The sequence below is a fragment of the Streptomyces sp. CY-1 genome (assembly GCF_047218265.1).
In the GTDB taxonomy this organism is placed as follows: domain Bacteria; phylum Actinomycetota; class Actinomycetes; order Streptomycetales; family Streptomycetaceae; genus Streptomyces; species Streptomyces niphimycinicus.
This window is the reverse complement of sequence record NZ_CP178393.1, coordinates 10,796,372-11,027,057: the sequence shown is the minus strand read 5'-3', so window position 1 is coordinate 11,027,057 and position 230,686 is coordinate 10,796,372. Positions and strand designations below refer to the sequence as shown.

Here is a 230,686-nt window from a genome sequence, read left to right as displayed (position 1 = left end):
TCGCGACGGACATCGCCGCATTCGCCGACAAGAAGTTCGACGTCGTCGTGGACTTCGCCGGATTCGGCACCACGACCAACGAGGCGGTGGAAGCCGTACGCCGCGATGGACGCGTCGTACTGGTGGGCCTGGGCGTCGGCGAAGGCACCATCAACCTTCAGGCCCTCACCCTCAACCAGGTCACGCTCATCGGCTCCCAGGCGGGTACCCCCGAGGATTGCCAAGCGGTCCTCCAGCTCATCGCCGACGGCAAGGTCACGTCCCGCATCACTCACATCGGCTTCGACCAGATCGGCGACGGCATCGGCAAGCTCGAACGCGGAGAGGTCATCGGCCGACTCGTCGTCCTGTACGAGTGAGCGCCACACGATCCCTTCCTGAACTTCGGACCGGCGACGGGAATCCTCCGCACCCGGCGCCGGTCCAGCCACGTGAGTCCGGCAGGCTGATGACGCGGGCCGGATCGATGTCTCCCATGTCGTCCTCGGGACCAGCCTCCCGCGCCTGACGGCGCGTCAGGCGAGTGCACCTACAGACACGTTCCTGACCAGCGGCGGTAGCGATCTGCGACTGGGGTATCGACAATGGGTCAGTTGCCATCCAGCGGCCCGGGTGGGTCGAGCCGGTAGCCGTGTCCCCGCAGGGTGGTGAGGGCGGGCAGGGCGATGGGCGGGTATGCGGAGGCGGCCGCCTGTAGTCGGCGGCGCAGGGAGGACATGGTGACGTCGAGCGTCTTGGTCGGCCCGAACCAGTTCTCGTCCCACACCTCCGCCATGAGCGATTCGCGGGAGACGGCCTCCCCCGGATGCCGGACCAGGATGGCGAGGAGTTCGAACTCCTTGGGGCGCAGTTCGACCTCCTGATCGCCGAGGAGGCAGCGGCGCGCGGCGATGTCCACGGTCAGATCCCCGATCCGGATCGGTTCGCCGGGCCCCGCCGGGGCGGGTGGGCGGCGGCGGAGATGGGCGCGGAGGCGGGCGAGCAGCACGGTCAGGCTGAAGGGTTTGACCAGGTAGTCGTCGGCGCCCGCGTCCAGGCCCACGATGACGTCGATCTCCTCGCTGCGGGCGGTCAGGATGAGGATGAGGACATTGGAGTGCTCGTCGCGCAGTTGCCGGGCCACGTCGATGCCATCCATGTCGGGGAGGCCGAGGTCGAGCAGGACGACGTCGACGCGGAGTCTGGCGGCCTCGGCCAGGCCGGAGCCGCCGGTCCGGGTCCAGGTCACGGCGTAGCCGTGGGATCGCAGACCCGCTTCCACATGCCGCCCGATGACCTCGTCGTCCTCGATGAACAGTACGGATACCGCGTCCTTGGCTCCTGTCGTCCGCATGCTCCAAAGCGTAGGGCGGGTGGCTGTCCGGGGGCGCGCGGACGGTCCGCTGTCAGAGTTCACGCAGCTCTTCCACGGCCGGCCGGGTGGATCTGCGGACGCCGCTCAGGGCTGCGCCGACGATGGCCGCGAGGGCTGCCGTCAGGGTCAGGGCGAGATACGGCCAGGGCACGGCCACGGTGTCCGGTGGTGGATCGAAGACACCGGTGAGCACCTTGACGAGCATCTGGGTCAGGGCCCATCCGATGAGCGCGCCTCCGGCCAGCCCCGCCGCGGTGAGTACGGCGGCCTCGCTGAAGACCAGTCCCTTCATCTGCCGGCGGGTGGCGCCGAGGACGGTGGCGATGGCGAAGGTGCGGCGGCGTTCGGCGAGGCCGAGGGCCAGGACGATGCCGCCCGCGCCGGCTGCCAGCAGGACCGCGAAGGCGAGTTCGATCCGGGTGAGCCCGGACAGGTCCACGGAGGTGAGGCTGGAGCCGACGGCGGAGCGGGTCTGGGTGATGTCGGTGACCTTCGTGGTGGTGCCGAGCTGGTGGCGCAGCCGGGTGGCGACGGCCTTCTGGTTGCCGCCTCCGGTGTCGACCAGGAAGGTGCCGACCGCGTCGCTGCCGGTGGTCCTGGCGATGTAGCGGGCGTTGGCGACGAAGAAGCTGTCGCGTGGTGCGGTGGGGAATTCCTTGACGACGCCCGCGTAGTGGAACGGCACGGTGTGGAACGTCTTGGTGCGGGCGTCTTGCAGCCGCAGCTTGAGCGTGTCGCCGGGGGCTAGCTGGAAGTCCTTGACGGTCTCCTCGCTGACCAGGAGGGAGTCCGGCCGGGCGGCCAGTTTGGACATCAGGCTCTTGGCGCTGCCACCGCCGAAGTAGGCGTTCTGGAGGGAGGTGGCGGAGGTGATGGTGGACGGCCGGACCCCGTACAGGTCCTGTAGGTCCGCTCCGACGTAGGCGAACCGGTGCTGTAGCGGTTCGACATGGCGCACCCCCGGGATGGCTGCCAGGGGGTGGGCCGCGCTGGGCCCGGTGTGGGAACCCGGTGACTCGGTCACTGTCACATCGGCGCCGTTGGTGAGCCGGGCGTCGACTTCCGCCTGTTGCCGGTAGGTGGAGTTGAACGAGGCGGTGGACACGGCGAAGGAGAGGGCCAGCGCGAGCAGGACGACGGCCCGTGCCAGCGGACGGCGCTGCCGGGACAGACTCGCCGCGGTGGTTCCGGCCAGGGTGCCGGTCAGCGGCCGGACCAGCCGGGCGAGTGGGCGGCGTCCGTGGGCGAGGGTGAGCGTCACCAGCCGCCACAGCAGCAGGGCGGAGCCGAGCCAGAGGAGGGCCGGTCCCAAGAAGGCCCAGTAGGACACGGAGATGGTGGGGACGCCTTCCGGAGCCAGGACCAGGGAGTAGTTGTTGGAGCTGGAGGCGCGGAAGACGAAGTAGGAGACGGCCAGCAGGATGAGGTCCGGGTAGAACTTCATCCAGCGCGGGGTGTGGGCCCGGCCCACCACCCGGCGGGCCTCGGCAACGGTGCCCTGCCGCAGGTCGCGCACCGCGGGTACCAGGACGGCCGCCGCGGCGATGACCAGTCCCAGCAGCAGGGCGAGCGCGAACCAGCCGACCGCGGAGGTGGCGGTGGAGCCGAAGGACGCCGTGCCGAAGGCGGCTCGGCCCACGCCCGCGGCGATGCCGAGGCCCAGCAGCCCGCCTGTCACGCCGACGGCGGCCGCCTCGGTCACGGCGAGGCCGGCGATCTGGCGGAGGCCGAGTCCGCGGGTGCGCAGCAGGGCCTGTTCGCGCCGGCGCCGGTCGGCTCCGGCGCCGGCCACGGCCGCCGTCAGCAGGGCGGCCAGCACCGCTCCGGGCACGCCGAGGAAGAGGAAGAGGATCTGGGCGTAGAGGGCGTCCTGGCGGGCGCTGTCGAGCGCGGCGCCGAGGTTGTCGCCGACCAGCCCGCCGCCGGCGGTGCGTGCCTCGGTGTTGTGGGCGGCGCCGGTCACCGCGGTGTACGCGGCGGCGGGGTCGGCGGGCAGCCGGGCGTCCCGGGCGACATGGATCTGGGTGGCGACCGCGGCCGGGTCGGCGGCCCTGATGGGCGCCGTGGTCCTGGTGAACTGTGCGGCGGGCAGCAGGATGACGTTGTCCGGTGGCGCGGTGGGCTGGGTCTGGGGAGGGGCGCCGACCTTCTGGAAGAGGGAGTCGGCCTGGGGCAGGTCGACCACTCCGGCCACCTTCACATGGGTCGGTCCGCCTCCGGGGCGGCCGATGGTGACGGTGTCCCCGGGGGCGACATGCAGATTGGCCGCTGTCTGCTGGGCGATGAGCACCCCGGAGGCGCTGCCCGTGAGCTGCCGGATCTCGCCGGGGAAGGCGGTGCGGTAGCCGGGTGGCAGGCCGAGCACGACCCCCGGGCCGGTGCTCTGAGTGGATCCGCCGGTCCTGGCGCGGAATCCGGTGCTGTGCGCGAATCCGACGGGGAGCGCGGTGCGTGTGCCGGGCGCGGACCGTACGGTGTGCAGCACCGAGGCCGGTTTGGCGCCCGGCTGGACCTGGACCTGCCAGTCGACCGCGACCGAGTGCACCGCGCGGTCGGTCATGGTGGACTTGGACGCGGTCAGAAAGGAGCCGAGCGCGGCGACCAGCGCCACGGCGAGCGAGATACCGAGCGCGGCGGCCAGGAGCCGGCCACTGCGGCGCCGGACGAGCCCGGACAGCCAGGTGATGATCACGACGTCTCTCCTCGAGTCTCGGACGTCTCTCCTCGAGTCGTGTTCGGCCGCGCCCGCGGCGCGGTGCGCGGTCCGGAGGCGGCGGGGGCGGGGACCGTGGCGACCAGCCGCCCCTCGTGCATGGGCCAGCGCTCGGTGAGGCGTTCGCCGACGGTGGAATCGTGGGTGGTCACCACGAGCGCGGCGCCGAGTTCGGCCGCCGTGTCCAGCAGAACGTCCACCACATGGCGTCCGGTGGCGCGGTCGAGCTGTCCGGTGGGTTCGTCGGCGAGGACCACCCTCGGGCGCAGCGCGAGCACTCGGGCCACCGCCACCCGCTGCGCCTGTCCACCGGAGAGTTCCTCGGGCAGCTTGTCGGCGAGGTCCGCGACGCCGACTGCGTCGAGGGCGGACAGCGCGCGGCGGCGGGCCTCGGACTCCGAGGTGCCCGACAGGACCAGCGGCAGTGCGGCGTTCTCCACCACGTCGAGGGCCGGGATCAGGCTCGGGGACTGGAAGACCACGCCGATGTCCCGGGCCGTGGTGGGGCGGCCAAGGGCCGGCCAGGCGATCTCCCCGCTGGTGGGCCGCTCCAGCCCGGCCATCAGATGCAGCAGCGTGGACTTTCCGGACCCCGAGGGGCCCATGATGGCGATGCGGTCGCCGGCCCGCACCTGGCAGGTGGCGCCGTGCACCGCCACGACGGCATGCTCGCCCTGGCCGTAGGTGCGGGCGGCGTCGCGGCAGTCGATGAGGGGGGTGCCGGTGCCGGGGGCGTTCACGGCTGGATCCTTCCGTCGCGCAGGACGAGCACCCGGTCGGCGAAGCCGACGACCTCGGTGTTGTGGGTGACGACCAGAACGCCGCGGCCGGCGTCGGCCCGGCTCTTGAGCAGGTCGAGCACCCGCCGTTCGGTCCGTCCGTCCAGCTCGCCGGTGGGCTCGTCGGCGAGGAGCACATCGGGGTCGTTGGCCAGGGCGACGGCCAGCCCCGCACGGGCCAGTTCGCCACCGGCCAGCTCATGCGGCAGGGCGTGGGCCCGGCCGCGCAGGCCCACCCCGTCGAGCAGGACGGCGATATCGGAGGCACCGCCACGGCGCCGTCCGGCGGCCGCCTGGGCGAGACGGATGTTCTCCCGTACGTCCAGGTGGGCGATGAGGTTGCCGGACTGTAGCAGGACACCGATGCGGCTGGCGCGCAGCCGGGCCCGTTGAGCCTCGGGGCGATGGCTGATCCGCTCCCCGCCGACGTGGACAGAACCTCCGGCCGGTTCGTCCAGCCCGGCCAGGCACGCCAGCAGGGTGGACTTGCCCGAACCGGAAGGCCCGACGACGGCGACGGTCTCACCGCGCTGGACATGGAGGGACACCCCGCGCAGCGCGAGGGTCTCCTCCTCGCCGGTGCGGAAGAACCGGTAGAGCTCGCTGGCATCGAGGGCGGTCGCCCCGTCGGCCCGTGCGGCTGCGGTGGAGGTGGTGGTCATCACTGCCACCGGAGCGAATCACTGACGATGCGCCAGGGGTCGACGTTGTCGGCACCGGTCGGGCCGGTCAGGGTCAGGACGACCTGCCGGCCGTTATGGAAGAACACGTACCGCTCCACCGAGTCGCGCACGCTCTTGCCGGTCACCTGGTTGGGGGCCGAGTCCGTCCGGTAGGTGATCCGGACGGCCTGTCCGGCCTTCCGGTGGACGGTCGTGACGCCGCCCAGGGCGAAGTGCGCGGCCTGCTTGCGGAGGGCGGGGACCATGCCCGCCTTCACCGACTGGACGGTGGGCGCGGTCCCGGTGGAGCTCTGCGAGACCTCGACCTTGTTGAGCTTGTCGCTGAAGGTGGTGGTGCCGTGGGCGGAGGAGCGGGCCCAGCCCTCCGGGACCTTGACCGTGAACCCGGCGGCGGGCGGCCGGTAGGCGACGTACACCTGGTTGTCGGGGATGTCGCCCGGCGGGTTGGACTCGGTGGGGGCCGGGCCGGTCCGCTGGGTGGACGACGAGCCGGAAGGGGCCTTGGAACCCCTGTGGGAGCCTCCGCCGGAGCCGGAGCAGCCGGCGACCACCGCGGTGGTCAGCGCGACGGCGGCGGGAAGGGCGAGGATGGCTCGCTTGTTCATGGTGTCCTCCGCATAGGCGAACCGCTGGTGGTCTCCGACGCTAGGGAGGAGGCGGTAAACGCTCGCCATGACGACGGTTAGACGACGGCAAAACCGGCCACCGGCATCCCTGCCTCGCCTCGCCGGGGCGCTCCCGCGCTCATGATGGGCGAATGAGAAAGCGTGTGATGCGGGTGGCCGTGGCGGCGGTGCTGGTGGCACTCGCCCTCCTCGCTACGCCGCTGGCGCTCGGGATCCAGACCTCCTTCTTCGCGGACGAGCGCGATGAGCTGGAGCGTGTGGCCCTGGCCGCCGCCATCCATGTGCCCCCGCAGTTCGTGGCCGGCGACCACGTGGAACTCCCCGCCCATGAGCGGGGAACCGACGTCGGGGTCTACGACCTCTCCGGGCGGCTGCGCAACGGCAGCGGTCCCGGGAAGGCGGACACGATCACCCGGGCGGCCCGGGGCGGGGCGGTGGCCCGAGGGCGCGCCGACCACCAGATCGTGGTGGCCGTGCCCATTGCGACCGGCGAGCAGGTGATCGGTATGGCCCGCGCCTCGACCGGGACACCGCAGGTCTGGCATCGCATCATCCTGGCCTGGCTCGGCCTGGCCGGCGCCGCGCTGGTGGCGCTGGTCACCGCCGTCGTGGTGGCACGCCGACAGGCGCGCACGCTCACCGCGCCGTTGGAGGCGCTCTCGGTGAAGGCCGGAGCGGTGGCGGACGGGGATCTGACCGCGCGCGCCGAAGGCAGCGCGATCGCCGAGATCGACCAGGTGGCGCGTACCCAGAACACCATGGTCGAGCGGCTGGCCCGATGGCTTGAGCACGAGCGCCACTTCACCTCCAACGCCTCCCATCAGCTACGCACCTCGCTGGCCGGTCTCCAGCTAGGTCTGGACGCGGCCGCCGCCGATCCCGACGCGGATCTGAGAGCGGCGGTGACGGAGGCCCTGGAGCGGGTCCGGCATCTTCAGCAGACCGTGGACGAGGTGCTCCGGCTGGCCAGGGCGTCACACCCCGGCGTTCCCGTGACCGCCCGGCCCGCCGCCGAGGTGGTCGAGGGGGTGGAGCGCCGCTGGCACGGCACATTCGCCGCCGAGGGCCGTCGTCTGGACTTCGGTGTCGAGCCCGGTGGGGAAGATCTGCGGATCCCCGATCACACCGCAGAACAGATCCTGGACGTCCTGCTGGACAACGCCCTGCGCCACGGCCACGGCGCGGTCGAGGTCACGGTGCGCGAGATGGGCGGCACAGCCGCCGTCGACGTGTCCGACGAGGGCTCGCTGACGCTCGACCGGCGGGCCGTCTTCGAGCGGGGGGCGACGACATCGCGGGACGGCAGTGGCATCGGGCTGACGCTGGCGCGGGAAATGGCCGAGGCGGCCGGGGGGCGGCTCACCCTCGCCCGGACGACGCCCACCATCTTCACCCTGCTGCTGCCGGTCACGGAGCCACCGCCGCCACCGGAGTGAGCCGGGTGACGGTGGAGGGCGACGGCCCGGGGCCCGGCCGGTCCTGCGTCCGCCCCTGGCGGTGTCACCCCCTCGGCACGTTTTGCCGTCGTCTAACCTCCGTCGCGCTGGGTGTTAACCACCCCCTTTCTAGCGTGGAAGACATCAAGGGTTCGCCCGCGGACGGAGGGCGTCATGAGCAGGCACACCATCGTCGGTGTCAAGGGTTTTGAAGGTGCGGAACAGCCCCTGACGGCGTGGCCCGCCGCCGGCCGGCCGCTCCCGCTCGGGGCCCTCGCGGAGCACTTCGAGCGCATCTGTCACCGTGCCCCGTCCCACAGCGGCGTGATCGGCGAAGAGTGACGCCTCGGGTACGCGGCGCTCAACCGCTGGACGAACCAGCTCGCGCACGGGACGCCCCCGGGCGGTCCCGGCCACGACGCCGGGACAGCCGCGGCCGCGCCCACCGCTCTCCGGCTCACATTTGGGGAGGCTTCTCATGACAACGCTCCTCCGGCCCGCTCCGCTGACGGCTCCCCGTGTCAGCGGCGATCTGCCCGGCCCCCGCTCCACCGTCCTGCTGGCCCATCAGGAGCGTTGGGAGTCGAGCGCGCGGACCTACCCGCGCCATCTGCCCATCGCCCTGGCCGAGGGAGAGGGCAGCTTCGTCCGGGACGTGGACGGCAATGTCTTCATCGACTTCCTCGCCGGCGCCGGGGTGCTGTCGCTCGGCCACAACCATCCGGAGCTGGTGCCGGCCGTGCGGGATCAGCTCGACTCCCTCACCCACGGCCTGGACTTCCCCACCCCCGCCAAGGACGCCTTCACCCAGGCCCAGCTCTCCATGCTGGCGCCGGAGCTGCGCAAGCGCACACGGCTGCACTTCTGCGGGCCGACGGGGGCCAACGCCGTCGAGGCCGCCATCAAGCTCTGCAAGATCGCGACCGGCCGGGGCGACATCATCTCCTTCCAGGGCGCCTTCCACGGCAGCACCCACGCCACGATGGCGCTCAGCGGGCTGGTATCCCAGAAGGCGCCCGTGCGCGACGGCATGCCGGGAGTGCACTTCTTCCCGTACACCGCCAGTGGCCCGGCGCCGGACGGCTGTTCCGTCAACGGCGCCGACCTGCTGGAGCAGGCGCTGCGGGACAGCAACGGCGGTATTCCGCTGCCCGCCGCGGTGATCATGGAGATGGTTCAGGGCGAGGGCGGAAACTTCGTCGCCCGTACCGACTTCGTCCGCAAGGTGCGCGAGGTGACCCGCTCGCTGGGCATCCCCCTGATCGTCGACGAGGTCCAGACCGGCTGCGGACGCACCGGCACCTGGTTCGCCTTCGAGCAGTACGGCATCGAGCCGGATGTCATCGTGGCGTCCAAGGCACTGAGCGGCATCGGTCTGCCGGTCGCCCTCATCCTGTACGACGCCGCGCTGGACACCTGGGCGCCCGGCGCGCACATCGGGACCTTCCGCGGCAATCAACTGGCCTTCGCCGCAGGTGTGGAGACGGTCCGCATCATCCGGCGGGACGACATCCTGGGCAACGTCCGCCGGCAAGGTGCGCGAATCGCGGACCGGCTGGCCGGGCTGACCCACAATCCGTGGGTCCGCCAGGTGCGCGGCCGCGGGCTGATGTGGGGGATCGAACTGGCGGACCCCCGTGACGGCCGCCCGGCCACCGAGGTCGCGGCCGCGGTCCAGCACCATGCGCTGCGCCATGGCCTCATCGTGGAACGCGGCGGACGCGACGACGCCGTGGTACGCATCCTGCCCCCGCTGAACGTCACCGCCGAGGTCGTGGACACGGCCTGCTCAATCCTGGTGGATGCCGTTTCCGCCCGCGCCCATCGTTCCTCTGTTCCCTGAGAGACCTGAGAGGGGCATCGGATGGCTCTCATCGTCCAGAAGTACGGAGGCTCATCGGTACCCACCACCGAGCGGATCAGGCGGGTCGCCGAACGGGTGGTCAGGGCCCATGACGAGGGCCATGACGTGGTCGTGGTGGTGTCCGCCATGGGCGACGCCACCGATGAACTCCTCGCGCTGGCCCAGAACGTGGACACCGCACCCTGTCCGCGGGAGCTGGACACCCTGCTGAGCGTGGGTGAGCAGGTCTCCAGCACGCTGACCGCGATGGCGCTCCACGCGCTCGGTGCCTCGGCGTGCTCCTGTTCCGGCCGCCAGGCCGGGGTGATCACGACCCCGGCCCACGGCGGGGCCCGGATCGTGGACGTGCGGCCACGCCTGGTCCGGGAGGCGCTGGACCGCGGGATCATCCCAGTGGTCACCGGATTCCAGGGAGTGTGCGGAGAAGACGACGACGAGATCACCACCCTGGGCCGCGGCGGCTCCGACACCACGGCGATCGCCCTGGCGGCGGCGCTCAAGGCCGACGTATGCGAAATCTGCACCGATGTGGACGGGGTGCTCACCGCGGATCCGAAGATCGTGCCGGAGGCGAGGCCGATCGACCACCTCACCTATGAGGCCATGCGGGAGCTGGCCGCCGCGGGAGCGCGGGTGCTGGCGCTGTCCAGCGCCGAGTACGCCGAGCGATACGCGGTGCCCCTCCGAGTGCGGTCATCCTACGACGAACATCCGGGCACCGTCGTCTCGGACGAGCCCCAGCGGCCCCCGTCGTACGGGTCCCCCGCCCGGGTCGTCGCCCTGGCCCATGACCCGTCCCGCACGAAGATCACCCTGTCCGGTGTGGTGGGCCGCGCGGGGGCGACGGCGGGCATGATGTACGCCCTGGCCAAGGCGGGGAGCGGGATCGGCACGGCTGAAATCCGTGCCGTCCCGGCCGGCGACGGGCGATACGGCGCGCTCACGCTGGTCCTGCCCGTGACCGACGCCCCCGCCGCGCTGGCCGCCCTGCGGACCTGCCGCCGCGGCATCGGCTACGACGGCCTCACCATCGAGGACGAAGTCGGGACAGCGTCGCTCGTCGGCTCGGGATTCCGGTCGCACGCCGGGACTTTCCTCCTGCTGAGGAAGACGCTGGACGAGATGGGCGTGCCGTTCGAGCCGGTGACGGCGTCGGACACCCGCATTTCGGTACTGTGCCGTGCCTCCCTGCTGCCGGACGCCGTACGCGCCCTGCACAGGGCGTTCGTGGAGATGGAGCCAGCTCAGCCCCTCTGGCAGACCAGATCTGATCAGGCCGTGGCCGTAGTGCGCATGAGGTGAGCACGATGCTGGGAAGTGACCGGAACGAGGCGGTGCCCGGACGGCCGACGTGCGCGTGGGTGCCGAGGTCGCAGAGTCGTCCGGATGGCCTGCTCGCCTGTGCGGGCTGGGACGGTTCGGTCCGGTGGCGGGACGGCGAACGGCTTGAGCGGCTGTTCGAGGAGCGCTGCGACCGGATGCGTGCGCGGGAAAAGGGAGACCGACTCGCGGTGGACGCCGGTGACGTCGCCCTCACGTACGCGCGGCTGGACGAAAGGGCCAACCAGCTCGCTCGTTTCCTCATGGCCGAAGGTGTACGGCCCGGCGACCGGATCGGGTTGCTGCTCGACGAGGCGGTGGACGCCTATGTCGGGATGCTGGCCGTGCTGAAGGCGCACGCCGCGTACGTACCGCTGGATGCCGGGTTCCCGCCGGATCGTCTGAGCTACATCGTGGCCGATGCCTCCGTGCGCATGGTCCTGTCGCTGTCCCGACTCTCCGAGCGGACGCGCCCCCTCGCGGACAGTGCCGAGTTGCTGTTCCTGGATCGGGTGCGGTCCCGGGTCGCGGAGCAGTCCCCCAATCGGCCCGATGCCCTGGCAGCCGGGGAGCAGGCCGACGACCTGTGTTACGTCATCTACACCTCGGGATCCACCGGCCGTCCGAAGGGGGTGGCCGTCGGGCATCCCGCTGTGTGCAACTTCGTCCGGGTGGCCTCGGAGGTCTACGGCATCACTTGCGACGATCGGGTCTACCAGGGGATGACCATCGCTTTCGACTTCTCCGTCGAGGAGACATGGGTGCCCTGGATGGCCGGTGCCACGCTGGTCCCCAGGCCCCAGGGGCCCAGCCTGCTCGGTGCCGAGCTGGACGCGTTCCTGCGGGAGCACCGGGTCTCGGCGCTGTGCTGTGTTCCCACCTTGCTGGCCACCCTGGACGAGAACGCGTCCGAGCTGCGGTTCCTGCTGGTATCCGGGGAACCGTGCCCACAGGATCTCGTCACCCGCTGGCACCGGCCCGGCCGCCGGTTCCTCAATGTCTACGGCCCGACCGAAGCGACCGTCACGGCGACCTGGAGCCCGCTGGCCCCCGACCGTCCGGTGACGATCGGTGTCCCGCTGCCGACGTACTCGGTCGCCGTCCTCGATCCGGAACGGGACACGGCCCTGGCACCGGGCACGATGGGAGAGATCGCGATCGGCGGGATCGGGCTCGCCGACGGATACCTCAACCGGCCCGAGACGACCGAACGTGCCTTCATTCCGGACTTTCTCGGCATCCCCGGGAATCCGTCCGGCAAGATCTACCGGACCGGCGACCTGGGCAAGATCAACGCCCAGGGTGAGGTCGAACATCACGGCCGCATCGACACCCAGGTCAAGATCCGCGGCTACCGCGTGGAACTGACCGAGATCGAGTCGGTCCTGCTGCACGTGCCCGGGATCGCCCAAGCGGTCGTCGGCGAGCAGGAGATCACTCCGGGGACGGTGGAACTGTGTGCCTACTACACCACCTGCGCGGGCATGACCGTGGATTCCGAACAGGCTGTGGCACACCTGCGGGAACGGCTGCCCGGCTACATGGTCCCCGCCTACCTCGAACACCTCACGTCCATCCCGATGCTGCCCAGCGGCAAGGCAGACCGCCGGCATCTGCCGCCACCAACCGGGCCACGCCGGCTCACACAGGGCAATGGCACCGCTCCACGCACCAGTACCGAATGGATGCTGGCCGAACTGCTGGCTGCGGTCCTACAGGTCGAGCGGGTCTGTGTGGACAGCCACTTCTTCGACGACCTCGGTGCCAACTCCCTGCTCATGGCGCGGTTCAACGCGGCCGTGCGCGAACGCGCGGACCTGCCCGCCGTGTCGATGAGGGACGTCTACCTGCATCCCACGGTGCGCCGGCTCGCCACAGCCCTGGCCGAGGCGCCGTCCCCTCCCACGCTCGACCGCGTGCCGCGGCAAACGGCCGCTCCGGTGGTGGGCAGGCTCCGGTACGCCCTGTGCGCGGCTCTCCAGTTCCTCATGTTCCTGGTCTACGTGAGCCTCGCTTCGGTGGCGCTGGACGCCGGCACGTCCTGGATGACGCGGGGACAGGGATGGCTCGATGTCTATGAACGCGCGGTTGCCCTCGGCGCCGTGGCGCTCATCGGCGCGAGCCTGTTCCCGATCGCCGTCAAATGGATACTCATCGGGCGGTGGAAACCGCGGCACATCCAGTTGTGGAGCGTGGCGTATGTCCGCTTCTGGTGTGTCAGAACCCTCATCGTCGCCAACCCGCTGGCCCGCCTGACGGTCGGAACGCCGCTGTACACCCTGTATCTGCGGGCACTCGGCGCCAAGATCGGACCGCGCACCGTGATCTTCACCCGGTGGGTGCCGATCTGTACCGACCTGCTGACCATCGGGGCCGACACCGTGATCCGCAAGGAAACCTTTCTCAACGGCTACCGAGCACGCGACGGGGTCATCGAGACCGGACCGGTCACCATCGGTGCCGGCGCCTTCGTCGGCGAACACAGCACTCTCGACATCGGCGTACGCCTCGGCGACACCGCTCAGCTCGGCCATGCCTCCGCGCTGCACGAAGGCCGGTCGATACCCGCCGGGCAGCACTGGCACGGCTCGCCGGCCCGGCCCGCACCAGAGGGATCCGAGTACCTCACCGTTCCGCCCACCCGCTGCGGCCGCCTGCGGCGAGTGTGTCATAGCCTCGTCACGCTGCTGGTCCTGATGGCCACCGTGGGAGTGGCCGAGGTGGCCGTCGCCGCGCTGCTGGAGGCCCGGCCCGCGCTGGTCAGCACCCTCACAGGAGCAGGCGGCCCCGGCAGTTGGTCGTACTACGCCGACGGCCTGGAGATCGCGACGGCCGTGGTGCTCGGCCTCGCCCTCCTGGGGGCGACCCTCGTACCGGCCCTGTCGCGCGTACTGTCCCGTCCCCTCAGGCAGAACACCGTGTATCCGCTGTACGGAGTGCGCTTCACACTCCAGCGCGCCGTCGCCCGGCTGACCAATATCCGCTTCACCATCGCCCTGTTCGGCGACAGCTCGGCGATCGTGCACTACCTGAGGGCCCTCGGATACCGTCTGGCACCGATCGAGCAGACCGGAACCAACTTCGGCACGATGCTCAAACACGAGGTGCCCGCCCTCAGCCGGGTCGGCACCGGGACCATGGTCTCCGACGGACTGTCCATGGCGAACGCGGAGTACTCCAGCACCTCGTTCCGCACCGCCGTGGCCGCCATCGGAAGCCATAACTACCTGGGCAACAACATCGTCTACCCGGCCGGCGGCAGGACCGGCGACAACTGCCTGCTGGCCACCAAGGCCATGATCCCCGTCAGTGGTCCGGTCAGGGAGAACACCGGACTGCTCGGCTCACCCCCCATCGAGATCCCACGGTCGGTCGAGCGCGACCACCGCTTCGATCACCTCACCAGCGGATCCGGGCTCCGGCGCCGCCTTAGGGCCAAGAACCACCACAACGCCGGGACCATGGCCCTGTTCCTGACCGTGCGCTGCCTGTACGTCTACGGCCTCCTCCTGATCGCGATGTTCCCCCTGACCGGCAACGGCGGGCTGTACTGGCTGGAGACGATCGGCACCGCCCTCCTCGAACTCGCCTTCACGGTCGGCTTCTTCGTGCTGGCCGAACGGGCCGCGCTGGGCTTCCATACCCTGCGGCCACGGTTCTGCTCCATCTACGAGCGGTCCTTCTGGCGGCACGAGCGCTACTGGAAGGTACCGTCCATCGTCTACCTCGTCCTCTTCAACGGCACCCCCTTCAAACCCGTCATCTGGCGGCTGCTCGGCGTCCGCATGGGACACCGGGTCTTCGACGACGGCTGCCGGATCCTGGAACGGACCCTCACCCAGGTCGGCGACGGCTGCGCCCTCAACGCCGGCAGCATCTTGCAGGCACACTCCCTCGAAGAGGGCGTCTTCAAATCCGACCGCATCACCATCGGCAACGGGTGCACGATCGGCACCAGCGCCTTCGTGCACTACGGCGTCGTCATCGACGACCACGCCCACATCGACGCCGACTCCTTCCTCATGAAGGGCGAACACGTACCGGCACACGCCCAGTGGCGCGGCAATCCGGCAGTGGAACTGACCACCGATGCCGCCTGCCGCAGAAGGCCGTAGTCGAGCGTGCCCGAGCGTTCGGGCAGGCGTACCCGCCTTGGCCGTTCGTTCACCGCCCCTGGGCTGCCTGGCCGGCTTGTCAGGCGCCGACGGTTTCCAGCAGGAGGTGGAGGTCGTGGGCGGCTTCGGCGGTGGACAGGGCAGTGATGGCGAGGACCGTGGCCGTCGCGGCGGTGAGGACGGGGTGGCGGCCGAAGGGAGGAGCGAGAAGGGCGGCGACACGACGGGGCACGGGTCCGGCGGCGGCGAGTGGGGTGCGGCGGCCGAGGATGCCCAGGGCGGCGCCCGGAGTGCGGGCGGGGACGTGGTGGGCGGCGAGGGCCGCTTTGCCGACGGTGCGGGCGACCCGCTCGCGGTCGCCGGTGGCGATGGCCGCCTTCTCATCGGCCCACCGTTCGATGGTGTACGTCACGGCCGTGGCGAGGGGGCGTAGCAGGGGGTTGGCGGCGGCGCCGAGCTGGGTCAGGGCGACGAAGGCGTAATGGTGGGCCGTCAGGTGGGCGCGTTCGTGGGCGAGCAGGATGTGGCGCTCGGTTTCGTCCAGGGTGTGCAGCATGCCGGTGGAGACGACGACGCGACCGGGCAGTCCGGGGATCGCGAAGGCGTTGGGGGCCTCGTCATCGATCACGACCAGGCCGTCTTCGGCGGGCATACAGGCCGCTTCCAGGGCGGCGGTGGCCAGGGTGCGGGCGCGCCGCCAGAGCATGCGGGCGGCCATGAGGACGGCGGCGCCGAGCAGGAGGCCCGCGATCAGGGCGACGGACAGTTCGGCGGGGTCGTCGCGCTGTGCGGCGTGGGCCGACCAGTGGCCGAGGGCGGCCGGGTGGGGGAAGCGGATCAGTCCGGTGATGGCCAGCAGCCCCAGTGAGATGGTGGTCGCCGTGCCCAGTACGAGGGCTGAGGCAGTGAGCAGCCAGGTCGCAAGGCGGGGTTCGCATCGCTCCGCCAGGGGGCGTGCTCCGAGGGGAGCGAGCAGGGAGAGCAGCAGGGGGATGTAGACGGCGATGCGCATCTGGACTGCCTCTTCCTACTGGTCGGGGTCGAGCAGTTGGCGCAGCAGATCCGCATCGGTGGTGGACAGCTCGTCGGCGAAGCGGGCGAGGACGTCCTGGCGGTCGGACCGCTCTTCCAGGACCGAGCGCATGCGGCGGGCGGCGAAGCCGGGGTCGTCGGTCACGGGGGCGTAGGCGTAGGCCCGGCCGCGCGGGGTGCGGGTGAGCAACTGCTTGGTATGCATCCGGGTGAGGATCGTCACCACGCTGTTGTAGGCCAGCTCGTTGCCGAGGCGTTCGGTGACCTCCCGGGGGGTCAGCGCGCCGTCGGCCCGCTGAAGCAGTTCAAGGATCTCGGCCTCGCGTGCACCGTTGGGCCGCTTGGGCCCGTGTCCTGGCGTGCGGATACCCATGCGGTTGGCCTCCCCTCTCTCATCACCTACACTCGTGTAGGACTCCTACACCGGTGTAAAAGCTGTTGTCTCCCAAGTGTGCCATGCACGCGTGCCTGGGCAGAACTCTGCCTTGGGCGGGCACGGCCGGAAAGGACCCTGCGGTGCCGTTGGCCCTCAACCCGCTGAATACCGCCCAACCGCTGACAGCGTTCGGCACGGCGGGCATCTTCCTGGTGCTGTTCGCCAAGACCGGACTGCTCATCGGCCGCCACGCCGGGCGGGCCCTGCTGGCCCGCACCCGCGGCCGGCACGTGATCGACGGTGTGCGGCGTGCGGAGGAGCTGCTCGCCCGCTACGGCCATGGCAGGGCGATCACGCTCGCCCGGTTCATCCCGGTCCTGGCCCACACCGCCGCGGAGCCGACCGTGGGGAGCGCCAAGTGAAGATCACCTTCCTGATCCACAATGTGTACGCGATCGGCGGCACGATCCGCACCACGCTCAATCTCGCCGCGGCCCTCGCCGACCGGCACGAGGTGACGATCGTGTCGATGCTCCGCCACCGGACCCGCCCGCGCTTCGTCATCGATCCACGGGTGACGGTGGTGCCGCTGGTCGACCTACGCGCGGACGCCGCCGACCCCCTGCTCCATCAGCCGGCCGAGGTCTTCCCCACCGCCGAGAAGCGGTACAAGCAGTACAGCCGCCTCACCGACCAGCGGGCGCGGGAGTACCTGCGGAGCTGCGACGCGGACGTGATCATCGGCACCCGGCCGGGCATCAATGTGTACCTGGCCCGCTTCGCCCCGCCCCGGGCGCTGCGCATCGCCCAGGAGCACCTCACCCACGACACGCACACCAAGAAGCTGCGCGCCCAGCTCGCCCGGCAGTACCGCGGCCTGGACGCCGTGGTCACCACGACCGACGCCGACGCGGCCGTCTACCGGGCGAGGATGCGGCTGCCGGGCGTGCGGATCCTGGCCATACCCAACAGCGTGCCCGACCCCGGCCTGCCGCCCACCGACGGCGGCGCCCCCGCCATCGCCGCGGCCGGACGACTGGTGCGCGCCAAACGGTTCGACCTGCTCATCGAGGCATTCACCGATGTCGCCGCGAAGCACCCCGACTGGTCGCTGCGCGTTTACGGCGCGGGCGCCGACAAAGAGCGGCTCCAGCGGCTGATCGAGGAGCAGGGCCTGGGCGGCCGGGCGGCACTGATGGGCGCGGTCTCCCCGATCGAGGCCGAGTTCGCGAAGGCGTCGATCGTCGCCTCCGCCTCCGACGCGGAGTCCTTCGGCATGACGCTGGTCGAGGCGATGCGCTGTGGCACACCGGTGGTCGCCACCGACTGCCCGCTCGGCCCGGCCGAGATCATCAACGACGGCGTCGACGGCCGCCTGGTCCCCATGGGCGACCGGCAGGCGCTGGCCGCCGCGCTGGGCGACCTGATCACCGACGAGCCCGACCGCCACCGCATGGGCGAGGCCGCCCGCGACGCGGCCCGCCGCTTCGATCCGGCCCATGTGGCCCACGTCTACGAGGAGCTGTTCGGCGACCTCGCCGCCACGCGTTCCGCCCGTGCGTGGCAGCGCCGCAAGGCCCGCTGGCGCAACCGTGCGGGCCGGGCCCTGCGCCGTCTGCGCCACTGACCCCGATCCCGCTGACCGCGGTCGCCCGCGCCGTTCCCCAGCGGACACGGCCCGCTCCATCCACCACAGAAACGGATCCAGATGAGTGCCATCAGCATCGGCCAGGCGGCCATCCTCGGCATCGTCGAAGGCATCACGGAGTTCCTGCCCGTCTCCTCCACCGGCCATCTGAAGATCACCGAAGGGCTGATGGGCATCCCGGTCGACGACACCTCCGTGGTCGGCTTCACCGCCGTCATCCAGGTCGGCGCGATCGCCGCGGTGCTGGTGTACTTCTTCCAGGACATCGTGCGGATCGTCTCCGCCTGGATCCGCGGACTCGCCCACCGTGAGCAGCGGTACCACCACGACTACAAGTTCGCCTGGTGGGTCATCTGCGCCACCATCCCGATCGTGATCGTGGGCCTGGCCGCGAAGCCGCTCATCGAGGGCCCGCTCGCGTCCCTGTGGGTGGTCGCCGGCTCCCTCGTCGCCGGGTCCGCTGTGATGTGGGTGGCCGACCAGATGGGCCGCCACAAACGCGGCGAGGACGACACGGGCTTCAAGGACGCCATGCTGGTGGGCTGTTCGCAGATTCTCGCGCTGCTCTTCCCCGGCTTCTCCCGCTCCGGCGCCACCATGTCCACCGCGCTCATCCTCGACCTGGACCGGGTGGCCGCCACCCGCCTGTCCTTCTTCCTCGGCATCCCGGCGCTGACCGGCGCGGGCCTGTACGAGCTGAAGGACGCCGTCGGCGCCGGGGTCGGCAGCGCCCCCCTCGTGGTGGGCACCGCTGTCTCGTTCGTGGTCGCCTACGCCTCGATCGCCTGGCTGCTGAAGTTCGTCGCCAAGCACTCCTTCAACGCGTTCGTCATCTACCGCGTCGCCGTCGGCCTGCTGCTCCTCGGCCTGCTGGGTACCGGGGTGCTCGCCGCATGACCGTGGTGAGTGCGGTCATGCGGCCGCGACGCCGGATACCGTGGCCGGCGCTGGTCGCACTCGGCTATGCGGCGGCCCAACTCGCCCTTGTGGTACCGCATCTGGGGCTGGGCTGGGACGAAACGGTGTACCTCTCCCAGGTCGACCCGCACCGCCCGGCGGCGTACTTCAGCGCCCCGCGCTCACGCGGCATCAGCCTTCTGGCCGCCCCTGTGCTCGCCGTCACCGACTCCGGCGGTGGCACCGTGCTCCGGGTCGTCCTGGCGCTGCTCTCCGCCGCCGCCCTGTACGCGGCCTACCGCGTCTGGCAGCCGCTGCTCGGCCCGGGGCGGACCGCCCTGGCCGCGCTGCTGTTCGCCGGTCTGTGGACCACTGTGCTCTACGGGCCGCAGGCCATGCCCAACCTGTGGGTGGCCCTGTCCGCGGTGGCGGCCGTCGGCTGGTTCCTGCGTGCCGCACACCCACCCGCGGGGCGGCGGGCCCTGCTCGGCCTGGGCGCCATGGTCGCGGCCGCCACCTGCTTCCGCTTCTCCGACGGCGTCTGGCTCGCCCTGCCCCTGCTCGCGGCGTGCGCGATCGTCCCGGCCTGGCGGCGACCGGCGCCCGCGCTCGCCGTCGTCGGCGGGTTCGCCGTGGGTGGCGCCGAGTGGATCGCGGAGGCGTACGTGCGCTGGGGCGGGGTCGGCGCCCGGCTGCACCTCTCCAGCGCCACCGAGGGCGGCATGGGCGCGCACTGGGCGGGCGGCATGGCATGGCGCAGCCTCGACGGCCCCCTGCTCTGTCGCCCCTGCCACGTCCCGCTCACCCATCCCGAGCTCACCCTGTGGTGGCTGGCCCTGCCCGCCCTCGCCCTTGCCGCCTGCGTCGTAGCCTGGCGCACCCGCCGTGACGCGGTCATCCTGCTCCCCATCGCCTGCGCCACCGCGCTGAGTACCCCCTACCTGCTGCTCATCGACTACTCCGCACCGCGCTTCCTGCTGCCCGTGTACGCCCTGCTCTCCCTTCCGCTCGCCACCCTGGCCGCACACTCCGCGCGGGCCATCCGCCCGCCCCGCGCCCGCGCCCTGGCCGCCGGGCTGGCCGCCGTGCTGCTCGCCCTGCACCTGTCCGCGCAGTACGAGGTCCTCGACCGCAACACGGCCGCCGCCCGCGCCACCGCCGCCCGCTACCGCGCCGCCGCCCACGACCTGCGCGGCCTCGGACTCACCCCGCCCTGCCTGGTCAGCGGCGCACACGCCCCGCCGATCGGCTACGACGCCGGCTGCGCCTCCGCCAATGTCCGCGGCAACAACCGCAACATCACCGCACACACCCTGCTGCACCGCGCCGCCCGCGAACCCGCCGCCGCCCTCGCCAGGATCCGCTCCGGCCCTCCCCGCTACGCCCGTACCTGGACCCCCCACCCCCTGCCGCACACCGGGCTCACGGCCTACACGCCTCCCCATTGACCGGCGGCCGTGGCGGGCCCCGTCGCCGTGCCAGTGGGGCCGCCACCCGTGTCGGACGGCCGTGCCGACATCGGCCGCGGCCACGTCCTGCCTGCGCGGCGGGGTGTCGTCGACGTCGAGCTTCGTCTCGCAGGCCGCCGAGTCAGCGAACCGGAGCAAACCGTCCGGCAGGCGTTCAGGACACGTTCAGGCTGCGGCAGGCAGGGTCGTAACAGCGCCGCCGTTTGCGAGCGGCCCATCCCACGGGGCGCTCGGCCCCTCCGGCACGGGCGCCGTTACCCCCGATCAGACGGGAGCACAGGACATTGGGGAAGCCAGAAGTCGTCACGGACCTCGACGTCGCGAGTACGAGCACGTCGGTGATCAAGAAGTTGCCCGAGGCCACCCTGGCCTTCTGGATCATGAAGATCGCCGCGACGACCCTGGGTGAGACGGCCGGAGACCTCTTCGCCCAGACTCTGAAGCTGGGCTACTTCCTCACCACGATCGCGCTCTTCCTGATCTTCGTGGTGACTCTCGTCGTCCAGCTCAGGTCCCGCCGCTACAACCCCTTCTTCTACTGGACCGTGATCCTGTCGACCAGCATGGCCGGCACCACCATGTCCGACTTCATGAACCGTGACGCCAGCGCCAAGTACCTCTCGGGCGGCGCCGCATCGCTCGGCTGGGGCCCGCAGGGCCTCGGCCTGGGCTACCCGGTCGGCGCGGCGATCCTGATCTCGATCCTGCTGGTGATCTTCCTGGCGTGGAAGGTGAGCGGGATGACCTTCCAGATCCGCGACATCGTGACCTTCCGGGGTGAGGCGCTCTTCTGGTCGGCCATCCTCGTCTCCAACACGCTCGGCACATCGATGGGAGACTTCCTGTCCGACAGCTCCGGCCTGGGCTACGCGGGTGGTGCGCTCCTGGTCACCGGGGTGCTGGCCGTCCTCGTCGCGTTGATGAAGGCCCCCGTGGTACCGAACGTGCTGCTGTTCTGGATCGCCTTCGTCCTCACCCGGCCGCTCGGCGCCACCGCGGGCGACTTCCTCACCAAGCCGGTCGCCAAGGGCGGCCTCGACCTGGGTACGGCGGGCTCGTCCGCCGTCCTGCTGGCCGTCCTGTTCGGGCTGATGGCCTACGCCCACGCGCAGGAGCGCCGGGCGCCCGGCCCGCGGAGCGCGGAGCGGGAGCACGTCACCCAGCAGGCAGAGTGACGGTGAATCGCGCCCCGGGTGCGTGCCCGGCGTCGTAGGACACCTCGCCGCCCGCGGAACGGGCCAGACGGCGCGCGAGCGGCAGTCCGAGGCCCGCTCCGTGGTGACCGTCGCCGGGATCGGCGCGCCGCCCCGGCTGGAAGAGCTCGCCGACGAACGCCTCCGGTACGCCCGGTCCGTCGTCGGTGATGTCGATCGCCACGCCGCCGGGCGTGCGCCGCCCGGTCATGGTGACGGTGGAACGGGCGTAGCGGACGGCGTTGGCGAGCAGCGGGCTGACGACACGTTCGAGGAAGGCCGGTGTCACTCCCGCCTCCAGTCGCGCGTCGTCGGCCGCCACCACGGCCTTCACCCGAGCCGGTGGGGCGAGGCGTTGGGTCATGTGGCGCAGAACGGATACGACATCGGCCATGCCGGGAGCCGTCGAGGCGTCGGCCGCGTTCTCCCGGGCGTCGCGGAGGAGCGTGTCGCAGATGGTCCGCATGGACCGGGCGGCCTCGTCGATCGCCTCGTGGGTGGCGCGGGTCTCCGCGGCGGAGCGGGGCCGGGATCGCCACCAGTCGAGTTCGGCGATGATCCGGGCGAGTGGCGTCCGCAGCTCGTGGGACAGCTCCCCCGTCAGTTGCTGCTCGTGACGCAGCACGGCGCGTATGCGGTCCAGCAACGCGTCCAGCGAGGTGCCCAGACGGGCCAGTTCGGCCGGGCCTCGCCCGGTGCTGAAGCGTTCTCCGGAAGCCACGGCACCCCACTGGGTGGCCTGGTCGGTCATGGTCCGCACCGGGCGCAGTGCCCGGCCGACCGCGAGGCGTGTCAGCACGTAGGCGCAGACAAGCATGGCCGCGTCCAGGATCAGCGATCCCAGCAGCAGGGTGTCCGCGGAACTCTGGTACGGGGTGAGGTCGAGGGCCGTGACGACGGTGGCGGGGGCATCGCCACCGGGCACGGGCCGGGCGCACAGGCGGAGGGACCGTTGGCCCTCGGCGTGGACGGTCGCGCAGTCGGGCGCACCCCGCGCGGCGATCCGGTCGGCGGTCCGGGTGAGAGGGCTGCCCGCCGAGGCGGCGGGCGGCTTTTCCAGCAGGCGCTTCCCTGCGTAGATCCACACGTTCGTGTCCAGTAGCTGATCGTTGGCGGTCTCCAGGACGCGCACCCGGGGGCCGCGGGTGTCGACGGTCGCGGCGACGGCGGTCGCCCGGGCCCGCAGCTCGTCGTCCGCCTGGTGCCGCAGGTGCCGTTCCACCACGGTGTTGAACACGACGGTCAGCGCCGTGATCAGCAGCGCGGCGGTGGTCAGCGCGACGAGCGAGAGCCGTCCGCGCAAGGTACGGGGAGCCAGGGCGCGAAGCACCCGTCGGTGCCAGGTGGATCTCATGACAGGCGATGCCCGATCCCGCGCGCGGTGGCGATGGTCAGGCCGCTGTCCGTCTCCCGCAGTTTGCGGCGCAGCCTGGTCAGGTACTGGTCCAGGGTGTTGTCGCTGACCTGTCCGCCTTCGGGCCAGCCCGCCCGGACCAGATCACGGCGGCACACCAGTTCCCCGTCCGCGGCGACGAGCGTGGCGAGCAGCCGGAACTCCGTCGGGGACAGGGCGACCCGGGTACCGTGCACCGTCGCGCTGTGCCGGACCGCGTCCAGGACCAGAGCCCCGGCCGTATCGGCCGCCGGAAGCGCGGCCCGTTTGAGCGCCGCCCGCAGCCGGGCGGCGAGCTCGGCGAGGTGGAACGGCTTCGGCAGGTAGTCGTCGCCCCCGGCCGAGAAGCCGGACAGCCGGTCGGTGAGGTGGTGCCGTGCGGTCAGGAAGATGACCGGGGCGTGGAACCCGCCCGCGCGCATGGCCTGGCATACGTCCCGTCCGTCCGCGTCGGGCAGGCCGATGTCCAGGACGACCGCCGAGATGTCGGCGGTGACCAGGCGTAGGGCGGTGGCACCGTCGGTGGCCGGAACGGGATCGAAGTCTTCGTCGTACAGACCGCGACGGAGCACATCACGCAGGGCGTGATCATCCTCGACGATCAGGATCTTGCGGCGCATGGTCCTCCGGCGGTCTCTCAGCGGTAGGGGCCGTATCGGTGGGGGCGGGGAAGAGGGCGGGCAGCCACCGGCCCGCGGCACACAGACACGCTCCCAGCCAGCCGACGGCGAACAGCCAGCCGCCGAGAACGTCGGTGAACCAGTGCACCCCGAGATAGACACGGGTCAGCCCGACCAGCATGCCCCAACAGCCGATGACGACCCTGAACGATGTCGCTCCGCGCGGCGCGCGCAGGGTCAGCGCGACGATCAGCAGCCCGGCGGTCAGCGCCGCCGTGGTGGCGTGTCCCGAGGGGAACGCCCAGCCGCTCGCATGCGCCGCCCAGTCGCCCCGCGGAGGGCGGGAGCGGTGGACGAGTTCCAGCACGCCGTACCGCAGTGCCTGCCCCGCGCCGAGACAGGCGAGGCAGAACGCGGCGGCGAGCAGCCGGTGCCGCACGCCTCGTGCCGCCAGGAAACCGGCCAGCGTGACGAGTATGTACGGGATGGCTCCCGTCCCGGTGTCGGTCACTCCGCGGGCGAGGGTCCGCAGTACACCCGGGCGGTGGCCGACGGACCATCCGAGGAGGCCGTTGTCCAGCCACAGCGGGGCACCGGCGCCGCCCACGACGACCGCGGTCAGCACCCCCAGCGCCGTCCACGCGCCCAGAGCGGCGCTTCCGGCCAGTCCGGTGGCGTCCCTGCGATTCACCAAGCCACCGCTCCGTCGGAGGACAGGATCATCTACCGGCCTCCTCCGCTTTCGCGTGCCTGCGACTCCGGTACAGCTCCGCGCCGAGCGGAATCAGCGACACCGCCACGATCAGCGCGACCAAGGGCAGCAGATAGCGGTCCACATTCGGGATCGAGGAGCCCAGGGCGTACCCCGCGAGCGTCAGTCCGACGCTCCACACCAGCCCGCCGATGACCTGCCATACGGTGAAGACCCGAATCGGTACGCGCAGGGCCCCCGCCAGGGGGTTCAGCACGGTCCGGACCACCGGCACGAATCTCGCCAGCACGATCGCCTTCGCATAACCGTATCGCCCCAGCAGATCCTCCGCCCGCCGCATCCCCTCGTGCAGCCGGGCGGAGCGGCCACGGGCGAGCAGCGCGCCGCCTGCCCTGCGGCCGATCAGATATCCGCACTGTGAGCCGGCCAGCGCGCCCACCGCCGCGGCGGCCAGCAGCGGCCCCAGCGACAGCCGCACGCCGTGTCCGCCGCTGCCCACGCAGAGTAGGCCCGCGGTGAACAGCAGGGAGTCACCCGGCAGGAAGAAGCCGATGAGCAGCCCCGTCTCGGCGAACATCACCACGCCGACGCCCAGCACGCCGAAAGCGCTCAGCAGCGACCGCGCGTCGAGTACGTTGACGGCCAACTGCGATGAAAGCCATGCGGGTGTGGTCATCGGCATGAGCCCTTTCTCACGGACGATTTCTCGCGGACGACTTCTTGCGTACGACTTCTCGCGTACGACTTCTTACGAACGACCGGACGCATGACTTCACGTCCGACTACAGGCAGGTAGACGGTCTACATTACTGTAGACGCTCGCAGGGCGGAGGGCGTTCCCCACACTTGCCGATCCGCGCCGATGACCGGCGGGAGCGCACTCCCCCGCCCGGGGCGGGGGTCGCGGGCAGTCCCTCGCGCCCCCAGAAGCACGGCTCCCCCGGACGCCCGTCGGCCCCGCATACGACCGTGCGACAGCCCGAACCGCAGCCGAGGCAGCACGGTCGACGTTGTCAGCCGGCGGGCGGGGTGAGGACGGTGCGGTCGAAGGGCCCGCTGTGCATCGCGGCGTAGGTGACGGCCTCGTTGACGGCGTCGAGTCCGAAGGTGCGGACCCGTTCGAGACCGAGATCGAGCGCACCTGACGCGATGAGCCGGATCATGCCGACATTCGCGGAGCGCGGGTACATCCACTGCCCGCGCAGGGTGACCGAGTTGCGCATGATCCACGGATAGGGAAGCGCGAGGTCCGCACCGCCGAGCATGCCGACGCCGCCCATGAGGACCACCCGGCCGTACTCGCGGACGGTCATGGCCGCCGCACGCGCCACCGAGCTGGGTGCGGCAGGCGGGAGCAGGTCGAGCACCATGTCGATCGGCCCCTCGGCCGCAGCGGACATCGCCGCGCGGTCGGAAGCCTCGTCGCCGGTCAGTTGGACCGGTCGCACACGCGGGCCGAACCGGTCGACGAGCAGGTCGAGCACGGCGTGGTTGCGGCCCGGCGCGACCACCCGGCCCGCCCCCATGGCCAGCGCGGTGGCGACGGCGGCGCTGCCGAGGTTTCCGGTGGCCCCGCTGACAAGCAGCGTCTCGCCTGCTTCGAGTCGGCCCGCGAGCAATCCGCCGTAGGGAATGACGTACGCAGTGAGCGAGGACCAGCGCGCCAGGTCGTGCCCCGCTTCCGCGGGCAGGGGGTAGACGTTCTCCGTCGGAACCCGCATGAGTTCGGCGAAGGACCCGTCGTGCAGGTGCCGGGCGAGCCTGGCGCCGCCGTCGCCGCGGGAACTCCAGCCCAGCAGCGTGATGTCGGGGGTCAGCGCGTCGTCGCGGGAACGGACGGTGCTGTCGCACCACACCAGGTCGCCGACGCGCAGCCGGGTGGCGTCCGGGCCGACGCCGACGACCCGCCCCACGCCGCCGGGACCGGGTACCACAGGGGGTTCGAGCGGGTACTTCCGCTGGCCGCTGAAGACCTCATCCGCGTACGGCGGGACGCTCGCCGACAAGACCTCGACCACCACCTCGCCGCCGCCCGCCCCCGGATCGGGAATCTCCCGCACCGTGAGCGGGTCACCGAACTTCGTCAGGACTGCTGCTCGCATCTGCCGACCTCCTTGATGGCTCGTTGATGGCTCGTTCCGAGGCTAGGAGCACAGAGGGCATGCGCCAAGCGAAGATCCGGCATCCCTGGTATGCGTATGACGCATGGCCTTCTCCAGTACAGCTCTTCGGGTTCCGCGGCAGGTCGCCGAGTCGGGCCCTGCGGGCGTGCTGCCGCCCGGTCAGGGCACCGAGACCGCGACGGTGTCTCCACCGAGATCCCTCTCGGAGTGGTGGCCGCCTTCGAGAATTCGTGCGCCCCGGATGTCGAGAACCTCCGGTCGGCTCCGTCCCAGGGACACGAGCGGCCACGCGCATGCCGCTCGATGAGGCCGACGAAGGAGCGATCACCATGCAACCGACCGAGATCACCGAGATCCTGAACCGACCGATCAGCCAGGAGCTGCTGGCCCGCGACCTGACCCGGCTGGCCTACGTCGCCGGGGACGGCACACCGCGATGTATCCCGATCGCGTTCACCTGGAACGGCTCGGAGATCGTCCTGTGCACCACGAAGAACGCCCCGAAGCTGCCCGCACTGCGCAAGAACCCGATGGTTGCCCTGACCATCGACACCGAGGTCCACCCACCGAAGATCCTGCTCATCCGCGGGCGGGCCGAGCTGGACGCCGTGGACGGCATCCCGGACGAGTATGTGCAGATGAACGGCAGCTACGAGATGACACCCGAGCAGCGCATCGCGTGGGAGGCCGAGGTCCGCTCGCTCTACGACGGCATGGTCCGGATCGTCGTCACCCCGACCTGGGCGAAACTCATCGACTTCGAAAACACCCTGCCCACCGCGATCGAGGAGCTGATCCGGCAGCGGGCCGAACGTCAGCACGTCTGAGATCAATGCCATGGCCAGGCAGGTCGGTGCCGCTGGCCTCGATCACGGCAGGGTCGGTGATCCGGCCGGACGGTCGTCGCGCGGTGGCCGGGCAGAGCGTCCGGGCTGCCCTCGAGCAGGCGGCCGAAGTGCGAGAGCCGCACCTCGGGCAGTTGCCGGGCGCAGGAGGAAAAGAGGTGGTGGACGGTCGGACTTGTGCTCAGGTCGCGGCCAGTCGCAGACTCTCGGCGACCGCATGCGGGATGTCGACGACCGGGAACAGCGCGTGCCGTATGGTCCGTTCGGCGTCGACGACCAGGATCAGGCGCTTGTGGCGCAGCCGGCCCGCGCCGCGGAAGGTCGGCAGCCGCAGGGCAGCGGCCAGTTGGTGTGCGGCGTCGGAGAGCAGGGGTACGGGACCGCTTCCGCCTTGGCGAACTCCGTCTGCTCGTGGACGAGTTGGGTGCTGACTCCGCGCACGTCCACGCCCGCCTTCCGGAAGTCGGACCAGGCGTCGCGGAAGAGCCGGTTCTCCAGCGTGCAGCCGACCGCTCCGGGGATCGGCGGCTCGCCCCATTCGACTCCCGTGCCGGGATAGGTGAACAGCACGGTCGCGACGGCGTCCGGGGAGACCAGGGGCAGGTCGACGCCATGCGTGCCGGGCAGGGTGAGGCCGTCGGGCAGCCGCGTGCCGACCAGGGCGTGGACGCGGGCATGTTCGGCGCTGTCCCCCTCGGTGGTCGCGGTGAGGCTGCCGTCGCCGAGTACCCAGCGGTCACCCCAGTCCTGCATGGCGACGAGCAGGGGCAGCAGTGCGGCGCCGGCGTCGGTGAGCAGGTACTCGTAGCGCACCGGACGCCGCTGGTAGAGGCTGCGGCGTAGCACCGCGCTCGCGACGAGCCGGCCGAGCCGCTCGCTCAGGACCCTGCGGGACAGGCCGATCTCGGCGGCCAGCGCGTCGAAGCGGACGTGTCCGCGGGCGATCTCGCGCAGCACCAGCACATGCCACCAGTCCCCCAGGACCATGGCGGCCTGGGCGATCCCACAGGTCTCGTCAGCGTTAACTGCGCGACAGCGACCCGGCCCGGTTCCACGGCAAGGGAGTACGGCGCGCCGTCGACGCCGTCAACGAGACCGTCGCGGACGCCGTGACCGGACTCGACGCCGAGGACCAGGCGACCGTCGACCGCACCATGATCGAGCTGGACGGTACGGGCACCAAGTCACGGCTCGGCGCCAATGCCCTGCTCGGCGTCTCCCTGGCCACCGCCAATGCCCTGCTCGGCGTCTCCCTGGCCACCGCCAAGGCCGCCGCGGCCGCCCACCGCCTGCCGCTGTACCGCTACGTCGGCGGAGTCGACGCCCGCCTGCTGCCGGTGCCGATGATGAACATCGTCAATGGCGGCGCACACGCGGACAATCCGCTGGACTTCCAGGAGTTCATGATCGCCCCGATCGGCGCGGCCACCTTCGCCGAGGCCGTCCGCATGGGCTCGGAGTTCTTCCACGACGAGACCTACGACTACACCGGCGAGGGCATCCGCCGCACCCCCGCCGAACACGCCGACTACCTCGCCACCCTCGTCGACAGCTACCCCGTCGCCTCCATCGAGGACCCGATGGCCGAGGACGACCACGACGGCTGGCGCGACCTGACCGCCCGTCTGGGCAACCGCTGCCAGCTCACCGGCGACGACGTCTTCTGCACCAACGAGACACTGCTGCGCGCGGGCATTCGCGACGGCATCGCCAACTCGATCCTGGTGAAGGTCAACCAGATCGGCACCCTCACCGAGACCCTGGCCACCGTCGCCACCGCCCACCGCGCCGGCTACACCGTCGTCATGTCCCACCGCTCCGGCGAGACCGAGGACACCACCATCGCCGACCTCGCCGTCGCCACCGGCTGCGGCCAGATCAAGACGGGTTCGCTCTCCCGCGCCGACCGCACCGCCAAGTACAACCAGCTCGTGCGCATCGAGGAGGAACTGGGCACCCAGGCCCGCTACGCCGGCCGCGAAGCGCTCGGCTTGCGCCGGTCCGCCCCGGTATGACTCGCATCACCGCCGGCATCCCGGTCTTCCGTGACGGCTTCACCACCGGGCCCGCCACGGCCCGGACAACTCCACTGCTTTCCGTCGCGCAGGGGAGTTGTCCGGCGCCGGGGGACGCCGGACTCACCCTCGTGGCCGCCGGCGCCAAGGCCGCCGGACTCGCCCTCGCCGGTTTTCTCGCGCGAGTCGCTCACAGTGCCGCTCTGGACCTCGAACGGACGCGAGTGCAGTCACCGGCGAACGAGAGGTAATCGCAGAGTTCTTCGCTGCCTGTCGGCACCTCGGCCACGTCGGCAGCAACCTCAGCGTGTTCTTTGACCCTTGGACCTTTGCAGGGTGATCAGGGTCTTCTCCGGCTGCCAGTTTTGCCTGGTCTCCGTCTAGGGTGTCGAGGATGCCGCTTGTCGAAGTGACCTATGCGCCCACGGTGCCCGAGCCCCAGCTACGCGAACTCGGCTCGGTGCTGCCGCACCTGGTGTCCTTGGCTGTGGAGTGCCCCGAGGAGCCGTACGACGGTGAGCTGCAACCCGGGGATGTCGAGATCCGCTTCCGGCCGCTGAGCCCGCTGGACCGTAGCGGCCTGACGGTGGTGATCGAGATCAAGTCGAAGTGGTCCGCCAGCAGGGAAGCCAACCGCCAAGAGCGCGTGGACGCGCTGCACGCCGACATCCGCGCCGCAACCGGGCTCGTCGACTTCGGCGTCTATCTGTCGCTGCCGAGCGCCGCTTGGTCTCAGGGAGACTGATCACTCACACCCGACGGCGTCGTTCCTCAGAGCCCAGCGAAAGGGCCGCGACCCGTGGCACATGGTCGTCATGCCCGGTACCTCGGTATTCGTCGGCGACACGGACGATGAGGCCAGGGAGATCGAGCACGAGATCCAGACCGGGGACAGGGACTTCGACCGAGCCCTGGCGGGACTCGGCCGCCCGTTCGGCTGGCACGACTTCCGCCAGTACGACCTGGATGCCCCGTTCCCGCAACAGGCCCTCGCCCACGCGGAGCGCGGCTTCCGTACCAACGCCGAGAAGATCGCCAACAAGGCGAAGGAAAAGGGCTGGACGCTCCGCCAGACCGTGGAGTTCATCTTGAGCCCGCGCCCGACCCTGTTCGCCGGATCGCCGGATCGCCGGAAACGGTGGCCACCCGGCTTCAGGAGTGGTTCGAGGGCCGCGCCCTCGATGGCTTCAACTACCCCATCGGGCACCCCAGCCAGTGGCGGCGCTTCCGCGAGGAGGTCGTTCCGATCCTCCAGGAACGCGGCATCGTCCGCACCGAGTACGAGGCCACCACACTCCGCGGCGACCTGGACCTCCCGGTACTCGGCGCTCGTACCGGCGAGGGGCAGGGCGCCGAACGCGGCCGCGGCGGCCACAGCAGCCAGGACATGGCACGGGCGTACAGAGGACCTCCAGAGGCAAATACGTGGCCGACGGAACGATGGTGGCCCTGACCTGCCCAGTCCTCATCGAAGGGCAGTCGACAACCGGTGGATCCACGTCCCGGCCGGTCTCACGGGCGCCCGGGTGGGTGAGACCGCAGCGCCGGGATCGTCAACTTCGCCGGAGACCGATTCACCCTGCCCGAGGATGAGCACGGGCGGTACGACAGTCGCATTCGGCCATGACAGGAGTGTCAGGAGAAAGCGGAGAGACGTATGTGACGGAGGCGTCGTGAGCCGACGGGGCATGAGGGAGCAGTGTGCCGGGAGTTGTCCGAGGGGCAGGTTCCACAAACCTGCCGCGCGAGATTGGCCGGACTCATTCGCCAATCACTTTACGTGCTTAGATGAACACGTTGTGCTACTGACAGTTTCCGGCTCCGCCACGGCCCGGCGGGTGCACTCCAGCAGCATCAACGCAAGGGGAATGAACCATGGCCACACCTCCTGCTGCTCCGCGTCGAGTTGCCCTGGCCAACGGCGGCTTCGAAGAGCCCGCCGTGACCGGTGTGGAGATCCTGCCGGATGCCTCTCAGACGCAGGCGTCCAAGCGTGTCCCGGGCTGGCTGACCACCGCCTCCGACCACATGATCGAGCTGTGGCACTCGGGCTTCAACGGTGTACCGGCGGCCGAGGGCACCCAGTTCGCCGAGCTCAACGCGAATCAGGTCTCCACGCTCTACCAGGACCTGTCCACCACCCCTGGTACGAAGCTGTACTGGCGGCTGTACCACCGCGGTCGCCAGGGCGAGGACACCATGGCGCTGGACATCGGCGCGCCCGGCGCCACAGTGGAACAGAAGCGCTTCACCGACGGCAACACCGCCTGGGGTTACTACACCGGCACCTACACCGTTCCGGCAGGCCAGACGCTGACGCGCTTCGCCTTCCGGTCCGTCTCCGCCGCCGGCGGCAACCGCAGCATCGGCAACTTCCTGGACGGCATCTTCTTCGGCACCGCCCCCTACGTGACACTCGACAAGACTGCCATTCCGGTCGGCCCGCTGGAGGTCGGCGATGTCGTCACCTACCGCATCACCGCCAGGAACGAGGGCGGCGGCGCGGCCGAAAACCTCATCCTGGCCGACATCGTCCCCGACGGCACGACATATCTGCCAGGCTCCCTGCGCATCGTCGACGGCCCCAACGCCGGAGCGAAGAGCGACACGGACGGCGATGACCAGGGCTCCTACGACGCCGAGGCGAACGAGGTCGTCTTCCACCTCGGCAACGACGCTTCCGGCACACAGGGCGGCAGCCTGCCCAGCACCCAGACCCTCCCGGCAGGGACCACGGTGGAGTACCGGGTCACCATCGACCTGGCCGCCGCCGGGAAGCAGATCAGCAACACCGCCACCGCCGCCTACGAGAACCGGCTCGGCGAGACGCCCGAGCCGCTGACGGCCACGTCCAACGAGCAGGTCACGGAGGTCAAGCCGGCCGCCGACCTGACCGTGACGAAGGCAGCCGACGCGACCACCGTCACCGTCGGCCAGACCGTGACCTACCGCATCACCGTCCACAACTCCGGCCCGAACCAGGCCACCGGCGTCACCGTCACCGACCAGCTCCCCGATGGCCTGACCTTCCTGTCCGCCGACGGCACCCCCGGAAGCTACGACCCGGCCACCGGGCTGTGGACCGTCGGCGACCTGGCCGACGGCGCCACCGCCGCCCTCGTACTGCGGGCCAAGGCCACCGAGACCGGCCGGATCACCAACACCGCCACTGTCACCGGCAACGAAAAGGACCCCGACCCCACCAACAACACCGACACCGTCACCATCTGCGTCGAACCCGCCCCCTCCTGCTGCGACCCCTGCTCCCCCCGCAAGTAACCCGCCCAGGAACACTCCGCGCGGACTCCCGCCGGCAACCGCCCCCGGCACGCCCCCTGCGAGGGACACGGCCGGGGACACGGTTCCGGCGGGCGTCGCGGCCGAAGACGCGGCACCGGCCGTCGACCGGCGATCATCCGTAGAGCGAGCGGGTTCCGGGGCTGTTGCCCTTGAAGCGCAGGCCCGCGGCGACACACTCCAGCGGCCTGAAAACGACCGAGCACTCAGAGTGCCGTAAAGCCCGGCCACCTCGGCATGCTCCCCCGCCCGTCCCGGCACATAGGCATGGGGATCGCGGGCACTCAGGGTGTCTGTAGCCAGTGCGGACCCAGGAAGGGCGCAGAATGAAAGGGATCGTGGTGACGGACCAGGCCGCGGGAACGGCTGGGATGACGCTCGTCGAGCGGCCGGAGCCGGCCCCTGCGGGAAACGACGCACTCGTCCGGGTTCATGCGTCGGGATTCACCCCGGGTGAGCTGTTGTGGCCCTCGAGCTGGACCGATCGCCTCGGCCGCGACCGGACACCGTCGATTCCCGGGCACGAACTTGCCGGAGTGGTCACCGCTCTCGGCTATGGCACGACGGGGCTTTCGGTGGGGCAGCGGGTGTTCGGGCTCACGGACTGGACTCGCGACGGCACCCTCGCGGAGTACGCGGCCGTCGAGGCACGCAACCTCGCGCCGCTGCCGGGCGACGTCGACTTCACGGTGGGCGCGAGCATGCCGATCTCAGGTCTGACCGCATGGCAGGGACTGTTCGAGCACGGCCGCCTTGAGGCAGGGCAGAGCGTCCTGGTGCACGGTGCGGCCGGCGGAGTCGGATCGATGGTGACGCAGCTCGCACGCGGGGCCGGCGCCTACGTGATCGGCACCGGGCGCACTGCCGACCGGCAGACGGCGCTCGACTTCGGGGCGCAGGAGTTCGTCGACCTCGAGAACGACGCCCTGGAAGACATCAGCGAAGTCGACCTGGTGTTCGACGTCATCGGCGGAGACATCGGGAAGCGGTCCGCAGGTCTGATTCGGGCCGGAGGAACGCTGGTGACCATCGCAGGACCGCCCGAGGTCCGGCCCGCCAACGGCCGGGCGATCGACTTCGTTGTCGTACCCGATCGCACCCGCAGCCGGGTCGGTTCCGTAGAGCCCGGCCCACTCCGCGTACCGGCCTTGTCGATGGACACGCCCTTCTTGGCGATGGGCTGGTCCAGGTACCGCTTGAGCAGATCGATCGCCTCCGCCCGCCACCGATCGGGGGTGATACGGCGTGAGGCCGCACTCCTTCCGTGCCGTCGGGTATGGCGGTATGGGCGGGAGAACACCCTCTCACCGTCGTAGGCCGGACACGGAGTGGGAGAGGGCGGATGGCGGACGAGGTGAGGGCCGGCGGCCGAGGAGCCGGTGCGCGCCTGGGCGGGGTGGGCGGGTCGGTGGAAGTGCGCGGCGGCTGGGCCGGGCTGCTCGTCATGGTCCCGGTGCTGCTGCTGATAGGCGGTGTGGTGCTGGACGTCTTCGGGCCGGTGCCGTACGCCGGGCTGCCCCTGCTGTCCGCCGGTCCGCTCGCGGCCTGCATGGTGCTGACGTTCCGGGGTGCGGCGATCACCGCGGCCGCCGCGTGCGTGCTGGCGGTGTGTGTGGATGTGCTGGTGAACCCCGCCCGCTGACGGCGGTCGTGGTGAACCTGCTGGACGTGGCGCTGATCAGCGCGATCGCGCTGTGGCTGAAGTGGGTGGTCCCGCATCAGGGGCAGCGCTTCGCGGCGGTGCGCGCCGTGGCCGAGGTGACGCAGCGGGCGGTCCTGCCACTGCCGCCCGCGGGGGGACGGTGTCGGTGGCCACCCGCTACGCGTGTGCGCACGCGGAAGCGCTGGTCGGCGGAGACTTCTACGCGGTGCGCAGTTCGCCGTTCGGGGTGCGGGCGCTGATCGGGGACGTACGGGCAAGGGGCTGCCCGCCGTATCCACCATGGCCGTGGCGACCAGCGCCTTCCGTGAGGCGGCGGAGCAGGCGGGGACGTTGCGGGAGCTCGCCGCGTACGTGGAACGGGCCCTGGTCCGGTTCGCGGCGGACGCCGGCGACCAGCCGGACGCACTGGAGCAGTTCGCCACCGCCGTACTGGTCGAGGTCAGCGAAGAGGAGAGGGAGGTGCGGTTGCTCCACCGCGGCCATCCGCCGCCGTATCTGATCCGCGGGGGCCGGGTGACGTCGCTGGAACCATCGGCTCCGGGGCTTCCCCTGGGGCTGGGGATGCCGGAGGGCGTCGGCGTGTCCGGCTGTGACACCTTCCCCTTCCACCAGGGGGACTACCTGCTGCTGGTGACCGATGGTGTCACCGAGGCGCGCGACCGGCACGGGGCCTACTACGAACCCTGTACGAGGCTGGCCAACCGGGATTTCCGCACAGCGTCGGAGGTGGTGAACACACTCGTTGCCGATGTCACCGACTGGACCGGGGGCCGGCGACATGACGACATGGCGATCCTGGCCCTCACGCCGGTTCGCTGAGGGGAGGTGAGGCGAGCCTCCGGGCCGGCCGATCGCAGGAGACCCGCCTAGGGGCGCAGGAGACCCGCGAGTCCGGCGACCGCCCTGGCTGAGGCGGTGATGGGAACACAGCCGCGGTAAGCGCCCGCGGCACCGCAGGCCCGCATTCCCTTGTCGGACAGGTCCCGGGAGGCTGCCCAACCTACCGATGCCTTGGGTATTCCTTTACTATTTCGTCCGCGCGCTGGAGGAGTTGCTGACGGCCGCTGTACGGGGAGATGGTGTGCTCCAGACCTTCGCCACAGATGAGTTGCCCTCGGCGGACCGCTTCGATGCCTTCCGCGAGCAGTTGGCCATGCTGCACGCGCCCATGGACTTGGTCAGCGACCACGCTGCGGATTACACGGCTCGCACGTGGCTTCTGCCGCTGGGGGCCACCTTGGTGTACGGCATATCCGGGCTCCCGGTTCTCCTACGAAGGTCCCCCAGACTCATCCGGCAGACGGATCGGGGCAGGCCGTCTGCCGGCCGGGTTTCTGCGCCGTCTGCCCCAGGAGGGCAGCTCCTTGGGTGTCTCGGACGCCCTGCGGCTGGAGCCAGTCCTGCTCAACTTGACCGCGGCGCTGTTCGCCCAAGTGACCGATGCCGAGGAGAGCCTGCCGTCCGAGACCCACCAGCAGGTCCTGGCCCTGCGGATCCGGTCCTTCATCAGCCAGCGGCTCCACGATACGGAACTGGACCCGGCCGCCATCGCCGCCGCCCACCACATTTCCGTCAGCCACCTGCACCGGATCTTCCAGGAGCAGGCCCCGGCCACGGTGAACACGGCACGATCATGAGCTGGATCCGTGAACAGCTCCTCGAGCACGCACGCCGCGACCTCACTGATCCAGCACTACGCGACCGGCCGGTCGGCGAGATCGCGCACCGCTGGGGCTTCACCCACCACGCCACTTTCACGGGTGCTTTCCGCGCTCGCTATCGGATAACACCGACCGAATACCGGAATGACCACGCAGCGCAGCGACAACCGGCCGCACAGGCCAGCCATCCGGCCGCACAGAACGGGGACGCCCGCCACTCCTGATCTGCCGTGGTCGGACCCGTGGCTGACGGGCGCCGCGGCGCGAGGCCGGCCCGGGTCCCGGGATTTCATCAGCCCGACTTTGGTCCGGCCGGAATGCCATGGGCCAGGTCGAGGACACGGTCGGTTGTGCTTCTCCCCGCCGAGGTTCCCAGAGCGAGACGCATCGTCAAGGAACTGTGGACTCCTCGACAACGACTTCCCGTCAGCGGCCAGTCATCCTGACAAGGCAACAGTCGAGGCCAAGAACACCTCAAGGTGGGCCCCGATGTCTGCTCACTGTCACTAGGAGAATCACGTGAAAAGAAAACTCTCTCTGGCTGTTCTGGCCAGCGCCGTCCTGATGCTGGCCGGTGCGTTACCAGCGAGCGCGACGTCCGGCCGGGTCGGACCCGCCAGCCTGCGGCAAGACGAATGGGTCAACTACACGACTCAGCGCACCATCACGGCCAACAGCAGCAATATCTACGTTCGGAAGTCGAACGGTCCCAAACTGGAGATCAAATGGCGCAGGTGTGCGGGTGGGGCACAAGGAAGCCCGGTTACGCTTCCGGACTCCGACCCGACCGACGTCATCCGCATTGGGCAGGATTTCCTGTCCGGAACCGTGTTCTGCCTTTCCGCTCGCAGCCGCGGAAGTAACGAGACCGACACCTGGGAGGGCATTGTCTGGTGGAACATCCACCAGACTCCGGACGTGCCTGGCTCAGCCATCCCGTGAGAGTCGTATGTGCTGTGCTCGTGATGGCGGCAAGCCTCGTGACTGTCGCAGCTTGCGATCAGGGACCAGCACCCTCACCGGCCGTGCCGACCCCACTGGATCGCGCCGGATACGCCACGGAGTTAAGGAAGTTCTATGACCGGTTCCGCTGGCCATCCGACTACCGGCCTGATCTTGATCGTCTGATCGAGGCGACGCGGCCCGCAGCGGACGAACGGCTGCCGGCCGGAGTCACAAGGGCCGTCCTCAATGTCGTGAATAGCTGCGCGTGGTACCTGTCTTGGGACGCGGCGACGGCCCGGAGAGACGACGCGGCAAGCGGCAGTGCACTGAGGGTTATGACCGAGGATCTCACGAACTATCCACCTCCCAAGGACCAGGAAGGCAGGGACTTCGTCATACGCGTCGCCGAACGCGCCAAGGCGGGAGACCCGGCACCGGCTCGACAGTACGTCCGGGCAAACTGCGACACGACCCGTTGGGCGGGGCATTGATGACAACGCCACAGATCCACGGTGCCGCCTGACGCAGTGAATGAGTCCGCTGCTGGATGATCAGGCAGCGCCAGACCCGCTGCCCCGGGCCCGGGCCTCCTGCCGCGTGTTGAGCGGCGGGAGGTCCGGCTTCCCCCGGGTTGCCACGGCTCCGTTCCAGACGGTGGATTTTCCCCAGCGTCGCGGCGGACAGCCCATGAATCACCGAGAAAGCGTGAGGAAAATTCCCGGTGCCGTACAGGTGAACGGGAAATGGGGACTCGAGGGAATCGGTGAAGAGGGCGTGGGAGTGCACAACCCCGCGTGGATCTTCCACGTCGAAATGGGTGATCGGAAATCAGTTCCACTCCCCACGGAGGTTTTTCGTGTCCACCCTTGGCCCGCGTTCCCGCCCCGTCCGCCCGGTCGGCGTCGCCGCCTTACTGGCCGTGGCGGCCAGCACCGGACTCTTCGCCTGGAACGCCCAGGCCGCCACCTCGCCCGCGTCGTCATCGCCGGTGTCGTCGGCCGCGTCACCGGCCACCGTGACCGCCGCGGACGGAGTGATGGCCTACACGGCGGCCGACGGCCAGACCAACAAGCTCACCATCAAGCGGATCAGCGAGACCGACACCACGCTGACCTTCGGCGTCGACGACGTTGTCGAGATCACCGCCGGCACCGACTGCACCCACCCCACCGCCACCGACCTGACGTATGTGACCTGCACCGTGCCCGTCCCCGACCCGGACCACGGCGGCGACCAGGGCACCGTCGAACTCGGCGACGGCAATGACAGCATCAAGATCTCCGGCGGCGATGTGAGCGTCTACGGCGGGGACGGGGACGACACCATCAACGGCGCTTCCGTCGCGGTGGGCGGCGACGGCGACGACACCATCAGCCACACCACGAACGCGAACGGCAACGCCGGCAACGACACCATCACCGACTCGTTCGCGGTGTGGGGCGGGGACGGCGACGACACCGTCATCGGCGATGATGTGGCCAACGAGATCTACGGCGGGCCCGGCAACGACTACCTCGACGGCGCCGGCAACGATGACTCGATCTACGGCGAAGAGGGCGACGACACCATCAAGGGCGGACCGGGCAACGACTACCTCTTCGGCGGCCCCGGCCAGGACGACATCGACGGCGGCCCCGGTGACAACGTCATCGACCAGGACGGATCCGTCCCTGACGGGTTCTGAGGGTTCTGAGGGGACCTGAACAACAAGACGGCCCGGGGCGACGCCCCGGGCCGTGGCCGCCGCCTATCCCACCGGTGCCGAGGCCGTACCGGTTCCACGCCGACCAGGACACCCTCCGCGGGCGCATCGCCGGCGACACTGTTCTCGGCCCCAACTCCCCCTTCCGCCTCAAATACCTCGAGCCCTACGCCGAGGCGGCCCGCACCTGGCTGCATGACGAGGCCGAGGTCGTCGACACCACGCACCTCACACCCGCCGAGGCCGCCCTGCGGATCGCAGAGGCCCTCAAGGGTTGAGCTCCCCCCACCACGCGAGCAAGCGCAGGTGGCGAGGTCGAACTGGGTGGCCGCGTCGGCCGTCCCGCCGTGGCGGGCTCGCCTGCTTCGACCGCATCACCCGGTCCGAGGCCGGCCGCGTTCGGGCCGCCTGCTCCGGCGCTCGCGGAGCTCGCGCCGTTCGGCTTCTTCGCGGGGAAGTGCCTCCTGCCGGTAGTCCCTGGGAGCCATGCCGTACGTCGCGCGGAACGCCCGCGTGAATGTGGCCTGGTGGACAAAGCCCCAGCGGGCGGCGATGTGATGGAGGGGCACCGTGTGCTGGGCGGGGTCGGCCAAGTCGCGGCGGATGCGCTCCAGCCGCTGGTGTCGGATGTACATGGTGACGGTGTCCTGCTCGGGTTGGAACAGGCGGTGCAGGTAGCTGACCGATATGTGGTGGGCGGCGGCGATCATGGTCGGTGTCAGATCAGGATCGTGCAGGTGCTGCCGGATGAACGCGCGAATACGCAAGGTCAGGGTGCGCCGGTGGGTTTCCGGGGACAGATGGTTCAGGGCGTCGAGTTCATGGGCGAAGACCGCGGCGACGAGGTCGAGCAGGACCTTCTCCAGCCGGGCGGCGTCGGCAGCGGTGAAGTTGCCGGCGGTGGCGGTCAGCGTGGTGAGAAAGGTGGCGAGCAGAGCGCCGGTGCCATCCCGTCCGCGCAGGGGGCGGCCGATCACGTGGTCGGCCTGCGCCCCGGCCAGTGACAGCACCTCGCGGGGCACTTCGACACTGTTGGCTTCGACCTGGTCCCCGCGGGTGCCGATGTGCAGCTCATAGGGGATCGAGGTGGTGTGGCTGAACAGGCCATACGGACCGTACGTGGTTTCCCGGCCGTTGATGGTTATTCCGACGGTGCCGCGCTGGATGAACGACAGGCGGTACCGCTCGGGGTCGGACTGCCGGATCAGCCTCGGCGTCCTGCGTACCACCGCGGGCTGCCACCCCGCCGCGTAGGCGGGCACGGCGTTCAGCCGCACCACCTGCTGGAAGCCGCGGAAGTCGGCGGAATGGGCACTGCTGATCGCGACTGGCGCGTGGCTCTGGGCCGCCCGCTCGCACCATGCGTCGAAGCGGTCGGCCTGCGGTAAGTCTTCCGTGCGGAACACCGTCTCGATCATCTGTCTCCCCCGTCGCACCTCACGGACGGCAGACCATGCCGTCCGGCTGTCAACCATTTACACCTTGAGGGGAACCCAAGAGGAAGTAAAGGCCGCGCGCGACCCTCCTGTGCGAGCACACCACTGCGCAGCAGATGAGGTTCCCGCCGTAAGGCGGATGCTGGGCAGGCGGCGTCGGGCTAAGAACAACTAACGAAATGATCTTCGAGGTGGTTGGGGTGGCTCGACCGAAGCCGTGGGAAGTCGATGACGGGTTGTGGGCGGTGATCGAGCCGCTGCCGCCTGTAGTTGAGCGGCGCACGACACATCCGGGACGCAAACGCCATCCGAACCGGCTGGCGTTCCAGGGCATCCTGTTCGTTCTGCACACAGGGATCGCCTGGGAACACCTGCCGCAGGAGATTGGTTTCGGCTCGGGCATGACGTGTTGGCGCTGTCTTGCCGAGTGGACCGAGGCTGGAGTGTGGCCCCGGCCGCACGAGGTCCTCCTCGCCACGCTCCGCGGCGCGAACGCCTTGGACTTCTCCCAGGCGGCGGTCGACGGGTCTCACATCCGGGCGTCAAAGGGGGCTCCAAGACCGGACGAAGCCCTGTTGACCGGGGCAGGACGGGCAGGACGGGCAGCAAGCATCACCTGATCACCGACGCCACCGGGATCCCGCTCGCCGCCACCCAGACCAGTCGGCGGTACTTGTCGTGGTCGTAGCCGCGATCACCAAGCACCACGGTCGGGCGGCGCCGGGGTCGACCGCGTTTGCCGCGCACCGGCGGTACGGCTTCGAGCAGCGGAATTAGTTGGGTGACGTCGTTGCGGTTGCCGCCGGTCAGGCTCGCTCCGCTGACAGGTCCGGCCGGTACGAAGAACGGGCCTGTGCCGGCGTGACTACTTGAGGTCGGAGAGGAGCGAGTCGAGTGCCCTGGTCAGGTCCTCGGCATTGGCCGGGTCGAACCACCTTGTGCGAAGGCGCTCGTTGAGTCCCCCCGGTGTCTCGTGGTCGCTCGCGAGCTGCTGTAGCGAGCGCGTGTCGTCGCCCAGCGCGCGCCCGACGGCCTGGAAGAGGCCGCGGATGTAGCAGTCCGCGCCCTCGGCGGGAACGCCCTGCCGGGCGGCCCAATCGGTGAGCGTGGCCAGGAACCGGTAATGGGTGGTCAGCGTGGCCGTCAGCACCTGGAAGACGTTGAGGGTCGCTTCGTCCGCGACGGTAAGTGTCCCGCCGAGGCCGCCGAAGAGGTTGTCCACAGCCGGGTGGGAGGGGCAGGTCACGGTGACGGACCGACGCTCGCGCGCCGAGGGCAGCGGGATGGCGCGCACCACGGGGGCGTCGGTGCCGAGCGTGCGGCGCACCTCGCTGATGGCGACGCCGGTCATGACGCTGACCACGACGCGGTCGCTGCCGACCCGGAGCCCGGCGAGGGCCTCGGCACGGTCCTGGGGGCGGACGGCGAGGATCACCAGCTCGGAGCGGTGCGCCACGTCGCGGTTGTCGGCGCACACCTGCACGTTGGGATACCGCTGGGCCAGCTCGGCGGCTGTACGGGCGCCTCGTGGCGAGAGGTAGATCTCGGGCGGCTTATCGACGCCGGCGCACAGACCCTCCACGATGGCCCGGCCGATCTCGCCCACGCCGATGATCCCGATGCGGTCCACTGCTTCTCCCCGTCGTGTTGCCGGCAATGGCCCGCCTCGAGGCGGGCCATTGCCGAGTGTAAGTGCGAACCATTGTGCGCAAAGGCCGCCTATGCCTTGCCTTCCGTCGCGCGATCCATGTCCTGACACGTCACAGCGTCAGCCCATGCATCGGAAGCCCGCTTCGGAGGCAATGGGGTGCCGCTCTCTCCTGTGAAAGCGGGAAACCATCTTGAGCAACCCCTCCGACCGCGAGTCGAGAGTGATCTCGTCGTCGTGGCACGGACCGAAGCCGCCGACGGCGTGGCCCTGCTGACGCTTCGTCACCCCGTCGGCGAGCCGCTTCCGCAGTGGCAGCCCGGTGCCCATATCGACCTGCTGCTCGCCGACGGCCTGGTGCGCAACTACTCATTGTGCGGCGCGCCCGGCGACCGGACCGCGTGGCGCATCGGTGTGCCGCGCGTACCGGACGGCCGTGGCGGCTCGGCGTACGTCCACGACAAGCTGCACATCGGCACCCAGGTGCAGGTCCGCGGGCCGCGCAACAGGTTCGCCCTCCGGCCGTCCCGGCGCTACCTGTTCATCGCGGGAGGCATCGGTATCACCCCGGTCCTTCCCATGCTGGCGGTGGCCGAGGCCGCCGGGGCCGAGTGGCGGCTGCTGTACGGAGGGCGGAGCCGCTCCTCCATGGCCTTCCTCGACGAACTGGCCGTATACGGCGAGGCCGTGGCCGTGCACCCGCGGGACCGGCACGGTCTGCTCGACCGTCCTCGACGGCGAACCCGACCACCGGGACTCCGTCCTCAGCGCGGAGGAGCGGGAGTCCAACGAGGTCATGATGATCTGCGTCTCCCGCTCGCGCGGCCCCCGGCTGGTTCTCGATCTCTGATCGCCGCCGGTCCGTCGGTGCCGCCGCGGCCGGGCTCGACTCGGCCCTGGAACGGCTCGGCGTCGTCGACGAGGTCATGGAGTACCCGCGTCCTCAACGACCCCGAGGTCGGCCCGCGCCCCCTGCGCCCCGCTGTTCCGGGTGGCGGGGATGAGCCCGCACCCGGAAGCCGCCGCCGACACATGGCGGCTCATCGAGACCTTCTTCGACACCCACCCCAAACACGACGACCAGGAAGTGGAGTCATGAGCACGACTCAGGCAGAGCAGGGCACCGAGTTGGAGCACAAGCGCAACGACGGCTGGTCCATCGACGACCGCTGCCTCAACTGCAACATCGCCCGCCAGCTTGCCCCCGGCATGATCGCCTACAAGGAGGGCGGCGAGTACGACGGCCTGTCGACCGTCATCCGTCAGCCGGAGACCGAGGCCGACGTCCAGAAGATGTACCTGGCCGCGCACGCCTGTCCGACCCGTTCCATCCACCCGCCGGCCGATCGGTGGGACGCCGACTCGGACCCGTACCCGAAGGCCCTGGACGAGGAGGGTGTCGTCCTCCTGTGCGGGCACGCCTCCCCGCAGACCTACGGTGCCACCTCGTACCTCGTGCGCCGACCCGACGGCACCGCGATGATGATCGACACCCCGCGCTGACGGCCCGCGCTCGCCCGCCGGTACGAGGCGAGGGTCGGCAAGGTCACCGACGTCCTCATCACCCATCTCGACCATGTCGCGCACGCCCGCACATACGCCGACGCGTTCGGCGCCCGGCTGTGGATCCACGAGGGGGACCTGCACTCCCTGCCCTCCGCCGACCACATCATCCGCGGCACGGAGCCGGCCGAGATCGGGCCGGGTGTCATGGCACACCCCTTCCCCGGACACACCGCGGGCAGCACGCTCTTCATCGCCGACGAGAAATACTGCTTCACCGGCGACGCGTTCTTCTGGTCGAACTCGCAGGCGACGCTCGAAGTCGCCCACAGCGTCGTCTACCAGTCGATCAGGACGCTCGCCGAGTCGGTTGCCCGCGGGGCCGAGGAGCTGACCTTCGAGTGGGTGCTGCCGGGCCACGGCGATCTGCGCCACCTCCCCGCCGACGAGATGAGGGAGCGGATGCGCGGTCTCGGCCGCCGCGCCGCGACATATCCCGAGGAAGAGATCGACTACAGGGCGGTCCGCTACTGATGGGCTGAACGCGGACCGTCATCCCGTGCCGGGCCCAGGGCCGACGCGAGGCTCACGCCACTCCCCTGGTCCCGGCCCCCCTGGCCCCGGCACGACCGGAACCTTGAGCCGCCCGCGCACGCGGGTGCTCGGGAACTGGCGTATCGGTGGTGACCGGCGAGACGGGCCTGGTGTTCGGCCGTACGCCAGGCACCTGACCGGCTGCCCCCTCGCGGAGAGCAGCCGGTCCAGGGCCGCTCAGAGCTGGGGTGCGTCCCCGAAGTCGGGGATTTCCCGCCGGGCCCCGCCCTGCCGTGTCGGCTGAACCTCTCGGCGGGCAGCCTCACCCGGCTGACCAAGCCGCTGATCAAATCGGGTCTCCTGGTCGAGCAGACCACCGAGGGTGGCGCACCGGCAAAGGTACGACAGGGTCGGCCCTCGCAGCCGCTGGACATGGTCGCCGAGTCCCGGTTCTTCATCGGCTTCAAGATCACCGAGGACGCGGTCTACGGGGTTGTCACCACGCTCCGCAGCGACATCATGGCCCGCGACGAGCGGCCGCTGACCACGCACGAGCCCGCGTTGGTCGCCGATCTGCTGCGCGAGATGGCAGAGGAGTTCACCCGGGCCCATCCCCGGCCGGCCGGGATCGGCATCGGGGTGGGGGCCGGCGTCCGGGACCGCTCGGTCGTCATCCAGTCACCGTTTCTCGGCTGGGACGAGGTGCCGCTGGCCGAACTGGTCGAGGAGCGGACGGGGTTGCCGGTGGTCGTGGAGAACGACGTGGCGGCGCTGGTCGAGGCCGAGTGCTGGTTCGGCGCGGGCCGCGGCCTCGACCGGTTCGCGGTGCTCACCATCGGGGCGAGGCTGGGCTACGGACTGGTCAGCGGCGGCAGGCGGGTGATCTCCGCCGAGGACGGCCTGAGCCTCGGCCGGGGACGCCGCTGGATGGTCAACCCGAACGGCCCGCTCACCCCGTACGGAGAACGCGGCAGCGCCGTCTCCCTGCTGACCATCCCCAGCATCCGTTACCAGCTCCAGGCCGCCACCGGCCGGGAGATGACGTACGAGGAGATCCTCGGTCTCGCCGCCGAAGGCGAGCCCACGGCCGCCCGGGTCGTGGACGAGGCGGCCCGGGCGCTGGGCACCATCGTGTCCCAGATCGCCAACTTCGCGATGCCTCAGAAGATTCTGCTGGCCGGTGAGGGAGTGGGCCTGCTCGATGTGGCCGGGGCGGCGGTGGAGGAGGCCATCCTCGCCAACCGCCACCCCCAGGCCGACCGGGTCAACCTCGAGACCAAGGTTTCCGACTTCCACGACTGGGCCCGCAGTGCCGCCGTCCTGGCCATCCAGGTGCTGGTCCTGGGCTCGGCGGAGGCATGACACACGCCAAAGCCACGAAGGAGACAGTCAACTGACCGGCCCCGAAGGGGGATGTGAACACGGGAAGGGCACCGTCCACCGCGCGCGGTCAGCGGCCGGGCGGCGGGCATGGCCCGGAGTCCGGCGGGCGAAGCATCAGGCGAGTCTGTTCCCCGCGACGCGCAGCAGGAGCGTGTGCAGCGTCTCCCGGTCGGCGGGGGCGAGCGGGGTGAGGAGTTCGTCGGTCACCTCCCGACCCGCCTGATCGGTGTCACGGAGGAAGGCGCGGCCGTCCTCGGTGAGGACGACGATGCGGCTGCGGCGGTCGTCGGGGGCGGGGCGGCGCTCGGCGAAGCCGAGCTTCTCCAGGTCGTCCACCAGGCCGACGATCGCGCTCGGGTCGTAGCCGAGCCCGGCACTGAGCTCTCGTTGCAACGCGCCCTCGCAGGTGGCGAGGAAGCGCAGCACGGCGTAGTGCCGCAGCCGCAGCCCCGACTCCTGGAGGAAGGTGTTGAAGAGCTGACCGGAGCGCAGACCCAGGCGGTAGAGCAGATAGCCGGTGTCGGCGTGGAGCGCCCGCATCCACGGTTCGTCCGCGTCGATGGGGTGTGGGTCGTCGGTGGGCGGGCGGGTGATGGCGGGCTCCCTGGTCTCGGCCCGGGGCGCCGGTCTCGGCTTCCCGGAAGGGTGGGTCTCGTGTGCAGAGTCCAGCATGGCGCACCCGAGGTGAACAACAACTGTTGACGTTAACAATAATTGTGCTTAGCTTCGATCTCGTTGCCACACCCCGCGCCGGACCGGCGCACCCCATGCGAAGGGACTCGCTCGTGCCCACCATCGATCTGACCGGCAAGGCCGCCGTCGTCACCGGTAGCGGCCGGGGCCTCGGCCTCGCCTATGCACACGCCCTCGCCGCCCATGGCGCGTCCGTGGTCGTCAACGACGTCGACGGGGACGCGGCCGAACAGGCCGTCAAGTCCATCACCGAGGCCGGGGGCACCGCCGTGGCCGAGGTGGTCCCCGTCGGTGGCGCCGAGGCCGCCGACCGGCTGGTGGGCCGTGCCGTCGAGGAGTTCGGCCGACTCGACGTGCTGGTCACCAACGCGGGCATCCTGCGCGACAAGGTGCTGTGGAAGATGACCGACGAGGACTTCGACGCGGTCATCACCACCCATCTCAGGGGCACTTTCACCTGCGCCCGCGCCGCCGCCGTGCGCATGCGCGAGCAGGGCGAAGGCGGCACGCTCGTCCTCGTCGGCTCCCCGGCCGGGCAGCGTGGCAACTTCGGCCAGACCAACTACTCCGCCGCCAAGGCCGGAATCGCCGCCATGGCCCGCACCTGGTCCATGGAACTGGCCCGCGCGAGCATCACCGTCAATGCGATCGTGCCGATCGCCGCCACCGCGATGACCGAGACCATTCCGGCCCTCGCCCCGTATACGGAGGCCCTCAGGAACGGCCAACCGCTGCCGGACTTCCTGCGCAAGGGAGAGGGGTTCGGCACGCCGGAGGACTGCGCCGCCCTCGTCCCCTTCCTGGCCTCGGACGCCGCCCGCGGCATCACCGGCCAGTGCATCGGGATCGGCGGCGACAAGGTGGCGCTCTGGTCGCATCCGCAGGAGACCCGGGCCGCCTACGCCGACGGCGGCTGGACCTCGGACGCGCTGGCCGACGCCTGGCCCACATCGGTCGGCGCCGAACCGCAGACGGTGGGGATTCCCGCGCCGAAGATTCCGGAGGCGTGATGGACCTCCAGGACCTGGTCGCCATCGACGTCCACACCCACGCGGAGGTGTCCGCCAAGGGCCACTCCTCCCTGGACGACGACCTGCACGACGCCTCCTCCGCCTACTTCAAGGTCGAGGGCAACCGCAAGCCCACGCTCCAGGAGACGGCCGCCTACTACCGCGAGCGGCGGATGGCCGCCGTCATCTTCACGGTGGACGCCGAGTCCGCGACCGGCACCGAGCCCGTCCCGAACGAGGAGGTCGCCGAGGCCGCCGCCGCCAACGCGGACGTCCTCATTCCCTTCGCCTCCATCGACCCCTTCCGGGGCAAGGCGGGGGTGCGGCAGGCCCGGCGGCTGGTCGAGGAGTACGGCGTGAAGGGCTTCAAGTTCCACCCCAGCGTCCAGGGCTTCTTCCCCAACGACCGCTCGGTGGCGTACGGCCTGTACGAGGTGATCGAGGAGACCGGCACCATCGCGCTCTTCCACACCGGCCAGACCGGCATCGGCGCCGGTGTTCCCGGCGGGGGCGGCATCCGCCTGAAATACTCCAACCCGCTCCATGTGGACGATGTGGCCGCCGACTTCCCGCACCTGAAGATCATCCTGGCGCACCCGTCGTTCCCCTGGCAGGACGAGGCCCTGGCGGTGGCGACCCACAAGCCCGGCGTGCACATCGACCTGTCCGGCTGGTCGCCGAAGTACTTCCCGCCGCAGCTCGTGCAGTACGCCAACACACTGCTGAAGGACAAGGTCCTGTTCGGCTCGGACTTCCCCGTGCTCACCCCGGACCGATGGCTGGCCGACTTCGAGAAGCTCTCCATCAAGGACGTGGTCCGGCCGAAGATCCTCAAGGAGAACGCGGCCCGCCTGCTCGGGCTGACGCAACCGTGAGAGGTGCCAGATGCGCAACGAGGGACTGGGGTCGTGGCCCGCACGCCGGGCCCGTAAAACCCCGCATCGCACGGCCCTGATCCACGACGAGCGGTCGATCGACTACCGCACCCTGCACACACGCACCACCCGCCTCGCCCACGCCCTGCGTACCCGAGGCATCCGACGCGGCGACCGCGTCGCCCACCTCGGCCCCAACCACCCCGCCTATCTGGAGACCCTGTTCGCCGCCGGCCTGCTCGGCGCCGTCTTCGTCCCCCTCAACACCCGACTCGCCGCCCCCGAGATCGCCTACCAGCTCGCCGACTCCGGCGCCAAGGCCCTCATCCACGGCCCCGCACACAGCGGGCTCGTCGCCGCACTGCCCACCGGCACCGGCGTACGGACCTGTCTCGAGATCGGCGACGCGTACGAAAAAGCCCTGGCAGCCGCGTCGACCGAGCCGATCGACGAACCGGTCGCCCCCGACGACACCTGCCTCATCATGTACACCTCGGGGACGACCGGCCGCCCCAAGGGTGCGATGCTCACCCACGCCAACGTCACCTGGAACGCCGTCAATGTCCTGGTCGACCACGACCTGTTCGCCGACGAACGCGCCCTGGTATCCGCCCCGTTGTTCCACACCGCCGGTCTGAACATGATCACCTTGCCGGTACTGCTCAAGGGCGGCACCTGCGTCCTGGTGGAAGCCTTCGGGCCGGAAGCGACCCTCGACCTGATCGAACGGCACCGCATCACCTTCATGTTCGGGGTGCCGACGATGTTCGACCAGATGGCCCGGCATCCCCGCTGGGCCAACGCCGACCTGTCCTCGCTGCGCATCCTCACCTGCGGCGGATCACCGGTGCCGACCCCGCTCATCGCCGCCTACCAGCAGCGCGGGCTCACCTTCCTCCAGGGCTACGGCATGACCGAGGCGGCGCCCGGCGCGCTCTTCCTGGACGCCGAACACGCCACCGACAAGGCGGGCTCGGCGGGCGTACCGCACTTCTTCAGCGACGTACATGTCGTACGGCCCGACCTCACCCCGGTCGACATCGGCGAGACGGGCGAAGTGGTGGTGCGCGGACCACATGTGATGTCCGGCTACTGGGGGCTGCCCGAGGAGACGGAGGCCGCCTTCACGAACGGCTGGTTCCGCAGCGGGGACGCGGCCCGGGTCGACGAGGACGGTTACGTGTACATCGTCGACCGGATCAAAGACATGATCATCTCTGGGGGCGAGAACATCTACCCCGCCGAGATCGAGGACCTCCTCCTCACCCACCCGGGCATCGCCGAGTGCGCGGTGATCGGCATACCGGACGACACATGGGGCGAGGTGCCCCGCGCGGTCGTCGTCCCGGCGGCGGGCATCGAACTCGATCCGGAGCAGGTGCTGGCATCGCTGTCCGGACGGCTCGCCAAGTACAAGATCCCCAAATCCGTCGTGGTCGCGGACGAACTTCCGCGCACCGCCTCCGGAAAGCTCCTCAAGTCCCGGGTGCGTCGCCGCTACGGCACCCCGAACCCTCAACAGGAAGCCGACACATGAGCATCACCGTCAACGGCCTCGACGAACTGAAGAAGCTCGCCGGCAGCGACCTCGGCACCAGCGAGTGGATCGAGGTCACGCAGGACCGCATCGACACCTTCGCCGACGCCACCGGCGATCACCAGTGGATCCACACCGACCCGGAACGTGCGGCCAAGGGCCCCTTCGGCGCGCCGATCGCGCACGGCTATCTCACCCTGTCCCTGTTCATACCCCTCTTCACCGAACTGCTGGACGTACGGGGCGTGACCACCAAGGTCAACTACGGCCTGAACAAAGTGCGTTTTCCCGCACCGGTGCGGGCCGGATCCCGGCTACGGCTCGCCGCCCGGCTCGCCTCGGTCGAGGACGTACCCGGCGGCGTCCAGATCACCGTCGACGGCACGATCGAGGCGGACGGCGGCACGAAGCCCGCGGCCGTGGTGCAGAGTCTGTCCCGCTTCTACGTCTGACCTGCCGCGATCGGTAGAAGACGCAGTAACCTGCGGCCACGATCCGCCCGCTACGGTCAGGACCGCGGGCGAGCGTCGTGGGTGAGGAGCGCGAGCTGGACACGGTTGTCCAGGTCCAGTTTGGCCAGGGCGCTGGAGAGGTGGGCCTTGACCGTGCCCAGGGACAGGTGCAGGCGGGTGCCGATGTCGGTGTTGGACAATCCCTCGGCAACCGCCTCGGCCACCTCGCGCTCCCGTTCGGTGAGCAACGCCAGTTTCTGCCGGGCGTGTTCGGCCCGGTCGTCCGGTCCGGCCGCCGCATGCTCGATCAGGGCGCGCGCGGCGGACGGCGACAGCGCGGGCTCACCTCGAGCGGCCCGGCGTACCGCGGCGACGATGTCCTCGGGCGCGGTGTGTTTGGCGAGGAACCCGGCGGCGCCCGCGCGCATCGCCTCCAGGACCAGGCGGCGTTCGTCGAAGGTGGTCAGCACGATCACCTGCGGGGCCTTTGTGCCATGGCGGGTGAGTGCGCGGGTGGCCGCGAGGCCGTCCATGACGGGCATCCGGATGTCCATGAGGATCACATCGGGCTCGTGTTCGCCGACGGCGGCGGCCGCCTGAGCACCGTCGGCCGCCTCCGCCACGACCTCGATGTCGTCCGCCCCGCGCAGCATCATCTTCAGCCCGGTCCGTACCAGGGGGTCGTCGTCGGCCAGCAGCACTCGGATCATGGCGTCACCTCGCGGACCACGGTAGCCGGGCGCGCAGTGTGAAGGTGCCGTCGGCGGCCGTGTGGTCGAGGGTGCCGCCGTCGAGGCGGACGCGTTCGGCGAGCCCGGTCAGCCCGGCGCCGGTGCCCGGGATCGCCTCGTCGGTGCCGGGAGCGGCGGGCAGTTCGTTGCGGACCTCCACGGTGAGGCCGCGGCCCGGAGCACCGGTCAGGCACACGCTGACCGGTGCGCCGGACGCGTGCTTGCGGGCGTTGGTCAGACCTTCCTGGGCCACGCGGTAGACGGTGCGATGCAGTTGCCACCGCAGCTCGTGGACGGCATCGGCGGTCAGCTCGGGGCGGAAGTCCACCGGCTGCCCCGTGGCGCGGGCGTCCGCGACAAGAGAGCCGATGTCCTCGATCCGTGGCAGCAGCGACACCGGCTCACCACCGTCCTCCGCCCGCAGCAGGTGCAGCACCTCATGCAGTTCCTCCACGGCCTCGTGCGCGTTCGCCCGGATCACCTCGGCGCTCTCGGCGACCTCCACGCTGTCGAGCGCGGGTCCGGCACCGGCTTGCGCCTGCCGGGTGCGGTAGGCCAGCGCGCCCGCGTGCACCGAGAGCAGGGAGATGCGGTGCGCCAGCACATCGTGCATCTCACGTGCGATGGCCTGGCGTTCGCCGCGGCGGGCGTCGGCGAGCCGGCGTTCGTGCTCGACCCGGGCCCGCTCGGCGTCCGCACGCAGCCGCTGGAGGAGCAATCGCCGGGAGCGCAGGGCATGGCCACAGGCGAAGGTGGCCAGGAGGTAGGCCAGGCAGAAGACGGCATCGGTCAACAGGTCCGCACCCCGCCCGTACAGCAGCAGGCCGGAGGGCACCATGCACACCACGTACGCACCGAGCGTCAGCAGTGCCTGCCGCCAGCGGAGGCGAAGCGCGAAGTTGGTGACGATCACCGCGCCCGCGGGCAGCGCGCTGGTCGCCAGCGCCACCGTGGGCAGCCCGATCAGGGCCACGGCGAGCGGGAAACGGCGCCGCCACCACAGCGCGAGGCAGGCCACGAGCCCCAGCAGCGGGTCCAGTTCCGCCGCCCGGCCCGACAGCTCGCCCTGTTCCTCCACCACGCCGAGGACGACCATGCCGAGGAAGACGGCCGCGCAGAAGAGCACCGCGTCCACCGCCCAGTCGCGCCAGGTGCGGCCTGCCGGGAGGGCGAGGTCGAGACCGTTGGTCATGAGGTGAGGGTATGCGGGCCGCGAGGGCGGCACATCGGCCTACCGGCCAGACCGCCTTGGCCACTTGGCACAGGCAGGTGGCGCCGACCGTCGCTTCGGGCGGGTCCGTGGTCCGATACGGCCCATCGGGTCGTTCCTTCGGCAATGGCGGCAGGTCTTTCGTCCTAGCGCCTTCTCCCTCTTTGCAGACCATCGGCGAATGGTGCCGACTCCGGTGGCCCCGGCAGGCTGCTGCCATTCGATGAGACGGGAGAGAACGAGATGGGTGCAGCCCAGATCAGCAGGGCGCGGTTGCTGCGGCTCGCGGGGGCGGCCGCAGTCGGTGCGGCGCTTCCCGCGGGGTACGCCGCCGCGGCGGAGTGGCGGAACAGAACACACGCCTCGGCGGATCGGGGGCGGGCGGGGGACGCAAGGCCGGGCGGCGTGCGCTATCGCGGGGTGGTCTACGAAGTAGGGCAGGGCGAGACACCGGCGACGGGATGGAACGCGGCTCGTACCCGGGCCGATCTGCGGTCGATCCGCCGCGAGCTGCACGCCGACACGGTGAAAGTCACCGGCGATGGCGTCGAGCGCCTTACGCGCACGGCGGCCGAGGCGGCCGAGAACGGTCTGCACGTCTGGCTGGAGCCGACCCTGGGCGATGTGCCTGCCCGGGACATCCTCGACCACCTCGCGGAGACCGGGCGGTTCGCGGAACGACTGCGCAGGCAGGGCGTGCGGGTGCATCTGAACGTCGGCTGTGAATTCATGCTGTTCGTTCCCGGAATCGTGCCTGGCGCCACCGCGGTCGAACGGATCGACAACTTGGTCAAGGGCAACTACGACCCGGTGAAAACGGCCGAGCGACTGCGCAGCTTCACCTCACGGGCCGCCGCCGTCGGCCGCTCGGTCTTCCACGGCCCCCTGTCGTATGGAGCCGCGCAGGACGAGGACGTGGACTGGGACTTGTTCGACCTGGTGTGCATCGACTACTACGGCTGGTATCCGAACCGCTCCGGGCACGTCCGGGAGCTGCGCACGTATCAGCGTCATGGCAAGCCGCTCGCGATCACCGAGTTCGGCTCCTGCACCTTCGAGGGTGCACCGCGCCTGGGCGGCATGGCCTGGGACGTCGTCGATTACACCACGACGCCACCGCAGGTGAAGAAGGGACTGGTACGCAGCGAGCACACCCAGGCCGCCTACCTCACCGACGTGTTCGGCGTGTTCGAGTCGATGAACCTGTACGCGGCCATGGCCTATACCTTCCTCACGCCCGACGCCCCACACCGCCGCGAGCCGCGACTCGACCTGGACATGGCCAGCTACAGCCTGGTGAAAGTGATCCGGGACCGCCCGGCGGATCCGAACTCTCCCTGGCACTGGGAGCCCAAGGAATCATTCGCGGCCCTGGCCGACGCGTACGCCCGCGACCGATGACATCTCCGCCGCCCGGCCAAGGCCAACCGCCCGCCCATCAGCGGCATTTGACACAGCGGTAGGCTGCGGCGGCGGTTCGTCTCAGTTGAGCTTGGGAGTAGTCGATGAAGGCATTCCGGTACGTGGCGAAGGGTGCCCCGCTACGGGGTGCCGAACTGCCGGATCCGGTAGCCGGTCCGGGCTGGGTAGTGGTGGACGTCGAGGCAGCCGGGCTGTGCCACTCCGACATCCATGTGATCGACGGCATGATCGAGCCCATCGTCCGACCGCCCTTCACGCTCGGCCACGAGGTCGCGGGCACCGTCTCCGCCCTCGGCGAGGGGGTGGAGGGCCATGCGATAGGCGATCGCGTGGCCGTCGCGATCATCGCGCACCCGAAGGTACAGGCGTCCTACGCGCCGGGCATCGGCCTCGACGGCGGCTATGCCGAACGCCTGGTGGCCCATGCCTCCACACTCGTCCCCCTGCCCGACAACGTCTCCACGGTCCATGCGGCCGTCGCCACGGACTCGGTCGTCACCGCCTACCACGCGGTCCGCACCGAGGCTCGGGCCAAACCGGGCGAGGTGATCGCCGTCGTCGGCCTGGGCGGCCTCGGCCTCAATGGCGTCCGTACGGGAGTGATCGCGGGGGCCACGGTCTACGGCGTGGACATCAACCCGGACACCTTCGAGGCGGCCCGCGCGGCGGGTGCCCGCGAGTGCTTCACCGACGTCACCGCGCTGGCGGACCTGCGGCCCGACGCCATCATCGACTTCGCGGGCGTGGGCTCCACCACGTCCGACGCGATCGATGCCGTACGCCGCCTGGGCCGCGTGGTCGTCGTCGGCCTCGGCACCAAGACCACGACCTTCTCCAACGGCAGCCTCGTCCACAAGAGCGTGGAACTCCGCGGCTCCTATGGCGCCAGCAAGGACGAATACCGCCAGGTCCTCGGCTTCATCGCGGAGGGCCGGATCACCCCGATCGTGGAAGAGATCCCCTTCGCCGACCTCAACGAGGGCCTGGACCGGCTCCGCCACGGCAAGGTGCGGGGCCGCCTGGTCACCCGCCCCGGGGGCTGACCCGATCTGACCGCGTGCGGTTGCGCGCCGCCGCCGCGGACCGGAGCTTTCCGGCGCGGGCCATTCCGTGGCAGAGGCCCGCGCCCCGGCGCGCCGGGTACTCCGGCGCGCCGGGGGTTCCTCAGCTCATCGGTCCTTGGCCAGGGCGACGAGCTCGGCGAACAGGCCCCCCGCGTCGGCCAGTTGCTCGTATCCGCCCTGCTCGATCACGCGTCCCTCGCGCATGACCAGGATGCGGTCGGCCAGGCGGGTGTTCTCGAGCTGGTGCGTGACGACGATGGTCATGCGCTCGGCGGCGATGCGCTTGATCTCCAGGAAGATCTGGTGCTCGCCTCGCGGGTCCATCTGTGAGGTGGGTTCGTCCAGGATGAGCAGGGGTGTGCGCCGGTACAGGGCGCGGCCGCACACCAGCCGTTGCCACTGGCCGCCGGACAGCTCGGCGCCGCCGAAGAGTTCACGTGCCAGGAGGGTGTCGAGCTGCCGGGGAAGTTTCTCGATCGCCTCGCGCATGCCAACGGCGTCGACGGCCTGCCACACGGGTGCGTCGTCGAAGGTTTTCGGCTGTCCCAGGGTGATGTTCTCGCGGGCGCGCAGGGGCCAGCAGGCGAAGTTCTGCGGGACCAGGGCGGTGCGCTTCCACACCGCGTCGGGGTCCGCCTGGGCCAGGTCGGTGCCGTCCCACAGGACGCGGCCCTTGTCGGCGAGCAGGATGCCGGTGATGAGCTTGGCCAGGGTGGACTTTCCCGAGCCGTTCTCCCCCACGATGGCCAGGATCTCGCCGCGGCGCAGGGTGAGCGAGACGCCGTCGACGGCGGGCTCCTCCTTGCCGGGGTACTGGTAGGCCACCTCGTCGAGCCTGATCTCGTCGACGCGTTCCGGGATCGTCAACTCGCCGCGCTGCGGGGCGCGTTCGGCGGCCATGTCGAGGAAGGACCGCATATCGGCGAGGTACAGGGAGGTGTGGAACATCGCCGCGCCGTGGATCACGAACTGCGAGAGGGCGGCCAGCGTGGTCTGGACGGCGACCACCGCGGTGGCCGCGACCGGGAGGGCGACCCGGCCGGTGGTGGCCAGCCACGCGAGGGTGGCCCAGGTGCACAGCAGGAAGAACCCGCCCAGGGTGCTGGTCGCCAGAGCGATGCGCAGCATGCGGGGAGCGGCGGTGAGGACGCGCTGGTCGATGCGGTCGGACAGGGCGCGGTACCAATAGATGAGGTAGCCGGTCATCCCGTTGGCGCGGACCTCGTCGCCGTAGCGGGAGTAGGTGGCCCACCAGCGCATCATGGAGCGCACATTGCGGTCGCCGACGTTGAGGTAGTGGGTCTCGTAGTCGACGCGCGCGGCCAGCACGGCGCCGACGCCGGCCGGGAGCACCGCGAGCAGGAGCAGCGGGAGCATCAGCCAGTGGAGCGCGGTGATGACTCCGCTCGCGGCGATCATGCGGACCAGGGCGGCCATCAACCGCTGGGCGTCCTGCACCATCATCCGGGTGCGGGTGACACCGACCTCGGCGGCCTCGTGCCGGTCGGCGAATCCGTCCTCGCCGTACGCGGAGGCTTCGACGCGGCATACGGCGGAGACCAGCGCGACGTCCGCCTCGGTCATCAGCAGGGGGGTGATACGCCCGTCGGCGTAGGAGGACAGGGCGCCGCTGATTCGGCCAAGGCCCGCGGCGGCGGTCACGACGATCAGGGCGGGCACGGCGGCGTGCAGGCGTTCGGACACGGTGCCGGTGCCGAGGATATGGGTCATGGCCTGCGCGGTGAAGGTGAGGACGATGGCGGCCGCGGCACCGGTGAGGAGCTGGCAGACGAGCAGGAGCACGACGCCGGGTTTGTCGACGGCCCAGGCCATCCGCGCGGTGTGCCCGAGCACGGCGGGCAGGCGCCTGCACATCGCCCGGAAATTGGCCTCGGCCAGCGGGTTCTTGCCGTGCTGGCCTTCGAAGGTGATGGTGGCCGGGGGTGGAGGGGGCGGTGTCTTCGTATGTGCGGTCGAGGCGTCGGTCATCGTCACCTGCATCCCTCCTGGGAATGGGTGCCGCGCCTGGATGGCTCGGCAGTGCACGGCATAACGACGCGGAGAGGGAATCGAACGCGCTCGATTCCGGACGTGCTGGAGCCCTTGAGCCGCAAGGGCCGCGAGCGTGCGGTCGCCGTGCCGCCGCCGCCGTGCGGTACCGGTGGTTGGCCGAAACGCCGATCCCGAGACGCATGTGACGTACGAGGTTTCGGCGCTTCCACCGGACCCGGCCGGGGGTGTCGGCCGGGCTCTACGGTCGCCTTGTCGGGACCGGCCGAAGCGTCGGCCAGCGAGTGAGCATGCGTTGGCGCATACCGGTGGTGAGGCGGCTGAGGCCGCTGAGAGAGGTGTGGCCGGCGGTCAGCTTGCTGACGGCACCGAGCCGGTGGGCGAGCCGTTGCCGGGCTGTCGCCGTGCCCCACGTCCAGTCCCGCTGCGGAATCCGGGCCAGATGGTCATCGCCTTCGCGGTGTGCCCGCTCGACCAGCGCGTCGCCGCGGAGCAGCCAGCCGGTACACGCGTCGGCAAGGCCGTCCTGGATCTGGGTACCGGTCGCGGTGTGCCACGCCGTGCGGTAGGCGCGCTCCGCCCGTTCCAGCAGTGGCTCGGCGGCCGAAGTGACACACCAGCAGGTCGGGAAGCCGATACGGAGATACGCCAGCTCCATCAGACCGCTGCCCAGTGATGCCTGCTCGAAGTCGATGAATCTGATCCCCGTGGCGGTGTGGAGGTCGTTCCCGGGGCAGGGATCCCCGTGGAGAAGGGCATGGCCGGGTGCCTGGTCGAGTCGGTTCACGAGGTCATCGAGTTCGTCGGAAATGCCAGGCGTAACGGGTACTTGGAGCGCCGCGGCCAGCCCGAGGAAGGAGTCGATGTCGGCCCGGTTCGGGCCCTGCCAGCGCGGAAGTCTTCCGGCGTCCTCCGGGCGGGCGGTGGCATGCAGCCGTGCCAGTGCGGCCGCGTAGTCGACGATCCAGTCGGGGGCCGGGCGTTGGTGATCCAGATGCTCCAGCACCAGCACCCGCTCGCCGGAATCGGTGGCAAGCAGCGCGGGCACGATGGGCGTTGCGGCTCGGGCGGCGAGCCGCAGGGCGGCCACCTCGCGGGCGTAGCGCTCGTCGGCGTCGGGGCCGTCGACGATCTGCTTCACCACCGCCGATGTCTCCGGAAACTCAACGCGCCACACACGTGAACGCGGACTGCTGCCCAGCCTGTGAGCGCTCCTGGGTGATCCCAGCTCGGCCCGTAACTCGTCCCCGAACGCCAGTCGTGAACACATGGGCCGATCCTTCCACGCGACCGGAACGAGCGTGTGGCTACGGCGAGCAAGTGGCCGCCCTGCTTCAAGCCGCCGTGTGGAGCAGGCGGCTGAGACGAGGAACGCGACGAGCTCGGCCACTTGCCCGGGAAGCGATGGGTCGGGCCCCGCCCTTCAGGCCCCTCCCTTCAGGACCGGCCGTGCCCCCGGTACAGCTCCAGCTCGGAGTCGAGTTCGACGGCGAGGACGGTGGCGTGGTCGTCGAGGTCGGCGGCCGCGGGCGGGTCGATCCACAGCACGCCGGGGACCTCGTGCAGGCCGCCGATCACCTGGTGGCCGAGTTCGGTGCCGGTGCCGAGGACGGTCACCCGGCGTACGGGGGTCACCAGCCCGCGTACACCGATGGGCGAGCGCGGGATGTCGAAGACCGTCAGATAGAGGGTGCGGCGGTCGGCCGCGAGGGTGCTGGGGCCGTAGTGGTGTCCGGCGGGCAGGCCCGCGACGGTGCCGTACACCGCGTCGGCGTGCCGGGCGATCCAGTCGCCCATCCCTTCGAGGCGTTCGACCTGCTCGTCCGGGATCGTGCCGTCCTCCTTCGGGCCCACGGAGAGCAGCAGATTGCCGCCCGCGCCGATGGTCTCGGTGAAGTAGCGGATGAGCTGGGTCGTCGTCTTGTAGTTGTGGTCGTGGTGCTGGAAGCCCCATGAGTCGTTGAAGGTCAGGCACAGCTCCCAGGGCCCGGGGGGCGGCTCGATCGGCACGCCCTGTTCGGGGGTGGCGTAGTCGCCCTCGCTGAGCATGCGCGCGTTCAGCACGCAGTCCGGGACCTCGGCGCGGATGAGCCGGGCCAGCTCGCGGATCCCCCATTGCTCCTCGGTGCGCTCCCACTCCCCGTCGAACCACAGGAGGTCGGGGCGGAATCGGGTGGTGAGCTCGTGCACCTGGCCGTCGCGGTAGGCGAGATAGCGCGCCCAGGCGTCGAGGTCCTCCGCTTCCTTGGGGACCTCGGCGTACGGGTTGTTCTCCTGCTCGGGCGGGCGGCCCTCGTAGCGGGTGGAGGCGTAGTCGGGGTGGTTCCAGTCGCTGTGCGAGTAGTAGAGGCCGACTTTCAGGCCCTGTTCGCGCAGGGCTTCGGCGTAGGGGGCGATGAGGTCGCGGCCGGCCGGGGTGTGCCGGACCACGTTCAGGTCGCCGAGGGCGGTGTCCCACAGGGCGACGCCGTCGTGGTGGCGGCTGGTCAGCACGGCGTAGCGGGCTCCGGCGCAGGCGAAGAGGGCGGCCCATGCGCGGGGGTCGTACCGCGCCGCGGTGAACCGGCCGAGCTGCGCCATGTATGTCTCGTGCGGGACGTCGCCCTCGAAGAAGGACCAGGACTCCTGTACGCCGTCCACGGCGTAGATGCCCCAGTGGATGAAGATCCCGAACTTCGCGTCGGGGAACCACGGTCGCATGGCCATGGTGTCAGCTCCTCTTCAGCCGCAGGGTCAGGATCTGGAACGGGCGCAGATTCACCGTGACATTGCCGTCCGCATCGGTCCTGGGCGCGTCGTGGACCTCGGTGAGCGGGCGTTCCAGCAGGTCGGTGACGGTGGCGCCGGTGTGGGTGAAGCCGGGGCGCAGCGTGGTGCGGGTACGGCCGCCGAGCGATTCATAGAGCCGCACCACCACATCGCCCGAACGGTCGTCGGCGAGCTTGACCGCCTCGACGACGGCGGCCGGGCCGTCCGTGGTGACCAGCGGGGCCACCGCCGCGCCGGGGTCGGCGACGCGCAGCGGAAGGTTGAGCGCGTAGCCCTCGGCGATCGCGTCCTCGATGGTGGCGCCGGGCAGGAGGGCGTAGGTGAAGCGGTGGATGCCCTGGTCGGCCTCGGGGTCGGGCACTCGCGGGGCGCGCACCAGGCTGAGCCGGACGGTGGTCGTCGTACCGCCGGTGCCCTCACCGCTCTCGTGGGTGGTGCGGGCCACGTCGTGCCCGTAGGTCGAGTCGTTGAGGACCGCCACGCCGTAGCCCGGCTCGGCGACATGCACCCAGCGGTGGCCGTAGACCTCGAAGCGGGCCGCTTCCCAGCTCGTGTTGGTGTGGGTGGGCCGGTGGACATGGCCGAACTGGATCTCGGCGGTCGACCGGTCCGCGTGGATGTCGATGGGGAAGGCGGCCTTGAGGATCTTCTCGGCCTCGTGCCAGTCGATCTCGGTCGCGAAGTCGATACGGCGGCTGCCCGCGCGGACGGTGATGGTCTGGACGATGCGCGAGCGGCCGCACCTGCCGAAGGCGCGCTCCACGCGCAGCGCCCCGAGCAGCGGGCCCTCCTCGGCTACGGTGACCGCGTCGGCGTCGAGCAGATCGGTCCAGCGCTGCCGGTAGTGCTTGTCGATGTCCCAGGCGTCCCAGTAGTTGGGCAGGTCGCTGTGGAGTCGGAGGAGGTTGCCCGCGGCGCCCGGGGCCAGGACCTCACGGCCGGCCACCAGGTCCCGTACCGAGGCCAGTGTGCCGTCCTCGGCGAGCTCGACCCTGACCAGACCGTTGTCCAGGACGCGGCCGCCGGTGACGGTGACGGGCTCGGGGGCCGGGGCCGCGGTCGCGGAGGGGGTCAGCGGGGCGGCGCCGGACGCCGGCACCCGCGCGTAGACCGCGACGGTGCCGTCCGCCAGCGGCTGGCCCTCGGCCGTGCCCGCGGGGGCGGCGACGACCTCGGCGCGCGGGCGGGGGCTGGTGTTGAACACCCGCGCGGCGGATCCGGGCACGGCGGCACCGCCCAGCGCCGCCATCGCCTCCGCCGTGAGTTCCGTCAGCTCGGCCGCCACCCGGGCGTATTCCGCCTCCGCCTCGCGGTGCACCCAGGCGATGGACGAGCCCGGCAGGATGTCGTGGAACTGGTGGAGCAGCACCGTCTTCCACAGCCGGTCGAGCCGCTCGTACGGGTAGGGGCGGTCGGCGTGCAGCGTGGCGGCCGTCGACCACAGCTCCGCCTCGCGCAGCAGATGCTCGCTGCGCCGGTTGCCCTGCTTGGTGCGGGCCTGCGAGGTGTAGGTGGCGCGGTGCAGCTCCAGATAGAGCTCCCCGGTCCACACCGGGGCGTCGGGGTATTCGGCCCGGGCGGCGGCGAAGAAGTCGTCCGGGTGCTCGATGACGACCTTCGCGGAGCCCTCCAGGTTGGCCAGCCGGCGCGCCCGCTCCATCATCTCGCGGGTGGGCCCGCCGCCCCCGTCGCCGTGCCCGAAGGGTGCCAGGGAGCGGGTGCCGCGCCCCTTGTCCTGGTAGTTGCGTACGGCGTGGGCCATCTCCTGGCCGGAGAACTCGGCGTTGTAGGTGTCCACCGGCGGGAAGTGGGTGAAGACCCGGGAGCCGTCGATGCCCTCCCACCAGAAGGTGTGGTGGGGCAGCTTGTTGGTCTGGTTCCAGGAGAGCTTCTGGGTCAGGAACCACTCGTTGCCCGCCAGCTTGGCCAGTTGCGGGAAGCAGGCGTTGTAGCCGAAGGAGTCGGGCAGCCATACGCCCTTGGTCTCGATGCCGAACTCGTCCAGGAAGAAGCGCTTGCCGTGGATGAGCTGGCGGGCCAGGGCCTCGCCGCCGGGCAGGTTGCCGTCGGCCTCCACCCACATGCCGCCGACCGGTGCCCACTGCCCGTTGCGCACGGCCTCGTGGATGCGGTCCCAGACCTGGGGGTAGTGCTCCTTGACCCAGGCGTACTGCTGCGCCTGCGAGCAGGCGAAGATGAACTCCGGGTACTCCTTGGCGAGCGCCGTGACGTTGGAGAAGGTGCGCGATGTCTTGCGCTTGGTCTCGCGTATGGGCCACAGCCAGGCGGAGTCGATATGTGCGTGGCCGACGGCCGAGAGGGTGTGGGCGCTGGCGTTGGCGGGGCGCTCCAGGACACCGCGCAGGGCGTCGCGTACGTCGGTGGCGGTGCCGGAGATGTCGTCCAGGTCCAGCCGGTCCAGGGCGCGGTCGAGGGCGTGGGCGATCTCGTGGCGGCGGGGCTCGTGCTCGCTCAGCTCCAGCATCAGCTCGCGCAGCACGGTGAGGTCCAGGCCCAGGTGCCACACCTGTTCGTCCAGTACGGCCAGGTCGGCGCGGGCGAAGGTGTAGAGGGGGGCGCGGCCCGCCGTGAGCTTGTCGCCGAGCGGGGTGGGGCGGCTGAAGTCGTTTGCGAGGATGTCGGGGTTGGAGGCGGCCTCGATGAGGTACGAGATGTGCTCGCCGCCCTCGGCGGGGTTGGCCACCGGCACGTACTGGTTCTGCGGGTTGACCGCCTTGAGCGGGGCGCCGCCCGGGGTGTGCACCAGTGCCTCGGCCTGGTTGCCGGGCCAGTCGCCGACGAAGCCGAGGTCGAAGACGGCCTCGACGCGCTTGCCCGCCCACGCGGCGGGGACCTCACCGTGCACCTTGAACCAGGTGGTGCCCCAGGGTGGGCCCCAGGGGGTTCCGGTGGTGAAGGGCTCGTACGCGGCCCCTGCCGCCTCGGCGAAGGGCACCGGTTCGTCGGGCGCCTGCCATGCCTCGATCGTGAAGGGCACGGAGGCCGAGTGGGCGGCGGGCTGGATGCGCTGGGTGAGGACGCGCTGGACGCGGTCCTCGATGCGGCGGCGTTCGTCATGCATGGCGAGGGCTCCTACGGGCGGTTCAGGTAGGCGAGGCCGGGGTGTGCCGTGGTGTAGCCGTCGACGAGGCGGCGGGCGACGGCGACCGAGTCGACGAGGGGGTGGAGGGCGAACGCCTTGACGGCGGTGGCGCGCGAGCCGCTGTCGGCGGCGTTCATGACCTCGCGCTCGACGGCCTTGACGGCACACACCAGGCCGGTGGCGTGGCCGGGCAGCGGGTCGACGGAGACGGGGTGCGCGCCGCTCGCGTCCACCAGGCAGGGGACCTCGATGACGGCGTCGTCGTCGAGCGCGCCCAGCGTGGTGCGGTTGCGGACGTTGAGGATGAGGGTGGTGCGCTCGTCGCGGGCGATGGCGCGCATGAGGGCGAGGGCGACCTGTTCGTAGCCACCGGACTCCAGGTCCGACTCGTCGCGCTCACCGGCGCCCGCCGCCTCGCGGTTGGCCGCCATGTAGGTGGCCTCGCGCTCGGCGCGGGTGCGGTCCCAGGTCGCGAGCGCCGGGGCGTGGCCCTGCTCCATCACCTCGTAGAACCGCGCCTGCTGGTCGCGGAGGAAGGCGCCGCGGGTCCGCTCGGCCTCGCGGTAGGCGCGTACCGCCTCCCGGTTGAAGTAGTAGTAGTGCAGGTACTCGTTGGGGATCGCGCCGAGGGAGGCGAGCCACTCGGGGCCGAAGAGCTTGCCCTCCTCGAACGAGCCGAGGGCCTCGGGGTCGGCGAGCAGCCGCGGGAGTTCGTCGCGCCCGGCGACGCGCAGGCCGCGCAGCCAGCCGAGGTGGTTCAGGCCGACGTAGTCGATCCACGCGCGGTCCGGGTCGGCGCCGAGCGCGCGGGCGACGCGGCGGCCGAGGCCCACCGGCGAGTCGCAGATGCCGATGACGCGGTCGCCGAGGTGGCGGGACATGGCCTCGGTGACCAGGCCCGCGGGGTTGGTGAAGTTGATGACCCAGGCGTCGGGGGCCAGCCGGGCGACCCGCCGGGCGATGTCGACGGCGACGGGGACGGTGCGCAGCCCGTAGGCGATGCCGCCCGCGCCCACGGTCTCCTGGCCGAGGACACCGTGGTCCAGGGCGACGCGCTCATCGGCGGCGCGCCCTTCGAGGCCGCCGACGCGGATCGCGGAGAAGACGAAGTCGGCGCCGCGCAGCGCCTCGTCGAGGTCGGTGGTGTGGGAGACCGTCGGCGCTCCCCCGGCATCCGGACGGGCGGTGCCTCCCGGGCTCGCCGCGGCCTGTTCGGCCAGGACCCGGGCGACGGCGCCCAGCCGGCCGGCGTCCAGGTCGTGGAGGGTGACCTGGGTGACACGGCCCGGGGAGCGGTCGGCTAGCAGCGCCCCGTACACGAGCGGCACCCGGAACCCGCCGCCGCCGAGAATGGTCAGCTTCACACCCGCACCACCTTTACTCCTGCCTGCTCGAACACCGAGCACGTGGCCGAGTCCGAGGGGGCGTTGGTCACTACTGCGTCGAGATCCTCGGGGCCGCAGACCTTGGTCATGCCGGTGCCGGGGAACTTGCCCGCGTCGGCGAGCAGCACCACCTGGTCACTGGCCGCGATCATCGCCCGTTTCACCGGGACCTCGATGACCGTGGTGTCCATGATCTGCCCGCTGGGGCGGACGCCGCTGGTCCCCAGGAAGAGCCAGTCGGCGTGGAGCTGGCGGAGGTTGTCCTCGGTGAGGAATCCGACCAGGGAGCGGTATTCGCGCCGGAGCACCCCGCCGAGCAGCACCAGCTCCACGGCGGTGTCATCGGCCAGCTCCTCGAACACCACCAGATTGCTGGTGATCACGGTCAGCCGTCGGCCGTGCAGTTGCCGGGCGAGCCGGTAGGCGGTGGTGCCGATGTCCAGCAGCACGGACTGCCCGTCCTCGATCATGTCCGCGGCCGCCACCGCCAGGGCGTCCTTCTCGGCCACCCGCACCCCGGCGACTTCCGCGAAGGGCTGGTCGCCCTCCTCGACGACCGCGCCGCCGTGGACCCGGGTGAGCAGTCCCTCCTCCTCCAGCTTCAGCAGGTCGCGCCGGACGGTCGCGGCGGAGACCCCGAGCTGTTCGGAGAGGTCGGTCACGGCCGCCGGGCCGCCGGACCGCAGGGCGCGGAGGATCATCTGATGTCGTCGTTCAGCCAGCACGGCGAGCAGCCTACTCGTCAATCTCAATCATTTCTATGCATCTGAGTGCATCCCTCTTGCCATTTTTGCGCAGAGCCCGCACGATCCTCTGCAACGCGCTGCACTTCTGCACACTTTTGACGAGAGGAGGAGCTCGTGGCCGAACCTCCCCCGCCCGGGGAACGGGCTCCCGACGCCGCGGGACCCGATGTCCTGGTGACCGGTCTGCTCTTCTACGACCTCGTGATGACCGGGCTCGGCCGACCGCCGGCACCGGGTGAGGAGATCTGGACCCAGGGCATGGGCTGCGGCCCCGGCGGCATCGCCAATCTCGCGGTGGCCGCCGCCCGCTTCGGCCTCGCCACCTCGCTGGCCACCGTCTTCGGCGACGACTTCTACGGGGCGTACTGCCGCGACATCCTCGCCCGGCAGGAGGGCGTCGACCTCGCGCTCTCGCGCACGGCACCCGGCTGGAACACGCCCGTGACCGTCTCGATCGCCCAGGGACACGACCGTGCACTGATCACGCACGGCCAGGAACCCCCCTATCCGCAGGACGAGTTGCTGGCCGACGCCCCCGGGGCACGGGCGGCCATCGCACACCTCGGCACCGAACCGCAGACGTGGATCGCGAAGGCGGCCGCCACCGGCACCAAGATCTTCGCGGATGTCGGCTGGGACCCCACCGGGGCCTGGTCCGGCGAACTGCTCGACCAGCTCTCCCGCTGCCACGCCTTCCTGCCGGGCGAGGGCGAGGCGATGGGCTACACGCGCACCGACAGCGCGCGGGCCGCCCTCGGCAAGCTCGCCGATATCGTGCCGGTCGCCGTCGTCACCCGCGGCCCGCATGGCGCCCTCGCCGTGGACCAGACGACGGGCGAGGCCGCCGAGGCCGCCGCGCTCGACATCGATGTCGTGGACGCGACCGGAGCCGGGGACGTCTTCGGCGCGAGCTTCACCGCCGCGACCCTCGCCGGCTGGCCGCTCGCCGACCGGCTGCGCTTCGCGGTACTGGCCGCGGGCCTGTCCGTCACCCGGCACGGCGGCGCGCTCGCCGCACCGGGCTGGCACGGCGTCGACCAGTGGTGGCGAACCACCGGCAGCCGCGACCCGGCGCTGCGGAGCGACTACGGATTCCTGGCGGACCGCATCCCCGAGGACCCCGGCCCCGCCCCGCACACCACACCCGTCACCCCCCACACCCTGTAATCGCAGTGCGTACTACCCGAAAGGCGGTGGGAGCGGTGCACCTCTCGCGAAGAGCACTGCTGTACGCGGGCCTCGCCACCACGGCGACCGCGGCGCTCGGCGGCACCACGGCAGGCTGCTCGGTCCCGAACGGATCGACCGGCCGGAACATGACCCTCTGGTACTGGACCGGCGGGCTGAGCGACAAGGTCGTGGCGGACGCCAAGAAGCGCTTCACCGATGTCTCGCTCAAACCCGCCCAGATCGGCGGCTACTTCAAATCCAAGCTGCTGACCACGATGACCGGGCGCGCCTACGTGCCCGACATCACCGGTCTCAAGGGCGAGGACATGGCCTCGTACCTGCCCAACGCGGAGCAGTTCATCGATCTGCGCACACTCGGCGCGGAGAAACTCAAGGACCGGTACCTGCCCTGGAAGTGGGCCGAGGGCATCGCTCCCGACGGCAGCATGATCGGTTTTCCCATCGACACCGGCCCGGTCGCCCACTACTTCATGCCCGAGGTGTTCGACCGGGCGGGGCTGCCGACCGATCCGGCGGACGTGGGCAAGGAGATGGACACCTGGGAGAAGTACCTGGCGGCCGGTGAGCGGCTGAAGAAGAAGGTCCGCGGCGCGCATATGGTCATCGACGCGCTCACGATCTACCAGTACATGATCGCGCAGGGCACCCTGCGCTACGTCGACAAGGAACGGCGCTTCATCGGCGACCAGGAACATGTGCGCCGCGCCTGGAACATGGCGATCGACGCGTACCAGCGCGGCCTGTGCTCCCGGTACCAGTCCGGCACCCCGGACGGCAACGCGGCCATCGAGAACGGTCTGCTGCCCAGCCAGATCGGCGCCTCCTGGGTGGCCGGCGACCTCAAGCTGACCGTGCCCAAGACCAAGGGGAAGTGGCGGGTGGCCGCCCTGCCCGGCGGCCCGGCCAACAACGGCGGCTCCTTCCTGGCGATCACCAAGTCCTGCCGGAAGCCCGAGCTGGCCTTCGAGATCGTCACCTGGCTGCTGAACGCGGACAACCAGACCCGTGGTTTCACCGATGCCACGCTCTTCCCGTCCACCCCCGCCTCGTACCAACACAAGGCGATGCGTGCCCCGGACCCGTTCTTCGGCGGCCAGGCCACCATCGATGTCTTCGGCCCCACCGCCGAGAAGATCCCGATCGCCTACCACAGCCCGTACGACTACCCCCTGGACCAGGCGGTCTCCGACGAACTGCGCAATGTGAACGCCCTGGGCAAGGATCCCCGCCGGGCGTGGAAGGACGCCATGGCCAAGTGCCGGCGCATAGCGGACCACCTGGGAGTCCTGACATGACCGGAATAGGTGCCGCTCCCGCGCTCGGCGCACCGGCCGACGACGGTGTCGGATCCGTCCCCGCGCGTGCCAAGCCCCGCTCGGTGCTCGGGTACTGGCGGCTGTATCTGGCGATCTCGCCCTTCTATCTGCTCTTCCTGTGCTTCGGTCTGATCCCGGTGGGCTTCTCGCTCTATCTGTCCTTCCACCGGTGGGACGGGCTCGGCTCGATGGAGTACGCGGGCCTGTCGCAGTACCGCTATCTCCTCAGCGACGCACAGTTCTGGAACTCCCTCACCAACACCCTGATCATCTGGGCGATCGCCACCCTGCCGATGCTGTTCATCGCGCTGGTGACCGCGGTGATGCTCAACTCCGCGGTGCGGTTCAAGAACTTCTACCGCTTCGCGTACTTCCTTCCGAACGTCACCTCGGTCGTCGCCGTGGCGATCATCTTCACCTCGATCTTCTCCACCAACTTCGGCCTCGCGAACGCCGTGTTGCAAGGGCTCGGGCTCGATCAGGTGGCCTGGCTGAACACGGACTGGGGCATCAAGATCTCCATTGCCGTGCTGATGACCTGGCAGTGGACCGGCTACAACGCGCTGATCTTCCTCGCCGGGCTCCAGACCATTCCGAGCGAGCTGTACGAGGCCGCCCGCGTCGACGGCGCCGGGCCCGTGCAGACCTTCTTCCGGATCACCGTGCCGATGATGCGGCCGATCATCCTCTTCGCGCTGGTCGTCTCGACCGTCACCGGACTACAGAGCTTCACCGAGCCGCAGGTGCTGCTGGCCAACACCAACAACACCTCCACCTTCGCGGGCGGCCCCGGCAACTCCGGCCAGACGATGGTCCTCTATTTCTTCCAGCAGAGCTTCGACAACAACGACTTCGGCTACGGCGCGGCCATCGCCTGGGGCATCTTCCTGGTCGTCGCCATCTTCTCGATCGTCAACTGGCGCCTGGTACAGCGCGGGGAAAAGTAGAGGGAGACCATCGTGAAAGGTATGAAGGGTACCCGCGCCAGAGGGCTGACCCTGCACATCTCGCTGATCGCCGGTGTGCTCGTCTCGCTCTTCCCGTTCTACTGGACCATCGTGATGTCGACCCATTCGTCGACCGAGATCTTCCAGTACCCGCCGAAGCTGCTGCCGGGCTCGCACTTCGACGAGAACGTCCACCATCTCTTCCAGAAGATCGACTTCTTCGGGTCGATGTTCAACACCCTGGTCGTAGCCGTCTCGGTGACCTTCCTCGTGCTGTTCTTCGACTCGCTCGCGGCCTTCGTCTTCGCGAAGTTCCACTTCCCGGGCCGCCGGGCGCTGTTCGTCATCATGATGGGCATCTTCATGGTGCCCGCCCAGCTCCAGGCCATCCCGCAGTTCGTGATCATGGCGAAGCTCGGCTGGATCGGCTCCCTGACCTCGCTCGTCATCCCGGCGGCCGCCAACGCCTTCGGGATCTTCTGGATGCGCCAGTACATGAAGGGCTCCATCCACGACGAACTCATGGACTCCTCCCGGCTGGACGGCTGCGGCTTCCTCCGCCAGTACTGGCACGTGGCGCTGCCCGTGGTCCGGCCCGGCCTCGCCTTCCTCGGCATCTTCACCTTCATGGCCCAGTGGAACGACTACGCCTGGCCGCTGATCGCCCTGATCAACCCGGACCATGTGACGCTCCAGGTCGCCCTCTCACAGCTCAACAGCGTCAACGGCACCACCGACTACGGCATGGTGATGGCCGGCGCGCTGCTCGCCCTGATCCCGTTGCTCGTCGTGTTCTTCATCGGTGCCCGCCAGATCATGGCGGACCTCGCCAAGGGGGCCATCCGCTGATGGATCCGCGTCCGCTGAACACGCCTCCGATCGACCCGCCTCCGTTGGACCCGCCTCCCGCGTATCCGTGCGCGATGGGCCTGCGCCCCTGGGAGTCGCCCGAGCTCACCTCCTGGCGACGGCTGCCGATGCACGCCGTCGACCGCGGGGCGGGCGCCATCTCGCTGGACGACGACCACTGGCGCTTCCAGTTGCTGCCCGCGCCGGAGGTGCCCCCGTCCGAGGACTGGCGGCATCTGAAGGTGCCCGGCGCCTGGACCACACAGGACACCGGCGACCTGCCGCAGTACACCAACTGGCGGATGCCCTGGCCCGACATCCCGCCGCACTCCCCCGCCGCCAACCCCACCGGCGTACACGAGCGCGACGTCGACATCCCGGCCGACTGGGCCGGGCGCCGCGTCATCCTGCACGTCGGCGCCGCGACCAGCGTGCTGATCGCCGAGGTGAACGGCCGGGCCGTGGGCATCGGCAAGGACTCGCACCTCGCGTCCGAGTTCGACATCACCGACGCGGTACGGATCGGGGAGGCCAACACCGTACGGCTGACCGTGGTGAAGTGGTCCGACGCCTCACATGTCGAGGACCAGGACCACTGGTGGCACGGCGGCATCACCCGACCCGTCCTCCTCTACGCCACCGATCCGCTGTATCTGGCCGATGTGAGGATCAGCGCCCCCGCCGACGGACGGCTGCGCGTGGAGGTCCAGGTGCGCCACGCGGACGGGCCACTGCCCGCGGGCTGGCGCGTGTCCGGACACCTCGACGGAGTCGGCGAACTCGCCCAGGACGAGGAGTACGCCGCCTGGTGCGTCCGGGAGGACCGGGTCTCGGACTTCCTCGGCGAGGCGCGCCTGTTCGCCACCGTGCCCGGCGTACGCCGCTGGTCCGCCGAGACGCCCGAGCTGTACGGGCTGGACATCCGGCTGCACCGCCCCGACGGATCCATCGCCGACACCTCCCGCCACCGCGTGGGCTTCCGCACCGTCGAGATCAACGGCCGGGACCTGCTGATCAACGGCGAACGGGTCTTCATCCGGGGCGTCAACCGGCACGACTTCCACCCGCTCACCGGCCGCACCGTCACCCCCGGCGATATGCGCGCCGACCTGGAGACCATCAAGCGCTTCGGCTTCAACGCCGTCCGCACCGCGCACTACCCGAACGACCCCGCACTGCTGGACCTCGCCGACGAGCTGGGCCTCTACCTCGTCGACGAGGCCGACATCGAAAGCCACGACCACGCCCACGAGATCGCCGACGACCCCCGCTACCTGGCCGCGTTCGTGGACCGGGTCTCGCGCATGGTCCTGCGGGACAAGAACCACGCGTGCGTCATCGTGTGGTCGCTGGGCAACGAGAGCGACTACGGCGCGAACCACGACGCGGCCGCGGGCTGGCTGCGCCGCTACGACCCGAGCCGCCCGCTGCAATACGAGGGGGCGGCCAAGACCGAATGGTCCGGGACGGACATCGCCTCCGACATCCTCTGCCCGATGTACGCGTCGCTGGACGAGATCACCGCGCACGCCGCCTCCGGCGAGCAGACCAAGCCGCTCATCCTGTGCGAGTACTCGCACGCCATGGGCAACAGCAACGGCACCCTCGCCGACCACTGGGCGGCCATCGAGAACACCCCCGGCCTCCAGGGCGGCTTCATCTGGGAGTTCTGGGACCACGGCATCCTCCAGCGCCGGACCACGGGCCGCCCCGCCGGGCCTACCGCGACCGGCGCCCACGCCCACGGGGTGGCGGCCGACGGCTACCGCTGGGCGTACGGCGGGGACTTCGGCGATATGCCGAACGACGGCGCGTTCTGCGCGGACGGTCTGGTCTTCCCCGACCGCACTCCGAAGCCCGCGATGTACGAGCATCGCGAGATCGCCGCCCCGCTGCGGCTGACCCGGAGCGATTCCGGCCACCCGCCCCGTATCACCAACGCCCAGCACTTCCGCGGTGTGTCCTGGCTGACGGCCGAGTGGCGACTGTCCGTCGAGGACGGCGGCACCCGCACCGCCCCGGCCGTACTGCCCGACCTGCCGCCCGGGGCCTCGGCGGACCTGCCCCTGCCTCACGGGCTACTGGCCGAACTGCCCCCCGCGGGCGCGGCCGGCGGCGGCGAGGCATGGCTGACGCTGCATGTGACCACGCGCCACGACGAGCCCTGGGCACCGCGCGGCACCGAGGTGTGCGCACCCCAGATCCAGGTGCGCGAACGGCCCGCCCCGGCGCCGGTGTCCGTGGTGGTCTCCGCCCACTCCCCCGATGTCGACGCGGAAGGGCTGTTGCGCCATCCGCTGCTGACCTGCCCGCCCGCCTTGAGCCTGTGGCGGGCGCCCACCGACAACGATCTGCTGGGCGGCGCCGCGGACCACTGGCGCGCGCTGGGCCTCGACCGGCTCGTCCGCGAGCCCGTCTCGGTCGACCGGACGGACGGCCGCGTCCGCGTGCGCTCCGCCTACCCGACCGGCGCCGGGCCCGTCGAGCATCAGCAGGTCTTCACCCCCCTCAATGACGACGGCCTGCTGATCGAGGAGACCGCCGTCCTCCCCGAGGGGCTGACAGACGTCGCGCGCGTGGGCACGGTCTTCGAGACGGTGGCCGGGCTGAACCACCTCCAGTGGTACGGCCAGGGCCCCTGGGAGACCTACCCGGACCGGCGGACGGGCGGCCCGGTGAGCCTTCACCGGGCCCGCGTGGACAGCCTGTTCACCCCTTATCTGCGCCCCCAGGAGAGCGGCGGCCGGTCCGGCGTACGCCGCTTCGCGCTGCTGTCGGACACCGGCACCGGTCTCGGCGTACGGCTGGACGCGCCCCGCCAGGTCTCGGTCACCCGGTACCGCGCGGCCGACCTCGCCACCGCCTCCCACCACGACGAGCTGACCCCCAGGCCACGGTGCGTGGTCCAGCTCGACGCCGCCCACCGGGGCCTGGGCACCGCGTCCTGCGGCCCGGACACCCTCCCGCGCTACCGGCTGGACCCCGGGACGTACCGCTGGTCCTGGGTGCTGCGCCCACTGTGACGCGCCCGCGTCGGGCGGCGTGGAGGTGATGCGCGCTACGGGGCCGCCCGCCGGCCCAGGGCCGGGCCGAGCCGGGTGGCGATGTCCGTGAGGATCTGGACGTAGTCCTCGTGGTCGAAGGTGAAGGGCAGGGCGAACGCCACCTCGTCGACCTCCCGGAAGGCGGCATGGGCGGCGAGCCGTTCGGCGATCTCCTCGGAGGTACCGACGAGATCGGGCGCGAACATCATGCGCGCCGGTCCCTGGGGCGTGGCGGTACGCGGCATGCGTCGCAGGGCGTACTGCTCATACTTCGCGCGCTGCCGCGGCGAGGCGGTGTCGGTGGGGATGACGACGAGTCCCTGGGAGACGCGGGCACGGTCGCCGTCGGGGTGGTGGGCGCGGAAGGTCCGTATGTGCGAGAGCTGGATCTCGGCGAAGTCCTCGGACTCCTCCGCCTTCACGACACTGCTGGTGAGCAGGTTCATGCCGTGTTCACCGGCCCATTGGGCCGACCGCAGGCTGCCACCGCCGTACCACATGCGGCTGCCGAGCCCCGGGGAGTGCGGCTGGACGCGGTCGGAGAACACCTCGAAGCCCTCGACCCCGCTGAAGTCGGTGGCCGGTTCGCCGCGTACGAAGTCCAGCAGTCGTCGCACCCGCTCATGGCCGAAGTCCTCGAGGTCGGCGGTGTCGGGGTAGAGCGCGCCCTTGACCCGGTCGTAGTGGTTCGGCGGACCGACGCTGACCCCCGGGTTGAGGCGGCCCCGGGACAGGATGTCGACGGTCGCCAGGTCTTCGGCCAGCCGCAGCGGGTTCTCCCATCCCACGGGTATGACCGCGGTGCCCAGCTCGATGCGGCTGGTGCGCTGCGAAGCCGCCGCGAGAACGGCCATCGGGGAGGAGATGCCGTATTGCAGATGCCGGTGGCGCACCCAGGCGCTGTCGAAGCCCAGCCGCTCGCCCATCTCGATGATCCGCAGTGTCGACTCATGGCCCCGGTGCGGGTCGGCCTCGTCGAACAGCCCTATGGTCAGGAAACCCAGCTTCCGTAGGGGTTTCGAGGTCGGCGGCATGGTGCGGCTCCTTGTCAGATGGCGGTCGACGACGTGAGGCCGACGGCGGTGGCGAACGCGCCGTCGTGGTGGACGAGGGCCGGGCCCTCGGCGGGACCGCCTCCGGACCGAACCTCGCCGATGACGAGGAAGGAGGCGCCGCGGTCGTGTGCGGGGGCACGGGCGGCCAGTGCCGCGGTGAGCGCGGGAAGCCGGTCGAGGTCCAGGGGGCAGGGCGGTGGAGCGGTGGGTCCGGTTGGTCGTGGAGGTCACGGGAGTCTCCGGAGTGGCTGTCGCGTCGGCGGTCGTGGTCGTACGGGGTGCGGCGCCCGCGGTGGCTCGGTCCCCGGGAGCACGGTGATCGGCGCGGCGGACGCGGACCGTCACCGGCGGGGCCGCGGCCCGTCGCTGAACACCGCGCCTACGAACACCGCGCACGGCTCCGAGGGACGGCCGGAGCAAGGTCCGTCGATCCGGGGCGGCTGATCACGCCCGGGCTCCAGCGGCCGGGCCGGTGGCGGGAAGCGGTCACCTACAAGGTGCCGAGCGCTCCCGGGGCCGGTGGAAATCGCGCTCAGCGACAAAGAGCGCTGGAGGTGCGCAGGTAGTCCACGTAGCGGCAGAGCACGCCCGGATGCGTCGAATGCATACCCCTTATGGTCGTGACCGCAGAAGCCGCTGTCAATGGACACCTTTGGGTGTCTCATCCTGGCGAAACCCCGGCGACCTGCGCTTTCGTCAGCCGACACCGAGCGGGACCTGCCCATCCGGGAGAGAAGCGGGCCGCACTCGCCCCGTTCCGTCGGCCAGGCGACCGTTTTGAACGGAGCGCTCCGCTCCGATAGGTTGAACGCCACACACGTCGTTCCGCCGACACGGAGGACATATGAAGACGACAGGCAGGCCGACGGCTCTGGTGACCGGCGGCAGCCGGGGAATCGGCGCGGCGACTTCGCGTGAACTCGCGGCTCGCGGATACCGCGTGGCGGTCAACTACTTCTCGAACCGTGAGGCGGCCGGCCAGGTGGTCAAGCTCATCGAGGCCGACGGCGGCGATGCCTTCGCCGTGCAGGCCGATGTGTACGACCCCGGCCAGGCGGCCGAACTGCTGAAGAGCGCCGCCGTCGACGGACGCCTGGACGTCCTTGTCTGCAACGCCGGCGCCCGTTTCACCCCGACCCCCGTGCAGAACCTGCCCTGGGACGACTTCAAGAGGAAGGTGACGGACGAACTGGCGTCCGTCTACACCCTCACCCAGCAGGCCCTGGCGATCATGGGCGCGCAAGGGCAGGGACGGATCTTGTATGTCTCCAGTGCCGTGGCCGACGGTCCACCCACCGCGGGCATGGCCGCCCATGGCACCTCCAAGGCCGCTCTGAACACCTTCGCCCGCTTCGTCGCCTACGAGGCCGGCCCACTCGGCATCAAGGTCAACGTGGTGGCGCCCGGCTTCGTGCGCACCGAGGCCAGCGCCGGTATGCCGCAGGAATTCCAGCAGCGCTTGGTGGAGCGCACCCCACTCGGACGGGTCGCGGAACCGGAGGACGTGGCCCGGGCGATCGCGATGCTCGTCGGCGACGATGCCGGTTTCGTCACCGGCTCGGTGCTCACCGTCGACGGTGGGCACGGGGTGGGCCGCCCCTAAGGAAGAATGCCGCGCCATGGGTGACACGCACGCAGCCAAACCGCGAGGCCGCCAACGTGAGGCGGACCGCAACGACGCCCGTCTCATGCGGGCCGCACGCGAAGTCTTCGCCGAGCGCGGCTGGGACGCCCCCGTCTCGGAGATCGCCCGTCGAGCGGGCATCGGCATGGGCAGTCTCTACCGCCGCTACCCCAGCAAGGAACTACTGGCCCAGCGCATGCGGCTCGCGGGCATGGAGCAGCTCGTCACCCAGGCGCACACGGCACTCGCCGAAGAACCGGACGCGTGGGCCGCCTTCGCCCGTTTCCTGCACGACGCGTTGTCGGCCCAGGGGTCAAGCGGTCCACTTCTCCCCCAGGTCGGCGGGCGGCTGCCGGCCACGGACGAAGTCGTGGCCGCCGCCGACCGGCTGCGGGCCGCCCTGGACGCCCTGGTGGCAGGCGCGCACCGGGCAGGGGCGCTACGTGCGGATTTCACCTCCGCCGACATCCCGTTGCTGCTCGAACATCTCGCTGCGCGGATTCCCGTCACCGGTGAGCGCGCCACCGCACTCCACCTGCGCTACCTCGACCTGGTCCTCGCCGGACTGCGCGCCCCGGCCGCCGATCAAGCCACCATCCTGCCGGGACCGGCCCCGGACTGGGCGGAGCTCAGCGAGCTGTGGAACGCGCCTGGAGGGTGACAGTCCCACCGACGTCATTTCGGCTGGGCGCCCTTCACCCGGCATCGGGGGGTGGGTGTAGTCAGTCCGGCAGCAGGTTGGACACCAGGCCGCGTGTCCACTCGGGGGTCAGGGCCTGGTCGGTGAAGACCGCCCGGTAGTAGAGGGGGGCGATCACGGCGTCCGTGACGCGTTCGACGGTCGGGGTCTGATTGCCCCGGGCCTGGTCCCGTTCGAGCATGGCCTGGAGCTGTTGCTGGCGCTCTCCCGTGCAGGCGCCGGCGCCTTGACCTCCGGCTGTGCCGATGGTGGCGCGCACCAGAGGGAGGGTGTCCGGGTCGTTGAGGTCCTTGGCGAGGTCGGATGCGTAGCGCTCCAGGTCCTCGCGGAGGCTTCCGGTGTCCGGCACCACGATATCGCCGGAGAAACGGCTGGTCGCGACGTCGGTGAGCAGTTCGCCGACGGAGCCCCAGCGGCGGTAGACCGTGGTGGCGTGCACGCCCGCGCGGGCCGCCACGACCGGGATCGTCAGCGGTTCGTCGGCCACGTCGGTGAGCAGCTCCTCGACCGCCCGGTGGACCGCCGCGCGGATGCGGGCCGAGCGGCCGCCGGGCCGGCTACCGGTGTGGGGCGGAGGGGCAGCGCGCGTGGACATGTGACCAGTATGGCATCGATCACTGCGTTTGAATGCAGCGATCGATGCGTTTACGGTAGCGTGCAGCCACTAACGCATCGATCACTGCGAGAATCACATGTCTGCTCCACCCGCAGTCACCGCCAGGCCGCCCGCCGGGGATCCGCACCGCCCACCCTGGAAGGGTGCCTTCCCCTACGTGGGCGCCGTCCTCGTCCTCTTCCTGGCCGCTTCCAGCGCACCGTCCCCGCTCTACGCGATCTACCAGCAGCAATGGCATTTCACAGCATGGGTGCTATCCGTCGTCTTCGCCCTCTACGTGGTCGGCCTGCTGGGCTCGCTGCTCGTCGTCGGAGCGCTGTCGGACCATCTCGGCCGCCGGCCGGTACTCGCCGCGGCGATCGGGCTGGAGATGGTCGCGCTCGCCATGTTCTACGTCGCCGGGGACGTGTTCGTCCTGTCCGGCGCCCGGGTGCTCCAGGGCATCGCGACCGGGGCGGCGACGACCACTCTGAGCGCCACCCTTGTCGATCTCGAGCCATCGCATGCCCGCGGGCGCGCGGGCGTCATCACCTCGGTGTCTCCCCTGACCGGGCTCGCCCTGGGCGCCCTCGGCAGCGGTGCGCTGGTGGAGTTCGGCCCCGCCCCGACCCGCCTGGTCTACACGCTGCTGTTCGGCGGAATGGCGCTGGCGGCGGTGATCGTCGCCGTGATACCGGAGACGTCGCTCCGGCGGCCGGGAGCCGTCGCCTCCCTGCGCCCGCGGGTCGCGATGCCCGCGCACCTGCGCGCGGACATCGTCCCGGTGGTGCCGGCGATGATCGCCGGCTGGGCCTTGGCCGGGATGTACCTCTCGCTCGGCCCATCCGTCGCCGCCGAGTTGCTGGGGCTGCGCAGCCATCTGGTCGGCGGCATCGTGGTGACGCTCCTGACGGGCACCGGAGCGCTCGCGGTCTTCCTGCTCCGCTCCCGTCCCGCGCCCTCGCTGCTGGCCCCCTCGTCCGCACTGCTCGGACTCGGCACCCTGATATCGCTTGCCGGGGTCGCCGATGACCTGGCCTGGCTCGCCGCCGCCGGCACCGTCGTCTCCGGCCTCGGCATGGGCGCGTCGGTGCTGGCCACGTTCGGCACCTTCGCCCGGATCGCCAAGCCGCATGAGCGCAGCGAGGTCTTCGCCCTGGCGAACATCATCGCCTATCTGGGAAACAGCGTGCCCTCCGTCCTCGGCGGCATCGCGGTCACCGTCCTGGGCGTGCGCACCGCCACCGGGATCTACGCGCTGGCCATCGCGGTGATCGCCGCCACCGCCCTCGCCCTGCGCCTGAACCGGATACGGGCGGAGCACCGTGCCCCCATGACCCCTGCGGCTGAGACTCCCGCCGTCGCGGAGGCTCCGGCGACCGCCGTTCCATGCCACTGAACCGAGACCCCGTTCACCATCCGGAACAGCACAAGGAGACACCGTGACGAACGCAAGCAGGACCAGGAACCACCTCGAAGTTCAGCGATCGGACCACACGACGATCCGGTACACGGCCAGCGGTCCGGCCGGAGGGCCCACGCTGGCTCTCATCCACGGCTGGGCCTGCAACCGCGGCGACTACGACGCGGTGACCGACCATCTGCCCGCGGACTACCGCGTTCTCGCGATCGACCTCGCCGAGCATGGCGAGTCGCGGTCGACGCGGGACGTCTGGACCATGGAAGAGTTCGCTCGCGACGTGGCGGCGGTACTGGAAGCCGAGTCGGTGGACACATGCGTCGTGGCCGGGCACTCTCTCGGCGGGGCGGTCGCCGTCGAGGTCGGCCGACTGCTCCCCGACACGGTCTCGCATGTGGTCACACTCGACGCACTGCACTACTTGTCCCTGTTCCCCGCGCTGAGCGAAGAGCAGACCGATGCGATGCTGAGCATGTTCCGTGAGGACTTCGCCGGAGGAGTGCACGGTCTTGTCGAGGCCGGTTCGCCGGCAGGGACCGACACGGCCCTCAAGGCTTCGTACTTCGAGAAGATGGTCGCGGTACGGCAGCCCGCGGGTCTGCGTTCCATCGAGGGTCTGATCCGCTGGGACATGGACGCGGCGCTGCGCGAGACAAAGCAGCCGATCACCGTGTTCGCCATACGTGACCTGGTGGCGCGGGAAGCGATCGACCGCTATGGCGACCGCTTCGACATCGTGCCCGTCGACCTGGGCAGCCACCACTTCCCGGTGGAGGCACCCGAAGGCACGGCGAAGCTTCTGGCGGGCGTGGGAACCGCGTAGCGACGAGCCTGACGCGGCTCCCCCAACAACCAACCACCAGGTGGCAGGTCTGCCGACGGCCGGGCCCGCAGCGGGCCCGGCCGGATCCGCACCTGGCGTTGCGAACCCATTCGGGTGCGGGGCAGACGCCATCACCGGGTGTCGTGGCGAAAACGACCAGGCTGACGCGTGTCAGCCACTGGCCCCTGGCCTGGAGGGCGTCGTAGCCGAAGACCGCGATCAGCGTACTCAGGCCCCCGACCACCACGACCATGGGCGTGTACGGCAGCCCGGTCAGATCGGCCAGTGAGCGTGCGCCGAGGACCGTGCCCAGGCTGAAGTAACCGATGAACAGGACATGCCGCTTCGGAGAGCGGCGGAGCCTGCCGTTGGGCGGTCGGAGGCGCGCGATTGCGCGGGATGGCGGAGGCGGGGGTGGTTGCCAAGCGCTGCCGGTCAACGGCGGTGGCTCACCGTTACACCGCCGAGGTCACCTGTCAATAGGGTGACGTACAGAGCATGCGAGACGGTGTTTTGAGTGAATACCCCCTCTCTCGATCGGCGGCGCACAGCGGCGTCACCGGTCAGCCAGGGGCCCTCTCCGCAGTGATCCCACCCTCCTGAGCGCGAGTGATGAACCATTCGTCCTCAAATAAATGCCGGTCACCAGTGTGGTCACCGTCGTTGTGCAACGAGCGGCGAGCCCGGCCTGGGGGGTGTCCGCGGCCCGGGTGAAGCTCGGGGGTGGCCCGGTCCGGATGGACGTGTATCGCACGGCCGGTTGCCGATATCCGCACAAGCGGGTCGGGCCGGCGGGGTCCCCCCGTGGTGGCATCGTCATCACCGCCAGGGGGCCCACCGGCCCGGCCCGTGTCCACCTGACCGGCTGCTCTCCGCAGGACAGCGCTCAGGCGAGCAGGTGTGTCCGCTACGCGGCGCGCAGCGGGGCGAGGGCCGCGCTCCAGGCCAGCACCTGGTCCAGGGTGGCGTTGAGCGCGTCCACCTGGAATTGGCCGGGCTTGAAGTCGCTGAAGTTCTCGAAGTCGTGGAACAGCGACAGCGCGACCTGCGAGCGCACATCGGCCATCTGCAACTCACCGGCCACCAGGCGCAGGTGCTCCACCGCACGGGCGCCGCCCAGGGAGCCGTAGCTGACGAAGCCGACCGCCTTGTTGTTCCACTCCGCGTAGAGGTAGTCGATCGCGTTCTTCAGCACTCCGGAAGTCGAGTGGTTGTACTCGGGCGTCACCATGATGAAGCCGTCAAACGAGTCGATCTTGTTCGCCCACTCCTGTGTGTGCGGCTGAGCGTACTGGCCCAGCGACGGAGGGAGCGCCTCGTCGAGGTGCGGCAGCTTGTAGTCCAGCAGATCGACCAGTTCGAACTCGGCGTCGGTGCGCTGTGAGGCGATGTCGCGTACCCAGCGGGCCACGGCCGCGCCGTTGCGTCCGGGACGGGTGCTGCCGAGGATGATTCCGATCTTAATCATGTCAAAACCCTTCATGAAGGTGCTCCCGGCGCACATCCGGGAACTATTTGCTTCACCAAGCAAGCTAATCGCGAGTGATTGCTTCGTCAAGTACCTGCTGAGTGGTGAGTGGTTCATGGGCTCATGGGGAGATCCGCCATCATGGTCGGCGCGGAGCAGCGGCTCGAGCCCCGCTGACCGTCCGGCCGCGCTCCGATACCGCGAAACGGTCGAGCATGGCGCGCAGTTCGTCGGCGCTGGTGTTGGCTCCGAAGGGTTCGGTTCCCGGTTCAAAACGCACGCCCTCGGCGAGCGGGCCCGCGACGACGGGGTCGAAGCCGAAGGCGTTCACGAGGAGGGCGGCCGTGGCCCGGTCGCCAGGGTCGTCAGCGGCGATGGCGATCCCCTTGCGGCCCATCGCCCCCGCGGGCCGGGCCTCGTCCTCCAGGTCGTGGTAGCCCATGTGGTTGAACGCCTTGACCACGCGCGATCCCGGCAGGAACGCCTGGACGATCTCGCTGGTGGAGGTGCGCGGGTCGGTGAGGTCGTCGCGTACGCCGTCGGCTTCCCACCAGTAGTTCATCGCGTCGATGACGAGTTTGCCGTGCAACGCCTGGACGGGGATGCCGCGGTACTTGCCCAGGGGAAGGGCCAGGATCGCGATGTCCGCCCGGGCCGCGGCCTCGGCCGCGGTGACCGCTGTCGCGCCGGGCGCGAGGACCTCGACGGTGAGAGCGATGTCGTCGGGTTCGCGTGATCCCGCGATCAGCACTCGGTAGCCTCCCGCAAGGGCGAGCCGCGCCAATACGGTCCCCACTTTTCCGGCACCCAGGATGCCGATCGTGCGGACGTCCTCGATGTTCATTCCGTCTCCTTTCGCGGGGGTCAATCGGCGAGGATGTCGCGGACCATCGGGATCACCTTCGTGCCGTAGAGCTCGACCGCACGAAGGCGGGCGCTGATCGGCTGTGAGCCCGCGGTGTAGATGAGGTCGAATCTGCCGACACCGAGTCCGCGTACGGCGCGAGCGATCTTGCGGGCGACCGTCTCGGGTGAGCCGATGTACAAGGAGCCGTGCTCGATCTCGTTGTCGTATTCCTCCCGGCGCAGTGGCGGCCAGCCCCGCAGCGCGCCGATGCGGTCGCGCATGACCCGGTAGCTCGGCCAGTACACCTCACGGGCTTCTTCGTCGGTGTCGGCGACGAAACCGGGCGAGTGCATCCCCACCGGATGCGCGATGGTGTTGAACTGCGCTGCCGCGCGCCGGTAGAGGTCGATGTAGGGCGCGAAGCGCTCGGGGGAACCACCGATGATGGCGAGCATGAGGGGAAGCCCGTAGCGGGCCGTGCGGACGACCGACTGGGGTGAGCCGCCGACCCCGACCCAGGTGGTCAGGTGCCCGGACTCGGTGGTGGGGAAGACCTCGGCGTTCTCCAGAGGGGCCCGCATGGTGCCCTTCCATGTGACGGGCTTCTCCTGGAGCAGCCGCACGAAGAGCTCGATCTTCTCCTCGAACAGCGCGTCGTAGTCGCTCAGGTCGTACCCGAACAGAGGGAACGACTCCGTGAAGGAGCCGCGGCCCAGGATCACCTCGGCCCGGCCGCCGGAAAGGGCATCGACCGTGGCGAAGCGCTGGAAGACCCGGACGGGATCGTCGGAGCTCAGTACGGTGACGCCCGAGGAGAGGCGGATACGGCTGGTGCGTGTGGCGATGCCGGCGAGCACCGTTTCGGGGGACGACACCGAGTATTCGGGCCGGTGGTGCTCGCCGAGCGCGAGGACGTCGACGCCGATGTCGTCCGCCAGGACGGCTTCCTCGACGACCTGCCGAATCGACCTCGCGTGGGAGACGGGACCACCGGAGTCGTCCGCGGGCACGTCACCGAACGTGTCCAGGCCGAAGGCGAGTTCAGACATGGGTGGGCTCCTTGCTGAGCAGTTCTCGTACCCGCGGGGCGACTTCGCGGCCCAGCAGTTCGATCGTGCGGGCGCGGGCCTGCCGGGGCAGGTGCATGACGTCGTACTTGAGGTCGAAGCGGCTCAGCCGCAAGGCGCGGGCCACTTGGGCGATCTTGCGGGCGACGGTTTCCGGGGACCCGACGAAGAGCGCGCCGCTGTCGATCTCCGTCAGATAGCGTTCGCGGGTCGGCTTGTAGAAGCCGCGTTCCGCAGCCAGTTGGGTGACGACCGGCTCCCAGTACCGCCACCAGGTCTCGGTCGCCTCCTCGTCGGTGTCGGCGATGAGTCCCAGCGAGTGCTGGCCGATCGGTTGCGGATCGTGTCCGGACTGCTGGAGCGCCCGGTGGTAGAGATCGACGTGGCCGGTGAACCGCTCCGGGCGTCCGCCGATGATGGCCAGCATCAGGGGCAATCCGTAACGGGCGGCACGGACCACGGAGTGCGGGCTGCCGCCGACGCCGATCCAGGTGGGGATCCCGCCGGGCCGCATCCGGGGACGCGGCCGCTGCTCGACAAGCGGCGCCCGGAACGCCCCGGACCACGTCACCGCCTCCTCCCGCTGGAGACGCATGAAGAGCTCGAGCTTCTCGTCGAAGAGCGCTTCGTAGTCGGCGATGTCGTAGCCGAACAGGGGAAACGACTCCGTGGCCGACGCACGCCCGAGCACAAGCTGGGCCCGGCCGCCGGATATCGCGTCCAAGGTGGAGAAGTCGTGGTAGATCCGCACAGGATCGTTGGTGCTCAGCACGGTGACCGAGGTTCCGAGGCGGATGCGTTCCGTGACGGCGGCGATGGCGGAGAGCAGTACGGGAGTGGCGCTGTCGACGTGTCCCGATCGGTAGTGCTCGCCGACGCTGAAGATGTCCAGCCCTGAGGCTTCGGCGAGCGTGGCCTCCTCGACGAGCAGCCGGACCGTCTCGGCGTCGTCGAGCACGCGACCGTTGTCCGTCGCGACCTCCCCGAACGAGTCGAGCCCGAATTCGAATGTAGAAGCCGTCATGGTCTCCTCCTCATGCGGTCCCGCAGGCAGCCGACCGTCCAGGCCATTTGATTGACGCGTCAAGCATTGACCTATATATTTGACGTGTCAAGCAGAAGCTTCCGGGGACGGACCCCACACTCGCGGCGCCTCCGCGTCGACCCACTTGCTACGCCAATCAACTTTCTGCTTGCAGAGTCAAGCGCTAGCATGTGGCCATGAGCAGCAGCAAGGAGCGAGCTGAGCCGATGAGTGCGGCCGAGGACGCCTTCATCCGCGCCTTGAGCCGGGTGCTGCTGGCGATGCCGCGCGCCGTTGAGCACGACATGGCGCGCGGGGGGCTGCTACCGCTCAGCGAGTACACGGCACTCATGCATCTCTCCGAAGTTCAGGGCCGGACGATGCGGATGAGCGAACTCGCCTCCGTGTCCAACCTCTCCCTCAGCGGCATGACACGCATCGTCGACCGTCTGGAGCGGCGGAGTCTCGTCAAGCGTGTCAGGTGTGACGAGGACGGCCGCGGCTGGAACGCCGTCCTCACCGATGCCGGGTTCGCCGCGCTGACCGAGTCCTGGCCGATCCACCTCGCCAGCGTGCGCCGACACGTCCTCGACCATGTCCAGGGCGAGGACCTGAGTCGGCTCACCACGGTGTTGCAGCGCATCGCCACCGACACCTGATGCGTTGTGCATGCGTGCTTCGAGTGCCCGCCGGGCGAGCGTCGTCGCGGCCGAAGGCCGCTCGGCCCGGCGGGCGCGGAGCGGTCAGCGCACCGTCAGGCGCCGCAGGCGTGAGACCGCCGCAGGCGTCGGCCCGGCGACCTCGAGGCTGACGTAGCGGGCCGTATCGGAGGCGGTCAGCCGGCGCACACGGCCCTGCCCGGTGAGGGTTCCGGCGTCCCGGTAGGTGATGCCGTCCGTACTGAAGGCGATCTTCGCGCCCGGTACCGCGCCCGCCGTCCACTCGGTCTCCACCGAGCGGACCGGGCGGGCCGCGCCGAGGTCCACGACCATGCGGCCGCGCGGGCCCGGCTGCCACGCCGTGTGGTCGTCGCCGTCCACCGCCGCCGCGGGGTCGGACATGCCCTCCGGCAGCGGGCTCGTGGGGAAGACGGTCCGGCCGAGGGCCAGGTCGTCGTGCGGGTGGGCGGCCGCGCCCGCCAGGACGACGGTGATCGTCCGGTCCGCTCTGACGACGGCGACCTGACTGCGCCCCTGGGCCCGGACGCGCAGGGTGCAGGAGGCCCCGGACAAGCGCACGGTCGCGCCGTCGACGACCTGGACCCGCAGCCCCGACGGCAGGCGCCGGCTTGTGACGGGGGTGAGCGTGAAGCGCGGGGGCAGCACGACCGCCGTGGCGGCGGGCAGTGCGGCATCGAAGGACGTGCCGTCGGCGGTCAGCCGCTGCGTGCCCTCGAAGACCACCGTGTCGGTGCCGGTGCGCGGGATCGTGATCCGCGTTCTGACGGGCTCGCCGGAGAGGTTGAACAGGGTCAGGTGTCCGTCCGTCAGCGTTGTGCGCACCTCGGTGTGCTCCGCGGTGGGTGCGGTCCCCCGGGCGATCGTGCGCAGTTTCCCGGCCGATGTGCCGGGAAAGCCCTCGACGAGGAGGGGTGCCGCCGGGCCGTCGCCGAGGACGATCGTGTCGTCGTAGACGCCGATCGGGTTCCGGCCGTCCCGCACCACGAGCCCGGCGCGTCCCTCGACGTCGAGCCAGCCACCGCGGCTGCTCACCGCCGGGCTCGGCCCGGTCGCCAGGTCCTTCCAGTCCCGGCCGTCCGTGGAGCCCTGGACGCGATAGGCGCGTCCTGCCGCCGATTCCCAAGCCAGGGTGACCCGGTCGACCCGGCGCTCGGCGCCGAGGTCGACGGCCAGCCAACTGTCGGCGCGCGGACGGTCGGCCTTCGACACCGCCCAGCGGGTGGCCGCGTCGCCGTCGACCGCGAGCGGCGCGCCCTTCCCCGCGTCGGCCGACGAGGCGGTGGCGGACCCGCCGCGCGCGAGGTCCGCGCCCTGGGCGCCGTCGCGCGCCTCGAAGGCGTACAGGGAGTACCCGTAGGCCGGGTCGGGCCGCACGCCGAGCATGCGGATGTGGCGCACCGTCGTGGGGGTGAAGCCGAGTTCGTCGACCCGTCCGGCGGGTGTGCCGGTGGAGGTGTCGCGGGCGCGGACGGTCGCCTCGCCCTCCTCGAAGCGGTAGGTGCGCGCGCCGTCGAGCCCCGGCATGCCGGGCATCGTCAGATTGTGCACTTCGAGGTGGCCCTCCGCGTCGGCGGTGCCGCCGCTCGCGTAGACGACGGCGCCCGTCGGGAGCGTCGCGAACCCGGCCCAGCCGCCGTCGAGGCGCAGCAGCGTCGCGCTGCCGTCGAAGCCGTCGCGCAGGGCCTCGTATACGCGCACGGTACGGCCCTGGACCTTCGCGGCGGTGGCGGGCAGGAACATCGGGGTGGCGCCGCTGATCCGGAACAGCCAGTCGTCGTGGGACGGCTGCCAGGCGAACTTCACGAACCCGGGCTTCGTCACGGCACCGGCCCACGCGGTGCGCGACTGGTGCGACACCAGGCCGGGGCCGGTCCCGAAGTCCGTGACACCACTGGCATGCGCGAACAGTTCCGCGCGCGAGAGCGCCTCGACGGGCCGCCCGGACGCCGCCGCCCACACATGCAGCAGGTAGCTGATCGCGATCTCGGCGCGTGCCTCCGGCTCGTACTTCGGCTCCCCCGAGAACTTCGCCAACCGGTGCTCGGGCGGGTACCGCTGGTACGCCTCCAGCCGCGACGCCAGCTCCCGCTCGGCGCGCGCCGCGGCCCGGTCGCGCATCACCTGGGAGAGGAAGGCGAGCGGGATGACGTCCCTGCCGTAGAGGTGTTCGCGGTCCTCGACCATCGGCATCAGCGGTTCACCCGCGTCGCTCATGACGCCCAGCAGGGTGCGCCACAGCGGCTGGCCGTTCGGCTGCCGGGCGAGGACCTGCGGGAGGGGGCGTCCGGCGGCCAGGAAGTGTGCGGCGTTACGGCCGGAGGTGCGCCACAGCTCCTCCTGGTAGTGCGGGCCGAAGGAGCCGTGGTTCTCGACGATGAAGGTGTCGTACAGGTTGCGGGCGGTGTTCCCGGAGACGGCGACGCCGTCCACGCGGGCGGGGTTGGCGAGGTCGGCGGGCGGCAGCCCCGCCTCGTTGCGCGACCATCTGCCGTACCACGTGGCCCACTCGGCGGCGCGGCTGTCGTCGTGGGCCCAAGCGAGCGCCGGAGCGAGGGTCTGCGCATACAGGCCCATCTCCTCCAGCTTGGTGTCGCCGACGTGTCCGCCGCTCAGGCCGTTCGGCGTCCAGTCGCCGGAGGCGGGGTCGTCGCCGCTGCCCAACGACACGGTGTAGGCGGCCTGTTCGCGGACGATGGTCTCGATGTTGCGCCGCGTCGCGGAGTCGAGGTCCTTCCACAGCAGCCGGGCGGCGAGGACGAAGTACGACTGGAAGGTGGTGTCGAAGAAGAGCGTGCGGCCCCACTCGTCGCCGCCGGTGAGCCGGTTGGACGCGGCGAAGTGCCGGATGGTGGCGAGCGTGCGCCGCTTCAGGGTCTCCCGGTCGGTGCCCGCGCGCGCCGCGTCGTAGGTGCCGTGGGTGAGCAGGACCGCGTTGCCGAGGACCACGGCGAACCCGAAGTCCTTGGCCCGGTAGTGGCCCTGGGCCTGGTCCCACTGCGTCTCGGACCACCGGGTGTGGTCCAGCAGCACCCGCAGGTAGGTGGCCGCGACGTCGTCCGGCGGCGGGTCGGTGCGGCCGTGCGCCGCCTGGGCGCTCGCGGCCGCGGTGAGCGGGGGCAGGGCGGCCAGCGCGCCCGTGAGACCGGCGAGGTGCAGGAAGCGGCGGCGGTCGAAGGGCAGGGATGGATGCGACACGGGGCGATACCTCATAGGCTGGACAACGTTGTCAGAGGACGGGTGCCGCACATTCTTCGGCGGTCCCGGTCCGCGCGTCAACGGGTGTGACGTCAGCCGTTCACCGGTCTTCGCGGGGCCGCCCATGCGGCCGGGGGGGTTTGCGGGCAGGGCTCATCGGCCGGTGGGGGCGGGGGGCTGCCCACCGGCCGTTTCGGGGGTCGTGCGGCGGTACGGGCCGCCGCCGGTGTCACATCCGGGGCCCGAGCCACCTCAGTTTCGTCGCCGCCTGGTACGGCCCGCCGCCCTCATGGCCGTTGAAGTCGTACACCTCGATGGACTTCTCCTCGTGGGCCCAGGCGTTGAAGGCCGCGAACACGGTGGAGGGCGGGCACGTCTGGTCCTCGAGGGCGGTGGAGAAGAGCGCGGGCGCCCGGCCGCGAGCGGCGAAGTGGACGCCGTCGAAGTAGGAGAGCGTGCGCAGCGCTTCCTCGGTACGACCGCGATGCGTGCGCAGGAAGAGGCCGATCTCCCGGTACGGGCCCGAGTCCGTCAGGGTGACGGCGCGCGGGAAGTCGCACAGGAACGGCACGTCCGGGGCGACCGCCAGCAGATCGGGGACCAGCCCTCCCACCGCGAGGGAGATCCCGCCGCCCTGGCTCTCCCCGATGACCGCCGTACGGGAGGCGTCGGTAAGCGGATGCGTGCGGGCGGCCTCCACCGCCCGCACGGCATCCGTGAACACCCGCCGGTAGTAATGGTTCTCCGGCGCGTCGATCCCGCGGGTCATGAATCCCGGGTAGGCGGGGGCGGCGCCCACCGGGTCCGCGGTGCCTCCCCCGCCACCCCAGCCGCTGCCCTGGCCGCGGGTGTCCATCACGAAGTGCGCCCGGCCGGTGGACGCCCAGAGCAGATGCTCGTGGGGCAGCCCCCGCCCGCCTCCGTACCCCACGAACTCCACGACCAGGGGCACCGGCTCGGCGGCCTCCGCGGGCAGCGTCAGCCAGCCCTTGACCGGGTGGCCGCCGAAGCCCGCGAACGTGGCGTCGTACACCCGCACGGTGACAAGGCCCGTGTCGACGGGCTCGAAGCGGGCGCCGAGGTCGTGCTGCCGGGCCTCCGCCAGCGTGGCGGACCAGAACGTGTCGAAGTCGTCCGGTTCGGCGGAGGCACTGCGGTAGCGGCGCAGTTGTTCGCGTGGAAGGTCGAAGAGTGCCATGCGGGACTGTCTTCCTCAGGAGGACGGCAGGAGGGCTGATGGTCGTGGGGTGCGTACCCGGGTCCGGCGGGGCCCGCGGCTAGCCGCGGGCCATCGCGATGGATCCGGCGAGGCGTTCGCCCGCTTCGTAGATCATGTACGGAACGCCGTGGTCCGTACCGAAGGAGGGGGCCGCGGCCCGGCCGTTCTCGGGTGCCGATGAGTGGGAGTCGTAGAAGACGCCGAGGTGCTTGCGGAGCGAGAAGTCCTTGCCCACTTCGGTGATCATGAGGTCGCCGCCGCTGGTCTTGTCCTTGTTGTAGACGACGAACGCGGAGCCGCCGCGGGTCAGCAGATGCGGACCGCCGACGTTGATAGCGCCGACGTCCGAGTGGCGCACCAGGGGTGTCTGGGCGAAGGTCCAGTTGCGGCCGTCCGCGGACCAGCCCCAGCCGATGTCGCGGTGGTCGGTGGTGTTGTTGGTCATGAACAGCATGACGTAGTGGGCGCCACGGGAGGGCAGGTCGTACTGGAACACCCGGGCGTAGGACGTCTCGGTGGTACCGGCGGGCATCATGGACGTGGTCAGCACCGCCTTGTCGTAGGTGAAGTGGATGCCGTCCTTCGAGCGGGCGAGGCGGGTGGTGGTGTTCTCGCCGTGGAAGTACAGCCAGAACTCCTTGACGTCCTCCTTCCACAGCACATGCGGCGAGGAGACGTGGCTGACCGAGTAGTGCGGGTCCCATCTGTTGGACACGATCGGGTTCGACGGGTACTCGGTGAACGGGCCCTCCAGGGAGTTTCCGTAGGCCAGGCAGATGCCGCCCGGCGCGTCGTGCGGCGCGTAGTAGAGGTAGTACCGGCCCAGGGGGCTGGCCAGCTTGTCGTAGACCCCGCGGATCGTGGGGAAGATGATCTCGCCCGTCGGGTTGTACTTCAGCTTCGACGGGGTGAGCAGTGTGCGGACGTAGGCGTAGTCCGGGAATCCGCCGGGCGCGGCCGACGCGGACGGCGTGGCCGAGGCGGACGGTGTGGCCAGCCCGCCGACGGTGAGCGCCGCGCCGGACACGGCGGTGGCGCGCAGGAACATACGGCGGTCGAGGCCGGATTGCGGCTCGGGCATGATCGGCTCCTTGGGTCGGATACTGCGGGTTCGATGGCCGGGCGGTTCGGTGGCCAAGGGGTTCGGTGGCCAAGGGGTCGGGTGGCTTAGGGGTGGCGTGGCCGCGCGGGGCGGTCGAGGCGTGGGGCGGGTCGGGTCGGCTTCGGTCACAGCTCGGTGAAGGCGGTGACGCACAGGCCGCCGAAGGCCACGGCCCACACATACGGCAGGGTGCGCAGCATCACCTGGTGCGGGGAGACGCCCGCGTACTGGGCGCTCCACACGGTCTGGGTGCTGGTCGGGTCGGACACGCCGAAGACCTGGTTGTACGAGGCGGTCATGCCGAGAACGGCGACGGCCGGGTAGATGCCGGTGGCGACGAGCACACCTGCTATCCCGGCGCCGAGGCCGAAGACGTTCAGGGGGCCGCGGAACAGGCACAGCGGCACCAGCAGGGTGAAGACGAGGATGAACAGCACGGTGTTCTGTGGGCTGATGGACTTGACGAGGGGCTGAAGGGCGTCGACGGCGCCGGGCAGCTTGACCGCGGCGAGCAGGATGCCGATCGCCACGAAGAGGGTGATGGGCGGGGCGGCCACCTCGAATCCGCCGTAGAGGGTGCGCAGCAGGCGGCGGTTCATCTCCCGCGGCCGGGTCGTCGTCACCAGCGCGTACAGCACGCCGCCGAGGAGCGAGGGGATGACGGCCACGTCCAGGCCGAGGGCGAGGGTGAGCGGGACCGCCGGGGTGAGCAGGGCGTACCAGGGGGCGTCGCCGAGCCGCCGGCGGCGGTCGCCGCGCGAGGGCCGGGCCTGCACCGACTTCAGGGACCAGGCGTGCTCGACGCCGCGGCGACGGGACTCCACGAGGACGTAGGCGACGGCGGCCACCAGGGCGAACGGGAACAGCTTCACCATGAAGCCGCGCACCGTGTCGACGGGCAGGTCCAGGGCGGTGGAGAAGAACTGCCACACCGGCAGTTCGAAGGGCACACCGACGGCGATCCCCATGAGGACGGTGCCCGCCGCGGTCACCTTGGGGATGCCGACCGCGATCATCGCGGGGATGCCGATCAGTCCGGCGAGCATCGCCGCGGGCGCCGATCCGGTCACGGTGCCGACCACCGCGGACACGGCGAGCACGCCGAGCGCCACGAACACCGGCCGGTCGCCGCCGAATTCGACGATCTTACGGACCAGGGTGCCCGCGATACCGGTCTCCTCCAGGAGCTTGCCGAGCCACGAGCCCAGCAGGATCGCGATCATCGTGGCGGCGAGCGCGGGCGCCCCCTCCTGGAGCACCGTGTCGAGCACGCTGCCCTTGCCGGTGAGCGGCGCGTCCGCCAGGAACGCGATCGCCACGGCGAGCAGCACCAGGGCGAACGCCGTGGGCAGTTTGCGGGTGAGCATGGCGGCGACTCCCGCCGCCATGACGAGCAGGATGACGACACCCATCGTTCAGTTCTCGCTTTCCCAGGACACGGCGGCGGCCAGCGCCTCCGTGAGCAGCAGAGGGCTGCGGCCCAGGCCGCAGGCGGCGTGGGCGTAGGCGTGCGCGGCGATCTCGTCCGCGCCCGCGACGTACGCGTACAGGCGGCGCCGGCCGAAGCGCAGTGCGGTGTGGCCCAGCGCCCGCTTGAACTCGGCGCGCACCGCGGCGTGGTGGAGCCAGGCGTGTGCCTGCTCGTGGGCGAGGGCGGCGGCGCGCACCGAACCTTCGGGGTACCAGTGGCGCCAGCCGCGCTCGGCTACGAGGCGCTCGGCCCGCTCGACGGTGTCGGTGTACACCTCGACCACCGGCGGCCGGGACCGGTAGCGGGCCAGCAGCCCGGCGTCCAGCCCGCCGTCCCGCTCGACGACCCGCACGGTCGCTGCCCGCGGGGTCATCCGGCGGCCGAACTCCGTGGCCACCACCGCCCAGTGGCGCAGCAGCACGGGGTCGCGGCCCTCGTGTGTGGGTGTCCCTCCGAGCAGGCGTACCGCGAGGTCCACGTCAAGGTCGCCGCTCATGTCCGCGACTCCACGACGGCGACGACCGGCTCCCCGGCGCCGCGCGGGCGCAGTTCGGCGCGGGCCAGGGCGAGCAGCGCCTCGGGTTCCAGGACACCGGAGAGGTCCGCGATCCGGCCGCCGACCAGGAGCCGTACGGCCGGGGCCCGTACGCCTCCGTCGCCGTAGGAGGTCGCGTCGCGGACCAGTGCGGCGAGCGCGTCGCCGGAGCCCTCCACCGTCATGGTCGCCACTCGCGCGTCCGCCGCGCCGAGCCGCACCACACCGTCCGCGTCCACCACCCGCACCGGATGGCGGTCGGCCCGCAACCGGCGCCGCACCTCGGTGCCGTACACCGTGTACGCGTCCGTCCCCGCCAGTGTCCGCACGCGGGTCTCGGGTGTCTTGAGGCTGGTGGCGGCGGCGCGCAGCCGCTCGTCGGCGTCGGCGCGGTGGGCCCGGTCCTGGGTGCGCAGCTCGGTGGCGCCCGTCGCGACCGCCCGGACGGTGTTGGTCTGCGGGTCGACGGTCACCTCCACCTCGACGCCGTCGGCGGCGGCGCCCTGGGCGACGACGGCCCGCTCGGCCTCGGCGCGTACGGCGAGGATCTGTTCCTGGGTGGCGCCGGGCACGATGCGCTCGACCTGTTCGCGCACCAGCGCGAGGGCCACCCCGATGGGGCTGATGACCTCGCTGTGCCGGGCGATGCGTCCTTCGAGCCCGGTGGAGGCGGCCAGATGCGGGGTCACCGCCGCCGCTCCCCCGCCGCCGCCCACCAGGAGGGCGGTGTCGCGGTCCAGGCGGTAGTCGCGGATCATGGCGTCCACCACCGATCTGACCTGCTCCGTCCCCGCGTCGAGCACCGACCGCGCCGCACCGGCCACATCCGTGCCGAGCGTGGCGGCCAGCGGGGCGAGGGCGGCCCGCGCGACCTCCTGGTCGCTGTGTGCGAAGTCCTCCTCCCCGACCCGTCCGAGCGCGTTGGCCGCGCAGGTCATCGTCACCGCGAACCGGCCGCCCGCCGCGTCGAGGACCACGTAGTCGTCCGGGTCACCGGCCATCGGCCGCACCATCGCCACCCGGGCGTCCCGCAGTTCCTCCAGCGAGGCGAAGCAGGCGTAGGGCAGGCCCGCGATATGCGCGCTGCGCGGACCGACACCGGCCACCTGCCCGTGGGAGACCCGCACCATGGAACCGCCGCCGACCCCGACCGTGCGGACGTCCAGGGCGCTCAGATAGGAGGTCTTGCCGAGGATCGTCGCATGGCGCACCGCCACCTTTCCCCGCCGCACCACGCTGATGTCGGTCGAGGTGCCGCCCGTCTCCAGGAACACGCCCTCGCTGACCCGCTCCTGCATCAGCGCCCCGGCGACGCCCGCCGCCGGGCCCGACAGGACCGTCAGCAGCGGACGCCGGCGCATCTCGTCCAGCGACATCACACCGCCGTCGCAGCGCATCACCATCAGTGGCGCGGTCACCCCGGCCTTCGTGATGGACGAGTCCACCAGATCGGCCGTGGCCAGCATCCGCGGCAGGATCGCGGCGTTCACCACCGCCGTCCTGGTCCGCTTGTGCAGCCCGTACATCGAGGTGATCTCGTGGGCCGCGGCCAGCGGCAGCCCCGTGGGCCGCGCCACGTCGAGCACGGCCCGCTCGCCCTCGGGCCGGTCCACTCCGAACGGCTCCGTGGCGACGAGGACCTCGGCCCCCTCGGCGCGCACCCGCTCCACGGCCGCGCGCACCTCGTCCTGTGCGGACGGATCGGCCACGTGCGCGTACACCAGCGGAAGCCGCTTGCCGGGGGTCAGTTCGAGCTTGCCGAAGGCGGCGAGCCGCCGGGTGATCACCGCGCCCGGCCCGCCGCCGATCCCGATCAGCCCGACCGTGGCCACATCGCCTTCCAGCAGGGCGTTGGTGGCCTGGGTCGTGCCGTGCGCCAGGAACACGACGTCGCCCGCCGTCCGGTCGACCTTCGCCAGGAGCTGTTCGAGCGCCTGGACGATGCCGTGGGCGACACCGTCCTCGTGGTGGTGGCTGGTGGGCACCTTCACCTGACCCACCAGTGTGAGCGCGGCGGCGTCGACCGCCACGGCATCGGTGAACGTGCCACCCACGTCGATGCCGACGCGGATGCGGCGGTCTGGAGTCATGGCGGGCACCTCCTTGTGTGTTGACGTGCTTCGCGTGGTACGGGACGGGGGGCCGGAAGAGCTGTCGGACGGGGTCAGTAGCCGCGGACGTCGGGCCAGCGGCGCTGCACACCCGCCCGGTCCAGGAGGCGGCCGAACTCCTCGAACCGCTTGTCCTCGGCCTGCACCTGATGGGGCTCCACGCCCTCGTCCAGGCAGTGCGCGGCGAGCGCGCCCGCGACCTCGCCGACGTTCCACTCGACCGGGTGCAGCCGGTAGCAGCCGTTGGTGATGTGGGTGGTGCCGATGTTCTTGCCGGCGGGCAGCAGGTTCCGCACCCGGCGGGGCACCAGCGCGCCGAGCGGGATCTCGAACGGCACGGAGCCGACGTCGATATAGGTGTCGCCGCCCGTGGAGGGGTGCAGGTCGATGCGGTAGCCGCCCACGCCGACCGAGTCGCGGTAGCGGGTCCTGCCGTGGGGGCCGACCACGTCGATCGCGACGTCCTGCTCGACGACGGTGGTCACCGCCTTGATGCGCCGCGACTCGCGCACGTAGGCCGCCTTGGCGAGACCGTCCGCGGTGCCGGTGACGTCCGGGCGGATGCGCAGCCCCGGGAAGCCGGTGCCGCCGTCCGCCCGAGGTGCCTCCGTCTGTAGCCAGTACAGCACCGACAGCGACAACTGGCGTGCCTCGCGCAGGGCTTCGGTCTCCTGGCCGATGTAGGGCTTGAGCCAGTAGTCGTTGAGCGGCCAGTTGACGAGGGTGATGTCCGAGCCGAAGGCGCCCGGCCGGTGCAGTCCGCGGGCGAGGATCCGGCGGAATCCCCACAGCTCCTTGTCCCCGGCGTCGGCGCTCTGGTCGGCGCTGACCGCCAGCGGGTCGAGGTCCGGGTTGGGCACGAAGGTGCGGGGCACGGGCTCCAGGGTGCGCGGGTCGGGCGCCTCGAAGCCGAGCAGCGGACCCGGCCAGAAGGCGGGCCGGTAGGAACGCCAGAAATCGTAGTCCGCGGGCCGCTCCACGGTGTGGTCCTCGCCCTCGTGATGCGAGAGCGCGAAACACACGGTGATGCCCTGCTGGTTCTCGGGCCGCGCTTCGGCGGGGGCGTGCGGCTCGCCGAACTCGTCCCGCGCCTCGGCCCCGTTGGCGTGCTCCACACCGGCGAGGTCGAGCAGTTCACCGGTCTCGGTGGCGTCGACTACGTACCGGGCGGTGAACGTGGTCCGCCCGCCGGAGCGCAGGTCACGCACGGTCACCGCGCGGATCATGTCACCGTCGGTCTCGGCGGCCACGGCGCGATGCTCGGTCAGGACGGTCAGCAGGCCCGCGGCCCGGTACGGGGCGAGCATGCCCTCGAGGACGGCGAGCGCCACCTTTGGCTCATGGCACAGCTTGCTGACCCGGCCGGCTCCCGGGTTCAGCTCCGTAAGCCCCAGCGCCTCGGCGCGCAGCGGATACCACTGCCGGTAGTAGGCGCGGATGCCCTCGCGCAGCGCCCGGTAGGTCGCCGTCGTACCGAACTGCTCAACCCACGGGTGCTCATCCGGCGGCACCGCCTGCGCGGTGAGCTGGCCGCCGATCCAGTCCGTCTCCTCGGTCATCACCACACGTCGGCCCGCCCGGCAGGCGCCGAGCGCGGCGGCGATCCCGCCGAGGCCGCCACCGACGATCAGGATGTCCGGTTCCGCTGTCACGCTGCTCCTTGTGGTCGTGTCCGAACTGCGATGTCCGAACTGCGGTGTGCGTCAGGGGGTGTCATGGCCGCCGGCCGGGCGGGCCCGCCGTCTCGCCGGTACGGAACGCGCAGGCCACCAGGGGTTCATGGGTCTCCTCGCCGGCCACGAGGGCGGAGAGGAGCCGGACGGCGGCCGCACCGAGCTGGTGCCGGGGCACGTCGAAGCCCATGGGCACGGGTGCCGCGGCCACGTCCGGCGGCGGGCCGCCGAGCAGCCCGAGCGATACGTCCCCGGGGCAGCGGAGTCCGGCCTCCCGGACGGCGGCGTCCAGCGCGCGCCAGGCCGCACCGGTGTCCGTCTCCTCCGCGACGAACGCCGTCACCCCGTCCTCGACCAGCGCGCGCACCCGCTCCGCCGTCACCTCGCCCGCCGGGTCGGCGCAGCGCAGCACCGCCTGCGGGCCCGCGTCGGCGCCGACGGCCGCCAGCCCCTCCAGAAAGCCGCGCTGACGGTCCGTGGACGCCGGGGCGTCGTCGTCCTCGCGCACCAGGACGATGCGCCGGTGACCCAGCGCCGCCAGATGCTCCACGACGGCGCGGCTGGCGCTGACGTAGTCGGCGCCGACCCAGGCCAGCCCCTCCAGTTCCTCGCGGCGGCCCAGGTGGACCACCGGGAACCCGTCGGCCACGAGCCGCTTCAGCTCGGCGCCCGGCGCGTGGCGGCCGAGGAAGAGACAGCCGTCGGCCAGCCGCACCCGGCTCAGCGCGTCCGGCCCGCCCGCGCTCGACCCGGTGAAGAGCACCAGGTCGTAGCCGCGGGCGGCCGCCTCCTGCTCCACGCCGACGAGGAACGGGTAGTACGAGTGCTGCACGTCCGTCGGGAACGTCGCGGTGAAGCTGAAGACGCCGAGGAGGTTGTTGCGGGCGGCGGCCAGCCGCCGCGCGGCCGGGTCGTGTACGTACCCGAGGCTGCGGGCGGCGTCGAGGACGCGCTCCCGGGTCTCCTCGGAGATCGTCGCCGCCTTGCCGTCCGTACGGGCCGACAGCACCAGCGAGACCGTGGCCTGTGAGACCCCGGCGAGCTGGGCCACCTCCGCCTGCCGCGGGCGTGACGTACGGCCGACCGAGCCCGGATTGCGCCCCGGCTTCGCCCGCTTCCTCGACTGCTCCACGCTTGATTCCTTCTCCCCGCCGTGCAGGTAATGCGCATTACCTATGCGCATTACCGAGCACTCTGCGGGTGGTGTGTGGAGTAGGTCAAGACCTGTGCGGCGGCTTTCCCTTGAGCGGCACCGCGACCGGCACCGCGACCGGAACCGGATTACGCCCGGCTCGGGCGAACCGACCGGGCTCGACGAGGAGCGGGGGCAGGTGGACCCTCGGTCAGCACTCCGGACTGAAGGGCCCGGGCCGATGCCCGATCGCCCGCCCGATCACCGCCGGTCGATCCGGGCTCCGATCACTTCGCCTTGCCAGGGTCCTCAACAAGCCGCCACACACACCCACTTCTTGCCATATAAGGTGGACGGGTGAGTTCACATGACATGGAGCCCCGGCGTCCGTCTCCGCGGGTGGAAAAGATAGACAGCACGCTGGCGGTACTGATCATCATCGGGATCGCCTCCGGATCGTTCTGGCTGGCCTCGGGCCTCACCTCGTCCTACATGTGGCTGCTCACCTGATACGCCCCTGCTCAGCGGGCCCGGGGCAGGAGGCGTCGCCCCGGGCCGCCGGGAGGGGAGCCCCGGTTCAGTCCGGCAGCCCCCATGGCTTCGCGTCGCCGACGGCCGGCACGTCGCGCGGCCGCAGATCCGGGTGGGTGCCGCGCGGGGCGACGACGGCCGTCTCGTCCCGGCCGAGCGGGATCTCGATCCGGCCGGGGCCGGTCTCCCGGTACCGCAGCCGGCGGCCGTGCTCGTCCCGTACGTCGATGGCGCCGGTGATGCCGTGCTGGAGCACCAGTGGCGCGCCCGCCTCGCTGTGCACCCGCACCCACCGGGTCCTGCCGTCGGAGCGGTCCGCGTCGACGAGGAACGCGCCCTGGGCGCGCAGGGCCTGGAACGAGACGTCCGGCCAGCGCCGTGAGACGGAGGGGAAGACCCGAACGACGCCGCCATGGCTCTGTATGCCCATGTCGAGGATCGACTGGGCCGTGCTCAGCGGGCTCTCGATGCCCAGGTTGATGTCCTCCGCGTACATGGTGTTCGCGGTCATGTAGCAGTCCATATAGGACTCGTCGAAGAGGTTCCCGGTGAAGGTGGTGAGGAAGTCGAGGGCGTCGTCGGGCCGTCCCATCCGTGACGCCATCGAGGAGGCCGCCGCGTAGCTGTACCCCGCCCAGAGGCGGCGGTCCTCGGTCCAGTGGTCGAACGTGGTCCGCATGATGTCACGGTCGGCCGGGCGGTCCCAGTCCAGCTCGTGCAGCGGGTAGAGCCACAGCATGTGGGAGAAGTGGCGGTGGGAGTCGGCCAGTGGTGTGCCGGCGCCGATCGTGACGCCGGTCGCGTCGCGCGGGTAGTCGACCAGACGCCGCAGGATCTCCCGCCAGCGCCCGGCGCGCGGGTTGTCGGCGCGAAGGATGCGCAGGCAGTCCAGGAGCGTGGCGCAGCCCCAGCGGAGCAGGGAGAGGTCGTAGGTGCAGTCCACCGCGTCCGCGTACTCCGGGGACCGGGTGAGCGGCAGATGCAGCTTGCCGTCGCCGCCCTCGTGGAGGAAGTGGTCGTAGAAGTTCACCGCCTTGACCAGGATCGGGTAGAGGACGTCGCGCACGATGCGGATGTCCATGGTGTGGCGGTAGCTGAGCCAGACGTTGTGCATGGCCCAGGAGAGGTTGCCGTTGTTGTCGGTCTTGGTGGGGGTGCCGGGGACGCCGACGGTGTGGGCGCCGGGGCGCAGCGTCCAGTCGGAGGGGTGGGACAGGGCGTAGATCTGCTCGCTTGGGATCTCGGGCGGGAGGGACAGCGGCAGGTTCTTCTCGAAGTCCTTGAAGGTGGAGGTGACGGAGTCGAGTTCGGGGTGGTTGGAGCCCTGGATGAGCCAGGTGGCGATCTGGACGTTGAGGTTCCACCAGACCGCGGTCCAACTGCCGCCGGTCTCCGGGTACCACGGCCCCCATTCGGACATCGAGGGTCCTCCGGCGCGGGTGGCGCAGGCGGCCTTGTAGAGCTGGATCCAGTAGAAGTCCTGAATCCGCTTGTCGGGTACGGAGAGCAGGCTGCGCCGGTAGAAGCGGTTCCACCAGCCGCGGTGCGCGCGCACCAGCTCGTCCGGGTCCTCGGCCAGGGTGCGCGCCACCTCGGCCACGGCGAGTTCGGTGGTCTTCGACAGACTGTCGGGGTAGCGGTAGACGATGTGCGCGGCGAGCAGCCTGCCGGTGCCCACGCGGCGTTCACGCCAGGCGGTGGTCCAGCCGCCGCCCGCGATCATCGGCTGCTCGACGTAGTGGGTGGCGCCCGTGGAGCCGGTGCGGGGGTCGGGGTTGCCGGTGTAGTCGGCGGGCTTGCCCTTCGTCCGGGGCGAGGCGGCGGGCAGCCAGGTGAACGACCAGGCCGCACTCTCCTCGCCCCCGCTCGGCCGGGTGGAGATCAGCAGTGCGGTGCGGGCGTTGTGCACCAGCATCGAGAAGCGGACGCTGCCCCGGGTGGTGGTGACGGTGCCGGTCAGCTCGGCGTCCCAGATGTCGAGGGTCCAGTCGACATCGGTCACCTCTCCGGCGAGGGTGAGGTCGAAATGTCCGATGGGCAGCCGTGAGTAGCCGTATGTGGCGGCCCATTGGGGTCGCTGGTCCTGTACGTGGTAGTGGCTGACCATCACCTTCACGGAGTTGGCCGTGGCGCCCCGGTAGACGTTCACCCCGAGCAGACCGTTGGCCAGGAAGGGGCCGTCCTTCCAGTCCCCGGGCATCCGCCGCCACCGCAGGGCGGCGGCCCTGGCCAGCCGCTCGGACAGGCTTTCCGCCCCGTCGACTCCCCGGGGCGCGGCCCAGGCGGTGCCGGATCCGCCCAGCGGGCCTGTGGCCCCGAGCGCCGCCGCCGAGCCGACTACGGCCGCCGAGCCGATCACACCTCTTCGAGAGATCCCGTTCCCTGTCGTCGGGGTCACGTATGTGCCTCCCATTTCCGATGGTGAACTACTCGGCATGGTGCAGGCCGTAGGAGCGTCAGGGGAAGACCTCCGACGTATCAGAATTCAGAAGTCCCCGTACTCGCAGGTGAATTGGGCCCGTCCAGCGATCTCGCGGCGATGAGGGGCATCAGCCAACCGATGTATAGCCCCCTCCACGCCCACGTCTTAGGTTGTCCAAAACCGTCAGTTCCGCCTACTGGCCGCCTGTCTAGAGTCCATGACCGTGGGACCCCGCCGTCGGCCGGCGGCGGGGAACGGTCACGAAACCCATGTGGAGCGAGAGTGGAACGTCGCACCCTCCTGCGTGCCGCCGTCATCGGCGGCTCCTCGGCAGCTTTCGGCGGCACCTTGTGGCGCGGCGCCGCGTACGCCGCACCGGCGCAGCCGGGCGCCGGCCCGTACGGGGCGCTCGGTTCGGCGGACGCCAACGGCCTACGGCTTCCCGCCGGGTTCACCAGCCGGGTTGTCGCCCGTTCGCGGAAGACGGTCTCCGGCACCTCGTACACCTGGCACGACGCCCCGGACGGCGGGGCCTGTTACGCCGACGGCAGCGGCTGGATCTATGTCTCCAATTCGGAGATCAGCCCGTCGGGCGGGGCGAGCGCGGTGGCCTTCTCCCAGGCCGGGGCGGTCACGGGCGCCTACCGCGTCCTCTCCGGTACCCGGCAGAACTGCGCGGGAGGCAAGACCCCGTGGAACACCTGGCTGTCCTGTGAGGAGGTGGACCGCGGCTATGTGTACGAGACCGACCCATGGGGCGTGAAGGCCGCGGTGCGGCGCGACGCGATGGGACGTTTCCAGCACGAGGCGGCGGCGGCCGATCCCGACCGCCGGGCCCTCTACATGACCGAGGACGTCACGGACGGCTGCTTCTACCGTTTCACCCCGGCGACATGGGGCGACCTGTCCTCCGGCAGACTGGAGGTCATGGTCGCCGGTTCCGGCACCAGTGGCCCCGTCACCTGGGCGACCGTACCGGATCCGACCGGCGCCACCGCCACCCGCAAGCAGGTGGCCGGGGCCAAGCGGTTCAACGGTGGCGAAGGGTGCTACTACGCGAACGACACCTGCTGGTTCACCACCAAGGGCGACAACCGGGTGTGGCAGTACGACGCGGCCGCCCAGACGATCGAACTGGCCTATGACGATTCGCTGGTGACCGGCGGCACGGCCCCGCTGACCGGTGTGGACAACGTGACCGGGGCCTCCTCCGGCGATCTGTTCGTGGCCGAGGACGGCGGGAACATGGAGATCTGTGTCATCACCCCGGACGACGTGGTGGCCCCGTTCCTGCGCATCGGTGGCCAGTCGGGCTCGGAGATCACCGGCCCCGCGTTCTCGCCCGATGGCAAGCGGCTGTACTTCTCCAGCCAGCGCGGCACCAGCGGCAGCTCGTCAGGCGGTATCACCTACGAGGTGACGGGGCCGTTCCGAAACGGAACGGCCTGACAGGGCCCGCCTCCACGCTTCACCCGCGACCTGCCCGCTGTCGGCGACAGTTCCCCTAGCCGCCGAGACCGAAGAACTTGGTGATCCAGTAGCTGGAGCAGATCGAGTCCAGGAAGTACGGGGCCCCGGTGCTGCCGCATTGTTCAGCGCCGGTGCCGGGGTCGACCGGCGTGCCGTGGTTGATGCCGGGGACCTTGTTGACCTCGACGGCCACCGTGCCGTCGGATGTCACGTACTCGTCGTGCTGGGTGGCATTGGGGCCGATGCTGGAGGTGCGGGTGGGCGTCTGGGACAGCCCGTGCAACGCCGTCCATTGATCACGCAGTTCGGTGGCGTTGCGCGGCACGACCGGCGTGTCGCGGTCGCCGTACCAGATGGCGGCGCGCGGCCACGGCCCCTGGTACGACGGGTACGCCTCGCGCACCCGCTGGGCCCACTCGCCCGGGCTCAGGTCGAGTCCGGGGTTCATGCACAGGTAAGGGCTGCTGAGCTTGGCGCAGTTGTAGGGCAGGCCCGCGACGACCGCGCCGGCGGAGAAGACATCGGGGTAGGTGGCGAGCATGACCGAGGTCATGGCACCGCCGGCGGACAGCCCGGTGACGTAGACCCGCTTGGAGTCCCCGCCGTATGCCGCGACGGCGTGGCCGGCCATCTGCCGAATCGACAGGGCCTCGCCCTGGTCACGCCGATTGTCACCGGCCTGGAACCAGTTGAAGCACTTGGTGAGGTTGTTCGACGAGGTGGTCTCCGCCAGCACCAGGACGAACTTGTCGCGGTCCGCGAGCTCGGGCAGCCCTGAGTTGTCGGCGTAGACCTGGGCGCTCTGTGTGCACCCGTGGAGCGCGACGACCACGGGCGCGTTCGCGGGCAGCGACGCCGGCTTGTACACGTACATGTTCAACGCGCCGGGATTGGAGCCGAAGTTGCCCACCTTCGTGAGGGTGACCGCGGCGTTCGCGGCGGGCGCGGGCCCGGCGAGAGAGGCTCCGAGCACGAGGGCGGCGACGGGGAGGAGCCGGGCCGCGATACGGCTCCATCGGCTCCGTGGCGGTGCCTGGCGTGGGGGGACTGGCATGGAAGTGCTCCTTCGGTTGATGCGCTCCCGGTGTTCCTGTGGCCGCCGACGCGTCGCTGTGCGCCGGAAGCACCAGACGTGGCCGGAACCGTAGAGCCGGCCGTGGCCCGTCACCATGGCCCCGGGCACCACAAGCGAATTCGGCGCCGTCGGCGTCACACGGATTGCGCGGTCGAGAACCGATCTGCTAGGAGTTCGCGCAGATAGGCAGTGTGGGGGGGTACCCGGCAGCAAGTCGGGCACAGGTCCCGGTGACCAGGGAGCTGCGACGCTCTGTGATCACTGGGAGACCTGTGCCCGTCCTGCCGTCATGGCTGACCGACCTGCTCCGGGACCGGTTCGCGGCGCTGCTGCCCGAACCGCCGCCCATGAGGGCACGCCCGTCTCCGCGCGTTCTTACGCGCGCTCAGGCTTGCGCGCCTCGATGAGGGTCCTGGACGAGCGGGCGATGAACGGGCCCTCGGCCTCGATCTTCTCGTGCAACTCGCGCAGGCGGCCGCGGTACTGCTCGACGGTGAAACCGGGCACCGTCCAGATCACCTTGCGGAGGAAGTAGATCACGGCGCCGACGTCGAAGAACTCCATCGCCATCCGTTCCGTGCGCACGTTGACGATCTCCAGGCCGACGGCCTTCGCCGCTGCGCTCTCGTCGTCAGGATGCCGCTTCCGGCGCGCCTCGGGCTGCGGCCCCAGGAAGTACTCCACCAGCTCCCACACGCTGGCGGGCCCGACGTGCTGGGCGAAGTACGTCCCTCCCGGTCGCAGCACTCGCGCGATCTCCGACCACCACACCGTCGCGGGATGCCGGCTGGTCACCAGGTCGAATGCCGCATCGGCGAACGGCAGCGGCGGCTCGTCCGGGTCGGCGACGACCACCACCCCGCGCGGGTGCAGCAGCCTGGTCGCCTTGGCCACGTTCGGCGGCCAGGACTCCGTCGCGGCCATCGCGGAAGGCAGCTTCTCCGCCCCGGCCAGGACCTCACCACCGCCGGTCTGAATATCAAGCGCCGCCGACACCACCGCCAGCCGCCGGCTCATCGCCTGCTGATAGCCCCACGACGGGCGTTCCTCGGTCGCCCGGCCATCCAGCCAGGAGAAATCCCAACCCTCCACGGAAACCGACTCAGCTTCGGCGACAAGCTCTTCAAAAGGACGTGACACACCCACATCATTACGGCCCAGCCCATCCGACGCACACGGTTTTCCGTTGTGGCCCCTGGCAAGCGGTCTGGTATCCCCTAAGCACGGCGCGCGAACTGGAACGGGCGGAAAGGGCCGGTCGGTGCCGGGGTCAGAGTCCGAGTCCCGCGGAGACCTCCAAGATCTGGTGGCGAAGCCAGCGGTGGGCCGCGTCCTGGTTGTTGCGGGGGTGCCAGTACATGGCCTCGGTCAGCGTGGTCATGGGCACCGGCAGCGGCATCGTCTTGAGCCCCGTCCCCTCGGTCTCCCGCGCGAGGAGTCCCTGGAGCACGGTGACCAGACGGGTTCCGGGCACCACGTGCGGGGCCATGGCGAAGCCCCCGATGTCGGCGGCGACCCGGAGCCGGGCGCCCACGCGGTCGAAGTAGGACTCCACGATCGAGGTCATCGGGCCGTTCACCCCGAGAAACGGCAGCCGCCGCATCTCCTCGACGGTGATGGTGTCGCCCACCCCGGGGTGGTTCTCGTCGACAGCCACCACGAACTCGTCGGTGAACAGCGTCTCGCTGAAGAAGCCGGACAGATTCTGGGCAAGACTGGTCGGCCAGATCAGCAGATCGCACTGTCCCCGGCGGAGCTGGTCGATGAAGTCCGCCTGCGCGGGGAAGACGTTGATGCGGATGTTCAGTGACTGCGCCTCCACTTTGCGCAGAATGGGCCAGATCAGCACCGCCTGGGCGTAGTCGCTGGCGATCACGGTGAATGTGCGGGGAGGGCCGTCGGAGGGGTCGAACGTCCTGCTCGCGCCCATGACGGCCTGCACCGCAGATAGGGCCTCCTGCGTCGGTCGCACCAGCGACTCGGCCAACGGGGTCAGGGTCATCCCCCGCCCCTGCCGCACGAGCAGCGGATCCCCGAAATGGCTCCTCAGCCGGGCGAGCGAGGCGCTCATCGCCGGTTGTCCCACGAAGACCCGCTCGGCCGCCCTGGTCACACTGCGTTCGGCCAGCAGAGCGTCCAGGGCGATGAGAATGTTGAGATCGATATTGCCAAGGTCGTCCGACATGTGTGCGCCGCTTTCCCAGGGGACGGTCACGCCCGCCGGCATGGTGGCCGGCAGGCTGTCGGCTCGCGCACGCGGACGCCCGCGGGAGCGGCCTGACTCACATCTTCCGGTTTGCCGCGGCATAACGTCGGCGAATCAGCAAACGCCAGGGCTTTCCCCAGGGGTTCGGGCCCGCCGGTGGCGGAGCCGCCCCGGGGCGCGCGCCGCGCCCATGTGCCACGGCACAAGGGGGCAGCCGCACGCCACCGGGGTTGTCGACCGGCCGAAGCGGCCTTCGGGCCTCACATCACCTTGTGCTCGGCCTCGGTCAGCCAGTCGGCCACCAGGGCCCCCGTACGGGAGGCGTGCTCCTCCATCAGGGTGTAGTGATCACCAGCCGTGGTGCGGATATCAGCATGTGCGACGACCGCTGGGGATCCGTCACCGGCCAGCAGGGGCACGTCGGCCCGTACGGACAGCACGGGCACGGGCGGCGGCGCCGCGGACCATTGCGCGAACAGGTCGCAGTTCCACGCCATCGCCGACAGTCCGGTACCGGTCAGGCCCCGCACGACGTCACGGCGGTCCGTCATGCCGCGCATCAACGCCGAGACGAACTCGTCCATCCGGTCCGGCGGCGGCAGATATGTGTCCAGCAGCACGACCGACCGCAGCGGTGCGCCGCGTTCGCTCAGCAACGCGGCCATCGCCAGGGCGAGCAGCCCGCCCGAGGAGTATCCGACCAGGACGAACGGGTCGTCCCCGGTCCTGGCGAGGACCCGTTCGGTCTGCACCTGGGCCAGGGCCTCCCCCGACTCCGCCAGTGGCTCACCGTCGAGGAATCCCGGGGTGGCCAGGACGTCGACCGCGCGGCTGCCCCGGAATCCGGCGGCGAACCGGGCGTAGGTGTAGGCCCCCGCCAGCGGCACCAAGGGGGTCAGGCAGACCAGTCGGGGGGCTTCGGCACCCGACCCCAGCGGGGTGAAGGCGGGGGTGTCGGGCTCGGTCCGGAAGGTCGGGCGGTTGCGGGCGACGGTGCGCAGCAGGTCGAACGCCCGCGCCCCGTCGCCCGCCTCGAACGCCGCCGCGCACAGGTCGGCGACCAGGTCGGTGGAGGGTGGTGCGGGCGCGGTCGCCGTGGCGGGTTCGGCGCCCAGGTGGGTGAGGAGGTGCTGGGCGAGCCGGGCCGGGGTCGGGTGGTCGAAGGCGATCGAGGTGGGCAGCCTGAGCGAGGTGGCCGAGGCGAGGCGGTTGCGCAGTTCGACGGCGGTCAGCGAGTCCAGGCCAAGCTCCGCGAACAGACCGGCCGGGTCGATCTCCTCGGTGCCGCCGTAGCCGAGCACGTCGGCCGCCGTGGCGCGCACCATCTCCAGCAGCCCCTCCTCGGTACGCGCCGCCTTCGCGACGGCGGTGCCCGCCGCCTTGCGCGGCCCGCGCACCAACCCGGCCATCAGCCGGGGCGGGTCCGGCAGGTCGCGGAAGGCGGCCAGGTTCAGCCGGGCGGCGACGACCTGGGCGTCCCCGCCGGTGGCCGCGGTGTCGAAGAGCGCATGGCCCTGCTCCTCGGCCAGCGGCAGCAGACCCGACCGCGCGAAGCGCGCGTGGTCGAGCCCCTCGGTCATGGCGCTGGGGAGGTCCCACAGCCCCCAGTCGACCGACACCGCGGGCAGCCCCCGCGCCCTGCGCCGCTGGGCGAGGGCGTCGAGTACGGCGTTGGCGGCGGCGTAGTTCCCCTGTCCCGCCGCGCCGAACACACCGGCGGCCGAGGAGAACAGGACGAAGGCGCTGAGGTCCAGGTCCTGGGTCAGCTCGTGCAGCAGGTGGGCGCCCCCGGCCTTGGGCCGCAGCACCGTCTCCAGCCGGTCGGCGTCGAGTTCGCCGATCGTCGCGTCGTCGAGCACTCCCGCGGCATGGACCACGGCCGTGAGCGGGTGCTTCGCCGGAACGGCGCCCAGGACTCGGCCCAGTGACGCGCGGTCGGCGATGTCGCAGGCGGCCACGGTGACCGACGCACCGGCCTCGGTCAGCTCGTCCCGCAGTTCCCGGGCTCCGGGCGCGTCGATCCCCGTCCGGCTCACCAGGACGAGGCTGCGTACGCCACGTGCCCGTACGAGATGCCGGGCCAGGGACGCGCCGAGGCCGCCGGTGCCTCCGGTGAGCAGCACCGTGCCGTCCGGGTCCAGGTCCCGGCCGACGGTCAGCACGACCTTGCCCACGTGCCTGGCCTGGCTCAGATACCGGAACGCGCTCGGGGCCCGGCGGATGTCCCAGGTGGTGACCGGCAGGGTCATCAGCTTCCCGGTGGCGAACAGGGTGAGCAGTTCGGCCAGCATCTCGCCGATCCGCTCCTCCCCCGCGTCCGACAGGTCGAACGGCAGGTAGTCCACGCCGTCAGGGTGGTTCTCGCGGACGTCGGTCCTGCCCATCTCCGCGAACCGGCCGCCCGGGCGCAGCAGCCGCAGTGAGGCGTCCACGAACTCGCCCGCGAGCGAGTTCAGCACGGCGTCCACTCCCGCGCCGCCGGTGACCTCGGTGAAGGCCCGCTCGAAGTCGAGCGTCCGGGAGGAGGCGATGTGGTCCCGGGCGACCCCGAGTCCGGCGACGGTGTCCTGTTTGGGCTCGCTCGCGGTGGCGAACACCTCGGCGCCCCACACCCTGGCGAGCTGGATCGCCGCCATGCCGACACCGCCCGCCCCCGAGTGCACGAGGATCCGCTGCCCCGGCCGGAGGTCGATCAGATCGCGCAACGCGTAGTAGGCGGTGAGGAAGACGGCGGGCACGCTCGCGGCGCGGGCGAAGCTCCAGCCGTCGGGTATCCGCGCCAGCAGCCGCTGGTCGGTGACGGCCGTCGAGGCGAACGCGGCGTCGGCGATGCCGAACACCCGGTCGCCGGGGCGCAGGGAATCCACACCGGGGCCGACGTCGAGCACCACTCCCGCGGCCTCCACGCCGAGCCGGGTCAGATCACCGGGAACCATGCCGAGGGTGATCAGCACATCCTTGAAGTTCACCCCGACGGCACGGACCGCGATACGGACCTGCCCGTCGGCCAGCGGCTCGGCCGTACGCGGGACGAGCGCGAGATCGTCCAGGCTGCCCGTGGGCGAGGCGGTGAGGTGCCATGCCCCGCCGACGGGCGGCTCAAGCGCGGCGGGTCGCCGGGTCAGCCGTGGCGCATACCGGTCCGCGCCCCGCAGGGCGATCTGCGGTTCCCCGGTCGCCAGGGCGGCGGAGAGGTCGGCCGTGGTGACGGGCCGGTCGGTGTCCAGAAGGACGAACCGGCCGGGGTGTTCGGACTGCGCGGTGCGCAGCAGGCCCCACACCGCGGCCTGGTGGGGCACCGGTTCGTCCGAGGGCCGTACGGCCACCGCGTCGCGCGTCAGCACGAGGAGCGGTTCGGGACGGTCGGTGGCGATCGTGGCCTGTACCGCGGCCAGTATCCGGTGGAGTGAGGACGAGTCGACGGCCGTCAGCACGATCGAGGTGTCCGGGGGCACGGCGGACGGCTCGGAGAACGCCGGAACGCCGAGACCGTGGTCGGCCTCGGGGCCGTCGAGCACGGCCCACCCGCGGCCGTCGGCGGGTTCCGGCTCCGGAAGCGGGACCCAGCCCACGGTGAACAGCGAGTCCGCGGGCAGGGCGCCCGCGGCGGGCTGGGCGAACGGCCGGGTGAGCAGGCGGCCCGCGTGGAACACGAGCGCTCCCTGACCATCGACGGCGGTGATCGACATCGCGTCGGGCCCCGCCGGGGCGAGGCGGACGAACAGCTCCCGTGCGCCGCGTGCGTGGAGTTCGACATCGGACCACAGGAACGGCAGTCCCGGCTCGTCCCCACCGGCGAGCGTCATCGCCTGGCAGGCCGCGTCCAGCAGCGCGGGATGCAACTGGAACCGGTCCGCCAGGACCGCGTCGGCCAAGGCCACCTCGGCGAACAGTTCCTCGCCCGCCCGCCAGGCCGCGCGCATACCGCGGAACGCCTCGCCATACCGGTAGCCGGCGCTGTCGAGTTCTGCGTAGAACGCATCGAGTGCGACCGGTTCGGCGTCGGGCGGCGGCACCGGCGTGAGCGGAGGAAGCGCCGACGCCGACGCCGAGAGGCGGCCCGTGGCGTGCCGCACCCAGTCGTGCTCGCCCCGGCTGTGCACGGAGAACGGCCGGTCCCCCGACTCGTCGGGGCCGTGCACGGTCAACTGGATCCGGATGTCGCCACCGGTCAGTACCAGGGGCGCGGCCAGGACGAGTTCGGCGACCCCGCGGCAGCCGGTCTCGTCGGCGGCCCGGACCGCCATCTCCAGGAACGCCGTGCCCGGCAGCAGCACCGAGTCCCGCACCACATGGTCGGCCAGCCATGGCTGGGTGCGAGTGGAGAGGGTGCTGGTGAACACCACGTCCGGCGAACCGGCCAGCTCTTCGGCGGGGCCCAGCAGCGGATGTGTCTGGCCGGAGCGCCGCGGTGGCTGAGCCGTCGGCCAGAACCGCTTGCGCTGGAAGGCGTACGTGGGCAGGGCGACGGCCCGGCCGCCGGGCAGCGCGGGGCTCCAGTCCACCGCCACCCCGTGGGTGTGGGCGTCGGCGAGCGAGCGCAGGAAGCGGTCCATACCGCCGTCGTCGCGGCGCAGCGAGGCGACGGTGTGCACCTGCTGGTCCAGTGCCTCCGCCGTCTCGTGCAGGGCCGCCGCCAGCAGCGGGCGCGGGCTCATCTCGATGAACACGGTGTGCCCGTCCTCGATCAGCCGGCGGCCGGCCGTCTCGAACAGCACCGGGCTGCGCAGGTTGCGGTACCAGTAGTGCGCGTCGAGGGCCGCGGTGTCCAGGCGTTCCCCGGTGACCGTGGAGTAGAACGGGATGCCGGCGCCGCTCGGGCTCAGTTCGGCCAGTTCCCCGAGCAGCGCGTCCCGGGCCGCCTCGACGGCGGAGGTGTGCGAGGCGTAGTCCATCGGCACCCGCTTGGCCGCGGGCACGGCTTCCAGTACCCGGTCGAGTGCGCTGTTGGTCCCGGCGACCACCGTGGACGACGGCCCGTTGAACGCGGCGATCTCGACGCCGTCGAAGCGGACGTCTTCGGGGGCGACCGGAACGGACAGCACTCCGTGGTCACCTGAGAGGCGGTCGGCGATCACCCGGCCGCGTCGCACGACCGCGACCGCCGCCTGTTCGAGCGGCAAGGCACCCGCCACGCATGCGGCGGCGTACTCGCCGAGGGAATGCCCGACCACGGCGGCCGGCGTCACCCCGTAGGACTCCCAGAGCCGGGCCAGCGACACCATGACGGCGAACAGGGCGGGCTGGACGACATCGGCCCGCCGCAGCATCTCCTCGTCGCCGAGCGCCGCCAGCAGGTCCCAGTCGGCCTCGGTGGCCATCGCCCGCGCGCACTCGGCCATCGAGTCCGCGAACACCGGCGAGGACTCGATCAGGGCCCGTCCCATCCCCGCCCAGCTCGACCCCTGGCCGGGGAAGACGAAGACGGGGCGCGGGTCCTGGCCCGCGGCCACGGCGGAGACCACCGAGGGTGCGGAGGTGCCGCCGGCCAGCGTGGTGAGCCCGGCGGCCAGTTCGGCGCGGTCCCGGCCGAGGACCACGGCGCGATGGGACGCTTGCGATCGTGTGGTGACCAGGGACCAGCCGATGTCGATCGGATCGGCCCCGCCGTCCAGCAGCGCGGACAGCCGGTCCGCCTGCGCGGCGAGGGCGGCCGGTCCCCGGCCGGATACGGCCAGCGGGATCAGCGCCGTCTCCCCGGTGGTGCGCGGCTCGGCGGGCGGTGGCGTGTCGGCCTCCAGCACGACGTGTGCGTTGGTGCCCGAGATGCCGAACGCCGAGACCCCGGCCCGGCGGGGTGCGCCGGTCTCGGGCCACTCGGTCCTGCGGGTGGCCAGCCGGACGCTGCCCGCCGTCCAGTCCACATGGGACGAGGCGGTGGTGGCGTGCAGGGTCGCGGGCACGGTGCCGTGGTGCATGGCCAGTGCCGTTTTGATCACGCCCGCGACACCGGCGGCGGCCTGGGTGTGGCCGATGTTGGACTTCAGCGTCCCGATGAGCAGGGGTCGCATCCGGTCCTGCCCGTAGGCCGCGGAGAGGGCGTGTGCCTCGATCGGGTCGCCGAGGGGTGTCCCGGTGCCGTGTGCCTCGACCACGTCGACGTCCCGCGCGGACAGGCGGGCGTTCGCCAGGGCCTGGCGGATGACCTCCCGCTGGGCACGGCCGTTGGGCGCCGACAGGCCGTTGGACAGGCCGTCCTGGTTGATCGCCGAACCACGCACCACGGCCCATACGCGGCGTCCCGCGGCGCGGGCGTCGGACAGGCGCTGGAGCACGAGCATGCCCGCGCCCTCGGCGAATCCGGTGCCGTCCGCGGAGTCGGAGAACGCCTTGCACAGCCCGTCGGGGGCCAGCCCGCCCTGGCGGGAGAACTCGGCCAGGCCCAAGGGGGTGGTCATGACCGTGACCCCTCCGACCAGCGCCGTGGTGCAGTCGCCGTCGCGCAGCGACTGCGCGGCCAGGTGCAGGGCGACCAGCCCGGAGGAGCACGCCGTGTCGACGGTGACGGCGGGCCCCTCCAGCCCGAGCGAGTAGGCGACCCGGCCGGAGAGCACCGAGCCCGCGCTGCCGGTGCCCACGTGGCCGGTGGCGTCGTCGGCCTCGGCGCCGGTGAGGAGCGCGTAGTAGTCCTGGCCGGTGCTGCCGAGGAACACTCCGGTGCGGCTGCCGGCCAGGCTGCCGGGCGCGATGCCGCCGTGTTCCAGCGCCTCCCACGAGGTCTCCAGGACCAGCCGCTGCTGCGGGTCCATGGCCAGGGCCTCCCGGGGGGAGATCCCGAAGAACTCCGCGTCGAAGGCCGCGATGTCGTCCAGATAGGAGGCCGTGGTCACGCAGTCGTCGGGCAGAGCGGCGAGGTCCCACCCCCGCTCGACCGGCGGCGGCCCCACGGTGCCGCGTTCCTCGGCGAGCAACTGCCACAGCTCGTCGGGCGAGGTGACGCCGCCGGGAAGGCGGCAGGCCATGCCGACGATGACGATCGGATCGCTGGTGACGGCCGGGTCGGCCGCCGTGTGCGTGCGGGTCGTCCCGTCCGGTGTGCCGCCACCGGCCTGTGCGCGCAGGTGGTCGGCGAGCGCGGCGGGCGTCGGGTGGTCGTAGACCACGGTCGTGACCAGGGAGAGCCCGGTCACGGCGTTGAGGCGGTTGCGGAAGTCGACGGCGGACACCGAGTCGAAGCCCAATTCGTGGAACGGCCGGTGCGGGTCGACATGCGCCCCGGAGGCGTAGCCGAGCACGGCCGCCGTCTGGGCGCGTACGACCGCGAGCGGATCGGTGGCGTCCGCCGGGGCGGTGCCCTCGGTGAGCGGTGAGCCGACCTCGGGGATCTGCGAGAGCGCCGGATTGGGCCGCAGCGCGGTGACCGCCGTGTGATAGCGGTCCCACACGATGTCGGCGAGCACGATCGCGCCATCGCCCTGCTCCACGGCCGTCCGCATCGCCGCGGTCGCGTCCTGCGGGGACATCCCCGGCACTCCGTGCCGTCGCGCGGCCTCCCCGAGGGGGCCGTCGCCCATCCCGTCCCCGGCCCATACGCCCCAGCCGATCGATGTGGCCGGCAGCCCCTCGGCACGCCGGTGTTCGGCCAGCGCGTCCAGGTAGGCGTTGGCCGGTGCGTAGGTGCCCTGGCCCGAGGCGCCGACCGTGCCGGCGAGCGAGGAGAACAGCACGAACGCGTCGAGGTCGAGGTCACGGGTGAGCTGGTGCAGGTTGGCCGCGCCCTGTGCCTTGACCGCCAGGACCCGGTCGAACTGCTCCATGGTCAGGGCGTCGATGGCGGCGTCGTCCAGTACGGCGGCGGTGTGCACCACCGTGCGCAGCGGTGTCGCCGGGTCTACGGAACCGATCACTTCGGCGAGGGCGGCGCGATCGGACAGGTCGCAGGGGACGATGCTGATCCGCGTCCCGAACTCGGCGAGTTCCGCGGCCAGTTCACTCGCTCCGGGGGCTTCCGTCCCGCGCCTGTTCACCACGATCACGTGTTCCGCGCCCTCGGCCGCCAGCCAGCGCACGACCTGCCGGCCGAGTCCGCCGGTGCCACCAGTCACCAGGGCGGTGCCGCGGACCTGCCAGTGGCCGCCGCTCTCCGGACGCACGGGGGCCCGCAGGATCCGTCGTCCGAACGCTCCGTGCCGGTCGATGCGGACCTGGTCCTCGTCGGTGTCACCCGACACCACGGCGGCGATCCGGCGCCGGCCCGCGTCGTCCAGCGGCTGCGGCAGGTCGATCAGACCGCCCCAGGCGCGCGGTCGCTCGAACCCGGCCACCCGGCCGAATCCCCACGTCATCGCTTGCGCAGGGGACCGTGTCGCGTCCCTCGTCACACACCACAGCGGTGCTTCGACGCCCGCCGCGCCCAATTGCTGAACCAGCCGCACGGTCCGGGCGAAGCCCCGGGGGACGGCGGGGTGGTCCGGCTCGGGGTCCTCGTCGTGGGCCAGCAGCGCGAGGACACCGGCCGGTTCGGGGAGGGCGGCGAGGTCGGCCTCGTCCGGCGCCCGGACGGCCACTTCGGCGCCGTACCGCCGTAGCGCTTCGACGACGCTGTCGGACCACGCGTCGGGCGTGTCCGTGACGACCAGCCAGGTGCCGGTCAGCACCGGATCGGCGGACAGTCGCAGCGGTGTCCAGTCGACCCGGTAGCGCAACCGGTGCAGGGGACTCTCCGCCGGTGCGGGGGCGCTGGTCGTCCGCTCCGCGGGCGTCACCCAGTAGCGCTCACGCTGGAAGGGGTACGTCGGCAGCTCCACGGCGCGGGCCTCGGGCAGCGCGGCGGTCCAGTCCACCGGCAGGCCATGCAGATCGGCGGCGGAGAGGGAGGTGAGCATCCGGTGCAGCCCGCCGTCGTCGCGGCGCAGGGTGTCCAGCACCGGGCCCGCGGCGGTGGTGTGCGCGAGTACGGGGTGCGGGCTGACCTCGACCATGACCCCGTGTCCGTCCCCCACGAGGGCGTCCATCGTGTCGGCGAAGTTCACCGTCTGCCGCAGATTGCGGGACCAGTACCCGGCATCCAGCGCGGTGGTGTCCAGGCGGGAGGTGGTCACCGTGGAGTAGAACGGCACGTTTCCCGGGCGGGGCCGAACCGGTGCCAGCAGCTCCAGCAGGTCGGTCTCGATCCCGTCGACATGGGGCGAGTGGGCGGCGAAATCCACCCCGGCCAGCCGCCAGCGCATGATCCCGGCGGCCGACAGGCGGCGCTCGACGTCGTCCAGCGCCGCGGGGTCGCCGGAAATGGTCACGTTCTGCGGCCCGTTGACGGCCGCGATCGACACGGCCCCCTTCCCGTCGTCCGCCAGCAGCTCGCGCACCCGGTCCGGCGGGGCCAGCACCGACATCATCGCGCCGCGCCCGGACAGCCGCTCGCGGATGAGGCGGCTGCGCAGCGCCACGATGCGGGCGCCGTCCTCCAGCGACAGGCCGCCGCTGACGCAGGCGGCGGCGATCTCGCCCTGGGAGTGGCCGACCACCGCGGCGGGCTCGACACCGAACGAGCGCCACAGCGCGGCGAGCGAGACCATGACCGCCCACAGCGCCGGCTGCACGATATCGACCTGGGCCAGCGCCTGTTCGTCGGACAGCACCTCCCGCAGCGACCAGTCGACGTGGCCGGACAGCGCCTTCTCGCAATCCTGCATGGCCTCGGCGAACACCGGTGACTCGTCCCACAGCCTGGCGCCCATCCCGGTCCACTGGGAGCCCTGTCCGGGGAAGACGAACACGACCCGCTCCCCGCGGGCCCGCCGGCCGACTCCGAATACCCGCTCCCCCAGGGCGACGGAGTGCAGTGCCTCGAGCGCCTCGGCACGGTCGTGCACCGGCAGCACGGCCCGGTGCGGAAACCGGGCACGCGTGGTCGCGAGTGTGAACGCGACATCGGCCACCGGCTCCTCGCGCTCCAGCAGATGCGCGCGCAGCCGGGCCGCCTGGGCGCGCAGGGCGCCCTCGGACCTGCCGGACAGGATGAGCGGCACCGGGCCGGAGTGCTGCGTACGGGGCTGCTCCGTGCGGGGCTGCTCCGTGCGGGGCTGTTCCGCGGGCGCGGGAGCGTCCTCCACGATGACGTGCGCGTTGGTCCCGCTGATCCCGAACGACGAGATGCCAGCGCGGCGCGGGCGGTCGGCGGCGGGCCACGGCCGGGCCTCGCGCAGCAGGCGCACCGGGCCCCCGGACCAGTCGACGTGCCGGGACGGCCGCTCGACATGCAGGGTCATCGGCAGCCGGCCCGCGCGCAGCGCCTGCACCATCTTGATCAGACCGACCAGCCCGGCGGCCGACTGCGTATGCCCGACGTTGGACTTCACCGAGCCCAGCCACAGCGGGTGTTCGCGGTCCCGGCCATAGGTGGCCAGCAGGGCGTCCGCCTCGATCGGGTCGCCCAGGGTGGTGCCGGTGCCATGCGCCTCGACGGCGTCGACCTCACCGGCGGGGACTCCGGCGTCGGCGAGCGCCTGCCGGATGACTTCTTCCTGGGCGGCGCCATTGGGCGCGGACAGCCCGTTGGAGGCACCGTCCTGGTTGATCGCGGACCCGCGTACGACGGCGAGTACCGGGTGTCCGAGCCGCTGGGCGTCGGACAGCCGCTCGACGAGGACCGCGGCGACACCCTCGCCGAAGTTGGTGCCGTCGGCGGCGTCGGCGAACGCCTTGCAGCGCCCGTCGGCCGCCAGGCCGCCCTGTTTGGAGATTTCGACGAACCCATGCGGTGCGGAGATCACCGAGACACCGGCGACCAGCGCCTTCGAGCAGTCGCCCTTGCGCAGCGCCTGGGCGGCCAGATGCAGGGCGACCAGGCCCGACGAACAGGCGGTGTCGACCGTGACGGCGGGTCCGCGCAGGCCGAAGGTGTAGGCGACCCGTCCGGAGGTGACACTCGGCGCCGTACCGGTGGCGACATACCCCTCCGCGGCGTCCGGATTGTCCAGGAGCCGGATCAGGTAGTCGCCCGGGCCCGCGCCGACGAACACGCCGGTGTTGCTCTCCCGCAGCGCGTCGGGCGCGTATCCGGCGCGCTCGAACACCTCCCAGGCGGCCTCCAGCAGCAGCCGCTGCTGCGGGTCCATCGCGGCTGCCTCGCGGGGCGAGATGCCGAACAGGTCGGCGTCGAATCCGCCCACGTCGTCGATGAAGTAGGCGTCCGTGGCGAAGGGGCTGAGGGACTCCAGGTCCCAGTTCCGGTCCCGGGGGAAGGGCGAGAGCACATCCCGGCCGGAGTCCACCAACTGCCACAGTTTCTCCGGCGAGTCGGCGCCGCCGGGCAGGCGGCAGGCCATCGCCACCACGGCGATCGGCTCCCTGGCCGCTTCGGTCAGGGCCCGGTTCTGCTCCCGCAGCCGCTCGGTCTCCTTGACCGAGGAGCGAAGCGCGTCGACGAGGCGGTCGGGTGAGATCGTCATGTCGGTCATCCTTCGGAGGTGTGCGGGTCGGCCGTGCCGAGCGCGAGGGACATCAGCTCCTCCACGTCGAGGCCGTCGATGTCCACGTCGGTCAGCGCCCCCTCGCGCTGATGCTCCGCCCCGGCTTCCTCCGAAGCCGTGTCGGCCTCGGGAAACAGCTCGGTGGCCAGCTTCCGGGCCAGCGCCTGGGGGCTGGGATGGCTGAACACCGTCGTGGCGGGCAGCCGGAGCCCCGTCGCCGAGTTGAGGCGGTTGCGCAGTTCCACGGCGCTGAGCGAGTCGAAGCCGATCTCGCTGAACGCCCGCAGCGGCTCCACCCGGTCGGCTGCGAGCCCGAGGACGGCGGCCGTATGCACGCACACCAGATCGGTGAGCACCCGCACCCGCTCGGCGGCGGGAACACCGGCCAGCAGCTCGGCGGTCGAGGTCTCGGCGACCGGCGTCGCGGCGACCACCCGGCGGACCCGGCGGCGCACCAGGTTGCGCCACAGCGGCGGCAGTTCCGCCTCGCCGGACGGGTCGACGTCGATGGGCAGCAACAGCGCCTCGTCGCGGGAGAGCGCCTGGTCGAACAGGTCCAGCGCGGTCGCCGCGGACAGCGCGCGGACACCGGAGCGGGCTATCCTCGCCCGGCCGGTTTCGCCGAGCGTCGCGGTCAGCCCGCTGGTGTCCGCCCAGAGTCCCCAGGCCAGCGACTGCGCGGGCAGGCCCTCGGCGGCCCTGCGCTCGGCCAGTGTGTCGAGGAACGCGTTGGCGGCGGCGTAGTTCGCCTGCCCGGCGTTGCCGGTGACGCCCGCGGCCGAGGAGAACAGCACAAAGCCGGCGAGGTCCTCGGAGCGGGTCAGCTCGTCGAGTACGGCGGCCCCATCGACCTTGGGGCGGAAGACCGTATCGACGTCCGCGCGGCCGAGCGAGCCGACCAGGCCGTCGCTGAGGGCACCGGCGGCGTGCACGACGGCGGTGAGCGGGCGCTGAGGTGGTATGGCGGCCAGGACATCACGCACGGCCGCCCGGTCCGCGACATCGCAGGCGGCGAAGGTCACCGAGGACGCGCCGAGGGCGGTGAGTTCCGCCTCCAGCCCGGCCGCCGCGTCCGCGTCCTTCCCCCGGCGGCTGAGCAGCAACAGGTGCCGGACACCGCGCTCGGCGACCAGATGCCGGGCGAGCGTGCCGCCCAGAGTGCCGCTCGCGCCGGTGAGCAGCACCGTCCCCGCCGGATCCCACGGCCGGGGCACGGTCAGCGCGACCTTGCCGACGTGGCGCGCCTGGCTGATGTACCGGAACGCCTCCGCGGCGCGGCGGACATCCCAGGCCCGGACCGGCAGCGGCGTCAGGGCGCCCCGCTCGATCAGGGCGGCCAGCTCGGCCAGCATGGTCCGGATGCGGTCGGGACCGGCGTCGAGCAGATCGAACGCCCGGTAGCGCACGGCGGGGTGGCGCAGGCCGATCTCGTCGGCGTCCCGGATATCGGTCTTGCCCATCTCCAGGAACCGGCCTCCCTCGGCGGTCAGCCGCAACGAGGCGTCGATGAATTCGCCCGCCAGCGAGTTCAGTACGACGTCGATCCCGTGCCCGCCGAGCGCCGGGCGGAAGGCGTCCTCGAACCGTGTGGTCCGCGACGACGCCAGGTGGGAGGCGTCGACGCCACCGGCCCGCACATCGCGCCACTTCGTGGGGTGGGCGGTGGCGAACACCTCGGCCCCCAGATGCCGTGCGATCTGCACCGCGGCCATGCCCACCCCGCCGGCCGCCGCGTGGATCAGCACCCGGTCGCCGGGCCCGACACCCCCGAGGTCGGTCAGCCCGTAGTAGGCGGTGAGGAAGGCGACGGGCGCCGCCGCTCCCTGGGCGAACGTCCACCCGGCGGGCAGCGGCGCCAGCGTGCGGTGATCGGCCACCGCGACCGGCCCGGCGTAGGCGCCGGTGACCAGTCCCATCACCCGGTCGCCGACCGAGAAACCGGTGACGCCCGGCCCGATCTCGGTGATCACGCCCGCGGCCTCGCCCCCTTCGGGCCGGTCCCCGCCGGGCACCATGTCGAGTGCGACGAGGACTTCCCGGAAGTTCACGCCCATCGCGCGCACGGACAGGCGGACCTCGCCCGCCGCCAGCGGGGCCAGCACACCAGGGGCGGGCACGATGCCCAGGTCGTCCAGGTTGTCCGCGGAATTCAGGTCCACGCTCCACGCCTCGGTGTCCGGCGGCGGGACGAGGGCGGGCATTGTGTCGTCCTCCGTGAGACGGGGGGCGAACAGCCGGTCGCCCCGCACGGCGACGACGGGTTCATCGCCGACGAGGGCGGCGGGCGGCAACTGCGGCGGGCCGGCGTCGGGATCGAGATCGATGACCAGGAAACGGCCCGGGTGCTCGCTCTGCGCCGACCGAACGAACCCGGCGGCGGCCGCCGCGGCCGGGTCGGGCGCGCGGCGCCGGCCGACCGGGAACGCGCCCACCGTCACCAACGCGAGCGTCACGGCGGCGAACCTGTCGTCGGACAGCCATGCCTGGACCGCGGCCCTGGCCCGCTCGGTCAGCTCGTACGCGGCGGCCGTCGTGTCGTACGCGGCGGCCGTCGTATCGCCGGGCCGCGGCACAAGACTCAGCAGGGCGACGCCGGGTGCGCGCTCGGTGCCCATCGTGGCGGCCAGCGCCTCCACACCGGCATGGCGGTCGGCGTCCAGGCCCTCGAAGAGACACCGGCCGGACTCCGGGTGGTCGGACAGCACGGCCGCCCTCGGCGGGGGTGACGTGGCCGCGGGCGTCTCCGTCCAGTCGACGCGCAGCAGCTTCGCGGTCCGCCCGCGGTGCGTGGAGACCGGCCTGCCCCCGGAGACCATCCTGGTGACGACCTCGCCGATGGTCAGGACCGGGACATCTCGGGAGTCGGCGGCCAGGACCGACACGCTGTCGTCGCCACGCGGCTCCATCCGTACCCGCAGGGTACGGGCGCCCGACGCGGACACGGAGATGTCCGACCAGGTGAACGGCAGAAACGTCCGGCCCTCCGCCAGGCTTCCGTGTGCCATCACCTGTAGCGCCGAGTCCAGCAGGACCGGGTGGAGCACGAAGTCCTCGGCGGAGGCCGCTTCCGGCAGGGCGATCTCGGCGTAGCGCACGTCCCCGTCGCGCCACATCCGCCGCACGCCCTGGAACACCGGCCCGTATACGAGCCCGTCCTGCGCGAGGGCGGCGTAGAAGTCGCCGAGGTCGACCTCGGCGGCGCCCGCGGGCGGCCACACCTCCCACCGTGGCCCTCCGGCGGCGGGCTCGCGGGCCACGGTCGCGGTCGCGTGCAGCACCCAGCCCGTCGAGGCGCCCGCCGCGCGCGAGTGCACCGTCACCTCACGGCGCCCCTCGCGGTCACCCCCCACCGCCACCTGGACGTCGACGCGCTCATGGCCGTCGAACACCAGCGGTGTGTGCAGGGTCAGTTCCTCGACGCGCCCGCAGCCGGTCTCGTCCGCCGCCCTGAGCACCATCTCCACGAAGCCCGCGCCGGGGAACATCACCGAGCCGAGCACGGCGTGGTCGACCAGCCAGGGGTGGGAGTCGATGGACAACGAGCCGGTCAGCATGGCGCCGCCGGTCTCGGCGACCTCCAGGACCGCTCCGAGCAGGCCGTGCCCGGCACCGGTCAGGCCGACCGCGGACACATCGCCGCCATGTCCGGCGTCGGTGAGCCAGTAGCGCTCACGCTGGAAGGCATAGGTGGGCAGGTCGACGAAGACGGGGGCGCGGCCTGCCCACAACGGGCTGAAGTCGACCGCCGCGCCGCCCGCGAACACCGCGGACACCGAGCGCAGAAACTGGTCCATGCCGCCGGAGCCACGGCGCAGCGTGCCCACCGTCGTCGCGGGAACGTCCATCGCGGCGAGGGTGTCCTGCACCCCGGGCAGCACCACGGGATGGCTGCTGACCTCCACGAAGACGTCGAAGCCCTCGTCGGCGAGGCCGCGTACGGCGGAGTCGAGGCGCACCGGGCGGCGCAGATTGCGCAGCCAGTACTCGGCGTCCAGCGCGGTCCCGGACTCGAATCGCCCGGTCACGGTGGAGAAGAACGGCACCGTGGCCTGTCCGGGGGTCACGGTCTTCAGCGCGCGCAGCAGATCGTCGGCGAGGGGGTCGACCTGTGCGGTGTGGGAGGCGTAGTCCACCTCGATCCGCCGGGCCCGCACTCCTTCTCGTTCGCAGTGGGACATCAGGTCCTCGAGATCCTCGGGCGTCCCGGAGACGACCACCGACTGCGGGCCGTTGACCGCCGCGATCTCCAGCTCTGTGGACCGGGAGGCGACCAGGGCGGTCGCTTCCGCCAGGCCGAGCGGGACCGACACCATCCCCCCATGACCCGCGAGTTTCTCCGCGATCAGCTTCGACCGCACGCACACCACCCGCGCCGCGTCCTCCAACGACAACGCACCCGACACGCAGGCCGCGGCGATCTCCCCCTGCGAATGCCCCACCACCGCTGACGGCTCCACCCCGAACGACCGCCACAGCTTCGCCAACGACACCATCACCGCGAACAACACCGGCTGCACCACCTCAACCCGCCCCAACGCCTCCTCATCCCCCATGACCTCGGCCAGGGACCACTCCACCAACCCCTTGAAGGCGCCCGCACACTCCTCCATCGCCCCGGCGAACACCGGCGAGGACTCCAGCAACTCCACCGCCATCCCCACCCACTGCGACCCCTGCCCCGGAAACACGAAGACGACGTCGTGTGCGGACACGCGCGCGGTATCCGCGACGACGGCGCCGCTGGGCTGCCCGTCGGCCAGGGCGCGCAAGGCGGTGCGTGCCTCGGCGCCGGTGGCCGCGACCACGACCGCGCGTGAGCGCAGAGCCGCCCTGGTGGTGCACAGCGCACGGGCGAGGTCGGTCAGATCGTGGCGGTCGACGGTGTCGAGCAACCCTTCCGCCTGGGCCCGCAGCGCGGCCGGGGTGCTCCCCGAGAGCACCAGCGGCATCACCCTGTCCGTGGCCTGGGGTGGCACAGCGGGTTCTTGCTCGAACTCCTCCAGGATCAGGTGAGCGTTGGTGCCGGACGCGCCGAAGGAGGAGACTGCGGCGCGGCGTGGGCGGTCCACCCCGGGCCACGCACGGGCCTCGGTCAGGACTCGGACCGAGCCCCATTCGACCTTCGACGACGGCGCGTCCACATGCAACGACCGCGGCAGCACCCCATGCCGCAACGCCATCACCATCTTGATCACACCGGCGACCCCAGCCGCCGCCTGGGTATGACCGATATTCGACTTCACCGACCCCAACCACAACGGCCCACCACCCGACCGGCTCCCGTACGTCCGCACCAACGCACCCGCCTCGATCGGATCCCCCAACACCGTCCCCGTCCCGTGCCCCTCCACCACATCCACATCCCCCACCGACAACCCACCCGAGGCCAACGCCCCACGAATCACCCGCTCCTGCGCGGGACCCGACGGCGCCGTCAACCCATTCGACGCCCCGTCCTGATTCACCGCCGAACCCCGCACCACCGCCAACACTCGACGCCCAGCGGCCACCGCATCCGACAACCGCTGCACCACCAGCAACCCCGCACCCTCGGACCAGCCGGTGCCATCCGCGCCCTCCGCGAACGACTTGCACCGGCCATCCACCGCCAGCCCCCGCTGCCGCGAGAACTCCACGAAGGCGGCGGGAGTGAACATCTGCGTCGCTCCGCCCACAAGGGCGAGGTCGCATTCGCCCTTGCGCAGCGAGTCGCCCGCCAGGTGCAACGCCACCAGCGAGGACGAGCAGGTGGTGTCGAGTGTCATGGCGGGCCCTTCCAGGCCCAGGCTGTAGGCGATCCGTCCGGAGGCGACGCCACCGGAGTTGCCGGTGCCGAGATAGCCCTCCAGCTCCTCGGGCGGGCTGGTCAGGCGGTCGGCGTAGTTGTGGTACATGACGCCGGTGAACACCCCGGTTTGGCTGCCACGCAGCGAGTCGGGGGCGATGCCCGACCGTTCCAGGGCCTCCCAGGCCAGTTCCAGCAGCACCCGGTGTTGCGGGTCGGTGGCCAGCGCCTCCCTGGGCGACATGCCGAAGTGCTCGGCGTCGAACCGGTCGCCGTCGGTGAGGAAGCCGCCGCGGGCGACATAGGACTTGCCGCGGCTGGCGGGGTCGTCGTCCAAGAGCCCGTCCAGGGCCCAGCCCCGGTCGGTCGGCAGCGAGGTGATGGCGTCGCGTTCGTCGATGACGAGTTGCCACAGTTGCTCGGGTGAGCTGATCCCGCCGGGGTAGCGGCACGACATGCCCACGATCGCGAGGGGTTCACGGGCGGCCGACTCGCGCTCCTCCAGACGCTGCCGGGCCTCGTGCAGCTCGGCCGTGACCCAGCGCAGATGGTTGAGCAGTTCTTCCTCGTTCGGCATGACACGGGACCTGTCTGTGAGAGTGGCAGGAAGGGCTCTACTTCATGCCGAGTTCGTTGTGGATGAAGTCGAGGAGTTCGCCGGCGCTCGCCGTCCGCAGCTCCGCGGCGGGCTGCCGGACCGGCGCGCTGTGCGCCTGAAGCCGGGCCAGCCGGTCGGCCAGGACGGTGCGCAGCGCCGCGTCGGTCGACGGCGCGGCGAGTGCCGTCTCGAGCTGGTCGAGCGCGGCCAGCAGTGCCTGCTCGGTGCCGGTCTCCGGGGCCAGTTCCTCGGCCATCTTCCCGGCGAGGGCGTCGGGGGTGGGGAAGTCGAAGGTCGTGGCCGGTGGCAGCCGCAGACCGGTGACGGTGTTGAGCCGGTTGCGCAGATCCACGGCGGTGAGCGAGTCGAATCCGGCGTTCAGGAACGGCCGTTGGGGGTCGATCTCGTCGCGCCGGGCGAATCCGAGGACAGCCGCGGCCTGCTCGCGCACCAGCCTCAGCAGTTCCCGTTTGCGCTCGGCCGGGCTCAAGGCGCCCATCCGGGCGGCGAAGTCCGGCTCGGCGACCGCGACCGCGGCGGTCGGTCGCACGGGGCCACGGACGACCGGTGCCCTGCGTGCGGGCACCGTCACCGGGTCGGTACCGGCCAGCGCACGGTCGAACAGCGCAAGGCCCTCGGCCGTGGACAGGGCGCCGACGGCGGCCTGGGGGCGGGTGCCCTTGACCGGGGCGGTCAGCGTTGTCGCCTCTTCCCACAGACCCCAGGCGAGGGAGTGCCCGGCGAGGCCGGCCGCGCGCCGCTGGGTGGCGAGCGCGTCGAGGAAGGAGTTGGCCGCCGCGTAGTTCGCCTGTCCTGGAGAGCCGAGAGTCCCGGCCGCCGAGGAGAACAACACGAACAGCGCGAGGTCCATGCCCTCGGTCAGCCGGTGCAGGTTCAACGCACCGTCGATCTTCGGTGCGGCGACGGTGCGCAGCCGGTCCGGGGTCATCGAGGTGATGATTCCGTCGTCGAGCACGGCCGCGGCGTGTACGACACCGGCGAGCGGGAACTCGTCGATGCCGTCGAGCAGCGCCCGGACCTGGTCGCGGTCGGCGATGTCGCAGGCCACCACGTCGGCCGTCGCCCCCAGTGCGCCGAGTTCGGCGACCAGCTCGGCCACTCCGTCGGCCCGCGGTCCGGAGCGGCTGACGAGGACCAGGTGGCGGACGCCGTGCTTCCCGGCCAGATGCCGCGCCGCAAGGGCGCCCAGTCCACTGGTGCCACCGGTGACGAGGACTGTCGCATCGGCCGGGATCCGCGGGATGTCACCGTCGCTCCGGGCGGGCACGAGCCGGGGGGCCAGGACCGCGCCGTGGCGCAGGGCGAGCTGCGGCTCACCGGTCGCCAGGGCGGCGGGCAACGCGTCGGCGGACTCGTCGTCGATGTCGACGACGACGAGCCGCCCGGGGTGCTCGGTCTGCGCCGAGCGCACCAGGCCCCATACCGGTGTCTGCTGGAGAGCGGACAGAGTGTCGTCGGGGCCGGTCGACACGGCGCCACGTGTCACCACGACGAGACGGGAGTCCGGACGGCCCTCGTTCAGCAGCCACCCCTGGACGGCCTCCAATGCCCGGCCCGCCACCTCCAGCGGTGCGTCCATGGCCTCGCATTCGTACATCACGACGGGGCCGGGGTCCTTGGCCGACGGGCTGTCCACGGGTGTCCAGTCGAGGCGGGACAACAGGCCGTCCAGCGCGGGACCGGACTCGTCGGTACGGAGCGGACGGGAGCGCAGGCGGTCCACGGTGACCACCGGTGCGTTCGCCGGGTCCGTGGCCAGCAGCGAGATGTCACCGGACGGCGACGCGGCGACACGCACCCGCAGTGACCGGGCCCCCGAGGCGTGTACCCGAACCCCCGACCAGGCGAAGGGCAGGGAGGTGCGGCCCGACTCCGAGGCTCCGAAGGCCATCACCTGGAGGGCGGCGTCGAGCAGCGCGGGGTGCAGCACGAACGCGGCCGCCGGCACCTCGTCCGGCAGCGCCACCTCGGCGTAGAAGGCGTCCGCGGACCGCCACATGGCCCGTACGCCCCGGAAGGCGGGCCCGTACCCCAGGCCGTCGCCCGCCAGCGTCTCGTAGAACCGCCCGATGTCCACCGCTTCCACCGGTTCCGGCGGCCAGCTCCGCCAGACCTGGGCCTCCTCCGCGCGATCGGTGGTGAGCGCGCTCGCGTGGTACGTCCAGTCCGAACCCGCCGTACGGGAGTGGATCTGGACATGGCCGTCGGTGGTGACCGACACCTGCACATCGACCCGCTCGCCCGCCGGGATGACCAGCGGTGCGTGGATGGTGAGTTCCTCGACGGCCGGGCGGCGGACCTCGTCGCCCGCCCGGACGGCCAGTTCGACGAAGGCGGCACCGGGCAGGATCACCGAGCCGCGCACCGTGTGGTCGGCCAGCCATGGCTGCGTGAGGAGCGAGAGCGCCCCGGACAGCACGATCTCGCCGGAGCCTGCCATGTCCGACCTCGCACCCAGCAGTCCGTGGTCCATCGCGGCCAGGCCGACCGTGGACACATCACCGCGGGCGGAACTTCCATCCAGCCAGAACCGCTCGTTGGCGAACGGGTACGTGGGCAGTTCCACCTGGCGGACGCCGATGGGGAAGACGGGCCTCCAATCCACCTCGACTCCGGAAACGTGGACTCCGGCCAAGGCCCGCAGGAACCGCGTCTGTCCACCGGACTGCCTGCGCAACGTGCCCACGACGGCGATCTCGGTGTCCATGGCGGTGGCGGTCTGCTCGACGGCCGTGGTCAGCACCGGGTGCGGACTCAGCTCGACGAACGCCCGGAAGCCGTCGGCCAGCAGCGCCGACACGGCCCCCGCGAAGTCCACCGGCTCCCGCAGATTGGCGAACCAGTACTCCGCGCCCATGGTCGATCCGTCGACCGGGCCACCGGTCACCGAGCTGTAGACCGCGACGGTGCCCGTGGCCGGGGCGATCGGCGCCAGTGCCTTGAGCACGTCCTCGCACAGGTTCTGGACCATCGGGGAGTGGGAGGCGTAGTCCACCGCGATCCGCCGGGCTCGCGGCTCCCGCTCGACCAGAGCGGTCACCGCCTCCGGCGCACCCGACACCACCACCGACTCGGGGCCGTTCACCGCCGCCACCACCAGCTCATCACCGAACGATGCGACCAGCCCCGCCACCTCGGCCAACGGCAGCGCCACCGACACCATCCCGCCACGCCCGGCGAGTTTCTCCGCGATCAGCCTCGACCGCACGCACACCACCCGCGCCGCATCCTCCAACGACAACACACCCGCCACACACGCCGCCGCGATCTCCCCCTGCGAATGCCCCACCACCGCCGACGGCTCCACCCCGAACGACCGCCACAGCTTCGCCAACGACACCATCACCGCGAACAACACCGGCTGCACCACCTCAACCCGCCCCAACGCCACCTCATCCCCCAACACCTCCACCAACGACCAATCCACCAACCCCTTGAAGGCGCCCGCACACTCCTCCATCGCCGCGGCGAACACCGGCGAGGACTCCAGCAACTCCACCGCCATCCCCACCCACTGCGACCCCTGCCCCGGGAAGACAAAAACGGGTCCGCCTTCGGAGACGACCTTCCCGGTGACCACGTCGTTGTGCGGCTCATTGGCGGCGCAGGCGTCGAGCAGTCCGGCCAGCTCAGGGCGGCGTGCGGCGAGCACCACCGCGCGGTGTGCGAAGGCGGTACGTGTGGTGGCGAGCGAGTGGGCGACATCCGCGAGGGCGACGCCGGAATGGCGTTCGAGGTGTCCGCGCAGCCGCCGTGCCTGCTCCCGGACTCCGGCGTCGTCGCGAGCGGAAAGGGGATACGGCAGCACACCGGCCTCGACCGGGACCTCCCGACCCGGCTCCTCCGCCGCCTCCAGGACGAGGTGCGCGTTCGTCCCCGACACTCCGAAGGAGGAGACTGCGGCGCGGCGTGGGCGGTCCACCCCGGGCCACGCACGGGCCTCGGTCAGCACCCGCACCGAACCCCATTCGACCTTCGACGACGGCGCGTCCACATGCAACGACCGCGGCAGCACCCCATGCCGCAACGCCATCACCATCTTGATCACACCGGCGACCCCAGCCGCCGCCTGGGTATGACCGATATTCGACTTCACCGACCCCAACCACAACGGCCCACCACCCGACCGGCTCCCGTACGTCCGCACCAACGCACCCGCCTCGATCGGATCCCCCAACACCGTCCCCGTCCCGTGCCCCTCCACCACATCCACATCCCCCACCGACAACCCACCCGACGCCAACGCCCCACGAATCACCCGCTCCTGCGCGGGACCCGACGGCGCCGTCAACCCATTCGACGCCCCGTCCTGATTCACCGCCGAACCCCGCACCACCGCCAACACCCGACGCCCAGCGGCCACCGCATCCGACAACCGCTGCACCACCACCAACCCCGCACCCTCGGCGAAGCCAGTGCCATCCGCGCCCTCCGCGAACGACTTGCACCGGCCATCCACCGCCAGCCCCCGCTGCCGCGAGAACTCCATGAACAGCGCGGGAAGCGCCTGTACCGCGACGCCACCGGCCAGGGCGAGATCGCACTCCCCGCGCCGCAGCGATTCGCAGGCCAGGTGCAACGCCACCAGCGAGGACGAGCAGGCGGTGTCGATGGTGAGCGCCGGACCCCCGAGGCCGAGCGTGTAGGCGATACGCCCCGATATCACGCTGGACACGTTGCCGATCATGACCTCCGACGTGTCGTCGGCCAGCGTGTCGTACCCCTGGTAGGAGGCGCCGACGAACACCCCCGTCGACCCGCCGTGCAGCGTCTCGGGGAGTATTCCGGCGTTTTCCAGCGACTCCCAGGCCACCTCCAGCGCGAGGCGCTGCTGCGGGTCCATTCCCCGTGCCTCTCGCGGCGACACCCCGAAGAAGGCCGGGTCGAAATCGCCCGCGTCGTCGAGGAAGCCCCCGCGCTCGGTCAGGCTGTCGCCGGGGGCGAGCCGCCATCCGCGGTCGCCGGGGAAGTCCGAGGTGGCGTCCACCCCGCCGGCCACCAGGTCCCACAGGTCATCGGGGGTGCGCACCCCGCCGGGATACCGGCAGGCCATGCCCACGATGGCGACCGGTTCCGGTATCGCGGACTCCAGCTCGCGCACCCGGGTGCGCAGGGTGTGCAGCTCAGAGGTCGCCAGCCGCAGATAGTCGCGAAGCTTGTCGTGGTCAGCCATCCGCCCGAGTCCTTGGTCGCGTGTGCTGTGTGGGTTGCCGTGGTCGCGGGGTCACCAGGTGACCGGTAGCGCGCTGACGCCGTTCACGAGCCGTTCGGTCCGCCACGGCACCTCGTCGGCGGGGACGGCCAGGCGCAAGCCGGGGAACCGGCGCACCAGGGCGGTGAGGACCATCTGGAGTTCCGCCCTGGCCAGTTGGTGGCCCAGGCAGTGGTGTGCGCCGTGGCCGAAGGCGATATGGGCCCGGGCGTCGCGGTCGAAGTCGATCTCGTCGGGGCGCTCGAACACGCTCGCGTCCCGGTTGCCCGCGGCCATGTGGACGACCACCACGTCACCCGCCCGGACAAGGGTGCCGCCGAGTTCGACGTCCTCGATGGCCATCCGAGGGAAGTTGCCCGCCGCGGCGAGCGGGGTGTACCGCAGCAGTTCCTCGACGGCCTGGGGCACCAGGCTCGGGTCGTCGACCAGCCGCTGCCACCGTTCGGGCCGGCTCAGCAGCAGATAGAGGAAGTTGCCGACCTGGTTGGCGGTGGTCTCGTGCCCGGCGAGCAGCAGGGTCATGCCGAACACGACGAGTTCCTGCTCGCTGAGCCGCTCGTCCTGGTCCCTGGCCAGGACCAGCCCGCTCAGCAGGTCGTCGGCGGGCTCGGCGCGGCGCTGGGCGATCAGCTCGGCGAGGTAGGCGATGAGGCCGTCCCTGGCCTTGACGATCAGTTCGAGGTCTTCGGAGGCCACCGACATGATGTCGTCGGTCCACTGGGCGAACCTCACGTGGTCGGCGATCGGCACACCGAGCAGATGGCAGATCACCCGCACCGGCAGTGGCCAGGTCAGCGACCGGGCCAGATCCGCCGTGGTGCCGTCCGCCTCGATGCGGTCGAGCAGATCGTTGATGATGTCGTCGATCGCCGGGCGCAGCCGCTCGACCTGGCGCATGGTGAACGCCTGCGCCACCAGCCTGCGCAGCCGCGTGTGGTCGGGTGGGTCCATGGAGAGGATGGACATGTCGGTCTCGATGGCGGGCGTACTGCGTGCGACGTCCTTCCCCAGGGTGGCCGTGCGGCTGAACCGGGGGTCGGAGAGCACGACCTTGATGTCGTCGTAACGGGTGACCAGCCAGCCCGGGTCGCCGTAGGGCATCTGCACCCTGGTCAGCGTCCCGGCGCGGCGGGCCTCTTCGTACGCGGGGTCCTCGTCGAGTCCGTGCTGCGGGCCGAACGGGTAGGCGCGGATCTGGTTGTCGACAGCGGTCATCGCGGGAGTCTCCTTGGGATGGCGCGTGAGCGAGGTGAGGGCGGGGGTGGGGGTGGGGCAGTGCCTCCATACCGCTCAACAGCGTGCCCACGTCGTCCGGCCCCGCCTCGTCGAGCAGGGATTCCAGGCGGACCAGCAGTTTCCCGGCGTCGAGGCCGTCCCCGCCGAGCCGTCCGGCCAGGTGCTCGCCGAGTTCGGTCACGGTGGGAAAGTCGAACACCGCGGTGACGGCCAGGCTCAGGCCGGTGAGCCCGGTGAGCCGGTTGCGCAGCCGTACCGATGTGAGCGAGTCGAAGCCGAGTTCGGCGAAGGGGCGGCGGGGGTCGATGACCGCCGCGTCGTCGTGGCCGAGCACATCCGCGACCTCGGCGCGGACGACGTCCCGCAGCTTCGCGGTGCGCTGTGCCGCGTCGAGCCCGGTGAGCAGGGTGCGCAGGTCCGCGGCGTCGGGGCGGGAGGTGGCCGCCGGGCGGCGGGCCTCGGGCAGCTCGTGCAGCAATGTGCCCAGGCCGTCGCGGGTGTGGGACGGCACACGGTCCCAGTCGGCGTCGAACACGGCGACGGTGGCATCGTCGCGGTTGAGGGCGTGTTCCAGTGCGGCCAGCGCGGCCTTGGCGGGCATGGCGGTCAGGCCCATGCGGCGCAGCCGTTCGTCGCCGACCACATGCGTGGCAAGGCCCTCGCCCGCCCATGCGCCCCAGGCCACGGCCAGGGCGTGTTCGCCGGCCGCGCGACGGGATACGGCCAGGGCGTCGAGCATGGCGTTCGCCGCCGCGTACGCACCGAGACCGGGCACCCCGAACACCCCGGATATCGAGGAGAAGAGCACGAAGGCGGACAGTCCGCGACCGCGGGTCAGCTCGTCCAGCACCTGCGCCCCGCGCACCTTGGCCCCCGCGACCGCGGCGAAGCTGTCGGGAGTGAGCCTGTCCAGCACACCGTCGTCGAGGCTCGCGGCCAGGTGGAAGACGCTGGTGACCGGATGCTCGGCGAGCACGGCGGCCATCTGCTCCCGGTCGGCGACGTCCGCCGCGACGAACGTGACACGGGCACCGGCCTGTTCGCACTTCTCGCGCAGCGTCTCGGCACCGGGGGCGTCGGGTCCGCGGCGGCTGAGCAGGATGAGGTGGTCGGCGCCACGGCCCGCGGTCCAGCAGGCGATTTCCGCGCCGAGCCCGCCGGTGCCACCGGTGATCAGGACGGTTCCCTCGGGTGTCCAGGCTCGGGCAGGCGCCTCGGGAGCCGCACGGACGAGCCTGCGTCCGTACAGCCCGGTGGACCGGATCGCGACCTGGTTCTCGGCCTTCTCCTCGGCGAGCAGGGACCGCAGCCTGGCGACTGCCGACTCGTCCAGGTCCTGTGGGAGATCGACCAGGCCGCCCCAGTGCGCCGGGTATTCCCAGGAAGCGACCCGGCCCAGCCCCCATACGCCCGCCTGGTCGATCCGCGGCCGCGGATCGGCGGAGTCGACGGCCACCGCGGCGCGGGTGGCGATCCAGATCGGCGTGTCCAGCCCGGCGTCGTCAAGGGCCTGGAGCATGGCCGCGGCTTCCATGGGCGTCTCGGGTGTGAGGATGACTCCGGCGGCGGGCGCCTGAGCGCTCAGCCGCTCGGCAAGCTCCGCGCGCGGCGCCTCTGCGGGCACCTGGACGGCCTGTTCGCCCAGTGCCCGTACGACCGATTCGGTCGATGTGGTGCCGGTGGCGCCGAGCACGAGCCAGCGTCCCGGTTCGGCGACGGCCGCGGGCTCGGGCAAACGGGACCAGTCGATCCGGTGGCGCCAGCGGTCCGTGACGGAGGTGCGGTCACGGGGCGAGGTGACCCAGAAGTCAGTCGACGGACACGCCGTGTGCGTACGCCTCCCCCAGCGCCCGGTACACACGGTCGAGTGTTCCCTCGCCACGGCGCAGGGTGCCCAGCGCGACGGTCTCCGCCGTCTCCTCGACCGACGTGGTCAGCACCGGATGCGGACTCATCTCCAGGAAGACCCGGAACCCGCCCTCCACCAGCCCCGACACCGCACCATGAAAGTCCACCCGCTCGCGAAGGTTGCGGAACCAGTACTCCGCGCCCAACTCGGCACCATCGACCCGGCCACCCGTCACCGACGAATAGAACGGCACCGAACCCGGCCCGGCATCAACCCCCGTCAGCTCCTCCAGCACATCCCCGCGAATCGACTCCACGGCCGGGGAGTGGGAGGCGTAGTCCACCGCGATCCGCCGGGCCCGCGGCTCCCGTTCCAGCAAAGCCGCCACCGCCTCCGGCGTACCCGACACCACCACGGACTCGGGGCCGTTCACCGCCGCGACCACCAGCTCATCACCGAACGGCGCGACCAGCCCCGCCACCTCGGCCATCGGCAATGGGACCGACACCATTCCGCCACGCCCGGCGAGTTTCTCCGCGATCAGCCTCGATCGCAAGCACACCACTCGCGCCGCATCCTCCAACGACAACGCACCCGACACGCAGGCCGCGGCGATCTCCCCCTGCGAATGCCCCACCACCGCCGACGGCTCCACCCCGAACGACCGCCACAGCTTCGCCAACGACACCATCACCGCGAACAACACCGGCTGCACCACCTCAACCCGCCCCAACGCCTCCTCATCCCCCAGCACCTCGGCCAAGGACCACTCCACCAACCCCTGGAAAGCACCCGCACACTCCGCCATCGCCCCGGCGAACACCGGCGAAGACTCCAGCAACTCCACCGCCATCCCCACCCACTGCGAACCCTGCCCCGGAAACACGAACACCGGACGGGAGTCGAAGGTGCGCATGGCCCGGGCCTGGGTGGCGAACCGGTCGAGTTCATCCGGGCCGAAGGCCACGGCACGGCAGGCGAGATCGGTGCGGGTGGTCGTGAGTGACAGGCCCACATCGACCGGACGCAGGTCGGGACGGTCGCGGAGGTGCTCGGACAGGCGGGCCGCCTGTGCCCGCAGGGCCTCAGGGGTACGTCCGGACAGTGGCCAGGGCACACCGGTCGGCCCGGGGTCTACGGCAGCCGCCTCGTCAGGGAGGTCGGGGCCCTGTTCGAGGATGACGTGCGCGTTGGTGCCGGACACGCCGAAGGACGACACTCCGGCACGTCGCGGCCTGTCGGATTCCGGCCACGGCAGTGTCTCGGTCAGCACCCGGACCCCTGTCGGCCAGTCCACGGTGGACGCCGGTTCGGTCACATGCAGGGTGCGCGGCATGACCCGGTGTGCCAGGGCGGACACCGTCTTGATCACGCCGCCGATGCCCGCCGCCGCGGCGGCATGGCCGATGTTCGACTTCATCGAGCCCAGCCACAGCGGCTGTTCACGGTCCTGTCCGTAGGCGGCGATCAGGGCGTTGGCCTCGATGGGGTCGCCGAGCACCGTGCCGGTGCCGTGTGCCTCGACCATGTCGATGTCCTGCGGGCGCAGGCGTGCGTTCGCCAGTGCCTGCCGGATCACCCGCTGCTGTGCCACCCCGTTGGGAGCGGACAGGCCGTTGGACGCGCCGTCCTGGTTGACCGCCGAGCCACGCAGCACGGCGAGCACCCGGTGTCCGTTGCGGGTGGCCGCGGACAGCCGTTCCAGCACCACGAAACCGGCGCCCTCGGCCCAGCCGGTGCCGTCCGCGTCCGCCGAGAACGCTTTGCACCGGCCGTCCGCGGCCAGCCCGCCCTGATGGGTGAACTCCTCGTAGGCGAACGGCGTGGCCATCACGGCGACACCACCCGCCAGGGCGAGGGCGCTCTCCCCGCTGCGCACGGATTGGGCGGCCGTGTGCAGCGCGACCAGCGAGGACGAACACGCGGTGTCCACCGTGACCGCGGGCCCCTTGAGGTCCAGGGTGTACGCGATGCGGCCGGACAGCACGGCGGACATCTTGCCGGTGAGGACCAGGCCGCCGAGCCCTGCCTCCGCCCCGTCGGCCGCGCCCAGGTAGTCCTGCTGGGACGCGCCCACGAACACACCCGTCGCGCTGCCGCGCAACGTACTCGGGTCGATCCCGGTCCTCTCGACCGCCTCCCACGCCGTCTCCAGCAGCACTCGCTGCTGGGGGTCCATGGCAAGCGCCTCACGCGGGCTGATGCCGAAGAACTCGGCGTCGAACCCGCCCGCGTCGTGCAGGAATCCGCCCTGTGTGGTCGTGCTGGTCAGCATGAGCTGGTCGAGATCCCAGCCGCGGTCGGTCGGGAACCCGGATACGGCGTCCCGCTCGTCGAGGACGAGACGCCACAGCCCCTCGGGGTCGGCGACGCCACCGGGGTACCGGCACGCCATGCCGACGATGACCACCGGGTCGCCGTCGTCCGCGGCGACGGTGCGCCGGATCGGGGTGTCGGCGGCCCCGGTCAGGAACGCGGCGACCGCGGCCGGTGTGGGGTAGTCGAAGGCGAGGCTGATCGGCAGGTCGAGGCCGGTCGCGTCGCTGAGGGCCGTACGCAGTTGGGTCGCGGTCAGCGAGTCGAGTCCGAGGTCGGAGAAGGCGCGGTCGGCCGGTACGTCGGCGGCCCGTCGATGGCCGAGCACGGCCGCCACGTGTCCGCGGACCAGGTCCAGCATGTCCTGGGGGCCTTCGGCCACCGGGAGCACATCGAGGGTATCGGCGGGATCGGTGGGCCAGAAGCGACTGCGCTGGAAGGCGTATGTGGGCAGATCCACGCGGGTGGCGTCGGGGAAGACGGCGCTCCAGTCGACCGCTGCGCCGTGCACATGGGCGCTGCCCAGCGCGCGGACGAACTGGCCGAGACCACCTTCGCCGCGCCGCAGGGTGCCCAGGGCGGCGACCGTCGCTCCGGCGGCGTCCGCGGTCTGCTCAACGCTCATGGTGAGTACGGGGTGCGGGCTCATCTCCAGGAACACCTGGTGGCCCGCCGCCAGCAGGGCCGATACGGCCCCGGCGAAGTCGACCGGCTCGCGCAGATTGGTGTACCAGTAGTCGGCCGAGAGGCCGGTGGTTTCGATCTGCCCGCCCCGCAGGGCGGAGAAGAACGGCACCTCGGCGGCGACCGGCCGTACCGAGGGCAGACCTGCCAGGACCGCGTCCCGTATCTCCGCCACCATCGGCGAGTGCGAGGCGTAGTCCACCGCGATCCGGCGAGCCCGCGGCTCCCGCTCGACCAATGCGGTCACCGCCTCGGACGTACCGGAGACGACCACCGACTCAGGGCCGTTCACGGCCGCCACCACCAGCTCATCACCGAAGGGTGAGACCAACTCCTCCACCTCGGCCCGGGAGAGCGGGACCGACACCATCCCGCCACGTCCGGCAAGCCCTTCCGCGATCAGCTTCGACCGCACGCACACCACCCGCGCCGCGTCCTCCAACGACAACACACCGGCCACACACGCCGCCGCGATCTCCCCCTGCGAATGCCCCACCACCGCCGCAGGCTCCACCCCGAACGACCGCCACAGCTTCGCCAACGACACCATCACCGCGAACAACACCGGCTGCACCACCTCAACCCGCCCCAACGCCACCTCATCCCCCAACACCTCCAACAGGGACCACTCCACCAACCCCTCAAACGCCCCCGCACACTCCTCCATCGCCCCGGCGAACACCGGCGAGGACTCCAGCAACTCCACCGCCATCCCCACCCACTGCGACCCCTGCCCCGGAAACACGAACACCGGACGGGCGGAGGGCAGTGCCGTTGCCTGCACCAGGTCAGCGGAGGGTTCGCCCTCGGCCAGGGCGCGCAGGCCCTCCGGGCTGGTGACCAGGGCCCGCCGCGCGAAGTGTGTACGGGTGAGGGCCAGTGCCCGGCCGATGTCCCGCGCGGGCAGCGGGCGACCCCTCAGATGCGCGTCGAGCAGCCTCGCCTGCTCGCGCAGCGCGGACGGATCCTGGCCGGAGAGCACCCATGGGCTCGGCCCCTCTCCCGGGGCTTCGGCCCGCGGCTGCGGCGGGGCCTGCTCGACGATCACATGCGCGTTGGTGCCCGAGATACCGAACGACGACACGCCGGCGCGCCGTGGCCGGTCCGTCTCCGGCCACGGCCGGGCGTCCGTGACGAGTTCGACGGCGCCGTCCGCCCAGTCCACGCGGGAGCTGGCCCGGCTCACATGCAGCGTCGCCGGCACGATCCCGCTGCGTAGCGCCGCCACCATCTTGATGACGCCGCCGACCCCGGCCGCCGCCTGGGTGTGGCCGATGTTCGACTTCAACGAGCCCAGCAGCAGGGGGCGTTGGCGGTCCTGGCCGTAGGTGGCCAGCAGCGCGCTGGCCTCGATCGGGTCGCCGAGCCGCGTCCCGGTTCCGTGCGCCTCGATCACATCCACGTCGGACGGTCGCAGCCCGGCGTTGTCCAGTGCGCTGCTGAGCACGCGGCGCTGGGCGGAGCCACTGGGCGCGGTGAGGCCGTTGGACGCGCCGTCGGAGTTGACCGCCGAGCCGCGCAGCAGTGCCAGCACCTGGTGTCCGTTGCGTTCGGCGTCCGACAGCCGCTCCAGCACGAGCAGCCCCGCGCCCTCGGAGAAGCTGGTGCCGTCGGCGTCGTCGGAGAAGGACTTGCAGCGGCCGTCGGGGGCCAGACCTTCCTGCTGGGTGAAGTCGATGAAGGCGGACGGCGTGGACATCACGGTCACCCCGCCCGCCAGGGCCAGGGAGCAGTCTCCCGATCGCAGCGCCAGCGTGGCCTGGTGCAGGGCGACCAGCGACGAGGAGCAGGCCGTGTCGATGGTGACCGCCGGGCCTTCCAGACCCAGGGTGTAGGCGATCCGGCCGGACATCACGCTGGACGCGTTGCCCGTCGAGGAGAATCCGGGAGGCAGATCGGGGACCTTGTCGAGTACCGACTGGTAGTCCTGGTGCAGCGCGCCGACGAACACACCGGTCCGGCTGGTGCGCAGGGTGCCGGGCACGATCCCGGCACGCTCCAGCGCCTCCCAGGCCAGCTCCAGCAGCAGCCTCTGCTGCGGATCGGTGGCCAGCGCCTCCCTCGGGGACATTCCGAAGAAGGCCGCGTCGAACTCGGCCGCGTCGGTCAGGAACCCGCCGGAGCGGGTGCTCGACGGCGCCTCGCCCCAGTCCCGGTCGACGGGGAACTCGGTGATCGCGTCGCCGCCGGTTTCGACGAGTTCCCACAGCTCCTCGGGGCTGCGCACATCGCCGGGGTACCGGCAGGCCATGCCGACGATCGCGATGGGTTCGCTGCGGGTGGCCAGCAGCTTGTCCAGTTGGCGGCGGGTGCGCCGGAGGTCCTCGGTGGTCTCCTTGAGGAAGTGCCGCAGCTTGGCCTCTGTGCTGGTCATGAGATACCGAACTCCTTACCGAGCAGCTCGAACATTTCCTCGTCGGTGGCCTCGCCGAGATCGGTTTCCCGGGCCTCGGTGTCGTCGGTCACGAGCAGTGCCGAGAGCCTGCGCATCACCTGCTCCCGGATGGCCGCGTCGCCGTCGAACCGGGCGAAGGCGTCCTCCAGCCGGGCCAGTTCGGCGAGCACCGGGTTCTCCTGGGGCTGGTCGCCACCCAAGCGGGCGGACAGGTGCTCGGCCAGTGCGGTGGGCGAGGAGTGGTCGAAGACGATGGTGGAGGCCAGTCGCAGGCCGAGCAGGGTGCCGATCCGGTTGCGCAGTTCCACGGCGGTCAGCGAGTCGAAGCCGAGCGATTTGAACGGGCGGTCGGCCTCCAGCGACTGGCCGTCGGAGTGCCCGAGCACCGCGGCGGCCTGCGCCCGCACCAGCCTGGTCAGCTCGGCGGCCCGGTCCGGCGGACCCATCCGGGCGAGGCGGTCGACGAGGGCGCCTTCGTCGGAGTCGGCGTGCCTGCGGCCGGTGGTGCCGGTCAGTGCCCACAGGATGTGCGGTGCCGACGCGGCGGCCCGCAATGTCGCCAGGTCCAGGCGCATCCCGGCGACCGCGGGCGCGTCCTGCGCCACCGCCGCGTCGAACATGGCCAGCGCCTCCTCGGTGGACAGCGCGGGCAGGCCGGAGCGGGCGATCCGGTCGATGTCCCGTGCGGTCAGCGCGCCGGTCATGCCGCTCGCCTCGGCCCACAGGCTCCACGCGATCGACGTGGCGGGCAGCCCCGCGGCCTTGCGGTGGGCGGCGAGCGCGTCGAGGAAGGCGTTGGCGGCGGCGTAGTTGCCCTGGCCCGCACTGCCCATCACGGCGGCGGCCGAGGAGTAGAGCACGAACGCGGCGAGGTCGAGGTCTCGGGTCAGCTCGTGCAGATGCCAGGCGGCGTCGGCCTTGGCGCCCAGGCTGGTGGCCAGCCGTTCGGGGGTCAGCGACTGGATCACGCCGTCGTCGAGCATCCCGGCCGCGTGTACGACGGCGGTCAGCGGGTGCTGGTCGGAAACGGTGGCGAGAAGGTCCGCCACCGCCGTCCGGTCGCCGACGTCGCAGGCGCGCACCAGGGCCTCGGCCCCGTAGTCGGCCAGCTCCGCGACGAGTCGCTCCGCGCCGGGCGCGTCCGGTCCGCTCCGGCTGACGAGGAGCAGATGCCGCACGCCCCGCTCGGCCACCAGATGACGGGCCAGTGACGCGGCCAGGCCGCCGGTGCCGCCGGTGATCAGGACGGTGCCCTGCGGATTCCAGCGCCGTGGCATGGTCAGCACGACCTTGCCGATGTGCTGCGCGCGGCTGATGTGCCGGAACGCCTCACGTCCGTGCCGGACGTCCCAGGTGGACACCGGGAGGTGCTCCAGCGCGCCGTCGTGGAACAGGTCGAGCAGGGCCCGCAGCCTCTCCTGTACGGCGTCGGGCTCCAGCTCCGCCAGGTCGAAGGCGCGGTAGCCGATCCCGTCCGGCACCGCGCTGCGGATGTCGGTCTTGCCCATCTCGGCGAACCGCCCGCCCCTGGGCAGCAGCCGCAGCGAGGCGTCCACGAACTCGCCGGCCAGCGAGTTCAGTACGACATCGACGCCCCGGCCACCGGTGGCCGCCAGGAACCGCCGCTCGAAGTCGAGGGTGCGCGAGGAGGCGATGTGGTCGTCGGGAAGGCCCAGCGAGCGCAGCACATGCTGCTTGGGTTCACTGGCGGTGGCGAAGACCTCAAGACCCCAGTGCCGGGCGAGCTGGATGGCCGCCATGCCGACGCCGCCCGCGCCCGCGTGCACCAGCAGGGTCTGTCCCGCGCGCACCTCGGACAGGTCGAGCAGACCGTAGTAGGCGGTCAGGAACACGACGGGCACCGACGCCGCCTGCGCGAAGGTCCAGTCGTCGGGCATCGGCGCGAGCAGCCGGTGGTCGGTGACGGTCAGCGGGCCGAAGGCACCGACGGTCAGCCCGAACACGCGGTCGCCGGGCCGCGGACCGGCCACGTCCGGGCCGGTCTCCAGCACGACACCGGACACCTCGGCACCCAGCGGGGTGGCGGCACGCCGGTTCATGCCCAGCGCGTCGAAGACATCGCGGAAGTTGACCCCGGCGGCCCGGACGTCGACCCGGACCTCCCCGGGTCCGAGCGGTTCCTCCGCGCGGGGCCACGGCACCAGGTCGAGGTCGTCGAGGCTGCCCTTGCGCAGGGTCTCCAGGCGCCACGCCGGGCCGGGCGGTGGCGTCAGCGAGCCGGGCTCGGCCAGCCGGGCCGCGAGCAGGGCGCCGTCGCGCACCGCGAGCTGGGGTTCGCCACTGGCCAGCGCCCGCGACAGCAGCTCGTCCGGCACACCTCGCTGGTCCGTGTCCACCAGGACGAACCGGCCCGTGTTCTCGGTCTGCGCGGACCGGATCAGGCCACGGGCGGCCGCCACCGCGGGCACGACGTCCTCGTCACCGACGGCCACCCCGCCCTCGGTCACGAAGATGAGCGAGACATCGTCGAGGCGTGGCTCGGCCAGCCAGGCCCGCAGCAGGCCGAGCACCCGTGCCGTGAGCCGATGGGTGGCGGGCAGCATCTCCTCGTCCGCCCGGTCGAGGCGGACCACGGCCGCGTCCACACCGGTGGCCGGGTCGGGCAGTGCCCAGGTCCCCGGGTCGAGTGCGACGACGGTACGGGCGTGGTCCGGGTCGGCGGGCACGGGCCGCCAGGCGAGCCGGTACAGCGGGGCGTCCAGGACGTCGACCGCGGTGTGGCGGCGCAGCACCAGGGACTCGGCGGTCAGCACCGGCGCGCCCGCGGGGTCCACGACGGTCAGCTCGACGGTGTCCGGGCCGATGCCGCGCAGCCGGGCCCGCAGGGAGGTGGCCCCGGTCGCGTACAGGCGCACCCCGCTCCAGGCGAACGGCAGCACACGTGTGCTGCCCAGCAGGCTGGTCGCGTGCAGTACGGCGTCCAGCAGCGCGGGGTGCAGCCCGAATGCGCCCGCCTCGGCCCGCTCCTGCTCGGGAAGGACCACCTCGGCACAGGCGCCGTCCTCGGTGCGCCACGCGGCGTTCAGGCCCCGGAACGCCGGACCGTAACCGTAGCCCTCCGCGGCGAGGCCGTCGTACACCCCCGCCGGTTCGATCCGTTGCGCGCCCGGGGGCGGCCAGGAGGTGATCGACGGCGCGGGGGCGCCGCCCTCGTACTCGCCGGTGGACAGCGTGCCGGAGGCGTGTTGGGTCCAGGTGGCTCCACCGCGAGCGAAGACGCGCACGGTCCTGCGGTGGTCGGCGGCGGGCCGGTCCACCCGGATCTGTAGCTGAACACTCCCCTGTTCCGGCAGGACGAGCGGCTTCTCCAGTACGAGTTCGTCGACCCGGTGGCAGCCGACCTCATCGCCCGCGTGGATGACCATCTCCAGCAGGGCGGTTCCGGGCAGCAGCACCGTCCCGGCCACGGCGTGGTCCGCCAGCCAGGGGTGGGTGCCGCGCGACAGACGGGCGGTGAACAGGTAGCCGTCGTCACCGGGCAGCTCGATCCCGGCCCCGAGCAGCGGATGCTCCGGAACGCTCAATCCGGCCGCGGTGACGTCCACCGAGGTCGCACCGGCACGGGGCCAGAAGCGCTGCTGCTGGAAGGCGTACGTGGGCAGTTCCACGCGAGTGGCGTCGGGGAAGACGGCGCTCCAGTCCACGGGGATCCCGTGCTGGTGCGCCAGGGCGAGCGAGAGGCGGATCCGGCCGAGTGTCCCCTCGCCGCGGCGCAGGGTGCCCAGCGCGACGGTCTCCGCCGTCTCCTCGACCGACGTGGTCAGCACCGGATGCGGACTCATCTCCAGGAAGACCCGGAACCCGCCCTCCACCAGCCCCGACACCGCACCATGAAAGTCCACCCGCTCGCGAAGATTGCGGAACCAGTACTCCGCGCCCAACTCGGCACCATCGACCCGGCCACCCGTCACCGACGAATAGAACGGCACCTCGGCGGCGACCGGCCGCACCGAGGGCAGACCTGCCAGGACCGCGTCCTGTATCCCCGCCACCATCGGCGAGTGCGAGGCGTAATCCACCGCGATCCGGCGAGCCCGCGGCTCCCGCTCCAGCAACGCGGTGACGGCCTCGGACGTACCCGACACCACGACCGACTCGGGGCCGTTCACCGCCGCGACCACCAGCTCATCACCGAACGGCGCGACCAGCCCCGCCACCTCGGCCAACGGCAACGGAACCGACACCATCCCGCCACGCCCGGCGAGTTTCTCCGCGATCAGCCTCGACCGCACGCACACCACCCGCGCCGCATCCTCCAACGACAACACACCCGCCACACACGCCGCCGCGATCTCCCCCTGCGAATGCCCCACCACCGCCGACGGCTCCACCCCGAAAGACCGCCACAGCTTCGCCAACGACACCATCACCGCGAACAACACCGGCTGCACCACCTCAACCCGCCCCAACGCCACCTCATCCCCCAACACCTCGGCCAAGGACCACTCCACCAACCCCTGGAAAGCACCCGCACACTCCGCCATCGCCCCGGCGAACACCGGCGAAGACTCCAGCAACTCCACCGCCATCCCCACCCACTGCGAACCCTGCCCCGGAAACACGAACACCGGACGGGAGTCGGTGACCCGGGCGGCGGACAGCGTGACGGAACCGGGTTCCTCACCGCGGGCCATGGCTTCGAACGCGGTGCGCGCGGCCTTCCGGTCCCCGACCACGGTCGCGCTGTGCTCGAACCGGGTGCGGGTGGTCGCCAGGGAGTAGGCCAGGTCGCCCGAGCCGAGGTCCGGCCGGGCCTCGAGGTGGTCCGCCAGTGCTCGTGCCTGGGCGCGCAGCGCGGGCAGACTCCTGCCGGAGAGCTGCCATACGACCTGTTCGTCCTCCGCGAGCAGTGGCCGCTCGGGGGTCTCGGGTTCCGGGGCCTGTTCGAGGATGACGTGCGCGTTGGTGCCGGACACGCCGAAGGACGACACTCCGGCACGTCGCGGCCTGCCGGTCTCCGGCCACTCGGCCGTGTGCGCCAGCGGGGAGACCGCACCCGACGCCCAGTCGATACGCGAGGACGGCGCCGAGAAGTGGAGCAACCCGGGCAGCACTCCGGCGCGCAGCGCCGCCACCATCTTGATGACGCCGCCGACCCCGGCCGCCGCCTGGGAGTGGCCGATGTTCGACTTCAACGAGCCCAGCAGCAGGGGCCGTTGGCGGTCCTGGCCGTAGGTGGCGAGCAGTGCGCCGGCCTCGATCGGGTCACCGAGCCGGGTGCCCGTGCCATGCGCCTCCACGGCGTCGACGTCGGAGGGTGCGAGTCCGGCGTTTTCCAGCGCGCTCCAGATGACCTGCTGCTGTGCGGTGCCGTTCGGTGCGCTCAGGCCGTTGGAGGCGCCGTCGGAGTTCACTGCGGAGCCACGGATCACCGCCAGCACCTGGTGGCCGTCGCGCTGGGCGTCGGAGAGTCGCTGGAGCGCGAGCATGCCCGCCCCCTCCGACCATGCCGTGCCGTCCGCGTCGTCGGAGAAGGACTTGCATCGGCCGTCCGGAGCGAGGCCGCCCTGTTTGGTGAACTCCAGGAAGGGCGAGAGCGTGGTCATCACGACCACGCCGCCGGTCAGGGCCAGCGAGCACTCCCGGGCGCGGAGGGCACGTACCGCCGAGTGGAGGGCGACGAGGGATGCCGAGCATGCGGTGTCGACCGTCAGGGAGGGGCCTTCCAGCCCGAGTGTGTAGGAGATGCGGCCCGACATGACACTGGCGGCGCTGCCGGTGCCGACGTAGCCCTCGACCTGGTCGAGGGTGTCCCGCAGCAGTTCCGGATAGTCCTGGGCGCAGGTGCCCACGAACACGCCGGTGTCGCTGCCCCGCAGGGAGTCGGGAGCGATGCCCGCGCGCTCTACCGCCTCCCACGCCGTCTCCAGCAGCAGCCGCTGCTGGGGATCCATCGCCACCGCTTCCCGGGGGCTGATCCCGAAGAACTCGGCGTCGAACCGGTCGATGTCCCGCAGGAACCCGCTGGCCTCGGTGGCCAGGCGGTCCCGGACCGAGGCCAGGTCCCAGCCGCGGTCGGTGGGGAACTCGGTGATCGCGTCCACTTCGGACACCGCGAGGTCCCACAGTTGCCCGGGGGTGCGCACACCGCCCGGGTAGCGGCAGGCCATGCCGACGATCGCGATCGGCTCGGTGGCCATGGCCTCGTAGCGGCGCAGTGACCGGCGGGTGCGCTTGAGGTCGGCGGTGACCCGGTGCAGGTAGTCGCGAAGCTGCTGCTCACTCATCAGACACCCAACTCCTCGTCAATCACATCGAACGGCGCGGCGTGGAAGCCGGGCGCCCGGGTAGCGCGGCCACGGGCACCGGGCCGCTCGCACAGGCGGTCATTCACAGCTCCAACTCCTCGTCGATCAGCCGGAACAGCTCGTCGTCGGGGACGCCGTCCACCTCGTCCAGCTCTCCGGAGTCGTCGAGCCGGCTGCTGAGGCTCCGCAGCCGGGCGGCCAGCCGGGAGCGCGCCGCGCGGTCGGCGCGTATGGCGGGCAGTGCCGACTCCACGTCGTCGAGTCGGCGGAAGACGGCGTCGACCTGCTGCCGGTCATCGGGCAGGACCACGGTGGCCAGGTACTCCGCCAGCGCCTCCGCACTGGGATGGTCGAACATCACGGCGGTGGGCAGTTCGGTACCGGTGTGCCTGGCCAGCACGTTCCGCAGCCGGACGGCGGCCAGGGAGTCCATGCCCATCTCGGCGAACGACACCGTGGGATCCACCTCGGCGACGGAGCGGTGGCCGAGCACCTTCGCGATGTCGTGGCGGACGAGCGACAGCAGCAGGCCGACGCGCTCGGGCCGGGTCAGGGGCGCCAGCCGTTCGGTGAGAGCGGGCTGCGGAGCGTCATCCGGCCCACCGTCATCTGGCCCCAGGACATCCGCGGTGTACTCCGTTGTCGCGGCGTCGGCGGGCTTCCTGACGGTGTCGGGAGCCGGCCAGTAGCGCTCCCGCTGGAAGGCATAGGTCGGCAGGTCGACGCGCCTGCCGCCGCGACCGGCCAGGACCGAGGACCACGAGACCGCGACACCCCGTACGCAGAGGTCGGCGAGCGCTCCGGTCAGCGCGGACACCTCACCGCGGTGACGGCGCAGCGCCGGTACGACGAGGGTCGAGGCGGGATCGGACAGGCTGTCCTCGGCCATACCGGCGGCGATGCTGTCGGGTCCGAGTTCCAGGATCGCGGTGACGCCGTCGGCCTCGGCCGCGCGCACCCCGTCGGCGAATCGGACACAGCCGCGTGCGTGCCGCACCCAGTACTCCGGGGAGCACAGTTCCTCGTCGCTCGCGACCGTGCCGGTCAGGTTCGACACCACGGGAACGGCGGGCGCCCGGTAGCGGATGCTCTCGGCGACGGTGCGGAACTCGTCCAGCATGCCGTCCAGGTGTGCGGAGTGAAAGGCGTGGCTGACCTGGAGCCTGCTGGTCCTGCGTCCGGCCGAGCGCCAGTGTCCGCGGACACGGTCGACCTCGTCGGCGTCCCCGGAGATCACCACGGCGGACGGCCCGTTGACGGCGGCGAGTTCCACACCGGTGCCGAGGTCGGACCGGATCTCCTCCTCGGAGGCTTCGATCGCGGCCATCGCCCCGATCGCGGGCTGGGCCTGCATCAGCCGGCCCCGCGCGGCGACCAGGGCGCAGGCGTCGGGCAGCGTCAGGACACCGGCGACGTGCGCCGCGGTCAGTTCGCCGATCGAATGGCCCAGGAGCAGATCGGGAGCGACTCCCCAGTGCTCCATCAGCCGGAACAGGGCGGTTTCCATGGCGAACAGGGCAGGTTGGGTGTACTCGGTGCGGTCGAGCACCTCGTCGTCGAGCATCTCCTCGTCAAGTACCTCGTCGTCGGCGCCGAGGACCACGTGGCGCAGCGGCAGTGCGAGGTGACGGTCGAACTCGGCACAGACCGTGTCGAACGCCGCCGCGTACTGCGGGAACGCGCGGTACAGCCCACGTCCCATACCCGGCCGCTGGCTGCCCTGCCCGGAGAACACCATGGCGAGCCGCTGTGGCCGGGCCTGACCGACGCCGTCGGTGAGCTCTCCGGCGGCGAGGTGGCCCAGTTCGGCCAGCAGGTCCTCGCGGCTGCCGCCGACCAGTACCGCACGGTGTGCCATGAGCGATCGGCCGGTCGCCAGTGACCAGGCGACATCGGCCGGGCCGTGGTCCTCCTCCGGGCGGTCCGTCAGCCAGGAGTGCAGCCGGGCGGCCTGGGCCCGCAAGGACGCCGCGCCGCGGGCCGAGAGCACCCATGGAACCACCGGGGTGGACACCGTGGGAGGCGTCGGCGCGGGTACGGGCTCGGCGGGGGCCTGTTCGAGGATGGTGTGGGCGTTGGTGCCGCTGATGCCGAACGAGGAGACTCCGACCCGGCGGGGCCGGCCGGCCGCCGGCCACGGCGTCGGCTCGGTCACCAGGGAGACCCCGCCCGCCGACCAGTCCACATGCGGGGTGGGCTCATCGACGTGCAGCGTCCCGGGGACGACGCCGTAGCGCATCGCCAGCACCGCCTTGATCACCCCTGCGGCACCCGCGGCGGCCTGGGTGTGGCCCAGGTTGGACTTCACCGAGCCCAGCAGCAGGGGCTGTGCGCGGTCCTGGCCGTAGGTGGCGAGCAGCGCACCGGCCTCGATCGGATCGCCCAGCGCCGTGCCGGTGCCGTGTGCCTCGACCACGTCCACCTCGGCGGGGGCCAGCCGGGCGTCGGCGAGCGCCTGCCGGATGACGCGCTGCTGGGCGGTCCCGTTCGGCGCGGTCAGACCGTTGGAGGCGCCGTCCTGGTTGACGGCCGCGCCCCGGACCACGGCCAGCACCTGGTGGCCGTTCTTCCGGGCGTCGGAGAGGCGTTCCAGCAGCAGAAGGCCGATTCCCTCGGACCATCCGGTGCCGTCCGCCGCCGCGGCGAACGCCTTGCAGCGCCCGTCGGGAGCCAGTCCGCGCTGCCGGGAGAACTCGACGAAGGCGTTGGGGGTGGACATGACGGTGACGCCGCCTGCCACCGCGAGCGAGCACTCCCGGGCGCGCAGCGCCTTCGCCGCCGCGTCCAGGGCGACCAGCGCGGAGGAGCAGGCCGTGTCCACGGTGACCGCGGGCCCCTCGAATCCCAGGGTGTAGGACAGCCGCCCGGACAGCACGCTGGCCGCGGTGCCGGTGAGCAGATAGCCCTCGGCGTCCAGGGCGCCGGTGTCGATCCCGGTGGCGTAGTCCTGGCCGTTGGTGCCCATGAACACCCCGCACCGGGTGCCGCGCTGGGCCGCGGGGTCGATGCCCGCCCGCTCGAACAGCTCCCAGCCGGACTCCAGCACGAGCCGCTGCTGCGGGTCCATGCCCAGCGCCTCACGTGGGGAAATACCGAAGAAGGTGGCGTCGAAGCGGTCGGCGTCGTGCAGGAATCCGCCCGTGCGGGCATAGCTGGTGCCCGCCCGGTCCGGATCGTCGTCGTACAGGCGCTCCAGGTCCCAGCCCCGGTTGCCGGGGAAGGGCGACAGCACGTCACGGCCCTCTACGAGCACCTGCCACAGGTCCTCGGGGGAGGACACTCCGCCGGGGAAGCGGCAGGCCATCGACACGATCGCGATGGGGTCGCCGGTGGTGGCCACGGCCGTCCCCCGCTCCACCAATTCCGTTGCCGAGCCCAGCAGTTCGGCCAGCAGATAGTCGGCGAGCGCCGCCGGGCTGGGGTGGTCGAAGACCACGGTGGTGGGTAGTTTCAGCCCGGTGCGCGCGCCCAGGCGATTGCGCAGCTCGACGGCGCCCAGCGAGTCGAAGCCCAGGTCACGGAAGGGGCGCGTCATCTCCGGCGCGCCGGAGTCCGTATGACCGAGCACGGTGAGCACCTCCTCACGGACCACATCGAGCAGCAGTCGCGGCCGCTCGGACTCGGGGCGCTCCCGCAGCCGCTCCGCCCATGCGGAGGGCTGCCGTGCCGAGGTTCCGGAAGCCCGCCGCGCCGGGGCCCTGACCAGTCCGCGCAGCAGGGCGGGCAGGGTGCCGGCGGCTGCCTGCGCGCGCAGTACGGAGAGGTTCAGCCGCACCGGTGCCGTCACCGGGTGATCGGCGCGCAGTGCGGCGTCGAACAGGGCCAGTCCGTGGTCCGCGGTCAGCGGATCGATCCCCGCGCGGGCGAGTCGGGCGAGGTCGTCCGCGTCGAGGTGGGCGGTCACACCGCCGTGGTCGTCCCACAGGCCCCACGCCATCGACACGCCCGGAAGGCCCTGTGCGCGCCGGGTCTGGGCGAGCGCGTCGAGGAAGGCGTTGGCCGCCGCGTAGGCGCCCTGTCCGGCGTTGCCGACGAGTCCGGAGTACGAGGAGAACAGCGCGAACACTTGGAGGTCGGCGCCCCTGCTGAGCTCGTGGAGGTTGACCGCGGCCCGCACCTTCGGGCGGTGCACCCGGGCCACCTGATCGTCCGTCATCGATGTGATCACGGCGTCGTCGACGATTCCGGCCGCGTGTACGACGGCCGTCAGCGGCCGGTCGGCGGGGATGGACGCGAGCAGTGCGGCGAGTGCGTCGCGGTCGGCCGCGTCGCAGGCGGCGATGGTGACCTCGGCCCCCAGGGACTCCAGCTCGGCACGGAGTTGGGCGGCGCCCTCGGCGGTCTCGCCACGGCGGCTGGTGAGCAGCAGGTGCCGTACGCCGTACTCGGCGACGAGGTGTCGGGCGACGAGTGATCCCAGCGCACCGGTTCCGCCCGTGATCAGCGCTGTTCCGGTGAGGGCCCGCGGCGTGCCGTCTGCCGTGGGCGTGGCGACGAGCCGGGGTACGCGGGCGCTCCCCTCGGTCAGGACGATCTGCGGCTCACCCGAGGCGAGCGCGCCCGGCAGTGCGCGCGAGGACGCCTCGGTCCCGTCGAGGTCGACGAGGACGAACCGGTCCGGGTGCTCGGTCTGCGCGGTGCGCACCAGCCCCCACACCGCGGCCTGGACGGTCTCGCCAAGCGCGGTGCTGCCGGACACGGCCCGGCGGGTGAGGAACACCAACCGCGCGTCGGCGGGGTGTTCCTCGGCGAGCCAGGACCGGAGAAGGCGCAGCGCCCGCGAGGTGGCCTCGTGTGCCTGGGCGGCGATGTCCGCCCCTTCGCGGCCGGGGCCGAAGGCGGCGAGCACCACGTCCGCCCGCCCGTCCACGTGCCCGTCCACCGCGGGCAACTGTTGGATGGCGGGGTGGACGGCGCGCAGCCCGTGCTCGTCCTCACCGTCCAGGGCCCACCGGCCCGCTGCCGTGGAAGGCAACTGTGTGACCGTCCACTCCAGTCGGTGGAGCGGTGTGTGGTGCCGGAGCCGCGCGGTGTCCACCGCCGCGAGGGTCACGGACTCGACGGTGTACACGGGCTGACCGGCACCGTCCGTGATCCGCATCGCGTAGGCGCGCTCGCCGAGGGGCAGCAGATGGACGCGGACCGCTGCGGCACCGACGGCGTGCGGGCGTACGCCGTGCCACAGGACGGGTGTCTCGTCCTCGGCGGCCACCAGGCTCAGCGCCGCGCCGATCAGCTCCGGATGCAGCCCGTACGGCTCCGCCTCGCTCTCCCGCTCCAGGCCCGCCTCCGCGAACAGCTCTCCACCGGCCCGCCAGACCCGCTCCAGCAGGGGGGATGAGCCCTCCGGCGGGCTCACCGCTTCGGCGTCGGCCGGTGGCCACGGTGTGAGAACGGCCGCGGTGTCCGGGGGTGCGACACCTGCGCTCGCCGTCGCATTGCGGGTCCAGGGTGTCTCCTCGTCCGGCTGCGAGAACACATCGATGGCACCGTCGGCGCCGATGCGCACCTGGACTCGGAGGACGCCGGAGTCGGGCAGCCGTGGCGGGTCCACCTGGCGCAGGACGTCGACACGGTCGAAACCGGTGTCGGCCGCGGCGTGCACCACCAGTTCCAGCAGTGCGGCATGCGCCCCGGCGGGGTCGGCCAGCCACGGCTGCGCGGCGATGGACAGCACACCGGTGAAGACGGTGTCGCCGTGGTCCGCCAAGCGGACCGCGGCACCCAGCAGCGGGTGGTCCACGGCCGTCATGCCCGCGGTCCGCACATCCGCCGTACTGCCGCTCGGCAGCCAGTAGTGGCGGTGCTGGAAGGGGTACGTCGGCAAGTCGACGTGTCCGGTCCTGGCTCCGGCTCCGGCTCCGGCTCCGGCTCCGGCGAACACGCTCGCCCAGTCGACCGCGACACCGTGTGCGTGCAGGGCGGACAGCGAGCCGAGGAAGCCGTCGGACTCGTCCTGCCCACGGCGGAGGGTGCCCTGAACCGCCGCCCCGGCGCCGACGTCGTCGATGGTCTCCTGGATGCCGACCAGCAGCACCGGATGCGGGCTGCACTCCACGAAGGTGTCGAAGCCGGCGGCCAGCAGGGCCCGGGTGGCCGGCTCGAACTGGATGGGCCTGCGAAGGTTGCGGTACCAGTACTCACCGGTCAGCTCGGCCGTGTCGATCCAGTCGCCGGTCACGGTGGACATGAACGCCGTCGACGTGGCGGTCGGCCGGACCGGGGCGAGCAGCTCCGCCACCCGCTCCCGGATCGGCTCGACATGGGCCGAGTGGGACGGGTAGTCGATGGGCACCCGCCGCGACCAGACGCCCTCCGCCGACAGCGCGGACTCCAGACGGGCGAGCGCGGGGAGATCTCCCGCGACCACGGTGGAGGTGGGGCCGTTGAGCGCGGCCACGCTCACCCGCTCGAAGCCCTCCAGCCGGGACCTGACCTCGTCCAGGGGCAGGTTGATCGAGAGCATGCCGCCGCGGCCGGACAGGCCCTCGGCGATGGCCTTGCTGCGCAGCGCGACCGCGCGGGCGGCGTCCTCCAGGGACATGGCGCCCGCGACGACCGCCGCCGCCATCTCGCCCTGTGAGTGGCCGATCACCGCGTCCGGCACCACCCCGACGGACTTCCACAGCGCCGCCAGCGAGACCATCACCGCGAACAGCACCGGCTGGAGGACCTCGGTCCGCTCGAACTCCCCGGAACGCACCACGTCGGTGAGGTGGAAGTCCACATGAGGGGTCAGGGCGCGCTCGCAGTCGGCCATCGCCTGGGCGAAGACCGGCGAGGTCTTCAGCAGGTCCACCGCCATGCCCGCCCACTGCGGGCCCTGTCCCGGGAAGACGAACACGACCTTGCGGGGGCCTGCCGTGGCGCGCGTGGTCGTGGAGGCGGGCTCGTCGCGGGCCAGTGCGTCCAGCCCCGTACGGAGCTCCTGGGCCGACCGGCCGAGGAGCACGGCGCGGTGCTCGAAGGCGGACCTGGCGAGGGCGAGCGAGGCGCCGACCGCGGTGAGGTCGGCGTCGTCGGTGAGCACGGTCGACAGCCGGCCGGACTGCGCCCTCAGCGCCTCGGGGGTGCGTCCGGACACCACCACGGGCACGCTGGTCAGGGTCAGCGGCGCCGTGGCGGAGGTAGGCGCCGCCGGTTCGGCCACGGGTGCCTGTTCGATGATGGCGTGGGCGTTGGTGCCGCTGATGCCGAACGAGGACACCGCGGCGCGGCGCGGGCCCTGGGTGTCCGGCCAGGGCGCGGGGTCGGTGAGCAGCCGGACCGCGCCGCCGTCCCAGTCCACCAGCGGCGAGGGCCGGTCGATGTGCAGGGTTTTCGGCAGTTGCTCGTGCTGGAGGGCCATCACCATCTTGATGACGCCACCGACCCCGGCCGCGGCCTGGGTGTGGCCGATGTTCGACTTCAACGAGCCGAGCAGCAGGGGATGTTGCCGGTTCTGTCCATAGGTGGCCAGCACGGCCTGGGCCTCGATGGGGTCGCCCAGCCTGGTGCCGGTGCCGTGTGCTTCGAGGGCGTGCACATCGGCCGGGGACAGGCCGGCGCCCGCCAGCGCGGCGCGGATCACACGCTCCTGCGATGGACCGTTGGGAGCGGTGAGCCCGCTGCTGGCGCCGTCCTGGTTGACCGCCGTCGACCGGACAAGAGCCAGTACCCGGTGGCCGTGGCGGCGCGCGTCCGACAGCCGCTCCAGGACGAGTACCCCGACCCCCTCGGACCAGCCCGTGCCGTCGGCCGCCGCGGCGAAGGACTTGCACCGGCCGTCGGGGGACAGCGCCCGCTGCCGGGAGAACTCCACGAAGGTGCCGGGCGTGGCCATGACGGTGACACCGGCGGCCAGGGCCAGCGAACACTCACCGCTGCGCAACGACTGCGCGGCCAGGTGCATCGCCACCATCGACGAGGAGCAGGCCGTGTCCACGGTGACCGCCGGCCCCTCGAACCCGAGGGTGTAGGCGATGCGGCCGGACAGCACACTGGCGGTGGTGCCGGTCAGCCGGTGCCCGTCGACCGCGCCCGCGGTGTGTTCCAGCGGCGGCCCGTAGTCGTGGTACATCACTCCGGCGAAGACTCCGGTGCGGCTGCCGCGCAGGGTGCCCGGTACGAGTCCGGCGCGTTCCAGCGCCTCCCAGGACGCCTCCAGCAGCAGCCGCTGCTGCGGATCCATGGCCAGCGCCTCGCGCGGGCCGATGCCGAAGAACTCGGCGTCGAACCCGCCCGCGTCGTGCAGGAACCCGCCCTGGTCGCAGTAGGACGTGCCGGGGTGCGCCGGGTCCGGGTCGAACAGCTCGGTCAGCCGCCAGCCCCGGTCGACCGGGAAGCCGGTGACGGCGTCGCCGCCTCGCTCGACCAGCTCCCACAGGTCCTCGGGCGAGCGGACGCCACCGGGGTAGCGGCAGCTCATTCCCACGATCGCCAAGGGCTCGCGCGCGGCGGCGGTGAGGTCGTGGTTCTTCCTTCGCAACCGCTGGACCTCACGGATGCTGTCGCGCAGCGCCTCGGTGACCGCGGCGGCGGTTGTTTCGCTCATCGGTGTCGTCTCCGGCTCGCTCAGGATTCCAGGCTGCGACGGGCCAGCCTGACCAGGTCGTCCGCGTCCAGCTCGTCGAGGCCGTCCAACTCGTCGCCGTCCAGGTCGTCGAGGCCGTATGGTTCGCCGACGCCGTCCGGCCCCTCGGGGCCGCCCGGTCGGTCGATGTCGGCCGGGGGCGTGGCCTGGGCGGATGGTTCGGCCACCAGCGTGAGGAGGACGTCCAGCAGACCGGCGGCGCGCAGACGTGCCACCGGCACCGTGGCCAGTGCTCTGCGCAACGCCGCCTCGTCCACCGGGGGCGGTTCGGCGGGCGCCGTCTTCTGGGCGATCAGGGCGGCCAGCCGGTTCGGGGTGGGGTGGTCGAAGACGACGGTGGGGGACAGCGCGAGTCCGGTCACCCGGTTGAGCCGGTTGCGCAGATCGACCGCGATCAGTGAGTCCACACCCAGTTCCCGGAAGCCGCGGTCGAGGTCGATCGCCTCGTCGGGGCCCTGCCCGAGGCAGCCGGCCAGCTCCCGCCGCACCAGGTCGAGGGGGGACGCGTCCCGCTCGGACCGTGTCCCGGGCGCCACCGGAACCAGACCACGCAGCAGTGGCCCCGGGTCCTCGGACCCGGACCGCGGCTGCCCGGCCTTCCGGCCCACCGCCACCAGGAGCGGGGTGTCCAGCCGCAGCGCCGCGTCGAACAGCGCCAGGCCGTCGTCGGTGGACAGGGTGGGCATGCCGATGTCCGCCAGCCGGTCGAGGTCGGTACGGGACAACTCGGCGGCCATGCCCGTCCGCTCCCACGGGGCCCAAGCGAGCGACGTGGCGGGCAGCCCCTGCGCCACGCGATGCTGGGCCAGGGCGTCCAGGAACGTGTTCCCGGCGGCGTAGTTCGCCTGCCCGGCGGCACCGAGGATGCCGGACGCCGAGGAGAACAGCACGAACCCGTCGAGGGCATGGTCCCGGGTCAACTCATGGAGATGCCACGCCCCGTCCACCTTGGGACGCAGTACCGATGCCAGCCGCTCGGTGGTCAGCCCGGAGATCACGGTGTCGTCCAGGACGCCTGCCGCGTGCACCACCGCGGTCAGCGGATGCTCGGCCGGGATCGAGGCCAGCAGCCCGGCCACCGCGTCGCGGTCGGCGACGTCGCAGGACCGCCAACTGACACCGGGGCCGAACTCCGCCACGTCCACCGGCCGCCTGCCCGCCAACACCAGGTGGCGCATGCCGTGTTCGGTGAGCAGCCGATGGGCGATCAGCCGGCCGAGCCCTCCGGAGGCGCCGGTGATCAGCACGGTGCCGTCGGGGTTCCAGCCGCGGAGGGTGGCGGGCCCGCGCCCGCGCGTCAGCCGGGGGGCGAGGAGTGTGCCCGCACGCACCGCCAACTGCGGCTCGTCCAGGGGAGTTACGTCCAGGAGAGCCCGTGCCGCTTCGAGGTCGGCGTCCAGGTCGAGCAGGACGAACCGGCCGGGATGCTCACGCTGCGCGGAACGCACCAGACCCCACACCGGGGACTGGGCGAGGCCCGGGACCTCCTCGCCCGCCCGGGTGCCCACCGCCGACCGGGTCACCAGCACCAGCCGAGCCGAGGCGAACCGCTCGTCGGTGATCCACGAGCGCACCAGCTCCAGCACCCGACCGGCCGTCGTATGGGCGGCGCCGGGCAGGGCCTGGTCCACCTCCGAGGACACCGGCACGACCACGAGATCCGGATACTCCCCCGCACACCGGGAGAGATCGCCGTCGTCCACCACGGCGACCCGGCATGGCGTGGACGCCGGAGTGACCGGAACCCACTCGGCCTTCAGGAACGGATCGTCGTGCACCACGGGCCCGGCCGTGCGGACACTCAGTGCCTCGATGTCGGCGACCGGCCCTCCGGCGGTGTCGGTGATCCGCAGCGACACCGTGTCCTCGCCGGTACGCCTGGTGTGCACCCGGGCGGCGGCGACACCGGTCGCGTGGACGGCCATCTTCTGCCAGGAGAACGGCAGTTTCGCACCGTCGAAGAGCCCGAGCGCACCGGCGCCGTGCAGGCACGCGTCGAGCAGCGCCGGATGCAGGGTGAACTCACCGGCCCGCCCCGCGAGGTCCAGGTCCAGTTCGACCTCGGTGATCACCTCGTCGCCGGCAAGCCAGATCCGTCGTACGTTCTGGAAGCGCGGACCGTACTCCAGCCCGCACTGGGCCAGGCCGCTGTAGAGGTCGTGCGTGGACAGCTCGACGGCGGACACCGGCGGCCAGTGGCCGACGGCCCGCTGGGGGGTGGCCGATGCGGGGGCGAGGGTGGCGGTCGCATGCCGGGTCCACTCGGCATCGCCGTCCACGGGCCGGGAGTGCACACTCAGCGCACGGCGCCCCTCGGCGTCCATCTCCCCTACGATCACCCGGAGTTCGACGGTCTCGTGGGACCGCAGGGCGAGCGGCGCGAGCATCACCAGCTCCTCGACGGTGGGACAGCCCGTCACACCACCGGCGTGCACGGCCATCTCGAGGAAGGCCGTGGCCGGGACGAGCACGGTGCCGCCCACGACGTGGTCGGCCAGCCACGAATGGGTGCGCGTGGACAGCACACCGGTGAACTCCACGCCATCGCCGTCGGGCTGGGCGATCCGCGCGCCGAGCAGGGGATGCCCGGCCGGGCGCAGCCCGACCGCGCCCGGCGAGGAGCCCGCGCCGGGCGGCTGGTCCAGCCAGTAGCGCCTGCGCTGGAACGGATAGGTGGGCAGTTGCGTGCGTCGTGCCGGGGTGCCGTCGAAGACGGCTGCCCAGTCCAGGCCGACACCGTGTGCGTAGAGCCGCGATACGGCCTCGGTGAGCGTGGCCATCTCCGAGCGGTCACGGCGCAACGCGGGCACGAACCGGGCGTCCGCGTCGACGCATTCGGGCCCCAGCGTGGTCAGCACGGCATCCGGCCCGAGCTCCAGGAAGTCCGTGACGCCGTGGTCGTACAGCCATCGCACGCCGTCTCCGAAGCGCACGGCCGCGCGCACATGCCGCACCCAGTAGTCCGGGGAGCACAGCTCCTCGTCGCTCGCGACCGTGCCGGTCACATTGGACACGATGGGGATCGCCGGTGCGTGGAAGGTCAGCTTTTCCGCGACCGCGTGGAAGTCGGCCAGCATGGGCTCCATGTGTGCGGTGTGGAAGGCGTGGCCGACCCGCAGCCTGCGGGTGCGGCGCCCCTGCTGCTCCCAGTAGCCCATCTGCCCGGTGACGGCCCGCTCGTCTCCGGCGATCACCACGGCCCGTGGGCCGTTGACGGCGGCGATCTCCGCGTATCCGTCCGCCTCCGACAGCCGGGCCAGCACCTCCTGCTCGGTCGCGGCGATCGCGGCCATACAGCCTTCGCCCGGAAGTGCCTGCATCAGCTTGCCTCGCGCGGCCACCAGCGTGACTGCGTCGGCCAGGTCGAGCACACCGGACACATGCGCGGCGGCGAGTTCGCCGATGGAGTGCCCCACCAGGTAGTCGGGGCGCAGTCCCCAGCTCTCGACCAGCCGGAACAGGGAGACCTCGACCGCGAACAGCGCCGCCTGGGTGTAGACGGTCCGGTCGAGCCGATCCGATCCCTCGAACACCACGGCCTTCAGCCCGGCATCGAGATGCTCGTCGAATCCGGTGCACACGCGCTCGAAGGTCTGGGCGAACACCGGGTACCGCGCGTGCAGTTCCGCCGCCATCCCGCCGCGCTGACTGCCCTGACCGGTGAAGAGGAAGGCGAGTGCACCGGCCGACGCAGTGCACACATCATCGGCCTCCAGGGCGCCCAGCCCCGCGAGGAGCGCGTCGCGGTCCCCGCCGACGACGACCGCGCGGTGCTGCCGGTGCTGCCGGGTGGTGGCCAGCGAGAAGGCGACATCGTCCGGGCCCGACCCGGGCAGCGCCACGGCCAGTCGCCGTGCCTGGTCGACCACCGCCTGCCGGGTGTGCCCGGTCAGCAGCAGTGGCATGGTGCTGCCGCTGTCGGGCGTCCGGTCGGGGCCGGGCGCGGGGACGCCCTCGATGACGAGGTGTGCGTTGGTCCCGGAGATGCCGAACGAGGAGACGGCCGCGCGGGGCGGACGGCCGCGCGACGGCCACGGTATGGCCTCGGTCAGCAGCCGCACCGCGCCCGCCGACCAGTCCACGTGTGCGGTCGGGTCGGTGATGTGCAGGGTCTTGGGCGCGAGGCCGTGCCGCATGGCCTGCACCATCTTGATGACCCCGGCGATCCCGGCGGCGGCCTGTGTATGGCCGATGTTCGACTTGAGCGAGCCGAGCAGCAGGGGGTGGTCCCGGTCCTGGCCGTAGGTGGCGAGAAGGGCGTGTGCCTCGATCGGATCGCCCAGCACGGTGCCCGTGCCGTGTGCCTCGACCACGTCGACATCGTCCGGCGCCAGCCGGGCCTGGGCCATGGCCTCCCGGATGACCTGCTCCTGCGCCGGTCCACTGGGCGCGGTGAGCCCGTTGGAGGCCCCGTCCTGGTTGACGGCGGTGCCGCGGATCACCGCGAGGACGTCGTGTCCGTTGTGCCGGGCGTCGGAGAGGCGCTCCAGGACGAGAACGCCCAGTCCTTCGGCCCAGCCGGTGCCGTCGGCCCCAGCGGAGAACGCCTTGCAGCGCCCGTCCGGTGAGAGTCCGCCCTGACGGCTGAACTCCACGAACATGCCCGGGGTCGACATCACGGTCACCCCACTGGCCAGGGCGAGCGAGCACTCCCCCTGCTGGAGCGACCGTACGGCGAGATGGACGGCCACCAGTGAGGACGAGCACGCGGTGTCCACGGTGATGGCGGGCCCTCGCAGGCCGAGTGTGTAGGCCACCCGGCCGGACAGCACGCTCGCGCTGGTGCCGGTGAGCAGGAACCCTTCGGCACCATGCGCGGTTTCATGCAGACGCGGCCCGTAGTCCTGCGCGCTCGCGCCGACGAACACTCCGGTCCGGGTGGCACGCAGGCTCTCGGGAACGATGCCCGCCCGTTCGAGCGCCTCCCAGGTGCCCTCCAGCAGGAGGCGCTGCTGGGGGTCCATCGCCGTGGCCTCACGGGGGGAGATGCCGAAGAAGGCCGCGTCGAATGTGTCGATGCCGTCGAGGAATCCGCCCGCCCGGGTGGCGGTGCTGCCATCGGGGAGGTCCCAGCCCCTGTCGGTGGGGAATCCGCCGATGGCGTCGCGTTCCTCCGCCACCATTTGCCACAGATCTTCGGGCGAGGTCACCGCGCCCGGTAGCCGGCAGCTCATGGCGACGACGGCGATGGGATCGTCCGTCGCGACGGCGGCGACCGTCGTCCGGGCGGCCCGGGGACGCTCGCCGTCCAGCAGGGCGGCAAGGTGCTCGGCCAGCGCCGCGGGGGTCGGATGGTCGTACAGCACGGCGGAGGAGAGCGCTACGCCGGTGGCCGCGACGAGTCGGTTGCGCAGCTCGACGGAGGTCAGCGAGTCGAAGCCGAGGTCGCGGAACGACTCGGTCACGGCCAGCGATTCCGGGTCGTCCCGGTCGAGCAGCACGGCCCCGTGCTCGCGCACCAGGCGCAACGCGGCGGCACGCCGCTGTTCGTCGGTGCGCCGCGACGCCCGCGAGGTCCTCGCCTCGGGCTCAAGCGTCGCCTCGGGCTCATGCGTCGGCTCGGGCCCATGCGTCGGCTCGTCGAGCCAGTACCTGCTGCGCTGGAACGCGTACGTGGGCAGGTCCACCGGCCGTCCATCCGGGAAGGCGGGCCGCCAGTCCACCTCCACTCCCCGCACCTGGGCCTCGGCGACCGACCGCAGAAAACGCCCGAGACCGCCGTCGTCACGGCGCAGCGAACCCACCACGACGGCCTGGGGCCCGGTGGTCTCCTGAACCGGCATGACCAGGGCCGGGTGCGGGCTGCACTCGATGAACCCGGTGAACCCCTCGGCTTCCAGCGCACGCACGCCGGTTTCGAACCGGACGGTCTCCCGCAGGTTGCGACACCAGTAGTCGGCATCGAGTCCGGTGCCGTCCATCCAGTCCCCGGTGACGGTGGAGAACAGCGGGACCGCGGAGCGGGCGGGGCGAACGGCGGCCAGCTCATCGAGCAGCGCCGGGCGGATGTCGTCCACATGCGGGGAGTGCGAGGCGTAGTCGATCGGCACCGTGCGCACCCACGCGCCCCGGGCCGACAGGGACTCCAGGAGTTCCCGCACCGGCTCGGTGTCGCCGGACACCACGACCGAACGCGGGCCGTTGACCGCACCGATGGTGACACCGGGTGGCAGCAGCGGCTCGACCTCGGCCATGGGCAGGGCGACCATGCCCATGCGGCCCCGGTCCTTGATCGCCTCGACGGCCCTGCTGCGCGCCACCACGACCCGTGCGGCGTCCTCGAGGCTGAGCGCTCCGGCGACGCAGGCGGCGGCGATCTCGCCCTGCGAATGCCCGATCACCGCGTCCGGCCGCACTCCGTGGGATCGCCACAGTTCGGCCAGCGACACCATGACCGCGAAGGTGGCCGGTTGCACGACATCGTCGCCGGTCATCGGTTCGCACAGCACATCGAAGAGATCCCAGTCGACGAACCGGGACAGGGCCCGTGCGCACTCACGCATCCGTGCCTCGAACACCGCCGACTCCGCCAGCAGTGCCAGCCCCATACCGGACCACTGGGAGCCCTGACCGGGAAACACGAAGACGGTGCGCCCCGGTTCCCCCGCCGTGCCGAGCACGGGCCCCGGCAACTGTTCTTTGAGCGCCGCCAGTTCCTCCCGGCCGAAGACCACGGCGCGGTGTTCCAGCAGCGTGCGCGTGGTGGCCAGCGAGTATCCGACGTCGGCAGCAGACAGCTCGTGGGGGTCGTGGTGGTCGAAGTGGTCGAGAAGGCGTTCCGCCTGGCCGCGCAACGCCTGTCGGGTACGGGCGGACAGCACCCACGGCGTCACCGCCGGGGATTCGCCGGGCGGCGTCGGCTCGGCGGAGGGCGGCTCGACGGAGGGCGGCTCGGCGAGCACGACATGGCAGTTGGTGCCGCCGATGCCGAAGGAGCTGACCCCCGCCACCAGCGGCCGGTCCGCCTCCGGCCACGCGGTGGTCTCGGTCTGTACCCGCAGATTCAGTTCGGTCAGCGGGATCGCCGGATGGGGCCGGGCGAAGTTCAGGCTCGCGGGCAGCCGACGGTGGGTGAGGGACAGGACCACTTTGAGCAGCCCGGTGATTCCGGCCGCGCCTTCGAGGTGGCCGATGTTGGTCTTCACCGAGCCGACGCGCAGGGGCGCGCCCTCCGGCCGTTCGGAGCCGAGGGCCGCTCCCAGGGCGGCCGCCTCGACCGGGTCACCGGCCCTGGTCCCGGTGCCGTGCAGCTCGACGTACTGCACGGTACCGGGTTGGACGCCCGCGGCCCGGTAGGCGGCCCGCAGCACGTCGGTCTGAAGAGAGGGGTCCGGTGTGGTCAGATCCGCCTGTCCGGCCCCGTCGTTGTTGACCGCGCTGCCGAGGATCACACCGTGTACCCGGTCGCCGTCCGCCAGCGCGTCGGTGAGCGGCCGCAGCACGATCAGCACGCCGCCCTCGCCGCGTACGTAGCCGTTCGCCCGTTCGTCGAAGGTGTAGCAGCGACCGTCCGGGGAGAGGACGCCGAGCGCGTCGACGGCCCTCGCGGATACGGGAGCGAGATTGAGGTTGACGCCGCCCACGAAGGCGTGGTCGACCTCGCCACGGCGGATGCTGTCACAGGCCAGGTGCACCGCCACGAGGGAGGAGGACTGTCCCGAGTCGACGGTGACGCTCGGGCCGCCCAGCCTCAGCAGGTGCGACACCCGGTTGGCGATCATGGAGCGGTGGGTGCCCGTCAGGGTGTAGCGGTCCTCCGCCGCGCCGCGGGCCCGGACGAGGGCCGCGTAGTCGTCGGACGACACTCCCAGATACACACCGGACCGGCTGCCACGCAGGGGGTCCGCCACGAACCGTGCGGACTCCATCGCCTCCCAGGCCAGTTCGAGCGCAAGCCGCTGCTGTGGGTCCATCGCGGCGGCCTCGGCCGCGGTGACTCCGGCGAACTCGGCGTCGAAATGGGCCACGTCGGAAAGGAAGCCGCCGTGCTCCACGGCCTGTTCCGCGCTCCAGCGTCCGTTGGCGGTCTCGCCGACGGCATGGCGCCCGGTGCTGAGCAACCGCCAGAATTCCTCCGGGCTCCGGCCACCGGGCAGACGGCAGGCAATACCCGTGATCGCGATCGGCGCCGAGGCATGAGCACTCGCGGAAGGCGCGACGGACACAGCCAACCTTTCCTCCCCACGGGACGGGACAAGCGGCGAGAGGAATGTGCCCGGAAGATCATTCCCAAGCGAGCGCAATGCCGCTGGGCAGAACCGGGCCATCGCCGAGTCATGGGCGGCGACAGGGTGTCGCCGCCTTCGACCGAGACGCTAATCAGCTCGTGGAGAGCCCGGAAGGCAACTGGTATCGATCAAGACCATCCGCGCCATGGATACCGGGCCTATTACGCAAACGACCCAGCGCCCGGTCGGCCCGCCGACCGCGCGAACCGTGGGATCACCGGTGTGACGCCATCTCCTGAATACGCTCTCGTAGCCAGCGGTGCGCCGGATCCGCGGTGTTCCTGGGGTCCCAGTACATCGCTCCCGTCAGCTCCGCCGCCGGCTCCAGGGGCACCGCCCGCAGGCCCATCGCACACCCCAGCCGCTCGAAGAGCCGCCGGGGAATGACCGCGACCATCCGGGTGCCGGAGACGAGACCGGCCGCGCCGGCGAAGGTGTCGCTCACCGCCACCGTCCGGTCGGACACGCCACCTTCGCCGATGGTGAAGCCCGACAAGGGCATGGCCTGCGAGCCGATCGTGATGTAGGGCAGTTCGGCCAGTTCCTCCCGGCTCAGGGTCGGGCCCACATCGGGATGGTCACCGTCGACGACGGCGACCAGCTCGTCCGGCGGCAGATCGCTGCGGGAGAACGACGTCAGCTCGTCGGTCAGCACATTCGACGGCCAGATCAGCAGGTCGCTCTGTCCGCGGCGCAACCGGTCGAACATGCCGGGGTGCACCCCGGTGACGCTGATCCGCACCCCCGGGGCCACCTCGCTCAGCTCGCTGAGCAGGGGACGCAGCATCACCACGGTCACGTAGTCGTCGGCGACCAGGTTGAAGGTTCGGGCGCTGGTGACCGGATCGAACTGGTCCGTACGGTCCAGGACCTCGTACATTCCGCCCAGGAGTTCCTTGACCGAGTCGACCAGTGACTCCGCGAGCGGGGTGAGGACCATCGCGCGCCCCTCCCTGACCAGCAGCGGGTCGTTGAAGTGCCGCCGCAGCTTGGCCAGTGCCGTGCTCATCGCGGGTTGGCTGACGGAGACCCGCTCGGCGGCCTTGGTGACACTGCGCTCCGAGAGGAGCGCGTTCAGCGGGACCAGAAGGTTCAGATCGATCTTGGTGGGACGAGCCGCCGCAACCGGCTCCCGTTCCCCATCGGCCGAGGACGCCGGCCCGCCCTTCCGCTGCCCTGGGACGGTCATACGCCCGAAGAAATCGCCGATCTTCCGCACACCGGACGGATCGGCACCCCCGTCGAAGCTGCCCCTCAGCTCCCTGGCCATGGACGCCGCGCGCTCGCGCATCGTCTTCTCGTACGCGGCGATGGCCGCCGTGAGGTCGTCCCCGGCCCCGATGAGAGCCCGGGCGAGGTCGGCGGCGTCCCGCATGGCGAGATTGGCGCCCCAGCAGGAGGACAGCATGCCATGGGCGGCATCGCCCAGCAGGGTGACTCCCGGTGTGGTCGGCCAACTGGTGCCGATGGGGAGGCTGTAGACGGGGCGGGGCACGATCGTGTCATCGCAGTGGCGGACGAGGTCCGTCAACTGCGGGGCCCAGTCGGTGAAGTGCTCCAGGATCGCGGCGCGCGCCCGCTCGGGCCGGTCGTAGGGGATGCCGTTGGTGGTGAGCCAGTTCTCGGGAACGCGGAAGGCGATGGAGATGCGCAGGCGGCCATCGCCGCCGCGGCGCGCTATCAGACCCTTGTCGTCCTGGAGCGCGAACATGCTGCCGCGGCCCACGAGTGCGGCTAAGGCCGGCCGGGTGCGGTGGGCCTCGGGGACACCGAGTTCGATGAGGCTGATCCCGGAGTACGCGGGCTCGGCTTCGGTGAGCATCGGACGGACGCGGGACCAGGTGCCGTCCGCGCCGATGAGCAGATCGCAGGTCTCCACCGTGCCGTTTGCGAAGTGGAGTTCGTGGCCGCCGCTCTCCAGGGCGGTGGCGTGGTCGAGGCCGTGGCTCCAGCGGATGCCGTCGGGGGCGAGGGCGTCGAGAAGGATCTCGCGCAGGGCGGACCGGTCCATCTCCGGCCAGCCCGTGTCGTCTTCGGCGGTGACGTCCTGGGGTTGGACCGTGGCGTCCTTGCCGAGAATCTTCATATCCAGGCCCGTGGGGCGGGCCCGGGCCCAGAACTCGTTTTCCAGTCCTGCCGCGCGCAGGGCGTGCTGACCCGACTCGGGGTGCAGCTCGAGGGTTCCGCCGCAGCCGACGGCATCGGCCGCCTCGCGCTCGTATACGACCGTGTCGATACCGTTGGCCCGAAGGACGCAGGCGAGGGTGAGGCCGCCGGGGCCGGCGCCGATGATCGCGATACGGGGGGTGGTGTTCATGGTCAAGGAGTCCTTTTCGGCGGCGGCGGTGGACGTCGTCCCGCGTGACATCATCGCGCCCGCGACGCACCGTCCTCCCACCAGTTGAGGGAGGTGACGCCATCACTGCCCGGGAACCGGCCATAGTCGGCCGAAGACTCATGACCCCGGGCCGAGGAAATCGGAACGGATCGGCCCAGGCATCGCGTAAGGCGAGCGGTCACAACCTCAGCGCGAGGATCCGCGCATCGCGCCGGGGGTCCAGCGACTCCGCCCAGCGCGAAGGCGCCAGGCGCAGCGTCGTGGGCGTGAATCCATACCGGAGGAACAGGCCGCCACCGCCGGTCGTCGCCGTGAACAGGGCACCGAGCGCCTGGGCGCGCGCCCTGGCCAGCACGGCGCGCAGCAGCCCGGCTCCCACTCCGCTTCCCTGACTCGGCCCGGCCACGCAGAAGTTGTACACCACGCCCGCGGGCCCCCGGCCCTCCCCCGGGTCGGCGGGGTGCATACGCAGGCCCACACAGCCCTCGACGGTGCCATCGGGGGCCTCCGCCACCAGGAAGTCGGCCGCGCGGGTGGCGTAGAGCGTGACGGGCCGCTCCCGCAGCGCCCCCGAACACACGAAGGGCCGGGACAGTTCGGCGAGTGCGGTGGCGTCCTCCGGACGGGCGCCGCGCACGCGGGACATCGGCGCGAGGCGGGCGTGCGGCAGCGGGGCAGGGCATGGCGTAGCCGTGATCAAGGCTTTCCTTCCTCGGTTCCACGGTCGGGGAATCCGGTCGGTGAGCACGTCGGCGTGGTTCATCTCATCCGGCGCGGATCCCGGTCTCCCGGCCGTCGACGTATGTCGCCACCACCTCGATGTCCCCGATGCGCGAGGTGTCGACCCGGCGGGGGTCGTCCCCGAGCACGACGAGGTCGGCGAGCTTGCCCGGGGTGAGGCTTCCCAGGCTGTCCTCCCAGTGGCAGGCGGCGGCGCCCGCCACCGTGTAGGCCCGCAGGGCCTCGTCGAGGGTGATGCCCTCGTCCGGGCCGATCACCTGGCCGGACTCGGAGGTGCGCTCGACCATGAACTGGATGGCCCGCAGCGGAGATCCATCGGTGACGGGCCGGTCGGAGCTGCCGACGAGGGGGATGCCGTGGTCCAGGAAGGCCCTGCCGCGGTAGAGCCACGGGGCCCGTTTCTCGCCCATGATCGCCGCATAGTCGTCGCCGAAGCGGCGCAGGAAGTTGGGCTGGACGACGGCGCTGATGCCGAGCCGTGCGAAGCGCGGAAGCTGGTCGGGGCGGATCAGTCCGGCGTGCTCGATGCGGTGCCGGGCGTCGGGGCGCGGCCGCAGGCGCTGGGCCCGTTCCAGGGCGTCCAGGGCGACATCGGCGGCGCGGTCGCCGATCGCGTGGACGGCGAGCTGCCACCCGGCCAGATGGCCGTCCACGATGGTGTCCGCGAGCGCCTGCGGGTCGTCCTGTAGCTCACCCGTGTGATCCAGCCCTTCGTACGGGGTGCTGAGCGCGGCGGTCCGGGCCATCATGCCGCCGTCGGTGTAGATCTTCAGCGCGCCCACCGAGAGCCGGTCGTCGCCGAATCCGGTGCGCAGGCCGAGGTCGAGGGCCCGGGGAATGCCGTCGGCTTCATGCGCGCCGACCGGGCGCAGCCGGTCGGCGGACACCATGAGCTGTACGCGCAGCGGCAACAGACCTGATTCGCGGGCGAGTTGGTAGGCACCCAGCTCGACCGGGCTGTGGCCGAAGAGGGCACCGCCGATGCCCGCCTCGGCGCAGGCGGTGACGCCCTCGGCCAGGCAGGTGCGGGCGGCGCGCGAGATCGCCTCGGCCAGTTCCGCTTGAGAGTGCGGGAGGCGCAGAGCGCGGGCGGCGCCCATGGCGCCCTCGGCGAGGAAGCCGTCCTGGTGCGGGGTGTCGGCGGGAAGCAGGTCGAGGACGGCGGAGTTGACCATGCAGCCGTGCCCGGAGTCGTGCATCATGAACACCTTGCGCCCGTGGCTGACCTGGTCCAGTTCGGCGGCGGTCAGATGGCGTCCCAGGGCCCGCTGGTCGTAGCCGGCGATGCTCACCCAGGCGCCGGGCGAGCTCGTCCGGGTGATGACCCCCTCCACGACGGCGAGCACCTCGTCGATCCGGGTGCACCTCGCGATGCTCGGGGTCCGCTGCTTGAACCCGGTCCAGGCCAGGTGCACATGGGGGTCGATGAACCCGGGCAGTACGGTGGCGCCCTCCAGGTCGATCACCTCGCGGGCGGGCAGGGAGGTCACGGCGTCGTCCAGGCCCACGATCCGGCCCCGCCACACGCCCAGGTCGTGGGCGACGGGGTGGTCCGGGTCCATGGTGAGGAAGCGGGCGTTCGTCAGTCTGGTGCAGAGCATCTGCCGCAACTCTCCTGGGTGCCGGGGCGGTTCACAGGTCAAACTTAGGTTAGCCTCGCCTAATTGTCAGGAGCTTAGCTTTGTCCCTTCCCTCTCACAAGGAGACGTTGATGCGCCTGAGTGCGACCGATGGGGAGAGCGCCTTCGTCGCGTTCGGATTGCCCGGCACACCCGGCACCGACGAGTTCTGGGCGGCGGCGGGAACACCCGCGTCGGTGCCCGCCGACGGCGGCGGATGGACGACCTTGTTCCTGTGGCGCGGCTCTCCCGCGAGCATCTGTTTCGAGAGCTGGTCGGAGCCGGTCCCCCTGCGCCGGTGGGCGGATACGGACTGCTGGTACGCCGAGGTGCCCATGCCCGCGCGGCTGCGGGTGACCTACCAGTTCCTCGCGGGCGACGAAGCGCACGCCGACCCGTTCAACCCGCTCGGCGCGGGTGGTGACCGGTCCATCGCCGCCACCCCGGACGCCCCGGCCCAGCCGCACTGGCCCGTCATAGGCGCCGATGCCGTACTGCCCCTCCCGCACACCCGGATCCGCTGGAACAGCGCACGGCTCGGCGGGCGCCGCACCGTGCGCGTCCACCCGGTGGGCGGCGGCGGCCCAGTGGTGCTGCTGCTCGACGGGGACGACTGGCTGTATCTGCACCCGGCCATGACCGCGTTCGACTCGGCCGTGGCCAGTGGCGAGATGCCGCCCGTCACACTGGTCTTCCTGCCGAGCAAGGACCGGGCGGCCGAGTTCGGGTGCGACCCCGCGCTGTGGGAGGCGGTCCGGGACGAACTGCTGCCGCTGGTGGCGGAATCCGGCGCACCCGCCGACCCGGACCGGCTGGTGGTCGCCGGGCAGAGCCTGGGCGGGCTGAGCGCGCTGTACGCGGCGCTGGAGTTCCCGGACCTGGTCTCCCGTGTCGCCTGTCAGTCGGGGTCGTTCTGGTGGACACCCGGCGCCTTGGAGCTGCCGGACCCCATGGGCGGCCCGGTCGGCGGCACCATGGCCGCGCGTCTGCGGGAGCGCCCCGGCCTGTCCGGTCTGCGGGTCGCGTTCGACGTGGGGGAGCACGAGACGCGGATGCTCCCCCACTGCGAGCTGGCCGAGGCCCTGGTCCGGCGGTCCGGCGCGACCGTACGGGTCTCGCGGTCGGCGGCGGGCCACGACCGGGCGGGCTGGCGGCACGCCCTGCTCAGGGATGTCGCCTGGGCGCTCGACTAGCCGACCGGGTCACCGGGCCACCGCCAGGCAGTAGTCCTGGTCGGTGGCGAGGAGATTGCGATGGGTGTCCTCGGCGGTGATGACGCCGTCGTCCAGGACGAGGACCCGGTCGGCGGCGTTCAGGAGCGCCGGGCTGCTGGTGATCACGATGGTGGTGCGGTCCCGGCGCAGCTTCGCGATGTTGCGCGCGATGAGCTGCTCGGTGACCGCGTCGACGGCTGTGGTCGGGTCGTGCAGGACGAGGACGTCGGTGTCGGCGGCGAGGGCGCGGGCCAGGGACAGCCGCTGGCGCTGTCCCCCGGAGAGGTTCGCGCCGCGGTCGCGGACGCCGTAGTCGAGTCCTTCGCGGTGGAGGGCGACGACATCGGTCAGCATGGACGCCTCGACGGCCTCGGGGACCATCCGGCTGGTGCCCGAGGGATCGATGTTCGTGCCGAGGGTGCCCGCGAAGATCTCCCCGTCGTACGGGTTCACCAGCATGTGCTCGCGGACCGCCTCGATCGACAGGTCCGCCAGCTCCCGACCGCCGACCCGCACCGCCCCCTCGTACGCGCCGGGCGGGACCTTCACGGCCAGGATCGACGCGAGGTCGGCCGCCACACGCGGCTGGTACGGGGCGATGGCCACGAACTCGCCGGCCGCCACCTGGAACTTCAGCTCGCGCAGCGAGCCGTACCGGACGCGGTCGAGGTCGAGGTCTCCGCCCGCGGCCGGGCGCTCCCGCCCGTCGGCCGCCACCGGCGGGGCGGACAGTACCAGCGCCATCCGCTCGGCGGAGGCGCGCGCCATCATCACGTACTTCGGCATCTCCGAGAACAGTTTGAGCGGTTCCATGATGAACTGCGCCAGCCCCACGGCCATGACGAGTTCCCCGATGGTGATCCGGCCGCTGAAGGCCAGTGAGCCCGCCATCAGGGTCACGGCGGCGGCGAGGACCGCGTTGAGGGCCAGCGCGGTGCCCGCGTACACGCCGTTGACCTTGGCAACGGTGATCGCCTGGTGCTTCGCCTCCGTGCTGACCCTGCGATAGGAACCGAATGCCGCGTGGTTGCCGCCGAAGCCGTGCAGCGGGCGCAGGCCGGTGATCAGGTCCGCGACCTTCGCCCCCGCCCGTGCCACCCGGGCCTGCTGCTCGCGGGTGCTGGAGCCGATCCGCTTGGACAGCACACTCAGGATCGACAGAATCGCGACGGTGCCCACGATCACCAGCAGGCCGAGCCGGATGTCGGCCAGGCCCAGCGCGACCGCCGCGACCAGCACCGCCACCAGCGAGCTGACCAGCAGCGGCACCACCTCGATGATGTCGGCGGTCTGGTCGGCGTCCTCGGTGGCGATGGTCAGCACCTCGCCGGACTTCAGGTCGACGTTCCTGGCCACCGGCTGGAGGCCGTAGGCCGCGACCTTCACCCGCCAGCGGTGCGCCTCGGTGGTGTTGGCCTTCTGAAGGACGCGCATCCCGAACCGCCACGACAGCGACACCGTCGTGATGATGACCGCCAGCGCGGCGATGGCCAGGCCGAGCGAGCCGAGGCTCCGGTCCCGCATCGTGTGCTCGACGATCAGGCCGAGCGCGATGGGGAAGGCGGTCTCACCGGCCTGGTACAGGCCCATGAGGACGGTGCCCCAGGTCATGGCGCCGATGTTGCGGCGCAGTGCGGTCCGGAGGATGTCGGCCCCCGGGCGGGGCCGCTGGGTGTCAGGAGTGGTCATCAAGGTGGCGGGCAATCGCTTCCGGGGTTCGCAGGGTGAACAGATCACGGATGGTGATCACCGGGCCGTACTCGCGGCGGAGCAGCCCGATCAGCCGCACCGCCAGCATGGAGTGCCCTCCCAGGGACACGAAATCGCTCACCGCACTCACCTCGTCGTCATCCAGGTCCAGTGCCTCGGCGAAGAACTCGCACACCACGGTCTCGTTCCCGGTCCGCGGTCCCCGCTCCCCCGCCGTGGTCAGTGTGCCCAGCGGCTTGGCCTCCGGCAGCGCCTTGGTGTCGGCCTTCCCGTTCACGGTCAGCGGGATGCTGTCGACCTCGGCGTAGTGCGTCGGGCGCAGGAAGTCCGGCAGCCCGGTGGCCACGTCGGCGGCGACCGCCGCCAGGTCCGAGCCGTCCAGGACGAGGTAGGCGGCCAGCCGGTAGGCGCCGTCGACCTGAGGATCGGGCTGGGCGACCGCGGCGACGAACCGCACCGCCGGATGCGCGGCGAACACGGCCTCGACCTCGCCCAGTTCGACCCGGTGCCCCCGGATCTTGACCTGCTGGTCGATGCGGCCCAGATACATCAGATTGCCGTCGGGCCGACGGGCCACCAGGTCTCCGGTGCGGTACATCCGCTCGCCTGGTGCGCCGAACGGGCACGCCACGAAGCGGTGCGCGGTCTGGTCGGGCTGCCCGAGATAGCCGCGGGCGATGCCGATGCCCGACACGTACAGCTCACCGGGGACGCCGTCCGGCAGCGGCCGCAGCCACGGGTCCAGCACATACACATCGGTGTTGTCGATCGCCACGCCCACCACCGGGTCCTGGCATTCGAAGGTGCCGACGCCGAGGGTGTTGATGGTGTACTCGGTGGGCCCGTACAGGTTGTAGCCGACCGTCCCCTCGGTCGCCGCGAGCCGCTGCCACAGCGCCGGGGTGACGGCCTCGCCGCCCAGCAGCACCAGTGCCGGCCGCCGCTCCGGGTGGTCGAGCAGGCCCTCGGCCACCAGTTGCTGTGCGTAGGTCGGGGTCACATTGATGACGTCGATGTGGTGCTCGAGGCAGTACTCGACCAGCCGGGGCGCGTCACGGCGCAGTTCCTCGTCGCAGATGTGCACCTCATGGCCGTCGGCGAGCCACAGCAGCTCCTCCCACGACATGTCGAAGGCGAACGACACGGTGTGGGCGATCCGGAAGACCCGGTGGCCGTGGTCCGCCAGCACCGGCTCGAAGATCCGGCGCTGATGGTTGATCAGCATGTTGGTCAGCCCGGCGTACTCGGTCACCACGCCCTTGGGCTTCCCGGTCGAGCCCGAGGTGTAGATCGTGTACGCGGGGTGCCGCAGGCGATGCGGATCCTGCGGCCGATACGTCCGATACGGCTCGGCCTCGGGCAGCGGGCGGTCCAGCTCGATCAGCTCGCCGGTGAGCCGGGGGGACACGGCGCTCACGGTGAGGATCACATCGGGGCGGGCGTCCGCGACGATCGCGGCGATCCGCTCGTCCGGATGGTCCAGCTCCAGCGGCACATACGCGGCGCCCACGCGCAGCACGGCGAACAGCGCCACGATCGAGTCCAGGGAGCGCGGAATCGCCAGGCCCACGGTCGTCTCGGGGCCGAGGCCGCGCCCGGCCAGCACACCGGCCACGGCGCGGCTGCGGTCCCGCAGCTCGGCGAAGGTCATGGTCGAGCCGTGGGCGACGAGCGCCACCCGCCCCGGGTCGCGGTCCGCCGCCCGGTCGAACCGGTCGACCACGGTGTCCGTGCCGATGTCCATGCGCTCGGCGGGCAGGGGCTCCGGGCCCGGTCCGCGCAGCGCGCCGACCGGCCCGGTCGCCCGGGCCAGGTCGTCGAGCACGCGCAGATAGTCGTCGAGGAGCCGCCGGGCGTTCGCGGTGTCCTCGTCGCGGTACTCCAGCTTGACCGTGAGCCGGTCGCCGGGGGTGACGACCCAGGTGAACGGGTAGTGGGTGGAGTCGTCGGCGGTCACCGAAGTGATGCCGTGCCTGGCGTTCATCTCCGCGAACGCGTCCATGTCCAGGAAGTTCTGGAGCACGAAGAGGTTGTCGAACAGGGTGTCGTGCCCGGTGGCCCGCTGGATCTCGCCGAGCCCCAGATGCTCATGGACCATCGCCTCGACCCTGGCCGCCTGTACGTCCGCCAGGTATGCGCCGACGCTGTCGTCCGGCCGGGCCCGGGTCCACATGGGGACGGTGTTGAGCAGCACGCCGACGATGCCGTCCAGCCCCTCGCCGTCCCGGCCGGAGACGGTCACGCCGAACACGGCGTCACCGCGACCCGTGTGGGCGCCGAGCAGGAGGCCGAACGCACCGGTCAGCACCGAGTTCAGGGTGACACCGTGCGCTCTGGCCGCCGCCCGCAGCAGCTCCGACCGCTCGGCGGACAGCGTGTGCACGAGCGCGCGCGGCAGCTCGTCGGAGAGGGACGGCGCCGGTCCGGCGAGCAGCGTCGGGCCGGGGAGACCGGCCAGGTGCTCGGCCCAGAAGCGTTCCGATACGGCGGAGTCGCGGGCGTCGAGCGCCCGGGCGTGATCCTCGAAGCTCGGCGTGGCCGGGGCGGGGTCGGGCAACTCGCCATCGAGGACGGCCTGGTAGGCGTCGAACAGGTCCCGCAGCACGATCTCGCGGGACCAGCCGTCCCACAGCAGCAGGTGGTAGCTGAGCAGCAGCCCGTCACGGTCACCGGGCAACCGCACCACGGTCATCCGGATCAGCGGGGGCTCGCCCGGGTCGAATCCCGTGTCGCGGTCCCGGGTGCGCAGCGCCTCGACGTCCGCGTCGCTCGTGAGCTCGACCGTACGGACGTCGACGCGCCGGCCCGGCCCCAGCACCTGGACCGGGTTTCCGTCGTCGTCGGTGGCGAAGCCGGCGGTCACCACCGGATGTCGCGCCATCACATACGCCATCGCCTCGGAGAGTGCGTCGGTGTCCAGGCGCCGGTCGAAGGTGAACCAGCTCTGCGCGACGTAGTGTCCCGCCGAACCCGCCATCTGGGCCTGGAAGTACAGGCCCCGCTGGAGCGGGGTGACCGGTGCCGTGCGCTCGGCCGTCGCGGAGGCGTCCGCGATGCGTTCCAGTGCGCTCCGCCAGTGGTCGGTGATCTCGTCCGGGATGCCTTCGGCGAGGGTGAAGACGGCGTGCAGGCTGCCGGTGGCCGCGTCCGTCCACGCGTTCACCTCGACGGCGTACGGACTGCCCTGATCGCCGCCGGTCAGGCGCGGGGCCTGGGACTCACCGCCCCGGCCGAGATAGTTGAACAGTACCTGCGGGCGGGCGGTGAGCAGCGGGGCCGTCTGCGCGTTGAGGTACCTGAGTTGGCCGTAGGCTACGTGTGCGCGCTCGTCCGGCTGGCGTTCCGCCACCTCGTACGCCGCGGCGACGGGGTCGCTGTGTGCCGTGAGCCGCACGGGTGCGATGGAGGTGAACCAGCCGACCGTGCGGGTGTAGTCGTGGTGTTCCAGCGCCGGGACCCGGCCGTGGCGCTCCAGTTCGATCGCGAGATCGGTGGGCGATGGCTGGACGCGGGTCAGCGCGGTGCGCAGCGCGCCGCACAGCAACTCGGTGAGACCGACGCCGAGTGCGGTGGGCGCGGTACGCGTCACGCGGTCGCTCGCTTCGGGTGCGAGCACGACCGTGGTCTCGCGCGGCCGCTCGATCGCGGGCAGGAGCGCGGGCGCCCGGAGGGTGGTGAGCCAGTGCCCGAGGTCGTCGATCGCGTGGCCGGACCGGGACGCCAGTGCTTCCGCGTACTCGGCGTAGGACGTGGTCGGCGGTGGCAGGGGCGCCCCGCGCAGGGCGGCGGCCAGGTCGTCCAGCAGGATCAGCCAGGACACCGAGTCGACGGCGAGGTGGTGCACGGTGACCACCAGGGTCCGGCTCGCCTCCAGCCATGCGAAGGCGGCCACGTCCCCGGATTCGGGGTCGAGGTGTCCGGCGGCCTCGTTCGCCGCCGTCGTGGCATCGGCCGTGTCCGCCCGTACGACCGTGACCTCGCGGGCGGGTTCGGTACGCAGCTCCCACACCCCGTGTGCGACGCGCAGCCGCAGCCGGAGGGCCGGGTGCGCGGCCACGACGGCGTTCGCGGCGCGCTCGGCGTCGGCGAACCCGGTGCCGTCCGGGGCCACCACCGTTCTGGCCTGGGCGAACCGGGTGAGGGATCCGCCCAGTTCGCGTCGGCGCAGGATGATCGGGGTCGGCGGCAGCGGGCCGTCCTCGTGGTGGGCGGGCGCGGGCGGCTCGGCGTGCGGTGTGCTCGTCCCCAGGTGCTCGGCGAGTGCGCGCGGTGTCCTGAACAGGAACACATCCCGTGGCGCGATTCGCAGGCCGAGCGCCCTGGCCCGGTTGATGACGGTGATGGCGACGATGCTGTCGCCCCCGGCCCGGAAGAAGTCGGTGTCGCCGTCCACGGCCGATTCGGGCAGTGCGTCGGCGAAGATGCCGACCAGTGCGGTGAGCGCGGCGTCCCCGCTGCCCGGGGAGCCGGCCACCGGGGTGTCGTCCTGTGCGGCGGCGCGTGCGGCCAGGGCCTTCCGGTCCAGCTTGCCGTTGACCGTCAGCGGCAGGGCATCCACGGGCAGCACCCGGCCCGGCACCATATGTACGGGCAGTTTCGCGGACAGCAGGGCGGTGACGTCGGCGGGCACCCGGCCCACGACATGTGCGACCAGGTGGTCGCCGCTGTCCGCCACGGTGACGGCCGCGTCGACCACACCGTCCAGCCCCCTGACCGCGGACTCCACCTCGCCGAGTTCGATACGGAAGCCCTTGAGCTGCACCTGGTCGTCGGCGCGGCCGGTGAACTCCAGCTCACCGTCGAGGGTGCGGCGGGCGAGGTCGCCCGTGTGGTACATGCGGGAGCCGTCACCCGCGAACGGGTTCGCCACGAAACGGCCCGCGGTCAGCCCCGGCCTGCCCAGATAGCCGAGCGACACCTGGTCGCCCGCGACATAGATGGCGCCCACCCGGCCCGGTGGCACCGGCCGGAGCCGGTCGTCGAGCAGATAGGTGGCCAGGCCCGGGATCGGGCCGCCGATCGGGCTGATGCCGCTGCCGGTACCGAAGTCCTCGTCGGTCAGCACCCGGTGGGTGACATGGACGGTGGTCTCGGTGATGCCGTACATATTGACCAGCTCGGGCGCACCGGTGCCATACCGCTCGACCCAGCCGCGCAGCCGTCCGAGATCCAGCGGCTCGCCGCCGAAGATGATCCGGCGCAGCCCGGTGACCGGCTCGCCCGCATGCCGGTCGGCATCGATGAACTGGTAGAACGCCGATGGGGTCTGGTTGAGCACGGTCACTCCGCGCTCGCGCACCAGCCGGTGGAAGTCGACCGGTGAGCGGGTCAGCCCGTACTCCGGCACCAGCAGCTCGGCGCCGTGCGCCAGCGCTCCCCACAGCTCCCAGACCGCGAAGTCGAAGGAGAAGGAGTGGAATTGGACCCATACGTCGTGCGGGCCGAAGTCCATGGCGGGCCGGGTGTTCGCGAGCAGCGTCACCACACTGGAGTGCGGGACGACGACCCCCTTGGGTCGGCCGGTCGATCCGGAGGTGTAGATGACGTAGGCGGGGTCGTGCCGGCTCGCCTCCGGCCCGGTCTCCGTACCGGCCCCCGGCGGCTCGTCGCCCAATACGAGCACCCGGGCCGGCCCGCCCGCCCGGGCCAGCAGCCGGGTGAAGCGCTCGCGCTGCTCACGGTCCACGAGGACGACCTGCGGCGCGGAGTCGGCGAGGATGTACTCCAGCCGCTCGTCCGGGTAGGCCAGGTCCAGCGGTACATACGCGCCGCCCGCGGTGACGATGGCGACCAGGGCGACGACCTGTTCGAGGGAGCGCGGGACGGCGACGGCGACGCGCCTGCCCGGCCCGGTACCGGCCGCGCGCAGGGCGGAGGCCAGCTCGTTCTTCGCCTTCGAAAGTTCGCCGTAGGTCAGTGAGCGGGTTCCGCCGTCGAGAGCGCACTGGGTCACGGCGGTGACCGCCGGGTCGCGGTGCGCGGCGGCGTCGAACAGTCCGCCCAGGGTCGTCGGAGTGATCGGCGCGGGACGCCGGGTGTCTTCCGGCGCCACATCGCCGACCAGGGCGTCCGGGCGGGTGAGCAGGCCGGTGAGGGTCTTTGTGAACGTGCGCAGGATCGCCTGGGCGCTCGACTCCCGCAGCAGCTCACCGTCGTAGATCAGGTTGAAGCGGGGAGGGCCGTCGAGAGCGCGCTCCACCACCAGCGTCAGGGGGTAGTGCGGGGCGCCCTCGTTCACGATGTCGGTGATGACCAGCTCGTCGCCCGGGCCCCGCAGGGCGGCCACATCGGTGGCGACATCGAACACCACCAGGGTGTCGAACAGGGTTCCGGCGCCGGCCAGGCGGCCGATCCTCGCCAGCGAGACATGCTGGTGCGGCAGCACCGCGCTCTGGTGTTCCCGCACCGAGGCGAGCAGCTCGCGCGCCGTGGTGGTACCGGCCCACCGGGCGCGCACGGGGATCGTGTTGATGAACAGACCCACCATGTCCTCGATGCCGGACACCGGAGCGTCCCGCCCGGACACCGTGGATCCGAACACCACATCACTGCCGTACAGGATGTCACCCAGCGTGACCGCCCAGGCGCTGTGCACGGCCACGCTCAGCGGCACACCGGCCGACCGGGCGGCCGCGTCGATGTCGTCCCCCGGTTCCACGGCGACGTCGGCGAATCGGCCGGACGGGGTGTGTCCCTCGGCGACCAGCGAGGGGCCGGGCAGCCCGGCGAGCTGATCGCGCCATATCCGGTCGCTCTCGTCGTCGTCGCGCTCCGCGAGCCACCGTACGTAGTCGGGGAAGCCGCCGAGCGGGTACACGGTCCCCGGCGCGTGGTATTCGGCCAGCAGCGCACGGAGCATCGGTGGCACCGACCAGCCGTCGGCGATGATGTGGTGCACGGTCTGCACCAGGACGTTCCGTCCGGAGCCCGCGCGGATGAGCGTGTACCGCATCAGCGGGCCGGTGGCCAGGTCGAACCCGGTCCGGCGGTCCCGCTCGGCGTATTCGCGGATCTCGGCGTCGGTGATCCCGGGGCGGTCGAGCGTGGCGAACGGCGCCCGCACCCCGCTCTCCAGCACGGAGACCACACGGCCGTCGGCCAGGGCCGTGAACCGTGCCGCCAGGTTCGGGTACAGGGTGAGCAACCGGGTGGCCGCCGTCGCGAGCCGGTCGGCGGCCACCTCGCCGTCCAGCCTCAGCAACTGCTGCTCGACGTAGGCAGCCGCCGAGTCGTCGTCGAAGACCGAATGGAAGTACAGGCCCTCCTGCAACGGGGTCAGTGGCAGGATGTCCCGCAGCGCCGGGCCGTCCAGGACGTCGACGTCGGCCTGGGTGAGCCGCACCAGGCCGAAGTCGCTGGGCGAGTGGCCGCCCTGGTCGAGCGCGGCCAGGGCGGTCAGGGTCTCCCGGAAGTACCCGCCGATGGTCGCGATGTCCTCGTCGGTGAACATCCCGTCGGGCCAGGAGATGGTGGTGATCAGCTCGTACCCGCCACTGGAGGCGGGTTCGGCGATCGCGTTGAACTCCAGGGGGCGCGGCAGACGCATTCGCGGGTCGCGCCTCTCCCCCAACTGGCCGGTTTTGCCGCTGAGTTGCCAGTCCCCGGACGCGCCCGCGTCGAAGCGGCCCAGATAGTTGAAGAGCACCTGCGGTGCGGGGGCGTCGAACTCGGTATGGGTCAGATACCGCAGGGCGCCGTAGGAAACGCCGTTGGACGGCACTCGGGCGAGGTCTTCCTTGACCGCCTTGAGCGCGGCGGCGAGGTAGTCGGGGGCGGTGAAATCGGCCGCCGCTCCGGGGTCCACGGTCACCGGGAAGAGGGTGGTGAACCAGCCCACGGTCCGCGACAGTTCGGGCTCGAAGCCGACGGTGTCCGCCACGAACCGTCCTTCGCGGCCGTGGCCCTCGAGTTCGATATGCGCGAAGGTCTGGTGCTGTCCGAGGTCGCGGCGCCATCGGGCGAGGGTGACGGCGAGCGCGGTCAGCAGCACATCGCCCACGCCCGCGTGGAACTTCGCGGGGAGCTCGCCCAGCAGGGCGGCGGTGACCTCGGGGCCTGCCGAGACGGTCCGCACCCGCTCCCGGGCGACGGTGTCGGCTTCGGAGAGCGCGCGCCTGCCCACGGGGCCGTCCGCTGCTGGCAGGGGACGCTCGTAGTAGCCACGGTCCGCGTCGAAGGTGGCATTGCCCAGCATCTGCGTCCAGCGCCGGAACGACGTGCCCACCGCAGGCAGCTCGATCGGCGCGCCCGAGGCGAACTGCCGCCAGGCCGTGGCCAGGTCGTCCATCAGAACATGCCAGGACAGGCCGTCGATCACCACATGGTGGACGACCACGACCAGTTGCCGTGCCGCGCGTCGCCAGACGGCACGCAGCATCACGCCCTGGTCCGGGTCCAGCCCTCCGGTGGCGAGCGCGACGCACTCATCGAGCGGCCGGTCGCTCTCCTGCCACGACGGCGTGGCCCGGTCCGCCGCCGGGATGTCGAAGCTCCAGCGTTCGCCGCGTACCAGCCTGGCGCGCAGCATGTCGTGCCGCTCGGCCACGGCGGCGAGGATCGCGTCGAGGGCGTCGGCGGTCAGCTCCGCCGGGGTGTTCAGCACGACCGACTGGACGAAGCCGTCGATCGCGTCGGTGGTCTCGCCGAGCCACCGCACGATGGGCGATCCGATGACGGTACCGGTCGCGATATCACCCTCGTCCGCGGTGGCGGCGTCCTCACGGCTCGCCATCGCCGCCAGCGCCCCGACCGTGCTGTTGGTGAAGATCTGCCGTGCCGTGAGGTGGAGACCCGCGTCGCGCACCGCGCTCAGCAGCGAGATCGCCAGCAGGCTGTCTCCGCCGAGCTGGAAGAAGTCCTGGTCGACGCCGACCTCGTCCAGCCGCAGCACCTTCGCGACCGCCGCGCACACCACGCGCTCGTTCTCGGTGGTGGGCTGGACGATCGAGCCCGTTCCGATCACGGGTTCCGGCAGCGCACGGCGGTCGAGCTTGCCGTTCGCGGTGAGCGGGAACTCCGTCATCACGACGATATGGGCGGGCACCATGTACTCCACCATGTGCCCGGCGGCCCACCCCTTGACCTCGTCCGGGCGCAGGTCCTCGCTCCCGGCGGCCGGGATCACATAGCCCACCAGATAGGTGCTGCCCGTCGCGTTCTTCTTCGCGACGACGCAGGTGTAGCGCACCCCGGGGTGCTCCGCGAGACCGACCTCGACATCCTCGATCTCCAGCCGCATACCGCGGATCTTGATCTGGTTGTCGGCCCGGCCGAGGAAGTCCAGCGACCCGTCCGGGGCGAACCGTGCGAGGTCTCCGGTCCGGTACAGCCGCGATCCGTCCCCGGCGAAGGGGTTCGCCACGAAGCGGGACGCCGTCAGACCGGGCGCGTTGATGTACCCGCGGCCCAGGAGGAACCCTCCCACATACAGTTCGCCACCGACTCCGACCGGGACCGGGCGCAGCTCGTTGTCCAGCACATACAACTGGGTGTTCGGGTTGGCCTTGCCGATCGATGTCGACAGGCGCTCGGCCGCGCCCCGGTAGATGACATGCGAGACGCCGATCGTGGTCTCGGCCGGGCCGTAGCCGTGGTACAGCGGGATGTCGAGCCGGGTGCGGAACCGCTCGTACAGCTCCGGAGTCAGCACCTCGCCGCCGCACCACACATGGCGCAGGCTGTCCAGTCGTCCGGAGTCGCCCACCATCTCCAGCAGCACGTCCAGCATGGACGAGACCAGGTAGGTGAAGGTGACCCGTTGCTCGGCGATCACGCTCAGCAGGTGGTGCGGGTCGCGTTCGCCGCCGGGCCGCAGGATGATCAGCCTGCCGCCGTGCACCAGCGGCAGGAAGATCTCGTTGATGGAGATGTCGAAGGACAACGGCGCCTTGAACAGCGACGCGTCGTCGTGGCCGAAGCCCAGGATCTCGTTGCCCTGCCACAGCAGGCGCTCACTGATCGCCTCGTGCCGGATCATCGCGCCCTTGGGCCGCCCGGTCGAACCGGATGTGAAGATCACATACGCCAGGGCGCTGCCGGGTACGGTGACCCCGGTGCCCTCGGTGGGGTGGGACCCGAAGCGCCAGTCGCCGAGGTCGACGGCCACGGCCTCCGGTTCGGCCGGGTCGCGTTCGCCCGAGTCGTTGAGCTGCGCCACGACCTGGGCGTCGTCGATGACGACGGCCCGGCGCGCGGCTGGCCACTGCGGATCGAGCGGCACAAACGCGCATCCCGCCTGGAGTACGGCGAGCAGCCCGATCACCATCTCGGCCGAGCGGCCCAGTGAGATGCCGACGACCTGTTCGGGGCGCAGGCCGCGCTCGATCAGATGGTGAGCCAACTGACTTGAGCGCTCAACCGCCTGACGGTAGGTCAACGACCGGTGCTCGTCGACGATGGCCACCGCGTCCGGCCGGGACCGCGCCTGCTCATGGAACATCTCCACGATGGTCGGGCGGACCCGGTCGGCCTCGGTGTCATTCCACCCGGCCAGGGCCTCGAGCCTGGCCGCCACCCCGGACGGGGAGATGGTGCCGATGGGCCGGTCCGGGAATTGGGTCAGGTCGTCCAGCGCGAGCCGCGCATCGTCGGGCCCGACGCCTTCCGGGACGGTGATGCTCAGGTCGTCCGCGTCGATCTGCCAACCGGCCGGCCCCGCACCGCCGTTGTCGACCCACCCGAGGACATCGGCGAACAGGGTGCCGGGGGTGAGGTCGATACCGTCGGGGCTCAGGCCCGTCGCCCAGTACGACAGCCCGATGGCACACGCTTCGGCGATGGTCCGGTCGGAGAAGTCACCGATCCGCCGGCGTACATCGGCAACCTGTCCGGGAGAAAGCAGTACGCGACGAGCGCCCGGTTCCACCATCGAAGACATCGAAGACTCAGCATCCCTTCCACGTCATGAAAAGCTCACCTGAATCAGGGGTGTCTAACTACCTTCGCGCCAGGCCCGCCACAGTCGTGCGTACCGGCCGCACAGGGCCACCAGCTCGTCGTGCGTGCCTTGTTCCACCACCCGGCCCGCGTCCAGCACGGCGATCCGGTCCGCCGCCATCGCCTGGGTCAGCCGGTGCGCCACGAACAACGTGGTCCGGCCCGAGCACGCGGCCAGCACGGCCCGCTCCAGCTCGGCGGCGCCCTCGCTGCCCGCCTCCGCGGTGGACTCGTCGAGCACCACCACCGGCGCCCGGCCCAGCACCAGCCGGGCCAGGGCGATCTGGGCCACCTTGGTGACGTCCAGGCGCTCGCCGCCCTCGCCGACCATGGTGTTCAGCCCGTCGGGCAGCGCGTCGACCCACTCAGCGGCGCCGACCATGCGCAGCGCGTCCATCAGCTCGGCCTCGCTCGCCCCCGGCGCGGCCAACCGCAGGTCGTCGGCGAGCGGCCCGGAGAACACATGGGTGTCCTGCGTCAGGATGCTCACCAGGGCCCGCGCCCCGGCCTCGTCCAGACCGGCGAGGTCGGTGGTCCCGACGCGCACCGACCCGGCCTGCGGGGTCCCGATGCCCGCGATCAGCGCGGCCAGGGTGGACTTGCCCGCGCCCGTCGCCCCCACCAGCGCGAGCGAACCACCGGCCGGGATCGTGAGACTGACCTCCCGGAGGACCGGTTCCTCGGTGTCGGGGTAGCGATACGTCAGCCCCTCCACCGTCACCGAATACGGCCCGGTATCCGCCGGCGAGACGGCCGCGTCGCCCACCAGCCGGTCCTCGGCGGCCTCCCCCACCACACCGACCAGCCGGGTCAGGCTCGCGCCCGACTTCTGCGCCTCGTCGAAGGTGAACATGATGGAGCCCAGCGGGGTGAACAGCCGGTGGAACATCAGGGGGGCCGACGAGACATCGCCCAGGCTGGCGGCATCGGCCTCCAGCAAGGAGTACCCCACCACGATGATCAGGACCAGCCCGATGAACTCGGCGCGGTTCTCCCTGCCGACGAACCGGCCGAAGAACCGGAACACCTCGATACCGAGATCGCGCACCCGCCATGACTCGGCGCCGACCTTCTCGCGGAAGGCGCCCTCGAGGCGGTACGCCCGCACCGTGTCGATCCCCTTCAGGCCACTGATCAACGCCTGTGCACGGTCGGCCTGGGCCACCCGCTGCCGCTGGTAGAGCGGGGCGGACCGGGGAAGATACCAGCGCAGGGCCAGCGCGTACGCGGGCAGCGCACCGGCGCCCGCGAGGCCCAGCCGCCAGTCCAGCCCGAACATGCCGGCCGTGGCGATGACCACCAGCACCCCCGCCGAGAACACGGTGGGGACGGCCGTGCGAATGCCCTTGGACAGCACGGCCACATCGTCACCGACCCGGGAGAGCACGTCTCCCCGGCCGACCTGCTCGATCCGTGCGCTCGGCATCCCGAGGACCGCACGGACGGCGCCTTCGCGCAGCCGCGCGAGCAGATCCGCGCCCAGCCGTCCGATGAGATAGGTCGACACCGCTGTGGCCGCCGCGCCGAGCAGCGCGGCGGCCCCCATCACCATCCCGATCGTGACCAGGGCCGAGCGCGGCTCGCCCTCGACCACCCCGTCGACCACCCGGCCGAGCAGAATCACCGGGAGCACCTGGAGCGCCGCCCCGGCCACCGTGGTGAGCGCGGTGGCTGCCGTCAGCCAGGGCACCTCGCGGCAGTGGGCCGCGACCCATCGGGTGGCCACGCGTCCGGTGGCCGTGCGCAGAGTGGCCGGGGGGACGCGCGCCTCGGTGGTGGTGCTCACTCCCGGCCGACCGACTTGACGAGCTGGTCGATCGCGTACGGCAGGGAGAGCAGGGTGCCCTGGGAGATGGCCGCGCCGACGGCCGGGCCCTCGCTGTCCAGCAGGTAGGACACCTTGCCCTGCTTCACCGCGTCCAGGTTGGTGAACAACTGGAACTTCTTCAGCGCCTGTTGGTCGGCCTTGTCGTTGATGACGAAGACGCGGTCGGCGTCGACCAGGTCGACGCGCTCGGGGGACAGGACGGTGTAGAACTTCCCGTCCGCGATTGTGTCGATCTTGGTCTGGTAGCTGAAGCCGAGGCCCGTGACCAGCCGCCCGCGCACATCGGTGGAGGTGAACGGCGCCACCGAGTTCTTGTACCAGGACAACATGACGGCGGTCTGGTTGGCGAACTCGGGATGCTCCTTCTTGGCCGCGCCGAGCTTGTCCCGAATTCCCCGCACCAGCTTGGTGCCCTCGTTCTCCTTGCCCAGCGCCTTGGCGATCTGCACCGCGTTGTCCTGCCACGGGGCGCTGAACGGCTCCTTCTCGCCCTTGGTACGGCCCACCGTGGGGGCGATCCGGGAGAGCTTGTCGTAGGCGGCCTTGTCGATCTCGGAGTAGACCGCCACGATCAGATCCGGCCGCAGGGCGGCGATCTTCTCGTAGTTGGGGCCGGTGTCGCCGTTCTTCATGACGACCTCGGGCCGGGTGTCGCCCCACTTGTCCTTCACCCAGGGCCACTGGGTGTTGATGTCGGGCTTCTTGCCCGCCGGGTTCGGGTACTGGTCGACCATGCCGACCGGTCTGACACCGAGCGCCAGCATGGCCTGGTCGTCCGTGTAGCCGACGGAGACGACCCGCCGGGGAGCCTTGGTGATCTTCGTGGATCCGAACGCGTGCTCCACGGTGACCGGGAACGCACCCGAGGCGGCGGCCGGGGCGTCGTCGCCCGACTCATCCGCCGAGTCGGAACCACATCCCGCGAGGAGGCCGACGCCGAGGGCCGCGGCGGACAGCACCGCCATTAACCGCCGCCATGGCGTCCTGCGCGTCGTTCGATGGAGGAGCATCCGGAATCCCTTGCTGTCGCGCTGTCCGTTGCGCCCCTGACTAAGGGCAGCCAAACCTTATCTCGATGAAGTGAGGCTAGCCTAGCCTTACTTGTGCATTCCTTCGCGGGACCTGCTCGAGCCGGACATGGGTACGGCCGATCGGCACGATGAGCGGCCGGTCGCCCACCGGGTCGTCAATCACCATGGCCCGCAGCCCGAATGCCTCGTCCAGCAGCTCGGCGGTGATCACATCACGCGGATGCCCCTGCGCCAGGATCGAACCCGCCCGCATCACAATGAGGTTGTCGCTGTACCGCGTGGCCAGATTGAGGTCGTGCAGCACCATCACCACCGTGCGGCCCGACTCGTGCAGGTCGTCCACGAGGTCCAGCACATCGATCGCGTGCGCCAGGTCCAGATAGGTGGTCGGCTCGTCGAGGAGCAGCAGATCGGTGCCCTGGGCCAGGGTCATCGAGATCCAGACGCGCTGACGCTGCCCGCCGGACAGCGAGTCGACCGGGCGGTCGGCCAGCTCCGACACCCCGGTCATGGCCAGCGCGCGCTCCACGACACCGGCGTCGTCCGACGACCACTGCCGCAGCCAACTCTGGTGCGGATGGCGCCCCTTGGCGACGAGGTCGGCCACGGTCAGCCCCTCCGGCGCCACCGGCGCCTGCGGCAGCAGGCCCAGCTTCTTCGCCACGTCCCGGGTCCTGAGCCCCGCGATGTCCTCGCCGTCCAGCACCACGGCCCCCTTGGCCGGCTTGAGCAGCCGCGTCAGGGTGCGCAACAGGGTCGACTTACCACAGCCGTTGGGACCGATGATCGTGGTGATCACACCCGGCGGGATCGTCACATCCAGGTCCTGGATGACGGCCCGGCCGCCGTAGCCGACCGAGACGCCTTGGGCCGCCAGCCGTGGGCTGCCCTCGGCCCCGGACTCGATCTCGGTGATGCGCTCGGCGCTCACAAGTCCCCCTGTATTGAGGTCTGTCGGAACTTTCTTGCCAGCTATCTGAGATTCGCCCGTACCAGCAGACAGACGAGGAAGGGGCCGCCGATCGCGGCGGTGACCACGCCCACCGGGAGAGTGATCGGCAGCGCCGTGCGCGCGATCAGGTCCGCGCCGATCAGCAGCAACGCGCCCACCATGCCGGAGGCCACCATCGGCGGCGTAGGGCACCTCGCCAGACGCATCGCCACCTGCGGCGCCACCAGCGCGACGAACGGGACCGGGCCCGCCGCGCTCACCCCCACGGCGGCCAGCAGGACCGCGCAGAGCAACAGGACCGCCCGCACCATCGCGTACCGGACGCCCAGGCCGGCGGCGACCTCGTCGCCCAAGTGCATCGGCTTGAACTGGAACGCGACACAGAACACGACGGCCAGCAGGACGAGCGTGCACCACAGCGCCACCCGGACCTCGCTCCACGAGCGGCCCTCCAGCGAGCCGACCAACCATGCCTGGGCCCGGGCCACATCCTTGATGTCGGCCGTGACCAGCAGCCATGTCGTGATCGCCTCCATCATGGCGCTCACCGAGATGCCGATGAGGATGAGCCGGAAGCCGTCGATCCCGCGCCGCCACGCCAGGAAGTACACCAGCAGTCCGGTGCCGAGACCGCCGGCGAGCGCCGCCGCGGACAGCCCCACGGCGCTCACGACCGCCGCCGCGGTCCCGCCCGACACCGTCACCAGGAACACCGAGACCGCGCCGGCGCCCCCGGTGATCCCCAGAATGTCCGGGCTGGCCAGCGGATTGCGGGCGATGGACTGCGTCAGCGCACCGGACACCCCCAGCGCGATCCCCACGATGAGCCCGGCCAGAGCGCGCGGCATCCGCAAGTCCATGATCACGAACTTGTCGACCCGCTCTCCGCCACCCAGGATCGTGGCGATGACCCGGGACAGGCCGATGGGGAAGTCCCCGACGCCGATGGACAGGCAGAACACCAGGAAGGTGGCCGCCGCCAGCAGCAGCGTGACGCAGACGAGCCAGGGCCGCCATACGAACGACACCTGGCCGAGCCGCACACCCGGCGCCACCGATGGTTTCACGTCTGTCCCGCTCATGCGCTCCTGAACTTTCCGAGCCATACCAGGGCCGCGAAGAACGGGGCGCCCAGGAGAGCCACGATCACACCCGCGTCCAACTCGCCCGGCCGCACCACCAGGCGCCCCACGATGTCGCAGACCAGGAGGACCACAGCGCCGAGCAGACCCGCGTACGGCACCAGCCAGCGGTAGTCCGGCCCGGTCAGATACCGCGCCACATGGGCCACCATGAGCCCGAGAAACGCGATGGGGCCGCACGCCGCCGTCGCCGCGCCCGCCAGCAGGGTGATGGCGGCGATGCCGACGGTCCGGCTCAGCGCGATGTTCACGCCCAGCCCCCGCGCCACATCGTCACCCAGGTTGAGCAGATTGAGGGCGGGCAGCGTGGTCAGCGCCAACACCAGCCCGACCGCGATGAACAGGGCCACCGGCCAGATGACATCGAATCCGACACCGGCCACGGAGCCCGCGTTCCAGAACCGCAGCGCGTTCAGCGACGCCTGGTCCGAGAGCGCGACCGCCGTGGTCATCGCCGCCAGGAACACCGTGATCCCCTGCCCGGCCAGTGCGAGCGTCAACGGATTGCCGGCCCCCCGGCCGATGCTCGCCAGCCCGAAGACCACGACACCGGCGACCGCCGCCCCCAGGAAGGCGAACCAGACGTACTGGAACGGGTCGGCGAACCCGAACACGGCGATCACCGACACCACGGCGAACGAGGCGCCGGAGTTCACCCCCAGCAAGCCCGTGTCGGCGATCGGATTGCGCGTGTACCCCTGGATCAGCGCGCCGCCGGCCCCCAGGGCGATGCCCGCCACGATCGCGAGCACCGTCCGGGGCAGCCGCACGGTCCGCACGATGAGCCTGATCTCGGTGAGCCGCTGGTCGGAGTCAGGCGCCGCGAACAGCCCGTGCCACACCTCGGCGGGGCTCAGCGCGCGCGCCCCCACGGCCAGCGACACCGCCGCCGCGATCACGAGGACCGCCACGAGTGTGCCCAGACCCACAACCCGCCGCCGACGGGCCTTTGTTGTGCCCCTGGCCAAGGGGTGCTCCATCGCAGTGGTGCCCATGTCTCAGTACGTCATCCCCCTAGCGAGCGGCGCTGCCGACTTCGTCGGCGACCGGCCGGGCCCCGCCGGAAGCGGACGGGACGCCCCGGTCGAGGAGCGAGTCCAGGATCTCGCCGACCCGGGTCGCGGTGTTGGACAGCAGGGAGGAGGTGATGCCGTGGGTGTGCTCCGTACCGCCCTGGAGATAGATGCCGCAGCGCAGCCCGGGATCGGTCGCGACGCGGTAGTCGCGCTCGACGCGGATGCGGCCCTCGGCGTCGCGCAGGCAGCTCTCGGCGACTTCACCGAGGAGGCCGAGGGGGTCGGCGGGGCTGTAGCCGGTGGCGAAGACCACCACGTCCGCGTCCAGGAGCGTCTCCTCGCCGGTGACGAGGGATGTCACGGTGGCACGGACCTGTGTCTCCGTCTCCTTGACCTCGGCGAGCCGGGACACATTGAGGAAGCGCAGCCGCTCCACGCCGAGGACCTTCTCCTGGTACATCTGCCGGTACAGATCGTCGATCAGGTCGATGTCCACCACGGAGTAGTTGGTGTTCCCGTGGTAGTCCATCAGCCGGCGCTTGACGTCCTCGGGTGCGGCGAAGTACTCGTCGACCGCCGCGGGGTCGAAGATCCGGTTGGCGAAACCGCTGTCGTCCGCGGGGCTGTAGCCGTAGCGGGAGAAGACCGCGCAGACCTCGGCCTCCGGGAAGCGGCGGTGCAGATAGGCGACGTTCTCGGCGGCACTCTGCCCGGCGCCCACGACGATGAACCGGGAGGGCGAGGTGCCCTCCAGGCCGTCGGCCTTCGCCAGCAGTTCCGAGGTGTGCCAGACGCGGTCACCGCGTTCCACGCCCTCGGGCATGAGGGGACGCAGCCCGGTGCCGATGACGAGGTTGCGGGCGCGGTGGACCGCGAGCCCCTCCGCCGAGCGGACCGTCACATCCAGGTACTCCACGGCCCCGCCACGGACGACAGGCGCGACGCCGACGACCTCATGGCCGTAGGAGACCATGTCCCCGACCTTGGCCGCGGCCCACTCGAGGTAGTCGTGGAACTCCACGCGCAGCGGGAAGAGGTTCTTGTGGTTGATGAAGTCGATCAGCCGTCCCTTGCTCTTCAGATAGCAGAGGAAGCTGAACTCACTGGCCGGATTCCGCAGCGTCACCAGGTCTTTGAGGAAGGACACCTGCATGGTCGCGTCGTCGATCAGCATGCCTCGGTGCCAGCCGAAGCGCGGCTGCTGCTCGAAGAAGTGAGCGCTGATCTCCTCTCCCCCGGCGACGCGTGTGTTGTGCTCACTGAGTGCGATCGCCATGGCCACATTGGACGGCCCGAAGCCGATGCCAATGAGGTCGTGGACCACTGATGCGTCACCAGGAAGAACCTGTGACATGTCACTCCCATCGTGCGGGGCAATCGCCTGTCAGGCGTGGGGAAGTCGCGGTGGGCACGCCGACGGAGCGGCACGCTCACTGAAACTTAGGTGAGCCTAAGCTAAACCCGCAACCCTGTCGATAGGGCGGATCAGGCAATCACGCACGCCAACTACGCCTCCGGACAGGCCCGTTGCGGGCTAAGGTAAGCCTTGCTTTACTTGATCCCCGGTCATCCCCTGCTTCGAGGAGGAACCCCATGCGGGTCGTCATGTTCGGTTACCAGACCTGGGGGCACCGCACCCTGCAAGCCCTCCTGGACTCCGAGCACGACGTGGTACTCGTCGTTACGCACCCCAAGAGCGAGCACGCGTACGAGAAGATCTGGAGCGACTCCGTCGCCGACCTCGCCGAAGAGCACGGCGTCCCGGTGCTGATCCGCAACCGCCCTGACGACGACGAGTTGTTCGAGCGCCTCAAGGAGGTCGACCCGGACATCATCGTGGCGAACAACTGGCGGACGTGGATCCCGCCGCGCATCTTCGGCCTGCCCCGCCACGGCACGCTGAACATCCACGATGCGCTGCTGCCGAAGTACGCCGGCTTCTCCCCGCTGATCTGGGCCCTGATCAACGGCGAGTCCGAAGTGGGCGTCACCGCGCACATGATGAACGACGAACTCGACGCGGGCGACATCGTCCGGCAGGAGGCGGTTCCGGTCGGACCGACCGACACCGCCACCGACCTCTTCCACAAGACCGTCGACCTCATCGCCCCGGTCACGATCGGAGCACTCGACCTCATCGCCTCCGGGCAGACGGAGTTCACCAAGCAGGACCGGTCCCAGGCGAGCTTCTTCCACAAGCGCTCCAGCGAGGACATCCGCATCGACTGGAGCTGGCCGGCGGAGGACCTCGAACGCCTGGTCCGCGCCCAGTCCGAGCCGTACCCCAGCACCTACGCCTTCCATAAGGGCAAGCGCCTCGAAATCCTGGCCGCGGTCGTGTCCCAGGGCCGGTACGGCGGCACTCCCGGCCGCATCTTCTACCGCGAGGGCGACGGCGTGGTGATCGTCGCCGGAGCCGACGCCCGCACCGGCCGCAACCACGGCCTGGCCATCACACGTGTACGGACCGAGGACGGCCACGAGATGGCCGCCACGGAGTACTTCACCTCCATGGGCGGCTACCTGACGAGCCGCCCCTGACGCGGGAACCCGCACACCGCAACGCCCGTTCGGCCCGGCGGTCAGAGGCCGGTGAGCAGGCCGTCGAGCGGGGCGGGTATGCGGTCGGGGTCCAGGGCCTCGGTGAGGACACGGCCGTAGTGGATCTTGCGCCCCTTCTTCGTGCTGAGGAAGCGCCGCAACTGCTGCTGTGAGGTGCGGCCCCGCTGTGCGGGCTGGCGCAGGAAGGTCTGAAGGGGGCGCAGGTCGCCCTCCGCCCGGACGAGCTCCTCCACCCGGGTCACGCCCAGCGCGCGGATGAGCTCGTCTTCGAGGTCCGCCGCGCAGACGAAGATCCGTTGCCGTGCCGTGTTGGGTTCCTCCGCACTGACCTGCTCCAAGCCGCGGTCGTAGTAGCCACGCTCCGCCTCGTCGCACAGTCCCGTGAGGCGAAGGCCCAGGCCGGATGGCCCGAGGAGGCGGGCGAAGCGCCCGACACTCATGGCACCGCCCATCGACAGGACGCAGACTCCTTCGGCCGCCAGGTTCCGGCCGCGGCGTGCGGCCAGCGCGCCGACCGCCGCGACATCACTCGGCCCTTCGAGCAGGACGGCCGCCCGGACGGGCAGCCGCGCGGCCAGCTCGCGCGCCCGGTCGCCGGGCGCACCGGCCGCCCACGCGATGACCGCTTCCCGGAACGCCCCCATGTCTGCCATGAGAGGAGTCTGCGCCCTTTCCCGCCGCCACGGTAGGGAATTTCCACCCGGCGCGCCGCTCGCCGGTGAGCGGGCTGGCCCGACGTTGCGGACGAACGGCGCGGCCGCTCAGGCCGGACCGGCAGTGCTGCCGCGTACGACGAGACGTGGCGGGAGGACGACCTCGCGGGGCTCGGTGCGGCCCTGGTCGAGGCGTTCGACGGCCGCGGCCACCGACTGCCGCGCCTGCTCCGGCGCGTTCTGGCTGACGGTGGTCAGGTCGAAGCAACTGAGCCGGGAGAGGGTGTCGTCGTCGTAACCGGCCACCGACACCTCGCCCGGGACGGCGATGTCGGCGCGGGAGAAGGCGGCCAGCACACCGATGGCGCACTGGTCGTTGAAGGCCACGACCGCGGTGGGCAGCTCGCCGCTGTCCAGGAGGTGGCGAACGGCGCGCTCACCGGCCGCTTCGGTGTGGTCGCCGTGCAGGATCCGGATATGCGCGCCGAGGCCGTGGCGGCGCATGGCCGTACGGTAGCCACGGCGCCGGTCGGTGGCGATGGCGCCCTTGCCCCCGTCGACGTAGACGATCTCGCGGTGGCCGAGGCCGACCAGATGGTCGACGGTCCGGCTCACACCGTCGTGGTCGGCGGTGCGGACGACATCCAGCTCGGCGTCGGCGATCCGGCGGCCGACGGCGATCACGGGTGCCTTGTGGCCGAGGGCGGCGAGCGTGTCGGCGGGGGCGGTCGGGCCGAGCAGGATCAGGGCCTCACTGCGGAAGGCCAGCAGGGTTTCGACGGCGGTGTGCTCGTCGCGGGTGCGGGTCTGCGTGCTGAGGACGAGGTCGTAGCCGACCTCCTCGGCGGCCGTGTGCAGGTGCTCGACCAGTTCGGCGTGGAAGGGGCTGTGGATGTCGACCATCACGCCGAGCAGCCGGGTACGCCTGCTGGCCAGCAGGCTGGCGGTGCGGTCCGCCTGGTAGCCGAGGTCGGCGGCGGCCTTCAGGACACGCTGCCGCGTGCGTTCGCTGGGGCCGGGCACGCCACGCAGGACCAGGGACACCGACGCCGTGGACAGCCCCACCCGGGCGGCCACGTCCTCCAGCCGGGGACGCTTGTCCATGCCGCTCCGGTGACGCCCCGAACCGACGTCATCCACTGATACCTCCCGCGGCCATCTCCTCGCGCAACACCCTTCGCACCCCCAGGAAACGCGCCGATACTACCAGGATCTTAAAGCGCTTCAAGCCGGCTCCTCGAAGAACGCCGACAACCTATTGACATGACATTTGCGCCCGGGCATCGTACTGCGCAAGCCGCTCTTAAAGCGCTTTAAGAAGCACCGTCCCGGAGTCCTACCCTCACCGTGAAAGGGGCACCTCCATGCCCACCCACCCCAGCTCCGGCAAGCCCATCTCCGTGGCGGTGATCGGGGCCGGAATGGCCGGCCGCACCCACGCCGCGGGCTACCGCAATGTGAACACCGTCTACGGCGCCGGGCTGCCGCCGGTCCGCCTGGCCGCGATCGCCGACGCCAACATCGGGCTCGGCGAGGACGCCGCCCGCCGCTACGGGTACGAGAAGGCGCTTCCGAGCTGGGAGGCCGTCGTCGAGGACCCGTCGATCGACGCCGTCAGCATCGTCGTCGGCAACGATCTGCACCGGCCGATCGCGGAGGCGCTCGTCGCCGCGGGAAAACACGTACTGTGCGAGAAGCCGCTGGCCGGCTCGCTCGCGGACGCCCGTGCGATGGCCGAGGTCGAGCGCACCGCCGATGTCGTGACCGCCGTCGGATACACCTTCCGGCGCTCCCCCGCCATCGCCGCGATCCGTGACCATGTCCGGGGTGGCGAGCTGGGCGGCCTCAGCCTGTTCAGCGGCCGGTACTGGTGCGATTACGCTACCGACCCGAACGGGCCGCTGAGCTGGCGGTTCAAGGGCGGCCCCGGCTCCGGCGCGCTCGGGGACGTCGGCGCGCATGTCATCGATGTCGCCGAGTATGTCGCCGGACCCATCGCCTCGGTCTCGGGTGCCTCGCTGTCGACGCAGATCCCCGAGCGGCCCCTGCCGCTGGGCGCGGTCGTCGGGCACAACGCCGCGCCCGTCTCGGACGAGGTGGGCCCGGTCGAGAACGAGGACACGGCGTCCTTCACGGCACGCTTCGAGTCCGGTCTCGTGGGCACCTTCTCGCTGTCGCGCACCGCCTTCGGCCTGCCCAACGGGCTCGCCTTCGACGTCGTGGGGCTGGGCGGCCGGGCCGCGTTCGACCAGCACCGGCCGGCCGAGTACCTCTTCGACGACGCACAGCCGGAGGCCCGCACACGCGGCGCACGCCACATCATCGCCGGTCCGCAACTGCCCTACTTCGCGGGCGGCTACCCGATGGAGGCGCCGGGCGTGGGCGGCGGCAACGCCGAGATGTTCACCTACCAGGCCCGGGCCTTCCTCGACCAGGTGGCGGGGGTCGCCGAACCACTGCCCGCATGCGCCACGTTCGCCGACGCGCTGCGAACCATGGAAATCATCCAGGCGGTCGTCGCATCCTCGCGCGACGGTGGTGCGGTCGCCACGGTTCCGCCCCACGCCTGACCCACCACGCCGAAGGAGAAAGCAATGGCCCTCAAGCTCGGCGCCTACACCGCCTGTCTGCACGACCGGACCCTCACCGAGGCCCTCGATGTGCTGCGGTCCAACGGCCTGACCTCGGTGGAGGTCAACACCGGTGGTTTCATCCCCGCCCCGCACTGCCCGGTCGACCTGCTGTTGTCCTCGGCCACCGCGCGCAAGGAGTATCTGGCGACGTTCGCCGACCGCGGGATGGAGCTGACCGGGCTCAACTGCAACGGCAACCCGCTCAACCCGCTCCCGGGGGTCGGGCCCAAGCACGCCGACGATCTGCGGCGCACCATCCGGCTCGCGGGCCTGCTCGGTGTGCGGCACGTCGTGACCATGTCCGGCACCCCCGGCTCGGACCCCGGCGCCAGGTACCCCTCCTGGGTCGTGAACCCGTGGGACGGCGTCTACATGGATGTGCTGGACTACCAGTGGGGTGTGGCCGTCGAGTTCTGGACGGAGATAGACGCCCTGGCCCGCGAGAACGACGTCCGGGTCGCCATCGAGATGCACCCGCACAACGTGGTGTTCTCCCCCGTCACGCTCAAGCGGCTCATCGACGAGACGGGCGCCACCAACCTCGGCGCCGAGATGGACCCGTCGCATCTGATGTGGCAGGGCATGGACATCGTCGCCGCCATCAAGTGGCTGGGCCCGCTGGTGTTCCACGCCGCCGCCAAGGACGCCATGCTCTGCCCCGGCGCCGACATCCGCGGCGTACTGGACACGTCGTTCACCCGCGTACCGGCCGACGATCCCGGCAAGGTGCCCACCGGTTACGGATTCTGGTGCAACGCCTGGCCCAAGGACCCCGCCTGGAAGTTCGTCGCCGTCGGCATCGGACACGATGTGGCCTACTGGACGGAGTTCTTGCGCGCCCTCGCCGAGGTCGATCCCGATATGGCCGTCAACATCGAGCACGAGGACGCCGCGTACTCCCGGACCGAGGGGCTCACCCTGGCCGCCAAGAACCTGAACCAGGCCGCGGCCGGCCTCTGACCGACTACCGACACGTGGGCCGGGCACCGGGCCACGCGGCACCACCCCCACCAATCGCGACGGAGGACAGCGGTGAAACTCGCCCTGGATCCACAGATGTTCTACGCGACACACTCCGTGCTGGAGCTGCCCGATGTGGTCGCGCGCATGGGCTACTCCTGGATGGAGCTCTCGCCCAAGGCCGATTTCGTTCCCTTCTTCGGCCACCCGCGCGCCGACGATGCCACCGTCGCCAAGCTGCGCAAACGCGCCGCCGACGCCGGGGTGGGCATTGCCTCGGTGCTGCCGGTGCTGCGCTGGTCCGGCCCCGGGGAGGAGGAGCGGCAGGCCGCCGTCCGGGCCTGGAAGCGGGCCATCCAGATGACCGTCGATCTGGGCGTCGACACGATGAACTCCGAGTTCAACGGCCGCCCCGAGGCGGCGGAGTTCGCCGAGAGCCAGTTTCTGCGCTCGATGGACGAGCTGATCCCGGTCTTCGAGCGCGAGGGCCTGAAGCTGGTACTCGAACCGCACCCCGACGACTTCATCGAGGACGGCCACGCCGCGGTGGACCTGGTACGGGGGCTCAACCGGGACTGGATCTCGTTCCTCTACTGCACCCCGCACACGTTCCACCAGGGCGACGACGCCACCGGCATCATCACCCACGCCGGGGAGAAGGTCACCTATGTACATCTGGCCGACACGCTCGACCACACCGCCTCGAACGGGCTGCGTTACATCGTCAACCCGCCCGGATCGCCCGCCCGGGTGCACCAGCACGCCGAAATCGGCCGTGGCGAGGTCGACTTCGACGAGGTGTTCGCCGCGCTCGCCCCGGTCGGCTTCGACGGCGTGGTGTCCTCGTGTGTGTTCGGCTGGGAGGAGCAGGCCGCCGAGATCAGCGTCCGCCAGCGGGAGAAGGCCACGGCCCTGATCGAGAAGTACTTCGGCGCCGGCACACTCGGCGGCGGCTGACCCCGCGGGGCAGGTCAGGGCCCGACACCTGAAGGCAGGGATGAGGGCGGGACTGAAGGCGCGGATGCCGTTTGAGACTTCAAGAATACCGGGATACAGTACGACGGCTCCGCTCCCCCACCGCATCAGACATCCACGCCAAGAGGTGGTTGACATGCGTGCGACGCATTTAGGTGAAGGCTGTACGGTCCTGATAGAGGATCAGGCGCTCGATGAATTCCTCGAGGTGGCCGTCGGTGAATACCAACGCATCACCTCCGAAACACCACTGCCGTGCTTCGCCCTCCTCGTAGGTTCGGTGGACCATGCGACATTCACCGTCGAGCGCGTCGCGTTCGGCCGCAATGCCCGCACCACCGACCCGGCCGCGCGCCGCGAGTTCACCGAGTCGATCGTGCCGCTCTTCGGCTCGGCGTACGAGAACGAGACACGTGGCTGGTGGATCGACTCCCATGACCTGCTGAGGGCCTCACGCGAGGCCGAGGCCGACGGTCTGGAGATCCTTGGGTCGGTGCATATGCATCCCGACTGGCATCGCATAGGCCCGCCCGAGGAGCGGAAACTCATCCTCAGCGAGCGCCCCACCCCGATGGATCAGCACGTTTTCGGCAATACCGGCTGGCCCGTCAATCTCATCTGCTACCTGGAACGCCGCGGCGACGTCATATACCACGCCCTCGCCGCCTGGGCGCCGCCCCCACCCGAGAACTCTCATCAGCCGTGCGCCGAACTGCCGTTGCGGATACGGACCAACGCCGTGGTGGCGGTGTGAGGCCGATGACCCCGACCGACCGGCCGCTCCCCCGGCTTCCGAGAACCGAAGGAATCGCCCATGTCTGACGCGCCCACCCCGGACCGGCCCAAACTGCGGCATCTGGCCATCGTCGCCCGTGACCCCGAGAAGCTGGCCGAGTTCTACAGCGAGATCTTCGGCATGGAGCTCTTCCACCGGGACCCCGATGGCAGTTGCTTCCTCTCCGACGGTTATCTCAGCCTCGCCCTGATCAAGCATCAGCTCGACGGCGACACCCCCGTGGGCATGAACCACTTCGGATTCCATGTCGCCGACACATCCGAGACATCCGCCGCTCTGGTCGCCGCCGGAGCCGATGAGCCCGCCGAGCGCTTCACCAACCGTCCCTTCGCCGAGTATCGGGCCATGGATCCGGAGGGCAACTGGTTCGACCTGTCCGCGCACGGCTTCGGCGGTCCCCGCCCGGCCGCCGGAGCGGACGAGGAGTAACGGGGGCGAGGGGGCCGGGATCCACTCCTGTCTCCCTCCTCCGCCGTCCCCAAGGTGACCACCGCGAGGTCGAGGTCACCACGGAGCAGACGCTGGTATCCGGCCTGCGTCTCGTGCTGGTTCGGCGTGACGTCATCGCCGTGCGTACCGAACCCTGGGCCTCCAACAGGACCAGTCCGGCGGCGGTGGGCCGGACGGGTCTACCTGTTCGAGATGCCGGAAGTCGTCGGCAACGTGGCGGTGTGAGAGGCCGCCGTACCGGGCGATCCGTCCGGCTGCCGGCGGCTACGGCGGCCGACCGGTGAAGGCGCGCAGGGCCAGCTCAATCCTGATCTCCTCGGTGTCCAGCAGCGACTGAAGCCGGCGCAGAACGATGTCGTCGATGCTGCGCCGGTCCCGCAGGCGGATCAGGGCGCCACGTTCGACGCCGATCAGGGCGCGGCGCAGTTCGAGCCCGGCCCGCACACCGGTGTCCTCGGTATCCGGTGGTCCCGCCTTTTCGGCGGCGTACTGGCGCAGTTCGCTCAGGATGGCGTCGGCGGTGTCCGGCGGCGTGTTCAGTCGCCTGGCGTGGTCGGGAAGGGCCTCCAGCGCGGCGGCGATGATCTGGCGATGGGCGCGGCGTTCCTCGGCGGTCTCGTCGGGGTCGCCGTGCAGTCCGGACCAGCGGATCACCGCGGGCATCGTCGTCCCCTGGAGGACCAGCGTGACCAGGATGACGGTGACGGCGGTGAAGACCAGCAGGCCGTGTCCCGCGAGCGGCCGGCCCGACGCGGTGGCGGTGATGACCGCGTGTCCCGGGGAGACGGAGCCGATCCCGCTGACGATGGCGGGTGTCTGGACACCGACCAGGACGAAGAGGGCGCTGTTGAGGAGGGAGGTGCTCACCTCCCAGAACGAGCTGATCTGCACTCTGGAGCCCGCGCTGATCACCTTGGGACCCGCCTGGCTGAGGATGAGACCGCAGGTGACCACCGCCAGCACGCCGGAGACGCCCAGGACTTGTGCGGGCAGATAGGTGGCGAACGGGGTGAGCACACCCAGGGCGTTCTCCACACCGCGGTCGCGCAACCGCCTGCGCAGGGCCACGACGACGGCGGCGCATCCGCAGCCGATCGCGGCACCGCCCGCGTAGGCGAGCAGGAATCGCACGGCGGTGTCGGTCCAGGTGACGGCCAGTCCCTCGACGGCGACGCCGATCACCACGGCGTAGAGGGTGAGCGCGGTGCCGTCGTTGATCAGGCTCTCCGCCCGGAGGATGGTCCGGATCCGGCGGGGCAGCCCACGGGCGACCGCCGCCACCGCGATGGCGTCCGTGGGGGCGACGACGGCACCGAGGACGAAGGCGAGTGGCCAGGAAAGGCCCAGCGCGTGTCCCACCGAGGCCACGGCGGCGGCGGTGGCCAGCACCAGACCGGTCGCGAGCAGCACGATGCCGCGCACGTTCGTCCGGATCTCACGGAGGGAGGTGGTCAGCGACTCCCAGTAGAGCAGTGGGGGCAGGAACAGCAGCAGGACCACCTCGGGCCGCAGGGCCGGCCCGCGGAAGTCGGGGATCAGACCGATCAGACAGCCGCCCGCCACCAGCATGACCGGCTCGTTCCAGCGCAGACGGCGAGCCAGCCAGGTCATGGTCAGTACCGCCGCGAGCACCACCACGACGACTTCGAGGCCACGCATCCGGTACCGCCTTCCCGATGGAAGCGTGGTACGGGCCACGCCCCGGGAAGCCTGCCACCTCGAATCCGATCGGGGTCGCGCCCGACCACCGCCGAATGAGTGCTCCGACCTGCGACTTCCGCCAACCGGAGCACTCGCTCACACGGATGTATGACGGAGTGCGGGGAGCCGGCCGCGTCGATCGTGTCGTGGCTCGAGGGGCACCAGCTCGGACGGCCGGCTCGTCCGGAGTGCGGCAACGCGGCAACGCACGGCGGAGCTGTGCAAGCGAGGCTTCCGGACCCGTGGCCGCACCGAGCTCGAACTCGCCGCTGTGCTAGTGCCGTGACCGCATAAGTTCGCGGGGTTGCTGTTGCTGTGAAGTGCTCGATGAAGCGGATGTGTCGGCGTGCCTCAGCGGTAGTCGGCCACGCCGTCCGCGAGTTCTTCTTCGTCGCCGTCGCGGATTGCGTAGAGGGCTTGCTGCAGGGCGAATGTGCCGCGAATCGCGGCGATGCGGGTGAGGAGTCCGTGGTTTGACCAGTTGCCCAAGACGAGCACCCGCTCCAGGAGCTCGGGGCCGTAGCTGGCGCCGATGGCTGCGAGGTCCTCGGCCGGGTCGCTGAGTGTGACGTCGTCCCAGTCGATTACTCCGGAGAGGTGCGGCAGGCCGTGCGTCCACTCCCACAGGACGTTTTCGGCACCGAGGTCGCCGTGCACCACTGCTCGGGTGAGGTGGGGAAGGCCGTCGAGTGCTGTGAGTTCCCGCTCGGCCCGTAGGCGTCCGCTGTCGGACATGAGCTGGAACAGCTCCGCGCGCACGTTCTCCGCGAACTGCCGCCACCGGCCTTCGGATGCCTGAGGGAGAACTGCTCGTACCGTCTCGTCGGTGCCAGCACGGGCCAGAGAGGACAGCAGCGTGGCGTACTGCGCCGCCACGGTGTCGACCACTTGGGCATTGTTGAGTGCGTCGGTCTCCAGCGGTTCCCCGGGAATGCGGCTGAGTACCAGGAACGGCACTTCGTCGGTGCCGTGGGCGCCGCCCTGGAGCAGCGGCTCAGGTGTGCGGAAGCCGAGGTCGAGGCCGGCGAGTGCGTGTAGTGCGGCCACTCGCTGGGGCAACCGGGCGGCCGCTGCCCGGGTGCGGGGCAGGCACACGACGCGGTCTGAGCCAATGATCACGATGTGGAATTGCCCCTGACGTACTGCAAGGTCGTCCGGTTTGTCGTCGGGCAGCAGACGGCTCAGCAGAGCGCGATGCGTCGTACGGATGCTCACGGGTGTGACCTCTGGATCCTTCGATGGGTCGGAGGTGATGTGCACGAAGTGCTGTCAGGCCGCGCCAGCGAGCGGGCGGGCGCCTCGATCGGGTTGGCCCAGGATGCGTAGGTCGGGGTGAAGCACAGCTCGACCTTGTTCTTCTTCGCCCAGCGGCGGATGTCCGCGCCGGTGTGGGCGGAGAGGTTGTCCAGGATGATGTAGACCGGGGCGCCGTCGGGTCGGGCGGCGCGGATCGACTTCAGCGCGGCCATGGTGTTGGCGGTGCCCTTGCGGCGGCGGTTGACGCCCCACAGGCGGTCGTCGCCCACGGAGTAGCAGCCGTGGAAGTAGGTGACGCCGTGGGTGCGGTGGTAGGTCGCCGGCAGCCGGTTTGGCTTGCCCCGCTTCGCCCAGCAGGAGCCCGCGGTGGGCCGGATCCCCAGCGGCCCGAACTCGTCGAAGGCGAAGACCCGGTCCGGGAAGTGCTCGAGGACGTGCTCGATCCGGTCGAGCTTGGCGTCGCGTTCGGGGCCGGGGGACTCCTTCCAGGTCTTGGTGCGCTGGAAGGTGATGCCGCGGCGGCGAAGCAGGCGCCGTAAGGCTTCGCGGCCGATGCGGATGCTGTGTCCGTGGACGCGGCGCAGGTAGGCGGCGAGTTTGCGGATCGACCAGCGGGTGAAGGGCTGGCCGAGTTTGGTCGGGCGGGTGGTGGCCGTCTGGACGACGAAGTCCTCGTCGTCAGGGGCGAGCAGGCGGGGACGGCCTCCCGCCCACTGAGGGTCCAGGCAGGCCAGGCCGATCTCGTTGAACCGGTGGATCACCGCCCGCACCGTGTCCTCGTCGGCCTGGACCAGATGGGCGATCACCGGGACCCGGTTCCCGTCGGCCGACGACAGCAGCATCATCGCCCGGCGATAGCGCACCGAGCTGGTGCTGCCCCGGCGCACGATCTGCTGCAGCTTCTGCCCTTCCTGGTCGGTCGGTCTGCGCACCCGCACAGGCTCGGCCACCACACCTCCAACGAACGGAACGGACGTCACCGCTCATCCAACCGCTCCAACTACCAACCCGGCGAACCTATTCGGTCAGAACACTAGGCGACTTGAAGACCGTTGACTGAGCGAGCAGGAGGCGTCCGGACGATCGCCACCGTCGCACGATCCGATGGCGGCGGGCGCCCGGATCAGCGCGCGCCTGTTCGGCGTACCGGCTGAGGCATTCAGCGGCAGGTCGGCCTTCTTTCGGGTTGCGGGCCCGTGGGTGGGAATCCGTTTCGCGGCTGTGCCGGCCGATGGCCGGTTGACTCTGGGCGAGAGGGAGACCAGTCGCGTCTCCGGAGCGCTTCTTGTGAGGGCAGCCACGTTGATCAACAGGCGGAACGTACTGCGGGCGGGCACTGTGGGGGTTCTGGGCACGGAGGTGGCGGGCCTGTCATCCTCGCCCGCCGCTGCCGCGCCATCCACCGAAGTGGCGGATCGGGTCGGCGAACGGGACTGGGAGTTGCTGGCTCAAGCGCTGTCGTCGCGTTCCACGCTCTATCGGCCGGGAGATTCCGGCTACCCACCGCTGGCGCTTCCGTTCAACCACCGCTACGCCGGGATCTGCCCCGCGGGGATCGTGGCATGCGCCACGACCGGGGATGTCCGTGCGGCGGTCCGCTGGGCCCGCGCGGTGGGGCTGCCCGCCGTGCCCCGTTCCGGGCTGGGCCACAACTACGCCGGGTACTCCGCCACCACCGGCCTGCTGCTCAACATGGCCCGGATGAAGAGCATCGTCTCCACCCCGCTGCCGGGTGCCCGCTCCCGGACCCGGACCTACGGACGGATGCGAGTCGTTCATGACGCGGGCACCCTCACCGTGGGAGCCGGGGTCACCAACGCCGACCTGCACCCGATGCTGGAGGACCGCGGCATGTTCGTGCCGACCGGCCGGTGCCCCACGGTCGGGGTGGCCGGGCTGGTGCTCGGCGGCGGCATCGGCTTCAGCGACAAGATGTTCGGCCTGACCTGTGACCGGCTGGTCTCGACGACCGTGGTGCTCGCCGACGGCCGCGTGGTGGAGGCCGGGCAGGACTCGCACCCCGACCTGTTCTGGGCCTGTCGCGGCGGGGCCGGGAACAACTTCGGTGTCAACACCTCCTTTACCTTCCAGTACGAGCGGTTCCAGGGCGATGTGGGCTTCTACGAGCTGCGCTGGAGCCTGGACTCGGCGGTGCCGATGATCGACGCCGCGCAACAGATCGCCGTGCACACCCTGGACGACAAGCGGTTCCATCTCCGCGTCGGCATGGGGACCCACGGGGTCACCAGGGACCAGATCCACGCCAACGCGGGCGTCAATGCCATCGGCCAGTACTACGGTGACCTCGCGGAGTTGCGCGCCATCCTGGCTCCGCTGCTCGCCATCGGCACGGCGGAGGAGCGCGCCCGCAACGCGGCGTCCGTCCGCGAGGTCACTCCGGGGCAGGCGAGCACGCTGCTGAGCGCGACCACGCCGGTGCAGCAGTTCGGCGCCAAGTCGGCGGTTCTGACCTCCCGGACGCTCCTGACCGATGAGCAGATCGGTGCCGCCGCCGAAAAGCTGCTGGACTGGCCGGGCAGCGACAACGAGGACGGCGCCGGATTCGCCATGTTCGCCCTCGGCGGCGAGATCAACCAAGTGCCGCCGGACGCGACGGCGTTCGTGCACCGAAACGGGGTGTTCATCCTCGCCGCGGAGACCTCCTGGGCGGATTACGATCCGCCACGCGTGGCCACGGCGAATCTTCAGTGGCTCGGTGAGTTCTACCAGAGCATGTTCGGTGAAACGCCTCCGCCGCAGTCCTATCAGAATTTCCCGGATCCGACATTGAAGGACTGGCGGCGGGCATACTACGGCGCGAATTACGACCGGCTGGTCCGAGTGAATCGGACGTACGATCCGACCAATTTCTTCAGCTATCCGCAAGGGATCGGCGCCTGACCTTCGCGCACCGACACTGCCACGCCGGTGCGCTGCGGACTCATAGCCGTCCAAAGCGGGGGGCGGGGCGCCGCTTCGCGGCAACGGCGGCCGGGTACCATGCCGCGGATCGGGGGTGATCTTCTCGCTGACCCGGCCGTACCAGGTCAGCGGTCCGGCGCAGGGCGATGGGGCCGACCGGTGACTCCTCGGCCACCTCCCGGGCCAGCGCCCGCACCAGGTCGTTGAGGTGGTAGCGGCCGGGGCTCGGGGAGGTCAGCAGCCGGGCGTCGACCAGCCGTTCCAGGGTGTCCTGCGCCTGGTGGACCCGGCAATTCAGCATGATCGCCACCGGCTCGGGGGTGACCTCGGCGGTGCCCAGAAGGCCCAGAGCGCGGAAGGCGGCGTCGGGGACCGGCCCCGCCGATGGGTCGAGGTGGGTGGACTGGGCGCGCAGAGCGGCGTACTCGGACCTCAGACCGGCGCGTACGGTGAGATCGCCGACACGTAACTCGTCCAATAATCGACCCGACGAGGTGAGCCGTTCGGCCATGTCCTCGAGCGACCACTGCTCCCGGGCCAGACAGCGCGCGCCGGCTATGCGGATCGCCAGCGGCAGCCCGGCGCAGACGGAGGCGATGCGCCGGGCCGCGAACGGCTCATCCCGCACGCGCTGATGGCCGACGACGCCGCCCAGCAGTTCCAGCGACGCGTGCTCGGGGAGCGGGCTCACCGTGCGGGTGCTCGCCCCCTCCAGATCCGCGAGATGGTTACGGCTGGTGATGATCAGCCGACTGCCGCCGCTCCCCGGGATCAGGCCGCGGACCTGGGCGGCGTCGAGGGCATCGTCGAGAACGACGAGCATCTTGCGGTCGGCGGTCAATGACCGGTACAGGGAGACCCGTTCGGCCAGGCCCTGCGGAACGGCCGACCGGGGCAGCCCCAGATCCGTCAGGAACCGGGCCAGTACGTCGGCGGGAGAGGCCGGTTGCTCGTCGGCGCCGCGCAGTTCGGCGAAGAGCTGGCCGTCCTCGAAGGTGTCGGGCAAGCCGTGGGCCAGGTGCAGGGCCAGTGCGCTCTTGCCGACGCCGGACCCGCCGGTGAGGGCCACGATCGCGGCGCCGCCCGGGTCCGACACGGGGGTGCACAGCAGGGAACGGAGCGCCGCGGACTCATCGGCCCGTCCGACGAAGGTGGTTTGAGCGACCGGCAACTGCGCCGGCCGTGGCCGGTTCCCGGAGAGCCGGACAACGCTCATGCGCTTCGCGGCGGACGGCTGCGGCTCGTCGTCGCTCAGCACCCGCTGCTGCATGCGTCTCAGCTCGGGCCCGGGCTCGGCGCCCAACTGGTCGATCAGCAGGGCGCGAGTGCGCCGGAAGACGTCGAGTGCCTCGGCCTGCTGCCCGGATCGGGCCAGGGCCAGCATCAGTCGGGCCGCCATCGGCTCGTCCAGCGGGCTTTGGATGACCAGCCGCCACAGTTCGGGAAGCATTCCGTTGTGCTGACCGAGATCCAGCGCGACGTCGATCCGCTTGGCGAGGGTCTGCCTGTGCAGCTCCTGAAGGTGCCGCACCTCGACCTCGCACAGGGTGAACGAGGGGATGTCCAGCAGTGGTTGGTCCCGCCACAGCGACAGTGCCCGGTGCAGTTCTTCGGCACCGGTGGACAGGTCGCCGGAGGCGATGGCGGATTCGCCGGCACGGCGGTGCGCGGCGAACCGGCCGAGATCGCTTTCGTGTTCGTCCAGTTCGATGAGATATCCCGGAGAACGGGTCACAATCCGCCGGCCCACCTCGTGGCCGAGTACCTGTCTCAGCCGCATCACATAGGTCCGCAGCGTGGCGCAGGCGCTGGACGGCGGAAATCCGTCCCACAGAAAGTGCGAAAGGCGGTCGATGGAGACGACACGGTTGGGGTTGAGCAACAGCGCGGCAAGGAGAATGCGCTGCCGCGCCGCGGGAACGGTCAACTGACGGCCCTCGAAGTTGATGATGAGAGGACCGAGAAGCGCGAAGTCCACAACCACCTCATTCGGACGCCGAGTAGACCTCACCACGCTCTGTACAACGTGGTAATAGTGAGGCTAAACCACGACTCAGACCAAAACACCGGAAAAAGACCTAGTGTCCTGAGTCGGGGATTTCAGCCGTAGACGGACGAGGTGAGGGCCCGCAGCGGAACTCGGCGATGTCTGCCGAGGAGCGCCGAGGTGAGGCGGTAGGCGTCGACGAAGGCCCGGCCGCCGGTGTTCCGCCGCAGAAACGCCTCCGTATCCGGCGCATCGGGCGCATCGTCCCTGGCGAGCAGTTTCCCGGCGCGGTCGATGAATTCGCGCAGCAGGTCCATTCGGAATGACTGACCGCTGCCCTTGCCGAGACCCGCGATGAAGTACAGGCGTATGCCGAGGCGGACGGCCTCCGTGGTTCCGTAGTCGCCCAGTTCGTCCGCGAGCCCGGCGACGGTGTGCCGGTGGTCGACTCCATGGCGGCTGGAGCGCACGATGCCGTCCAGCGGCACTCTGCTCAGGCAGAGGCGATGCGTTTCGGCGCCCAGCGCGCCGAAGATCTTCTGGAGGAGGATGTAGTCCTCGGTCAGCTCGCGGTCGTGAACGAGAACGATCTCGTCGTACCGCTCCAGCATCGGCACCAGGTCACGCAGGGCGCAGCCCAGATAATTGGGGTGACCGCCGGCCGAGGTGACCGGGCGCAGGGGCAGGCCCTGGGCGGTGGCATCGAGATAGACGGGGCCTCCGTCGCGGCGGGCGTCCAGACAGAGACCGCGCTTGGCGAGATACTCGACCACCTCCTCGAGCCCCATCCTGGGCGGCGTGGTCCGGGTGATGCCCGGGTCGTACAGCCCCAGCCAGTCATAGTGGCCGCGCCAGATCTCCAGGACGCGCCGGCTCACCGGATGCGTCCACCCGATCTCCTCGACCGCGCGGACGTACGGCTGGAGCGCTTCGTCCGGTGGCGGCGAGGGCTGTGCCTGAAACGCCGTGTAGAGACGGCCGACGTCGTCCTCCGTGCACCGGGCGGGGTCGATGTCGGGGCAGGCGCGGTCCAGGTACTCCCAGAAGCCCGCGGTCTGGCGGGTGATGTTGAAGGCGGTGTGGCTGTAGAGGTAGTCGGCATCGGCCAGCAGTCGGGTGGCGCGGTACATGACGTCCACCCACAGCAGTCCCTTGACATGGCTGAGGCCCAGTGCCTTGGTGGGGGTCACGGTGACCGGAGCGATCAGTACCCTGGGCCGGCGCGGGGGATCGCCCACCACCGCCGGGCCGGTGGTGTCGTGCGGCCCGGCAGTGGTTCGTCGAGGGGTGTCCATGCTCATTTCCGCACGCCGTTGACCAGGAACACCCGCTCGACGTCGGGGACATGGCGCGGATGGACCGGGTCGGCCCACCGTCCGTAGTGCGCGGCTTCCTCCCCCGGCTGCACCACTTCGGCCTCGATGCCGTGCTCGATGAAGAGCGCTTCCGGCTCGTTGTGCCCGGACAGCCAGGGACAGCCCAGGCGTTCGAAGACCTCGAGCAGCGGCACGACGGCGGGGGCGGTGAGGGTGGTGGCGCTGACCAGGTCCGCGGCTATCCGGCTGCCGGGGGCGGTCAGCTCCGCGACACGGGAGACGAGCTGCCGGGTCTGGTCCTCGGTGAGGTAGTACAGCAGCCCTTCGAGCAGCCACAGGGAGGGCTGGTCCGGACGGTAGCCGGCCGCGAGGAGGGCGTCCGTCCAGTCCGGGCCGAGCAGGTCGACGCCGACCAGACGCCTGGTGACCCCCGGGTGCACCGGCTCGTCGCCGAGGACCGACTCCTTGGCCTCCAGCACGCCCGGACGGTCCAGTTCGAAGAATTCGATCGGCCGGGGCCAGGGCAGCCGGAAGGCGCGGGTGTCCATGCCCGCGGCCACCATCACCACCTGGGGATACGCGCTGTCCTTCACCTGGGTGAGCAGAAGGTCGTCGAAGTAGCGGGTCCGGATCGCGTTGAAGTCGAAGGTGCTCGGCACCTTCTGTCCGGGCTCGGCACGATGGGGCCGGGTCGCGTCGGCGACCTGGCCGAGCAGGTCGCCTCCGATGGCGCCCACGAGCCGGGCCGCGAAGGGGTCCGCATAGAGCCGGTCCGGTCGCTCGGTCTCCTTGGCCCGCAGGGCCGCCGTCAGAAGGGACGTCCGGGCGATCGCGTCAAATGGTGCCACGTGAGTGCTCCTTACGGGAGGAGGAGGGAAAGAGGGCCGGGCGCCTCAGCCGCCGATCAGGCGCTGCCAGGCGGAGTCGTCGTTCTGGAAGACCCGGTCCTTGACCTGGGCCGGGCGGGTTCCGGCGGCGACCCTGTGCTGCCAGTCGCGGGCGAAGGTGTCGGGCGCCACGCGGTGGATCTCGGGGGCGCCCAGCCGGCCCGTCCCACGCGCCGACCGGTAGCCCGGGGCGGCGGCGCTCAGCGCCGCGTCGACCGCCCGTCCCAGAGCCGCGGTCTCCCGGTCCGACCAGGGAAGGAACGGTTCCAGGGCGAAGGCGTACCGCGGCGCCTGGGCCCCCTGCGCCCGGTCCGCGCCCGCCGGATCCCCGCCGGTCCGCGTCCCACCCGCGCCGACCACCCGGCAAGTGGCGTTGCGCACGTCCAGCCCGGTGGAGGCGAGCGCGGTGCGCAGGGCGGTCACCACATGGGACTCGCGCAGCCGCTCACCGACGGCGTCCGAGAGGGTGCGCCGGCCGGCGTACTCGACCCGCGGGATGTCCCCGGCCCGGTCGACCACCCGCACCACATCACCGAGCGCGTACCGGTAGAGGCCGCCGACGTGGCTGATCACGGCGTGATACTCGCGGCCGGGCTCGAGCTCGTGGAAGAGCTGGGTGGCGGAGTCGGGCCGGAGGTCCTCGTCGGCGTCCACGAACTCCAGCAGCCCGCCGGTGATCGCCGGTGATCCGGCCGTCAGATGGCGGTCCAGCGCTACGGCCACGAAGCCTTCCGACGCCGCCACCGGGGCGGGCAGCGCGGTGACCCGGGGGCCGAACGCCTCCCGCAGCCGCGGCAGATACAGCGAGGCCAGACCGGTGGTCCAGCAGAACAGCAGTTGCATCCGGGGCCAGACGTGGGTGGGCAGCAGCCCTCCCGCGCGCTCCGCCGACCGTTCCAGCAGACGGGCGCGGGCGGGGTCGGGGGTGCCGCCGGGGTGCCCGTCGATCGTGCCGTCGTACAGGTCCTTGACCAACCGGGGCCACCACTGGACGAGTTGGTACGGCAACGCGGCGACCATGGCCGGGTTGATACCGATCACGCACCGCACATCGTGCTCGATCGCGGCGCGCAGCCGCACATAGCTGCGCTGGAGGTGGTCCGCGGGGTCCACGAAGTCCGGCAGTGTCCCCCAGGGCGCCCGGCTGCCGGGCTCGGCCGCGAGGGGTTCGCCGAACGCCTGGCCGAAGTCGACCTGGCTGGCGCCCAGATGCGGCTGCCCGGAGCGGGTGGCGCCGATGGCGGGGGCCGGGTCGTGTTTGAGGTTGAGCGTGGCGTCCGCCCGTTGCACGGCTTCGGGGAAGTGCTCGACGAAGTTGGCCCACGCCGCGTAGTAGAAGGGGAAGAAGGACGTGCGCATGAACTGCCGGGTGATCGGGATCTGTTTGCTCTCCCCGGTGCTGCCGCTGCTCTTGAAGAAGACCACGGCGGGATCCGCGCTGAGCACGTTCTGCCGCCCGGCGGCGGCCGACTCGATCCAGGGGGCGAGCGACGCGTAGTCGGCGATGGGGACCGCCGCGCGGTAGGCGTCCACGCCGCCGCAGCGGGCGAAGCCGTGTGCCTTCCCGAACTCGGTGTCCGCGTTGTCGCGCAGCATGCCGCGCAGCGCGTCGTCCTGGGATTCCCGGGCGTTGTCCAGCGCCGCCCACAGCCGGTCCCGCTCGCCCAGCACCCTGCTCCGGTACGCGGAGAACGTCCCGCCCGCCGCGTCGCCCAGCTCCGCCGCCTCAGCCATGTGCACCATCCCTTATGGTCTTCTCCACGAGATCCACGGACTCCTCGACACCATCGGGCTGTCCGAGGGTGATGACGTTCAGTCCGGTCATCTCCTTCGCCATCACTTCACCCAAATCCATCTGAAAGCGTGTGAACGAGTCCTCGGTGGGCTTCTCGCCGTAGTGCTCCATCGGATTCGCATGCGCTCCCCAGCCGCTTCGCTCCCAGGCGACGGCGGGCTCCACATCGAGGTAGACCACCTGGTCGGGGGGCGGGAAGGACCGCCACCAGGAGAACAACGACGCGTTGTCGTAACCGAGCAGCGAGCACTTGGCCAGGAGCTTGAAGTAGTAGGAGTCCACGATCACCGGTCGGTCCGGCGGGGCATCCATCATCCGGTCACGCAGGTGTACCACCGCGATCTGCACCACGGTGAGAAAGAGGTCCGAGGAGTAGCGTCCGGCGGGCGCCCGCAGCGCCTCCGTGAGGAATTCGTCGCGCACCCTGCCGATGAGCGAGTACACCGGGTCAAGCAATGCCTTGTCGTACGAGACGACCGTGCAGGTCCCCCGCTCGGCCAGACCCTCCAGCACCGAGGACTTTCCGGAGTAGTCGGGTCCGAGCAGGACCGTTAATCGCGGCCTCACCCGGCGGCCCTCTCGGGGAGACAGCACGCGGGCCATGGGCAGTTCTGCCAAGGGAGCTTCCTTTGATCATTTCACATGAGATTCACCGATTATCCGACTGCGATATATCGCTTCGATAGCGCCATCGGCGACAGAACGTCATATGACCGACGTGGGGGCGTCGGCGCAGGTCATGAGGGACCGGACCGCGCCCCTGCCCCTGCCGTGAGGGAGAGCCCCGCGCAGGCGCGCAGCCGGCCGGGACCGGCGGCCACCGGGCCATCCCCGAAGGTGTCCGGCTCGGCGTCAGGGACGATGCGCAGCATGTCGAAGGGGCCATCCGATGGGTCGAGCTGCGGTACGTGATGGACGGTCAGCTCGGTGTGCTCGTCGATCAGTTTCGTGATGACGGCCTCGGCGAGAACATGGTGTACGTGTACGAGGTAGTCGGCCAGGGACACCCGGGTCGTGACCGCGTACAGCCGGGCCCGGCGGACCGGTGCGCGATCGTCGCGCTCCGGCGGGGGAACCGCCGCGGGCACCTCCAGACGGGCGGGGAGCACCGGCAGCTCCGCCGTGGGGAACAGTCTGAGCAGCCGGCGCAACGGCGACCGCTCCCCCGAGTCGTCCGGCGCCGTCCACGCCATGGAACCGTCCCGGCTGATGTGGTGGAATGCGAATCGGTTGGCGAGGTTCGCCGGGTTTCCGGTCAGGAACACGGTCCTGGTGTAGGCCCGGAGCCATGCCTCACGCCGGCTGTCCGGAAGGCTCAGGGCGAAGCCCAGCACCGATTCCAGGTAGATCTGGGGCTCGAACCGGCGCAGGACGACGGCCACGGTCGTCGTCGCCGACGCGGCCTCGGCGGCGATGTCCGCCATCCGTTCCGCGGTGAGCGGCCCGGCCGCCGGCGCCTCCGCGTCCCGCCCCGTGCGTGCGACACGGATCCTGGACGCGAGCTGTGTCTTCAGAAACTGTTGGGTGAACACGCGCAACTTCCCCCTCGAGCGCGGGACCGCCGCGCGATGGCGCCGTTCCATTGACCAGCCGTGTGGATCTTCCGAGTATCCAGAGGGCTTCTATCGTCTGGATAGCGCGGCCCGAGGCGGGTCGTCCTTCCGCCGACGGCAGGCGGCCGTTCGGCCGCGGTCCGCACGGTCCTCTCGAGGGTGTACTTCCGCCCGCCAGAAGCTCCTGGCCTTGTGGTCCACGATCGGCGTCACCGGCGGCCCGCTGCCCCGTCGCACGCTCGCGCACTACCTGGCAGACCTCTGCGCGCGCACGTGGACAACGGTGTCACCAACGTCGTGGCCTCCCACAGCTAGAACCGCGGCAATCCGGAGGGGGGTTCCGGGATCGCGCGCCAGGCCGTCACCGCCTCGATGAACTCCCGCGGCGGGAGATAGCCGTGGGCGATGACGTAGTGGAGGACGAGATTGGGGGCGATGAGCCACCTTCCGTCCCGGGCCAGGACCCTGACCTCGGCGCTGCCGAGGGTGACCTCGGTGCCGTCGACATCCACCACGACGGGATACGGCGGCTTCCCCTCGGGATGCGCGAGTGTGCAGTTCTGCCAACCCCGCATGGCATTGGTGGAGTTGTCCCGGCAGAGGACCGCGAGCGCGTGGACGAACTCTGTGGGCACCTGACCGCGGGGGAACTCGTCCTGGTGCTCCAGCCACCCGACATTGACCGCCGGGACGCCCTGGGGCACCCCGATGCCGGGGGTGTACGCGTAAGGGGATCCGTCCTCGTACCGCACCGCGTGTTCCTAATCCGTGTGTAGGGATTCCAGCCGGGCCCCGGCGGGGTGGCTGGTCTTGCTGCTGGATGGGGTCGTGGTGGCCCGCGGGTGCCGGGTGAATCCCTTGTGGTTCCCGGCCCTGGAGGCCTTACGAGAGACCGGCGACAGCCGGTGCCCTCGGGCCGCCACGAACCCGTCCGGAACTGGTGTTCGTTGATCGTCTTGGTGCGAGCCCGCCGCAGGGCGACCTCTTCCTTCGTCCCGAGCCCCGAGCTCTTCGTAAGACGGAGGCCCCTGCGGTCCGCTGGTGCCACGAACGGCTGGCGAGATGGCGGACCGACGAGTCCTGGGATTAGGTCGCCGCGTGGCCCGCACAGGCTTTTCACCTGCGCGAACCACAACGGAACGGAGATGGATGTGACAGTGTTCTGCGGCATCGACTGGGCCGAGGACCACCACGATGTCGCCCTGGTCGACGAGGCGGGCACCCTGCTCGCCAAGCGCCGCATCAGCGACGACGCGGACGGCTACCGCCTGCTGCTCGACCTGCTCGCCGAGTACGGCGACACCTCCGAGGCCCCGATACCGGTGGCCATCGAGACCTCGCGCGGACTGCTGGTCGCCGTCCTGCAAGCGGGCCGGCGGCCGATCTACGCGATCAACCCACTGGCCGCCGCACGCTACCGCGACCGCCACGGCGTGAGCCGCAAGAAGTCCGACCCCGGCGACGCGCTGGTCCTGGCGAACATCCTGCGCACCGACATGCACGCCCACCGGCCCCTGCCCGCCGACTCCGACCACGCCCGCGCCATCGCCGTTCTCGCCCGCGCCCAGCAGGACGCGGTCTGGAACCGCCAGCAGCTCGTCAACCAGGTCCGCTCGCTGCTGCGCGAGTACTACCCGGCCGCCCTGGACGCCTTCCTCGGCAAGCAGCACGGCCTGGCCCGCGCGGAGGCCCGTGCCGTCCTGGCCACCGCTCCGACCCCGGCCAGAGCCGCCCGTCTCAACCTCACCCAACTGCGGTCCGCGCTCAAGCGAGCCGGCCGTCAGCGGGGAATCGATGCCGAGGCCGAGCGCCTGCGTTCCGTCTTCCGCACTGAGCACGCACGCCAGCCCAAAGCTGTCGAGGATGCCTTCGGAATCCAACTCCTGGCTCTCATAAAGCAGTTGGATGCGGCCTGCGTGGCGGCCGACGAGCTTGCCGAGGCGGTGGAGGTCCATTTTCGCCAGCACCCGGATGCTGAGATCCTTCTCAGCTTCCCCGGCCTCGGGGTCCAGCTCGGCGCCCGGGTGCTCGCCGAGATCGGTGACGACCGCACCCGCTTCGCCGACGCCCGTGCACTGAAGGCATACTCCGGGTCCGCGCCGGTCACCCGCGCCTCCGGCAAGAAGCGCTACGTCGGACGCCGCTACATCAAGAACAACCGCCTCATCGCCGCCGGCTTCCTCTGGGCACTCCCCGCCATGCGGGTTTCGCCCGGAGCCAACGCCCACTACAAGCACCGACGCGAGCGTGGGGACTGGCACGCCGGGGCCCAGCGGCACCTGTTCAACCGGATGATCGGACAGCTCTACCACTGCCTGCAGAGCCGACAGCTCTCCGACGAGCAACACGCGTTCACCTCCGGTCCTTCAGTGGCTCTGGCCACGGCGGCTTGACTTGTTACGCACGCGAGATGTCTCTCGTGCTCGTAGGGCCCGGTGGCCGCTGTCCCGACGACGGTACGGTGCGGATCCGTTCCAGCGCACACCGCGCTACGGCACCCCCGCACACCGCCCGGGTCAGCGCGCCAGCCGCCCCAGCAGCGAGGAGGCCGCCGTGATACCGGCCGCGGCGGCCAGGACCAGGACGCCGTAGTCGAGTGCGAGATGGTGTGGAGTGCCCAGCAACAATCCACGCAAGGCATCGACCTGGTAGCTCAGCGGATTGGCGGTGCTGACGGCCTGGAGCCAGCCGGGCATGAGCGCCACCGGGTACAGCGCGTTGGAGCCGAAGAACAGCGGCATGGTGATGGCCTGCCCGATGCCCATCAGCCGGTCGCGGGTCAGCACGATTCCGGCGATGGTCATCGACAGGCAGGAGAAGAAGGCCGAGCCCAGGATCACCGCGACGGCCACCCCGAGGAGCCGCAGCGGATTCCAGGTCAGCGCCACTCCGAGCAGCGCCGCGATGACGATCACCACGACCGCCTGGATCAGCGCCTTCACCCCGGAGGCGAATGCCTTGCCGGTGATCAGGGCGGCCCGCGGGGTGGGGGTGACCAGCAGTTTGGTGAGGATACCGGCGTCCCGCTCCCAGATGATCTGGATCCCGTAGAAGATGGCGATGAACATCGCGGACTGGGCGATGATGCCAGGCGCGAGATAGTCGATGTACGGCGTGCCGCCCGTCGGTATGGCCTTGAGCCGGGTGAAGGTCTCGCCGAAGATCAGCAGCCAGAGGGCGGGCTGGACCGCCCGGGTGTACAGCTCGGTGCGGTCGTGCCGCAGCTTCTGGAGCTCGACCACGCACATGGCGATGACCCGCGCGGGCAGCACCCGCCAGCCGGTGCGGGCGCGCGGCGGGGTCAGCAGCGGATCGGGCCGTCCGTCCGGGACGAGCCCGGCGGCATCAGCCGACCCGGGACGCGGTGCGACGGGTGCTTCGGACATCGCGGAAATCTCCTCCCTGCTCGTCGAGGCCACTTCCGGCGACGTCCCGGAAGACGTCCTCCAGGGTCGGCTTCGGATCGGCCTCGCCCTCCGCCCGACGGCGGCCGGCCAGCTCGGAGCGGAGCTCGCCGGGCGTGCCGAGTGCGTGGATCCGGCCGCGGTGCATCAGCGCGACCCGGTCGCAGTACTGGTCGGCCTCGTCCATGTAGTGCGTGGTGACCAGCACGGTCATCCCGGTGGCCGCCCGTACCGCGTTGATGTGCTCCCAGACGCTGGTCCGGGCGATCGGGTCCAGGCCGATCGTCGGCTCGTCCAACATCAGCAGCCGGGGCGCGCTGACCAGGGCCTGGGCCAGCTCCAGGCGGCGGACCATGCCGCCGGAGTACATTTTGGCGAGCCGGTCGGCCGCCGGGGTGAGGTCCACCGCCGCCAGCACCCGCGCCACGCGGTCGGCCCGCTCCCGGCGGGTGACGTCGAAGACGCGGGCGAACAGCTCCACGTTCTCCCGGCCGGTGAGCCCGGCATCGGCGGAGAGCTGCTGCGGTACGTAGCCCAGCAGCCGGCGGACGGCCATCCGCTCCTTCGCCGCGTCGTGCCCGAACACCCGCACCATCCCGGTGGGGACCGGCAGCAGTGTGGTGATGCAGCGGATCGCGGTGGTCTTGCCCGCTCCGTTGGGTCCGAGCAGCCCGAAGACCTCGCCCGCCCGGACCGACAGCGCCAGGTCGTCGACCGCCTTGGTCTCCCCGAACGCGTACCGCAGGCCCTCGCAGACGAGCGCGACCGGAGCCGTGCTTTCCGGGGCGTCGGTCATATCCCTTCCACCTCCTCATGAAGGTTCTCGGCCAGCTTGCGCAGCGCCGGAACGGCCGCGGCCAGCGCCGCCCGCTCGCTCTCGGACAGCCGCGCCACCTGCGCGCGGACCAGTGCGCCGCGCCGTGCGTGCCACTCCCGCAGCCGGGTCTCGGCGGCGGGAGTGGCAGTCAGCCGTGCGGAGCGCCGGTCCTCGGGATCGGTCTCGCGGTGCAGATAGCCCGCCTTCACGAGCTGGTTGACCAGGGTGGAGACCGAGTTGCCCGCGAGGTAGAGCTCCTTGGCCGCGGCCGACACCCGGATCCCAGGGTGGGCCATGACCAGCCGCAACAGCTCCACCTGGGCACCGCGCAGTCGCGGCTCCGTCATCCCGGCCCGCAGCCGCCGCCGGATCAGCCGCTGAACGCCGCCCAGCACATCGGCGAACGACTCGGGGAACTCCTCTGTGGCCATGTCTCCACTTTAACTCTCACTAAGAGGTAATTTTCAACACCCGGACCGGTCGAGGTCCGGCAGATCACCTCACAAGAACCACACAAGGCCATCCCCTACCGTCCCGTGCCCACGGAAACGAAGATCGTCCAGGGAACAGAGGGACCGATATGAGTGAGATACGTCGGCACGGGACAGGACGGCACGGGATAGGCCGGCGCCACTTCCTGTACGGCGCGGCCGCGGTGGCGGCCGGCGTCATGGGCGACACCGGGTGCACCCCCGACGACACACGGGGATCGGGCGGCCGGGATGGCGTGCCGGTCGTCGCCGTCGACGCCCAGCGGCGATCGTTCACGGTGAGCCCTTTCATGACCGGTGTGAACGGGGCCAAGTGGTACGACGACGCCTACGGGATGTGGGATTCGGAGCACAACCGGCCCGCCCCGGGCATCGTCGAGAAGATCAAGAAGGCCGGGGTCGGGATGATCCGGTATCCCGGCGGCACCTCCGCCAATCTCTTCAACTGGAGGGTGGCCGTCGGCCCTCAGGGGAGCAGGGGCCGTCAGATCGAGGGAAAGCAAGGCGCCACGGTCGACAGCCGGTTCGGCCCGGACGAGTACATGGCCTTCATCCGGGAGGTCGGCGCCACGCCACAGATCATGGCGCCGTTCGCCGGCTCGGCCCCCGACGAGATCGCCGACTGGGTGGCGTATATGAACGCGCCGCAGGGGACGACATGGGGAGACCTCCGGGCGCGAAACGGCCACCCCGAGCCCTACGGCGTGCGCTACTGGGAAATCGGCAACGAGCTCCACGGAGAGAACCAGCGCTACTGGATGAGCGCCGATGACGACAAGGCGATGCGGCAGTACGCCTTCGGGGGCACCCAGCGGCAGAAGCGCCAGCATGTCGGGACACCCACCGACCACCGGCCCTCCGCCGCGGTCAGCAACGGACAGCCCCACCAGAGCTTCACCGTCTGGTACCCGCCCGTCGTGCCCAAGAGCCAGACCATCCGCGTCGGAGACACCACTTGGCGCGAGGTCGCCGATCTCGCCTCGGCGGGGGCGGACGACCCCGTCTACACCTTCGACCCGCGCAGCGGCGGTATCCGCTTCGGCGACGGTCGGCACGGGAAGATCCCGCAGCAGGGCGCGAAGATCACCGCCGATTACGACTCCGGGCCACACGCCGGTTTCGTCGACTACTACACGAAGATGAAGGCGGTGGATCCCTCCATCGACGTCCTCGCCATCTGGGCGCCCATCGAGGCGGGGAAGCTGGTGGAGGGGCAGAGCTTCCCCGAGTTCCTGGCCGAGCACGGCCACGCGGACAAGTACGACGGCATGGCCATCCACCCGTACACCAACTTCCCGCGCGATCTGAAGGTCACGAGCTTCCCCGACAAGCGGGCCGGACACGACTACCAGATGCTCGGCGACGCGGCCGCCGCCACGATGGTCTCCGACCTCACCGCACAGGTGCGCAAACACGGCAAGGACGACGCCTATATCGCCGTCTCCGAATGCGGCGCCCTCTTCTTCGGAGGGGAACGCGAAGCCGATGCGTATCCCGAGTACTCCTATGCCATGTCGCACGCCCTCTATATGGCCTCCCAGTGGGCCCGGTTCGCCGACCTCGGCGTCCGCTGGACCGCGAGCAACGACCTGATCGGGGAGAAGCCAGGGCTGTCGCGCACCCTCTTCGGAGGCGCGCCGAGCTTCGTCGCCACCCCCGACGCGATCGTGCGCGAGCAGGTCAGCGACTTCTTCCACGGTGGCGGACACGTCGTGGCCAGCGAGGTGAAGGACAACGCCGAGGTTTCCACCCGGGAGACACCGCTGGGCTCGTCCTACGAGGCACTGGTGACGCATGCCACCGTCGACAAGGACGGAACTCTCAACCTTCTCGTCGTCAACCGCTCACCGGACGACGACATCAAGTCCCGGGTGGAGCCGGTAGGTTTCCGGCATGCCACGACGGTCGACGTGTCCGTGGTGGCGGGCCGGACCTACCACGACTTCAACAACGCCGAACACCCCGACGCCGTCACCATCGAAAGGTCTCGTGTCACGGCCCACGGCACCTCCCTGACCTGCACGTTCCCAGCACACTCGGTCACGCTGCTGCGCTTCCCACCGGAAGAGGCAGGAGCGACATCGAGCGATGAGAAAAGGACTTCCCATGCGTGACCCCGCCATGCCACCGGCCATCGATTTCACCCATCACGACTTCGAACCCGAAGCCCTTGTCGTGCGCACGGACTACTCGGACGACGCGGCGTGGCGGACCGTCGTCGACCTGCTCAACCAGCCCGACGACAACGGCTTCGAGGTGCGCACCTTCCTGGTCGACGACCGTGCGTTCGCCGGGGCGAGTCCGGATGACGTGAGATCCGCTGCCGCCGCCGAACCCGCGCTCGAAGTCGTGTTCTTGGCCGATGCCGCCACCATGACCGGCGACCACCCCCTGCTCGCGGTTTCGACCAGAAGCCAGGAGCTGGAGGACGGAGACATGAAGCTCGACCGCGAATTCCGGCTGGCGCCTCCGGAGGTCAATTTGATGCACGTGAACCTGGCCATCGGACATATGGACTTCTGGGAATTCGCCTATCACGCGGCACTCGCCGCGGATGGCGTCCTCCGCCTGTGAGCCGAACCCGGTGAAGAACACCGTCGACCCGGACGGCGTGTTCCAGGGGATTCCCCTGCCGACGGCGGCGCGCCGCGCGCTGAGCCCCAGGTGACGCGGGACCGGCTGTCCCTGGCAAGCGGCTGACACCAGCGCCCGCCCCACTCCCACGGCCCGGACGGTCGACCGCCCGGGCCGCCACCACCGCGTCGAACCGCTCCAGTACCACCGCCCCTCGGACCGTGCGGTGTTCCAGCCCCGCCCCTGCGACGTCGGCTCCGTCCACATCGCCCTCACCGTGGACGACATCGACGCCATCCTCGCCCAGGCGGCCCCGACCGGATGGGAAGCCGCTGACGAGGCGCCGAAGGGCGCGTCACCAGCGCGTTGCGGAGAGATTTCCCGCCGTGTCCGGTGAGGAGGATGCGTTACGGCCCTACGTCATATCCATCCAACGTATTGACATAGCAATTGGTTGAGATCACTCTCTTCGCATGGCCGAACGTGACCTCCCGCTGTACGAGCAGATCCGCAGGGAGCTGGAGGGAAACATCCGGGACGGCCGGTGGACACCCGGGACCCGGGTGCCCACCGAAGCCGAGCTCGGAGAACGGTTCGGCGTCTCGCGAATCACCGTGCAGCGCGCGCTGCGCGACCTCGCGGACGCCGGGCTGGTCGTCCGGTACCGCAGGCACGGCACGTTTGTCGCACAGACCACCGACGAGGAGAATCTGCTCCGCTCCGCGGGCGTGCTGACCAGCGGCCCGGAAACCCACGGCGACCACCGGGTGATCAGCGCCAAGGTCCTGCCCGCGGGCGGCGCGGCCCTGCGGCTGCCCGGCCTGGACGACAATGAAGCCGTCGTACAACTCGATCGCCACAAGCTGAGCGCGGACGGCAGCCGCGTGACCGGCACGGAGCTCGCCGTGCTGCCCTTCCGGTTCGCCCCCGACCTCCTGGACCAGGACCTGGTCACCGTCACGAGCCATATGTATCTCCGCGACCGCGGAGTGCCCCTGCAACGCTCACGGCTCTATGTGGAGCCGTACGCCCTGGACGAGGAGCACGCCGAGGTCTTCGGCCTGAAACCGGGTACCGCGGTCTTCCGCTGGCTGCGCGTCACCTGGGCGGAGAACGACGAGGTGGTCGAACACCTCGAAATCATCCTGCCGACCGACACGTCCCGCTTCTACGTGGAGACCTCGCTCCCCGGCCCGCTCGGCTGACCCCGCACGCCCCCGTACCTCTCACCTTCCTCGTCCCCTCGTGCACCGCGCCAGGCCCGGTCCCCCATCGCTTCACCCTCCCTCCCGCCTCCTCCGGTCGCGGGAACGGCACTTCCATCCCTCATCGCAGGAGGTAGCCATGGATTCCCCCCGATCAGCCCTGCCCGCCCTGTGTGCCGTGTCCAGTGCCCTCGCGCTCACCGTCGCCCTCACCGGCTGTGGCTCGCCCAATCCCGCCGCCGGTGGCGGCAAGGGGGGCGCCCTGGTGGTGGCCGGCTACGGCGGCTCGTTCGAGACGGCGTTCCGCGACTCGGTGCTGCCCGCGTTCGAGCAGAGTTGCGGCTGCAAGGTCACCTATCTCCCCGGCTCCTCCACCGACACCGTCGCCAAGCTCAAGGCGCAGCGCGCCAATCCGCAGATCGACGTCGCGCTGGTGGACGACGGCCCTCAGGCGCAGGCGCTGGAGGCGGGACTGCTCGCGTCGATCGACACCAAGGTGGTGCCGGTGGACGATGTGGTGCCGATCGCCCGGATGGAGAACGACTCGGGGGTGGGGTTCGGGCTGACGGCCACGGGCATCGCCTACAACCCCGAGTGGTTCGAGGATCACGGCATCCCCAAGCCCACCACCTGGGAGGATCTGGCCAACCCCAAGCTGAAGGACAAGGTGGTCCTCCCGTCGATCACCAACACCTATGGGGTGGGGCTGCTGGTGGGCGCGTCCAAGGCGAACGGCGGCTCGGAGAAGGACGTCGACCCCGGCCTGACGGCGGTCAAGAAGATCGCCGAGAACGCGGCGACGTTCGACATCACCGCCGATGTGTCCAACTACTTCCTCCAGGGCCAGGCCGCCGCCTCGGTGTGGGGGGTGTCGCGGACCTCGACACTCGCGGAGAAGGACTTCCCGATCGAGTTCGCCTATCCGAAGGGCGGTGCCATCGGCCTGGTGACCACGGCGAACGTGGTGAAGAAGGCACCGCATGAGGAGGTGGCCCAGAAGTTCGTCGCCCATCTGCTGGAGCCGTCCGTCCAGCGGGCGCTGGCCAAGGCGACGTACGACGGCTCGGTGGTCCGGGGCGTCAAGGAGGATCCCGCCCTGAAGAACAAGGTGGTCAGCGCCGACAAGGCCAACTCCTTGCTGAGGCTCGACTGGAAGACCATCAACAAGAACCGCTCCGCCTGGACCGACCAGTGGAACAAGCAGGTGGAGAGCAAGTGATGGCGGGGACGGAAACCGTGGGCGAGGAGGCCGCCCCGGCCGTGCCGGACACCGCCGCACGGGCCGGGAGCACCCGCGGGCGGCTGGTCCTCGAGGGAATCCACAAGGCGCTGGGCGGCAAGGAGGTCATACGGGGTATCGACCTGACGATGGAGCCCGGGGAGTTCCTCACCCTGCTCGGTCCGTCGGGATGCGGCAAGAGCACCACGCTGAACATGGTGGCGGGCCATCTGCTGCCCGACTCCGGCGTGGTGGAGGTGGACGGCCGCGACATCACCCACCTCCCCGCGAACCGGCGGGCCATGGGCATGGTCTTCCAGTCCTACGCCCTGTTCCCGCATATGACGGTGGCGGAGAACATCGCGTTCGGCCTGCGGATGCGCAAGGTCTCGGCCGCCCAGCGCAGGCGCAGGGCGGCCGAGGCCCTGGAGCTGGTGGGGCTCGACGGCATGGGTGAGCGCTATCCGCGTCAGCTCTCCGGCGGGCAGCGCCAGCGCACGGCCCTGGCCAGGGCGCTGATCGTGGAACCCGACCTGCTGCTGCTCGACGAGCCGTTCTCCAACCTCGACGCCCAGCTCAGGGTGCGGCTGCGCGAGGAGGTCGCCGCCCTCCAGCGACGGGTGGGCACCACCACGATTCTGGTCACCCACGATCAGGACGAGGCGCTCGCGGTGTCGGACCGGATCGCGGTGATGGCCGAGGGGACGATCCATCAACTGGACGCCCCGGAGACCGTGTATCTGCGTCCGGCCACGGACTTCGTGGCGCAGTTCGTCGGCGAGGTCAATGTGCTCGATGGGATCGCGGCGGGGGTGGCCGCCGAGGGGCACCGCTGCCGCATCGGCGACACGCATCTCGTCACGGCGACACCGGTCGGCACCGCGCCGGGCGACGGCGAGGCGGTACGGCTCTATGTGCGGCCGGAGGCGGTGCGGGTGCTGGCCGTATCCGAGGGCGTACCACCGGCCGATACGACGGCGGAGCCGGGGCTTCCCGGCACCGTCGAGGCCACCCGCTTCCTCGGCACCCGGATCCGCTGCGTCGTGGCCACGGCCGCGGGACGCGTCGAGGCCACGCTGCCGTTCGGTTCCGAGGTGCCCAGGCTGGGCGAGGAGGTGATCTGCGCATGGCAGCCACAGCACGCATCGCTGACGGCCCGGCCCTGAGGCCCGACGGCGCCGCGCCGACCCCGAAGGTTCCCCGGCATGGCAGGGCGCGCGGCTCCTGGCGCACCGGTCTGCTGCTGGCCTCCCCCGCCATGGCCGTGCTCGCCCTGCTCTTCATCGCACCGCTGTTCATGCTGGTGTACAACAGCTTCCGCACCCAGGCGGGCGATCCCACACTCCAGAACTACACACGGTTCCTCGGGGACTCCTTCTACCGGGACGTGCTGTGGCACACCTTGTGGATCGGCGCGCTGACCACCCTCGGCTGCCTCGCCGTGGGCTACCCGTTCGCCGTCTATCTGCGCGGACGCTCGCCCAGGGCGCGCAACTACCTCTCCCTCGTGCTGCTGTCGCCACTGCTCATCTCCATGGTGACCAGGGCGTACGGGTGGCTGGTGCTGCTCGGGCCGAAGGGGCCGATCGCGGACGGGTTCCACGCCGTCGGCCTGGAGGCGCCGAAGATGCTGTACAACGACACCGCGGTCGTCGTCGGCATGGTGCATGTGATGCTCGCCTATATGGTGCTCCCGCTGATGGGCAGCCTGGACCGGATCGACCCGGCCCTCACGCCCGCGGCCAAGGGGCTGGGGGCGAGCGGCTGGACATGCTTCTGGCGGATCACCGTCCCGCTGTCCCTGCCGGGGATGCTCGCCGGTTCGCTGATCGTGTTCAGCCTGACCGTCTCCAGCTTCGTCACCCCGGCGATTCTGGGCGGGCCCACGGTGAAGCTGATGCCGTACTTCGTCTACACCGAGGCGACGTCCAATCTGAACTGGCCGTACGCGGCGGCGATCGGCTTCGTGCTGATCGTGGTGACGACGATTCTGACGGCCGTGTACGCCCGGCTGCTGCGCGGGCGTGGCGGCAAGGAGGTGTTCGCGTGAACACGGCAACGGCAACCCGCGCATCGGCGAGGACCAAGGCGGCGGCCGGGGCCGGGGGCAAGCCGGTCCCCGTGGGCGTGGGCGAGCGCGCGAGGCGTCCGCTCGGGGCCGCGTTCGCCGCGCTCGTCGGGCTGTTCCTGCTGGCGCCCGTGCTGGTGACCATCGCCTCGTCGCTCACCACGACCAGCTATGTCACCTTCCCGCCCAAGGGGCTGACCCTGCACTGGTACGCGGAGCTGCTGAACCGCCCCGAGTTCCTGGATTCCTTCCTGCTCAGCATCGGTGTGGCGGCGGGTGCGGCCGTGGTGTCCACGGCGCTCGGGCTCGCGGCCGGGCTGGCCATCCACCGCTACCCGTTCCCGGGAAAGTCGGTGCTGGACAGGCTGTTCTCCAGCGCGTTCGCCGTGCCGACGATCGTGCTCGGCATCGGGCTGCTCCAGTGGTACGCCCAGCTCGGCATGGCGTCCAGCCCGCTCACCCTGCTGCTGGCACACCTGGTGCTGACCGTCCCGTACACGGTGCGCCTGGTCCTGGCCGGACTCGCCGGGCTCGACCGGTCGGCGGAGCTGGCCGCCGCCGGTCTGGGCGCCAAGGCGCCGCAGGTGTTCTGGCATGTGACCCTGCCCGCGGTACGCGGGCCGCTGATCGCGGGGGCGTTCTTCGCCCTGATCACGTCCTTCGACGATCTGACGATCGCGCTGTTCGTGGTGACCACGGACATGCAGACCCTGCCGGTGCGGATCTTCAACTACCTCCAGTACAACTACGACCCGACCGTGACCGCCGTCGGCACCGTGATGGTGCTTTTCGCCGCGGTGGCCGTCGTCATCATCGAGCGCGTCGTCGGCGTCGCTCATCTCTTCGGGGCCGACCCCGAGCGGTGACCCCGTGCAGCGACCTCGTGTACTGACCCCGTGCTAAGGAGGATTCCCGTGCGAGTTGTGGTCATCGGAGCCGGAGTGGTGGGCGCGGCCGTGGCGGCGGAACTGGCCGCGCGTGGCGCCCGGGTCACCGTGCTCGAGGCGGATCACCCCGGAGCGGGCACCACCGCGAACTCGTTCGCCTGGATCAACAGCGCGAACAAGGAGCCGGAGCCGTACTTCGCGCTCAATCACGCCGGTATGCGCGCCCACGACGCGTTGGCCGGGGACGGCGCGCCGTGGTTCTTCCCCGCCGGGAACCTGGAGTGGGCGGTGACGGACCGGCACAAGGAGGTGCTGGCCGAGCGGGTGGCGCGGCTGACGGCCAGGGACTACCCGGTGGAGTGGATCACCGCGGAAGAGGCCGGAAAGCTGGAGCCGGACCTCGCGGCGACGCCCTCACACGCCGTGTTCGCCTTCTTCCCCGAGGAGGCGTACACACTGCCCGTACTGCTGCTGTCCCGGCTGCTGGGCGGGGCCAGGGACCGGGGCGTGAGGGTGGTCGGCGGCGCCAGGGTGACCGCGATCGAGCACGGTCCGGCGGGTACGGCCGTGGTCTGCGCCGACGGCGGGCGCTACCCGGCGGACACGGTGGTGAGCTGCGCGGGCCGGTGGACACGGAAAGTGGCCGGGCTGGCCGGTGCGCACGTCCCCATGGCGGACCCGGATCTCGCGGGCTCGGCGACGGTCGGCTTCCTCGCCACCACCGCACCGACGGCCGCGCGCCTGTCCCGCGTGCTGACCGGCCCACGGCTCAACGTCCGCCCCGACGGCGGTGGCCGTCTGCTGCTCCAGGCCCTGGACCTGGACGTGTCCGCGGACCCCGCCAGGTCGTACGCGCCCGATGGTGAGATCGCCACCGACATGCTGGCCCGTCTGCCCGAGGTGCTGAACGCCGCCGAGGGCACCGTCGTGGAGAAGGTCCGGGTCGGGCAACGCGCCATGCCGGGCGACGGTTTCACGGTGGCGGGCTTCCCCGCCGCCGACGTTCCGTTCTACGTGGTGGCGACCCACAGCGGCATCACCCTGGCCCCGCTGCTCGGCCGCCTGGTCGCGGACGAGCTCTACGGCCATGAGTCCCCTCTGCTGGAGGACTTCCGGCCGGGCCGCTTCACCTCGGGCGAGGTGCTGCCCCCGCCGCCTGCGGCACGCCGCCCGGGCGAGCAGTGAGACGGGCGCGCCGGTCCTCAGCGACGGCAGCGGACCGGCGCAGCCCATCGAGCCGGGTGGCCGGGCGCGGTGTTCCACCGGCCGCGCCCGGCTGTCCGGCGGCCCGTGTTCAGCCCGTGGAGCGCGGGCCGCCGGCGCAGTCGAGTGCGGTGAGGTCGACGGCGTCGGCCATCGCCTGCATCCCCTTGTCGTTGGGGTGCAGATGGTCGCCGTTGTCGAGGAACGGCAGCACCCGCTCGGGATCGTAGGGGCTGCGAAGTGCACGGTCGAAGTCGGTGACCGCGTCGAACTCGCCGCTGCTTCGGACGAAGGCGTTGATGTCCTGGCGTACCCGCTCGGCGGCCGCGTCCCATTCGGACCAGCCCTTGAAGGGGCCCACGGTGGCGCCGACCACGCACTTCCCGGCCGCGTGCGCCCGGGCGATGATCCGGCGGTAGCCGTCGATCATGTCCGTGGCGGTGACGCCGGTGTGCGCCTTGATGTCGTTGACCCCCTCGAAGAGGAACACGGTCCGCACGCCCGGGAGGGACAGGACATCGCGGTCGAGCCGGTTCAGGGCGCTCTGCCCGGCGCCGTCGGCGAGGACCTTGTTGCCCGAGATCCCCTCGTTCGCCACTCCCCTGACGCCGGTGGCCGCCTTGTCCAACCGGCGCGCGAGATAGTCGGGCCAGCGGCGGTTGAGATCGGTGGTGGACTGCCAGCCGTCGGTGATGGAGTCGCCGAGCGCCACCACGGCACCGGTGGCGGCGGATGTGCGGACGGTGGCGGCGTCGAGGTAGAACCAGGAGCCGGTGGTGTCCGTCCAGTGCGTGGCGCTCTCCTCTCCTGTGTGATCGCCCTGGGTCGTGTACGACGTCTGCATCGCCATCCCGTGGCCCGTGGCCGGACCGGACGCATCGGGGGTGTGGAGGCTGATGACCAGGTTGGTCGCGGCGGGCAGGCTGCCGGGCAGGGCGTCGCTGAATACCACCTCGCCCGCCGGGATGGTGACGGTGTGCCCGCCGCCGAAGGTCAGCCGCCGGTTGCTGCCCGGCTTCAGCTCGGCACCCGACTTCTGGACACCGGCGTAGACACTGTCGAGGGTCAGCGGCCGGTCACCGAAGGCGTTGGAGAGGCGGATGCGCAGATCGCTCCCGGCGGCGCTGGTGTGCACGACCATCCGGTAGCCGCGGTCCGGTGTCCCGTCCCCCAGGCGGTCCGCGCTCGCCGCCCAGGTGACGACGTCGTGCCGTCCGCCCGCCGCCTCGGCGGGGGTGGCATGGAGGGCGGCGGCCGCGAGCAGTGCGGCGGCCACGCCGCCGAGGGCGGCGCGGCGGGCCGTCATCGGGCGAACCCGTTCAGCGTGCGGGACTCGCCGGGCGCCAGGCGGATCGTACGGGAGGTGCCGCCGTGGGCCACTGTCGTGGTGTGGCCGCCGACGCTGTGGATCCGGACCGACGTCGGCACCCCCTGCTTCCAGCGCAGATCGACGACGAAGCCGCCCCGCGCGGCCAGTCCCGTCACCGAGCCGGAGGCGGCCCAGGCGTCCGGCAGGGCGGGGAGCAGCTCCAGGTGGCCGGGGCGCGAGTACAGCAGCATTTCGCTGATGGCGGCCGGGGTGCCGAAGTTGGCGTCGATCTGGAAGATGCCACGGCCCTTCTCGACCTCGTAGACGTCGAAGAGGTTGAACGCGGTGCCGTTGCTGCCGTCGCTGGAGGGGCGGAGGTTGTTGGCGATGAGCTGGTATGCCTTGTCGGCGTTCTTCAGCCGCGCCCAGCACAGGGCCCGCCAGGCGTTGGCCCAGCCGAAGCTGTTCATGCCGCGGGCGGTGAGCAGGGCGGTGGCCCCGTCCACGATCTCCTTCGGAGTGGAGCCGTCGGGGCGGATGCGGTCGCCGGGGAACAGGCCGATCAGGGGGGACAGATGGCGGTGGGTGGTCTCGCCGAGGTTGTCGGGAGACATCCACTCCTGGAGCCATCCGGACTTCGGGCTCACCTCCGGCAGATACAGCTTCTCGCGCAGCGAGGTGATCGTGTCCGCGTAGCCGGTGTCCTTCTTCAGCTCGGCGGCCGCGGCGGCGAAGTTGCCGAACAGCGCCCACACCAGTTCCTGGGAATAGGTGTTGCCCTTGGCGTCCTGCGGGCCGTGTTCGGGCGACCAGTCGCTGTCGTCGATCAGCACCTCCTTCGAGGTGCCGGGGAGGGTGGTGCTGATCAGCCGCGCCTCCCAGAATTCGCAGGCGCCCTTCAGCAGCGGGTAGATCTTCGCCAGATACGCCCGCGACTGGGTGTACTCGTAGTGCTCGTACAGGCTGTTGCTCAGCCAGGCGTTGCCCGCGGGATGCCACCACCAGCCGCTTCCGCCGTGGATGTTGGTGGAGAACGCCACGGCCCAGCCGCCGACCTTCCCGGTGGAGTTGCGGTAACGGTTGCGCGGGTCGTTGAAGCGGTCGTGGGTGACCTCGGTCCAGGACGGAAGCTGGGCCAGGCAGTAGTCGGCGAAGGCGTCGAAGCAGGAGGACAGGCCCGCCCGGTCGGCCATCCAGTAGTTCATCTGGATGTTGATGTCGGTGTGATAGTCGCCCATCCAGTCCGGGTCGTTGCCGTCCAGCCACAGGCCCTGGAGGTTCAGCGGAAGGCTGTCGCGCGAGCCGGAGATCATCAGGTAGCGGCTGTACTGGAGGTAGGCGGCCTCCAGTTCGGGGTCGGGCACACCGTCCCTGGCGCGTGCCGTGAGCCGCTCCCAGGTGTCCAGGGACCGCTGGGCGTCCGTGGAGGTGCCGAGGGAGAGAGTGAACTTCTCGTACCGGCCGCGGTAGTCGGCGATGTGGGTGCGCCGCAGGGTGTCCGCCGAGTGCCGGGCGGCGGCGCGGACCTTGGTGCGGGCCAGCTTCTCGGGGTCGAGGGAGGGGTCGCGGTACTCGCGCTCGGCGTCGGGCGCATAGTCGGTGCCGCCGCTGACCACCACCGTGAGGTCCGCGCAGCCGGAGAAGTCGATGCGGGTGCCGTTGACGCGGACCCGGCCGCCGCTGCCGTATGCCGTGACCGCCGCCCCGTACCGCAGGCCGTTGGGGAAGGACGCGCCGAACGACTCGGCGTTCGAGGGCGTTTCGCCGTGGGTGCCCCCCAGGGTGAGGGTGCCGGTGTAGTGGCCGCCGCCGCTCTGGGTGAAGTGCAGGACGATCGCGTCGTCGGGGTGGCTGGCGAAGACCTGGCGCCGGTAGGTGACACCGGAGCGGACGTAGGAGCTGGTGACCAGTCCCTGGGCGAGGTCGAGGGTGCGGCGGTAGCCGTTGACAGCGGACAGGTCGTGGTCGGGGATGTTCACGGTGAGCCGGGCGAGCAGGGTGAAGGAGCCGAAGTCGCCCCGGCCGTAGGGGAATTGACCGTCGGCGTCGAGGGTGTCGTTGAGGCCGCCGGTCCACATGGTGGCGTCGGTGATCAGCAGCAGTTCGCGGCCGGGGTCGTTGCTCGCGAGGGCGCCGAGGCGGCCGTTGCCGACCGGCAGGCCCTGTTCGATCAGGGAGCCCTCGTCGCCGGGGGCCCGCCACCACAGTTGGTCGTGTGCTGTGCCGGTGAGCGGCGGGGTGTCGGCCGGGCGCCGGGGGGCGGCGGAGGCGGTGAAGGCGGGCAGGGCCCCGAGGGCGGCGGTGAGTCCGGCCGTCGCCGCGAGGGACAGCGCGGTTCTTCTGCTGGGGTCGCTGCCGGGGGCTCTGCCGGGCTCTCTGCTGGGGTCACTGCCGTCGTGGGTCGGGCGGGGGTTCATGGCGGCTCCAGGCGTCTGAGATGGGCGAGGGGGCCCGGCCGGGGCCGGGCCCCCTCGGGGGTTCAGGAGGACTTCGGTACGTCGATCCGGTCGATGTCGGGCGCGTAGCCGGAACCGCTGTCGAAGGTGATGGTGTTGGAGCCGGCCTTGAGCGCCACCGGTACATGGACACTGCTGACGGTGGACCAGTCGCCGGTCGAGGGGAACGCATGGCTGGTGGCGCCGCCGCCGTTGGCCGAGACGGCGACGGAGCGGGCGTCCCCGCTGATGTAGGCGACCTTGATCTGGTAGGTGCCGGCCTTGTCGACGACCACGTTGTTGAGGGTCAGCTTGCCACCGGTGTAGAGGTTGCCGACCTTGTGGCCGCCGGAGCAGGCCGGGCAGTCGGCGACGGAGGCGTTGCCGCTGAGGGTGTTCGCGGACGACTCGGCCTCGATACCGGTCCAGGTGAGCGCGTCGCCTCGCGGGGTGACCGTGAAGAGGCGGGAGCCATGGGCGGGCAGGGCCTCGGTGATCCTGTCCTGGTGGTTGCCGAGGCTCTCGTGGTTCCACAGATCCCGGACCGCGGCCTTGCCGGTGAAGCCGAGCGTCGACCAGTCGGCGGTCACCGAGACCGGTTTGTCGGCCAGGTTGAACAGGGCGACGGTGTAGGTGCCGTCGCTGTTCTTCGCGGCCCACACCTGCTGTGGGTCGGACGGCGTGACCGGCTGCGCGGGCGCGTTGCCGCCCTGGTTGACGGCGATGACCTCGCGGTTGGTCAGCAGGGACAGGCCGTAGGAGTCCAGCCTGGTCAGGTCGTCGCCGGTGTAGAGCGGGGACTTGGCGATGGCCCACAACGTGGCGTAGCTCTGCCGCTCGGCCTTGGTCAGGCCGTCCATCTCGCCATTGCCCACGTCGAGGGAGTCGAGGTCGTTCCAGCCGCCGGGACCGGCGTGCCGGGTCCAGGCAGGGGCGTCACTCCAGCGGTCGTCCACGGAGTTTTCCCAACTGACGAGCGTGTTGCAGTAGCACTCGACGTCGGTGTCGATGCGCCAGCCGTTGGAGTGCTTCTTCCAGTCGGCGGCGTGTCCGATGTCCAGGGACCAGGACAGCTCGAGATGGATCGGGCGGCCGGTGGCGGCGATCGCCTTCTGCCAGGCGGCCACGTCGGCGACGTTGTCGTAGTTGTCGCCGCTCTTGAAGGAGCCCGGGCCCACACCGTCGAGCTTGAGGAAGTCATAGCCCCAGTCTGCGAACAGCCGCGCCTGGGAGTCGATGTACTTCTGTGCGCAGGGATTGGAGAAATCAATCTTGTACGCGCTGTCCCAGCCATTGGTGGTGCGCAGGTCGTCGTAGACGATATCGGCGGTGGTGCAGCCCTCGGCGTTCCAGATCGGCACCTTGCCCCCGCCGTACGCCTCCTTCTCCAGGCCGACGGGCAGATAGATGCCGGCCTTGAGCCCCTTGGAGTGGATATGGTCGGCGACGGACTTCATGCCGCTGGGGAAGCGCACCGGATCGGCCTTCTGCCGGCCGTACTCGTCGAACTCGGGTGTCCACGCGTAGTCGCGCCACCATCCGGCGTCGATGTTGACGTACTCGTAGCCGTACTTCTTCAGCTTGGCGGCCATGGCGTCGGTCTGCTTGAGGACGTTCTCCTCGGTGAGGTAGCTGTAGTCGCCGTTCGGGTTGAGGCCCGGGTACTTCGAGGACTGCATGCTCCAACTGGTCCAGCCCATATAGGGCTTGGCGGCGACGGCGGCCGGGCCTGTCGAGGACGCCGGGGTGGCCTTGTTGTCGCCGGGCTGTGCCTGCGCCGCCGGGACGGCGGTGGCGAAGCCCGCGGCGAGGGCCAGGACGACGACGGTTCTCAGACCGCGTACGGGCATGAGGGGGTACGAGGATGACCGCATGGGTCCTACCTCCTGGAGGTGTGGTCCGGGGAAGGGGTGGCGGGGAGACGCGGCGGGGTTCGGGGGCTACGGCGGCGGGGGCTCGGCCTTGCCCGAACCGAGGGTGAGTGCGCCGGTGTACGGGCGCCGGGGCCGGCGATGTGGTGGGGCTCGCGGCCATTCGGGGAACGATGACGCGATCGGGGCGGGGGCGATCAGCGGCGGGTGATGACGACCGCGCGGGAGAGGCGGTCGCCGCGTCCGCGACGGATGCGGGAGCGGGTCGCGGACGGCACGGTGTTCCTCGGTCGGTTTCAGGCGTGCTGCGTCATGGCTGCTCCTCGTGTGTGCTGGTTGGCGTCCGACCTCTTCTGGTTGGCGTCCGACCTGATGAAGGACTGGATGGCGGTGGCCGCGGCGCCGCGGGCCCATTCGTCGAAGGGCAGCGGCCGGGTCCGCACATCGCACCGCGCCGCGGAGCCGAAGGCCGCCGCGGCGAAGGCGGTACGGATGTGGTCGGCGAACAGGTCGTAGGCGGCCAGGCCCTCACCGGAGATGATCACGCGTTCGGGGCCGAGCAGATTGGCCACGGTGGCGATGCCACGGCCGATGGCGTCACCCGCCCGTGCGTAGATCTCCCGCGCCCCGGCGACGCCGTCGTGGGCCAGTCCGGCGGCCTGGACCGCGTCGGCCACCTGGACCCCCGTGGCCGCGCGCATCTGCCGGACGATGGCGTCGTCGCTCGCGATGGCCTCCACACAGCCACGGTTGCCGCAGTGACAGCGCGGGCCCGCCGGGTCGACGGTGACGTGTCCGATCTCGCCGGCCACGCCGTGGGCCCCGGCGACCACCCTGCCGTGGACCACGAGGCCACAGCCGATGCCCGCGCCGACCGTCACGAGGGCGAAGCCGGACAGTCCCACGCCCGCCCCGAACCACTGCTCGGCCACGGTCAGCGCGCGCACATCGTTGTCGACGGTGACCGGCAGCCCCGTGGTCATGGCGGCGAGTTCGGCGAGCGGCACATCGCGCCACTCCAGGAAGGGCGAGTAGCGCACGACGCCCTCGGCGCGGTCCACATCCCCGGAGACGGCCATGCCCAGACCCGCGACGCGCACGCCGAGTCCGTCCGCTTCGATGAGCAGCTCCCGTACGAGCTCGGTGGCCGACCCCAGCACCGCCTTGGGGTCCCGGGCGGCGAGGGGGATGTGCCGGGCGACCAGGATCCGGCAGCACAGGTCGGTGAGCACACCGATGAGCTTGTCCCCGGTCACCTTGACCCCGATGAACAGCGCACGGCCGCCGTCCACCCGCACCAGGTTCGCGGGCCGCCCGAGCGCCGGGCGCGCGTCCTCGTCCACGTCCTCCACCAGGTAGCCGGCCTCGATCAGGGGACGGACCGCCTTGGTGACGGCCGCGGCCGACAGCCCCGCCCGCCGCGCCACTTCCATACGGGTGAGAGGGCCCTGGGACAGGACCGTGGTGAAGATCTGCGCGGCGGCCGACGTGTTCGCGGGGAACGACTCGACGGCAGGGGGCGAGGACATGGCCGGGAACCTAGGCTCCTTATTTTCCGCTGTCAATGAAAGAAGCAGGAATCTCCTGAGGATTGCCTGTGAGCCCCGATCTCGGCTCCAAAGCCAGCCATACACGGGGTGTTGACATGTGATCGAAGGTCTCGTTGGCTTACGGGGCGATTCTCGTCCCCGTCACCGAGCGCTCCGCATCCGCGGGCGGCACCCGCCGCTCCCCCGTCGTCCCCCGAACGTGAGGCCCGATGCCGACGATCTCCCGTGCCCCGGACACCGGGGTCTGGCTGCTGACCACTCCCCGTACGTCATACGCCCTGCGCATCGATGAAACGGGCGCGCCCTGCCACCTCGCGTGGGGGCCGCGGCTGACGCCGCGGGAGGCGGCGGAGCTGGACGTGCCCGCCGGGGAGGCGGCGAGCAGCTTCGAGGGACGGCCCGCGGTGGGCGAGGAACTGCCGGTCGACGGCGGCACCCGCTACGGCACGCCCTCCCTCCAGGTCCGCTACCCGGACGGCTCCCGCGCCTTCGAGTGGCAGCCGACCGGACACCGCGTCCTCGCGCCGTCCGACGGCGTCCGCGAGCTCTCGCTGGAATTCCGCGACCGCCACTACCCGCTGCGCGTCGCCCTCCACTACAGGGTGCGGGACGCCACGGATGTCATCGAGCGGTGGACGGTGCTGAGCAACGACGGTGACCAGCACCTCGGCCTGGTGCGGGCCGACTCGGCCGCCTGGTCCCTGCCGGCGACGGCCGACTACCGGCTCAGCCATGTCACCGGCCAGTGGTCCGCGGAGAGTCAGTTGCGCCGCGAACACCTGCCGTACGGGGAGACCGTGCTGACCAGCCGGCGTGGCATCACCAGCCACCACGCCGCTCCCTGGGTGATGGTGGACGCGGGTGACGCGGCCGAGGAGCACGGCCGGGTGTTCGGCGCGGCCCTTGCCTGGAGCGGGAGTTGGCGCATCACCGTCCAGCGCACACCGGACGGACGCGCGGGGTTTTCCGGCGGCGTCGGCCATGAGGGCACCTGCGTGCCGCTCGCGCCGGGCGAGGAGTTCATCACCCCCGTGTTCGCCGGGCTGTTCACGGACGGCGGGTTCGGCGCGGCGAGCCGGGCCTGGCACGCGTACACGCTGCGCCACGTCCTGCCGCACGGGAGTGAGGTGGCGCCGGTGCTCTACAACTCCTGGGAGGCCACCGGCTTCGACGTGGACGAGGCGAACCAGAAGGCGCTGGCCGAGCGGGCCGCCGCCCTGGGCGTGGAGCTGTACGTCGTCGACGACGGCTGGTTCGGGGCCCGGCGCAGCGACCACGCGGGGCTCGGCGACTGGACCCCCGCCCAGGACCGCTTCCCCGAGGGGCTCGGCCCCCTGGCCGACACGGTGCACCGCCTGGGCATGCGCTTCGGCATCTGGGTGGAGCCGGAGATGGTCAACCCCGACAGCGACCTGTACCGCGCGCACCCCGACTGGGTTCTGCACACCCCCGGCCGGGCCCGCAGCGAGCTGCGCAACCAGCTCGTGCTGAACTTCGCCCGTGACGACGTCGCCGACTGGGCGTATGGCTGGCTGACCCGGCTGGTCGCGGACCACGGCATCGACTTCCTCAAGTGGGACATGAACCGCGCCTTCAGCGAGGCCGGCTGGCCCGGCCCCCCGGACGGCCACGACCGGCTGTGGACGGGCTATGTGGCCAATCTGTACGGCGTCCTCGACCGGCTGCGGGCCGACCATGCCGGGCTGCGCATCGAGACGTGCAGCGGCGGTGGCGGACGCGTCGATCTGGGCATCCTCACCCGTACGGACCAGGCGTGGGTGTCGGACAACACCGACGCCGTCGACCGCCTGGTCATCCAGCACGGCTTCGGCCAGCTCCATCCGGCGCGCACGATGTCCGCGTGGGTGACCGACGTGCCCCATCAACTCACCTCCCGCACCGTGCCGTTGCGGTTCCGCTTCCATGTGGCCATGTGCGGGCTGCTGGGCATCGGCGGCGATCTGACCCGCTGGTCGGAGGCGGAACTCGCCGAGGGCGCCGAGCTGGTGGCCGAGTACAAGCGGGTGCGCCACCTCGTCCAGCGCGGCGCCCTGTACCGGCTGTCCGGGCCGCACGGCGAGCTGCCGACCGTGGTGCAGTACGCCGCCGAGGACGCCACCGAGACCCTGGTACTGGCCTGGCAGCGCGGCCCGCGCCACGGGGTCCCGCGGCTGCCGGTGCGGCTGCGCGGGCTCACCCCCGGCGCCCGCTACCGCGACACCCGCACCGGTGAGGTGCACCATGCCACCGTGCTCGCCGAGTACGGATTCCATCCGGACCTGCGGCCCGGCGACTGGGCCAGCACCGCTGTTCACCTGGTCAGGATGGAGCAGGACGATGGCTGACACCGCCGGTGTGTCGCACTGGCCGTAGTCGGTGGCCCGCCGGGGGCTCAGTCGCGATATGCGGCGACGGCGATCCGGACGAAGGAGCGGATCAGCGGATTCGTGTCGTCCTCGTTCCACGCCGCCACCACCCGGCTCGGCGGCATGTCGGTCAGCGGCACCACGGCGAGCCCCGCCGCCGGTTCATGGTCCACCAGGGTCATGCCGACCGTGCCGTTCCACAGAACGGCCTGCACGCATTCCTGGACACCGCGCACCACCGGGCCCACACGGGGTTCCCCGCCGTTCCAGTACGACTGCCAGAGCGGGTCGGTGCCCGCCGGGAACCGGAACCAGCGGCGGTCGGCGAGGTCGGCCAGTCTCAGGCTGTCGCGGCGGGCCAGCGGATCGTCGGTGCGCAGCAGCGCGCCCACCGGGTCGGTGCGCAACTCGTGCACGGTCAGGCCGGTCTCGTCGAACGGCCCACGAGTCAGGGCGATGTCGACCAGTCCGGCGTGCAGCCCGCAGGTGGGATCGGTCAGATCGGTCTCGCGGATGTGGACCTCAACGCCCGGGTGCTGCCGGGAGTAGGCACCGGCCAGCCGGGACGCGCCCGGGTCGGCGCTGTCGGCCAGCAGGCCCACGGTGAGGGTGGCGGCGCCGGCCGCGGCGGCCACGCGTACGCGTACCCGGTCGGCCTGGTCGAGCAGGGCGCGCGCCTCGTCCAGCAGCACCGCCCCCACCGGAGTGAGCGCCACACCGGCCGACGATCGGCGCAGCAGCGCGGCACCGAGCTCGGTCTCCAGTTGCTTGATCGCCCGGCTCAGTGGCGGCTGGCTCATATGCAGCCGGATGGCCGCCCGTCCGAAGTGGAGTTCTTCGGCGACCGCCACGAAATAGCGCAGTGTCCGTAGCTCCATGGTGGCACGATACCCGTACGGTATCGACACCACAGCATGGGTCTTGGACAGTCGCCGTGCCCGGGCACTGGAATCGACATGTGACTGATGAACCGAAGAACAGCGAGCCGATGGCCGACCCCGCCGTATCGGTGGTCGGCCCGGGCGACGGCGAGACGATCGTCCTGGGCACCACGCGACTGCGCATCCTCGAAGACGGCGGCAACACCGGGCACCGCCTCGGGATCGCCGAATCCGTCCTCGCACCGCACACCCCCGGACCGCCACAGCACCGCCACGCCCAGCACGACGAGGGCTTCTACGTCATCTCCGGCACGGTGCGGTTCACGGTGGGGGAACAGGACTACGACGCGCCCGCGGGCACGCTCGTGATGGTCCCGCCCGGCGCCCCGCACACCTTCGCCAACACGACCGACCAACCGGCCGTCATGCTCAGCACGTTCACACCGGACTTGTATGTGCAGTACTTCCGGGACCTACAGGACATGATCGCCGGCGGCCAGGCGCTGACCCCGCAGGCGAACATCCAGGTGATGCGCCGCTACGCCACCGAGCCCGCCACCGACTTCGCCCGGAAGACGGAGCCGGAAGCGTGAACGTCGCCTATTGGATCCTCGCCGGTCTGCTCGCTCTCTTCTACCTCTACGGGGGCGGGATGAAGGTGGTCCGCAGCCGTGAGCGGCTCCGGCCGATGATGGCCTGGGTGGACACCACGCCGATGCCTGCTGTCAGGGCCATCGGGGTGATCGAAGTGCTCGGCGCGATCGGGCTGATCCTCCCGCCGCTGACCGGCATCGCGCCCTGGCTGGCCCTGGCCGCGGCCATCGGGTTCGTGGTCCTCCAGATCGGGGCGACCAGGGTCCATCTGAGCCGCGGAGACCGCCAGGTCGCTCTCAACATCACGCTGCTCATCGCCGCGGCCGTGACCATCTGGCCGGCGACGACATGGCTGTGACTGCGGGCACGGTCGGCGAACGATGAGCCGTGCCGCGGCGTTCGCGTAACGGTGAGAGCCGTCCTCTCCCGCTGACGCGCCGAGCCCGGGGCTCCGGGGACTCCAGGAAGGCCCGGGAGGGCCGCTGGAGCCCCCGGAGCCCTCGGTCAGGAGGACATGAAGTCGCGCACCGGGAGTGCCCGGTCCACGAGGCGGACGTCGCCGATCCAGCCATGCATGATCTGGTCGATCTTCCCGCCGTACTCATAGCCGCCCAGCAGCCAGGGCAGCCCGAGGGTGGTGAGGCCGGTCGCCGGGGTCGAGGGATTGCGCGCCACCGGGCAGCCGTTCACATACAGCGTGGTGTGCCGTCCGTCGTTCACCACCGCCGCATGCCACCAGGTGTTCAGCGGCAGCTCATGGCTCCAGTTGGTGACCACGCCGTCCTGGTTCAGCGGATAGACGGCCCACTGGAACGCATGGCCGTCGGACAGCGAGAGGGTGACCACCGGCTCCTCCGCGTCACCGGCGGTCTTTCCGGCGTCGCCGCTGCGGCCCCGCCGGCTGAGCAGCGCGGACCAGGCGTTGCGTCCGCTGTCCCAGTCGGCGGGCATTTTGAGGAACGCCTCGACGGTGTAACCGGAGCGGAAGGTGGCGCCGTTCAACGGGGCGCCGTCGGCGGTCCGCAGATAGGCGCCGCGCAGGGGGGACTTGTCGCCGTGGAAGACCAGGCTGCCGTGTCCAGGCTGGTCAGGGTGGTGGTCATCGGACCAGGTGAGGGCGTCGGCGGGGCTGCCGGGGACGGTGACCTTGGTGAGGTGGTTGCCACGCCCCGAGTGATCGGTGATCCGGATGGAGTCCTCGACGGGCGCGCCGTCCCGGCCGCCCTGGTCGAACCGCCAGTAGGCCACCGTACCGGGGATCACCAGCCGGGACGCGGGCCGGGCCGGTCGCGGTGCGACGGGGGCGAACCCGGCGAAGCGCTGCTCGAAGTCTACGGGGACGCTGAAGTAGTCCTGGGGACCGGTGCGTTCGATCTCGCCGCGCTCCAGCTCGTTGAGGTGGTCATCGGCGCGGTCCATGATCCACGGGGACAGCGTCCGGACGTCGATGGTGTGGCGGGCCAGGTCGAACTGGTAGAG

136 protein-coding genes and 14 pseudogenes (2 of these 150 cut by a window edge) are annotated in these 230,686 nt (G+C 71.1%); 66 read left to right on the top strand and 84 right to left on the bottom strand.

All coding sequences use genetic code 11. The features are described from left to right. Nucleotides 1-359: the 3' portion of a zinc-binding dehydrogenase gene (locus ACK1X7_RS46255; RefSeq protein ID WP_385146318.1), read on the top strand. The gene continues 580 nt to the left of window position 1, outside the view; the window shows 359 of its 939 coding nt (coding positions 581-939); its start codon lies off the left edge, out of view; the stop codon is at nucleotides 357-359. Nucleotides 360-589: 230 nt separating this feature from the next. Here ACK1X7_RS46255 and ACK1X7_RS46250 read toward each other — a convergent pair whose 3' ends face one another. Genes ACK1X7_RS46250 through ACK1X7_RS46230 form a run of 5 tightly spaced genes read right to left on the bottom strand, consistent with a single transcriptional unit; the run spans nucleotide 590 to nucleotide 6,134 of the window. Then, nucleotides 590-1,333 carry a response regulator transcription factor gene (locus ACK1X7_RS46250; protein ID WP_385146320.1) on the bottom strand — a complete coding sequence of 248 codons (744 nt, stop codon included), beginning with the start codon at nucleotides 1,331-1,333 and terminating at the stop codon, nucleotides 590-592. 52 nt (nucleotides 1,334-1,385) lie between these two features. After that, nucleotides 1,386-4,046: an ABC transporter permease gene (locus ACK1X7_RS46245; protein WP_413116724.1), complete on the bottom strand. Its 2,661-nt coding sequence runs from the start codon at nucleotides 4,044-4,046 to the stop codon at nucleotides 1,386-1,388. Further along, nucleotides 4,043-4,807 carry an ABC transporter ATP-binding protein gene (locus ACK1X7_RS46240; protein ID WP_413116723.1) on the bottom strand — a complete coding sequence of 255 codons (765 nt, stop codon included), beginning with the start codon at nucleotides 4,805-4,807 and terminating at the stop codon, nucleotides 4,043-4,045. The genes ACK1X7_RS46245 and ACK1X7_RS46240 overlap by 4 nt, the downstream gene beginning before the upstream one ends. Further along, nucleotides 4,804-5,508 carry an ABC transporter ATP-binding protein gene (locus ACK1X7_RS46235; protein ID WP_385158480.1) on the bottom strand — a complete coding sequence of 235 codons (705 nt, stop codon included), beginning with the start codon at nucleotides 5,506-5,508 and terminating at the stop codon, nucleotides 4,804-4,806. Before ACK1X7_RS46235 ends, ACK1X7_RS46240 begins: the two co-directional genes overlap by 4 nt. Next, nucleotides 5,508-6,134, bottom strand: a complete 627-nt coding sequence (locus ACK1X7_RS46230) for a hypothetical protein (RefSeq protein WP_390792318.1) — start codon at nucleotides 6,132-6,134, stop codon at nucleotides 5,508-5,510. Before ACK1X7_RS46230 ends, ACK1X7_RS46235 begins: the two co-directional genes overlap by 1 nt. A 152-nt stretch (nucleotides 6,135-6,286) precedes the next feature. Here ACK1X7_RS46230 and ACK1X7_RS46225 point away from each other — a divergent pair, with 152 nt between their 5' ends. The 5 genes from ACK1X7_RS46225 to ACK1X7_RS46205 all read left to right on the top strand — a co-directional run bounded on the left by ACK1X7_RS46225 (nucleotide 6,287) and on the right by ACK1X7_RS46205 (nucleotide 14,890). Then, nucleotides 6,287-7,591 carry a HAMP domain-containing sensor histidine kinase gene (locus ACK1X7_RS46225; RefSeq protein WP_413116722.1) on the top strand — a complete coding sequence of 435 codons (1,305 nt, stop codon included), beginning with the start codon at nucleotides 6,287-6,289 and terminating at the stop codon, nucleotides 7,589-7,591. Nucleotides 7,592-7,765: 174 nt separating this feature from the next. Next, a complete protein-coding gene (locus ACK1X7_RS46220) occupies nucleotides 7,766-7,933 on the top strand; it encodes a hypothetical protein (RefSeq protein WP_390792316.1) in 168 nt (55 codons plus the stop codon). Between the two features lie 136 nt (nucleotides 7,934-8,069). Then, a complete protein-coding gene (locus tag ACK1X7_RS46215; RefSeq protein ID WP_398158819.1) occupies nucleotides 8,070-9,434 on the top strand; it encodes an aspartate aminotransferase family protein in 1,365 nt (454 codons plus the stop codon). Between the two features lie 21 nt (nucleotides 9,435-9,455). Next, nucleotides 9,456-10,757 (top strand): aspartate kinase, encoded by a 1,302-nt coding sequence (locus ACK1X7_RS46210; RefSeq protein WP_385155818.1) that lies wholly within the window; start codon nucleotides 9,456-9,458, stop codon nucleotides 10,755-10,757. 5 nt (nucleotides 10,758-10,762) lie between these two features. Further along, nucleotides 10,763-14,890 carry a Pls/PosA family non-ribosomal peptide synthetase gene (locus ACK1X7_RS46205; RefSeq protein ID WP_413116721.1) on the top strand — a complete coding sequence of 1,376 codons (4,128 nt, stop codon included), beginning with the start codon at nucleotides 10,763-10,765 and terminating at the stop codon, nucleotides 14,888-14,890. A gap of 79 nt (nucleotides 14,891-14,969) precedes the next feature. Here ACK1X7_RS46205 and ACK1X7_RS46200 read toward each other — a convergent pair whose 3' ends face one another. Together ACK1X7_RS46200 and ACK1X7_RS46195 are read right to left on the bottom strand one after the other, a co-directional pair. Beyond that, entirely contained in the window at nucleotides 14,970-15,902 is a 933-nt protein-coding gene (locus ACK1X7_RS46200) for a M56 family metallopeptidase (RefSeq protein ID WP_398158821.1), read from the bottom strand. A gap of 15 nt (nucleotides 15,903-15,917) precedes the next feature. Further along, complete coding sequence (locus tag ACK1X7_RS46195) at nucleotides 15,918-16,295, bottom strand: BlaI/MecI/CopY family transcriptional regulator (protein WP_216339796.1); 378 nt, start codon at nucleotides 16,293-16,295, stop codon at nucleotides 15,918-15,920. A 143-nt stretch (nucleotides 16,296-16,438) separates the two neighbouring features. Between ACK1X7_RS46195 and ACK1X7_RS46190 the strand changes: the two genes are divergently transcribed. The 5 genes from ACK1X7_RS46190 to ACK1X7_RS46170 all read left to right on the top strand — a co-directional run bounded on the left by ACK1X7_RS46190 (nucleotide 16,439) and on the right by ACK1X7_RS46170 (nucleotide 21,487). Beyond that, entirely contained in the window at nucleotides 16,439-16,720 is a 282-nt protein-coding gene (locus ACK1X7_RS46190) for a hypothetical protein (protein ID WP_385155810.1), read from the top strand. Then, nucleotides 16,717-17,925, top strand: a complete 1,209-nt coding sequence (locus ACK1X7_RS46185; RefSeq protein ID WP_413116720.1) for a glycosyltransferase family 4 protein — start codon at nucleotides 16,717-16,719, stop codon at nucleotides 17,923-17,925. Before ACK1X7_RS46190 ends, ACK1X7_RS46185 begins: the two co-directional genes overlap by 4 nt. Nucleotides 17,926-18,006: 81 nt before the next feature. Continuing rightward, entirely contained in the window at nucleotides 18,007-18,843 is an 837-nt protein-coding gene (locus ACK1X7_RS46180) for an undecaprenyl-diphosphate phosphatase (protein ID WP_385150721.1), read from the top strand. After that, the gene (locus ACK1X7_RS46175) at nucleotides 18,840-20,291 is read left to right on the top strand and encodes a hypothetical protein (protein ID WP_413116719.1); all 1,452 of its coding nucleotides are present in this window, start codon (nucleotides 18,840-18,842) and stop codon (nucleotides 20,289-20,291) included. The genes ACK1X7_RS46180 and ACK1X7_RS46175 overlap by 4 nt, the downstream gene beginning before the upstream one ends. Nucleotides 20,292-20,596: 305 nt before the next feature. Continuing rightward, complete coding sequence (locus tag ACK1X7_RS46170; RefSeq protein WP_398158824.1) at nucleotides 20,597-21,487, top strand: hypothetical protein; 891 nt, start codon at nucleotides 20,597-20,599, stop codon at nucleotides 21,485-21,487. On the opposite strand, the gene ACK1X7_RS46165 is transcribed toward ACK1X7_RS46170, so the two are convergent. From ACK1X7_RS46165 to ACK1X7_RS46145, 5 genes are all read right to left on the bottom strand, one after another. Beyond that, nucleotides 21,468-22,859, bottom strand: coding sequence for a sensor histidine kinase (locus ACK1X7_RS46165; RefSeq protein WP_385150729.1), 1,392 nt, complete (start codon nucleotides 22,857-22,859; stop codon nucleotides 21,468-21,470). The genes ACK1X7_RS46170 and ACK1X7_RS46165 overlap by 20 nt on opposite strands. Further along, nucleotides 22,856-23,518 carry a response regulator transcription factor gene (locus ACK1X7_RS46160; protein WP_382946856.1) on the bottom strand — a complete coding sequence of 221 codons (663 nt, stop codon included), beginning with the start codon at nucleotides 23,516-23,518 and terminating at the stop codon, nucleotides 22,856-22,858. The genes ACK1X7_RS46165 and ACK1X7_RS46160 overlap by 4 nt, the downstream gene beginning before the upstream one ends. Further along, nucleotides 23,487-24,209: a phosphatase PAP2 family protein gene (locus ACK1X7_RS46155; RefSeq protein WP_385150765.1), complete on the bottom strand. Its 723-nt coding sequence runs from the start codon at nucleotides 24,207-24,209 to the stop codon at nucleotides 23,487-23,489. The genes ACK1X7_RS46160 and ACK1X7_RS46155 overlap by 32 nt, the downstream gene beginning before the upstream one ends. 28 nt (nucleotides 24,210-24,237) lie before the next feature. Next, nucleotides 24,238-24,906 carry a DedA family protein gene (locus ACK1X7_RS46150; protein WP_382946850.1) on the bottom strand — a complete coding sequence of 223 codons (669 nt, stop codon included), beginning with the start codon at nucleotides 24,904-24,906 and terminating at the stop codon, nucleotides 24,238-24,240. 337 nt (nucleotides 24,907-25,243) lie between these two features. Then, a complete protein-coding gene (locus ACK1X7_RS46145; protein WP_385150732.1) occupies nucleotides 25,244-26,332 on the bottom strand; it encodes an alcohol dehydrogenase catalytic domain-containing protein in 1,089 nt (362 codons plus the stop codon). A gap of 350 nt (nucleotides 26,333-26,682) precedes the next feature. Here ACK1X7_RS46145 and ACK1X7_RS46140 point away from each other — a divergent pair, with 350 nt between their 5' ends. After that, nucleotides 26,683-27,180: a pyridoxamine 5'-phosphate oxidase family protein gene (locus tag ACK1X7_RS46140; RefSeq protein ID WP_390792307.1), complete on the top strand. Its 498-nt coding sequence runs from the start codon at nucleotides 26,683-26,685 to the stop codon at nucleotides 27,178-27,180. A 199-nt stretch (nucleotides 27,181-27,379) separates the two neighbouring features. On the opposite strand, the pseudogene ACK1X7_RS46135 reads toward ACK1X7_RS46140, so the two are convergent. After that, nucleotides 27,380-28,185: pseudogene (locus ACK1X7_RS46135) on the bottom strand (winged helix-turn-helix transcriptional regulator). Nucleotides 28,186-28,223: 38 nt separating this feature from the next. Here ACK1X7_RS46135 and ACK1X7_RS46130 point away from each other — a divergent pair. The 12 genes and pseudogenes from ACK1X7_RS46130 to ACK1X7_RS46075 all read left to right on the top strand — a co-directional run. Then, nucleotides 28,224-29,213: pseudogene (locus ACK1X7_RS46130) on the top strand (phosphopyruvate hydratase); the annotation flags it as partial. Between the two features lie 394 nt (nucleotides 29,214-29,607). Further along, the gene (locus ACK1X7_RS46125) at nucleotides 29,608-29,958 is read left to right on the top strand and encodes a hypothetical protein (protein WP_361500939.1); all 351 of its coding nucleotides are present in this window, start codon (nucleotides 29,608-29,610) and stop codon (nucleotides 29,956-29,958) included. A gap of 393 nt (nucleotides 29,959-30,351) precedes the next feature. Next, on the top strand, nucleotides 30,352-30,666 hold the full coding sequence (locus ACK1X7_RS46120; RefSeq protein ID WP_390792304.1) for a hypothetical protein: 315 nt from the start codon (nucleotides 30,352-30,354) through the stop codon (nucleotides 30,664-30,666). Between the two features lie 422 nt (nucleotides 30,667-31,088). After that, nucleotides 31,089-32,492 carry a DUF7507 domain-containing protein gene (locus ACK1X7_RS46115; RefSeq protein ID WP_385150747.1) on the top strand — a complete coding sequence of 468 codons (1,404 nt, stop codon included), beginning with the start codon at nucleotides 31,089-31,091 and terminating at the stop codon, nucleotides 32,490-32,492. A gap of 344 nt (nucleotides 32,493-32,836) precedes the next feature. Next, entirely contained in the window at nucleotides 32,837-33,826 is a 990-nt protein-coding gene (locus ACK1X7_RS46110) for an NADP-dependent oxidoreductase (protein WP_398158825.1), read from the top strand. A 26-nt stretch (nucleotides 33,827-33,852) separates the two neighbouring features. Beyond that, the gene (locus ACK1X7_RS46105) at nucleotides 33,853-34,152 is read left to right on the top strand and encodes a hypothetical protein (protein ID WP_413116718.1); all 300 of its coding nucleotides are present in this window, start codon (nucleotides 33,853-33,855) and stop codon (nucleotides 34,150-34,152) included. 183 nt (nucleotides 34,153-34,335) lie between these two features. Continuing rightward, a complete protein-coding gene (locus ACK1X7_RS46100; RefSeq protein ID WP_413116717.1) occupies nucleotides 34,336-34,992 on the top strand; it encodes a PP2C family protein-serine/threonine phosphatase in 657 nt (218 codons plus the stop codon). Nucleotides 34,993-35,537: 545 nt separating this feature from the next. After that, nucleotides 35,538-35,810 carry a hypothetical protein gene (locus tag ACK1X7_RS46095; protein ID WP_385150756.1) on the top strand — a complete coding sequence of 91 codons (273 nt, stop codon included), beginning with the start codon at nucleotides 35,538-35,540 and terminating at the stop codon, nucleotides 35,808-35,810. After that, nucleotides 35,807-36,058: a helix-turn-helix domain-containing protein gene (locus ACK1X7_RS46090; RefSeq protein WP_390792299.1), complete on the top strand. Its 252-nt coding sequence runs from the start codon at nucleotides 35,807-35,809 to the stop codon at nucleotides 36,056-36,058. Before ACK1X7_RS46095 ends, ACK1X7_RS46090 begins: the two co-directional genes overlap by 4 nt. Before the next feature lie 295 nt (nucleotides 36,059-36,353). Continuing rightward, nucleotides 36,354-36,776: a hypothetical protein gene (locus tag ACK1X7_RS46085; protein WP_385150759.1), complete on the top strand. Its 423-nt coding sequence runs from the start codon at nucleotides 36,354-36,356 to the stop codon at nucleotides 36,774-36,776. Nucleotides 36,777-37,635: 859 nt separating this feature from the next. Continuing rightward, a complete protein-coding gene (locus tag ACK1X7_RS46080; protein WP_385150762.1) occupies nucleotides 37,636-38,463 on the top strand; it encodes a calcium-binding protein in 828 nt (275 codons plus the stop codon). 80 nt (nucleotides 38,464-38,543) lie between these two features. Beyond that, nucleotides 38,544-38,759 (top strand): annotated as a pseudogene (locus ACK1X7_RS46075) (ATP-binding protein); the annotation flags it as partial. 96 nt (nucleotides 38,760-38,855) lie between these two features. On the opposite strand, the gene ACK1X7_RS46070 reads toward ACK1X7_RS46075, so the two are convergent. After that, nucleotides 38,856-39,899 carry a helix-turn-helix domain-containing protein gene (locus tag ACK1X7_RS46070; RefSeq protein ID WP_398158830.1) on the bottom strand — a complete coding sequence of 348 codons (1,044 nt, stop codon included), beginning with the start codon at nucleotides 39,897-39,899 and terminating at the stop codon, nucleotides 38,856-38,858. A gap of 218 nt (nucleotides 39,900-40,117) precedes the next feature. On the opposite strand from ACK1X7_RS46070, the pseudogene ACK1X7_RS46065 reads away from it, so the two are divergent. Continuing rightward, nucleotides 40,118-40,578, top strand: a pseudogene (locus tag ACK1X7_RS46065) (transposase); the annotation flags it as partial. A 2-nt stretch (nucleotides 40,579-40,580) separates the two neighbouring features. On the opposite strand, the pseudogene ACK1X7_RS46060 reads toward ACK1X7_RS46065, so the two are convergent. Beyond that, nucleotides 40,581-40,730, bottom strand: a pseudogene (locus ACK1X7_RS46060) (transposase); the annotation flags it as partial. A 52-nt stretch (nucleotides 40,731-40,782) separates the two neighbouring features. Continuing rightward, complete coding sequence (locus ACK1X7_RS46055; protein ID WP_385153267.1) at nucleotides 40,783-41,547, bottom strand: NAD(P)-binding domain-containing protein; 765 nt, start codon at nucleotides 41,545-41,547, stop codon at nucleotides 40,783-40,785. 192 nt (nucleotides 41,548-41,739) lie between these two features. On the opposite strand from ACK1X7_RS46055, the pseudogene ACK1X7_RS46050 reads away from it, so the two are divergent. The 4 genes and pseudogenes from ACK1X7_RS46050 (at nucleotide 41,740) to ACK1X7_RS46035 (ending at nucleotide 44,964) form a co-directional block, all read left to right on the top strand. After that, nucleotides 41,740-42,415, top strand: a pseudogene (locus tag ACK1X7_RS46050) (ferredoxin reductase). 245 nt (nucleotides 42,416-42,660) lie between these two features. Next, the gene (locus tag ACK1X7_RS46045; RefSeq protein WP_413116716.1) at nucleotides 42,661-43,068 is read left to right on the top strand and encodes a ferredoxin; all 408 of its coding nucleotides are present in this window, start codon (nucleotides 42,661-42,663) and stop codon (nucleotides 43,066-43,068) included. A 48-nt stretch (nucleotides 43,069-43,116) separates the two neighbouring features. Continuing rightward, nucleotides 43,117-43,602, top strand: a pseudogene (locus tag ACK1X7_RS46040) (MBL fold metallo-hydrolase); the annotation flags it as partial. A gap of 243 nt (nucleotides 43,603-43,845) precedes the next feature. Continuing rightward, nucleotides 43,846-44,964: an ROK family protein gene (locus ACK1X7_RS46035; RefSeq protein ID WP_413116962.1), complete on the top strand. Its 1,119-nt coding sequence runs from the start codon at nucleotides 43,846-43,848 to the stop codon at nucleotides 44,962-44,964. 135 nt (nucleotides 44,965-45,099) lie between these two features. Here the strand turns inward: ACK1X7_RS46035 and ACK1X7_RS46030 are convergent, their stop codons facing one another. Continuing rightward, nucleotides 45,100-45,657 carry a MarR family winged helix-turn-helix transcriptional regulator gene (locus tag ACK1X7_RS46030; protein WP_385153273.1) on the bottom strand — a complete coding sequence of 186 codons (558 nt, stop codon included), beginning with the start codon at nucleotides 45,655-45,657 and terminating at the stop codon, nucleotides 45,100-45,102. A 113-nt stretch (nucleotides 45,658-45,770) separates the two neighbouring features. On the opposite strand from ACK1X7_RS46030, the gene ACK1X7_RS46025 reads away from it, so the two are divergent. Genes ACK1X7_RS46025 through ACK1X7_RS46010 form a run of 4 tightly spaced genes read left to right on the top strand, consistent with a single transcriptional unit; the run spans nucleotide 45,771 to nucleotide 49,552 of the window. After that, nucleotides 45,771-46,688, top strand: a complete 918-nt coding sequence (locus ACK1X7_RS46025) for an SDR family NAD(P)-dependent oxidoreductase (RefSeq protein WP_390792293.1) — start codon at nucleotides 45,771-45,773, stop codon at nucleotides 46,686-46,688. Then, nucleotides 46,688-47,563, top strand: coding sequence for an amidohydrolase family protein (locus ACK1X7_RS46020; RefSeq protein ID WP_390792292.1), 876 nt, complete (start codon nucleotides 46,688-46,690; stop codon nucleotides 47,561-47,563). Before ACK1X7_RS46025 ends, ACK1X7_RS46020 begins: the two co-directional genes overlap by 1 nt. A gap of 10 nt (nucleotides 47,564-47,573) precedes the next feature. Next, complete coding sequence (gene menE / locus ACK1X7_RS46015) at nucleotides 47,574-49,100, top strand: o-succinylbenzoate--CoA ligase (protein WP_413116715.1); 1,527 nt, start codon at nucleotides 47,574-47,576, stop codon at nucleotides 49,098-49,100. Continuing rightward, the gene (locus ACK1X7_RS46010; RefSeq protein ID WP_385153286.1) at nucleotides 49,097-49,552 is read left to right on the top strand and encodes a MaoC family dehydratase; all 456 of its coding nucleotides are present in this window, start codon (nucleotides 49,097-49,099) and stop codon (nucleotides 49,550-49,552) included. The genes menE and ACK1X7_RS46010 overlap by 4 nt, the downstream gene beginning before the upstream one ends. Nucleotides 49,553-49,608: 56 nt before the next feature. Here ACK1X7_RS46010 and ACK1X7_RS46005 read toward each other — a convergent pair whose 3' ends face one another. Next, complete coding sequence (locus ACK1X7_RS46005; protein WP_385153289.1) at nucleotides 49,609-50,262, bottom strand: response regulator; 654 nt, start codon at nucleotides 50,260-50,262, stop codon at nucleotides 49,609-49,611. 4 nt (nucleotides 50,263-50,266) lie between these two features. Further along, nucleotides 50,267-51,475, bottom strand: a complete 1,209-nt coding sequence (locus ACK1X7_RS46000) for a sensor histidine kinase (RefSeq protein ID WP_413116714.1) — start codon at nucleotides 51,473-51,475, stop codon at nucleotides 50,267-50,269. Nucleotides 51,476-51,736: 261 nt separating this feature from the next. Between ACK1X7_RS46000 and ACK1X7_RS45995 the strand changes: the two genes are divergently transcribed. Together ACK1X7_RS45995 and ACK1X7_RS45990 are read left to right on the top strand one after the other, a co-directional pair. Beyond that, complete coding sequence (locus ACK1X7_RS45995; protein WP_390792288.1) at nucleotides 51,737-52,894, top strand: abortive phage infection protein; 1,158 nt, start codon at nucleotides 51,737-51,739, stop codon at nucleotides 52,892-52,894. A gap of 104 nt (nucleotides 52,895-52,998) precedes the next feature. After that, the gene (locus ACK1X7_RS45990; RefSeq protein WP_398158834.1) at nucleotides 52,999-53,958 is read left to right on the top strand and encodes a zinc-binding dehydrogenase; all 960 of its coding nucleotides are present in this window, start codon (nucleotides 52,999-53,001) and stop codon (nucleotides 53,956-53,958) included. A gap of 126 nt (nucleotides 53,959-54,084) precedes the next feature. On the opposite strand, the gene ACK1X7_RS45985 is transcribed toward ACK1X7_RS45990, so the two are convergent. The 6 genes from ACK1X7_RS45985 to ACK1X7_RS45960 form a co-directional block, all read right to left on the bottom strand. Next, nucleotides 54,085-55,968 (bottom strand): ATP-binding cassette domain-containing protein, encoded by a 1,884-nt coding sequence (locus tag ACK1X7_RS45985; RefSeq protein WP_390792463.1) that lies wholly within the window; start codon nucleotides 55,966-55,968, stop codon nucleotides 54,085-54,087. A 262-nt stretch (nucleotides 55,969-56,230) separates the two neighbouring features. Then, nucleotides 56,231-57,259, bottom strand: a complete 1,029-nt coding sequence (locus ACK1X7_RS45980) for an aminoglycoside phosphotransferase family protein (protein ID WP_413116713.1) — start codon at nucleotides 57,257-57,259, stop codon at nucleotides 56,231-56,233. A gap of 167 nt (nucleotides 57,260-57,426) precedes the next feature. Beyond that, the gene (locus ACK1X7_RS45975; protein ID WP_390792286.1) at nucleotides 57,427-58,695 is read right to left on the bottom strand and encodes an alpha-L-fucosidase; all 1,269 of its coding nucleotides are present in this window, start codon (nucleotides 58,693-58,695) and stop codon (nucleotides 57,427-57,429) included. A 4-nt stretch (nucleotides 58,696-58,699) separates the two neighbouring features. After that, nucleotides 58,700-61,840 (bottom strand): alpha-mannosidase, encoded by a 3,141-nt coding sequence (locus tag ACK1X7_RS45970; RefSeq protein ID WP_413116712.1) that lies wholly within the window; start codon nucleotides 61,838-61,840, stop codon nucleotides 58,700-58,702. Nucleotides 61,841-61,851: 11 nt separating this feature from the next. Beyond that, entirely contained in the window at nucleotides 61,852-63,225 is a 1,374-nt protein-coding gene (locus ACK1X7_RS45965) for a 6-phospho-beta-glucosidase (RefSeq protein WP_390792284.1), read from the bottom strand. Further along, the gene (locus tag ACK1X7_RS45960; RefSeq protein ID WP_014057528.1) at nucleotides 63,222-63,971 is read right to left on the bottom strand and encodes a DeoR/GlpR family DNA-binding transcription regulator; all 750 of its coding nucleotides are present in this window, start codon (nucleotides 63,969-63,971) and stop codon (nucleotides 63,222-63,224) included. Before ACK1X7_RS45960 ends, ACK1X7_RS45965 begins: the two co-directional genes overlap by 4 nt. A gap of 135 nt (nucleotides 63,972-64,106) precedes the next feature. On the opposite strand from ACK1X7_RS45960, the gene ACK1X7_RS45955 reads away from it, so the two are divergent. From ACK1X7_RS45955 to ACK1X7_RS45935, 5 genes are all read left to right on the top strand, one after another. Beyond that, on the top strand, nucleotides 64,107-65,159 hold the full coding sequence (locus tag ACK1X7_RS45955; RefSeq protein WP_385153521.1) for a PfkB family carbohydrate kinase: 1,053 nt from the start codon (nucleotides 64,107-64,109) through the stop codon (nucleotides 65,157-65,159). A 35-nt stretch (nucleotides 65,160-65,194) separates the two neighbouring features. Further along, nucleotides 65,195-66,478, top strand: coding sequence for an extracellular solute-binding protein (locus tag ACK1X7_RS45950; RefSeq protein ID WP_385153524.1), 1,284 nt, complete (start codon nucleotides 65,195-65,197; stop codon nucleotides 66,476-66,478). Then, entirely contained in the window at nucleotides 66,475-67,446 is a 972-nt protein-coding gene (locus tag ACK1X7_RS45945; RefSeq protein ID WP_385153518.1) for a carbohydrate ABC transporter permease, read from the top strand. Before ACK1X7_RS45950 ends, ACK1X7_RS45945 begins: the two co-directional genes overlap by 4 nt. Nucleotides 67,447-67,467: 21 nt before the next feature. Continuing rightward, the gene (locus tag ACK1X7_RS45940) at nucleotides 67,468-68,295 is read left to right on the top strand and encodes a carbohydrate ABC transporter permease (protein WP_078646375.1); all 828 of its coding nucleotides are present in this window, start codon (nucleotides 67,468-67,470) and stop codon (nucleotides 68,293-68,295) included. A 74-nt stretch (nucleotides 68,296-68,369) separates the two neighbouring features. Beyond that, on the top strand, nucleotides 68,370-71,318 hold the full coding sequence (locus ACK1X7_RS45935) for a glycoside hydrolase family 2 TIM barrel-domain containing protein (RefSeq protein WP_413116711.1): 2,949 nt from the start codon (nucleotides 68,370-68,372) through the stop codon (nucleotides 71,316-71,318). Between the two features lie 35 nt (nucleotides 71,319-71,353). Here the strand turns inward: ACK1X7_RS45935 and ACK1X7_RS45930 are convergent, their stop codons facing one another. Beyond that, nucleotides 71,354-72,373, bottom strand: a complete 1,020-nt coding sequence (locus tag ACK1X7_RS45930; protein WP_385153511.1) for an LLM class flavin-dependent oxidoreductase — start codon at nucleotides 72,371-72,373, stop codon at nucleotides 71,354-71,356. Nucleotides 72,374-73,238: 865 nt separating this feature from the next. Between ACK1X7_RS45930 and ACK1X7_RS45925 the strand changes: the two genes are divergently transcribed. Then, nucleotides 73,239-73,997 (top strand): SDR family oxidoreductase, encoded by a 759-nt coding sequence (locus ACK1X7_RS45925; protein ID WP_398158839.1) that lies wholly within the window; start codon nucleotides 73,239-73,241, stop codon nucleotides 73,995-73,997. A 16-nt stretch (nucleotides 73,998-74,013) separates the two neighbouring features. Further along, entirely contained in the window at nucleotides 74,014-74,679 is a 666-nt protein-coding gene (locus ACK1X7_RS45920) for a TetR/AcrR family transcriptional regulator (RefSeq protein ID WP_385153505.1), read from the top strand. A gap of 61 nt (nucleotides 74,680-74,740) precedes the next feature. Here the strand turns inward: ACK1X7_RS45920 and ACK1X7_RS45915 are convergent, their stop codons facing one another. Further along, complete coding sequence (locus ACK1X7_RS45915) at nucleotides 74,741-75,313, bottom strand: TetR-like C-terminal domain-containing protein (RefSeq protein ID WP_385153502.1); 573 nt, start codon at nucleotides 75,311-75,313, stop codon at nucleotides 74,741-74,743. 97 nt (nucleotides 75,314-75,410) lie between these two features. On the opposite strand from ACK1X7_RS45915, the gene ACK1X7_RS45910 reads away from it, so the two are divergent. Both ACK1X7_RS45910 and ACK1X7_RS45905 read left to right on the top strand, forming a co-directional pair. Beyond that, nucleotides 75,411-76,712 carry an MFS transporter gene (locus ACK1X7_RS45910; RefSeq protein WP_413116710.1) on the top strand — a complete coding sequence of 434 codons (1,302 nt, stop codon included), beginning with the start codon at nucleotides 75,411-75,413 and terminating at the stop codon, nucleotides 76,710-76,712. A 43-nt stretch (nucleotides 76,713-76,755) separates the two neighbouring features. After that, nucleotides 76,756-77,556, top strand: a complete 801-nt coding sequence (locus ACK1X7_RS45905; RefSeq protein WP_413116709.1) for an alpha/beta fold hydrolase — start codon at nucleotides 76,756-76,758, stop codon at nucleotides 77,554-77,556. A 907-nt stretch (nucleotides 77,557-78,463) separates the two neighbouring features. Here the strand turns inward: ACK1X7_RS45905 and ACK1X7_RS45900 are convergent. The 4 genes from ACK1X7_RS45900 to ACK1X7_RS45885 all read right to left on the bottom strand — a co-directional run bounded on the left by ACK1X7_RS45900 (nucleotide 78,464) and on the right by ACK1X7_RS45885 (nucleotide 81,962). Next, a complete protein-coding gene (locus ACK1X7_RS45900; RefSeq protein ID WP_216339886.1) occupies nucleotides 78,464-79,024 on the bottom strand; it encodes an NADPH-dependent FMN reductase in 561 nt (186 codons plus the stop codon). Nucleotides 79,025-79,163: 139 nt separating this feature from the next. After that, nucleotides 79,164-79,868, bottom strand: coding sequence for an NADPH-dependent F420 reductase (locus tag ACK1X7_RS45895; RefSeq protein ID WP_413116708.1), 705 nt, complete (start codon nucleotides 79,866-79,868; stop codon nucleotides 79,164-79,166). Between the two features lie 20 nt (nucleotides 79,869-79,888). Next, a complete protein-coding gene (locus ACK1X7_RS45890) occupies nucleotides 79,889-80,920 on the bottom strand; it encodes an LLM class flavin-dependent oxidoreductase (RefSeq protein ID WP_385156033.1) in 1,032 nt (343 codons plus the stop codon). Further along, nucleotides 80,913-81,962, bottom strand: coding sequence for an LLM class flavin-dependent oxidoreductase (locus tag ACK1X7_RS45885; protein ID WP_413116707.1), 1,050 nt, complete (start codon nucleotides 81,960-81,962; stop codon nucleotides 80,913-80,915). The genes ACK1X7_RS45890 and ACK1X7_RS45885 overlap by 8 nt, the downstream gene beginning before the upstream one ends. Before the next feature lie 197 nt (nucleotides 81,963-82,159). Between ACK1X7_RS45885 and ACK1X7_RS45880 the strand changes: the two genes are divergently transcribed. Beyond that, complete coding sequence (locus ACK1X7_RS45880) at nucleotides 82,160-82,621, top strand: MarR family winged helix-turn-helix transcriptional regulator (protein ID WP_216339892.1); 462 nt, start codon at nucleotides 82,160-82,162, stop codon at nucleotides 82,619-82,621. Nucleotides 82,622-82,705: 84 nt separating this feature from the next. Here the strand turns inward: ACK1X7_RS45880 and ACK1X7_RS45875 are convergent, their stop codons facing one another. The 9 genes from ACK1X7_RS45875 to ACK1X7_RS45835 all read right to left on the bottom strand — a co-directional run bounded on the left by ACK1X7_RS45875 (nucleotide 82,706) and on the right by ACK1X7_RS45835 (nucleotide 98,009). Next, nucleotides 82,706-85,837 carry a discoidin domain-containing protein gene (locus ACK1X7_RS45875; protein ID WP_413116706.1) on the bottom strand — a complete coding sequence of 1,044 codons (3,132 nt, stop codon included), beginning with the start codon at nucleotides 85,835-85,837 and terminating at the stop codon, nucleotides 82,706-82,708. A gap of 229 nt (nucleotides 85,838-86,066) precedes the next feature. After that, entirely contained in the window at nucleotides 86,067-87,035 is a 969-nt protein-coding gene (locus tag ACK1X7_RS45870; protein WP_390792277.1) for an acetylxylan esterase, read from the bottom strand. A 79-nt stretch (nucleotides 87,036-87,114) separates the two neighbouring features. Further along, complete coding sequence (locus ACK1X7_RS45865) at nucleotides 87,115-88,137, bottom strand: hypothetical protein (RefSeq protein ID WP_385158388.1); 1,023 nt, start codon at nucleotides 88,135-88,137, stop codon at nucleotides 87,115-87,117. Nucleotides 88,138-88,283: 146 nt separating this feature from the next. Then, on the bottom strand, nucleotides 88,284-89,570 hold the full coding sequence (locus ACK1X7_RS45860; protein WP_413116705.1) for a TRAP transporter large permease subunit: 1,287 nt from the start codon (nucleotides 89,568-89,570) through the stop codon (nucleotides 88,284-88,286). A gap of 3 nt (nucleotides 89,571-89,573) precedes the next feature. Beyond that, on the bottom strand, nucleotides 89,574-90,125 hold the full coding sequence (locus ACK1X7_RS45855) for a hypothetical protein (RefSeq protein ID WP_390792275.1): 552 nt from the start codon (nucleotides 90,123-90,125) through the stop codon (nucleotides 89,574-89,576). After that, nucleotides 90,122-92,254: a hydantoinase/oxoprolinase family protein gene (locus ACK1X7_RS45850; RefSeq protein WP_390792274.1), complete on the bottom strand. Its 2,133-nt coding sequence runs from the start codon at nucleotides 92,252-92,254 to the stop codon at nucleotides 90,122-90,124. The genes ACK1X7_RS45855 and ACK1X7_RS45850 overlap by 4 nt, the downstream gene beginning before the upstream one ends. 74 nt (nucleotides 92,255-92,328) lie before the next feature. Next, a complete protein-coding gene (locus ACK1X7_RS45845; RefSeq protein WP_413116704.1) occupies nucleotides 92,329-93,927 on the bottom strand; it encodes an FAD-dependent oxidoreductase in 1,599 nt (532 codons plus the stop codon). Nucleotides 93,928-93,988: 61 nt separating this feature from the next. Then, nucleotides 93,989-95,080, bottom strand: coding sequence for a LacI family DNA-binding transcriptional regulator (locus tag ACK1X7_RS45840; RefSeq protein ID WP_390792273.1), 1,092 nt, complete (start codon nucleotides 95,078-95,080; stop codon nucleotides 93,989-93,991). A gap of 577 nt (nucleotides 95,081-95,657) precedes the next feature. Beyond that, nucleotides 95,658-98,009: a glycosyl hydrolase family 95 catalytic domain-containing protein gene (locus ACK1X7_RS45835; protein WP_413116703.1), complete on the bottom strand. Its 2,352-nt coding sequence runs from the start codon at nucleotides 98,007-98,009 to the stop codon at nucleotides 95,658-95,660. Between the two features lie 306 nt (nucleotides 98,010-98,315). Here ACK1X7_RS45835 and ACK1X7_RS45830 point away from each other — a divergent pair, with 306 nt between their 5' ends. Then, on the top strand, nucleotides 98,316-99,482 hold the full coding sequence (locus tag ACK1X7_RS45830; RefSeq protein WP_413116702.1) for an alkaline phosphatase PhoX: 1,167 nt from the start codon (nucleotides 98,316-98,318) through the stop codon (nucleotides 99,480-99,482). Nucleotides 99,483-99,540: 58 nt separating this feature from the next. Here ACK1X7_RS45830 and ACK1X7_RS45825 read toward each other — a convergent pair. From ACK1X7_RS45825 to ACK1X7_RS45755, 15 genes and pseudogenes are all read right to left on the bottom strand, one after another. Next, nucleotides 99,541-100,557 (bottom strand): annotated as a pseudogene (locus ACK1X7_RS45825) (alpha/beta hydrolase family esterase); the annotation flags it as partial. 396 nt (nucleotides 100,558-100,953) lie between these two features. After that, nucleotides 100,954-101,718: a class I SAM-dependent methyltransferase gene (locus ACK1X7_RS45820; protein WP_385154047.1), complete on the bottom strand. Its 765-nt coding sequence runs from the start codon at nucleotides 101,716-101,718 to the stop codon at nucleotides 100,954-100,956. A gap of 130 nt (nucleotides 101,719-101,848) precedes the next feature. Next, on the bottom strand, nucleotides 101,849-102,763 hold the full coding sequence (locus tag ACK1X7_RS45815; protein WP_361500075.1) for a LysR family transcriptional regulator: 915 nt from the start codon (nucleotides 102,761-102,763) through the stop codon (nucleotides 101,849-101,851). Nucleotides 102,764-103,044: 281 nt separating this feature from the next. Further along, nucleotides 103,045-114,153: pseudogene (locus tag ACK1X7_RS45810) on the bottom strand (SDR family NAD(P)-dependent oxidoreductase); the annotation flags it as partial. 26 nt (nucleotides 114,154-114,179) lie between these two features. Next, nucleotides 114,180-120,515, bottom strand: a pseudogene (locus ACK1X7_RS45805) (type I polyketide synthase); the annotation flags it as partial. Between the two features lie 79 nt (nucleotides 120,516-120,594). Beyond that, on the bottom strand, nucleotides 120,595-125,736 hold the full coding sequence (locus tag ACK1X7_RS45800; protein WP_413116961.1) for a type I polyketide synthase: 5,142 nt from the start codon (nucleotides 125,734-125,736) through the stop codon (nucleotides 120,595-120,597). An 87-nt stretch (nucleotides 125,737-125,823) separates the two neighbouring features. Further along, entirely contained in the window at nucleotides 125,824-127,026 is a 1,203-nt protein-coding gene (locus tag ACK1X7_RS45795; RefSeq protein ID WP_413116701.1) for a cytochrome P450, read from the bottom strand. A 190-nt stretch (nucleotides 127,027-127,216) separates the two neighbouring features. Beyond that, nucleotides 127,217-128,566: pseudogene (locus tag ACK1X7_RS45790) on the bottom strand (beta-ketoacyl reductase); the annotation flags it as partial. 289 nt (nucleotides 128,567-128,855) lie between these two features. Further along, on the bottom strand, nucleotides 128,856-134,156 hold the full coding sequence (locus tag ACK1X7_RS45785) for a type I polyketide synthase (RefSeq protein ID WP_413116960.1): 5,301 nt from the start codon (nucleotides 134,154-134,156) through the stop codon (nucleotides 128,856-128,858). 110 nt (nucleotides 134,157-134,266) lie between these two features. Beyond that, the gene (locus ACK1X7_RS45780; protein ID WP_413116700.1) at nucleotides 134,267-140,539 is read right to left on the bottom strand and encodes an SDR family NAD(P)-dependent oxidoreductase; all 6,273 of its coding nucleotides are present in this window, start codon (nucleotides 140,537-140,539) and stop codon (nucleotides 134,267-134,269) included. A gap of 349 nt (nucleotides 140,540-140,888) precedes the next feature. Continuing rightward, nucleotides 140,889-148,997 (bottom strand): annotated as a pseudogene (locus ACK1X7_RS45775) (SDR family NAD(P)-dependent oxidoreductase); the annotation flags it as partial. 116 nt (nucleotides 148,998-149,113) lie between these two features. Next, the gene (locus ACK1X7_RS45770) at nucleotides 149,114-157,297 is read right to left on the bottom strand and encodes a type I polyketide synthase (RefSeq protein WP_413116699.1); all 8,184 of its coding nucleotides are present in this window, start codon (nucleotides 157,295-157,297) and stop codon (nucleotides 149,114-149,116) included. A 277-nt stretch (nucleotides 157,298-157,574) separates the two neighbouring features. Next, the gene (locus ACK1X7_RS45765) at nucleotides 157,575-159,677 is read right to left on the bottom strand and encodes a LysR substrate-binding domain-containing protein (protein WP_413116698.1); all 2,103 of its coding nucleotides are present in this window, start codon (nucleotides 159,675-159,677) and stop codon (nucleotides 157,575-157,577) included. A gap of 199 nt (nucleotides 159,678-159,876) precedes the next feature. Further along, on the bottom strand, nucleotides 159,877-160,344 hold the full coding sequence (locus ACK1X7_RS45760; RefSeq protein WP_385144554.1) for a GNAT family N-acetyltransferase: 468 nt from the start codon (nucleotides 160,342-160,344) through the stop codon (nucleotides 159,877-159,879). Between the two features lie 118 nt (nucleotides 160,345-160,462). Continuing rightward, nucleotides 160,463-162,040 (bottom strand): amidohydrolase, encoded by a 1,578-nt coding sequence (locus ACK1X7_RS45755; RefSeq protein WP_413116697.1) that lies wholly within the window; start codon nucleotides 162,038-162,040, stop codon nucleotides 160,463-160,465. A 110-nt stretch (nucleotides 162,041-162,150) separates the two neighbouring features. Here ACK1X7_RS45755 and ACK1X7_RS45750 point away from each other — a divergent pair, with 110 nt between their 5' ends. After that, on the top strand, nucleotides 162,151-163,251 hold the full coding sequence (locus ACK1X7_RS45750; RefSeq protein WP_390792263.1) for an alpha/beta hydrolase-fold protein: 1,101 nt from the start codon (nucleotides 162,151-162,153) through the stop codon (nucleotides 163,249-163,251). 9 nt (nucleotides 163,252-163,260) lie between these two features. Here ACK1X7_RS45750 and ACK1X7_RS45745 read toward each other — a convergent pair whose 3' ends face one another. The 8 genes from ACK1X7_RS45745 to ACK1X7_RS45710 all read right to left on the bottom strand — a co-directional run bounded on the left by ACK1X7_RS45745 (nucleotide 163,261) and on the right by ACK1X7_RS45710 (nucleotide 183,240). Next, complete coding sequence (locus ACK1X7_RS45745) at nucleotides 163,261-164,961, bottom strand: ABC transporter ATP-binding protein (RefSeq protein ID WP_413116696.1); 1,701 nt, start codon at nucleotides 164,959-164,961, stop codon at nucleotides 163,261-163,263. Next, complete coding sequence (locus ACK1X7_RS45740) at nucleotides 164,948-175,849, bottom strand: amino acid adenylation domain-containing protein (RefSeq protein WP_413116695.1); 10,902 nt, start codon at nucleotides 175,847-175,849, stop codon at nucleotides 164,948-164,950. Before ACK1X7_RS45740 ends, ACK1X7_RS45745 begins: the two co-directional genes overlap by 14 nt. A 63-nt stretch (nucleotides 175,850-175,912) precedes the next feature. Continuing rightward, nucleotides 175,913-177,703: an ABC transporter ATP-binding protein gene (locus tag ACK1X7_RS45735; protein WP_413116694.1), complete on the bottom strand. Its 1,791-nt coding sequence runs from the start codon at nucleotides 177,701-177,703 to the stop codon at nucleotides 175,913-175,915. Next, a complete protein-coding gene (locus ACK1X7_RS45730) occupies nucleotides 177,700-178,755 on the bottom strand; it encodes an iron-siderophore ABC transporter substrate-binding protein (protein ID WP_390792260.1) in 1,056 nt (351 codons plus the stop codon). The genes ACK1X7_RS45735 and ACK1X7_RS45730 overlap by 4 nt, the downstream gene beginning before the upstream one ends. Before the next feature lie 76 nt (nucleotides 178,756-178,831). Then, the gene (locus ACK1X7_RS45725; protein ID WP_398158858.1) at nucleotides 178,832-179,707 is read right to left on the bottom strand and encodes an ABC transporter ATP-binding protein; all 876 of its coding nucleotides are present in this window, start codon (nucleotides 179,705-179,707) and stop codon (nucleotides 178,832-178,834) included. Nucleotides 179,708-179,748: 41 nt separating this feature from the next. Then, nucleotides 179,749-180,810: a FecCD family ABC transporter permease gene (locus ACK1X7_RS45720; protein WP_385154638.1), complete on the bottom strand. Its 1,062-nt coding sequence runs from the start codon at nucleotides 180,808-180,810 to the stop codon at nucleotides 179,749-179,751. Next, nucleotides 180,807-181,865, bottom strand: coding sequence for a FecCD family ABC transporter permease (locus tag ACK1X7_RS45715; RefSeq protein ID WP_385154641.1), 1,059 nt, complete (start codon nucleotides 181,863-181,865; stop codon nucleotides 180,807-180,809). The genes ACK1X7_RS45720 and ACK1X7_RS45715 overlap by 4 nt, the downstream gene beginning before the upstream one ends. A gap of 19 nt (nucleotides 181,866-181,884) precedes the next feature. Then, nucleotides 181,885-183,240, bottom strand: a complete 1,356-nt coding sequence (locus ACK1X7_RS45710; protein ID WP_385154644.1) for a lysine N(6)-hydroxylase/L-ornithine N(5)-oxygenase family protein — start codon at nucleotides 183,238-183,240, stop codon at nucleotides 181,885-181,887. 239 nt (nucleotides 183,241-183,479) lie between these two features. Here ACK1X7_RS45710 and ACK1X7_RS45705 point away from each other — a divergent pair, with 239 nt between their 5' ends. Then, complete coding sequence (locus ACK1X7_RS45705) at nucleotides 183,480-184,427, top strand: methionyl-tRNA formyltransferase (RefSeq protein ID WP_385154647.1); 948 nt, start codon at nucleotides 183,480-183,482, stop codon at nucleotides 184,425-184,427. 41 nt (nucleotides 184,428-184,468) lie between these two features. On the opposite strand, the gene ACK1X7_RS45700 is transcribed toward ACK1X7_RS45705, so the two are convergent. Continuing rightward, nucleotides 184,469-185,101, bottom strand: a complete 633-nt coding sequence (locus tag ACK1X7_RS45700) for a TOPRIM nucleotidyl transferase/hydrolase domain-containing protein (RefSeq protein ID WP_390792258.1) — start codon at nucleotides 185,099-185,101, stop codon at nucleotides 184,469-184,471. Between the two features lie 108 nt (nucleotides 185,102-185,209). Further along, complete coding sequence (locus ACK1X7_RS45695) at nucleotides 185,210-186,205, bottom strand: LacI family DNA-binding transcriptional regulator (RefSeq protein WP_390792257.1); 996 nt, start codon at nucleotides 186,203-186,205, stop codon at nucleotides 185,210-185,212. 260 nt (nucleotides 186,206-186,465) lie between these two features. Here ACK1X7_RS45695 and ACK1X7_RS45690 point away from each other — a divergent pair, with 260 nt between their 5' ends. The 5 genes from ACK1X7_RS45690 to ACK1X7_RS45670 all read left to right on the top strand — a co-directional run bounded on the left by ACK1X7_RS45690 (nucleotide 186,466) and on the right by ACK1X7_RS45670 (nucleotide 190,894). Beyond that, nucleotides 186,466-187,671 (top strand): Gfo/Idh/MocA family protein, encoded by a 1,206-nt coding sequence (locus ACK1X7_RS45690; RefSeq protein WP_398158862.1) that lies wholly within the window; start codon nucleotides 186,466-186,468, stop codon nucleotides 187,669-187,671. A gap of 24 nt (nucleotides 187,672-187,695) precedes the next feature. Further along, nucleotides 187,696-188,694 carry a sugar phosphate isomerase/epimerase family protein gene (locus ACK1X7_RS45685; RefSeq protein ID WP_390792255.1) on the top strand — a complete coding sequence of 333 codons (999 nt, stop codon included), beginning with the start codon at nucleotides 187,696-187,698 and terminating at the stop codon, nucleotides 188,692-188,694. Between the two features lie 72 nt (nucleotides 188,695-188,766). Next, nucleotides 188,767-189,651 (top strand): sugar phosphate isomerase/epimerase family protein, encoded by an 885-nt coding sequence (locus ACK1X7_RS45680; protein WP_385154662.1) that lies wholly within the window; start codon nucleotides 188,767-188,769, stop codon nucleotides 189,649-189,651. A 154-nt stretch (nucleotides 189,652-189,805) separates the two neighbouring features. After that, nucleotides 189,806-190,423 carry a hypothetical protein gene (locus ACK1X7_RS45675; RefSeq protein ID WP_385154665.1) on the top strand — a complete coding sequence of 206 codons (618 nt, stop codon included), beginning with the start codon at nucleotides 189,806-189,808 and terminating at the stop codon, nucleotides 190,421-190,423. Nucleotides 190,424-190,483: 60 nt separating this feature from the next. Then, a complete protein-coding gene (locus ACK1X7_RS45670) occupies nucleotides 190,484-190,894 on the top strand; it encodes a VOC family protein (RefSeq protein WP_361495820.1) in 411 nt (136 codons plus the stop codon). A 285-nt stretch (nucleotides 190,895-191,179) separates the two neighbouring features. Here the strand turns inward: ACK1X7_RS45670 and ACK1X7_RS45665 are convergent, their stop codons facing one another. The 3 genes and pseudogenes from ACK1X7_RS45665 to ACK1X7_RS45655 form a co-directional block, all read right to left on the bottom strand. Then, entirely contained in the window at nucleotides 191,180-192,574 is a 1,395-nt protein-coding gene (locus ACK1X7_RS45665; protein ID WP_390792253.1) for a cation:proton antiporter, read from the bottom strand. Nucleotides 192,575-192,967: 393 nt separating this feature from the next. Further along, complete coding sequence (gene vph, locus ACK1X7_RS45660) at nucleotides 192,968-193,831, bottom strand: viomycin phosphotransferase (RefSeq protein ID WP_385158127.1); 864 nt, start codon at nucleotides 193,829-193,831, stop codon at nucleotides 192,968-192,970. Nucleotides 193,832-193,911: 80 nt separating this feature from the next. Further along, nucleotides 193,912-194,823: pseudogene (locus tag ACK1X7_RS45655) on the bottom strand (IS630 family transposase); the annotation flags it as partial. Nucleotides 194,824-195,280: 457 nt separating this feature from the next. Here ACK1X7_RS45655 and ACK1X7_RS45650 point away from each other — a divergent pair. Continuing rightward, complete coding sequence (locus ACK1X7_RS45650; RefSeq protein ID WP_385155476.1) at nucleotides 195,281-196,774, top strand: FAD-binding oxidoreductase; 1,494 nt, start codon at nucleotides 195,281-195,283, stop codon at nucleotides 196,772-196,774. A 40-nt stretch (nucleotides 196,775-196,814) separates the two neighbouring features. Here the strand turns inward: ACK1X7_RS45650 and ACK1X7_RS45645 are convergent, their stop codons facing one another. The 7 genes from ACK1X7_RS45645 to ACK1X7_RS45615 all read right to left on the bottom strand — a co-directional run bounded on the left by ACK1X7_RS45645 (nucleotide 196,815) and on the right by ACK1X7_RS45615 (nucleotide 205,085). Beyond that, nucleotides 196,815-198,773 carry an AfsR/SARP family transcriptional regulator gene (locus ACK1X7_RS45645; protein ID WP_413116692.1) on the bottom strand — a complete coding sequence of 653 codons (1,959 nt, stop codon included), beginning with the start codon at nucleotides 198,771-198,773 and terminating at the stop codon, nucleotides 196,815-196,817. 122 nt (nucleotides 198,774-198,895) lie between these two features. Next, nucleotides 198,896-200,077 carry a hypothetical protein gene (locus ACK1X7_RS45640; RefSeq protein ID WP_385155470.1) on the bottom strand — a complete coding sequence of 394 codons (1,182 nt, stop codon included), beginning with the start codon at nucleotides 200,075-200,077 and terminating at the stop codon, nucleotides 198,896-198,898. Between the two features lie 2 nt (nucleotides 200,078-200,079). Next, nucleotides 200,080-200,946, bottom strand: a complete 867-nt coding sequence (locus ACK1X7_RS45635) for an SAM-dependent methyltransferase (protein WP_385155467.1) — start codon at nucleotides 200,944-200,946, stop codon at nucleotides 200,080-200,082. 45 nt (nucleotides 200,947-200,991) lie between these two features. Continuing rightward, complete coding sequence (locus tag ACK1X7_RS45630) at nucleotides 200,992-202,719, bottom strand: GH3 auxin-responsive promoter family protein (RefSeq protein ID WP_385155464.1); 1,728 nt, start codon at nucleotides 202,717-202,719, stop codon at nucleotides 200,992-200,994. Further along, nucleotides 202,712-203,398 carry a hypothetical protein gene (locus tag ACK1X7_RS45625; RefSeq protein ID WP_385155461.1) on the bottom strand — a complete coding sequence of 229 codons (687 nt, stop codon included), beginning with the start codon at nucleotides 203,396-203,398 and terminating at the stop codon, nucleotides 202,712-202,714. The genes ACK1X7_RS45630 and ACK1X7_RS45625 overlap by 8 nt, the downstream gene beginning before the upstream one ends. A 119-nt stretch (nucleotides 203,399-203,517) precedes the next feature. Next, entirely contained in the window at nucleotides 203,518-204,312 is a 795-nt protein-coding gene (locus tag ACK1X7_RS45620) for a DUF6182 family protein (protein WP_385155458.1), read from the bottom strand. A 332-nt stretch (nucleotides 204,313-204,644) separates the two neighbouring features. Continuing rightward, on the bottom strand, nucleotides 204,645-205,085 hold the full coding sequence (locus ACK1X7_RS45615; RefSeq protein WP_390792251.1) for a hypothetical protein: 441 nt from the start codon (nucleotides 205,083-205,085) through the stop codon (nucleotides 204,645-204,647). A 393-nt stretch (nucleotides 205,086-205,478) separates the two neighbouring features. Between ACK1X7_RS45615 and ACK1X7_RS45610 the strand changes: the two genes are divergently transcribed. Beyond that, the gene (locus ACK1X7_RS45610) at nucleotides 205,479-206,726 is read left to right on the top strand and encodes an IS110 family transposase (RefSeq protein ID WP_413116691.1); all 1,248 of its coding nucleotides are present in this window, start codon (nucleotides 205,479-205,481) and stop codon (nucleotides 206,724-206,726) included. A gap of 123 nt (nucleotides 206,727-206,849) precedes the next feature. On the opposite strand, the gene ACK1X7_RS45605 is transcribed toward ACK1X7_RS45610, so the two are convergent. Genes ACK1X7_RS45605 through ACK1X7_RS45595 form a run of 3 tightly spaced genes read right to left on the bottom strand, consistent with a single transcriptional unit; the run spans nucleotide 206,850 to nucleotide 208,985 of the window. Continuing rightward, nucleotides 206,850-207,719: an ABC transporter permease gene (locus ACK1X7_RS45605; protein WP_390792249.1), complete on the bottom strand. Its 870-nt coding sequence runs from the start codon at nucleotides 207,717-207,719 to the stop codon at nucleotides 206,850-206,852. After that, nucleotides 207,679-208,533, bottom strand: a complete 855-nt coding sequence (locus ACK1X7_RS45600) for an ATP-binding cassette domain-containing protein (protein WP_413116690.1) — start codon at nucleotides 208,531-208,533, stop codon at nucleotides 207,679-207,681. The genes ACK1X7_RS45605 and ACK1X7_RS45600 overlap by 41 nt, the downstream gene beginning before the upstream one ends. Beyond that, nucleotides 208,530-208,985, bottom strand: a complete 456-nt coding sequence (locus ACK1X7_RS45595) for a MarR family winged helix-turn-helix transcriptional regulator (RefSeq protein WP_385157724.1) — start codon at nucleotides 208,983-208,985, stop codon at nucleotides 208,530-208,532. The genes ACK1X7_RS45600 and ACK1X7_RS45595 overlap by 4 nt, the downstream gene beginning before the upstream one ends. Nucleotides 208,986-209,134: 149 nt before the next feature. Between ACK1X7_RS45595 and ACK1X7_RS45590 the strand changes: the two genes are divergently transcribed. The 8 genes and pseudogenes from ACK1X7_RS45590 to ACK1X7_RS45555 form a co-directional block, all read left to right on the top strand. Then, a complete protein-coding gene (locus ACK1X7_RS45590; RefSeq protein ID WP_413116689.1) occupies nucleotides 209,135-211,159 on the top strand; it encodes an alpha-L-arabinofuranosidase C-terminal domain-containing protein in 2,025 nt (674 codons plus the stop codon). Continuing rightward, a complete protein-coding gene (locus ACK1X7_RS45585) occupies nucleotides 211,152-211,619 on the top strand; it encodes a DUF6924 domain-containing protein (RefSeq protein ID WP_385157730.1) in 468 nt (155 codons plus the stop codon). Before ACK1X7_RS45590 ends, ACK1X7_RS45585 begins: the two co-directional genes overlap by 8 nt. Before the next feature lie 473 nt (nucleotides 211,620-212,092). Beyond that, the gene (locus ACK1X7_RS45580) at nucleotides 212,093-212,824 is read left to right on the top strand and encodes a GntR family transcriptional regulator (RefSeq protein ID WP_413116688.1); all 732 of its coding nucleotides are present in this window, start codon (nucleotides 212,093-212,095) and stop codon (nucleotides 212,822-212,824) included. A 139-nt stretch (nucleotides 212,825-212,963) separates the two neighbouring features. Then, nucleotides 212,964-214,043: an ABC transporter substrate-binding protein gene (locus ACK1X7_RS45575; protein WP_398160829.1), complete on the top strand. Its 1,080-nt coding sequence runs from the start codon at nucleotides 212,964-212,966 to the stop codon at nucleotides 214,041-214,043. Then, nucleotides 214,043-215,209, top strand: a complete 1,167-nt coding sequence (locus ACK1X7_RS45570) for an ABC transporter ATP-binding protein (RefSeq protein WP_413116687.1) — start codon at nucleotides 214,043-214,045, stop codon at nucleotides 215,207-215,209. The genes ACK1X7_RS45575 and ACK1X7_RS45570 overlap by 1 nt, the downstream gene beginning before the upstream one ends. After that, the gene (locus tag ACK1X7_RS45565) at nucleotides 215,170-216,093 is read left to right on the top strand and encodes an ABC transporter permease (RefSeq protein WP_413116686.1); all 924 of its coding nucleotides are present in this window, start codon (nucleotides 215,170-215,172) and stop codon (nucleotides 216,091-216,093) included. Before ACK1X7_RS45570 ends, ACK1X7_RS45565 begins: the two co-directional genes overlap by 40 nt. After that, nucleotides 216,090-216,977: an ABC transporter permease gene (locus ACK1X7_RS45560; protein ID WP_385154333.1), complete on the top strand. Its 888-nt coding sequence runs from the start codon at nucleotides 216,090-216,092 to the stop codon at nucleotides 216,975-216,977. Before ACK1X7_RS45565 ends, ACK1X7_RS45560 begins: the two co-directional genes overlap by 4 nt. A gap of 18 nt (nucleotides 216,978-216,995) precedes the next feature. Next, nucleotides 216,996-218,183: pseudogene (locus ACK1X7_RS45555) on the top strand (NAD(P)/FAD-dependent oxidoreductase); the annotation flags it as partial. A gap of 109 nt (nucleotides 218,184-218,292) precedes the next feature. Here ACK1X7_RS45555 and ACK1X7_RS45550 read toward each other — a convergent pair. From ACK1X7_RS45550 to ACK1X7_RS45535, 4 genes are all read right to left on the bottom strand, one after another. Next, entirely contained in the window at nucleotides 218,293-219,507 is a 1,215-nt protein-coding gene (locus tag ACK1X7_RS45550) for an SGNH/GDSL hydrolase family protein (protein ID WP_413116685.1), read from the bottom strand. After that, nucleotides 219,504-221,927, bottom strand: a complete 2,424-nt coding sequence (locus ACK1X7_RS45545) for a glycosyl hydrolase family 95 catalytic domain-containing protein (protein WP_413116684.1) — start codon at nucleotides 221,925-221,927, stop codon at nucleotides 219,504-219,506. Before ACK1X7_RS45545 ends, ACK1X7_RS45550 begins: the two co-directional genes overlap by 4 nt. 62 nt (nucleotides 221,928-221,989) lie before the next feature. Beyond that, on the bottom strand, nucleotides 221,990-223,819 hold the full coding sequence (locus tag ACK1X7_RS45540) for an alpha-galactosidase D (protein ID WP_413116683.1): 1,830 nt from the start codon (nucleotides 223,817-223,819) through the stop codon (nucleotides 221,990-221,992). A gap of 293 nt (nucleotides 223,820-224,112) precedes the next feature. Further along, nucleotides 224,113-225,345 (bottom strand): ROK family transcriptional regulator, encoded by a 1,233-nt coding sequence (locus tag ACK1X7_RS45535; protein WP_398160839.1) that lies wholly within the window; start codon nucleotides 225,343-225,345, stop codon nucleotides 224,113-224,115. Between the two features lie 230 nt (nucleotides 225,346-225,575). Here ACK1X7_RS45535 and ACK1X7_RS45530 point away from each other — a divergent pair, with 230 nt between their 5' ends. After that, nucleotides 225,576-227,711 (top strand): alpha-galactosidase, encoded by a 2,136-nt coding sequence (locus tag ACK1X7_RS45530; RefSeq protein WP_413116682.1) that lies wholly within the window; start codon nucleotides 225,576-225,578, stop codon nucleotides 227,709-227,711. Between the two features lie 47 nt (nucleotides 227,712-227,758). Here the strand turns inward: ACK1X7_RS45530 and ACK1X7_RS45525 are convergent, their stop codons facing one another. Further along, nucleotides 227,759-228,610 carry a LysR family transcriptional regulator gene (locus tag ACK1X7_RS45525; protein WP_385149198.1) on the bottom strand — a complete coding sequence of 284 codons (852 nt, stop codon included), beginning with the start codon at nucleotides 228,608-228,610 and terminating at the stop codon, nucleotides 227,759-227,761. Between the two features lie 110 nt (nucleotides 228,611-228,720). Between ACK1X7_RS45525 and ACK1X7_RS45520 the strand changes: the two genes are divergently transcribed. Then, entirely contained in the window at nucleotides 228,721-229,206 is a 486-nt protein-coding gene (locus ACK1X7_RS45520) for a cupin domain-containing protein (protein ID WP_385149213.1), read from the top strand. Continuing rightward, nucleotides 229,203-229,565, top strand: coding sequence for a DoxX family protein (locus tag ACK1X7_RS45515; RefSeq protein WP_385149195.1), 363 nt, complete (start codon nucleotides 229,203-229,205; stop codon nucleotides 229,563-229,565). Before ACK1X7_RS45520 ends, ACK1X7_RS45515 begins: the two co-directional genes overlap by 4 nt. 146 nt (nucleotides 229,566-229,711) lie before the next feature. Here the strand turns inward: ACK1X7_RS45515 and ACK1X7_RS45510 are convergent, their stop codons facing one another. Continuing rightward, nucleotides 229,712-230,686, bottom strand: partial view of a LamG-like jellyroll fold domain-containing protein gene (locus ACK1X7_RS45510; protein ID WP_390792237.1) — the 3' portion only. The gene runs 912 nt beyond the window's last position; only the last 975 of its 1,887 coding nucleotides appear in the window; its start codon lies beyond the right edge, outside the window — the gene reads right to left on this strand; it ends in the stop codon at nucleotides 229,712-229,714.

Bases quoted from the DNA above. Each gene is read 5' to 3' on its own strand.
- ACK1X7_RS46250 (WP_385146320.1), bottom strand. From the start codon at position 1,333: ATGCGGACGACAGGAGCCAAGGACGCGGTATCCGTACTGTTCATCGAG.
- ACK1X7_RS46235 (WP_385158480.1), bottom strand. From the start codon at position 5,508: ATGACCACCACCTCCACCGCAGCCGCACGGGCCGACGGGGCGACCGCC.
- ACK1X7_RS46230 (WP_390792318.1), bottom strand. From the start codon at position 6,134: ATGAACAAGCGAGCCATCCTCGCCCTTCCCGCCGCCGTCGCGCTGACC.
- ACK1X7_RS46225 (WP_413116722.1), top strand. From the start codon at position 6,287: ATGAGAAAGCGTGTGATGCGGGTGGCCGTGGCGGCGGTGCTGGTGGCA.
- ACK1X7_RS46220 (WP_390792316.1), top strand. From the start codon at position 7,766: ATGAGCAGGCACACCATCGTCGGTGTCAAGGGTTTTGAAGGTGCGGAA.
- ACK1X7_RS46215 (WP_398158819.1), top strand. From the start codon at position 8,070: ATGACAACGCTCCTCCGGCCCGCTCCGCTGACGGCTCCCCGTGTCAGC.
- ACK1X7_RS46210 (WP_385155818.1), top strand. From the start codon at position 9,456: ATGGCTCTCATCGTCCAGAAGTACGGAGGCTCATCGGTACCCACCACC.
- ACK1X7_RS46205 (WP_413116721.1), top strand. From the start codon at position 10,763: ATGCTGGGAAGTGACCGGAACGAGGCGGTGCCCGGACGGCCGACGTGC.
- ACK1X7_RS46200 (WP_398158821.1), bottom strand. From the start codon at position 15,902: ATGCGCATCGCCGTCTACATCCCCCTGCTGCTCTCCCTGCTCGCTCCC.
- ACK1X7_RS46195 (WP_216339796.1), bottom strand. From the start codon at position 16,295: ATGGGTATCCGCACGCCAGGACACGGGCCCAAGCGGCCCAACGGTGCA.
- ACK1X7_RS46180 (WP_385150721.1), top strand. From the start codon at position 18,007: ATGAGTGCCATCAGCATCGGCCAGGCGGCCATCCTCGGCATCGTCGAA.
- ACK1X7_RS46175 (WP_413116719.1), top strand. From the start codon at position 18,840: ATGACCGTGGTGAGTGCGGTCATGCGGCCGCGACGCCGGATACCGTGG.
- ACK1X7_RS46165 (WP_385150729.1), bottom strand. From the start codon at position 22,859: ATGAGATCCACCTGGCACCGACGGGTGCTTCGCGCCCTGGCTCCCCGT.
- ACK1X7_RS46160 (WP_382946856.1), bottom strand. From the start codon at position 23,518: ATGCGCCGCAAGATCCTGATCGTCGAGGATGATCACGCCCTGCGTGAT.
- ACK1X7_RS46150 (WP_382946850.1), bottom strand. From the start codon at position 24,906: ATGACCACACCCGCATGGCTTTCATCGCAGTTGGCCGTCAACGTACTC.
- ACK1X7_RS46145 (WP_385150732.1), bottom strand. From the start codon at position 26,332: ATGCGAGCAGCAGTCCTGACGAAGTTCGGTGACCCGCTCACGGTGCGG.
- ACK1X7_RS46140 (WP_390792307.1), top strand. From the start codon at position 26,683: ATGCAACCGACCGAGATCACCGAGATCCTGAACCGACCGATCAGCCAG.
- ACK1X7_RS46125 (WP_361500939.1), top strand. From the start codon at position 29,608: ATGCCGCTTGTCGAAGTGACCTATGCGCCCACGGTGCCCGAGCCCCAG.
- ACK1X7_RS46115 (WP_385150747.1), top strand. From the start codon at position 31,089: ATGGCCACACCTCCTGCTGCTCCGCGTCGAGTTGCCCTGGCCAACGGC.
- ACK1X7_RS46110 (WP_398158825.1), top strand. From the start codon at position 32,837: ATGAAAGGGATCGTGGTGACGGACCAGGCCGCGGGAACGGCTGGGATG.
- ACK1X7_RS46105 (WP_413116718.1), top strand. From the start codon at position 33,853: ATGGCGGACGAGGTGAGGGCCGGCGGCCGAGGAGCCGGTGCGCGCCTG.
- ACK1X7_RS46090 (WP_390792299.1), top strand. From the start codon at position 35,807: ATGAGCTGGATCCGTGAACAGCTCCTCGAGCACGCACGCCGCGACCTC.
- ACK1X7_RS46070 (WP_398158830.1), bottom strand. From the start codon at position 39,899: ATGATCGAGACGGTGTTCCGCACGGAAGACTTACCGCAGGCCGACCGC.
- ACK1X7_RS46045 (WP_413116716.1), top strand. From the start codon at position 42,661: ATGAGCACGACTCAGGCAGAGCAGGGCACCGAGTTGGAGCACAAGCGC.
- ACK1X7_RS46030 (WP_385153273.1), bottom strand. From the start codon at position 45,657: ATGCTGGACTCTGCACACGAGACCCACCCTTCCGGGAAGCCGAGACCG.
- ACK1X7_RS46020 (WP_390792292.1), top strand. From the start codon at position 46,688: ATGGACCTCCAGGACCTGGTCGCCATCGACGTCCACACCCACGCGGAG.
- menE (WP_413116715.1), top strand. From the start codon at position 47,574: ATGCGCAACGAGGGACTGGGGTCGTGGCCCGCACGCCGGGCCCGTAAA.
- ACK1X7_RS46010 (WP_385153286.1), top strand. From the start codon at position 49,097: ATGAGCATCACCGTCAACGGCCTCGACGAACTGAAGAAGCTCGCCGGC.
- ACK1X7_RS46005 (WP_385153289.1), bottom strand. From the start codon at position 50,262: ATGATCCGAGTGCTGCTGGCCGACGACGACCCCCTGGTACGGACCGGG.
- ACK1X7_RS46000 (WP_413116714.1), bottom strand. From the start codon at position 51,475: ATGACCAACGGTCTCGACCTCGCCCTCCCGGCAGGCCGCACCTGGCGC.
- ACK1X7_RS45995 (WP_390792288.1), top strand. From the start codon at position 51,737: ATGGGTGCAGCCCAGATCAGCAGGGCGCGGTTGCTGCGGCTCGCGGGG.
- ACK1X7_RS45990 (WP_398158834.1), top strand. From the start codon at position 52,999: ATGAAGGCATTCCGGTACGTGGCGAAGGGTGCCCCGCTACGGGGTGCC.
- ACK1X7_RS45985 (WP_390792463.1), bottom strand. From the start codon at position 55,968: ATGACCGACGCCTCGACCGCACATACGAAGACACCGCCCCCTCCACCC.
- ACK1X7_RS45980 (WP_413116713.1), bottom strand. From the start codon at position 57,259: ATGTGTTCACGACTGGCGTTCGGGGACGAGTTACGGGCCGAGCTGGGA.
- ACK1X7_RS45975 (WP_390792286.1), bottom strand. From the start codon at position 58,695: ATGGCCATGCGACCGTGGTTCCCCGACGCGAAGTTCGGGATCTTCATC.
- ACK1X7_RS45970 (WP_413116712.1), bottom strand. From the start codon at position 61,840: ATGCATGACGAACGCCGCCGCATCGAGGACCGCGTCCAGCGCGTCCTC.
- ACK1X7_RS45945 (WP_385153518.1), top strand. From the start codon at position 66,475: ATGACCGGAATAGGTGCCGCTCCCGCGCTCGGCGCACCGGCCGACGAC.
- ACK1X7_RS45940 (WP_078646375.1), top strand. From the start codon at position 67,468: ATGAAGGGTACCCGCGCCAGAGGGCTGACCCTGCACATCTCGCTGATC.
- ACK1X7_RS45935 (WP_413116711.1), top strand. From the start codon at position 68,370: ATGGGCCTGCGCCCCTGGGAGTCGCCCGAGCTCACCTCCTGGCGACGG.
- ACK1X7_RS45930 (WP_385153511.1), bottom strand. From the start codon at position 72,373: ATGCCGCCGACCTCGAAACCCCTACGGAAGCTGGGTTTCCTGACCATA.
- ACK1X7_RS45925 (WP_398158839.1), top strand. From the start codon at position 73,239: ATGAAGACGACAGGCAGGCCGACGGCTCTGGTGACCGGCGGCAGCCGG.
- ACK1X7_RS45920 (WP_385153505.1), top strand. From the start codon at position 74,014: ATGGGTGACACGCACGCAGCCAAACCGCGAGGCCGCCAACGTGAGGCG.
- ACK1X7_RS45915 (WP_385153502.1), bottom strand. From the start codon at position 75,313: ATGTCCACGCGCGCTGCCCCTCCGCCCCACACCGGTAGCCGGCCCGGC.
- ACK1X7_RS45910 (WP_413116710.1), top strand. From the start codon at position 75,411: ATGTCTGCTCCACCCGCAGTCACCGCCAGGCCGCCCGCCGGGGATCCG.
- ACK1X7_RS45900 (WP_216339886.1), bottom strand. From the start codon at position 79,024: ATGATTAAGATCGGAATCATCCTCGGCAGCACCCGTCCCGGACGCAAC.
- ACK1X7_RS45895 (WP_413116708.1), bottom strand. From the start codon at position 79,868: ATGAACATCGAGGACGTCCGCACGATCGGCATCCTGGGTGCCGGAAAA.
- ACK1X7_RS45890 (WP_385156033.1), bottom strand. From the start codon at position 80,920: ATGTCTGAACTCGCCTTCGGCCTGGACACGTTCGGTGACGTGCCCGCG.
- ACK1X7_RS45885 (WP_413116707.1), bottom strand. From the start codon at position 81,962: ATGACGGCTTCTACATTCGAATTCGGGCTCGACTCGTTCGGGGAGGTC.
- ACK1X7_RS45880 (WP_216339892.1), top strand. From the start codon at position 82,160: ATGAGCAGCAGCAAGGAGCGAGCTGAGCCGATGAGTGCGGCCGAGGAC.
- ACK1X7_RS45870 (WP_390792277.1), bottom strand. From the start codon at position 87,035: ATGGCACTCTTCGACCTTCCACGCGAACAACTGCGCCGCTACCGCAGT.
- ACK1X7_RS45865 (WP_385158388.1), bottom strand. From the start codon at position 88,137: ATGCCCGAGCCGCAATCCGGCCTCGACCGCCGTATGTTCCTGCGCGCC.
- ACK1X7_RS45860 (WP_413116705.1), bottom strand. From the start codon at position 89,570: ATGGGTGTCGTCATCCTGCTCGTCATGGCGGCGGGAGTCGCCGCCATG.
- ACK1X7_RS45855 (WP_390792275.1), bottom strand. From the start codon at position 90,125: ATGAGCGGCGACCTTGACGTGGACCTCGCGGTACGCCTGCTCGGAGGG.
- ACK1X7_RS45850 (WP_390792274.1), bottom strand. From the start codon at position 92,254: ATGACTCCAGACCGCCGCATCCGCGTCGGCATCGACGTGGGTGGCACG.
- ACK1X7_RS45815 (WP_361500075.1), bottom strand. From the start codon at position 102,763: ATGTCGGACGACCTTGGCAATATCGATCTCAACATTCTCATCGCCCTG.
- ACK1X7_RS45795 (WP_413116701.1), bottom strand. From the start codon at position 127,026: ATGACCGCTGTCGACAACCAGATCCGCGCCTACCCGTTCGGCCCGCAG.
- ACK1X7_RS45780 (WP_413116700.1), bottom strand. From the start codon at position 140,539: ATGAGTGAGCAGCAGCTTCGCGACTACCTGCACCGGGTCACCGCCGAC.
- ACK1X7_RS45765 (WP_413116698.1), bottom strand. From the start codon at position 159,677: ATGAACACCACCCCCCGTATCGCGATCATCGGCGCCGGCCCCGGCGGC.
- ACK1X7_RS45760 (WP_385144554.1), bottom strand. From the start codon at position 160,344: ATGTCCCGCGTGCGCGGCGCCCGTCCGGAGGACGCCACCGCACTCGCC.
- ACK1X7_RS45755 (WP_413116697.1), bottom strand. From the start codon at position 162,040: ATGCTCTGCACCAGACTGACGAACGCCCGCTTCCTCACCATGGACCCG.
- ACK1X7_RS45750 (WP_390792263.1), top strand. From the start codon at position 162,151: ATGCGCCTGAGTGCGACCGATGGGGAGAGCGCCTTCGTCGCGTTCGGA.
- ACK1X7_RS45745 (WP_413116696.1), bottom strand. From the start codon at position 164,961: ATGACCACTCCTGACACCCAGCGGCCCCGCCCGGGGGCCGACATCCTC.
- ACK1X7_RS45740 (WP_413116695.1), bottom strand. From the start codon at position 175,849: ATGGTGGAACCGGGCGCTCGTCGCGTACTGCTTTCTCCCGGACAGGTT.
- ACK1X7_RS45730 (WP_390792260.1), bottom strand. From the start codon at position 178,755: ATGCTCCTCCATCGAACGACGCGCAGGACGCCATGGCGGCGGTTAATG.
- ACK1X7_RS45720 (WP_385154638.1), bottom strand. From the start codon at position 180,810: ATGAGCGGGACAGACGTGAAACCATCGGTGGCGCCGGGTGTGCGGCTC.
- ACK1X7_RS45715 (WP_385154641.1), bottom strand. From the start codon at position 181,865: ATGGGCACCACTGCGATGGAGCACCCCTTGGCCAGGGGCACAACAAAG.
- ACK1X7_RS45710 (WP_385154644.1), bottom strand. From the start codon at position 183,240: ATGTCACAGGTTCTTCCTGGTGACGCATCAGTGGTCCACGACCTCATT.
- ACK1X7_RS45705 (WP_385154647.1), top strand. From the start codon at position 183,480: ATGCGGGTCGTCATGTTCGGTTACCAGACCTGGGGGCACCGCACCCTG.
- ACK1X7_RS45700 (WP_390792258.1), bottom strand. From the start codon at position 185,101: ATGGCAGACATGGGGGCGTTCCGGGAAGCGGTCATCGCGTGGGCGGCC.
- ACK1X7_RS45695 (WP_390792257.1), bottom strand. From the start codon at position 186,205: ATGGACAAGCGTCCCCGGCTGGAGGACGTGGCCGCCCGGGTGGGGCTG.
- ACK1X7_RS45690 (WP_398158862.1), top strand. From the start codon at position 186,466: ATGCCCACCCACCCCAGCTCCGGCAAGCCCATCTCCGTGGCGGTGATC.
- ACK1X7_RS45685 (WP_390792255.1), top strand. From the start codon at position 187,696: ATGGCCCTCAAGCTCGGCGCCTACACCGCCTGTCTGCACGACCGGACC.
- ACK1X7_RS45675 (WP_385154665.1), top strand. From the start codon at position 189,806: ATGCGTGCGACGCATTTAGGTGAAGGCTGTACGGTCCTGATAGAGGAT.
- ACK1X7_RS45670 (WP_361495820.1), top strand. From the start codon at position 190,484: ATGTCTGACGCGCCCACCCCGGACCGGCCCAAACTGCGGCATCTGGCC.
- ACK1X7_RS45665 (WP_390792253.1), bottom strand. From the start codon at position 192,574: ATGCGTGGCCTCGAAGTCGTCGTGGTGGTGCTCGCGGCGGTACTGACC.
- ACK1X7_RS45640 (WP_385155470.1), bottom strand. From the start codon at position 200,077: ATGGACACCCCTCGACGAACCACTGCCGGGCCGCACGACACCACCGGC.
- ACK1X7_RS45630 (WP_385155464.1), bottom strand. From the start codon at position 202,719: ATGGCTGAGGCGGCGGAGCTGGGCGACGCGGCGGGCGGGACGTTCTCC.
- ACK1X7_RS45610 (WP_413116691.1), top strand. From the start codon at position 205,479: ATGGATGTGACAGTGTTCTGCGGCATCGACTGGGCCGAGGACCACCAC.
- ACK1X7_RS45605 (WP_390792249.1), bottom strand. From the start codon at position 207,719: ATGTCCGAAGCACCCGTCGCACCGCGTCCCGGGTCGGCTGATGCCGCC.
- ACK1X7_RS45600 (WP_413116690.1), bottom strand. From the start codon at position 208,533: ATGACCGACGCCCCGGAAAGCACGGCTCCGGTCGCGCTCGTCTGCGAG.
- ACK1X7_RS45595 (WP_385157724.1), bottom strand. From the start codon at position 208,985: ATGGCCACAGAGGAGTTCCCCGAGTCGTTCGCCGATGTGCTGGGCGGC.
- ACK1X7_RS45590 (WP_413116689.1), top strand. From the start codon at position 209,135: ATGAGTGAGATACGTCGGCACGGGACAGGACGGCACGGGATAGGCCGG.
- ACK1X7_RS45585 (WP_385157730.1), top strand. From the start codon at position 211,152: ATGCGTGACCCCGCCATGCCACCGGCCATCGATTTCACCCATCACGAC.
- ACK1X7_RS45580 (WP_413116688.1), top strand. From the start codon at position 212,093: ATGGCCGAACGTGACCTCCCGCTGTACGAGCAGATCCGCAGGGAGCTG.
- ACK1X7_RS45575 (WP_398160829.1), top strand. From the start codon at position 212,964: ATGGATTCCCCCCGATCAGCCCTGCCCGCCCTGTGTGCCGTGTCCAGT.
- ACK1X7_RS45570 (WP_413116687.1), top strand. From the start codon at position 214,043: ATGGCGGGGACGGAAACCGTGGGCGAGGAGGCCGCCCCGGCCGTGCCG.
- ACK1X7_RS45565 (WP_413116686.1), top strand. From the start codon at position 215,170: ATGGCAGCCACAGCACGCATCGCTGACGGCCCGGCCCTGAGGCCCGAC.
- ACK1X7_RS45550 (WP_413116685.1), bottom strand. From the start codon at position 219,507: ATGACGGCCCGCCGCGCCGCCCTCGGCGGCGTGGCCGCCGCACTGCTC.
- ACK1X7_RS45545 (WP_413116684.1), bottom strand. From the start codon at position 221,927: ATGAACCCCCGCCCGACCCACGACGGCAGTGACCCCAGCAGAGAGCCC.
- ACK1X7_RS45540 (WP_413116683.1), bottom strand. From the start codon at position 223,819: ATGCGGTCATCCTCGTACCCCCTCATGCCCGTACGCGGTCTGAGAACC.
- ACK1X7_RS45535 (WP_398160839.1), bottom strand. From the start codon at position 225,345: ATGTCCTCGCCCCCTGCCGTCGAGTCGTTCCCCGCGAACACGTCGGCC.
- ACK1X7_RS45530 (WP_413116682.1), top strand. From the start codon at position 225,576: ATGCCGACGATCTCCCGTGCCCCGGACACCGGGGTCTGGCTGCTGACC.
- ACK1X7_RS45525 (WP_385149198.1), bottom strand. From the start codon at position 228,610: ATGGAGCTACGGACACTGCGCTATTTCGTGGCGGTCGCCGAAGAACTC.
- ACK1X7_RS45520 (WP_385149213.1), top strand. From the start codon at position 228,721: ATGGCCGACCCCGCCGTATCGGTGGTCGGCCCGGGCGACGGCGAGACG.